157 protein-coding genes and 1 pseudogene (1 of these 158 running past the window's edge) are annotated in these 174,728 nt (G+C 69.7%); 89 read left to right on the forward strand and 69 right to left on the reverse strand.

Annotation, left to right across the window (positions count from 1 at the left end; all coding sequences use genetic code 11):
• A protein-coding gene (locus AC2D8W_RS14940; protein WP_484672173.1) for a hypothetical protein crosses the window boundary here: on the reverse strand, positions 1 to 601 show its beginning. Its footprint begins 764 nt before the window's first position; the window shows 601 of its 1,365 coding nt (coding positions 1-601); its start codon is at positions 599 to 601; its stop codon lies off the left edge, out of view.
• Between the two features lie 249 nt (positions 602 to 850).
• Between AC2D8W_RS14940 and AC2D8W_RS14945 the strand changes: the two genes are divergently transcribed.
• Positions 851 to 1,120, forward strand: a complete 270-nt coding sequence (locus AC2D8W_RS14945; RefSeq protein ID WP_484672323.1) for a DUF4236 domain-containing protein — start codon at positions 851 to 853, stop codon at positions 1,118 to 1,120.
• Positions 1,121 to 1,355: 235 nt separating this feature from the next.
• On the opposite strand, the gene AC2D8W_RS14950 is transcribed toward AC2D8W_RS14945, so the two are convergent.
• The 3 genes from AC2D8W_RS14950 to AC2D8W_RS14960 form a co-directional block, all read right to left on the reverse strand.
• The gene (locus AC2D8W_RS14950) at positions 1,356 to 2,360 is read right to left on the reverse strand and encodes a retropepsin-like aspartic protease family protein (protein WP_484672174.1); all 1,005 of its coding nucleotides are present in this window, start codon (positions 2,358 to 2,360) and stop codon (positions 1,356 to 1,358) included.
• Between the two features lie 638 nt (positions 2,361 to 2,998).
• Positions 2,999 to 3,322 (reverse strand): excalibur calcium-binding domain-containing protein, encoded by a 324-nt coding sequence (locus AC2D8W_RS14955; RefSeq protein WP_484672175.1) that lies wholly within the window; start codon positions 3,320 to 3,322, stop codon positions 2,999 to 3,001.
• Positions 3,323 to 3,326: 4 nt separating this feature from the next.
• Positions 3,327 to 4,895: a hypothetical protein gene (locus tag AC2D8W_RS14960; protein WP_484672176.1), complete on the reverse strand. Its 1,569-nt coding sequence runs from the start codon at positions 4,893 to 4,895 to the stop codon at positions 3,327 to 3,329.
• 641 nt (positions 4,896 to 5,536) lie between these two features.
• Between AC2D8W_RS14960 and AC2D8W_RS14965 the strand changes: the two genes are divergently transcribed.
• Positions 5,537 to 7,345, forward strand: a complete 1,809-nt coding sequence (locus tag AC2D8W_RS14965; RefSeq protein WP_484672177.1) for an ATP-dependent nuclease — start codon at positions 5,537 to 5,539, stop codon at positions 7,343 to 7,345.
• A 152-nt stretch (positions 7,346 to 7,497) separates the two neighbouring features.
• Here AC2D8W_RS14965 and AC2D8W_RS14970 read toward each other — a convergent pair whose 3' ends face one another.
• Positions 7,498 to 8,412, reverse strand: coding sequence for a helix-turn-helix transcriptional regulator (locus tag AC2D8W_RS14970; protein ID WP_484672178.1), 915 nt, complete (start codon positions 8,410 to 8,412; stop codon positions 7,498 to 7,500).
• Positions 8,413 to 8,576: 164 nt separating this feature from the next.
• Here AC2D8W_RS14970 and AC2D8W_RS14975 point away from each other — a divergent pair, with 164 nt between their 5' ends.
• Positions 8,577 to 8,765: a hypothetical protein gene (locus AC2D8W_RS14975; RefSeq protein WP_484672179.1), complete on the forward strand. Its 189-nt coding sequence runs from the start codon at positions 8,577 to 8,579 to the stop codon at positions 8,763 to 8,765.
• Between the two features lie 5 nt (positions 8,766 to 8,770).
• Positions 8,771 to 9,712, forward strand: coding sequence for a hypothetical protein (locus AC2D8W_RS14980; RefSeq protein WP_484672180.1), 942 nt, complete (start codon positions 8,771 to 8,773; stop codon positions 9,710 to 9,712).
• A gap of 362 nt (positions 9,713 to 10,074) precedes the next feature.
• On the opposite strand, the gene AC2D8W_RS14985 is transcribed toward AC2D8W_RS14980, so the two are convergent.
• The gene (locus AC2D8W_RS14985) at positions 10,075 to 10,527 is read right to left on the reverse strand and encodes a helix-turn-helix domain-containing protein (protein WP_484672181.1); all 453 of its coding nucleotides are present in this window, start codon (positions 10,525 to 10,527) and stop codon (positions 10,075 to 10,077) included.
• A 521-nt stretch (positions 10,528 to 11,048) separates the two neighbouring features.
• Between AC2D8W_RS14985 and AC2D8W_RS14990 the strand changes: the two genes are divergently transcribed.
• The 15 genes from AC2D8W_RS14990 to AC2D8W_RS15060 all read left to right on the forward strand — a co-directional run bounded on the left by AC2D8W_RS14990 (position 11,049) and on the right by AC2D8W_RS15060 (position 24,085).
• Positions 11,049 to 12,752, forward strand: a complete 1,704-nt coding sequence (locus AC2D8W_RS14990; RefSeq protein WP_484672182.1) for a type IV secretory system conjugative DNA transfer family protein — start codon at positions 11,049 to 11,051, stop codon at positions 12,750 to 12,752.
• On the forward strand, positions 12,739 to 13,185 hold the full coding sequence (locus AC2D8W_RS14995; RefSeq protein WP_484672183.1) for a hypothetical protein: 447 nt from the start codon (positions 12,739 to 12,741) through the stop codon (positions 13,183 to 13,185). The genes AC2D8W_RS14990 and AC2D8W_RS14995 overlap by 14 nt, the downstream gene beginning before the upstream one ends.
• Positions 13,182 to 14,129, forward strand: coding sequence for a P-type conjugative transfer ATPase TrbB (gene trbB, locus AC2D8W_RS15000; RefSeq protein ID WP_484672184.1), 948 nt, complete (start codon positions 13,182 to 13,184; stop codon positions 14,127 to 14,129). The genes AC2D8W_RS14995 and trbB overlap by 4 nt, the downstream gene beginning before the upstream one ends.
• A gap of 252 nt (positions 14,130 to 14,381) precedes the next feature.
• The gene (locus AC2D8W_RS15005) at positions 14,382 to 14,702 is read left to right on the forward strand and encodes a TrbC/VirB2 family type IV secretion system protein (protein ID WP_484672185.1); all 321 of its coding nucleotides are present in this window, start codon (positions 14,382 to 14,384) and stop codon (positions 14,700 to 14,702) included.
• Positions 14,702 to 14,971: a VirB3 family type IV secretion system protein gene (locus tag AC2D8W_RS15010; RefSeq protein ID WP_484672186.1), complete on the forward strand. Its 270-nt coding sequence runs from the start codon at positions 14,702 to 14,704 to the stop codon at positions 14,969 to 14,971. Before AC2D8W_RS15005 ends, AC2D8W_RS15010 begins: the two co-directional genes overlap by 1 nt.
• Positions 14,972 to 14,978: 7 nt before the next feature.
• Positions 14,979 to 17,405, forward strand: coding sequence for a conjugal transfer protein TrbE (gene trbE, locus AC2D8W_RS15015; RefSeq protein ID WP_484672187.1), 2,427 nt, complete (start codon positions 14,979 to 14,981; stop codon positions 17,403 to 17,405).
• Between the two features lie 25 nt (positions 17,406 to 17,430).
• Positions 17,431 to 18,126, forward strand: a complete 696-nt coding sequence (locus tag AC2D8W_RS15020) for a TrbJ/VirB5 family protein (RefSeq protein WP_484672188.1) — start codon at positions 17,431 to 17,433, stop codon at positions 18,124 to 18,126.
• Between the two features lie 24 nt (positions 18,127 to 18,150).
• Positions 18,151 to 19,476, forward strand: a complete 1,326-nt coding sequence (gene trbL / locus AC2D8W_RS15025; protein ID WP_484672324.1) for a P-type conjugative transfer protein TrbL — start codon at positions 18,151 to 18,153, stop codon at positions 19,474 to 19,476.
• 5 nt (positions 19,477 to 19,481) lie between these two features.
• On the forward strand, positions 19,482 to 20,165 hold the full coding sequence (gene trbF / locus AC2D8W_RS15030; RefSeq protein ID WP_484672189.1) for a conjugal transfer protein TrbF: 684 nt from the start codon (positions 19,482 to 19,484) through the stop codon (positions 20,163 to 20,165).
• Positions 20,144 to 21,181, forward strand: a complete 1,038-nt coding sequence (locus AC2D8W_RS15035; RefSeq protein WP_484672190.1) for a TrbG/VirB9 family P-type conjugative transfer protein — start codon at positions 20,144 to 20,146, stop codon at positions 21,179 to 21,181. The genes trbF and AC2D8W_RS15035 overlap by 22 nt, the downstream gene beginning before the upstream one ends.
• Positions 21,171 to 22,286 carry a TraB/TrbI/VirB10 family type IV secretion system protein gene (locus AC2D8W_RS15040; protein ID WP_484672191.1) on the forward strand — a complete coding sequence of 372 codons (1,116 nt, stop codon included), beginning with the start codon at positions 21,171 to 21,173 and terminating at the stop codon, positions 22,284 to 22,286. Before AC2D8W_RS15035 ends, AC2D8W_RS15040 begins: the two co-directional genes overlap by 11 nt.
• A complete protein-coding gene (locus tag AC2D8W_RS15045; protein WP_484672192.1) occupies positions 22,283 to 22,771 on the forward strand; it encodes a S26 family signal peptidase in 489 nt (162 codons plus the stop codon). Before AC2D8W_RS15040 ends, AC2D8W_RS15045 begins: the two co-directional genes overlap by 4 nt.
• On the forward strand, positions 22,765 to 23,358 hold the full coding sequence (locus tag AC2D8W_RS15050; protein ID WP_484672193.1) for a lytic transglycosylase domain-containing protein: 594 nt from the start codon (positions 22,765 to 22,767) through the stop codon (positions 23,356 to 23,358). Before AC2D8W_RS15045 ends, AC2D8W_RS15050 begins: the two co-directional genes overlap by 7 nt.
• The gene (locus AC2D8W_RS15055; protein WP_484672194.1) at positions 23,355 to 23,645 is read left to right on the forward strand and encodes a hypothetical protein; all 291 of its coding nucleotides are present in this window, start codon (positions 23,355 to 23,357) and stop codon (positions 23,643 to 23,645) included. The genes AC2D8W_RS15050 and AC2D8W_RS15055 overlap by 4 nt, the downstream gene beginning before the upstream one ends.
• A complete protein-coding gene (locus AC2D8W_RS15060; protein ID WP_484672195.1) occupies positions 23,642 to 24,085 on the forward strand; it encodes a helix-turn-helix transcriptional regulator in 444 nt (147 codons plus the stop codon). The genes AC2D8W_RS15055 and AC2D8W_RS15060 overlap by 4 nt, the downstream gene beginning before the upstream one ends.
• A 37-nt stretch (positions 24,086 to 24,122) precedes the next feature.
• On the opposite strand, the gene AC2D8W_RS15065 is transcribed toward AC2D8W_RS15060, so the two are convergent.
• From AC2D8W_RS15065 to AC2D8W_RS15080, 4 genes are all read right to left on the reverse strand, one after another.
• Positions 24,123 to 24,992, reverse strand: coding sequence for an alpha/beta fold hydrolase (locus AC2D8W_RS15065; RefSeq protein ID WP_484672196.1), 870 nt, complete (start codon positions 24,990 to 24,992; stop codon positions 24,123 to 24,125).
• A gap of 195 nt (positions 24,993 to 25,187) precedes the next feature.
• Entirely contained in the window at positions 25,188 to 25,865 is a 678-nt protein-coding gene (locus AC2D8W_RS15070; RefSeq protein WP_484672197.1) for a TetR/AcrR family transcriptional regulator, read from the reverse strand.
• A 7-nt stretch (positions 25,866 to 25,872) separates the two neighbouring features.
• Positions 25,873 to 26,361 carry a hypothetical protein gene (locus tag AC2D8W_RS15075; protein ID WP_484672198.1) on the reverse strand — a complete coding sequence of 163 codons (489 nt, stop codon included), beginning with the start codon at positions 26,359 to 26,361 and terminating at the stop codon, positions 25,873 to 25,875.
• A 174-nt stretch (positions 26,362 to 26,535) separates the two neighbouring features.
• Positions 26,536 to 27,360, reverse strand: coding sequence for a LysR family transcriptional regulator (locus AC2D8W_RS15080; protein WP_484672199.1), 825 nt, complete (start codon positions 27,358 to 27,360; stop codon positions 26,536 to 26,538).
• Between the two features lie 91 nt (positions 27,361 to 27,451).
• Between AC2D8W_RS15080 and AC2D8W_RS15085 the strand changes: the two genes are divergently transcribed.
• Positions 27,452 to 28,708: an MFS transporter gene (locus tag AC2D8W_RS15085; protein ID WP_484672200.1), complete on the forward strand. Its 1,257-nt coding sequence runs from the start codon at positions 27,452 to 27,454 to the stop codon at positions 28,706 to 28,708.
• Positions 28,708 to 29,058 (forward strand): GFA family protein, encoded by a 351-nt coding sequence (locus tag AC2D8W_RS15090; RefSeq protein ID WP_484672201.1) that lies wholly within the window; start codon positions 28,708 to 28,710, stop codon positions 29,056 to 29,058. Before AC2D8W_RS15085 ends, AC2D8W_RS15090 begins: the two co-directional genes overlap by 1 nt.
• A gap of 53 nt (positions 29,059 to 29,111) precedes the next feature.
• Here AC2D8W_RS15090 and AC2D8W_RS15095 read toward each other — a convergent pair whose 3' ends face one another.
• Positions 29,112 to 29,909, reverse strand: coding sequence for an IclR family transcriptional regulator (locus tag AC2D8W_RS15095; protein WP_484672202.1), 798 nt, complete (start codon positions 29,907 to 29,909; stop codon positions 29,112 to 29,114).
• A 174-nt stretch (positions 29,910 to 30,083) separates the two neighbouring features.
• On the opposite strand from AC2D8W_RS15095, the gene AC2D8W_RS15100 reads away from it, so the two are divergent.
• The 3 genes from AC2D8W_RS15100 to dmpG are packed head-to-tail and all read left to right on the forward strand — an operon-like array spanning position 30,084 to position 32,745.
• Positions 30,084 to 30,791 (forward strand): 2-keto-4-pentenoate hydratase, encoded by a 708-nt coding sequence (locus tag AC2D8W_RS15100; RefSeq protein WP_484672203.1) that lies wholly within the window; start codon positions 30,084 to 30,086, stop codon positions 30,789 to 30,791.
• Complete coding sequence (locus AC2D8W_RS15105) at positions 30,788 to 31,729, forward strand: acetaldehyde dehydrogenase (acetylating) (protein ID WP_484672204.1); 942 nt, start codon at positions 30,788 to 30,790, stop codon at positions 31,727 to 31,729. Before AC2D8W_RS15100 ends, AC2D8W_RS15105 begins: the two co-directional genes overlap by 4 nt.
• Complete coding sequence (dmpG, locus tag AC2D8W_RS15110; RefSeq protein WP_484672205.1) at positions 31,726 to 32,745, forward strand: 4-hydroxy-2-oxovalerate aldolase; 1,020 nt, start codon at positions 31,726 to 31,728, stop codon at positions 32,743 to 32,745. The genes AC2D8W_RS15105 and dmpG overlap by 4 nt, the downstream gene beginning before the upstream one ends.
• 27 nt (positions 32,746 to 32,772) lie before the next feature.
• Here the strand turns inward: dmpG and AC2D8W_RS15115 are convergent, their stop codons facing one another.
• Positions 32,773 to 33,528 (reverse strand): SDR family NAD(P)-dependent oxidoreductase, encoded by a 756-nt coding sequence (locus AC2D8W_RS15115; protein WP_484672206.1) that lies wholly within the window; start codon positions 33,526 to 33,528, stop codon positions 32,773 to 32,775.
• Positions 33,529 to 33,602: 74 nt separating this feature from the next.
• On the opposite strand from AC2D8W_RS15115, the gene AC2D8W_RS15120 reads away from it, so the two are divergent.
• On the forward strand, positions 33,603 to 34,316 hold the full coding sequence (locus tag AC2D8W_RS15120) for a GntR family transcriptional regulator (RefSeq protein ID WP_484672207.1): 714 nt from the start codon (positions 33,603 to 33,605) through the stop codon (positions 34,314 to 34,316).
• 56 nt (positions 34,317 to 34,372) lie between these two features.
• Here AC2D8W_RS15120 and AC2D8W_RS15125 read toward each other — a convergent pair whose 3' ends face one another.
• Both AC2D8W_RS15125 and AC2D8W_RS15130 read right to left on the reverse strand, forming a co-directional pair.
• Positions 34,373 to 36,250, reverse strand: coding sequence for an AMP-binding protein (locus AC2D8W_RS15125; RefSeq protein ID WP_484672208.1), 1,878 nt, complete (start codon positions 36,248 to 36,250; stop codon positions 34,373 to 34,375).
• A 52-nt stretch (positions 36,251 to 36,302) separates the two neighbouring features.
• The gene (locus AC2D8W_RS15130; protein WP_484672209.1) at positions 36,303 to 38,456 is read right to left on the reverse strand and encodes a TonB-dependent receptor; all 2,154 of its coding nucleotides are present in this window, start codon (positions 38,454 to 38,456) and stop codon (positions 36,303 to 36,305) included.
• Positions 38,457 to 38,572: 116 nt separating this feature from the next.
• On the opposite strand from AC2D8W_RS15130, the gene AC2D8W_RS15135 reads away from it, so the two are divergent.
• The 19 genes and pseudogenes from AC2D8W_RS15135 to AC2D8W_RS15225 all read left to right on the forward strand — a co-directional run.
• Complete coding sequence (locus AC2D8W_RS15135) at positions 38,573 to 39,394, forward strand: alpha/beta fold hydrolase (RefSeq protein WP_484672210.1); 822 nt, start codon at positions 38,573 to 38,575, stop codon at positions 39,392 to 39,394.
• A gap of 62 nt (positions 39,395 to 39,456) precedes the next feature.
• On the forward strand, positions 39,457 to 40,278 hold the full coding sequence (locus tag AC2D8W_RS15140) for an alpha/beta fold hydrolase (protein WP_484672211.1): 822 nt from the start codon (positions 39,457 to 39,459) through the stop codon (positions 40,276 to 40,278).
• Positions 40,275 to 41,630: an aromatic ring-hydroxylating oxygenase subunit alpha gene (locus tag AC2D8W_RS15145; RefSeq protein ID WP_484672212.1), complete on the forward strand. Its 1,356-nt coding sequence runs from the start codon at positions 40,275 to 40,277 to the stop codon at positions 41,628 to 41,630. The genes AC2D8W_RS15140 and AC2D8W_RS15145 overlap by 4 nt, the downstream gene beginning before the upstream one ends.
• Positions 41,627 to 42,127, forward strand: coding sequence for a 3-phenylpropionate/cinnamic acid dioxygenase subunit beta (locus AC2D8W_RS15150; RefSeq protein WP_484672213.1), 501 nt, complete (start codon positions 41,627 to 41,629; stop codon positions 42,125 to 42,127). Before AC2D8W_RS15145 ends, AC2D8W_RS15150 begins: the two co-directional genes overlap by 4 nt.
• Before the next feature lie 10 nt (positions 42,128 to 42,137).
• The gene (locus AC2D8W_RS15155; protein WP_484672214.1) at positions 42,138 to 42,410 is read left to right on the forward strand and encodes a hypothetical protein; all 273 of its coding nucleotides are present in this window, start codon (positions 42,138 to 42,140) and stop codon (positions 42,408 to 42,410) included.
• Positions 42,398 to 43,213, forward strand: coding sequence for a DODA-type extradiol aromatic ring-opening family dioxygenase (locus tag AC2D8W_RS15160; RefSeq protein WP_484672215.1), 816 nt, complete (start codon positions 42,398 to 42,400; stop codon positions 43,211 to 43,213). Before AC2D8W_RS15155 ends, AC2D8W_RS15160 begins: the two co-directional genes overlap by 13 nt.
• Positions 43,214 to 43,343: 130 nt before the next feature.
• On the forward strand, positions 43,344 to 43,958 hold the full coding sequence (locus AC2D8W_RS15165) for a DsbA family protein (protein ID WP_484672216.1): 615 nt from the start codon (positions 43,344 to 43,346) through the stop codon (positions 43,956 to 43,958).
• 133 nt (positions 43,959 to 44,091) lie between these two features.
• Positions 44,092 to 44,985: a bifunctional helix-turn-helix transcriptional regulator/GNAT family N-acetyltransferase gene (locus AC2D8W_RS15170; protein WP_484672217.1), complete on the forward strand. Its 894-nt coding sequence runs from the start codon at positions 44,092 to 44,094 to the stop codon at positions 44,983 to 44,985.
• A 489-nt stretch (positions 44,986 to 45,474) separates the two neighbouring features.
• Positions 45,475 to 47,733: a TonB-dependent receptor gene (locus tag AC2D8W_RS15175; RefSeq protein WP_484672325.1), complete on the forward strand. Its 2,259-nt coding sequence runs from the start codon at positions 45,475 to 45,477 to the stop codon at positions 47,731 to 47,733.
• A gap of 40 nt (positions 47,734 to 47,773) precedes the next feature.
• Complete coding sequence (locus AC2D8W_RS15180; RefSeq protein ID WP_484672218.1) at positions 47,774 to 48,868, forward strand: class II histone deacetylase; 1,095 nt, start codon at positions 47,774 to 47,776, stop codon at positions 48,866 to 48,868.
• 25 nt (positions 48,869 to 48,893) lie between these two features.
• The gene (locus tag AC2D8W_RS15185; protein ID WP_484672219.1) at positions 48,894 to 50,171 is read left to right on the forward strand and encodes an aspartate aminotransferase family protein; all 1,278 of its coding nucleotides are present in this window, start codon (positions 48,894 to 48,896) and stop codon (positions 50,169 to 50,171) included.
• Positions 50,168 to 51,175, forward strand: coding sequence for a phosphotransferase enzyme family protein (locus AC2D8W_RS15190; protein ID WP_484672220.1), 1,008 nt, complete (start codon positions 50,168 to 50,170; stop codon positions 51,173 to 51,175). Before AC2D8W_RS15185 ends, AC2D8W_RS15190 begins: the two co-directional genes overlap by 4 nt.
• A complete protein-coding gene (locus AC2D8W_RS15195; RefSeq protein WP_484672221.1) occupies positions 51,172 to 52,395 on the forward strand; it encodes an amine dehydrogenase large subunit in 1,224 nt (407 codons plus the stop codon). The genes AC2D8W_RS15190 and AC2D8W_RS15195 overlap by 4 nt, the downstream gene beginning before the upstream one ends.
• On the forward strand, positions 52,392 to 52,913 hold the full coding sequence (locus AC2D8W_RS15200; RefSeq protein WP_484672222.1) for a MauE/DoxX family redox-associated membrane protein: 522 nt from the start codon (positions 52,392 to 52,394) through the stop codon (positions 52,911 to 52,913). Before AC2D8W_RS15195 ends, AC2D8W_RS15200 begins: the two co-directional genes overlap by 4 nt.
• On the forward strand, positions 52,910 to 53,530 hold the full coding sequence (locus tag AC2D8W_RS15205; protein WP_484672223.1) for a thioredoxin domain-containing protein: 621 nt from the start codon (positions 52,910 to 52,912) through the stop codon (positions 53,528 to 53,530). The genes AC2D8W_RS15200 and AC2D8W_RS15205 overlap by 4 nt, the downstream gene beginning before the upstream one ends.
• Positions 53,527 to 54,060, forward strand: coding sequence for a methylamine dehydrogenase light chain (locus AC2D8W_RS15210; RefSeq protein WP_484672224.1), 534 nt, complete (start codon positions 53,527 to 53,529; stop codon positions 54,058 to 54,060). Before AC2D8W_RS15205 ends, AC2D8W_RS15210 begins: the two co-directional genes overlap by 4 nt.
• A 10-nt stretch (positions 54,061 to 54,070) precedes the next feature.
• Positions 54,071 to 54,493 (forward strand): c-type cytochrome, encoded by a 423-nt coding sequence (locus AC2D8W_RS15215; protein ID WP_484672225.1) that lies wholly within the window; start codon positions 54,071 to 54,073, stop codon positions 54,491 to 54,493.
• Entirely contained in the window at positions 54,490 to 54,888 is a 399-nt protein-coding gene (locus AC2D8W_RS15220) for a hypothetical protein (protein WP_484672226.1), read from the forward strand. Before AC2D8W_RS15215 ends, AC2D8W_RS15220 begins: the two co-directional genes overlap by 4 nt.
• A gap of 41 nt (positions 54,889 to 54,929) precedes the next feature.
• A pseudogene (locus AC2D8W_RS15225) lies at positions 54,930 to 55,300 on the forward strand (aminotransferase class III-fold pyridoxal phosphate-dependent enzyme); the annotation flags it as partial.
• On the opposite strand, the gene AC2D8W_RS15230 reads toward AC2D8W_RS15225, so the two are convergent.
• The gene (locus tag AC2D8W_RS15230) at positions 55,297 to 56,991 is read right to left on the reverse strand and encodes an AMP-binding protein (protein ID WP_484672227.1); all 1,695 of its coding nucleotides are present in this window, start codon (positions 56,989 to 56,991) and stop codon (positions 55,297 to 55,299) included. The pseudogene AC2D8W_RS15225 and the gene AC2D8W_RS15230 sit on opposite strands and share 4 nt — an antisense overlap.
• Positions 56,992 to 57,216: 225 nt before the next feature.
• On the opposite strand from AC2D8W_RS15230, the gene AC2D8W_RS15235 reads away from it, so the two are divergent.
• From AC2D8W_RS15235 to AC2D8W_RS15275, 9 genes are all read left to right on the forward strand, one after another.
• On the forward strand, positions 57,217 to 58,536 hold the full coding sequence (locus AC2D8W_RS15235) for an aromatic ring-hydroxylating dioxygenase subunit alpha (protein WP_484672228.1): 1,320 nt from the start codon (positions 57,217 to 57,219) through the stop codon (positions 58,534 to 58,536).
• A complete protein-coding gene (locus tag AC2D8W_RS15240) occupies positions 58,520 to 59,050 on the forward strand; it encodes a 3-phenylpropionate/cinnamic acid dioxygenase subunit beta (protein WP_484672229.1) in 531 nt (176 codons plus the stop codon). The genes AC2D8W_RS15235 and AC2D8W_RS15240 overlap by 17 nt, the downstream gene beginning before the upstream one ends.
• A complete protein-coding gene (locus AC2D8W_RS15245; protein WP_484672326.1) occupies positions 59,047 to 59,670 on the forward strand; it encodes a TetR/AcrR family transcriptional regulator in 624 nt (207 codons plus the stop codon). Before AC2D8W_RS15240 ends, AC2D8W_RS15245 begins: the two co-directional genes overlap by 4 nt.
• Before the next feature lie 101 nt (positions 59,671 to 59,771).
• Entirely contained in the window at positions 59,772 to 60,296 is a 525-nt protein-coding gene (locus tag AC2D8W_RS15250; RefSeq protein ID WP_484672230.1) for a flavodoxin domain-containing protein, read from the forward strand.
• The gene (locus tag AC2D8W_RS15255) at positions 60,296 to 62,107 is read left to right on the forward strand and encodes an AMP-dependent synthetase/ligase (protein WP_484672231.1); all 1,812 of its coding nucleotides are present in this window, start codon (positions 60,296 to 60,298) and stop codon (positions 62,105 to 62,107) included. Before AC2D8W_RS15250 ends, AC2D8W_RS15255 begins: the two co-directional genes overlap by 1 nt.
• Positions 62,104 to 63,156, forward strand: a complete 1,053-nt coding sequence (locus tag AC2D8W_RS15260; protein ID WP_484672232.1) for an NADP-dependent oxidoreductase — start codon at positions 62,104 to 62,106, stop codon at positions 63,154 to 63,156. Before AC2D8W_RS15255 ends, AC2D8W_RS15260 begins: the two co-directional genes overlap by 4 nt.
• Positions 63,157 to 63,163: 7 nt before the next feature.
• On the forward strand, positions 63,164 to 64,333 hold the full coding sequence (locus AC2D8W_RS15265) for an epoxide hydrolase family protein (protein ID WP_484672233.1): 1,170 nt from the start codon (positions 63,164 to 63,166) through the stop codon (positions 64,331 to 64,333).
• Complete coding sequence (locus AC2D8W_RS15270) at positions 64,330 to 65,532, forward strand: FAD-dependent oxidoreductase (protein WP_484672234.1); 1,203 nt, start codon at positions 64,330 to 64,332, stop codon at positions 65,530 to 65,532. The genes AC2D8W_RS15265 and AC2D8W_RS15270 overlap by 4 nt, the downstream gene beginning before the upstream one ends.
• Positions 65,533 to 65,577: 45 nt before the next feature.
• Complete coding sequence (locus AC2D8W_RS15275) at positions 65,578 to 66,402, forward strand: Phenylacetic acid catabolic protein (RefSeq protein ID WP_484672235.1); 825 nt, start codon at positions 65,578 to 65,580, stop codon at positions 66,400 to 66,402.
• Here the strand turns inward: AC2D8W_RS15275 and AC2D8W_RS15280 are convergent.
• Genes AC2D8W_RS15280 through AC2D8W_RS15305 form a run of 6 tightly spaced genes read right to left on the reverse strand, consistent with a single transcriptional unit; the run spans position 66,399 to position 71,270 of the window.
• Positions 66,399 to 67,343: a PaaX family transcriptional regulator gene (locus AC2D8W_RS15280; protein ID WP_484672236.1), complete on the reverse strand. Its 945-nt coding sequence runs from the start codon at positions 67,341 to 67,343 to the stop codon at positions 66,399 to 66,401. The genes AC2D8W_RS15275 and AC2D8W_RS15280 overlap by 4 nt on opposite strands.
• A gap of 28 nt (positions 67,344 to 67,371) precedes the next feature.
• Positions 67,372 to 67,764 (reverse strand): hypothetical protein, encoded by a 393-nt coding sequence (locus AC2D8W_RS15285; protein ID WP_484672237.1) that lies wholly within the window; start codon positions 67,762 to 67,764, stop codon positions 67,372 to 67,374.
• A complete protein-coding gene (locus tag AC2D8W_RS15290; RefSeq protein WP_484672238.1) occupies positions 67,761 to 68,357 on the reverse strand; it encodes a DsbA family protein in 597 nt (198 codons plus the stop codon). Before AC2D8W_RS15290 ends, AC2D8W_RS15285 begins: the two co-directional genes overlap by 4 nt.
• 3 nt (positions 68,358 to 68,360) lie before the next feature.
• Positions 68,361 to 69,137, reverse strand: coding sequence for an enoyl-CoA hydratase-related protein (locus AC2D8W_RS15295; protein ID WP_484672239.1), 777 nt, complete (start codon positions 69,135 to 69,137; stop codon positions 68,361 to 68,363).
• Entirely contained in the window at positions 69,134 to 69,928 is a 795-nt protein-coding gene (locus AC2D8W_RS15300) for an enoyl-CoA hydratase/isomerase family protein (protein ID WP_484672240.1), read from the reverse strand. The genes AC2D8W_RS15295 and AC2D8W_RS15300 overlap by 4 nt, the downstream gene beginning before the upstream one ends.
• On the reverse strand, positions 69,918 to 71,270 hold the full coding sequence (locus AC2D8W_RS15305) for a 3-hydroxyacyl-CoA dehydrogenase (RefSeq protein ID WP_484672241.1): 1,353 nt from the start codon (positions 71,268 to 71,270) through the stop codon (positions 69,918 to 69,920). The genes AC2D8W_RS15300 and AC2D8W_RS15305 overlap by 11 nt, the downstream gene beginning before the upstream one ends.
• 178 nt (positions 71,271 to 71,448) lie before the next feature.
• Here AC2D8W_RS15305 and AC2D8W_RS15310 point away from each other — a divergent pair, with 178 nt between their 5' ends.
• Positions 71,449 to 72,633 (forward strand): acetyl-CoA C-acyltransferase, encoded by a 1,185-nt coding sequence (locus AC2D8W_RS15310; RefSeq protein WP_484672242.1) that lies wholly within the window; start codon positions 71,449 to 71,451, stop codon positions 72,631 to 72,633.
• A 38-nt stretch (positions 72,634 to 72,671) separates the two neighbouring features.
• Here the strand turns inward: AC2D8W_RS15310 and AC2D8W_RS15315 are convergent, their stop codons facing one another.
• Positions 72,672 to 74,339, reverse strand: coding sequence for a class I adenylate-forming enzyme family protein (locus tag AC2D8W_RS15315; protein WP_484672243.1), 1,668 nt, complete (start codon positions 74,337 to 74,339; stop codon positions 72,672 to 72,674).
• Positions 74,340 to 74,461: 122 nt separating this feature from the next.
• Between AC2D8W_RS15315 and AC2D8W_RS15320 the strand changes: the two genes are divergently transcribed.
• Positions 74,462 to 75,250, forward strand: a complete 789-nt coding sequence (locus tag AC2D8W_RS15320; RefSeq protein ID WP_484672244.1) for an enoyl-CoA hydratase-related protein — start codon at positions 74,462 to 74,464, stop codon at positions 75,248 to 75,250.
• Here the strand turns inward: AC2D8W_RS15320 and AC2D8W_RS15325 are convergent, their stop codons facing one another.
• The 3 genes from AC2D8W_RS15325 to AC2D8W_RS15335 are packed head-to-tail and all read right to left on the reverse strand — an operon-like array spanning position 75,251 to position 79,599.
• On the reverse strand, positions 75,251 to 76,201 hold the full coding sequence (locus AC2D8W_RS15325) for an SDR family NAD(P)-dependent oxidoreductase (protein WP_484672245.1): 951 nt from the start codon (positions 76,199 to 76,201) through the stop codon (positions 75,251 to 75,253). It lies immediately after the preceding gene.
• 27 nt (positions 76,202 to 76,228) lie between these two features.
• Positions 76,229 to 77,245, reverse strand: coding sequence for a phosphotransferase family protein (locus AC2D8W_RS15330; protein WP_484672246.1), 1,017 nt, complete (start codon positions 77,243 to 77,245; stop codon positions 76,229 to 76,231).
• A gap of 59 nt (positions 77,246 to 77,304) precedes the next feature.
• On the reverse strand, positions 77,305 to 79,599 hold the full coding sequence (locus AC2D8W_RS15335) for a TonB-dependent receptor (protein ID WP_484672247.1): 2,295 nt from the start codon (positions 79,597 to 79,599) through the stop codon (positions 77,305 to 77,307).
• A 270-nt stretch (positions 79,600 to 79,869) separates the two neighbouring features.
• Between AC2D8W_RS15335 and AC2D8W_RS15340 the strand changes: the two genes are divergently transcribed.
• The 3 genes from AC2D8W_RS15340 (at position 79,870) to AC2D8W_RS15350 (ending at position 82,102) form a co-directional block, all read left to right on the forward strand.
• On the forward strand, positions 79,870 to 80,610 hold the full coding sequence (locus AC2D8W_RS15340; RefSeq protein ID WP_484672248.1) for an SDR family NAD(P)-dependent oxidoreductase: 741 nt from the start codon (positions 79,870 to 79,872) through the stop codon (positions 80,608 to 80,610).
• A gap of 59 nt (positions 80,611 to 80,669) precedes the next feature.
• On the forward strand, positions 80,670 to 81,005 hold the full coding sequence (locus AC2D8W_RS15345; RefSeq protein WP_484672249.1) for a hypothetical protein: 336 nt from the start codon (positions 80,670 to 80,672) through the stop codon (positions 81,003 to 81,005).
• 122 nt (positions 81,006 to 81,127) lie between these two features.
• Positions 81,128 to 82,102, forward strand: coding sequence for a hypothetical protein (locus AC2D8W_RS15350; RefSeq protein WP_484672250.1), 975 nt, complete (start codon positions 81,128 to 81,130; stop codon positions 82,100 to 82,102).
• A gap of 27 nt (positions 82,103 to 82,129) precedes the next feature.
• Here the strand turns inward: AC2D8W_RS15350 and AC2D8W_RS15355 are convergent, their stop codons facing one another.
• From AC2D8W_RS15355 to AC2D8W_RS15385, 7 genes are all read right to left on the reverse strand, one after another.
• Complete coding sequence (locus AC2D8W_RS15355) at positions 82,130 to 83,353, reverse strand: NAD(P)/FAD-dependent oxidoreductase (RefSeq protein ID WP_484672251.1); 1,224 nt, start codon at positions 83,351 to 83,353, stop codon at positions 82,130 to 82,132.
• A 266-nt stretch (positions 83,354 to 83,619) separates the two neighbouring features.
• Positions 83,620 to 84,255, reverse strand: coding sequence for a TetR/AcrR family transcriptional regulator (locus AC2D8W_RS15360; protein ID WP_484672252.1), 636 nt, complete (start codon positions 84,253 to 84,255; stop codon positions 83,620 to 83,622).
• Between the two features lie 182 nt (positions 84,256 to 84,437).
• Positions 84,438 to 87,965 carry an indolepyruvate ferredoxin oxidoreductase family protein gene (locus AC2D8W_RS15365; protein WP_484672253.1) on the reverse strand — a complete coding sequence of 1,176 codons (3,528 nt, stop codon included), beginning with the start codon at positions 87,963 to 87,965 and terminating at the stop codon, positions 84,438 to 84,440.
• 162 nt (positions 87,966 to 88,127) lie between these two features.
• On the reverse strand, positions 88,128 to 88,973 hold the full coding sequence (locus tag AC2D8W_RS15370) for an alpha/beta fold hydrolase (RefSeq protein WP_484672254.1): 846 nt from the start codon (positions 88,971 to 88,973) through the stop codon (positions 88,128 to 88,130).
• A gap of 12 nt (positions 88,974 to 88,985) precedes the next feature.
• Positions 88,986 to 89,816 (reverse strand): DODA-type extradiol aromatic ring-opening family dioxygenase, encoded by an 831-nt coding sequence (locus tag AC2D8W_RS15375; RefSeq protein WP_484672255.1) that lies wholly within the window; start codon positions 89,814 to 89,816, stop codon positions 88,986 to 88,988.
• Between the two features lie 10 nt (positions 89,817 to 89,826).
• The gene (locus tag AC2D8W_RS15380; protein ID WP_484672256.1) at positions 89,827 to 90,090 is read right to left on the reverse strand and encodes a hypothetical protein; all 264 of its coding nucleotides are present in this window, start codon (positions 90,088 to 90,090) and stop codon (positions 89,827 to 89,829) included.
• A 257-nt stretch (positions 90,091 to 90,347) separates the two neighbouring features.
• Entirely contained in the window at positions 90,348 to 90,956 is a 609-nt protein-coding gene (locus AC2D8W_RS15385; RefSeq protein ID WP_484672257.1) for a TetR/AcrR family transcriptional regulator, read from the reverse strand.
• A 356-nt stretch (positions 90,957 to 91,312) separates the two neighbouring features.
• Here AC2D8W_RS15385 and AC2D8W_RS15390 point away from each other — a divergent pair, with 356 nt between their 5' ends.
• The 3 genes from AC2D8W_RS15390 (at position 91,313) to AC2D8W_RS15400 (ending at position 93,947) form a co-directional block, all read left to right on the forward strand.
• Complete coding sequence (locus AC2D8W_RS15390; protein WP_484672258.1) at positions 91,313 to 92,647, forward strand: spinster family MFS transporter; 1,335 nt, start codon at positions 91,313 to 91,315, stop codon at positions 92,645 to 92,647.
• Between the two features lie 84 nt (positions 92,648 to 92,731).
• Complete coding sequence (locus tag AC2D8W_RS15395) at positions 92,732 to 93,076, forward strand: non-heme iron oxygenase ferredoxin subunit (RefSeq protein WP_484672259.1); 345 nt, start codon at positions 92,732 to 92,734, stop codon at positions 93,074 to 93,076.
• Positions 93,077 to 93,134: 58 nt separating this feature from the next.
• The gene (locus AC2D8W_RS15400) at positions 93,135 to 93,947 is read left to right on the forward strand and encodes an SDR family NAD(P)-dependent oxidoreductase (protein WP_484672260.1); all 813 of its coding nucleotides are present in this window, start codon (positions 93,135 to 93,137) and stop codon (positions 93,945 to 93,947) included.
• A gap of 84 nt (positions 93,948 to 94,031) precedes the next feature.
• Here AC2D8W_RS15400 and AC2D8W_RS15405 read toward each other — a convergent pair whose 3' ends face one another.
• Positions 94,032 to 94,400 (reverse strand): helix-turn-helix domain-containing protein, encoded by a 369-nt coding sequence (locus AC2D8W_RS15405; RefSeq protein ID WP_484672261.1) that lies wholly within the window; start codon positions 94,398 to 94,400, stop codon positions 94,032 to 94,034.
• Positions 94,401 to 94,537: 137 nt separating this feature from the next.
• Between AC2D8W_RS15405 and AC2D8W_RS15410 the strand changes: the two genes are divergently transcribed.
• Positions 94,538 to 95,965: a helix-turn-helix domain-containing protein gene (locus AC2D8W_RS15410; RefSeq protein ID WP_484672262.1), complete on the forward strand. Its 1,428-nt coding sequence runs from the start codon at positions 94,538 to 94,540 to the stop codon at positions 95,963 to 95,965.
• Positions 95,966 to 96,466: 501 nt separating this feature from the next.
• On the opposite strand, the gene AC2D8W_RS15415 is transcribed toward AC2D8W_RS15410, so the two are convergent.
• The 11 genes from AC2D8W_RS15415 to AC2D8W_RS15465 all read right to left on the reverse strand — a co-directional run bounded on the left by AC2D8W_RS15415 (position 96,467) and on the right by AC2D8W_RS15465 (position 111,223).
• A complete protein-coding gene (locus tag AC2D8W_RS15415) occupies positions 96,467 to 97,450 on the reverse strand; it encodes an NADPH:quinone oxidoreductase family protein (protein WP_484672263.1) in 984 nt (327 codons plus the stop codon).
• 1,384 nt (positions 97,451 to 98,834) lie between these two features.
• Positions 98,835 to 99,401 (reverse strand): hypothetical protein, encoded by a 567-nt coding sequence (locus AC2D8W_RS15420; protein ID WP_484672264.1) that lies wholly within the window; start codon positions 99,399 to 99,401, stop codon positions 98,835 to 98,837.
• Positions 99,402 to 100,278: 877 nt separating this feature from the next.
• Positions 100,279 to 101,079 carry an AraC family transcriptional regulator gene (locus AC2D8W_RS15425; RefSeq protein ID WP_484672265.1) on the reverse strand — a complete coding sequence of 267 codons (801 nt, stop codon included), beginning with the start codon at positions 101,077 to 101,079 and terminating at the stop codon, positions 100,279 to 100,281.
• An 8-nt stretch (positions 101,080 to 101,087) separates the two neighbouring features.
• Positions 101,088 to 101,513, reverse strand: a complete 426-nt coding sequence (locus tag AC2D8W_RS15430; RefSeq protein WP_484672266.1) for a nuclear transport factor 2 family protein — start codon at positions 101,511 to 101,513, stop codon at positions 101,088 to 101,090.
• Positions 101,514 to 101,524: 11 nt separating this feature from the next.
• Positions 101,525 to 102,037, reverse strand: coding sequence for a GNAT family N-acetyltransferase (locus AC2D8W_RS15435; RefSeq protein WP_484672267.1), 513 nt, complete (start codon positions 102,035 to 102,037; stop codon positions 101,525 to 101,527).
• Between the two features lie 185 nt (positions 102,038 to 102,222).
• Complete coding sequence (locus tag AC2D8W_RS15440) at positions 102,223 to 102,891, reverse strand: glutathione S-transferase (RefSeq protein WP_484672268.1); 669 nt, start codon at positions 102,889 to 102,891, stop codon at positions 102,223 to 102,225.
• Between the two features lie 195 nt (positions 102,892 to 103,086).
• The gene (locus tag AC2D8W_RS15445) at positions 103,087 to 103,482 is read right to left on the reverse strand and encodes a cupin domain-containing protein (protein ID WP_484672269.1); all 396 of its coding nucleotides are present in this window, start codon (positions 103,480 to 103,482) and stop codon (positions 103,087 to 103,089) included.
• A gap of 560 nt (positions 103,483 to 104,042) precedes the next feature.
• Positions 104,043 to 104,951: a LysR family transcriptional regulator gene (locus AC2D8W_RS15450; protein ID WP_484672270.1), complete on the reverse strand. Its 909-nt coding sequence runs from the start codon at positions 104,949 to 104,951 to the stop codon at positions 104,043 to 104,045.
• Entirely contained in the window at positions 104,932 to 106,845 is a 1,914-nt protein-coding gene (locus AC2D8W_RS15455) for a CocE/NonD family hydrolase (protein ID WP_484672271.1), read from the reverse strand. The genes AC2D8W_RS15450 and AC2D8W_RS15455 overlap by 20 nt, the downstream gene beginning before the upstream one ends.
• A 10-nt stretch (positions 106,846 to 106,855) precedes the next feature.
• Positions 106,856 to 108,268: a YfcC family protein gene (locus AC2D8W_RS15460; RefSeq protein WP_484672272.1), complete on the reverse strand. Its 1,413-nt coding sequence runs from the start codon at positions 108,266 to 108,268 to the stop codon at positions 106,856 to 106,858.
• Between the two features lie 69 nt (positions 108,269 to 108,337).
• Entirely contained in the window at positions 108,338 to 111,223 is a 2,886-nt protein-coding gene (locus AC2D8W_RS15465; protein ID WP_484672273.1) for a TonB-dependent receptor, read from the reverse strand.
• Positions 111,224 to 111,417: 194 nt separating this feature from the next.
• Here AC2D8W_RS15465 and AC2D8W_RS15470 point away from each other — a divergent pair, with 194 nt between their 5' ends.
• A complete protein-coding gene (locus AC2D8W_RS15470; RefSeq protein ID WP_484672274.1) occupies positions 111,418 to 112,518 on the forward strand; it encodes a CapA family protein in 1,101 nt (366 codons plus the stop codon).
• 57 nt (positions 112,519 to 112,575) lie between these two features.
• Here the strand turns inward: AC2D8W_RS15470 and AC2D8W_RS15475 are convergent, their stop codons facing one another.
• The gene (locus AC2D8W_RS15475) at positions 112,576 to 113,514 is read right to left on the reverse strand and encodes a sensor histidine kinase (protein WP_484672275.1); all 939 of its coding nucleotides are present in this window, start codon (positions 113,512 to 113,514) and stop codon (positions 112,576 to 112,578) included.
• 152 nt (positions 113,515 to 113,666) lie between these two features.
• Between AC2D8W_RS15475 and AC2D8W_RS15480 the strand changes: the two genes are divergently transcribed.
• Both AC2D8W_RS15480 and ald read left to right on the forward strand, forming a co-directional pair.
• Complete coding sequence (locus AC2D8W_RS15480) at positions 113,667 to 115,115, forward strand: M20/M25/M40 family metallo-hydrolase (protein WP_484672276.1); 1,449 nt, start codon at positions 113,667 to 113,669, stop codon at positions 115,113 to 115,115.
• Between the two features lie 16 nt (positions 115,116 to 115,131).
• Positions 115,132 to 116,220 carry an alanine dehydrogenase gene (ald, locus tag AC2D8W_RS15485; RefSeq protein ID WP_484672277.1) on the forward strand — a complete coding sequence of 363 codons (1,089 nt, stop codon included), beginning with the start codon at positions 115,132 to 115,134 and terminating at the stop codon, positions 116,218 to 116,220.
• Between the two features lie 3 nt (positions 116,221 to 116,223).
• Here ald and AC2D8W_RS15490 read toward each other — a convergent pair whose 3' ends face one another.
• The 11 genes from AC2D8W_RS15490 to AC2D8W_RS15540 all read right to left on the reverse strand — a co-directional run bounded on the left by AC2D8W_RS15490 (position 116,224) and on the right by AC2D8W_RS15540 (position 134,781).
• Entirely contained in the window at positions 116,224 to 117,564 is a 1,341-nt protein-coding gene (locus AC2D8W_RS15490) for an alginate export family protein (RefSeq protein ID WP_484672278.1), read from the reverse strand.
• Positions 117,561 to 119,252 (reverse strand): amidohydrolase, encoded by a 1,692-nt coding sequence (locus AC2D8W_RS15495; RefSeq protein WP_484672279.1) that lies wholly within the window; start codon positions 119,250 to 119,252, stop codon positions 117,561 to 117,563. Before AC2D8W_RS15495 ends, AC2D8W_RS15490 begins: the two co-directional genes overlap by 4 nt.
• A gap of 79 nt (positions 119,253 to 119,331) precedes the next feature.
• The gene (locus AC2D8W_RS15500; RefSeq protein WP_484672280.1) at positions 119,332 to 121,056 is read right to left on the reverse strand and encodes an N-acyl-D-amino-acid deacylase family protein; all 1,725 of its coding nucleotides are present in this window, start codon (positions 121,054 to 121,056) and stop codon (positions 119,332 to 119,334) included.
• A gap of 13 nt (positions 121,057 to 121,069) precedes the next feature.
• Positions 121,070 to 123,895, reverse strand: coding sequence for a TonB-dependent receptor plug domain-containing protein (locus tag AC2D8W_RS15505; protein ID WP_484672281.1), 2,826 nt, complete (start codon positions 123,893 to 123,895; stop codon positions 121,070 to 121,072).
• A 208-nt stretch (positions 123,896 to 124,103) separates the two neighbouring features.
• Entirely contained in the window at positions 124,104 to 125,852 is a 1,749-nt protein-coding gene (locus AC2D8W_RS15510; protein WP_484672282.1) for an amidohydrolase, read from the reverse strand.
• A 149-nt stretch (positions 125,853 to 126,001) separates the two neighbouring features.
• The gene (locus AC2D8W_RS15515; protein ID WP_484672283.1) at positions 126,002 to 127,387 is read right to left on the reverse strand and encodes an amino acid permease; all 1,386 of its coding nucleotides are present in this window, start codon (positions 127,385 to 127,387) and stop codon (positions 126,002 to 126,004) included.
• Positions 127,384 to 128,730 carry an omega-aminotransferase AptA gene (aptA, locus tag AC2D8W_RS15520; protein WP_484672284.1) on the reverse strand — a complete coding sequence of 449 codons (1,347 nt, stop codon included), beginning with the start codon at positions 128,728 to 128,730 and terminating at the stop codon, positions 127,384 to 127,386. Before aptA ends, AC2D8W_RS15515 begins: the two co-directional genes overlap by 4 nt.
• A gap of 95 nt (positions 128,731 to 128,825) precedes the next feature.
• Positions 128,826 to 129,851 carry a LysR family transcriptional regulator gene (locus AC2D8W_RS15525; RefSeq protein ID WP_484672285.1) on the reverse strand — a complete coding sequence of 342 codons (1,026 nt, stop codon included), beginning with the start codon at positions 129,849 to 129,851 and terminating at the stop codon, positions 128,826 to 128,828.
• Positions 129,848 to 131,503, reverse strand: a complete 1,656-nt coding sequence (locus AC2D8W_RS15530) for an amidohydrolase (RefSeq protein WP_484672286.1) — start codon at positions 131,501 to 131,503, stop codon at positions 129,848 to 129,850. Before AC2D8W_RS15530 ends, AC2D8W_RS15525 begins: the two co-directional genes overlap by 4 nt.
• Positions 131,493 to 133,136, reverse strand: coding sequence for an amidohydrolase (locus AC2D8W_RS15535; RefSeq protein ID WP_484672287.1), 1,644 nt, complete (start codon positions 133,134 to 133,136; stop codon positions 131,493 to 131,495). Before AC2D8W_RS15535 ends, AC2D8W_RS15530 begins: the two co-directional genes overlap by 11 nt.
• A gap of 166 nt (positions 133,137 to 133,302) precedes the next feature.
• Positions 133,303 to 134,781 (reverse strand): MFS transporter, encoded by a 1,479-nt coding sequence (locus tag AC2D8W_RS15540; RefSeq protein ID WP_484672288.1) that lies wholly within the window; start codon positions 134,779 to 134,781, stop codon positions 133,303 to 133,305.
• 520 nt (positions 134,782 to 135,301) lie between these two features.
• Between AC2D8W_RS15540 and AC2D8W_RS15545 the strand changes: the two genes are divergently transcribed.
• From AC2D8W_RS15545 to AC2D8W_RS15605, 13 genes are all read left to right on the forward strand, one after another.
• Positions 135,302 to 136,984, forward strand: coding sequence for a methyl-accepting chemotaxis protein (locus AC2D8W_RS15545; protein ID WP_484672289.1), 1,683 nt, complete (start codon positions 135,302 to 135,304; stop codon positions 136,982 to 136,984).
• Positions 136,984 to 137,253: an STAS domain-containing protein gene (locus AC2D8W_RS15550; RefSeq protein WP_484672290.1), complete on the forward strand. Its 270-nt coding sequence runs from the start codon at positions 136,984 to 136,986 to the stop codon at positions 137,251 to 137,253. The genes AC2D8W_RS15545 and AC2D8W_RS15550 overlap by 1 nt, the downstream gene beginning before the upstream one ends.
• Positions 137,254 to 137,616 carry a response regulator gene (locus AC2D8W_RS15555; RefSeq protein WP_484672291.1) on the forward strand — a complete coding sequence of 121 codons (363 nt, stop codon included), beginning with the start codon at positions 137,254 to 137,256 and terminating at the stop codon, positions 137,614 to 137,616.
• Positions 137,617 to 137,624: 8 nt separating this feature from the next.
• Complete coding sequence (locus AC2D8W_RS15560; protein ID WP_484672292.1) at positions 137,625 to 139,799, forward strand: chemotaxis protein CheA; 2,175 nt, start codon at positions 137,625 to 137,627, stop codon at positions 139,797 to 139,799.
• A gap of 7 nt (positions 139,800 to 139,806) precedes the next feature.
• Positions 139,807 to 140,268, forward strand: coding sequence for a chemotaxis protein CheW (locus tag AC2D8W_RS15565; RefSeq protein ID WP_293485640.1), 462 nt, complete (start codon positions 139,807 to 139,809; stop codon positions 140,266 to 140,268).
• Positions 140,268 to 141,122 (forward strand): protein-glutamate O-methyltransferase, encoded by an 855-nt coding sequence (locus tag AC2D8W_RS15570; RefSeq protein WP_484672293.1) that lies wholly within the window; start codon positions 140,268 to 140,270, stop codon positions 141,120 to 141,122. Before AC2D8W_RS15565 ends, AC2D8W_RS15570 begins: the two co-directional genes overlap by 1 nt.
• On the forward strand, positions 141,119 to 142,150 hold the full coding sequence (locus AC2D8W_RS15575) for a protein-glutamate methylesterase/protein-glutamine glutaminase (protein ID WP_293485636.1): 1,032 nt from the start codon (positions 141,119 to 141,121) through the stop codon (positions 142,148 to 142,150). Before AC2D8W_RS15570 ends, AC2D8W_RS15575 begins: the two co-directional genes overlap by 4 nt.
• Complete coding sequence (locus AC2D8W_RS15580) at positions 142,150 to 142,539, forward strand: response regulator (protein WP_293485634.1); 390 nt, start codon at positions 142,150 to 142,152, stop codon at positions 142,537 to 142,539. Before AC2D8W_RS15575 ends, AC2D8W_RS15580 begins: the two co-directional genes overlap by 1 nt.
• Positions 142,536 to 143,087: a chemotaxis protein CheD gene (locus tag AC2D8W_RS15585; RefSeq protein WP_484672294.1), complete on the forward strand. Its 552-nt coding sequence runs from the start codon at positions 142,536 to 142,538 to the stop codon at positions 143,085 to 143,087. The genes AC2D8W_RS15580 and AC2D8W_RS15585 overlap by 4 nt, the downstream gene beginning before the upstream one ends.
• The gene (locus AC2D8W_RS15590; RefSeq protein WP_484672295.1) at positions 143,087 to 143,437 is read left to right on the forward strand and encodes a hypothetical protein; all 351 of its coding nucleotides are present in this window, start codon (positions 143,087 to 143,089) and stop codon (positions 143,435 to 143,437) included. The genes AC2D8W_RS15585 and AC2D8W_RS15590 overlap by 1 nt, the downstream gene beginning before the upstream one ends.
• A complete protein-coding gene (locus AC2D8W_RS15595; RefSeq protein WP_484672296.1) occupies positions 143,431 to 144,036 on the forward strand; it encodes a response regulator in 606 nt (201 codons plus the stop codon). Before AC2D8W_RS15590 ends, AC2D8W_RS15595 begins: the two co-directional genes overlap by 7 nt.
• The gene (locus tag AC2D8W_RS15600; protein ID WP_484672297.1) at positions 144,033 to 144,518 is read left to right on the forward strand and encodes a hypothetical protein; all 486 of its coding nucleotides are present in this window, start codon (positions 144,033 to 144,035) and stop codon (positions 144,516 to 144,518) included. Before AC2D8W_RS15595 ends, AC2D8W_RS15600 begins: the two co-directional genes overlap by 4 nt.
• A gap of 94 nt (positions 144,519 to 144,612) precedes the next feature.
• On the forward strand, positions 144,613 to 146,178 hold the full coding sequence (locus AC2D8W_RS15605) for an ATP-binding protein (RefSeq protein ID WP_484672298.1): 1,566 nt from the start codon (positions 144,613 to 144,615) through the stop codon (positions 146,176 to 146,178).
• Positions 146,179 to 146,397: 219 nt separating this feature from the next.
• On the opposite strand, the gene AC2D8W_RS15610 is transcribed toward AC2D8W_RS15605, so the two are convergent.
• From AC2D8W_RS15610 to AC2D8W_RS15625, 4 genes are all read right to left on the reverse strand, one after another.
• Entirely contained in the window at positions 146,398 to 147,030 is a 633-nt protein-coding gene (locus AC2D8W_RS15610; RefSeq protein ID WP_484672327.1) for a response regulator transcription factor, read from the reverse strand.
• 127 nt (positions 147,031 to 147,157) lie between these two features.
• Positions 147,158 to 147,559 (reverse strand): MarR family winged helix-turn-helix transcriptional regulator, encoded by a 402-nt coding sequence (locus tag AC2D8W_RS15615; protein WP_484672299.1) that lies wholly within the window; start codon positions 147,557 to 147,559, stop codon positions 147,158 to 147,160.
• Positions 147,560 to 147,703: 144 nt separating this feature from the next.
• Entirely contained in the window at positions 147,704 to 148,132 is a 429-nt protein-coding gene (locus AC2D8W_RS15620) for a response regulator (RefSeq protein WP_484672300.1), read from the reverse strand.
• An 83-nt stretch (positions 148,133 to 148,215) separates the two neighbouring features.
• Positions 148,216 to 148,614 (reverse strand): response regulator, encoded by a 399-nt coding sequence (locus AC2D8W_RS15625; RefSeq protein ID WP_484672301.1) that lies wholly within the window; start codon positions 148,612 to 148,614, stop codon positions 148,216 to 148,218.
• Positions 148,615 to 148,830: 216 nt separating this feature from the next.
• Here AC2D8W_RS15625 and AC2D8W_RS15630 point away from each other — a divergent pair, with 216 nt between their 5' ends.
• Together AC2D8W_RS15630 and fixJ are read left to right on the forward strand one after the other, a co-directional pair.
• Entirely contained in the window at positions 148,831 to 150,948 is a 2,118-nt protein-coding gene (locus AC2D8W_RS15630) for a PAS domain S-box protein (protein ID WP_484672302.1), read from the forward strand.
• Positions 150,941 to 151,543, forward strand: a complete 603-nt coding sequence (gene fixJ, locus AC2D8W_RS15635; RefSeq protein ID WP_484672303.1) for a response regulator FixJ — start codon at positions 150,941 to 150,943, stop codon at positions 151,541 to 151,543. Before AC2D8W_RS15630 ends, fixJ begins: the two co-directional genes overlap by 8 nt.
• A 54-nt stretch (positions 151,544 to 151,597) precedes the next feature.
• Here fixJ and glf read toward each other — a convergent pair whose 3' ends face one another.
• On the reverse strand, positions 151,598 to 153,853 hold the full coding sequence (gene glf / locus AC2D8W_RS15640) for a UDP-galactopyranose mutase (protein WP_484672304.1): 2,256 nt from the start codon (positions 153,851 to 153,853) through the stop codon (positions 151,598 to 151,600).
• A gap of 77 nt (positions 153,854 to 153,930) precedes the next feature.
• Complete coding sequence (locus AC2D8W_RS15645; RefSeq protein WP_484672305.1) at positions 153,931 to 154,311, reverse strand: NAD-dependent epimerase/dehydratase family protein; 381 nt, start codon at positions 154,309 to 154,311, stop codon at positions 153,931 to 153,933.
• Positions 154,312 to 154,421: 110 nt separating this feature from the next.
• On the opposite strand from AC2D8W_RS15645, the gene AC2D8W_RS15650 reads away from it, so the two are divergent.
• Entirely contained in the window at positions 154,422 to 156,656 is a 2,235-nt protein-coding gene (locus AC2D8W_RS15650; protein ID WP_484672306.1) for a sugar nucleotide-binding protein, read from the forward strand.
• A 3-nt stretch (positions 156,657 to 156,659) separates the two neighbouring features.
• Here AC2D8W_RS15650 and AC2D8W_RS15655 read toward each other — a convergent pair whose 3' ends face one another.
• From AC2D8W_RS15655 to AC2D8W_RS15675, 5 genes are read right to left on the reverse strand one after another with little or no spacing between them, the layout of a single operon-like run.
• Complete coding sequence (locus AC2D8W_RS15655) at positions 156,660 to 156,872, reverse strand: hypothetical protein (protein ID WP_293485611.1); 213 nt, start codon at positions 156,870 to 156,872, stop codon at positions 156,660 to 156,662.
• A 48-nt stretch (positions 156,873 to 156,920) separates the two neighbouring features.
• Positions 156,921 to 157,544, reverse strand: coding sequence for a 2-dehydro-3-deoxy-6-phosphogalactonate aldolase (locus AC2D8W_RS15660; RefSeq protein WP_484672307.1), 624 nt, complete (start codon positions 157,542 to 157,544; stop codon positions 156,921 to 156,923).
• On the reverse strand, positions 157,541 to 158,464 hold the full coding sequence (locus tag AC2D8W_RS15665) for a 2-dehydro-3-deoxygalactonokinase (protein WP_484672308.1): 924 nt from the start codon (positions 158,462 to 158,464) through the stop codon (positions 157,541 to 157,543). Before AC2D8W_RS15665 ends, AC2D8W_RS15660 begins: the two co-directional genes overlap by 4 nt.
• Positions 158,464 to 159,204 carry an SDR family NAD(P)-dependent oxidoreductase gene (locus tag AC2D8W_RS15670; protein WP_484672309.1) on the reverse strand — a complete coding sequence of 247 codons (741 nt, stop codon included), beginning with the start codon at positions 159,202 to 159,204 and terminating at the stop codon, positions 158,464 to 158,466. Before AC2D8W_RS15670 ends, AC2D8W_RS15665 begins: the two co-directional genes overlap by 1 nt.
• Before the next feature lie 7 nt (positions 159,205 to 159,211).
• Positions 159,212 to 160,936, reverse strand: coding sequence for an IlvD/Edd family dehydratase (locus AC2D8W_RS15675; protein ID WP_484672310.1), 1,725 nt, complete (start codon positions 160,934 to 160,936; stop codon positions 159,212 to 159,214).
• Between the two features lie 456 nt (positions 160,937 to 161,392).
• Between AC2D8W_RS15675 and AC2D8W_RS15680 the strand changes: the two genes are divergently transcribed.
• The 3 genes from AC2D8W_RS15680 (at position 161,393) to AC2D8W_RS15690 (ending at position 164,063) form a co-directional block, all read left to right on the forward strand.
• Positions 161,393 to 161,629 (forward strand): hypothetical protein, encoded by a 237-nt coding sequence (locus tag AC2D8W_RS15680; RefSeq protein WP_484672311.1) that lies wholly within the window; start codon positions 161,393 to 161,395, stop codon positions 161,627 to 161,629.
• Between the two features lie 83 nt (positions 161,630 to 161,712).
• The gene (locus AC2D8W_RS15685) at positions 161,713 to 163,011 is read left to right on the forward strand and encodes a family 1 glycosylhydrolase (protein ID WP_484672312.1); all 1,299 of its coding nucleotides are present in this window, start codon (positions 161,713 to 161,715) and stop codon (positions 163,009 to 163,011) included.
• A complete protein-coding gene (locus tag AC2D8W_RS15690; RefSeq protein ID WP_484672313.1) occupies positions 163,011 to 164,063 on the forward strand; it encodes an aldose epimerase family protein in 1,053 nt (350 codons plus the stop codon). Before AC2D8W_RS15685 ends, AC2D8W_RS15690 begins: the two co-directional genes overlap by 1 nt.
• Here the strand turns inward: AC2D8W_RS15690 and AC2D8W_RS15695 are convergent.
• Positions 164,035 to 165,363: an APC family permease gene (locus tag AC2D8W_RS15695; protein ID WP_484672314.1), complete on the reverse strand. Its 1,329-nt coding sequence runs from the start codon at positions 165,361 to 165,363 to the stop codon at positions 164,035 to 164,037. The genes AC2D8W_RS15690 and AC2D8W_RS15695 overlap by 29 nt on opposite strands.
• Positions 165,364 to 165,431: 68 nt before the next feature.
• Positions 165,432 to 166,055: a TetR/AcrR family transcriptional regulator gene (locus AC2D8W_RS15700; protein ID WP_484672315.1), complete on the reverse strand. Its 624-nt coding sequence runs from the start codon at positions 166,053 to 166,055 to the stop codon at positions 165,432 to 165,434.
• A 235-nt stretch (positions 166,056 to 166,290) separates the two neighbouring features.
• On the opposite strand from AC2D8W_RS15700, the gene AC2D8W_RS15705 reads away from it, so the two are divergent.
• From AC2D8W_RS15705 to AC2D8W_RS15725, 5 genes are read left to right on the forward strand one after another with little or no spacing between them, the layout of a single operon-like run.
• Positions 166,291 to 168,618, forward strand: coding sequence for a TonB-dependent receptor (locus AC2D8W_RS15705; RefSeq protein WP_484672316.1), 2,328 nt, complete (start codon positions 166,291 to 166,293; stop codon positions 168,616 to 168,618).
• A gap of 28 nt (positions 168,619 to 168,646) precedes the next feature.
• The gene (locus AC2D8W_RS15710; protein WP_484672317.1) at positions 168,647 to 169,906 is read left to right on the forward strand and encodes a pyridoxal phosphate-dependent decarboxylase family protein; all 1,260 of its coding nucleotides are present in this window, start codon (positions 168,647 to 168,649) and stop codon (positions 169,904 to 169,906) included.
• A gap of 15 nt (positions 169,907 to 169,921) precedes the next feature.
• A complete protein-coding gene (locus AC2D8W_RS15715; protein WP_484672318.1) occupies positions 169,922 to 171,250 on the forward strand; it encodes an aspartate aminotransferase family protein in 1,329 nt (442 codons plus the stop codon).
• Between the two features lie 41 nt (positions 171,251 to 171,291).
• Positions 171,292 to 172,815 carry an arylsulfatase gene (locus AC2D8W_RS15720; RefSeq protein ID WP_484672319.1) on the forward strand — a complete coding sequence of 508 codons (1,524 nt, stop codon included), beginning with the start codon at positions 171,292 to 171,294 and terminating at the stop codon, positions 172,813 to 172,815.
• Complete coding sequence (locus tag AC2D8W_RS15725) at positions 172,812 to 174,728, forward strand: DUF3604 domain-containing protein (RefSeq protein WP_484672320.1); 1,917 nt, start codon at positions 172,812 to 172,814, stop codon at positions 174,726 to 174,728. The genes AC2D8W_RS15720 and AC2D8W_RS15725 overlap by 4 nt, the downstream gene beginning before the upstream one ends.

Here is a 174,728-nt window from a genome sequence, read left to right on the forward strand (position 1 = left end):
CCAGGAAGGGGCTCGTGATGTACGGCACCTTCAGGAAGCTTTCGAAGTTGATGAACGCTTCGAGGGTCACCAGCAGCAGCAGGGCCATCGCGTAGACCACCGGCCGGCGCGCGGCGGGCTCACGGCCATGGCGTGCCTTGAGCGTGTTAAAGTCGATGCGCGCGCGCTCGAAGCGGTGCAGCAGTGCCCCGTTGTGATCCAGGAACTGGCTGGTCTGTTCAATCCGCTCAGCCAGGCTGCGCGAGCGCACATCATCCCTCTGCACTTCTAGGAAGGTGCTCTGCGGCACGCCGGGCGGCATTTTCTCGTTCTGGAAGGCGCCCTGCAGTTCGGAGATCGCCTTGCCGCGAGGTCCCGCCACGCTGGCCGAGTACCACGCCGCCATGGCTGGCGTCAGACCGCCCGGGGTCTGGGCGTTAAACCGCAGCCGCGCCTTGGTGAGGTCAATAATGGAATTGCTGCCAGCCTCGGACGGCAGGCGGGACATCAGCTGCGCCCGGAGCTTGGACTCCGGTGACAGGTCGAGGTTGCTGTACGCTTCTACGGACGACACGCCTTTTCCCCCATGCGGGGGCGCGGCCCGCTCGGCGCCGGCCGTCAATCGTCCCCCATCCCCAAGCTGACCTTAAGGCTAGGTATGGCGGCAAGTAAAGCCAAGGTTGCGGAGGGGGGAGGCGCCACCTGCGCGATCCTGAAGCTTCACTGTGCTATGGAGTTGCAAGCAACGGCTGATGGGGCAGGCCGGCAGCAGAAGCACGGCTAGCGCGGTTCCTAGCCATTTGATCACTGATCAAGCTTCGTTGTTATCTTCGCAGAGGCTTAGGGGGAGGATGAGCGCATGGGCTTCCGAATGTCTCGACGGATCAAGATCGCGCCTGGCGTGCGCGTCAATCTCACCGCCAGCAAGCACGGGCTGACGTCAGGCCTGTCTGTGGGGCCGAAGTGCGCGAAGGTCTCGATCAACTCCCGCGGCCAGCGGACCACAACCCTCAGCGTCCCAGGCACTGGTGTGTCCCATGTCACCCGTTCAAAGAGGACGGCACGATCAGGCGGAGGCATCCTACTGATCGTGGCGGCAGGTCTAATGCTCGCAGGTTTGGCGGCGGCCGTGTTCAGCTGATCTGGAGGCACCGTGGGCCGAAGAGAACGGCCACTTCCAGCTTCCAGCCCGGCTGCTCTGGTTGAGCAGATCGCAACTGAGGTAGGGCCTCGGAAGGCGGAGGCCCCTGATCACACGGTCCAAATATTCGCTCGCGGTTACCGCGAGGCGACAGGCCGAGATGGCGGTGGGGCGTTGAATGGGCCAGATTGACGACCCATCTGCGTGGAAACCGCGAGCTAGCGAACTGATCCGATCAGTCTTGCAGAGCGACTAACGCCTTCTCCGCGCGCCGGACGTGGGAAGCAATCGCGCTTGGCTCAGGGGGGGCGTCACGCAGCGTCGTCATCGGCAGGTATCGCGCGACCCGCGCCTTCCAGGTAGCATCTTCATAGAAATCGGCTGGTGGGACCGTGGACCCGGTGCGCTCCGCCATCGCCCCTCTGAACGCTGCATCGTAGCGCAGCCCAAGAAGATCGAAAGTAATGCAATAGGCGGCGCGTCGGCGGCCGAGCTCGGTGTTTTGGGAAGGCAGCGAAGCGTAGCAGGTCTCGACCTTCTCGCTGATCCCCAGCATGCCAGACGCTTTCAGCGTCTGATCGAATTCCACAGCTATTCCCTCTACGTCTTCCTGACTGAGGAGTTCAGCGACGCCCAATGCCGCAGGCGCACTCGCCGGTGAAGCTACTGCGTCGGCGGCCTGCTCGGCTTCGGTTGACGAGGTCTTCAGCAGAAGCACCTGCCGCTCATTATCGATCGACCAGGTGGTCAATCGTGACAGGAAGCTTTGGCCAAGAAGCAAGGGCGCCTTTACGTTTGCGAGTGAGCCGCGCACGTTCCGCAACACCAGCGTGCCCACCTTCAGTTTCCGAATCCGAAATACAGCTGATGGCACCTCGGTCCCGTCAGCAAGAACGTAGGTCTGCTCGCCGATGAAGTCGTCTTTGGTGATCGTGCCGGTGCGGACCAGGGTTGAGACAACATCAGCTGGAATGCTCACATCCGCTGCGCCGCTATCGATTGTGAAATTCAGAACGATGGCGTCGTTGATCGAAACGGGAACCTCAAAGGTTCCCTGCGCGAACTGGACCGGCACTTCGGATTGGAGAGTTGTGCCGGTCGCCACGCGTACCGGCACCGGTTGCGCGGGCGCGGCGGGTTGGGTGGTGTTGGCGGCGCTTTCTGAGATGCGCGTACAGCTCGCGCCGAGGATCGCGAGGCCGCCGACTACGGCGGTGCGTATAGCCAAGAAGCGCTTCATCGATCGTCCCCTTAGATCATCGGATAGCAGCATGGCGCCGGTCGCTTTGCCAGCCCGCCACGTGCGCGAGCGAGCGTCTCTTCACCGGTAAACGGAAGAGGTTGGCTGAAGTGGGAAGGCTGATGGGGAGCGCGCGACAGCCGAGCTGGGGCAGCCTGTTGGCGAGCAACCTATCGACTTAGAAGCTCGGTGATAACTTCGCAGCATGACACCAAGCCTCATGAAACCCTTAGCTGTCGGCATGGCCGTATCTCTCATCGGAGCCGGCAACGCCGCAGCCGATCCCTGCAAGGCCATTCCTGACCGAGGTGCCCTACCGCCCTATCTTAGCCGCGGCATGGAGTTCAGTGGACGCGTCACATACATCGGTGATGGTGACAGCCTTTGCGTCGCGCGGGGACTTGCCCCGGACACATGGATCGAGGTCCGCCTGGCAGACTTCTACGCCCCTGAGCTCACCGAGCCGCTAGGTGTCGCAGCGAAGGAAGCGCTCGCTCGGCTCGCTTTGGGCCGACGAGTGACGTGCAAGGCTGAGCATCGCTCTCACGACCGCATTGTGGCGGTGTGCTACCGCGACCGCCAATCTCTTGGACGGCTAATGCGTGAATCTGGCGTGGCGGAGGGTGGGCGCCGCTAGCTCAGCGCCGCCCACGATACGGTTCGCAGCCCACCCCATCACCATCCCGATCGAGGTGGGCCCCGTAACCTGGATCCCCCCTTCTGACCGGGGCCGCGCCGGCCGCTCGCGCCGCTGTGCAATTTGGGAATGCGCCCAATGCGCGTTCAGGGGCAAGGGTCTGCCGAGACGTAGACGGAGGGGGTCCTCGGTGGCAGTGATAGCCGCCGTTCTTCCGGTCGTTGTGGCAGCCGTCCTTGTCCAGTCCGCCGCCGTGAGCCGCTGCTGACGAGGCTAACAGGGCGAAGGCGGCAACGCTGCAGCGCCACGGCCTGGCGTTACTCAATTCGTTAGCCTCCGATGATCCAGCCCGGCGGAAGGGTAGAGAGCTGCACGCCCACGAGGACCACCTGGGCGCCGCCGCTCACTGTCACGACGGTGTCGGGTCCGACTTGAGCGGAGCTGAAGGTGTAGCCGGCCTCGACCCGGACCCGGTCGCCCTCGGTGGCGTTGAAATCGACGATCCGGTCGAGGCCCGCCTCGCCGAATATGGTGAAGGTGTCCGCGCCGAGCCCGCCGGCGATGGTGTCGTTGCCGCGGTCGCCCCAGATCAGGTCTTCACCCGCCCCGCCTGAGAGATTGTCGTTCCCCTGTCCACCGCGGACCCAATCGTTACCCGCGCCGCCATCTTGAGTGTCGTCGCCCAAGTTGCCGTAGACGACATCCCCGTCGGCGTCGCCGTAAAGCATGTCATTGCCTTGGCCGCCGACGACCCAATCACCGCCGTTCTCGCCGTGGACCGTGTCATTGCCGGTATTGCCGTGGAGATCATCAAAGGCGTCGCCACCCCAGATGATATCGTCGCCAGACTCGCCTCTGAGGAAGTCTTCCGAAGCCTCACCATCGATGTAGTCGTTCCCACCGCCGCCAAGGATCGTGTTGCGGAGATTGTTGCCCCAGATGTCGTCAGCAAAGGCCGAGCCGGTGACGTTCTCGTACTCCCCAAGAAGCCAGAACAACGTGTTCGGGGAGTCCAGATCGGCTTCCGCGACCGGCACCGAATAGCCGAAGCGCGTCGGGATCAGATTGGAAAGCGTCATCCACGGTAACTCGACATGGAATCCCTTGGAGGCTGTCGAGAAATCGAGAGTGTCGTTCCCGGCCGCGTCCCACAGGGTCATGTAGGCGTCGATCGCTGTTAGCGTGTAGCGACCATCGCCCGCATTCGTCGTCGTGTTGACGCCATAGAGATACTGGAGCGCGAGGACGTCCAGCAGCATGAATGTCGCCGGCTCCCAGCCGAGCTGGTTCCAGTTGTGGTCGTCATTGTAGGACATGACCGAGAGCCAGTCCCTGTCGAGCTCGCCAAGGTTGAACTGCGCAAACGTCGGTCGACCGGTCCCACCGTCGTCGTGCGGATGCTTGAGGCCTAGCGCGTGCCCGAGCTCGTGGAGCAACAGCGCCCAGCCAGAGCTTCCGGGCTCGTACGACGGCAGCGAATTCGCCGGACTGTTGATGTTGAGATAGATGTCGCCTGACGCGCCGGCATAGGCGGTCTCGCTTGTCGCGCTGGGGAAGAAAGCGCGCGCCCACTGGTTGCTGGCAGTGAAGTAGCGGTTGGCTCCGTCCAGCGTCAGGTTGATCTCGGATCCGGCAGCTGCAGCCGCGCTCGGAGTGGTGAAGGACCCGACGTAGTTGAACGTGACATTGGCATAATACGAGACGTAGCTGAGCGCTTGGGCCATTGCTTGCCGCACAGTCTCAGTGCTGGTCCAGAACTCCGTGTTGAAGCCACCTGAGATCGACCAATCGATTGCGCGATCAGTCCCGAGCACCCACCGGTAACCCGTAGTCGCAAGATCGATGGTGAGGTCACCGGTTTGAGGCTGAGGCGTCAGCGTGATCTGAGGCAGCGCCATACGTCCCGCACCCCGAGGCAAGCCGTTCGCGGTGATCGCGCCAGTCTTGTCCCCCGGCAGAATAGTGGCGCTTAACCACAAGCTGAGCAATAAGCGCTTTCGCGAATGGGTTGAAAACCGTCAGGGCTCCACGTCGACCTCACGGATCGGACCGCAGCAGCCGCCGCCTTCGACAGAGTCATTTATTCAGGCGAAGCCGACACCCGAGAGTGGCGCAGAATGCGGAAGATCGCCGCTGACTTAGGCCGCGCTTTTGTGTCCCGAAGCAAGTTCAAGCACGAGTGCTTGCTCATGATCGGAAGCTCGTCGGCCGGGAGGGCGCTACAGATGCGTGCCGAATGTCTCCTATCGGGATCTGCTTCAATGTCTACTTTTGGCGCAGAGGCGAAGGTATCTTGCCAACCGCTACGCCTCCGATCCGCTTAGTCGCGACGGCATAGGCGCTCTCGCTGCGACCGAGTTTCGTTGGCGCTCCGGCAAACCGCAGACCTCTCTGAGGCTACCTTGGGAATGCAAGCCAATCGGCCGGCGGGGCGCTGAAGTCTTCGATCCGTGGGCAACGTGTTGTCGCCTCGAGATTGTGACGCTACCTGAGGCTGTCGCGGCCGCGTCGGCTGAGTCATGCATCGGGGGGTGCAGGCGTGGGTGCAACACTGAAGTCGGTCCATATCGAGAACTTTCGCTCGATCCGGACATTGGATGCCGACCTCTCCCAGCTGGCCATCTTCACCGGTAAGAACGACAGCGGGAAGTCGAATGTACTTCGTGCGTTGAACCTCTTCTTCAACGATCAGACGAACCCGGGTTCTGACTTTGTATTTGCCGAAGACTATAACTTCTACGCTCCGGTTCGCGCGCGGCGGGCGAGGGAAGTGCTGGTGCGCGTAGAGATCGCGCTGCCCGAGACCTATCACCACACAAATGGACAGGTGATCATCTGGACCAAGCGTTGGCGTGAGGAAGGCCTATGGAGCGAGGAGTACGACTACTACGGTGAGCGGATCAACCGGAGCCGGCGCGGAACGGAAGTCCGGCAGCGCGTCGACATTCCCGAAAAGTCGAACGTCCATTCTCTGCTCCGAAAGATCGACTTCGAGTACGTTCCCGCGATCAAGGACGCCGACTACTTCGACGATCTCCGCGGCCGCATATACGGCATCATCTCCGAAGTCGCGGCCCGGACCTTCCATGAGTCCAGCGCAGCCTTTGAGCAGTCGATCGGTGAGCATCTCGGCGACCTGACAACCAGCATCACCACCTCGCTGGGTTTCGACACACGGCTCGCGCTTCCGCGGGACCTGTCGCACATCTTCGAGCGACTGGATTTCCTCAGCGGAGAGATGGCTGTCTCACTCAATAATCGAGGCGACGGCATCAAGGCGCGCCATATCCCACTCATCTTGAAGTTCATGGCGGAGCGGAAGGCAGAACTTCAGCGTCGGGGCGGACCGCCGATCAGCAGTATCTGGGCGTATGAGGAGCCGGAGAACAATCTCGAGATCGCGAGCGCGGTGCAGCTCGCCGACGAGCTACTTGCCCTCGCCAAGGCCGGAACCGCTCAAGTACTGCTGACGACGCACTCGCCGGCCTTCTACGACCTGGGGCAGCGGCAAGCCGGAGTCGCGCTGAACTTTGTCACGCGAGCTAGCGACAGCGAGGGCACCGTCATAAAGGCCGATGTCACCGGCATCGACGAGAGCCTCGGGACGCTCGCGATGTTGGCGCCTCGGATCTCTGAGATGATCGCGGAGGTCCGACAGCAAGAAGCCGCGCGTGCGGAGGCTGCGAGGATGGCGCAGGAGAACTGCCCGAGGATCTTCGTTGAAGGGGAAAGTGATCGGCTCGTCCTGCAGCGTGCGCTCGCGCTGTTCTTCCCAGCTGCCGTTGATCGATTGCGGTTCGAAACGAAATTGGAGGGCGCGGGACACGGGTATGTCATCGACATGCTTTCGGGCTGGCGCGCGCAACACAAGCATCACCCGGAGCGGCCGAAAGCAGCTGGGATCGTCGATGGTGATGCGTCCGAGGAGCGCACTGCCTTCAACGCTCAACCGGATAACGTTCGCTCAGCGAAGTGCTTCCTCTACCCCACGCCCGCGCATCTTCAGCGCGCACGAGCCGCAGGGTTCAAGGTCCATGCAACGCTCGAGACCCTATACCCCCCGGCAGTGTGGGCCGAAGCTGAGCGGCGCGGCCACTTGGAGCGGCGCGATCCTTCTAAGATCTATCCTTCGGACCTGATCCGGCAAATCGTTCAAGGCGACGTCGAACCTCGTGCGGGGCTGGACCCCGAATGGGAAATTTTCGTAACTCACGACTTCCGCGGGGAGCGGAAGATCAGCACCGCAAGACGCCTTTCACAGGAAAGCGATGAGGCCTGTCGCGTGTCACTGGCACCGTTCGAGCCAGTGCTTCGTGATGCACTCCGCTTTGTCGGCTTGCTGGCATGAGCTGATGACCACTTGGCGCGAGCTGAAGCGCCACTAGGTCGATCCGATCATCTTGCGGCCACGAGCCCCGGGCGACACGCCGCTTTAGTCCTGCTTGAACGCTGGCCAGGAGGCAGCAGCCGGGTTGCGGAACGCGCTAGCAGCAAGGTGCTCTAGCGCAACGTATCCTGGACAGGACGGGTCGATGCGATGAGCGCCTTGGTGCGCTCGCGGGCGTCGCTTACTTGTGCGGTGACCTCATCGAGGTTTTCCAGCTCGACCTGGAGACGCTCGGGCGTCAGCTGGTCGTTGGGTATAATATCGAGGTTCATGCGCCGGATCACATAGAAGGCGAGGCTCGCCCGGACAGGGAGCCCCCGCCCGCCACCTGAAAGGCCGTAATCGAGTTCGATGGCGCGGCGCTGCTCGGCCGAAAGGCCGCTGTGGGGGCGGAGTTTCAGGGTGACGATGGTCGCCCATTCCAGGTCGTGCGCCGGCTCGTATTCCACCGCAGGTCCCGCCTCGATGTGCTCCATGCGCGACAAAAGGAAGTCCCGGAAGTCTTCCTTCTCGCAGCACCAGGCGCGGACGTGCCATCTGTACCCGTCGTACGCTAGCGCGTGAGGCGCAATGCGCCGGCGGCGCGCGCCCTTTAGAGCGTGATAGTGCGTGTCGATCGACGTGCGATCTCGAATGGCGGCGAGCAGCTCCCGTAAGCATTCGGGCGACACGCTGCGCGCGATGTCTGGCGCGATCTCGACCGGCGGAAGCTCGCGAAACCAGACTTCGGACCGCGGGAGAATGTTTGCGAGGGTCGCGCGGATCTGCAGCAGGAGCCTGTCCGCGGAAGGGACGAGGAAGCGCGGCCGGAAGTCCGGTCCCGGGCGGTAGCCGCGGGCGGTCTGCTCGAGATTGTCGCCGGCGATTTCTCTGTAATTGCGTAGATCGACCGACGCTTGAGGTGTCGAGATATCGAAGACGGTCTCCAGGTCGCTGCGGATGACGCGGCCTTCCCAATAAGCCTTCCATTCAAGGAATTCGAACCGTCGCCGCTGGGACCAGCTGCGCCGCGCATCGCCTTCCGACATCCTAACCCCTATCAAGACTTGACCCCTATCGAAATTATAGCCCTATATTTCCGATGCGGGTGCGATTCCCACCATCCGTGGTTCCGGGCCGCAGCGCAATGCTGACCCGGGTCGGACAAAGATAGGAGGGGCGGGTCGGCCCCCACAGCGAGAAGAGGTTGGCGATGGCGAAGAATACCGGACAGGGCTTCAGGCGCGGCGGAGTCACGGCGAGGACTCAGTTCCAGCGTGGCGACGGGCTCTTCCAGAAACGGAACGAGCGCACGGGCGAGTTCATGGAAGTCAAGCAGTCGGGGGGCAAGTTCAAGGGCGTCGCCCGCGAACCCGACGGCCGGGACACCAAGAACGGCTAGTGCGCATGGCGTCGGGCGACTTCCTCCCTTCCACCGACGATCTGCTTCGGCGGATAGGGGAGGCGCTCGACGCCGGAAGCCCGCTGCGCGTCCACAACCAGGGCTATGTGCGGCTTGCGCCAGACCGGCCAGCCGAAATCATCGAGAAGGAACCTAACAATGCGCGACCGCCCCAGAGAAGATCCCAGGCCCGATCACGGCAAGGGGCCCCCCGACGGCAAGGGCCGTCCCGAAGATCCGGGTCGCCCGGTGCCGCATCACGGCTCGGCGACCATCAGGTTCGCGCCGCGTTCGCAGCGCAACTGGCTGAACTAGAAGAGGCCTACCCAGGGGTCCGGCTTCTGCAGGACCCCGATGGTCTTTGGCTGCTCGCCGAGAGCGCCGTCCTGGCGGACCTTTCGCGGCGCGCCGTCTTTCTGATCGCCTTGCCCGATCGCGCCGGCCCGCGGGCCTGGGGGTTCTGGCTAGAAGACGACGAGGTCCGATGGATCGGGCCCAGGCACACCAATTTCGAAGATGGATCGATCTGCGCCTTTGCGCCTGCGGACGACGCCTGGTCTGCAGGACGGCCGCTTACGACATTGCTCGATCTCTACACGGTGTGGGCGCTGCGCCATCTACATCTCGAGCGCTTCGGTCGCTGGCCCGGCAAGCAATACGCCCTGACGGGCTCCGATCCGCGTCTGCAGGCATACTACCGGCTGGTCGAATGTCGCGATGATGAGCTGTGCGGCTGCGGCTCGGAAACGACGCGGTACGCCGACTGCTGCAAGCCAAGGGATCAGCGCCTCAACATGATCGCGCTGGCGACGTTCTTCCTGCGCAGAATGCAGGGTGGGTTCCAGGCGCGAAGGCCGCAGGCGGGCATCGTAGAATTTGCAAAGGAGCGTGAGGCGGCACCGGCTCTGAAGGACGCCCATATCGAGCTTCGCAGCTCATCGGCGTGAGACGGCGTCCAGATGTCCAGGGTCACTCGCCCAGCGCCTGCTTGCACGATCTTGAGCGCCGTAGGGGAGGCTCGCCGCTGCACCGCTCCCAAAAGCCGACCTATACTTAGGCCCTGAGGGAGAGCGGCTGAGGATCTGTAGTCGCCAGGTCGAGGAGGCCCGCAACGCCCTGTATAGCAATGGTCCGGGGCGGTGAGCTTCTAATCGATCCTACATCTATCGGCGGCTACCAAGCGTAGCGCTCCGCTATGGATGGATTGCTCAGCAACCTGCGTGGATGGGAACGCAAGGCGTCCACAAGCCAACCGACGCCTACCCGCAATTTCGTATTCCTGGGACCGAGCCAAGGTCCGCTGCTGGCGCTATTCAGTCTGCCCTGACCGCCCCTCCGCGGCTCGCAGTTGCGCCCGCCCGTGCTGGGCGAGCTGCGTGTAGAACTGTATGTGGGCGTCCAGCACGGTCAACGGGTCGACCGCTGCGATGGCGTCTTGCATCTCGTCGTCGAACTCATCGACGCTGCTCGCTTGGATGAGCATGAACTTGTTGTGCGCGAACGCGTGGGCGATGCGCGGCTTTTCGAGGAAGAAGGCGGCCAGGATCGCGAAGTGGTCGAGCTTCAGGATCTCGGCGAAGAGCCGGATGCGCGTCAGCGATAGGCTCGTGCGGCCGTTCTCGAAATCCTGATAGGCGCGGGTCGAAAGTCCCATGCGCGCCGCCATCTCGGGCGAGCGGACCCCCCGCATACGGCGAAGCGGCTTGAGTATCAGCGGCGCAAGCTCAGAGAACTCGGCCTCGGCCGGGCCCTTCGCAACCATATGAGGTCCCCTGTCACCAACGCGACTTAACGTGGAGTAAGGGGCGCGAGAGGGGCGATCAAGCGGCGGAGTCGAAGTCGCGCTTGGCCGGCAGGTGAGGCGCTCCCGAACAGCAGAAACTCTACCGATCGCCGACGGGCGAGCCGTCTTGGATGCGCGCTCTCACGCCGAGCGTGGCCGCCGCCGGCGAGCGCAAATCCGGTGCCCGGCAGGATTTCTGCCGACGCAGTGCGGAAGAGCTGCCGAGTATTCGGAAACAAAACAGTATGCAGGTCATTCTGGGAACATCTCAGTGCTTTTGGCCATTCCATTTGAGGCAAGTAAACGCAGGACTGGTCTCAGTGGGCGTGGGTCTTCGCATAGTGTCCGCCGTTGGCGGCCTGATGATCGGGCTGCAAGCAGCGACCCAGTTCGTCGGTTGGACATTCGCCTGGTCGCCGGCGCTAGGGGCAGGGCTGCAGGTGTCCTCCGAGCTCACGCTCTACCCGCCTTGGCGGGTGTTGTCCTGGAGACGGGAGTTCATGGGAGAGGCGCCGCGGGTGTTCGCGTCCGCGAGCTCACTGCTGCTGCTCGGTCTCGCGGGCGGGTTGGGTCTGGCGGTGCTCGCGGACGGGCAGGGGACGTCCACCCGCCGTATCCGCGGCTGGGGCGGCCTGACCGACGTGCGGCGCGCAGGCCTCTTCGCGAGGGCCGGCTGTGTCGTGGGGGAACTGGGCGGGCGGCTCCTCATCACCGCGGACCTGCGCCCCACGCTGGTCACCGGCGGCACGCGCAGCGGCAAGGGCCGAGGGCATGTGGTTCCCAGCCTGCTCAGCTGGTCGGAAAGCGCCATGATCCATGACCCCAAGGGCGAGCTCTGGCAGGTGAGCTCGGGCTGGCGGGCGAGGTTCTCGCACACGCTGCGCTTCAATCCACGCGACCTCGGGTCAGCGCGATGGAACCCGCTGGCGGAGATCCAGCCGGGCGCGGGCGAGCTTGCGCAGGTGCAGCGCCTCGTGTCGATCCTCTCCGATCCCGGCGGGGTGCGGGACGAGGAGGCCATCTGGGACAAATCGGCCTCTGAAATCCTGGAGGCCGTTGTCCTCCATGTCCTCTACACGGCGGACGACGCAGCGAAGACCCTGCTGAAGGTGCGTGAGCTGCTCGCCGATCTCGACGAGGCGGCCGAGGTCATGCTGCGGACACAGCACGTCCTTGGCTCTGACGGGGCGGCTCAGACGCATCCCTTCATCCGCACTGCGGTGAAGGGCTATGCCGCGATGCACGACCGGTTCCGGACTTCGGTGCAGGGGACGGCGCGCTCTTACCTGAAGTGGCTGGCCGGCGAAGACGTCGAGCGGACTTTGTCGGGTTCGGACTTCAGCGTGGGCGACCTGATGTGCGCAGAGGCGCCGGTCAGCCTCTACGTCCAGCTCGCGCCCGCCGACGCCGCAGCGCTGCGGCCGCTGGTCCGCCTGCTGTTCTATGCGGCGGCGCAGTCGCTCACCGCCCATGAGCGGACCGACGCCTCCGGCCGGGCCAAGCGCCACAAGCTGCTGATGGCCATGGACGAGTTCCCGCTGCTCGGTCGGGTCGAGTTCTTCGAGAAGAGCCTGCGCCTGATGAGCGGGTACGGGCTCAAGACGATGTTCGTCGCCCAGAGCCTCAACGACATCGTCGAGACCTACGGCTCCAACAACACCATCCTCGACAACTGCTACATCTACACCGCCTTCGCCGCCTTGGATCCCCTGACCCAGGACAAGGTCTCGCGCCTCACCGGGACCGTGGCGGAGACGAAGGTGAGCCGAAGCGGCCCGGCAGGACTGGGCGGGGGCCGCAGCTCCGTTTCGCGCTCGGAGGTGGAGCGGCCCTTGCTTGAGCCCGGCGAGGTCCGCGCCCTGCCGGACGACGAACAGCTGGTCTTCGTCGCCGGCCTCAAGCCCCTGCGGACGCGCAAGCTGAAGTACGACGCGCGCGAGCCGTTCCGCAGCCGGGCCGCTATCGCCGCGCCCGCCGGCGCCGTGGACACGCCCGGCCGCACGGAGCACCCCTGGGCGGGGCGCCGCGCGCTGGGGGAGGACGCCGCGGCGGTCCTGCCCCGGTTCAAGGAGGCCGTGGCCGCCATGGACGACCGCAAGGCGGCCGCCAAGGTGGCGGAGATCTACCAGAAGGCCGCCGAGGACCTGGCGGCGCAGGACGCGGTCCTCGACCGCTTGCAGGGAGGACAGCGTGGCCAAAGCTGAGAAGCCGACGCCCAGGGTGCAGGTCTACTTCGAGAATCCGAAGACCGAACTCGCCCTGCGGCGCGAGGCCCGGGCGAACCGCATGACGCTCAGCCGGGCCGCGGAGCAGGCGATCGCCAGGGGCCTGCTGCGCCGTCCTGCCGCCGATCCCGAGGACCGGCTGCTGTCCCTCGACCGCGCGCTGCGCGACCACATGCGCGCGACGGCGCGCGACATGACCATCGTGCAGGAACTGCTCGTGGAGTTCGCGCGCGCCTTCTTCTCGCGGCTGCCGGACACGGCGGCGGACCAGGACCCGCTGCTCCGCGCGGCGGTGGAGGCGCGGATCGAGCGGCTCCTCGATGCGGCGGCCGCCCGCATCGTCGCCGGCGGAACGCGCCGCCCCGACGAGCCGACGGAGGCCGAGCCGCGCTCCTTTTCGAGCGCAGGATGAGCCCCGAGGCGCTGGCCCGGGCCCGCAAGCGCGAGGCCCTCGATCATGCGCTCGGCGAGGCGGTGCTGGCGGCGCTCGCCGACCCTGCGGTGGTCGAGGTGCTGGCCAACCCGGACGGCCGCCTAGTGGTTGACCGCCTGGGGACGGGTCGTGAGCTGGCGAGCGCCAGTCTGTCGGCCGAAGCACGGGAACGCGTCATCCGACTGGTGGCGGAGTACGTGGGCGAGCCGGTCACACGGGAGGATCCCAGGCTGTCTGGCGTGCTCCCCTCGGGCGAACGCTTCCAGGGATTCCTGCCGCCGGTCAGCGCCCAGCCCGCCTTCTCCATCCGCAAGCGCCCGGCGATGGTCTGGACGCTGGAGGCCTATGTCGACACCGCGGTGATGAGGCCCGATCAGGCCACTGTGCTCCGCCGCGCGGTGGCCGAGCGACGCAACATCCTGATCTCGGGGGGAGCCGGCTCCGGCAAGACCACGCTGGCCAACGCCGTGCTCGCCGAACCGGAGTTCGCGCGCGACCGGGTGTTCCTGATCGAGGATACCCCCGAGCTGCAGTGCTCGGCGTGGGACCTCGTCTCAGTGCTCACGCGCCGCCATCCCCAACCGATCACGGTGGCGGATCTCGTGCGCGACGCTCTGCGCATGCGGCCAGACCGGATCGTCGTCGGCGAGGTGCGCGACGGCATGGCGGCGCTCGAGACCCTGAAGGCCTGGAATACGGGCCACCCGGGCGGTGTGTCCACCATCCACGCCAACTCCGCGCGCGAGGCGCTCAGCCGGCTGGAGGACCTGCTCCAGGAGGTGGTCCGATCGCCCTCGCCCCGCATGGTCGCCCAGGCGGTGAACGTGATCGTCCATATCGAACGGACACCCCGTGGCCGCGTCGTCAAGGCCGTGCTGGAGCTGCTCGGGGTTGACCGTGGCGGCTACGCGTTCGGACTCTGAGTTGAGCCGCGCCGGCTTCCTGCCCTCGCGGCCCCCGCTACAACTTTGCCGATAGCGAATTTCCCCTCGGCCGCGACGCGTCGTCGGTGACGTGTCCGAAACTTGGTTCCAGCGCGGCGCCGACTTGGCCGCGACGTGGACATAAGTCGTTAACAACGCTGATAAAAATCCACTGCAAGCCCTGTTGACAACTCGAATCAAGGTGCGCTTGGATTGCAACCAGAGCGCGATGACGCGCTGAGGATTGCACGAATGCGCAGGATCTTCCTCCGCGGCCTCAGGGTCGCGACGACTGCTTGCGGCCTGACGATCGCCGGCCCCGCTTTGGCCGGCGGCGCTGGCATGCCGTGGGAAGGGCCGCTGCAGCAGATCGTCGAGTCGGTCACCGGTCCCGTGGTCCAGGCCGCAGCGGTCGTGGCGGTGGTCATCTTCGGGGCTGGGATCGCGATGAGCGAGAGCGGCTCGGGCATGCGGCGGGGCCTCGGCATCCTCTTCGGGCTGTCGATCGCCTTTGCCGCCTCCACCTTCTTCCTCGACTTCTTCGGCTTCGCCGGCGGCGCGGAGGTCGGGTGATGCCGGACCATCAACACCGCGAAGGCTGGGACGTCCCGGTGGCCCAGGGGCTGGCCGAGCCCGTCCTCCTCGCCGGCATGCCGCGCGACTACGCCGTCGTCATGGGGACCGTGGCGCTCGTGCTGGGGCTGGCGCTGCGCATCTGGTGGCTCGGCCTCCTGTGGTGGGCCGCCGCGCATGCCCTCGGGCTCTATGTCGCGCGAGCCGACAAGCGATTCTTCGACGTCCTGCGCCGCCATCTCGGGCGGCCCGGCCACCTGGACGCGTGAGGCTGGCATGCGCTTCCTGGACGAAGCCCGCCGCCGCCCCGCGACCCTGGCCGACCACCTGCCCTGGGCGGCCCTGGTCGCGCCCGGCGTCGTGCTGAACAAGGACGGCTCCTTCCTCGCCGCCATGAGCTTCCGCGGCCCCGACCTGGAGTCCTCGACCGAGGACGAGCTCATGGCGGTCCGCGCCCGGCTCAACAACGCCCTGAAGCGCCTCGGCACCGGCTGGTGCCTGCACGTCGAGGCGCGGCGTCGACCGGCCGATCCCTACCCCTCGAGCGACCCGCCGCTGCCGGCGGCCTGGCTGCTGGACGCCGAGCGGCGGACCCTGTTCCAGACCGCTGAGCCCGCCTTCGAGACCGACTTCCGGCTCGGCCTGACGTGGCTGCCCCCGGCCGACGAGACCCGCCGGATCGAGCGGGTGCTGTTCGACGGCCTGGCGCGCGGCGCGCGGGACTGGCGGGCAGCCCTCGAGGCTTTCCAGCGCGAAGCCGACGCCATCCTCGACCTGGTTGCGGACAGCTTGCCGGAATCGCGGCGCCTTGCGGACGGCGATCTCCTGACCTGGCTGCACGCCTGCGTCTCGACCCGCGGCCACCGGATCGAGCCTTCCGAGGCGCCCGTCTTCCTCGATGCCGCCTTGGCGGACGATCCGCTGACCGGCGGCGTCAGCCCCCGGCTGGGCGGAAGTTGGCTGAAGGTGGTGTCGGTGCGCGCTATGCCGTCGGCGACCCGGCCCGGGCTCCTCGATGCGCTATCCTCGCTCCCGTTCGAGTACCGCTGGACGGCGCGCTGGATCGGCCTCGACAAGGCCGACGGCGAGCGGGAGATCACCAAGCTTCGTAAGCGCTGGTTCGCCAAGCGCAAGGGGGTGGGTGTCCTGCTGCGGGAGGCGATCACCAAGGAGGAGGTCCCGCTCCTCGACACCGACGCCGCCGGCAAGACCGAGGAGTGCGATGGTGCGCTCGCGGCGCTCGGGTCGGAAGCCTGCGCCTACGGCTACCTGAGCCTCACGGTCACCGTCATGGACGCCGACCCCGGGCGAGTGGCGGAGAAGGCTCGCGCCGCGGAGATGGCGCTGAACGCCCAGGGGCTGGTCGCGCGGACCGAGGATCTCAACGCCGTGGAGGCCTGGCTCGGCGCCTTGCCGGGCGAGCCCTACGCCGACGTCCGCCGCCCGCTCGTCAGCACCCTGAACCTCGCCGACCTGCTGCCGCTGTCGGCCGTCTGGGCAGGACCCAGCCGCGACGCCGGCCTGGACGGGCCGCCGCTCGCCGTCGCGCGCACGACCGGCGCCACCCCCTTCCGCCTGGTGCTGCATGTGGGTGACGTCGGCCACGCCATGGTGGTTGGCCCCACCGGCGCGGGGAAGAGCGCGCTCCTGTCCTTCCTGGCGTTGCAATGGTTCCGCTACCCCGGCGCGCGGGTGGTGTTCCTCGACAAGGGCCGCAGCGCCCGCGCCGCGACCTTGGCCTGCGGCGGCGCTTGGCGGGCGCTCGAGCCCGGCTCCGAGATCGCGCTGCAGCCGCTGGCGAGGGTGGACGAGCCCGTCGAGCGGGCCTGGGCCGCCGAGTGGATTGAGGACGCCACCGCCAAGGCGGGGGTGGCGATCACACCGCGGCTTCGTGAGGAAGTCTGGAGCGCCCTGGGCACCCTGGCCGAAGCGCCGGTGGTGCAGCGGTCGCTCACGGTGTTCTGCGCCCTGGTGCAGGACCGCGCCGTGGCGGCCGCGCTCGAGCCGCTGACGCTCAAGGGGCCGCACGGGAGCCTCTTGGACGGCGCCGGAGCGACGCTCCCCGAGAGCGCGTTCGACACCTTCGAGCTGGAGACCCTGATGGCCACCCGGACCGCCATGGCTCCGGTCCTGGGGGCTCTGTTCCACGAACTGGAGCGCGGATTCGACGGGCGGCCCACGCTGCTCGTCCTCGACGAGGCCTGGCTCTTCCTGGACGACACGGCCTTCGCCGCGAAGATCCGCGAGTGGCTGAAGACCCTGCGCAAGAAGCGCGTCGCGGTGGTGTTCGCCACCCAGTCGCTGGAGGACGTGGCCGCCTCGGCTATCGCGGCCAGCCTCATCGAATCCTGCCCGACGCAGGTGTTCCTTCCGAACCCGCGCGCGCTCGAGCCCGCTTCGGCGCCGCTCTACCAGGCGTTCGGGCTGAACCGGCGGCAGCTTGAGCTCATCGCCTTCGCGACGCCCAAGCGCGCCTACTACTGGCGCCAGCCGCAAGGCCGGCGGCTCTTCGATCTGAAGCTCTCCGGCGTCGCCCTTGCGCTCTGCGGGTCGTCCTCGCCGGAGGACCAGGCCCTCATCGACCAGGTCCTCACCCGCTCCGGACCCGACGGGTTCGCGCGCGCCTTCCTCGCAGCGAAAGGGTTTGCCCATGTGGACTCGCTCTTCGACACCCTCGTCGAACCGCAGCTCGCGGCGGAGTAGCTGGGCCGGGGCCATCGCGCCCCTCGTGCTGGCGCTTGCGGCCTGCGCGGAGCCTGAACCCGCGCGCGCCCAGCAGGTGGTGTTCGATCCCAGGAACCACCTGGAGAACGCGCTGCAGGCGGCCCGGCAGCTTGAGAGCCTGGCGAACGAGGCGCGCAGCCTGGCCAACCAGGCGCGTGAACTGGCGAAGTCGCCCTACAGCCATCTTGGCGAGACGAGCGAGACGCTGCGCGACATCGGTGAGCTTGCGCGCTCCGTGCGCGGCGTGGCGGCCGACGTCCAGGGCATCCAGCGCGACTTCGAGAGGATCTACCCGACCGCGGTGGACGGCCTCGATCCGCGCCGCGCGCTGGAGCAGGCGAGCGCGCGCAACACCCAGGCGCGGGAGACCGCCCAGGATCTCGCCCGCACGGCCGCCGAGCTGGAGCGTCTGAGTCGCGGACGTACCGGACGGCTCGAGGGCGCCCTCAACGCCAGCCAGCGCGCGGACGGTCAGACCGCGGCGATCCAGTCCTCCACCCAGGTGCTGGCCGTGCTCGCGGAGGACCTGGGATCGATGCGGACCCTGCTCATGGCGCAGTCCCGGCTGCTGGCCGCCGAAAGCGCGCGGCGCGCGGCGGACCGGGCGGCGAGCGCCGAGGCGCGGCGGCAGTTCTGGGGACGCCAGGCCGCAACGCCGGCGAACCCCGACTTCGACCCCTATTCACCAACGCGTCGGTGAGCGGGCGCTATGGCCGACGTGAGCATGCAAACCCCGAACGATCTGATGGTGGTGTTCTCCAATACCATCTCGTCGGGCTTCGCGGCGCTTCAGGGGCCGGTGAACGGCGTTTTCGGCCTGATGATCGCCCTCGTGGTGGCGCTGACCGGCATCCAATGGGCGCTGTCGTCGAACCGCGAAGTCCTCGCATCGGGGTTCGGCAAGGTCCTGCTGATCGGCGCCTTCGCCTACATGATCAATGATTGGGAGCGTCTCAGCCTGGTCGTCCAATCCGGCTTCGTGGACCTCGGCCTCACCGCCGGCGGAGGCGGCCTCTCCCGCGCCGATTTCCTGAATCCCGGGGCCATCCTCCAGCAGGGCTGGGAGATCGTGAAGACGCTGGGGGAGACGCCGGCCCCGGTCAACAACCCGATGGACGTGATGGGCAACCTCACCGACGCCCTCATCCTCGGCCTGGCCATGATCGGCATCATGCTGGCCTTCGCCGTGCTGGCGCTGCAGATCATCGTGACCCTGCTGGAGTTCAAGATCGTCACCCTGGGCGGCTTCGTGCTGCTGCCGTTCGGGATCTGGTCGAAGTCCTCGTTCCTCGCCGAACGCCCGCTCGGCTTCGTGGTCTCGTCGGGGCTGAAGGTGCTGGCGCTGGCGATCGTGGTCTCCGGCGCGCGCTCGGTGTTCGACCAGCTGCAGCCTTCGGCCAACCCAGACCTCTACGAGGCCCTCGCCATCCTCGCCGCCTCGCTGCTCCTGGCGATGCTGGCCCTGTTCATCCCGAACCTCGCCGCGGCCCTGGTCACCGGGGGCCCGGCGCTGGCCGCCGGCTCCGCCGCGGCGGGGGCGCTGGCGGTGGGCGGCGCCGCTGCGGTGGCTGTCGCAGGCGTCACCGGCCTGGGCGGGACGGCGGCGAGGGTGCTTGCGCCCACCCGCGCAGCGGCGGGCGCAGGGCAGGGACGCCCGCCGAGCGCGCCGGGCGCTGGGCCGCCCCGGCCCTCGAACGACAACCCGCCGCGAGGATCGGGCGGCGCTCCTGCGGGCAGCGGGACGCCGGCCGGGGTGAGCGAATCGCCCTCCCGTTGGACGCCCCCGCCCTCAGGACCCGCCGAGGCGACACCGCAGGCGCAGGAGGCCGCGCCGCAGGCTTCGCCCCAGATCGCGCGCGAGACCGAGGCTGCCGGGAGGGCCTTCCATCGCGCCTTGGACGCCGAGCGCCAGCCGGCGCTGGGCGCTCTGCGATCCCGCCGCACCGCCGCCGTTCAGGCGTTCTTCGCCGCCAACGCCGGCCGCGCGCTGCTGCCGGGCAACGAGTCGTCCGGCGCGCTCGCGCCGCAGCTCAAGGACGAGGAGTCGTAGTCCCCATGCATCCGTTCTTCCGCCCCAAGCGCGCGCTGTCCTCCGCGCCCGAGAGCACGCCCTACCGCCGCGCCGGCCAGGTCTGGGACGATCGCATGGGGCTCAGCCTGGCCCACGCGCGCAACTGGCGGCGCATGGCCTTCGCCAACCTGGCGATCGCCGCCTTCCTGGGCGCCGGCTGGTGGATGCAGGCGCGGCAGGCGGTGGTGAAGCCGTTTGTCGTGGAGGTGAGCCAGTGGGGGCAGACCCAGCGGATCACCGCGCTCGGCGGACGCTACGAGCCCACCGAGGCCCAGGTCGGCCACGCGCTCGCGGGCTGGATCCGCAACGTCCGCGCCAAGTCGGTGGACCCCGTGGTGATCCGCCAGAACTGGCTGGCGGCCTACGACCTGGTGACCCCGAGGGCCGCGAGCTTCCTCAACGCCTGGGCCCAGGCGCAGGACCCGTTCGCGGAGGTCGGCCGAGAGGCAGTCAATGTCGAGATCCTGAATGTCGTGCGCCGGAGCGGCCGCACCTACGACCTGCAGTGGCGCGAGACCCGGTTCGTGAACGGCCAGCAGGCGGGCCAGGACCGCTGGCGTGCGCTCATCACCATCAAGCTGCAGCCCCCGAAGACGGAGGCGGAACTGCTCAAGAACCCCATCGGCATCCGCATAGAGGACGTGTCATGGACCCCGGACGCCTCTTGATCCTGCCGGCTGCGGGCCTTGCGCTCGCCGCCTGTTCGTCCCTGCCTCGGCTGGAGCTCGCGGACGCGCTGCGGGGACGGCCGACCTCGTCGGCGCCCGACGCCGCCAAGACCGATCCCGGGCCGGATGCGCTGGCGGCGCCAGCGCCTCAGGCCGAGGCGCGCACCTTCACCGCCATGGCGCCCATTCCCAACCCTGAGGCGTCCGGCGCGCGCACGAGGCCGGCGGCCTCGCCGCCTTCGCCCAGGCGGACGGCCGACGCGGGCGGGTCCGGCCGCCCCGCCATCGCGGCGGCCAATGCTTCGGCCCGCGAGACCTCGCGGTCGCGCGCCTTCCTGGGCGGGGTCCAGGTGTTCGCCTACGATCCCGGCCGTGTGTACGAGGTCTGGACCGCGCCCCTGCGGGTCACCACGCTGACCCTCTCGCCGGGCGAGACGGTCACCTCCAAGGCCGCCGGCGACACGGTGCGCTGGCAGATCGGGGAGACCCAGTCCGGCGAGGGGCCTAGCCAGCGGGCCCACGTGATGATCAAGCCCCTCCAGCGCGGCCTCGAGACCAACCTGGTGCTCACCACCACGCGCAGGGTGTATCTGCTGCAGCTGCGCAGTGGATCGCCGGACGCCTTCAACGCCGCGGTAACCTGGGATGTCGGATCGCTGCTGGAGCCGCCCGGTCCCATCGCGGCGTCTCCGGAACCCGTCCTGGCCGGGCCCCAAGGGCCGCTGGACGCCGGCTTCCGTATCGAGGCCAAGGGCCGGCGGCCTGTCTGGACGCCGTCCGCGGTCCTGACCGACGGCGTGCGCACCTTTCTCACCTTCCGGACCGGGCTTGCGGGCGGCGAGGCCCCGGCGCTGTTCGCGCTCGACGCGCGCGGCCGGGGGCAGCTGGTGAACTACCGCCAGCAGGGCGGCCTCTGGGTCGTGGATCGGGTCCTGGATGTGGCCGAGCTGCGGGTGGGCGGCCGGCGGCCGCAGGTGGTCCGCATCGAACGCGCGGAGGCTCCTCATGACCGCTGACGCCCCGGCCGACCCGGTGGAGCCCGCCCGCAAGACGCCGATGCCGCCCCTGGAGACCCGCGCGCCCCGCCCGCCGGTCGTGCGGCTTCGCAAAGGGGTGGTCACCGGAGCGGTCATGGCCGGCGCGGGCCTGGTGGCGGGGTCCCTGGCCTGGGCCTTCGTGGTCCAGCCCGACCTGCGGGCCCGCGCCCGCGAAGCGCGCCTTGAGGCGCAGCCGAGCGAGGCGCGTGGCGCCGTCCGGCCGAGCGATCGGGTGACCGGCGCCCCCGCCACCTATGCGCAGCTCGACCGTCTTCCGGAGCCGCGCCGCATGGGCGCCGGGCCGGAGCCGCAAGCGCGCCGGCACGAGCCGCCGATCCCGCGTGCTCCGCGGGCGCGGCCCGCCGCGCCGCCGCTCTCGGACGAAGCGCGCCAGTCCAGTCTGTTCTTCAGGCAGGACGCCTCGCGCGGTGCGGCTACGGAGGTCGCCGGCGCGGGTCTACCGTCCGCCGACTACGGCGCCGTCTACAATCGCCACAGCCTGCTCGCGCCGCTCAGCCCGTACGAGGTGAAGGCCGGCGCCCTCGTGCCGGCCGTGATGCTGACCGCCGTGGACACCTCGCGCGCGGGACCGGTGACGGCGACCGTGTCGGAGAACGTGTTCGACACCGTGACCGGCCGGCACCTGCTGATCCCGCAGGGCGCCCGGCTCATCGGCCGGCACGAGGGCGAGAGCCGCCATGGCGACGGACGCGCCTTCATCCTCTGGGAGCGGCTGATTCTTCCCAACGGAAAGAGCCTGGTCCTGCCCAAGGAGCCCGGGGTGGACGCCCAGGGCGCAGTGGGCTTGAAGGGCGAGGTCGACCGCCGGCTCTTCCCGCTGGCGGTGGCGACGCTCGTCGCTGGCGCGATCACCACCCTCGGTCAGTTGGCGCGCGACGAGGACGAGGGGTCCCGCGGACTGCTGGGCGACGCAGGCGACGCCGCCTCCATCGAGGCGGCGCAGATCGGCGGCAAGCTCATCGACCGCGAGCTCGAGGTCCGGCCGAAGATCCGGCTGCGCGCCGGCTCCCGCGTGCGGGTGTTCGTCACCCGCGACCTCATCCTGGAGCCCTACCGTCCATGAGACCTACCGCTCTCTTGGCCATCGGGGCCGCGGGTGTCCTTGGCCTCGCCGCGGCGGCTGCGGGACGGCAGAGCACCGTGCTGGTGAACGAGACCCACAGCCTCCCTCCCGGCCTCTACTTGCGGATCGACGCCCCGCCGCGGCCCGGCGCCATCGTGTCGCTCCGGCCGCCGCCCGCGGCGAGGCGCTACCTGGAGGATCTCGGCGCGCCCGCCCAGGCGCGCCTCTTGAAGCGGGTCGCAGCCGGCCCGGGCGAGCTCGCTTGCCATGATGGAACGGCGCTGCGCTGGCCGCGCGGACAAGTGAGCGCCCTTAGCCGAGACCGCCGCGGGCGAACGCTGCCGGCCTGGCGAGATTGCCGCTTACTTCGATCCGACGAGCTCCTCGTGGTGGGGGCCGCCGCCACGAGTTTCGACAGCCGGTATTTCGGGCCCGTCAGCCGCGACGCCGTCGAGGGTGTCTATCGGGAGATCTGGACATGGTGAAACGGCGGATGGTGGCGGCCTTTGCTCTGCTCTTTGCGACGCCGGCTCTGGCGCAGCCGGGCTGGCGGGAAGCGGGCGGCGACATATTCGTCGGCGGCGACCGCGGGCAGGGGGCGGCGGAGGCCGCGGAGGACGGGCCCATCTCGCTCCCCGAGAGCCGGCAGCCATTCGCGTCGGCCGTTGCCGCCGCGGCGGCGCGCCACCGGATCGATCCCAAGCTCCTGCACGCGCTGGTCGCTGTGGAGAGCGCCTACCGACCAGACGCGGTTTCGCGCGCCGGAGCCGGCGGGCTCACCCAGCTCATGCCGGATACAGCCGCGGACCTCGGTGTGGCCGACCGCTTTGACCCAGACGGAAATCTGGCCGGGGGCGCCGACTACCTGGCGCGGCAGCTGGCCCGCTTCGGCGACGTGAGGCTCGCGCTCGCGGCCTACAACGCAGGTCCCGAGCGGGTGGCTCGCCTCGGCCGAGTTCCACCCATCGCGGAGACGCGCGCCTACGTGGGAGCCGTCGTGGAATGCTACCTAGCCCTCTCGGCCGGGCGGACGGTGCGGACCTCCCGTGATTGCCGAGGCCACGCGCCATGACGGACTGCGATCCTGCCTCGATCGGCGAAGCCGAGGAGCGCGACGAGGACCTGCTCACGCGCACCCAGGCGTCGGCCTATCTCCTGCGGTTTCAGATCGGCCTCAAACCCGCCAGTCTTGCCCGCATGTGGTCGGTGGGCGGCGATGGACCGCCCTGCCGGCATATCCGCAACAAGCCCTACTATCCGCGCGGCGAACTTCGCGACTGGGCGCTGCGCCAGCGCACACCTTTGCGCGTGAGGCAACCAAATAGAACGCCCATCAATCGGGAGGACGGCCAGAGATGACCCATTGGAAGGATTGCCTGGACCCGGACTCACGCGGACGCCGATACCTGCCCTGGAAGGAAGTGGCCCGAACCGCGTGCCTCAGCCGCACTACGGCTTGGCGGCTCCAGAAGCGCGGCGAATTCCCCGCTCCCTACGTAATCTCGCCGGGTCGCGTCGGCTACCGGGAGGACGAGGTAGAGGCCTGGATCGCCTCTCGCGATGTCCGAGCCCAGATAAATGGGACGCGCGGGCCTGTGAGGGACGCGGCAGCGCCAGAGGCGCCCCTGCAAGCGCGGCCCCCGGAGACCAGCGACCCAGGCTCGCCCCCGTTCACTCACGAGGAGTCTCGTCGTGCCCCGTCGGAGCCGGCGCACCGGCCTAGCCAGGCACGGCGGGAGGGGGCGCGACGCAGCGAGCATGCTCGAGCGATCGCGCAGCAGATCAGGTTCGACTTTTAGTGGCAGTATGGGAGGGCGGCTCGGAGCCTGTAAGCGCTCAGCCAGCCGACCCGGCGGGGAGCTGCCAGGTCCTGGCGGCCAAGCCGGCGATCGCCGCCGCTATCGTGGGGAACTCGGCGGGGGGTAGCTCGTGGCCGACGCCAGGCAGGACCTGGAGCTCGGCGTCAGAAATCCCCTCGGCGAGGGCTTGGCCGTTAGCTAGCGGCAGGATCGGGTCTTCGTCCCCGTGCAGCACGAGCACCGGCTGAACGATGCGGCGAAAGGCGGCTTTCCAGTCACCCCGGGTGTCGACCGCGGCATGGTTGAAGGCGCTTGCCGGGCTGGGCGTGCGCGTGAGGACGGCGGCGGCCTGGGCACGGGCGGCTGCCTCGTCGAAAGGGTAGGCTGAGCCGGCGCAAAGACGAGCCACGCCGGTGAGGAAGGCGAGAGCCGCCTCCCGGTCGGACCAGTCGAGGTGGGAGAGGGTCTCGAAGTGGTCGAGGAAGTCCGGGGCGATTTGCGGCAATTCGGGGCCGTCCCAGCCGAGCGGCTCGGCCCCGATCAGGGTAAGCGAAGTCACGCAATGAGGGGCCGAGAGCGCGGCGACTTGACCGACGTACCCCCCCAACGACATGCCGACGACGTGGGCGCGGGCGGCGCCATAAGCGGCGATGACAGCTGTCAGATCGGTAGCCAGATCCTCGACGCTGTATCTCGCGGCGCCAGGCGCAACCGTTGTGGAGAGCCCGGTGTCGCGTTGGTCATAACGGACGACACGAAAGCCGTGGGCGGCGAGCGCTTCGCAGAGCGAAGCTGGCCAACCCAGCATCGAGCAAGTCGCCCCCATCACCATAACAATCAGGGGAGCGTCGGGCGCGCCGAAGGCTTCCGCCGCGATCTCAACATCGCCGATCACCAGTCTGTCCATCGTGGTCTCTCCCTCACTCGCGGCCAGAATGAACAAAAGGCGATCGTGCTTTCGAAATAGCGCCGGAGACGTCGGTAGATCGCGCGTCGCGGTCGCAAGGATCGCAGGGCGTCCGCTCTCAAGACGGCGGTGTCGCCAAACGCCCCCCTCGGCCGCGAGGGGGGCTGTGACCAGGGGCGAGGCACGGAAGCGGCGTCACCCATCGCGGCGTCGCGCCGCGATCGCGGCTGCGCCTTCCAAGATGAGGTCGATCGCAAACTGGTGGCTGGCGGCGAAGTCCCACGTCTTCGGCGCGACTATCTGGGTGAGGTGACTGTAGCCAAGCTCCGCCATGGCCGCCTGGTCGGCCAGGGCAGGGTCGAGCCCCTCCGATCCGCCACTGACTTCATAGGCCGCTTGGCTGAGCGTGGCGGCGATCAGCAGGTAGTAGGTCCTCAGGGCGTCGAGGTCATCCAGCCCGGCTTGGTTTAGGGCTCGCAGTGTCACCTCGAGGGGGGCGAAGACGCGCTGTGAAGCGACGCCGTCTTCACGGAGCAGGAACGGAAGCCCGGGATGTCGCAGGCACAGGGCCCGCATCGCCTCGAAGCAATGGCGGATCTGCTCACGCCAATCGGGGAGCCCGCCGTCGAACTCGACCTCTCTAAGCATGTGGTCGGCGACGGCGGTGAGGAGGTCGCGCTTGTTGGCGAAGTGATTGTAGAGCGCCATCGGCGTCACGTTCATCGTGTTCGCCAGGCGCCGGAGTGATAGCTGAGCCGGACCCTGATCATCTGCGAGCCGAATCGCCGCTTCGAGCAGCTTTAGGCGCGAGAGGTCGCGTCGGCGCGCCCGACGATCCGCCGCCGCAGCCGCGGGGGTGGGGTCGCTGTCCACGCCCGATCTAGCCCAGAAGCGCGACAACGGTGAGCGATATCAAGGCGAGGCTCGCGAAGACCGCCCGCACCACGTGCGACCACTCCCAAAGGTTCCGCAGGCGACGCCAATCGCCATCCGCCTCTTTTCCGGGTCGAAAGAACAGCCGGCCTGCGGGACCGATAGGGGCGTCCTTGAGCCAAGCTTGGTTCACTTGGTGGGTGCAGGCCCAATAGGTCAGGTGTGTGGCCGCCAGAAGCAGGGTCGCGGCCAGCAGCCACGGGAAGGCGTAGGAGTCGCTGGGCGTGAGGAGGAGCAGCAGCGGCGCCGTCACGAGCGCGCCGACCTCGCCGACAAGCCCTCCAACTGTGAACCCAGGATAGTAGATGGTCTGGACCTGCCGATAGGTAGGTTCGTCGAGGCGCCGCTTGCCGGGGAACTCAAGCGCGTGAGCCAGACTTAGGCCCGTCGTGATCGCGGTGAGAAGCAACGCCACCGCCGTAAGCACAAGCGTCACCCGCCTCTCCCTCTGCATATATACACCGTATATATCACGCCTTCTGCAGCACGGAGGCCTCACTGTCAAAGCTGAAACTGGTCGGTATGCCCCCGAGCGGCGAGCGGCGAGTGGCGAGCGGCGAGCGGCGGCGTCGATGGCGGCTTTCCGGTGGGCGCAAGCTGCAGGCCGGCCTCAGGAGAGCCGGCGCCAGAGGGCTTGGCCGATCGGCGACGCAGCTTGGCGACCGTGGAGGGCCGTTCGCGGGCTTGGCGCCGGCGGCAACCCCTGTGCGACGCGCACCAGCCCCCTGAGACGCGCCCGGCGCGGTGAGACGCCGATGCCGAGGCCGGCCCGTACTCCGGCCATCAGGGCGCCGGCGTCCTCGCCCTCAAAACCGATACAGTAGGGACGCCCGGCCTCCACGAGACGACGCTCGGTTTCCATCCGCCAGGCGCAAGGCGCGCGCCAGAGCACCAGAGGCAGCGGCGTTTGGCCGGCGTCGAAGCCGGGGGCGGAAATCCAATCCAAGGCCTCGGTGCGTGTCGCCAGCGGCGCCTCAGGCAGCACGCCTTCCGGACCGATAACCACGTCGAGGGCCGTTCGGCGATGAAAGCGGTCGAGTTCCGGGGCGCTGGCGCAGACCACTTCGAGGTGTTGGCCAGGGTGCGCAGTCTGTATGTCGGCGACGAGCTTGCCGATATCGCCGGCGAACACTTCGCGAGCGACTCCCGCCACGATTGAGTTGCGGGATTTCGAGTGGCGGAGGCCGGCGAGTTCGTCGGCCGCCTCAAGCAGTCGTCCCGCAGCGGCCAGGAGCCGTTCGCCATCGGCGGTCGGCGCCACGCCCACATTGGTCCGCAGAAGCAGGCGAGCGCCTAGTTGGTCCTCCAACCTGCGGATCTGCTGACTGAGCCTGGGTTGGCTCCGCCCGAGCACATCTGCGGCGCCGCTGATCGACCGGAGCCGGACGGCGAGGACGAAGCCGCGGACGGCGGCGATATCGAGGTCTACCGCCATTGCAGATCCTTATGGCCCGACCGAAACAGTTTGGGGATATAAAGATATCCTTATGTCAAGTTACGCTGAACCTCCAGTCCGGAGGAAGCCCATGCGTCGGTCCGCGGCCCCGAATCTGCTCACAGTCATCCCGCTCTTTGCCCTCACCGGCGTCAGCCTGCTTGCCACCGACATCTATCTGCCCGCCTTGCCCTTGCTGCCGGAGGCGCTCAACGGCAGCGCGGCGCACGCGCAAGCAACGGTTGCGGCGTTCTTCGCGAGCTTTGCGGTTTTCCAGCTGATCCACGGCGCCTTGGCCGCGCAGTGGGGGACGAGGAGGGTGCTCGTCGCGGGGGGCGGCGTCTTCCTGGCCGCCACCCTGCTCGCCGGCTGCGCCCAAAACCTGGAATGGCTGATCGCCGCGCGGGCCCTGCAGGGGGCTGGGGCCGCGGCCGCGCCAGCCCTGGCGCCTGCGCTTCTACGACGAGCGGCGGACGACGCGACCAGCGTTCGTCTGCTGGCTCGCCTCGGCATGTGCGAGTCTCTGGTGCCGGCGCTCGCGCCGTTTCTCGGCTGGGCAGTGATCGCGGGTTGGGGGTGGCGCAGCGCATTCTGGCTCCTTGCCGCCGCCGTGGCCGGCTCCCTCGCGCTCCTGTGGGGCTGCCCGAACATCACGGCCGGACGTTCCGCTGCGGCAAGCCGACCGCGTCTGGCGGCGGGGTACGTCGCCGCGCTGAAAAGCCGGTCCTTCTGGAGTTTCGCCCTGGGCTATTCCACCGCCTTCGGCGCCCTCATGACCTATGTGACCGCCGCGCCGCGACTGCTCGATCAGACGTTCGGGGTCTCAGGCGCGGGCTTCGGGCTCCTGCAGGTCATGATGGTGGCGGCCTTCATCGCCGGGTCGAGCTTTGCCGGTCGCTGTTTCGATCGGCTTGGTCGGGACGGCACGATTACGCTCGGCTGGCTGGGGCTCGCCGGCTCGGCACTGGGCCTTATGGGCGTCTGGTTGTCCCCGGGGCCGCCCTCCGTGGCGGCGTTCGCACTGGCTATGCTGCCGTCTCAACTGGGCCTGGGGCTACGCTTCGGCGTCGCGATGTCCGCGGCGGTGGGAAGCGTGGAAGGGCATCAGACGAGCGCGAGCGCGTTGGCGACCTTCATGTGCTTCGCCCTCGCCGGGGCCGGCATCGGACTGAATTCCCTGCTGCTGGAGCTGGGGGTCGGAGGAACGGCCCTTGTCGTGGTCGGCTTCTCGGGACTGAGCGGAGCGGCTCTTCTGCTGCGGCCTGCCTCGGTTCTCAGCGACGCGGCGGATGGGCCTGGCGCCGTGAGCGACGCCGGCACAGGATCAAGGACTGGGTATAGCCTGTGATGATTGCCGCAAGCTGCCACTGCGGGGACGTGCGCCTCACCGTACGCGCCGCGCCCGATGAGGTGACCGACTGCAACTGTTCGATTTGTCGACGCTACGGCGCCCTTTGGGCCTACTACCCTCCGGCCGCCGTCGATGCGCCCGCCGCGGGAACGACGGAGGTGTACGAATGGGACGACCGCTCCATCGGCTTCCACCGGTGCCGCACCTGCGGCTGCGTTACCCATTGGAGGTCCAACGACGGCCGGAATCGCATGGGGATCAACGCGCGCCTGTTCGAGCCCGCGGTCCTAGCGAACGCCCGGCGGCGCCATCTCGACGGCGCTGTGACCGAGGCCTATCTGGACTGAGGCGGCGGGGCCGGCGCACTCGTACGGGCGAAGGGCTGTCGGGCCGTCGACCGTCATGTGCGCCACGCGACGCCGGCCTCCCCGACGATCAGCTGTTCTGGCCAGCGGGCCAGAAGCGCCTGGGCGCAGGCGCGTAGTCCGCTGACCGCGCTAGCGATGCGGCGTTCGCTGAAGCGAGCCACGGGGCCGGCAAGCGAAAGGGCGACGCGTCCGCCCTCCTGGGAAAGCGGAACGGCGACGCAAAAGAGGCCCTCGGCGACCTCGCCCTCATCCAGTGCGTAGCCGCGCTCCCGGACCGCCGCCAGTTCCGCCCGCAGGCCCTGCGGCTCGGTGATGGTGCGCGCCGTCAGGGGGACCAGGGGGCCCGACGCGAGATAGGCCTCCAGCCGCTCGGGAGCCATTGCGGCGAGCAGCGCCTTGCCGATCCCGGAGCAGTAGGCCTCCAGCTGTTCGCCTTCCCGGGTGAACGGCAGCGTGTGGCCCGACTCCGCCTTGACCAGATAGGTGACCATTTCGCCCTCCAGCAGGCCGAGGTGGGCGGCGACCCCGAAGCGCGTGGAGAGCGCCGATAGAAGGGGCCGGGCGAGACCTTGCAGGGCCCGGCGGGGACACGCTTCGTGTCCCAGCGCCGCAAGGGCAGGTCCGGCCATGTGCCGGCCGTGCCCGACGCGAAGCAGGAGGCCGCGGAGTTCGAGCGTGCGGATGAGCCGCCGCGCGGTGGCCGGCGGTATGCCAAGCGCCCGCGCCTGGGCCGCAGAACTCGAGGCGCCGCCCGTGCGGGCTGTTCGCGCGAGAAGGTCCAGCGCCTTGTCGAGGCTCGTGGCGCCACCGCCGCTTGCGTCGTGCGTCATCCGCTCACTATGTGAGCAGTCGCCCAGCTCGCCAAGTTCCGCCCCGGGCGCGCGACTGTACAACAGCCCCAGAGAGTGGAGCGGAGCAGCCGAGTGACCAGCAGCCATGACGCCGTCGCCGCGTCCTTGAGAAAGGCTTACCGGGACGGTCCTATCGAACCGTTGCGGCCTCACTTGGCCCCGAACGACCAGGCGGCCGCCTACCTCATCCAGCGTCACAACACGCAGATCTGGCTGGCGGAGGGTCGACGCATCGTCGGCCGGAAGGTCGGCCTGACCTCCAAGGCGGTCCAGCGTCAACTCGGCGTGGAGCAGCCGGACTACGGCGTCCTTTTCGAGGACATGCGTCTGCCCGACCTGGGGGTCCTGGACTTTGCGCGGACCCTGCAGCCCAGGGTCGAAGCGGAAGTGGCCTTCGTCCTGGCCGCCGACCTGGACGACCCCTGCGCCACCCGGGACGTCGTGGCCGCCCATGTCGACCTCGCCTTTCCGGCGCTGGAGATCGTCGACAGCCGGATCGCAGACTGGAAGATCACCTTCGCCGACACCGTGGCGGACAACGGCTCGTCTGCGTTCTTCGTGCTCGGCAAGGAGGGCCGGCCGCTGGACGGGCTGGACCTCTACAGCTGCGGGATGGTGCTGGAGGTCAATGGCGAGGTCGCGTCGGTCGGCGCCGGCGCGGCCTGCCTGTCCCACCCCCTGGAAGCCGCCGCCTGGCTGGCGCGGACCCTGGCGACAGCGGGCGAACCGCTCCGGGCCGGCGACGTAATCCTGTCGGGCGCGCTGGGTCCAATGGCGGCGCTCGCCCCCGGAGATGTCGTGCGCGCTACGATCGGCGGCCTGGGGGGCTGCGGGTTCTCGGTGTCGGAGCATCGCCCATGACGGCCAAGGTCAAGACGGCGATCCTCGGATCGGGCAACATCGGCGTGGACCTCATGATCAAGATCCTGAGGACGTCGCCTGCCGTGGAGGTCTGCGCTATGGCCGGGATCGATGCGGCGTCCGATGGCCTGTCGCGGGCGAGGCGTATGGGCGTGGCCGTGACGCACGAGGGGATCGAAGGTCTCGTGCGGCTGGCCTGCTGGGACGACATCGCCATCGTCTTCGACGCCACCTCGGCGGCGGCGCACCCCCGGCATGCCGAGGTGTGCCACGCCGCCGGCAAATCGATGATCGATCTGACGCCGGCGGCGCTCGGCCCTTACGTGGTGCCCGTCGTCAACGGCGAGGCCCACCTGCAGGCCTCCAACCTGAACATGGTGACCTGCGGCGGCCAGGCGACGATCCCCATCGTGGCGGCCGTCTCCTCGGTGGCGACGGTGCGGTACGCGGAGATCGTCGCCTCCATCGCCTCGAAGTCGGCCGGGCCCGGCACGCGGGCGAACATCGATGAGTTCACGCAGACGACCGCGCGAGCGATCGAGACCGTCGGCCGCGCAGAGCGCGGGAAGGCCATCATCATCCTGAACCCCGCGGAGCCGCCGATCATCATGCGGGACACCGTCTACACGCTCTCGGTGGGGGCGGAGCCGCATGCAATCGAAACGGCGGTGACGACGATGGTCGACGCCGTCCGGCGATATGTCCCCGGGTACCGCCTCAAGCAGCCCCTGCAGTTCGAGCGCTTCGGGTCGAACGATCCCGTTGTCATCCCCGGGTATGGCGCGTTCGAGGGCATCAAAACCAGCGTGTTCCTGGAGGTGGAGGGCGCCGCCCACTATCTTCCGTCGTACGCGGGCAACCTCGACATCATGACCTCCGCCGCCCTGGCGACCGCCGAGCGTGTGGCGGCCGCACGCTTTCCGGCGCGCGCGGCATGACGACGCCCGCCCCTCTCTATATCCAGGACGTCACCCTCCGGGATGGCATGCACGCCGTGCGCCACCGCTATGGCGTCGATCACGTCAGGAGCATCGCCCGAGCGCTGGACGAGGCCGGCGTCGACGCGATCGAGGTCGCCCACGGAGACGGGCTCAACGGCTCGTCCTTCAACTACGGCTTCGGCGCCCACACAGATACGGACTGGATCGAGGCCGTCGCCGATGTCGTCCGCACCGCGCGGCTGACCACCTTGCTTCTTCCCGGCATCGGCACCGTCGAAGACCTGCGCCGTGCGCATCGCCTGGGCGTCACCTCGGTACGCATCGCCACCCATTGCACGGAAGCCGATGTCGCCCGCCAGCATATCGGCGCCGCCCGGGACCTCGGCATGGACACCTGCGGCTTCCTGATGATGAGCCACATGGCCGCGCCCGAGGCGCTCGCCGAGCAGGCGCGGCTGATGGAAAGCTACGGCGCGGAGTGCGTATACGTCACCGACAGCGGGGGCGCGCTGGACATGGACGGCTGCCGTCTCCGGCTGGAGGCCTACGACCGCGTGCTCAGACCGGAGACGCAGCGGGGCATCCACGCCCACCACAACCTCGCCCTGGGCGTCGCCAACGCCATGGCGGCGGTCCAGGCCGGTGCGGTCCGCGTCGACGCAAGCCTCGCCGGCATGGGGGCGGGCGCCGGCAATACGCCCCTGGAAGTCTTCATCGCGGCCGCCGACCGCAAGGGATGGCGGCATGGCTGCGACCTGTTCAAGCTCATGGACGCCGCCGAGGATCTGGTGCGTCCTCTGCAAGACCGACCCGTTCGGGTCGATCGCGAGACGTTGAGCCTCGGCTACGCCGGCGTGTACTCGTCCTTCCTGCGCCACGCTGAGAAGGCGGCGGTCGAACACGGGCTGGATGCGCGGACCATCCTCATGGAGGTGGGACGTCGGCGAATGGTGGGCGGGCAGGAGGACATGATCACCGACGTGGCGCTCGACCTGGCGCGGGCCGCGCGATGATGAACGGCGCGGCGGGCGCGCCGGTTCTCACGTGAGCAGAAGTCCCCCGTCGATGACGTATTCGGCGCCGGTGATGTAGGCGGCCTCATCGCTGGCGAGGAAGGCGATCAGCTTCGCCACCTCCCCCGGCTGCCCGAAGCGCCGCAGTGGAACGCCGGGAAGCTCGAGTCCGGCCATTGACGCGGCGGGGTCGCGTCCGCGGGCCCGTCTGGACATCGGCGTGTCGATGGCCCCCGGGAGCACGGAGCAGACCCGAAGTCCCCATTCCGCCCACTCCAGAGCGGCCGTCTGGACCAATCCCCGGACAGCCCACTTGCTTGCGGCGTAAGCCCCCCGGCCGGCGTGGGCCATGGCCCCGGACACCGAGGACACGTTGATGAGGCAGCCTTGCCGATGAGGGCGCATGAGCCGCGCAGCGCCTTGCAATCCGAGGAAGGCGCCGATCACATTGACGTCCAGATGCTGACGGAGATCGCGGGCCTCAAGCTCGAGCATCGGCGCGTCCCGCAGGAAGCCTGCGCAGTTCACGAAGACATCGAGCCTGCCGTCACCGCGCGCGATAGAGGCGTACAAGGCATCCCACGCTGCTGGGTCGCAGACGTTCAGCACCTGCGCTTCGGATGACGCGCCAATCCTGGCCTGCGTCCTCGCGAGTCCGTCGCCGTCCTGGTCCACGAGAAGCACTTGGTGCCCACGGGCCGCGAACTCCACCGCCGCCTCGGCGCCGATGCCGCTTGCAGCGCCCGTCACCATGACGCGCTTGGGCTCCCGCGTGTTGTCCATTGTGGCGCCTCCCCTGGATTGTATATGGTATGCGATAATAACAGGCTGCTTCGCATGATCGAGGCGGTCGGGGGATGCGCCCGCGCATTGAACAGGCCTACGCGATGAACGCCAGCATCATGCCCCTGGGGGACAGACCGGCCCCCGTCACCGACCTGATCTACGATCGCCTCTACGCCGCCCTCATGGACGGAGCCTTGCCGTCTGGCACCATCCTCGCCGAGCAGACCCTGGCCGATCAACTTGGGGTTTCGAAGACGCCGGTCCGCGAAGCTCTGCTTCGGCTGCGGGAGAACGGCCTCATCGAGCCGGTGGGCAAGCGCGGCCTCAGGGTGACGCAGATCTCCGACGACGACTTGCGGCACATCATGGATATGCGCGAGGCGCTGGAGCGCTACTGCGCTGGTCGGGCGGCGGTGGAGGCCGATGCGGAGAGGGCGGAAATCCTGGCTGCGGCGCAGGCGTCGCTGCAGGAGGCCATGCAAAAGAACAGCCTCGGCTTTCACTACCATGACCGGCGGTTCCACGCCGCCATCACGCGGTCGATCGGCAATCCTCGGATCCAAGCCCAGATCGAGGATCTCGTCGCCCTGGTGAGGCTGCGTATCCGCAAGGACGAGGTGTTCCCGACTCCCGACACCATGGTGGACTGCGCGCGGCGCCATGTGCTCATCGCCGAAGCGATCTGCGACGGCGACGCGGCGCGCGCCGAGCGCGAGGCGGTCGAGCACATCCGACACGTGCGCGATCTGCTCCTGTCGCAGGCCGAGCTCGAAAGCGCCGCCTGACCCGCCGCACCCAGGACCGATCCCTGGTCCGGCCTTTACGACGCGCGCCGCCTCGTTCAGCTGCGGCTCAGGACCGCCCGGATGCCCGCGAGGGTGGCCGGGTCTTCGATGGTCGCCGGCGTCGGCGCGTCCTCGCCGTCGGCGATCCGGCGGATCGTCGAGCGCAGCACCTTGCCGGAGCGGGTCTTGGGCAGCGCCGAGACGAGGTGAACGGCGCGGAAGGCCGCCACGGGGCCGAGTTCATCGCGCACGCGTTGCACAATCTCGGAAACGAGCGCCGTTTCGGGCTGGTGGACACCCGCCTTGACGACGACGAAACCAATGGGGGTCTGCCCCTTGATCGGGTCCGCCGCGCCCACGACGGCGCACTCGGCGACGGCGGGATGGGCCGCGATCACCTGCTCGATCCCGCCGGTGGAAAGTCGATGGCCCGCGACGTTGATGATGTCGTCGATACGGCCCATGACGTGTACGAAGCCGTCGTCGTCGATGAAACCGGAATCGCCCGTCAGATAATACCCGGGGTGTCGGCTGAGATAGGAGGCCCGACAGGCCTCGGGATTCGCCCACAATCCCGTGAGGGCGCCGGGCGGCAGCGGCAGCTCGATCACGAGATCGCCGGTGACGTTCGCGTCCACCGGACGGCTGTCGGGACCGACAGCGTGGAGAATGTAGCCTGGGACGGGACGTCCGGCGCTTCCGGCCTTGGTCTTCGTTTCGCCGAGGCCGAGGCAGGTGGTCAGCGCCGGCCAGCCCAGTTCGGTCTGCCACCAGTTGTCGATCACGTTGACGCCGAGCGTTTCGCGCGCCCAGGCCAGAGTCGATGGGTCGGCGCGCTCGCCACCGAGGAACAACGCCCTCAGACGGCCGACGCCCTGGCGGGCGTGGACGCCCTCGGGGTCCTCGCGGCGGATCGCGCGGATCGCGGTGGGGGCGGTGAAGAGCACGTCGACGTTGTGCTCCCGGGCCACACGCCAGAAGGCGCCGGGATCGGGGGTGCCGACCGGCTTGCCTTCGTAGAGGATGCTGCAGCAGCCGAGAAGCAGGGGGGCATAGACGATGTAGCTGTGTCCGACCGCCCAGCCGATGTCCGAGGCGGCCCAGTAAACCTCGCCCGGTTGCACGCCATAGACATTTGGCAGACTCCAGGCGAGGGCCACGCAATAGCCGCCGTTGTCATGCACGACGCCTTTCGGCGTCCCCGTCGTCCCGGAAGTGTAGAGGACGTAGAGGGGATCAGTCGCCGCGACCGGCTGGCAGGGCGCGGCGGGCGCGTCCCTCAGCTCAGCCTCCCAGTCGAGATCGTCCGGCTTCAGTTCAGCTCGGTGCTGCGGTCTCTGGAGAACGACGACGGTGGGTGGCGGGGCTTGCGCCAGAGCCAGCGCCTGGTCAACCAGCGGCTTGTACTCGACGAGGCGTGCAGGCTCGAGCCCGCACGACGCCGTCAGCAGCAATCGCGGTCGGGCGTCATCGATCCGCTTGGCCAGTTCGGCCGGTGCGAAGCCGCCGAACACGACGGAATGGATCGCGCCGAGCCGGGCGCAGGCGAGCATCGCAAAGACCGCCTGCGGCACAGCCGGCATGTAGATCAGCACCCGGTCGCCCTTGGCGGCTCCCAGTCGGGCAAGCATCCCGGCGAGCCGTTCCACCTCGTCGAGCAGCTGACGGTAGCTGTAGCGGCGGACCTCGCGGGCCATCGCGCTGTCGTAGACGAGGGCCGGCTGGTCGCCGCGGCCGGCGAGCACATGGCGGTCGATGGCGTTGAAGCAAGTGTTGATCACGCCATCGGCAAACCAGTCCGCTGTTCCATCGGGGCGCAGCGTTCGGGCCACGCTAGGCGGCGTCACCCAGCTCAGCTGCTTGGCCGCCTCGAGCCAGAACCCCTCGGGATCTGTTCGAGCCCGCTGGCAGGCCCGATCATAGGTGCTGAGCATTGCGGTCTCCATGGCGGCTCCAGCCGAAGGGAGGCGCCGAGCGGGTGTCGGTTCAGTAGCGGACTTGGACGCCCACCCCGACGCGGCGTGGCTTCTCATAGCTGCCGTACGTACCCAGAGGGCCGGGCGTGAGCTGCTGGAAGACCTTGGCGTTCGTGAGATTGGTCGCCCAGACGCTCAGTCTCAGCCGCTCGTCCTCCGAAGACCAGGCGACTTCGCCGCTCACCAGGGTATGCGGCTTCTGGACCGCGACGTTGAGGAAATCGTGGTAGACCTCGTCGCTGTAGAAGACCGAACCGTTGATCGTGAGCTCGCCGCCGCGCAGCGGATGGGTCCAATCCGCGCCTACGTGCACCGTGTTCCGCGGCGCCCGGATCAGGTCGTTGCCCGATACGTCGCGCGTCGCGGTGAGGTTGCCACCCTCAGGAAGCGGTATGTAGACCTGAGCTTCCGGAAAGTTCTTGTAGGTCGGGTCGAGGTGACTGGCCGAGATGCGGAGGTTCAGCTTGGGCGTCAGGGCAGCCACGACCTCGATCTCGCCGCCTCGCACCTGAGCGGTCGCGGCGTTCTGGAGCAGATAGGTCGCGCCGTCGGGGGCCCGCGCCTGCACCTGCAGGTCCTCATAGTCGTAGTGGAAGACCGCCAGATTGGTGCGGAGCCAGGGCAGGGGATCGGCCTTGATCCCGATTTCGAAGGCCTGGATCGTCTCGGGAGCGGTCGCAAGGGTCGAGGTGCCGTAGGCATTGTAGACGCCGCTTTTGAAGCCGGTGCTGTAGCTCGCGTAGACATTGGCGTCCTCGGCGAACTGGTAACGGAGCGCGGCCCGGTAGGTCCACTTGCTGAAGGTGTCCTCCTGCTCCGGGAACAGGGGGGCGGCGCCGGCCGAGGTGACGAACTTCCGCTCCTCCCAGCTGTACCGCGCGCCGAGGGTCAGGAAGATCTGCGGCGTGAGTTCATAGGCGCCCTCGGCGAAGCCCGCGTACGAGGTGGTCTCCACGTGCGGGACGAGCGTGCGGATCGTCACCGGGGCCGCGGGGCCCGAAGCGATGAAGAAGTCCACCCGCGTGTCGACCTCCTGATAGAAGGCATAGAGGCCCGCCGTCCAATTGAGGGGGCCGCCGTGCCGGGACAGCAGCCGAACCTCCTGGCTGACGGACTCCGAGGCGAGCTCGACGGCGTTGCGCGTCAGCGGCACGGTCGAGGCGTCGGAGTCGGAACGTTGTTTGACGTCGCTGCGCTGGAAGGCGGTGATCGTCTCCAGGCCGACGGGGCCGAGCTCGAGATTGCCACGAAGCGAAGCGCTGTAGCGCTGGAAGGCGAGCAGCGGCACAAGGTTCAGCGATACTTCCCACGGTTGGTCAGGCACCACCGTGCCCGGGAAGGCGGCCCCACGGGTGTTGCCTCTGTAGGGCTGCACAGCGTTCGACTGGTTGTCACGCGAGTCGGCGTAGCCCACCGTGAGCACGAAGCGGGCGGTCGAGCTTGGCTCAAAAAGCAGCTTGCCGCGGAGGTCCAGGACTTCACCCTGGCCAACCCGTCCACCGTTCGCCAGGTCACGGATGTAACCGCCGTTGCGGCGGTAGAGGGCGGAGAAGTCGGCCGCCAGGTTTTCGGTCAGGCCGCCGGTCGCATAGGCGCGGAAATCCAGATCTCCCCGGCCCCGTATCACTCCAGCCCTCGCGGCGAGACGGCCCGCAAGCTCGTACTTGGGGTCGGGCGTGATGATGTTGATCAGCCCGCCCGTGGCGTTGCGACCGAAGATCGTGCCCTGCGGCCCGCGCAGGATCTCGACCCGCTCGACTTCGACCAGCTCAAGCAGGGTCGAGTAGGGGTTGGCTTGGTAGACCCCGTCTACGTAAACCGCGACGTTCGACTCGTCCCCGGGCGAAACGCCAGCTGAGCCGACCCCGCGGATCACCGGCTGGGTGACGCCGAAATTGCGACCGCCGTTGAAGGACGGCGCAATATTGGTGAGCTGCCGGAGGTCCGTCACTCCGGCCGCCTGCAATGCCTTAGCCGAGACCGCGGTGACAGTCACCGGGACTTCCTGCAGCCGTTCTTCGCGGCGGGTAGCGGTGACCACGACCTCTTCGAGTGCTGCCGCCGCAGGCGGGTTCGAGCCTGTGTTTTGGGCCGTCGCCGGGGCGCCGGCAGCGGTCACGAGGGCGGCGGCCGAAGCCGACGCAATGAACCTGAGCATCTCCATCCCCCATTTTTTGAATATCGTATTCCATATTCAGTGTCGGCGCTGAGTCAATCGAGCAGCGCCGGTTGACAGCATTTTCGCGTATCATATATCGAATATGAAACTGTGAGGGGCTGATGAAGATCGAACACCGGGTCGCTAAGACCGAGGGCTACGAGACGCGCTATCTGGAGCTCGGCGAGGGCGCGCCGCTGGTGCTGATCCACGGGGGTGGCGCGGGCGCTGACGCGGAAGGCAACTGGGCCCGCATCATGCCCGCCTACGCCGCGGCGGGCTTCCGTGTGATCGCCTACGACATCGTCGGCTTCGGCAACTCGCACGCACCCGATCCAGCCGGCTTCACCTATGACCAGGCCGGCCGCAACCGGCAGCTTCGCGCCCTCCTAGACGACCTCGACATCCCCTCTGCCTGCATCATCGGGAATTCGATGGGCGGCGCGACGGCCCTCGGCCTTGCCATGCTGGACCCGAGCCGCATCGACAGGATGGTGCTGATGGCGAGCGCGGGCCTGAACCATGACACCAAGTCCGGCCTCGCCCCGCTGCTCAACTACGACTTCACGATGGACGGCATGCGGCGCATCGTGGGGGCGCTCACCAATCCCGACTTCGTCATCGACGAGCGCATGGTCGAGTATCGGTATCGGCTGTCGGTGGAGCCCGGGGTGAGGCGCGCCTATTCGGCGGTGATGGGCTGGATCCGCGAGCAGGGCGGACTCCATTACGACGAAGACGACATCGCGCGGGTGGAGGTCCCCACGCTCGTGGTCAGCGGAAAGAACGACGGGGTGATCCCGCTGGCGGACTCGCTCCGGATGATGGACCTTCTGAAGCAGTCGCACGGCTACTTCATCCCGAACTGCGGCCACTGGGCCATGATGGAGTATCCGGACCTCTTCGCCGAGGTGACGATCCCGTTCCTCAAGCGGCTCGGCTGAGGGCGGGCCCGGCCGTGCCCCGATCAGCCGAGATCGTACGAACCAGAGGGCTGGCCTCGCATGTGCTCCAACAGGGCGAGGGGGCGCCGCTCCTGCTCCTCCATGGAGCTGGCCCAGGGATAGACGCGGCCATGAACTGGTCGGGGCTGATGGAACGGCTCTCGCCGATGCGGCGTTGCATCGCGCCCGATCTGACGGGCTTCGGCCGGAGCGCCCAACCGCACCCCGCGCCCTCTGGTCAGCGCGCCTGGGCCTTGGCGCGGGCCGAACAGGTGCTCGACCTTCTCGACGCCCTGGACCTGGACGCCGTCGATGCGGTGGGGAACTCCCGGGGCGGCGGGGCGGTGCTGCTCCACCTGCTGCGCATAGCGCCGCAGCGGTTCGGCCGCGCGGTGGTGATGGGGGGCGGAGGTTTCCCCGCCGGAACACCGCCGCCGCCGGACGTCAGCCGGATCGGCGATTTCTACGCCAGCCCGACACTCGAGCGCATGGCGGACATCGTCGGCCTGTTCGTGCACGACGTCGCATCCCTACCGGAGCCGCAGGACGTGATTGCGCGTCGCCGTTTCCAGCAGGCCATGGCGCCCGGGGCCGCTGCGGCCTTCCAGGCGATGGCCGGCGGCGAGCTCTTCGATCCCGATGACCTTGGCGCTCTGTCGGGCGCAATGACGCCCTTGCTCCTCGTGCACGGCGCGGAAGACCGGGTCTCCCCTCTGGCGACAAGCGAAGCTCTGCGGGCGTGCATCCCACACGCGCGCCTCGTCGTGCTGCCCGCAGCCGGACACTGGTCGCACATCGATCAGGCGGCCCTCTTCAGCGGACTGTTGATCGACTTCTTTTCCGGCGCGCCGGATGCGCCTACCTCGGGAGTTGCCGCACCATGACCCACGCTCAGGACTCCGTTCGACGGGGCGGGACGCTCGCGACGGTGGAGGACGAGATTACGAGCGGACGGTTCAGCCTGCCGCTCTCCGTCTTCGCCGACCCGGAGCTCTTCGCCCTCGAGCAGCAAACGCTCTTCCGCCGCACCTGGAACTTCCTGGCCCACGAGACGGAGATCCCTCGGCCAGGAGACTATGTGCTGCGCTATATCTGCAACGATCCGTTCCTGGTGGTTCGCGGTGCGGATGGCGTGATCCGCGTGCTCTACGCTGTGTGCCGCCACCGGGGCATGCAGATCTGCCGGGCCGAGGCCGGCAACACCAAGCGCTTCACCTGTCCCTACCACGGCTGGATCTACACCAACGACGGCTCGCTGATGGGCGTGCCGGAACTCGAGAAAACCTACGGCGCCGACTTCGCCCGTCAGGACTGGGGGCTGCTTCCGATCGCCCGGATGGAGGCCCGCAACGGCTTCATCTTCGGCAACATGGACCCCGCTGCGCCGTCGCTGGCGGAGTTCATGGGAGATTACGCCTGGTACTTCGATTTCTGGTCACGGCGGACCGAGGGCGGCCTCGAGGTGCGGAGCGCACCGCACAGGTTCGTGGCGCCGGCGAACTGGAAGCTGGGCGTGGAGAACTTCTTCGGAGACGCCTACCACACCATGACCTCGCACCGCTCGACGATCGACTCCGGGCTGCTTGCGGTCCAGGGGCGGGTGAATTGGCGGGCCGAAGGCGTGCATTACAACGCCGGCGGCGTCGGGGGCGGCGGCTTCTCAAAGTTGCCGGTGCTCGGTCACATCGACGGCGTTCCCGAGGAAGTGGAGGCGGCGATCCGCGCCTGGCTGTCGCCTGAGCACCAGGAGGTGCTCTTCGAGCGCGGCTTCCTACCGGCCTCGGGCACCATGTTCCCGAACCTTTCGTTCGTGAGCGTCGCGGTCGCGATCGACGAAAGCCACGAGCCGGTTCGCTTCACGACCTTCCGTCAGTGGCGGCCGCTCGGCCCGGACACCATGGAGATCATCTCCTGGTGCGGCGTCGATAAGGAAGCCCCGGACGCCTGGAAGACCCGCTCGGAGACGGCCTACAGCGCCTCGTTCGGTTCCTCCGGAATGCTGGAGCAGGACGACACCGAGAACTGGGGTTACATCACCGCGGCCGCGAAGGGGGCGGCGGCCCCGGGCTTCGGCATGAACTATCGCATGGGCCTGAAGGCCGACGGCAGTCCGCTGGTGGATCCCCTGACCGACTGGCCTGGCCCGGGCGCGGCCTTCCCGCTCAGCTATGCCGAGCACAATCAGCGTCAGTTCTGGCGCACGTGGTTGAACCTGGTGAAAAGGACCGCGGCATGACCGACGCGCAACTCCATTTCGAGGTCAGCCAATGGTTGTTTGCCGAGGCCGAACTCCTCGACACCCGCCGGCATCGCGAATGGCTGGGCCTGCTGACGCCGGACGTGCAGTACTCCGTCCCGGTCCGGGTCACCAAGCACGCGGCCGAGGGCGACGGGTTCCAGCCGCGGGGCCTGCATTTCGAGGACAACTTCTTTACGCTCGAAAAGCGCGTGATGCGGATGGAGACCGCCTATGCCTGGGCCGAGGATCCGCCGTCCAGGACCCGGCACTTTGTCACGAACGTCCGGGTCGTGACTGACGAGGCGGGGGATCTGCGGGTTCGTTCCTCTCTCTTCCTGCATCGGAGCCGCGGGGACACCGTCGTTTCCGAACAGCTCAGCGGCGAGCGCCACGACCTGCTGCGCCGGCGTCCCGAGGGACTGCGGCTGGCGCAGCGGATCGTCTGGCTCGATCACTCGACCCTGCCGGTCCAGAATATGGCGATCCTGCTTTGAGGAGCCGTCGGTGAGCGTGCATGCCCTCCAACGCGTGATGTTCAATGTGGTGCAGGCCTACGGCGAGAACCCGCACTTCGATGTCCGCGACTTCACCCGGGGCCTGCCGTCAGGTCTTCGTGAGGCCGTGGAGGAGGGCAGGATCGCGGAGCTGGCCCGCGCCGGGGCGCATCCCTGTCTGCTGATCGTCTTCGCCTATGCGATGAATGTGCAGCGGCCGGCCTTCATTCAGGATCTTCCGGAATTTCCGCTGGCTGAGGAGGCTCCCAGATGGCGCGCCTGATCGGCGGCTTCTGCGCGTCCCACGCCCCGGGGCAGGTCGTTCGGCGCGAGGCGGCCGGAGCGGCCGCTTCCCAGTTTTCGGAGGCCGTGGCCGGGGCGGTGGCGCGCCTGCGCCTGTTGTCGCCGGACCTGGTGATCGTCTGTTCGGGAGAGCATTTCACCAACTTCCCGCCGAACGCCATCCCGCAGGTCGCGATCGGGGTTGGGGCGGACCATGCGGCCCCGGCCGAGCCTTGGATGAAGATCGCGCGTCAACGGGTGCCGGGGGCACCGGAGGTCGCGGCCGACCTTGCGCGGCGCCTGCTCAACGCGGGGTTCGATCCTACCACCAGCGGCGAGCTGACCCTCGATCACGGCATCCTCACCGCCTACCATGCGCTCACGAGCCAGCTCGACGTGCCGCTCATCCCCATCATCCAGAACACGCTCGTCAAGCCGATGATGCCGCTGCGGCGCTGCTTTGAGTTGGGCGTGGCGATCGGCGAGGCGCTCAACCGCCACGAAAAGGATCTGAAGGTCGGGTTCATCGGCACGGGCGGGCTGTCGCACTGGATCGGCACCCGCCGCGACGGAGAGATCGACGAGTTGTTCGATCGCTGGTTCCTCGAGCGCCTGGAGGAGAACAGGATCGATGAGCTGACGGTCCTTCCGGACTCTGAGCTCGATCACGCGGGAACGGGCGCACATGAGGTTCGAAGCTGGCTCGTCGCGGCCGGCGCGTTGCGTCACCTCCGACCCGAGATCCTATTCTACAGCCCCGTGCCGGCCTGGATCACCGGCATGGCCGTCGTGCAGTACGTTTGACGGAGCTTATGGAGGCGCCTGGCTGAGCTGGGAGTCGCGCAATCCGCGGACCGCCCCTGGCGACGAACCTCTTTCGTATGCGCCCGGCGACAGCGGGGGAGCTTGGCTTAGACGCAGGATGGACTGACGCATGGCCCACCTCGAGTTCTTCTTCGACCTCTCCTCGCCTTGGACGCGGCTGGCGTTCCACAATGTGCGGCCGATCATCGTTGAGACGAGAGCTACCGTCAGGTGGCGGCCGTTCCTCGTCGGCGGCGTCTTTAACGCCGTGAACAACGGCGTCTATGCCATGCGCTCCGAGCCGGACAATCCGAAGAGCCGGCATGCCGCCAAGTGGCTGGGGGACTGGGCCAGACTGGGGGGTGTACGGATGAATTTTCCTTCGCCGTTCCACCCCCTGAAGTCGGTGCATGCGATGCGGGTCTGCTGCGCGCTCGAGGACGATCAGGACGCGCTCGTCCGCTTCGCCGAAGCCGCATTCGAAGCCTATTTCGGCGATCAACAGAACCTGGATGACCTCGACGTCCTCGTCGCTGTGGCGGACCGGGCGGGGCTGGTGGGGCGGTCGCTTGCCGCCCGCTCGACGGCAGAGGACGTGAAGCGGCGCCTCAGGGCGAACACCCAGGAGGTGATCGATCGAGGAGGCTTCGGCTCCCCGACGATATTCGTCGACAGACGCGAGATGTTCTTCGGGAACGATCAGCTTCCGCTGGTGCGCCAGGCTCTTGTCGACGCCTCGCGCTGAGCGGCTCTGACGCTTGAGCCGGCGGTCGCGACCCGCGGATTGTCGGCCCCGATTTGCCGCGGCGCGCTCCTGAGTCGACCCTCTGCCGCCTTCGACTTGATCTTCGCGAATCGTCTGACTAAGGTCAGACAAAATGTCCTCGGAAGACGCCATAGGTCGCGTTCGTCGCTTCAATCGGCTCGTCACGGCCGCCGTAGGCGCCCTCGACGACAGCTTCCTCGGGCGGGGCCGATCGCTAGGCGCGGCGCGCGTGCTGAACGCCGTCGGACGTGGGCACGATGACGTCGGAAGCCTCCGGCGGGAACTCGAGCTTGATTCGGGCTTGGCCAGTCGCCTGCTCCGCAGCTTGGAGGCCGAGGACCTGCTGCGCACGGAAGCGGACCCGACCGACGCCCGCCGTCGCCGCATTGTCCTGACGGCCACCGGCCGACGGGAATTCGCCGCCTATGAAGCCTTGTCCGATGCGCAGGCCGAAGAGCTCCTTTCCCGGTGCGGCGATCAGCAAGCGTTGCTCTCGGCGATGGACTGCATCGTCGATGCGCTTTCGGCTGATCCCGTCACGATCTCGATCGTCGATCCCGCGGGGCACGTCGCTCGGGCTTGCCTGACGGGCTACTATGATGAACTCGCCCGCCGCTTTGAGGGCGGGTTCGACGTCGCCCGTTCGCGCGATCCGGACCTCGCGGACATCTCGCCGCCGCGCGGAGCCTTCTTCGTGGCCACCTCCAGAGGCCGCCCGCGCGGCTGCGTCGCGCTGCGGCGCACGGCGCCCGATCGCGCCGAGATCAAGCGGCTCTGGGTGGCGCCCGAGGCCCGTGGCCGCGGCCTGGCTCGTCGGCTCATGGCTGCGGCGGAGCAGAGGGCCGTGGAGCTCGGTCTTCGCCTCCTGAGGCTGGACACCAATCGCGCCCTCCCCGAGGCGGCGGCGCTCTACCAAGCCGACGGTTGGATCGAGATCCCTCGGTTCAATGACGATCCCTACGCGGACCGCTTCTTCGAGAAGCCGCTGACGCCCCCGAGCCCCTAAGGCGGCGTCACTCTCCCGGGGCCGCACGCGACTGCGGTCGGCGACGCCGCGCTAGCGAGATGGCTGCCCTCACGTATGACCCTAGGCGACGCGGCGCGCTGAGCCCCGACATCGGCAGCAGGAGAGGTGGCCAGCGCCGTTCTAGAAGCGAATTCGGACAATGCGCGTCTAATACATATCGCAGTCATTGACTCCGGAAAATGTCCTATGTCACGCTTCGCTCATGCGCTGGCCAATGGCTGGACCCGCCGCTGCCCATAACGCAAGCGGGATCGGCGCAAGAGCACCGCTCATCGGAGGCCGCACGGCCTTCGTCGGGGCTGCCAGTGACTGAGAAAGAACAACGCGGAAGTACAAAGCGCCGGAAGTGTTTCAAATGCCGGGGACCGGCGAAGGACAGGGGAAGTCATGGGTGTTCGGAAGACGCGGGCGCGGGGCGCCGTAGCGGCGGGTCACGCCGCAGTGGCGCTTGGCGCGGCCTTGAGCGGTGTGCCGACGGCGACGGCGGCGGCTCAGGGGACGCCCAGCGAGGCGGTGCAGCCAGAGGCGATCGGCGAGGTTGTGGTGACGGCCCGCCGCCGCGAGGAACGGATCCAGGACGTGCCGATCGCCGCCCAGGCTGTGTCAGGCGAGGCGCTGAGGGACTATGGCATAGACTCGGCGGCGGACCTCACGCGCATCACCCCGAGCCTGCAGTTCAGCGGCTCCTTCGAGACGATCCCGAAGGTCACGATCCGCGGGGTCGGCACGAGCGAGTTCACCGCCAACGTCAACCCCGCCGTGGGGCTTTATATCGACGACGTCTACCAGGGGCTGGGCGCAGGTCAGAACTTCCAGCTCTTCGACGTGGGCCGGGTCGAGGTGCTTCGCGGCCCGCAGGGGACTTTGTTCGGGAAGAACAGCACCGGTGGGGCGCTGCAGTACTTCACCGCGGACCCGGTCGACGAGTTCACCGCCCGCCTGAAGGCCGGGGTTGGTCGGTATGACCTCGTGGAAGTCGAGGCGATGGCCAACCTGCCCCTTGGCGACCGCGCCGCTCTGCGGCTCAGCGGCGTTAGGCAGAACCGAGACGGGTACTGGCGGAACCTGACGCTCGGCAGCCGCGACGGCGCCTTCGATCGATGGGCCCTGCGCGCCAAGCTCAGGGTGGAGCCCGCCGAAGGGGTCGAAGTGCTCCTGAAAGCGGCGCATGGCGACGCCGACGACGATATGCGGCGCTCCCGGCACATCGGCCGGTTGCCGTCTGGCGTGGACCTGACGGGCTATCGCGCGAGCCCCGAGTTCTGGCAGGGCGAATCCGACCAGCCCACCTTCGACCGCGTCGTCACCACCAATCTCTCTGCGCGGGTGACCGCCGACCTGGGCGCTCTGACGCTGACCTCGGTGACGGGGTATGACCGCGCGCGGCGGGACGCTTTCGAGGACAGCGACGAGAGTCCGCTGGATCTGCTGCAGGTCTCCTATCCCAGCCGTGGGCGCACGTTCAGCCAGGAGTTCCGCGCGGCCGGCGAGGTCGGAGCGCTCACCTTCGTGGGCGGCGCCTTCTACGGGACAGAGCGACACCGGAACGGCATCGAGGTCGGCTTCTTCGACTGCTTCGTCCTACAGACCTGCAGCGTGCCGGCCGCGGCGGCCGATCTTCGCGTGATCGCCGCGGCGTTCGGCATACCGACGGACGGCTTGAGCGATGCCGACGTCGAGACGGCGTTTCCGCCGTTGCTAAATGGCGCTCTCGCCGGCGCCGCCAGCCAGTACGACCTGGAGTATCGTCTCCGCGCCAAGACGGCCGCCGCCTTCGCGGAAGGCACCTACGCGCTGACGTCAGTCCTCAACGTCAGCGCAGGGCTGCGCTACACCTACGAACGTCGGACCCTGGACGGTCGTTCTCAGGCGCTCGGAGGACAGGCCCTTGGGCCGGGCTATGGCTACGGCGGGCTCCCGGCCGCCGTGGACGGGAAGAGCTGGGACGACCTGTCGGGTCGTTTAGTGCTCGATTACCGCCCGCTGCCGGACGTGCTCCTCTATGCGTCGGCCAGCCGCGCCTTCCGCGCCGGCAACTATAATGGCGGCGCCTTCAGCCGCATCGAACTCGCGCTGCCGCCTGTGGATCCGGAGAGCGTGTGGTCCTACGAAGTGGGCGCCAAGTCTCAGCTGTTTGATCGCCGTCTGACCCTAAACCTCGCGGCGTTCCACCTCGACTTCAAGGACAAGCAGGAGTTCGTCGCCCAGAACGCGCAGATCCTCCTGAGAAACGCCGCCGGCGCCCGCTCGTGGGGCTTCGAGGCCGACATGGTCTGGCGACCGTCGCGGGCCTGGACCTTCACCGGCGGCCTCGCCCTCCTGGACGCCAAGTATCGGACGTTCCTGAACGGCGGACAGGATTTCAGCGGCAATCGGCTTCCCAACGCCCCGCGCGTCTCGGCGGTGGGCTCCGCCACCTACGCCTTCGACCTGCCGGCGGCGGCAGACGCGAGGGGCTTCGTGGCGCTGGATGTCCAGCACCGATCGAAGGTCTTCTACCAGGCGAACAACGACCCGGTGACGGCTGACGACGGCTTCACCTCGCTGGATCTTCGAGCCGGCCTCACCGGTCCCGGCGAACGCCTGGCCCTGAACCTGTTCGTGAGCAACCTGCTGAACACCAAGGCCATCGTCGACTCCAACGACATCGGCGCGCCCTTCTTCGTGACCGTGGTGACCGAGAACATGCCCCGCACCTGGGGCCTCTCCCTGACCTTCACCTACTGAGGCTCCGATGCGGACAGGTTTCGCCTGGCACGAACGCATGATGTGGCACGACGCCGGGAGCGCCGCGGCAGGCGCCCTGCCGCACGCCAGCCGCTACCAACCTGGGGAGCATTTCGAGAACCCGGAAACCAAGCGTCGGCTGAAGAACCTGCTCGACGGCTACGAGATCACCGACGAGCTGGTGAGGGTCCCAGTGGCGCCGGCGAGCGATGCGGACATCCTCCGCGTCCATACGGCGGACTATCTGGAACGGCTGAAGGCGCTGGACGGGGCCGGCGGCAACGCCGGGGTCGACGATTACGACGTAGCGATGATCGCCGCCGGAGGCCTTCACATCGCGCGCCTGTCGGCCGGCGCGGCGGTTTCGGCGATGCGAGCGGTGGCCTCCGGCGAACTGAGCGCAGCCTATGCGCTGAGCCGCCCGCCGGGCCACCACGCGGAGACCGACCGCGGCCGAGGCTTCTGTGTCCTCGCCAACATCGCGATCGCCATCCGTGCCGCGCAGGCGGAAGGGCTGGTCCGGCGCGTCGCCGTGGTCGACTGGGATGTGCACCAAGGAAACGGCACGGAGCAGATCTTCTACGAGGACCCCAGTGTGCTCACCATCTCGCTGCACCAGGACGGCCTCTATCCGCCGGACCGAGGCGCGGCGGAGGACACCGGCGGCGGCGCGGGCGCGGGCGCGAACTGCAACATCCCCTTGCCGCCGGGCAGCAACGGCGAGACCTACCGCTACGCCTTCGATCGGGTCGTGCTGCCGCTGCTCCGCCGGTTTGCGCCGGATCTCGTCGTCGTCGCCTGCGGCTACGATGCCGGCGCCATGGACCCGCTCGGGCGGATGATGCTCACCTCAGCGCATTTCGGCGAGATGACTCGGCGCCTGATGGAGGCTGCGGCCGAACTCTGCGGCGGTCGGCTGGTGATCTGCCATGAAGGTGGCTACTCCGCCGCCTATGTGCCCTTCTGCGGCGCGGCCGTGATCGAGACATTGCTCGAGCGGCCGGCGCGTGTGGAGGACCCGCTGCTGCCGCTGCTGCAGAGCTTCGGCGGGCAGGGCCTGACCCCGGCGCAGCGCGAGGCCGTCGACCAGGCGGCGGCGGCCCAGGGTCTGAGCGCCGAGGCGCGGCCGTCGTGAGCCCGTTGTCGAACTGGGCCTCACCATGAGCGAGGGCGAAGATCTCCTCGTCAGGCGTCGGCGGGTCCTGGGGGTCCATGCGCCGCTGTTCTACGATGAACCTCTAGAGCTCGTCCGTGGCGAGGGCGTCTGGGCCTACGATCAGGCCGGCCGCGCCTATCTCGACGCCTACAATAACGTCCCTCACGTGGGTCACTGCCATCCGCACGTCGTGCAGGCGATCGCCGCCCAGGCCGGCGAAATCAATCTTCATACGCGCTACCTGCACCCGCGGATCGTCGGCTACGCCGAGCGCCTGCTGCAGCGCTTCCCGTCGCCGCTGTCGAACGTCCTCTTCTGCTGCACCGGCACGGAGGCCAACGAACTGGCCCTTCGTCTCGCGCGTCGGCAGACCGGCGCCACGGGCGTCATCGTCACGAGCTTCAGCTACCACGGCAATTCCCAGGCGCTGGCCGCGCTGACCACTGCCTTTCCGACGCCGGAGGCCTTCCCGGCCGAGGCTCGGACCTTCGGTCTGCCGGATACGCTGCGGGAGGCGAGCGCGACCGCAGAAATGACCGCCCGCCTCACCCAGTCGGTGACGCACGCGGTCGAGAGCCTGCAGCGCTCGGGCGCCGGCGTCGCCGCGCTTCTGATCGACGCCTCGTTCTCCACCGAAGGCCTCCCCGAGCTCGGAGCGGGCGTGCTGCGGGAGGCGGGAGATGTGGTCCGTCGCTCTGGAGGTTTGGTGATCGCCGACGAGGTCCAGGGCGGCTTCGGCCGGCAAGGCGCGAACTTCTGGTCCTACGAGCACGTCGGCCTCGTCCCCGACCTCGTCACCTTGGGCAAGCCCATGGGGAACGGCTTCCCGGTCGCGGCGGTGATCGCTCCGGCCTTCGTAGTCGACGCCCTTGGGCCGGCCTATTTCAACACCTTCGCCGGAAATCCAGTGGCGGCGGCGGCGGCCGAGGCGGTGCTCGACGTGCTGGAGGGCGAGGGCCTGCAAGGGCAGGCCCAGGTGGTGGGCGCGCGGTTGAAGGCTGAACTCGAGGCGCTGCGGACGCGGCGGCCGAGCCTGGGCGACGTCCGCGGACGCGGTCTCTATCTCGGTGCCGAGATCGTCAGCCCCGACAACGGCATGTCGCCGGACGCCGATGGCGCCCGCCGCCTTGTCAACCGGCTTCGCGAGGAGGGCGTCCTGGTGGGCCGGATCGGACCGAGCGAAAATGTGCTGAAGATCCGGCCTCCGATGGTCTTTTCGGATGAACATGTCGACGCCTTCGTCGGCGCGTTCGATCGTGCGCTTTCGGAGCCGCGGTCGTGACGCGGGATCCCCTGAACGAGGCCGAATGGGCCCCGGCGGCACGGACCGCGCTGGCGTCCTGGGGGCTCGACGGAGCCGACGTGACCCTGCTGAAGCAGCGGGAGAACGCCGTTTTCGCCGTCTCGGCAGGCGACGGCCACCGCGGAGCCCTGCGCCTGCACCGCCCCGCCTATCATGATGCTGCCGCGCTGCGGTCGGAGCTCGCTTGGGTCGCGGCGCTGGCGGCGGCGGGGCTGCCGACGCCGGCGCCGACACCCGCCCTTACGGGGGAGCTGCTGGTGCGCGTCACGCACCCGGCCCTTGCCCAGCCACGCTACGCCGACTTGCTGGAGTGGGTGGCCGGCGCTCCGGTGGCGACCACCGGAGAGCCGCTCCCCCTCAGCCTTGATGTGGACGCCCATTTCCACGCGTTGGGCGCTCTCACGGCACGGCTGCACGCCCACGCCGACGCTTGGCGGCCCCCTGACAGTTTCGCCCGTCCAGCGTGGGACCGTGCGGGGCTCGTCGGCGACGCCCCGCTGTGGGGCCGCTTTTGGGATCATCCGCAGCTTGATCGCCACGGGCGACAATTAGTGCAGGCGGCGCGGTGGGCCGCGGCGGACGACCTGGCCGCCTACGCCGCCGACGGCGGCGACTTCGGGCTGATCCACGCCGATCTCATCCCGGAGAACGTGTTGGCCTCGCCCGAGGGCCTCCAGCTCATCGACTTCGACGACTGCGGCTACGGCTGGCGCGTCTTCGACCTCGCCACGATCCTCTTCGTGCACCTGGCCGACCCGCTCTACCTGCGGGTGGAGGCCAGCCTGTTCGAGGGCTACGTGGGCGTGCGGCCGATCTCTGCGCGCGACCGCGCGCAGTTGCCGCTGTTCCTGTTCCTCCGGGCCAGCACCTACCTCGGCTGGCTGCAGACGCGGCCGGAGAGCCAGGACGGGCTGGCCATGACCCCGATGCTGATCGACGCCGCGGCCGCCTGTGCGGCCGCCTACCTCGAGGACCGCTCATGACGCTCGATCGCTCCCGCCGCCGGTCTCTGTCCCAGGCGCCCGCCGCCGTCCTCTTCGTAGCCCTGCTGCTCGGCGGCGCCGGACCTGCGGCGGCCCAAGCCCCGCTGGAGGCGGAAACCGCGACCGTCGCCCACCTCGACTTCGCGCGGGCGCCAGACTGGGTCTGGGTCACCGACTTCGTCGGCGGCTTCGGCGCCGGTCGCAACATGCTCTACGACCTGGGGTCGGGGCAGATGCTCGGGATGCTCAACACCGGTGCGGCGCCTGGCGGCATCCAGGTTGATCCGCAGCGGCGAGACGTCATCGCGGTCGAGACCCATTTCGCGCGTGGCGCGCGAGGGGCGCGCAGCGACGTCGTCACGGCCTACGACGTTCAGACCCTGGAGGTGAAGTACGAGATCGAGCTGCCGCCCAAGACCTATGTGGGCGCGGTCCGGGCCGGCCGCGCCGCCCTGCTCGATGGCGGGCGGTGGCTCGTGTCCTACAACTTCAATGGCGGGCAGTCGGTCTCGGTGACAGACCTGAAGCACCGCCGCTTCGTCGGGGAGATCGAGACCGCCGGCTGCGCCTTCGCCTACCCCCTCGGGCCGGACCGGTTCTTCATGATCTGCGGCGACGGCGCGCTCCTCGACGTCCAGCTCGACGGCGACGGCAAGCTGGCCCGCACCGCGCGGACGGGGGTTCTGCCCGGGTTCGGACCCGATCTGGTCTTCGACCATGCCGAACGGGCGGGGACGGACTGGATCCTCCTTTCGCTACGCGGCCGCGTGCTGCGGGTGGGCGCCGATCGCCGCGGGAGGTTAGCCGTGCGCCAGGTCGCTCACCTGGGCGAGCCCCCGGATCGGGGCTCGGGTCCCCTGCATCCCCGACCCGGCGCGGGCCAAGACATCGCGCGCTGGCAGCCGACAGGCCTGCAGCCGTTCGCCGTGTCGGCCGCCGGCGAGCTGTTCGTCCTCACCGCCCATGCGCCCCGTCACGCCTACCAGGACGGCGGCGACACGGTGGAGGTGTTCGACCTGGCAAGCGGCAAACGGCTGCGGCGGCTCAAGCTTCAGGCCCCAGCCGGGGCGATCGCCATCCTCGGCGACGGCGGTTCCCGCCTGGTCACCGCCCATGGCGGCGCAATGTCCGTGGAGGTCTACGATCCCGTGACCGGCGCGCGGGTGCGCAGCATCCCGGAAGCCGCGGTGGCGCCCCTATACCTTCAGGCGGCCCGATGATTTGGATCGGCGCCGCCTTGCCGATCTCCGAGGCCGCGGCGGCGGCGGCCGCCGCGGCGCTTGCGCCGGCGGCCATCGGTCACCTGGCGGATCGCCGGGGCTATGCGGCCGCGATCGAGGCCTACGGTTTGGTCCCCGCCGGGGCGGCGCCGGGGCTGGCGGTCGGGCTGCCGGTCGCGATGCTGGCTAGTGCGGCGGCGGCCCTGGCGCCGGCCACGCGGCCGCTCGGCTTGGCAGGGGCTGCTGGGTTGTTCGGCGTCTTCGCCGCGGCGGTGACGATCAATCTGATGCGCGGCCGGGCGCTGGCCTGCGGCTGCACGCCCTGGGCCGCGGAGACGGCGATCACAGCCGGCCTGGCTGCCCGCAATTTGACGGCCGCCGCGGTGTTCGGCGCGGCCGCTTTCCTCGGGAGCGCCTGGCCGCCGCTGACCGCCGCGGCCTTCTTCGCACCGCTGCTCGCCGCCGTCGCCGGGCAGGCGGCGTTCACGGGCTTGCGGAAGACAGCGAGGCTGGCGTGACGACCCTGCTGCTTGCGCTGAACATCGTCCTCTTCGTCGCCGTCGCACTCGCCTTCGCCGCCGTCGCGGCGCTGGCGCGCCAGATCGGCGTCCTCTTCGAGCGCGTCGCGCCCGCCGGCGCGCTGACCCTGCATCCGCCAAGCGGCCTCCAGGTCGGCGACGCCCTGCCCTCCATGTCAGCGGAGACGCTCACGGGGAAACCGATCGAGGTGGGGGAGGGGCGCGGCTCGTTCCGCGCCCTGCTGCTGCTGTTCGTCAGTCCAGACTGCCCCATCTGCCGAGAGCTCGCGTCGGCGTTCCGGAGCTTCGTCAAACAGGAGTCGTCCTGGTTGGAGGTCGTCTTCGCCAGCGACGGCGGGGCGCTCGAGGATCACCGCGCCTACGCCCGGTCCGAGGGTTACAGCCCAGACGGCTATGTGCTGTCGCGGTCGCTGGGTCTGGCGCTTCAGGTGCCCAAGGTCCCCTACGGCGTCCTGCTCGACCAGGACGGGGTGATCCGGGCGCGGGGGCTCATCAACAACCGCGAACACCTGGAGAGCCTCGCGGAGGCGCTGCGCCATGGGGTCGCCTCGGTCCAGGAATTCCTCGTGCAGACCCGTTCGGAGAGAAGATCATGATCCGGCCTACGCGCACTGGTCAGCGGCCGGCCACACCAGGTGTCGAGCTCGCCGCGCGGCGCCTGGCGCGCACGACGTCGCGGCGCTCGGCGCTCGCCCGCCTTGGGGGGCTCCTGGTCGGCGCCGTGGTGGCCTATCCGCTCCTGCCGGTGGGACGGGCCTCGGCCCAGGGCGGATCCTCCTCCGACGATCCTGCGCGCTGCGACTACTGGCGGCACTGCGCCATCGACGGCTATCTCTGCGGCTGCTGCGGCGGTTCGGCGACGGCCTGTCCCCCCGGGACCTCGGTCTCGCCGATCACCTGGGTCGGCACCTGTCGCAACCCAGCCGACGGGCGGGACTACATCATCTCGTACAACGACTGTTGCGGCCGCCACGGCTGCGGGCGCTGCTACTGCCACCGCAACGAAGGCGACACGCCGGCCTACCAGCCATCGACCTCCAACGACATCCAGTGGTGCGCCGGCAGCCCGGCGGACGTGGTTTACAACTGCTCCTTGGCGGTCATCGTGGGGGTGGAGAATGCCTAGCGCACGGGTCGTGGCGGCGAGCGCCGCCGTTCTTGGCAGCATGTTCGGCGCATCGGCGCTGGCGGCCCCGGACGGACAGGCGGCGTACGGCCGGTACTGCGCCGCCTGCCACGGGCGCTCCGGACAGGGCGCGCTTGGCGTGGCTCCGCCGCTTACCGCGGCCCCTACCCTGGCGCAGAGTACGGAGGGACGCGCCTATCTGGCGGCCGTGCTCGCGTCGGGCGTCGCCGGGCCGATCAAGGTTGACGGTCGGCCGTACACCGGGGTCATGGCGCGGCCGGGCGGCAGCGCCGAGGAACGCGCCGCCATTCTGAACTATATCGCCAAGACTGAGTCTAGGCGCACACGGCCGTTTCAAGCCTCCGACCTGCAGGGTGAGGCGGCGCGCCTGGCTCCCGCCGCAGTGGCGCGGACGCGGCCGGCGGCGCGATGAGGGCGGTCCTCCTGGGTCTGGCGCTGGCGGCCTGGGCGGGCGCGGGCGAAGCGGACCCGCTCAACCAGTACCGGCTGCACTGCATGGGCTGCCACCAGCCCGATGGCGCTGAAGCTCCTGGCAAGGTGCCGGCGCTTCGCGGCTCGGTCGACGGGTTCCTTCAGCGGCCGGAAGGGCGGGCCTATCTGGCGCAGGTGCCGGGCGTGGCGCAGGCGCCGCTCTCGGACGCCGACCTCGCGACGCTCCTGAACTGGACGGTGAAGACGTTCGGTGCGACCGCACGCCCTCCCGAGCCTCCGTTCACGGCGAGGGAGGTCGCGCGATTTCGCCGTGCGCCGCTCGCCCAGCCGCAGACGCGACGCAACGCGCTGCTTGGAGGGACGTCCGCGCGCTAGGGGTCGGGCTGGATCAGGCCTGCGCGGCGCCGCGGCCTCCGGCGCTGATGCACGGACCCACCTATATGGCCAATCCGCTCGCCTGCGCCGCCGCCAACGCGTCGCTGGACCTCTTCGCCGACGGGGAATGGCGCGCCCAGGTTTGCTCGAGCGCCGCGCGGCTGGCGGAAGGCCTCGCGCCGTGTCGGGCTGCGGACGGCGTCGTGGACGTCCGGGTCCGGGGCGCCATCGGCGTGGTTGCGTTTGACGCCCTGTCAACGCGGCGGGGCTCTGCCGCCGCTTCGCCTATGAAGGGGCGTGGATCCGGCCGATCGGACGGGTCGTGTACCTCACGCCCGCCTTCAACATCACGGACGCCGAGCTGGAGGTCCTCACCGGCGCGGTGCGGCGGGTGCTGCTGGACCAGGTCTAAACCAGCTGGGAGCGGCGACGCCGATCCGGCTTCTCGGCGCCCGGCTTCAGCGCCTCGGCCGCCCGGCGGCGGAGCTCTTCGCGGGAGATCTTCATGTTGGGCGTGCGCGGAAGATCCTCGAGGACCTCAAGCGCTTTCGGCATCTCCATCGGCGACAGGTCACGCGCAAGGGCCGCCTGCAGGTCGTCCAGCGTCAGCGTCCGCCCGGGGTGCAGCCGCACATAGGCCTTCACCGTCTCGCCGCGATAGGCGTCTGGCACCCCGATGACCGCCACTTCCGCGACCGCAGGGTGTTTGAGGACGGCGTTCTCCACATAGGCGGGATATATGTTGTAGCCCCCAGCGATGATCACGTCCTTCAGGCGGTCGACCGCGTAGAACACCCCATCCTCGCTCATGTAGCCGAGGTCGCCGGTGCGCAGATGGCGACCGACGAACATCGCCTCCGTCGCCTCGGGGCGACGCCAGTAACCGGCCATCACCTGCGGACCATCGACGACGATCTCGCCCACCTCGCCGGGCGGCATGCAGATCTCCGGCGCCGCCGGGTCGCGGATCTGGACGTCGGTCATCGGCAGGGGAACCCCCAGGCAGCCTGGATGGCCCTGGATCTCCCGGCGCCCGTAGATGCTGGCCGGACCGGTCTCGGTCATGCCGTAGAGGCTGAGCACGCGGCGACCGGAAAGGCCCTCCATCGCCGCGCGAACCTCGCCCGGCAGGGGCGCGGCGCCGCAAAGCGTCACCTTCAGGCCGCCGAAGTCCACCGGCCGACCGCGCGCGGCGTCTAGCAGCGCGATGATCATCGTCGGCGTGAGCATCAGCACGCTGAGCTCGCGGCGGTGGAGGAGGTCGAGCACCTCTCCCGGATTGAAGCGCGCCTGGATATGCATTCGCGCGCCCATGAAGGTGGAGGCGTTGGTGAGCGCCGATAGCCCGGCGACGTGGGTGAAGGGCAGCGCCGCCAGGACGCTCTCCTCGCCTGGGATGAGCTCCTCGAACCAGGAGCCGGCCTGCTGCGCGTTCACCGAAAGGTTGGCGTGGGTGAGCATGACACCCTTGGGCTCACCCGTGGTCCCGCCAGTGTAGCAGAGCGCCGCGAGGTCGTCGGGCTTGACCGGGCCGGGCGCCACGGGCGCGGCGAGGAGTTCGCCGAGCAGGTCGCCTGCGCCTGCACCTGCACCGTCTTCGAGCGAGAACGGGTCCGCTCCGGCGCCGGCGGTGATCACCGCCACGTCGCCCGCCTGGCGCGCAAACTCGAACACCTTGATCCGCAGCGCGGCCTCGTGGGGCCCCACGATAAGCCGAACGCCGCTGTCTTCCGCCTGGCGCGTCAGTCGGTCGACGCCATAGAGCGGATTGAATCCCACCGGGACAGCGCCGATGCGCCACGCGGCGAACTGCAGGATCGGGAAGACCGGGCTGTTGGCCATGCAGTAGCCGATCCGGTCGCCCGCGCGGATCCCGCGGTTGGCGAGTCCGCCTGCGAGCTGGCCGACCAGCTCGTCGGCCTCGCCGTAAGTGAGGCTGAAGTCGCGGTCGATCAGATAGGGTCGGTGGGCGTAGCGACGGACCGATCCTTCGAAGATCTCGTGCAGCGGGCGAGCCGGGTAGGTGGCCGTACGGAGCGCCGGCGGATAGTGCTGAAGCCAAGGGCGGCGGTGATAGGCGGCGGCGTGGCCGTCGTCCGACATGACGTTTTCCTCCAAGGCTGCGTCCGCACAAACCTTCAAAATACGGAACCGTATAGAAATACGATGAACAACATATTTGGCCGTGATACGATACCGTATTGATGCATATCGCATGAGCTCGAGAAAGGGGAATATGATGATGAGCCGCGGACCGGCGCCTCGCGCCGTGTTGGAGGCGCCGGGACGGGTTCCGACCCGCGCTCGCGCCCGGACGGGGTGGTGAGAATGACCGCAATCGCAGATGTCGAGGATCGGCAGATCCTCGGCCGCCGCTACGGCGACCTCGTGGACGTCCAACGCGGGATCATCGATCGTGCGATCTTCTGGGATCGGGCCATCTACGACCTCGAGCTGGAACGCATCTTCGCCCGCTGCTGGCATTTCGTGGCTCACGAGAGTCAGCTCCTCAACCCGGGCGACTTCCTCACATCGGTGATCGGAGAGGACCGGGTGATCGTGACCCGCGACAGGTCAGAGGCCATCCGCGTGCTGCTGAACTCCTGCCCCCACCGAGGCAACCGCGTGTGCTTCGCCGAATACGGCAATGCGCGGCAGTTCGTGTGCAATTACCACGGTTGGTCCTTCGGTCTCGACGGCGCCTTGCTGGGCATGCCCGAGGAGGAAGCCTACGCCGCCTCGCGCGGGTTTGACCGGCAGGCGGCGGGTTTGGCGGAGGCGCGGGTGCAGTCGTACCGCGGGCTGTATTTCGCCACCTTCGACGCCGAGGCGCCGAGCCTGGACGACTATCTCGGCGATTATCGGTGGTATCTCGACGTGCTCTTCGACAACGACCCGGAGGGCGTCGAATTTCTCGATGGCAACGTGAAGAGCCGTGTGCGGTGCAACTGGAAGTTCGCCGCCGACAACTTCACGGGCGACGCCTATCACGCCGCCTGGACGCACGATTCCGGAGCCCGGGCCATCATGGGCCGGGGCGTCGGCGCGGTCGATCCCGCCGTCACCTACCACGCCAACGTCAACGGCCACGGCTGGGGCTTCGGCATGGACCTGTTCTGGAACGCCATGACGTTGGGCGAGCCCGACATCGTGGCCTATCTGAAGGATAAGAGCCGCCAGTTCGAGGAGCGGCTGGGCGAGGTACGTGGCCGCATGGTCGGCGCCCTTAGCTCGGCGACCCTCTTCCCCAACTTTTCGTTCCTACCGGGCCACAACACCTTCCGCACCTGGATGCCGCGCGGTCCGGTGGAGATGGAGATCCATTCCTGGGTCGTCGTGAACAAGGCCATCGCGGACGAGTTGAAGGCGAAGTATCGGCGCGGCGTCATGCGGACCTTCTCCCCCTCCGGGGTCCTCGAGATGGACGATGTGGAGAACTGGGAGAACTGCACCCAGTCCAACGCGGGCGTCGTCACCCGCCGGCAGAAGCTGAACTACGGTCTTGGGCTGGGGTCCGAGATCGACCATCCCGTGTTGCGCGGGAACGTGCACCAGAGCCTGCTGAACGACGCCAACCAGCGCGCCTTCTACCAGCGGTGGGCCGACCTGATGTCCTCGGAACGGTGGGCCGATGTCCCGGAACGCTGACCCCGAGGCGCTCGCCGCCCTGCTCCTGCGCGCCGAGGTCGAGGCCTTCCTTGTGCGGGAGGCGCGCCTCCTCGACGAGGAGAACTACGACGCCTGGCTGGAGATGATGCACCCCGACGTGCTCTACTGGATGCCGGCGACGCAGAGCCGATACCGCCGCGACAAGGCGCCAGCCTTCGACATGGAGCGACTCGGCTATTTCGAGGACAGCCTCGAGGACCTCCGCCGCCGTGTCGACCGTGCGCGCCAACCGACGGCGTGGGCTGAGGATCCTCCGACGCGACGTGTGCACATGGTCAGCAACGTCGAGGTCGAGGCCGACGCGGACGGCGACCTCATCGTCCGGTCGATCGTGCTGAACACCCGCAACCGCACCGAGGATCACGAAGAATGGCTGATGGTCCGCAGGACGGATCGCCTGGTGCGCCTGAACGGAGGCTTGAAGATCCGGGAGCGGACCATCACCACCCCCCAGGCTGTGCTGCTCACGCGCAATCTCAACGAGTTCTTCTGAGCGGCGGACGGCGCGGATCGGCCGCAGCGGAGCCCGCCGGCGGCGGGTTTGGCCCGCCGCGGGGCGATCGTCGTCCGAGCCGCACGGAATGGGTCGGTGCAGCGGCCCAGGCGCTGAGCCGCGGGGGCGTCGACGCGGTGCGAGTCGAGGTGCTGGCTCGGGAGCTCGCCGTCACCAAGGGCAGCTTCTACGGTCGCTTCCGCGACCGGCAGGCGCTGCTCGAGGAAGTGCTGGCGAGATGGGCGCTCACGACCACCCGCGGGGCGGAGGCACTGGTCGAGCAGAAGTCGTCCGACCCTCGCGAGCGCATCCGGTTGCTCCTGGAGCTCGCCCTGGAGCCGGAGCGGGACGACGTCCCCGGCGGCCGCTTCGAGCTCGCGGTCCGGGAGTGGGCGGTGAGCGACCGCGACGCCGCCGAGGCGCTGCGCGGCGTTGACGGGTGTCGCATGGCCACGCTTGCGGCGCTTTACCGCGCCGTCGGCATGAGCGACCGGCAAGCCGAAGCCTACGCCTATCTGCTCTATGCCTTCACCATCGGCTCTAATCGGATCGAGCCGCATCTCGGCCGGAGCGATTTCGAAGCGCTGCGAAGCACGGTCGCCGACATCCTCACGCCCTGACGGCGGTGTCGCCAAGCACGCCGGCGCGCTGATGTAAGACAATAATCGAGTGTGGACGCATCATAAATGTTTTGTAAGATGTCGCCATGTTCGGAGATCACATGATGTCACAGCCGGGCGAGGGCGGCGGCGCCCTGGCGCCCCTGCAGGATCTGCGCATTCAGCTGCTGGTCGCGACCCAGGCGGGCAACGCCCTGCTCGTGGCCGAGGCGCTCGAGCGTCGCCTTCGCGTCGCCGGTCTTCACCGGGTGGAGCTGGTGCCGGAGGGCGAAACCCCGGACCCGACCTTCGCCGGCGTCGATGTGCTCGTGGCCTGTATCGCGACCCACGGGGACGGCGGGGTCCCTGACGCCTTCGAACCGGTGTTCGAGGCGCTCAGCCAGGATGCGACGCCGCTGGCGGCGCTGCGCTATGGAGTCGTGGCGCTTGGCGACAGGACGTACAAGCAGTTCTGCGGCGGCGGCCGGTCCGTCGACGCCATGCTTGCGGCGCGCGGCGCGCGGCGGGTCGGCGAGATCTGCTGCATTGATGCATCGAGCCAGCCGTTCGCCGACGAGGTGGCGGAGGACTGGCTCAAGGCCTGGCTCGTGGAGCTTGTCGTCGCCGTCTCCCAGGGAGGAGATTGATGGACCGGACCGCCTACCCCCCATCTCGCTGGCCGACCTCGGCGGCCATGTTCCAGGCCTGGTTCGATGCGCCGTCGGAGGCCTCGCCGTTCAAGCGCCGCGGCCTTGAGGGCTGGGGCGCAGTCTCTTGGCGAGAGTTGGCCGAGATGGTCCAGGAAATTGGCGCCGGCGCCCTGGCGTGGGGGCTCGAACCCGGGGCGGCGGTGGCGATCCTCGCCTCGACGTCGCCCGAGTGGCTCGCCATTGACATGGCGCTGCAGGGCGCTGGCCTAGTCACGGCAGGGCTTTATCCCACCGATCCCCCGCCGAAGATCGCCTATGTTCTGCAGGATTGCCGCGCCCGCGTGGTCTTCGCCGACACCGACGAGCAGGTGGAGAAGCTTCGGCGGGTTCGCGAGACCCATCCGGTCGAGCTCATCGTTGTTCTGCCCGCCGCCGCCACGCCCGACGAGCCCGGCTTCATGAGCCTTGCGGCCTGGCGCGCGCTGGGGCGTGCGGCGCTCAAGGCGGAACCGGGCGCCTGGCGGGCTGCGGGAGCCGCCGTCGAGCCGGAAGCCACGGCCATCCTGATCTACACATCGGGAACCACGGGTCCGCCCAAGGGGGCGATGATCTCGCACCGCGCCCTGGCTTACCAGATCTCCCACGCCCCGCAGGTGTTCGGCATCTCCGCCGGCTGGAGCCGGCCCGCCTTCCTGCCGCTCTGCCACGTCGCTGAGCGACTGTTCTCTTACTTCAGCCTGGCGACGGGCGGGACATCCTGGTTTGTTGATGGCCCGGTCGGCCTCATCGGCGACCTGCCACATATCCGGCCGCAGCTGCTGCTCGGCGTCCCTCGGGTCTATGAGAAGATCCAGGCAGCCGGCGAAGCCTGGCTCGCCGCCCAGCCGCCGGAGCAGGCGGCCGCCGTCCGCGCCGACCTGGCGCGCAGCCTGGCTTCGATGGAGCGGGGGGAGGGGCCGCTGTCCGAGACGCCGGCGCTTCAGAGCCTGCGAGTCGCCATGGGCGCGGATCGGGCGCGAGCGTTCATCTCCGGAGGGGCCCGCTTCCCCGAAGCCCTGATGACCTGGATGCACGCCGTCGGAGCGCCGGTTCGAGAGCTCTATGGGATGACCGAGTGCGGGTGCCTCTCGACGCAGGAGGAGCGCCCGACCCGCGGCGGGATGGTCGGGCGCCCCTGCGCGTTCGGCGAGCTGGCGATCGCCGAAAACGGCGAGGTCCGGGTGCGCGGCCCGCATCTCTTCAGCGGCTACCTCAATCTTCCCGACAAGACAGGGGAGGTGCTGCGCGACGGCTGGTTCCACACCGGCGACGTAGGTGAACTCGATCCCGAGGGCCGACTGATCCTCCTGGACCGCATTAAGGACATCATCATCAGTTCCAGCGGCAAGAACATCACGCCGTCCGAGATCGAAAGCGCCCTGAAGGCCAGCCCGCTCATCTCAGATGCGGTCGCGGTGGGCGATGGCCGCCATTACGTGACCGCCCTCATCCTGATCGATCGGGCCGCGGTTGAATCCGCGCTTGCGCGGAAGGGCGAGCATTGCGCGGACTTCGCAGCCCTTGCAGCCCACCCGCTCACCGAAGCGCTGGTGGCCGAGGCCGTGGCCGAGGCGAACGGCCGGCTGTCGAGGCCGGAGAGCGTGCGGAAGTTCCGGATCCTTCCGCAGGAGTTCGGGCCGTCGGACGAGGTGATGACGCCCACGCTGAAGATCAAGCGGAGCGTGCTGATCGGCAAGTTCCAGTCCCTCGTGGACGAGATGTACGCCGCGTCGGTCGAGCCGACGCGGCCGGGAAGGGTGCAGGCATGACGACGCTTCAGAACCGCCAGTTCCGATTGGCGCGGCGACCGCAGGGGAGCCTGACCCGCGAGGATTTTCGCTGGGTGACGGAGCCGCCGCCGAAACCTGGTCCGGGCGAATTCGTCGTTCGCAACACCTGGCTCAGCCTCGATCCGGCCATGCGGGCCTGGGCGAGCGCGACGCCGTCCTACATCCCCCCGGTGCAGATCGACGCGGTGATGCGAGCCTTCGCAGCGGGGATCGTCGTGGAGTCCCAGCATCCTGACTGGCCTGTCGGGACCGGCGCGGCCGGTCTCCTCGGCATGCAGGACTACGCCTGCACGGACGGGGAGGGCGTCCGGCGGGCGCTGCCGGGCGCGCCCCTATCAGCCATGCTGAGCATCCTGGGGCTTCACGGCCTCACCGCCTATTTCGGGCTCCTTGAGGTCGGCCGGCCGCGCCCCCGGGAGACGGTGCTGGTCTCCGCCGCTGCGGGCGGCGTCGGCTCCCTGGTCATCCAGATCGCGCGGATCATGGGCTGCCGCCCGGTCGGCATCGCCGGCGGTCCGGACAAGTGCGCCCAGGTCCGCGCGCTGGGCGCGGAGGCGGTGGACTACAAGGCTCCGGACTTCCACGCCCAGCTGAAAGCGGCCTGTCCCGAAGGCGTCGACGTCTTCTTCGACAACGTCGGCGGCGAGATCCTTGAAGCGGCGCTGCGACGCCTGAACCTCCATGGCCGTGTCGTGCTCTGCGGGGCCATCTCCCAATATAACGCCGAGCGCCCCCAGGGGCCGTCGAACTACCTGGTCCTGCTTTCCAAGCGCGGCCGAATGGAAGGCTTCGTCTACTTCGACTTCCTGCACAGGTTCGACGAGGCCGAGCAGGCGCTCGCGACCTGGCTGGAGCGTGGCTGGCTGCAGTACCGGGAGGAGGTCGTTGAGGGTCTGGAGAACGCGCCGGACGCGATTGGCAAGCTCTTCGAGGGAGCCAACACCGGGAAGCTCCTCGTGCGCATCGCCGACGAAGCCGAGGCCCAGCAGCTGGCGCGCGCGGCCCCCAGCGCGCCCGAGCCCGCGTGAGGCTGACATGCGCCTGGACCGCCTAACTCCGCTGCGATTGGAGGCCCCTGCGGCCGCGCTGGTCGACCTGAAATCGCGGCTCGCCGCGCACCGCCCCCCGCGGCGATCCCGGATGACCGGCTGGCGAATGGGGATCGATCTGGCCTATCTCGACAATCTTGTCGGCTATTGGCGACAAGGCTTCGACTGGCGGGCCGCCGAGGCCGAGCTCAATCTCCAGGAGCGCTACACCGCCCCGGTCCGGGTCGACGGCGCGGAGCTGCGGCTCCATATTACCCTCGACCGTGCGGCGCGGCCCGACGCCCCCGTGGTGGTGGTCATCCCGGGCTGGCCGTCGAGCCTCCTCGAGTACCGTCGGGTTGCGGACCGCCTGGCGCGGCCGGAGGCCTATGGCGGCGCCGCCGAGCAGGGGGCGACCGTCCTCGGCGTGGAGCTGCCAGGCTTCGGTCTGTCGCAGGCGCCGGACGGGCCGATGACGCCGCGTGACATGGCCAAGCTCCTGCAAGCGTTGTTCAGCGACGTGCTGGCGCTGGAACCGGTCGTTGTCCATGGCGCCGACTGGGGCGCCGTCGCCGCCTCATGGCTGGCGGCCGATCATCCGGAGCGCGTGCGGGGGCTGCATCTCTCGATGCTGGGTCTGCGGCCCGGCGACCTCAGATCGCCCCCGCTCAACGATGAGGAGAAGGCGTGGCTCGGGGAGACCCGCGCCCGACTGGAGGCCGATCGCGGCTATTCCGAGCTCCAGGGCACGCGGCCCAACACCGCCGCCGTCGGCCTTGGCGATTCACCCGCCGCCCTGGCCGCCTGGATGATCGAGAAGTATCACGGCTGGAGCGGCGCCGGACCCGACGCGCCGCCGCCGCTGCCCAGGGACGAACTGCTGACCGCCGTGAGCCTGTACTGGCTGTTCGGCGACCTGGCCGCGGCGAACTGGGTGTACTGGGCCGATCGCAACCTTGGCGGCATCGCGCTTGCGCCGGGCCAGCGGGTCACGGCGCCGACCGGCTTTGCCTTCTTCGGCGGGGGTTTCTTTCCCGTTCCGCCGCGCAGCTGGGCCGATCGGGCCTATGACGTGCGAAGCTGGGACGTATTCCCGGACGGCGGCCACTTTGCGGCCTGGCTTCGCCCCGAGGAGCTGGCGACCAGCCTTGGCGCCTTTGCGGCGCGAAGCCGATGAGCAGCCCGCTGACCGCCGCCGTCGTCGGCGCCGGGCCCGCCGGCTTCTACGCCGCCGATGCGCTGCTGCGGCGCGCGCCGGGAGCCCGCGTGGACATCTTCGAACGCCTGCCGACCCCCTTCGGCCTGGTCCGCGCGGGGGTCGCCCCCGATCACCAGGGCACCAAGGCGGTGATCCGGCAGTTCGAGCGCACCCTCGACCGGCCCGAGGTGCGGTTCTTCGGCAACGTGGAGGTCGGCCGCGACATCGGTCTCGCCGACCTGACCCGTCGCTATGACCTGGTGCTCCTGGCCACCGGAGCGGCGGGTGATCGTCGGTTGGAGATCCCGGGCGCGGAGCTCCCGGGCGTGCTTGTCGCCGGTGACCTCGTGCGCTGGCTAAATGGTCACCCCGACCACCGCGAGCTGCAGCCCCCGATTGGCCGCACCGTCCTGGTGCTCGGCGCCGGCAACGTCGCCCTGGACATCGCGCGCTTGCTCGCCAAGACGCCCCAGGAGATGGCGGGGTCGGATCTCTGCACCCATGCCCGCCACATCTCAGGACAGGCCCGCCGCATCACCCTCGTCGCCCGCGGCGGCGTCGAGGCCTGTCGGTTCAGCGCGACGGAACTGCAGGCGTTCCTCTCACTCGCCCGGGCCGAGCTGATCCTGGCGCCGGAGGAGCGCGCGGGCCTGCAGCGGCTCGCCGAGGAGGCGCCGCTGCGCCGCGCCCTCGAGTCCCTTCCATCGGCGCCGCGAGGCGCGCCGTGCCTGATAGATCTGCGCTTCGGCTTGGTCCCGCGCGCCGTGCTGGGCGACGTCCGGGCGACGGCCGTCGGGTTCCAGCGTCCCGATGGCGGGACCCTGGTCCTGCCGGCCGACACGGTTGTCGCCGCCATCGGCGCCCTGCCGCCCGTGGCGGCCGAAGACCCGCCGAACGTCGTGCGTGTGGGATGGGCGGCCGGTGAGTTCGGCGCGATTCCAGCCAGCCGGTCACATGCCGGACGCCAGGTCGAGGCGGCCTTGGCGGGGCTGCGCTCGGCCGGATACGCCCAGCCGGTCCGAAGCGCCGAGCTGCCCTACGCGGTGGATGCTTGCGGCTGGCGGCGCATCGACGCCGCCGAGGTGGCGGCGGCCGAGGCCGGCCGGCCGCGCGAGAAGCTGGCCCGCTGGAAAGACCTCAAGGCCGCCGCCTCAGATGAGACAAACGCGGCATTGTGACTCGCAAAAAGTGTAGTATATTGGGCGCATCCACGGAGGCGACCCATGCGCTACTATGACAAAGGCGACCCAATGCCGGAGGACTACCGGCAAGCCCTGCTGCACCTGCTGACGTTCCAGGCCGACTCTGAATATGCGGGGGCCCAACGCGTCTCCGAGAACCTGCAGTTCGCGCCTCGGCCCGAAGAGGCCTACCGGCTCTCCAAGAAGGCCATGGAGGAGTACGGCCATGCCTTCTACCTGTGGACGCTTTGCGAGGACCTCGGTGTCGACGTCCGCAGCCGCCTGGCCGAGCTGCGGGACAATCCGGAAAATCCCGATCCGAAGAAGGTGAACATCATCAATGGTTTCCGGCGCGAATACTGGAAGGATCAGTTCCAGTGCTGGGAAGACGTCGCGATGATGTCGTGCGTCACCACCCCAGGCGCGGTGATCTTCCTCGGCCAGTACACCAAGTGCTCCTATCTGCCCTGGGCGAAGGTCTCGGAGCGGATCGCGCGCGAGGAAGTGGGCCATATGGGCTTCGGCGTCTGGGCCGTGAAGCGCATCATCGAATTCGGCGGTGAGCCTGCCCGCGAGCGCCTGCAGCGGCGGGTGCCGAAGTTCCTCGCCATGGGCATGGGGATGTACGGCCGCCCTTCGAACAAGGGCGACGTTCAGTCCCAGAACTTCGACCGCTATTACGAAATGGGACTGAAGATCATGCGGCCGGAGGAATGCCAGGCCGAGTACCTGGAACTCGTCCAGGAACGCCTGAAGGACGTCGGCCTGGAATATGTTCCCGGCGTCGAACCCGACTACAACCAGCGCATGGGCTACGCCATGGACGACGTGGACCTTGACCGCGCTGTCGCCGAGGCGGCCGCCTAGGCTGCGGTCCGCGGCCGGGTCAGGCCGCCGAAGCGCGCCCATAGCGCCTCCGAAGGGGCGCGGATGGGGCCTTCGGCGGTTCTGACGTTGGCTTCGAGATAGGCCTCGGAGGCCGGCAGCACCCGATCGTAGATGTTGCGGCAGAGCACGAACGCCATTTCGCCCGCCCACACGGCGGGCAGGTACTCCCGCGGAAGCCGCGGATCGCGAAGCGCGATTCGGCGATACTCGGTCATCAGCAGGGCGCGGATGACATAGCCGAGCTCCGGGTCGACCCTCGTGGTGCGCTCCAGCTGCGCCCAGATCGGCCGGAAGCGCTGCAAGAACGACTCGTAGCCCGCCTCCAACTCGGCGATGTTCCAGGCGTCGGCCACCATCGCCTTCATCACCTCGGGCTTCGCGGTGCCGGCTGCCCGCGCCTCGAATATTTGGACCTTTTCGCCCAGCCCCTGCTCGCGCAGGAAACTATCCAGCCCTTCGATCTCAGGCTCGACGCTGACGAACACGTGCGGCGAGATCTGGCCCACGCCGCGCCACAGAAGTTTCTTTCGGATCGCGGTGTAGGCGCGGACGCTGAGGCCGGCCGAACCTGTCATGATCAGCCGCCAGGTCCCGTTCCACGGCCGCTCGGGCGTGCCGTAGATCTGCGGGTAGTACTCCGCGATCGTGCGGACGTGCTCGTCCGTGAGTGCGTAGTAGCTGTGCTTGCCGACACGGGTTGGGTTGAGCCAGCGGTCCTTAGCCAGACGAAGCGCCGTGGTGCGCGCGAGGTACTCGGCAATGCCGAACGGCTCGGTCATCTGCACGAGGCTGCCGAGCCAGACCGTGCCCCCATGAGGCACGAGCATGTCCCCGTAGATGGTGGCGATCAGGTTCTTCGGGTTGATCTTGGCCGTCTCGCGCAGTTTGGCGACCGCCCGTCGCAGCGCTCCTTCGCTCATTCTGGTCCTGCCCACCCCTCGCGCCCGCCTACTGGGCGGGCGTTGTGCTCAGCGCCGTGGCGACGGCGACGCGGAGAGCGCCGAACGCCTCTACGGCATCCTCGTACGCGTCCCGCGCCTCGGCGTAAACTTCGACGAGGTCGGGGCGCGCGCCGTGCTGCAGAATCTGGGCGTGAGCCGCGTCGCAGGTCTCGAGCAGGCCGTCGATCTCGGCGCGCTGATCGGCATAGCGCTGCAGCAGCTCACGGGTCGTGGGGATGAGTTCGCCAAGCTCCGGCGGCGCGATGAAGTCGCGGCGCAGGACCGGCCAGGCGAGATCAAGGTCGACCGCCTGCGGCCCGAACCCCGGCTGCTTGTAACCGAACCTGGCGAGGTTGCGACGCCGGACGATTTCGTCCGTGGTTGTGGTGACGCGGTTCATTGGTTCTCCTCCGCCAGCTGGGCGTCCACGAGATAGAGGCGATCCTGGCCGAAATAGGCCTGGTCCCCCACGACGATCCACGGCACGCCGAAACACCGGGCCTTGGCCGCCGCCGCATTCGCTTCGGAGAGCCGGCGGGCGGCGTGGGGGGCGCTGGCGAGGGTCTCGATCTCACCGGCGGGCAGGCCGGTGGCCGCCTCGAGGTCTGCGGCCGCGCTGATCGGCTGGCCCTGCCCGAACAGTCGTCCCCAGGTGTCCTGTATGAAGCGGGTCGCCCGCTCCGGGTCCGCCTCGGCGAGTGCGTGGGCCGCCAGGCGCGCCAGCCCGGCGTCGGGCGGAGCCCTGGGATAGACGATCTCCACGCCGCGGTGAGCCGCGACGCGGGCGGCGTCGCGCACGATATAGCCGCGCCGCAATGGCCGGACGGCCTCGAAGGCCTCTAGCGACCCCTGAGCCGACCAGACGGCGGTGATGTCGATCGGGCGCCACCGCACGGCCCGGCCGCGCCGGACCGCGATCTGCGGCAGTTCAAGGCTTGCGAGGTAGCTGTAGGGCGAGCCGAACTCGAAGAAGAAGTCGATCGGATCCTTCACGGGTCACCTGTTGCGGAACTGGGGAGGGCGGCGCTCGGCGAAGGCGGCCATGGCCTCGGCCTGGTCCTCGAGCGCGAAGGTGGCGTGAAGCATCCGGCGCTCGAAGCGCAGCCCCTCGGCCAGCGAGGTCTCGAAGGCGCGGTTCACCGACTCCTTGATCATCATCACGATCGGCCGGGACGCGCCGGCGATCTGCCGCGCCAGCGCGACGGCCATCGGCACGGCCTGGCCCGCCGGGACGAGGCGGGTCACGATGCCCAGCGCCTTGGCCTCGGCGGCGTCGATGATCCGGCCGGTCAGGCAGAGCTCCATCGCCGCGCCCTTGCCGACGAGGCGAGCTAGCCGCTGGGTCCCACCGCCGCCTGGCAAGGTGCCGACCTTGACCTCCGGCTGGCCGAACTGCGCCGTCTCGTCGGCGACGATCATGTCGCAGGAAAGCGCAAACTCGCATCCGCCGCCGAGCGCGTAGCCCGCGACCGCGGCGATCACTGGCTTGCGGCACTTCGGGATCGGCTCCCAACCCTTGGTGACGAAGTCCTCGAGATAGGCCTGGGCGAAGGACTTGCTGGCCATCTCCTTGATGTCGGCGCCGGCCGAGAAGATGTTGTCCCCGCCGGTCAGCACGATGGCGCCCACGGCCTCGTCGTCCTCCAGCTGCGCCAGGGCGGCGCTGAGCGCGATCATCAGCTCGCTGCCGAGCGCGTTGCGCGCCTCCGGACGCTGCATGGTGATGACGCCGACCCCGTCGGCGATCTCGACGCGTACGGGGGAGGTCGTCATTCTGCAGGCTCCGGGGAACGGTTGAACACAGGCGGACGGCGGCTCGCGAACGCCGCCAGGCCTTCGGCGTAGTCGGCGGTCTCGGAGAGCCGTCCCTGGAGCTGCGCCTCCGCTTCCAGCACCTCGGCCAGCGAGAGGCCGCCAGCCTGGTCGAAGAGCGCCTTCTGCGCCTGGAGGGCGAGGGCCGGGCCCGCGGCGATCCGCCGGGCGAGGTCAGCGGCGCTGGCCGCCAGCACCTCGTCGGCGACGAGCCGGTCCGCCAGGCCAAGGGCGACCGCTTCGGCCCCGTTCACTACCCGGCCGGTGTAGATGAGTTCGAGCGCCGTTCCGCGCGACAGCCGCCGCTGCAGGAAGGCGTGGCCGCCGCTGTCCAGCGCCGCGCCGAGCTTGGCGAACGGCGAGCTGAAGCGGGCCGAAGCGCCCGCCAGCACCACGTCGCAGGCCAGCGCTAACCCGAGGCCGATCCCCATGGCCGCGCCATTGACCGCGGCGATCGTCGGCCGGGCGTGGTCGTGCAGCGCCTGGATGACGGGATTGATGTGGTCGCGGAGGATCTCCGCGGCGCCTTCGCCTGCGGCCGCCTGCGAAAGGTCGCGGCCCGCGCTGAACGCACGGCCGGCGCCGGTGAGCACGATGCAGCGGACCGCCGAGTCGTCGGCGGCCCGAGCCAGCGCCTCGTGCAGGGCGGCCATGTCCTGCAGGCGCAGGGCGTTCATCTTGGCGGGACGATCGAGGGTGATCGTCATCACGCCCGCGTCGGCGCGGCTGCGCACGCCCGGCTCAGCGTCCATGGTCGTCTCCATTCAGGCTGGCGAGCGGGCGGCCCTCGCGCGCGAGCCGCTCAAGGAGCGGCGAAGCGGCCCAGTAGTCGTGGGACGAGGCGGCCCGGAGCCGGGCGAGGGTGTCCACCACCTGGGGGAGGCCCAGCGCGTCGGCATAGGCCATCGGCCCGCCCCGGGAGGCGGGGAAGCCGTAGCCGTGCACATAGATGAGATCGAGGTCCGAAGGCCGGGCGGCTATGCCTTCCTCAAGGATGCGGGCCCCCTCGAGGATCAGCGGCATGGTGCAGCGGGCGACGATGTCGTCGGCCGTGAACGTCAAAGGTGCGACGCCAAGGCGCTGCGCTTCGGCCCGGGCGAGCCTGGCCACCTCCGGGTCATCGACTGGCCGCTTGGGGCCCTCAGGGTAGAGGTAGTAGCCGCGACCGGTCTTCTGCCCCAGCCGACCCAGGTCGACGAGGCGATCGGCGACCAGGTAATAGGCGTCGTCTCCCGGCGCCGCCTGCGGGGTCTCACGACGGGCGCGGTAGGGCACGTCGATGCCGACGACGTCGGCGACGGCGAATGGACCCATGGCCATGCCCCAGGCCGTCATCGCCTCGTCGACCTCGCGGACGCCGGCGCCCTCCAGCAGCATGCGGTTGGCTTCGCGGCTCAGGCCTTCGATCATGCGGTTGCCGGCGAAGCCGTAGCAGTTGCCGACCACGACCCCAACCTTGCCGAGCGCGGCCGCCATGGCACGGACCGTGGCCAGGGTGTCGGGCGACGTCTCGGCGCCGCGGACGATCTCAAGCAGTCGCATCACATGGGCGGGACTGAAGAAATGCAGGCCGACGACGTCCTGGGGGCGGCGTGTCGCCGCCGCGATCCGGTCGACGTCCAGAGTGGAGGTGTTGGTGGCCAGCACGCACCCGGCGCGGCAGATACCGTCGAGCGCCGCGAAGACCTGCCGTTTCAGGTCCAGACTCTCGAAAACCGCCTCCACGACCATATCGGCCTGCCTAAGACCCTCCAGGCTGGAGACCGCCGCCAGGCGCGCGCGGGCCGCGCCGGCCGCTTCCGCCGTCAAGCGGCCCTTGTCGGCGCGGCCCTGGATGTCCGCCTCCGCTCGAGCCAAGCCGCGAGCCAGGGCGTCGGCATCGGCGTCGTAGAGGCGCACCGGGACGCCCGCATAGGCGAAGGCGAGAGCGATGCCGACCCCCATCGTCCCGGCCCCCACGACCCCGACGATGCCTACCGTCTGCGCGCGGCCCCCCTCGTCGTCGGCCGGGAGGGCGGCCCTCCGCTCGGCGGCGGCCAAGTGGGCGCGCCAGGCTCCCGACCCGTCCCCGGCGCTTCCGATGATGTTGTTCATGTGCGTCTATCCGACCGTTGTCCGGCGCCGCCCTGGCCCTGGCCGCGCGCGTGCGCGCAGGACCCCGGCTCGCCCGGTTGCCGCCGAAATACATCAGAACGAGTGGAGACAGACAACGAAAATGTTGTACGTCGCGGTGTGATGCGCCGAGCGTGGCGCGGGTTTGCAGGAGACATCGATGCGCGAAGTGGTCGTGCTTTCCACCGCCAGGACCGGAATGGGCAAGTCGTACCGCGGCGCCCTGAACGACACCGAGACGCCGACCCTCGCGGGTTGGGCGATCGCCGAGGCCATCCGGCGCAGCGGGATCGACCCCGCGCAGGTCGAGGACGTGGTCGTTGGCGCAGCCCACCTGCAGGGCCCGCAGGCGAGCACCCTCGGGCGCTACGCGGCCCTCGCGGCCGGACTGCCCAAGGAGACCGGCGGCATGAGCGTGGATCGTGCCTGCGCCTCGGGCCTGATGGCCCTCGCGGTCGCCGCCAAGCAGGTCGCCATGGACGGGATGGACGTGGTCGTCGCAGCCGGCGCGGAGTCCATCAGCCTCGTTCAGACGCCGAGTATGAACCTCGCGCGTTTCCACGATCCGCGGGTGGAGGCCGCCTGGCCGCAGGCCTATCTGCCCATGCTGCAGACCGCCGAGGTGGTGGCCCAGAGATACGGCGTGTCCCGCGAAGCCCAGGACGCCTATGCGCTGTCGAGCCAGCGACGGACCGCAGAGGCCCAGGCCGCCGGCCGGTTCGACGCCGAGATCTTCGCCGTGCAGACCGAGCGCGTGGTCCCGGACCCGTCCGGTGAGGGTGTCCGGCGCGAAGCGGTCGAGTTGCGGCGCGATGAGTGCAATCGTCCCGACACCACAGCCGAGGGCCTCGCCCAGCTGAAGCCCGTGACCGGCCCCGACGGGACGATCACGGCCGGCAACGCGAGCCAGTTCTCGGATGGCGCCGCGGCCCTGCTTCTGGCGGATGCCGGTTGGGCGAAGCGCCACAACCTCGAGCCGCTGGGGGCCTTCCGGGGCGTGGCCGTCGCCGGCTGCGAGCCGGACGAGATGGGCGTGGGGCCGATCTACGCTGTGCCCAAGCTCTTGGCGCGCCATGGTCTGCGGATGGAAGACATCGACCTGTGGGAGCTCAACGAGGCCTTCGCCTCGCAGGTGGTCTATTGCCGGGAACAGCTGGGCATCCCCGAGGACCGCCTGAACGTCAACGGCGGGGCGATCGCCATCGGCCACCCGTATGGAATGTCCGGCGCCCGGATGGCCGGCCATGTGCTTCACGAGGGGCGCCGGCGTGGCGCCCGTTTCGGGGTGGTGACCATGTGCGTTGGCGGCGGCCAGGGCGCGGCCGGACTGCTCGAAATCTTCTAGTCGGGACGGCGGCGGCCACACGGCCGCCGCCGTGGACGTTAGGCCTCGGTGGGCGCCTCCGCGCGAGCGAACTGTTCCCGCAGCGCCCGGCGTGAGAGCTTCATGTTCTCGGTCTTGGGCAGCGTCTCGACGATCTCTATGCGGGTCGGCATCTCTATCGGCGACAGGCGGCCGGTAAGGAAGGCCCTGAGCTCCGCAGGCTGGAGCGTCTGTCCCGCCCGCAGGACGACCGCGGCGCCGACCGTTTCCCCGCGGTAGGCGTGGGGAACGCCCGCGGCGAGGACGTCGGCGACGGCTGGATGTGCGAGGATCGCGTCCTCGATCGTCCGCGGATAGACGTTGTAGCCGCTGCAAATGATCATGTCCTTGAGCCGATCGACCACCTCCACGAAGCCGTCGACGCCCATGTAGCCAATGTCGCCCGTGCGCAGCAGGCCGTCGCGGGTGAACTGGTCCGGCGCCTCGCGCCGCCAGTAGCCGCGCACGACGCTGGGCCCGCCCAGGCAGATCTCGCCAGCCTCTCCCAGCGGCGCCTCGCGGTCGGGATCGTCCAGCCTGCGGACCTGGAATATGACGCCGGGCATCGGCAGGCCGGTGGCGTCGCGGCTGGCCGAGGCGTCGTCGCCTGGCATCATCACGCCGTTGCATGCGGTTTCAGTGAGGGCGTAGCCCGGCTGGATGTTGAGTCCGGTCCGCGCCCGGAACCGCTGCTTGAGCTCCAGGGTGACGGGGGCGCCGCCGGCGATGACATGCTTCACGCCACGCCAGTCGGACGGGCTGGTGTCGGGCTGCGCCAGCGCCCCCACCAGCATGGTGGGGATCGCGATCAGCACGGAGATCTCGCCGCTGCGTGCGAGCGCCACCAGCTCGGCCGGATCAAACCGATCGATCAGCCGCACCGCCCCGCCCAGCAGAGGGGCGGTGAGCACGAAGCAGATCAGGCCGGTGATGTGGGAGAGGGGGGCGGCCGCGTACCAGCGCTCCTCCCCGGGCGCCAGGCGATCCATCCAGCTGCAGACGGAGTGGCAGCCGACCCAGAGGTTGCCGTGGGTGAGCATGGCCCCCTTCGGGGCGCCGGTGGTGCCGCCGGTGTACTGGATCATGGCCAGATCATCTGGCGAGGACGAGCCGTCCTGCGCCGCCAGCGGCGCCGCGGCCAGCAGATCTTCCAGGCCGAGATCGTCCGGCGGCCCGAGCGCACTGCCTGGCCGCCGACCCCGTCCGGTAAGATCGGCGCCGTCCCGGCGGCAGATCAGGAGGCGCCGCCCGCCGGCGGCCTCGCGCACCTTGGCGGCGACCTCGGGATCGGAGAGCGTGGCCACCAGGACGGGATCGCTGTCTTCGATCATCGTCTTCAGGGCCGGGCCGGCGTACAGCGGGTTTAGGCCGACCCCGACGGCGCCGAGCCGCCAGAGCGCGAAGCAGAGCAGTACATAGGCGGGTGTGTTGGGGAGGCAGACCGCAACCCGATCGCCGGCCTGGACGCCCGCCGCCCGCAGACCGTTCGCGAGCCGGCCGCTGAGCGCCCAGCTCTCCTCGTAGGACAGGCGGAGGTCGCCGAGCCGGAGGTGGGGGCGGTGGCCGTGGCGCTCGGCGGCCTCGCGGAGGATCTCGGCGAGGTTCCGCGGCGCCGCTGTGGGCCGATCGGCGCCTGCGGGGCATTTGCCGCGCCAGAGGGCAGGGTCGTACGCACTGGTCATGGTCATTCTTCCCGGTCTCGCGGTCTGCGCCGCGTGGCTCGTATGAAACATATTTTGCCGATGATGGCGAGAAAGTGTAGCACGCCGGACACGGCCTTCCGCAACGCTTCAGCCCAGCGAGAGAACTGTTGGACATCCTCGAAACACGAACCCCGGCCGGCGTGGCCGTCTTGACGTTCAATCGGCCCGAGCAGCGCAACCCGCTCGACCCGGAGATAGTGGACCAGCTGCTCGTGGCCCTTCGCCGCGTGGCCGACGACCCGGAGGTCGGCAGCGTGGTGCTGACGGGCGCGGGAGGCGCCTTCTCGGCGGGCGGGGACGTCGCCGGCATGGCCGCGGCGGCCGCGCGGCCCGCCGATGTCGCCGCCCTGACCGATAACCTGCGGCGATTGATGACCTGCGCGCGCCTGCTCCACGAGATGCCCAAGCCGACCATCGCGGCGGTCGCCGGGCCTGCCGCCGGCGCCGGCCTCTCCCTGGCGCTCGCCTGCGACCTGCGCGTCGCGTCGCCGGAGGCTCGGTTCATCACCGCCTTCGCGCGCCTGGGCGTCTCCGGCGACTTCGGGGGCAGCTACTTCCTCTCGCGCTTGGTCGGCGCCGGCCGCGCGCGGGAGCTCTACTTCCTGAGCGAGCCGCTACGCGCCCAGGACGCGCACGCCTGGGGGATCGTCAACCGGCTGGTGGAGCCCGGCCAGGCGCTGGACGTCGCGGTGGCCTGGGGCGAGACGCTGGCGGCCGGGCCGCGCCAGGCCCTGGCGGCGATGAAGCGCAATCTCAATCTCGCCGAGGAAGGGCGCATCGACCTGTCGTTGGACCAGGAGGCGGCCCTGCATGTGCAGACCTTGCGCTCGGCCGACCACGCCGAGGCCGCGGCGGCCTTCCTCGCCAAACGGCCTCCGCGCTTCGGCGCCGCCTGATCAGCGCAGCGCGGCAAGCGCCCGAAGGGTCCGGTTAGGCGGGCTCCGCAGCAGCACCGGCCCGCCGGGATAAAGACCGAGGACCTCTGCCTGCTCGGCGGCCTCCTTGAGACCCTCGGCCAGGGCTTCAGGGCTCCAGCCGCCGGCCCTGTGATGAGGCTGGGCCCCGTTCCAGGGGTCGTAGAGCACCACGTCCGGCCCTTCGACGGCGAAGACCCGGCCGGTGAAGCGACAGAGCGGCGAGGCCAGGTAGGCGACGAGCGGCGTGACGTGCTCGGGGGCATGGCGGTCGAAGCCCGCCTGCTGGGGCATCTGCTGGAGAACCATGGGGTCGGCCTGGGCGAGGCGGGTTCGGCCGCAGGGGGCCACGGCGTTCACCCGGACGCCGAGCGGGGCCAGCTCCTGGGCATGGGCGTCGGTCATCGCCGCCACCGCCGCCTTGGCGCCGATGTAGACGCTGTTGTCCGGGATCGGATGCAGCGCGACGGGGGAGGTGGTGTTGACGATCGCCCGGCCGGAAGCCGCACCTGCGCCCCGCCATCGCCGCGCCGCGAAATGGCTCAGCGCCGCCACCGCCTTGAAGTGGACGCCGGCCTCCAGCTCGAAGTCCTCCTCCGTCAGGTCGGCGAGCGCCGCCGGGCGGCTGATGCCGGCATTGTTGACGACAATGTCCAGCCTGCCGAAGCTGGCGTAGGCGGTCTCCACGAGCGCCTCTGCGGACGGCCAGCGCGAGACGTCGTGTTGGCTCGCCGCGGCCTGACCGCCGCGGGCGCGGATCTCTTCGACGACGGCGCGCGCCGGCGCGGCGTCTGCGCCGCCCCCGCGGGTGGTCCCCCCGACGTCATTGACCACCACGGCCGCGCCTAGGGCGCTCAGGCCCAGCGCATGGGCGCGCCCGAGCCCGCGTCCCGCGCCCGTGACGATCGCAACCCTGCCGTCGAGCAGCGCCATGTGTCTCTTCCTGACTTGATGAACGGATCAGAGGATCCCGGCTCGGCTGGCCTCGTCGAGGGCCGCCGCCCTGAGCGCGGGCGCGCGCGCCGCCACTTCCGAGGCGTCGGCGGCCGCGGCCGTCCCGTTTCGCACCCGGGCGCCGATGCCGGCGCAGATGGCCGTGGCGCGGAACAGGTTGAAGACGATGCGCCAGGCAAGTTCCGGGGGATCGCGGCGACCGGCGCCGTCGCAATAGGCGGCGATGATCGCCGCTTCGTCGGGAAGGCCGGGGAGCTGCCCCGCAAGGCCGCCGAGTTGGGTGGCCCCGTCGGCGGGCAGTCGCCAGTGCATCAGGAGATAGGCAAGGTCGGACAAGCCGTCGCCGAGGGTGGCGAGCTCCCAATCCAGGACGGCGAGCGGCGCAAGGTCGTCGCCGAACAGCACGTTGTCGATGCGGTAGTCTCCATGCACCAGGACCGGCGGGCTCTCTGGAGGGCGGGTGCGCGCCAGGGCGTCGATCAGGCGCTCCATCTCTGCGTCGCCCGAGGATTCGGCCGCCCGGTGTTGGCGCCCCCAGCGGCGGAGCTGGCGCTCGAAGTAGCCATGCCCTTCGCCGAACTCGGCCAGGCCAAGCGTCCGCACGTCTAGGGCGTGGAGGCGCCCAAGGGTGCGGGCCAGTTCGTCATAGGCCTTCGCCCGCGCCGCCGGCTCGAGCTCCGGCAGCGCGGCCTTGCGGAAACTGCGGCCCTCCACGTGCTCCATAACGTAGAAGGCGACGCCGATCACCGCCTCGTCCAGGCAAAGGCGCAGCGGGCGGGGTACGGGGAAGCCGGTGGGATGGAGGCCGCGCAGCACCGCAAACTCCCGGTGAATGGCGTGGGCGGTCGGAAGCAACGGGCCCCATGGGCGACAACGCACCACCACGCGCGTCGCGGGCCCTTCGACGAGGAAGGTCGGGTTCGACTGCCCGCCGGTGAGACGTCGAACCTCCGCCGAGGGACCCGCCGGCACGCCGGCGGCGATCAGCCAGTCCGCCAGGGCGGCGGCGCGCGTGGGGGTCATTTCCCCGTTCGGGCCGTCGCCGGCAGAGGCCGTCACCGCCGTATCCGCCTGCGCGCCGATCAGAAACTCACGCCGAGCTGCACGCCGATCTGGCGGCCGCGGCTGGTGGTGAGGTAGGTCGCCCCGCGCATGCCGGGCACGTCGCCGCCGACCTCGCCAAAGAGTTCGTCGGTCAGGTTGCGGCCGAACAGGGCGAGCCGCCAGCGCTCGTCCGGGCCGACGAGCTCCACCCGGGCGTCCAACAGGCCGAAGCCGTCCTGCTTGAGCAGGGGGTCGATGGACGGGGCCGCGTGATAGGCGCTGCGGTAGTTGTAGCTGGCGCTGTAGACCAGCTCGTAGGCCCCGAGGTCCTGCCGGTAGCTCGCGTTCAGGGCGGCCGTGATCTTCGAGACATAAGGCCCGGTCTTGCCGCTCAGGTCCTGGGAGCAGCCGACCGGACGAGCCACGTTCTGCCCCGAGGTGCAGCCGGCCCCCTGGAAGTTCAGGTACTCGAAGTCGGTGTAGCCCAGAGTGCCGTCGAGCGTGAGCGCGGGGGTGGGCCGCCAGGTGAGTTGGGCCTCGGCGCCTTGGCTGCGGGCCTTGGCGGCGTTGCCGACCACATAGTTGGTGCGGCCGTCGAAGACGCTCACCTGCAGATCGTCGATCTCGGAGTAGAAGGCGGTCAGCGCGTAGCTGACGGTGCGGTCGGCGAAATAGCCCTTGGCGCCGGCCTCGTAAGAGGTCGCCTTCTCGGATCGGAAGCTCGCGAGGTTGCGGTCGGCTCCGGCGTAGAGGGGGTCGAAGCCGCCCGACTTGGCGCCGTACACCGCACGGCCGAAGAGCATCAGGTCAGGCGTCACATTGTACCGGACGCTGACCTCGGGCATCAACTCGTCCTCGTCGAGCCGCAGGTCCTCGAACACGTGCGGAACGCCAAACAATTGTCGGAAGACCGGGCCGTCGATGGCGGGATTGGGCCGACCGGTGATGACATCGGCGGGGATGGCCGCCTGGTCCCCGCGCTTGTGCACATCGGTCCAGCGGGCCCCGGCCGAAATCTCCAGCGCCTCCACGGGCCGGACCGTCAGGTTGAAGAAGGCGGACAGGGTCCGCGAGTCCTGGTCGAGGCGGTTCAGCCGCGCGCCGGCGAAGTTCAAGGGCGCCACGACCCCTTCGAAGACCAGGGTCGTGTCGAGGGCGTCGTCCTGGTAGTAGCCACCGACCAGCAGGTCGACGCGATCGCCGAACGAGGTCGAGAGCCGGAGCTCCTGGCTGAACTGCCGATAGTCCTCGCGTTGCCAGAAGTCGATGATCGGCAGCGGCGTGATGTCGCCTTCAATCGCCTGGTTGTAGTCGTAGGCGATGTAGCCCGTCGTCGAGACGAGCTCGAACCGCCCGAGGTCGATGGCGGCGCGCAGCAGATAGGTCTGCTGCTCCATGTTCCGCTCATCTTGCTCGCGCCCTGGCACCGGGTTGGGACGGCCGACGAACCGGCGGCGATCATAGCGCGTCTCGGTGAACGCGGGATTGTTCAGCAGGTTGGTCACCGCCTGAGCCGTGAAGCCAAAGAGCTTCAGGTCGACGTGCTCGGCCTTGAACATCAGGTCCACGGCCTCGTGCGGCTGGAACTCCAGCACGCCGCGGATGGCGTTGTTGGTGTAGCGCGGCTCGGTGGTCAGCTGGCCGTTGACCACCGACTTGAGCCAGCCGCGGTCGAGGTCCTGATGTTGCCCCGAGATGCGGATGGCGGCCCGTTCGCCGAGCGGGATGTCCACGCCGCCGTTCAGCACGAGCTCTTGGTTGCGGAATTCGTAGCTGGCGTCGGCGTTGCCCGCGAAGGTGCGGCCCGGCCGCTTGGTGGTGAGCGAAATCGCCCCGCCCGTGGTGCTGTTGCCGAGGAACAGCACTTGGGGTCCGCGCAGCACCTCGATCTGCTGCATGTCGAAGAAGGGCAGGTGCGCCTGGGTGCCTCGGCCCAGGTAGAGTTCGTCGATGAATACGCCCACCGCTTGTTCGAAGCCGGTGTTTGAGCCCGATCCCACGCCACGGATATAGTTGAACGGGTTCACCGCGCCGGTGGAGGCGCGGAAGTTGGGGACGCGGACCGACAACTCTTCCAGCCGTCGGACGCCGGCTTGTTCCACGGTCTCGCCCGATAGCGCCGTGACGGACAGGGGTGTCGTCTGGGCCGTCTCCGCCCGACGTCGGGCTGTGACCACGACCTCGTTCAGATCGGTGGCCGCGCTCGTCGAGGCGGTCGCGCCTCCGTCAGGGGCGTTCAGGGATGCGGCCCCGTCCTGGGCGGCGGCGGCCGACGCTCCCAAACCCAGGATCAAAGCGGTGGTGGACAGTAGCGCCCTGCGGACCTTGCTCATGAACGTTCCCCTCCTAAGGCGGCGCGTTTCAGCGCCTTGCTCGCAACGTGACTCAAAACAGAGAGTGAAACAATAAGAAAATGTTGTACATGGGATCCCGCCTTCCGGGACGGCAAGCACGCACTTGCCTGTTTACACGTGGCGATTTACGAGACACAAAATGAACGCCTGTAGATTGCAATTTTGTATCAAACTGCGGCGCAGGGTTGCCGCGCCGCTTCCCGCACCGGGAGCGGGGGCGTGAGCGCGCTCTTCGACCTCAGAGGCCGCGTGGCGATCGTCACCGGCGCTTCGAGAGGCATAGGCGCCGCGGTCGCGCGGCGCCTCGCCGAGCACGGCGCGCGCGTTGTGGTTTCAGCCCGTAGGCTCGAGGCCTGCCGCGAGGTGACCGAAGCCATCAACGCCGCCGTCGGCGGCGAGGCGGCGATCCCGGTCGCTGCCGACATCGGCGACAAGGCTTCGCTGGAGGCGCTGGCGTCCCGCTGCACGGCCGCTTTCGGCGCCGCCGACATCCTCGTCTGCAACGCAGCCTCTAATCTGCATTTGGGCGGGCTCAGCACGATCCCGGACGACGCCTTCGCCAAGACGCTGCGCAACAATGTCATCGCCAACAATTGGCTCGTCCAGCTCACCGCTCCGGCCATGATCCGCCGCCGCCGCGGCTCCATCATCATGGTCTCCTCCATCGGAGCCTTCCGGGGCACCGCCGTCGCGGGAGCCTACGCCATCTCGAAGGCCGCGGACCTGCAGATGGTGCGCAACCTGGCCATGGAACTCGGCCCCCACAATGTGCGGGTCAACGCCATCGCGCCGGGACTCGTACGCACCCAGTTCGCTCGCCCGCTCTGGGAGGATCCCGGCACGCTCGCGCAACTGACGGAGGGAACTTGCCTGGGACGGATCGGCGAGAGCGACGAGATCGCGGGAGCGGCGGTGTTCCTGGCGTCCGACGCCGCCACCTTCGTCACCGGCCAAACCCTGGTGGTGGACGGCGGCGCGCTCGCGGTCTGACCCGAATTCTTCGCGCCGGCCACCGTCGCCGGCGCCCCGATTGAAGGGAGATGAGGCTGTTGACCCTAAGACGCATTCACTGGGCCGCAACGACCCTGTCGTTGCTGCTCGGCCTAGCTCACCTGGCCCTAACGCCGATGTTCCATCCGCAGCTCGGGGAGCCGGCCATGTGGTGGGCCGGCTCCGGCTTGGCCGTGGTGCTGGCCGGGCTCCTGAACCTGCAGCTACTGCTGCAAGGCGCCTCGCGGCCGATCGTCGTCACGGCGAACCTGGCCACGGCGATCTTCTGGGCGGGCCTCGCTCCGGTGGTTCGCGAGCCGCAAGTGCTCGTCGGCTTCGCCGCCTTCGTGGTGCTGACCCTCACCGGTTGGCGGCTCGCGGGCCAAGCGCGGTGACCGGCGATAATGCGCCTTCGATCCGATGGGCCGCCAGGGCGCGGCGCTCGGACATCGGCGGCCGGCGGCAGGCGGGGGCGGGTGCGCTCCGCGGCGGCGCAGCGCTCCTTCTGGCCGCCTTCATGATGACGCCTGGGGCGGCCGCGCAAGGCGCGGCGCCCCGCGCCGCGGATGGTCGGCCCGACCTGTCCGGCGTGTGGACCAACGCCTCGCTCACTCAGCTGACCCGTCCGCCCGGCGTCCAGGCGCTGGTGGTCGGGGCCGAAGAGGCCAGACGGATCGCGGCGGCCAATCCGGTTGCCCGGGTGGTGGCCGCCGACCAGGGGCCTTCCGACGTCAACGACGGGCTGTTGAGCGACGGCAACGCAGCGATTGGCTACAACGCCTTTTGGCTGGACCCCGGGCAGAGCCTCGGCGTGGTCGAGGGCCAGTTCAGGACTTCGTGGATCGTGGAGCCGTCCAATGGCCAGCTCCCGCTTTCGGTGGCGGGCCGCGCGCGGGTCGCTGCGACCGAGGCGCGGCTCAAGTCGGACCCAGACAGCGGTCCGGAATCGCTGACCCCCTGGGACCGCTGCCTGATCAGCTCGCGGGGGGCAGGCGGACCGGGCATGCTCAACACGATCTACAACAGCAACTACCAGATCGTGCAGACGCCGCAGGCCGTGGCGATCCTCGCCGAGCAGGTGCACGACGTCCGGGCCATCGAGATCTTCCCTGATCGCGCCGCCGCCTTGGCGGCTCCGCGACCGCCGCCGCAATGGCTCGGCCACAGCGTGGGCTGGTGGGAGGGCGATACCCTCGTGATCCACACGACGGGCGTTTTGGCCGAGCAGGGGCGCCATGGCCCCATCTACCTCACCGAAACGGGGCAGGTGACGGAACGCCTGCGACGGGTTTCGCCCCAGCAGATCCACTATAGCTTCCAGGTGGAGGATCCCGGCTATTACGATCAACCCTGGCGCGCCGAGATGAGCCTCAACGCCATCTCAGGGCCGATCTACGAATTCGCCTGCCACGAGGGAAACTACGCGCTCAGCGGGATCCTGGCTGGAGCCCGGGCCAGCGAAGCCGAGCGCGCCGATCCCGCCAGCAGATAGCCGCGGGCGAGCGATTAGCTACACGGGTCAGTCCAGCGACGATGCGACGAGCTCCCGCAAAGGTGTCGCGGCGTCGCAGAGCTGCGACACGGGGATCGACCGGCCAACCAGGCGGCGCGCGGCGGCGAAGTCCCGACCGCCGTTGAAGGCGAGGACGCCGCGGATCCGGCCCTCGGCGAAAGCGAAGCCCAGGAAGTCATCGTCCGGCCGGCCGCCGCGCAGGACCAGAGGCGCGTCGGGGGCGATCTCCCCCGCCAGCTGCACAACCCCGCCCGCCTGGTCCGACCAGACGTACGGGATTGACGCCGGCGCTGGCTCGCCTCCGAGGAGGCGTTGCGCAGTGCGGCGCCCAGCGTCTTCCGCCGCCTGCTGCTGCTCGGAACGGCGGCCGGCTAAAGGCCCCTCGACGAAGCGCGCCGCGTCTCCGGCTGCGCCGACGCGCGGGTCGATGGTCAAGCCTTCTGCGCCCACAAGCACCCCATCGCGGCAAGCCAGTCCCGCGGCCGCGGCGAGCCGATCCTCCGCTGCCGCGCCCACCGCCAGCAGGACGGCGTCGGCCCCGAGCCTGGCGCCGTCGTCGAGTTCGACCCCGTCGACCCGGAGATCACCCAGCAGGCGTACGGCCCGGCGCCGTCGGAGCACCTCCACGCCAGCGCGCTCGTGTCGGGCTCGAAGGAGGCGGCCGCCGGCGGCGCCGAAGGCGCGAACCATCAGCTCTGGGAGGGCCTCTACGATCGTCACCTCGCAGCCAAGGGCGAGGGCGCTCGACGCAACCTCGGCCCCGATCACCCCGCCGCCGATCACCACCAGGCGTCCGCCGCGACGCAGCGTTGCGGCGAGCGCCTCGGCGTCGGCCGCGGTGCGCAGGGTGTGGACCCCTTCGAGCGCCAGCCCGGGCAGCGGGGGGCGGATCGGCGTCGCGCCGGTCGCCAGCAGCAGGCGATCGCATTGCACCCGCCGGCCCCCGTCGAGGTCGAGGGTGAGTCCGGCGAGTTCGAGCTGGCGCGCCCGGGATCCCAGCCGGAGGTCGAGCTCCAGCGCCTGGAGGTCCGAAACCGAGATCAGCGGAAAGCCTGTCGCCGCCTCTCCCGCGAGCACCGCCTTGGAGAAGGGGGGGCGTTGAAGGAGCGCATCAGGATCGGCGTCGATAACGGTCACGCGGCCGTCGAACCCCTCGGACCGCAGCGCCTGGGCCGCTGCGAGCCCGGCGGCGTTCGCCCCGACGATGCCGATGGCCTCAAGCTTGCTCATCGCGTCCTCGACTCGCGGGCGGGCGTCGCAGGAGCGGCCTCGCCCAGCGTCTCCACCGGCGCATCAAGACACTTGCGTACGGCGAATGCGGGCAGGCGAGACCGCTCGCGGCCGGCTGCATCCCCGCCCGCGGCGACGGACAGCGATACTCCTGAGTAGCCGCCTTAGCCATACAAGTCCTCCCGCGCGGGCGCCGCGGCGCAGCACCTGCACCCTACGACATACAGTAGTGTATGTGGCTGTCCAGGTTTTAGCAGGCTCTGCCGTCAGCTAGCGGCGCCCGCCGCGGCGAGCGCCCCGATCAGCAGGCCGGGTCGGGCCAGCAGCGCTTCGCAGCGGGCGCGAGCCGACGCCAAGGCCCGGCCCTCCGCTGTGGCGCTCAAGATATTGACGCCGATTCTGAAGGTGTAGCTCAGCAGGGCCAGCGCCTGCGCTTCAGCCTCCGGAGCGCCGCGCCGACGATGAAGTTCGGCGAGGAACGCCATGCGCTCGGCGTCCACCTGCGCGAGGAGTTCACGCGGAGCGGGCTCTTCCCGCGCCCATGCGCGGATCGCCGCTTCCAACGCGCCCCCGGGAACATCCGGGCGGTCCTGGCTGGACAGCAGGGTGAGGCGTTCCAGCGCCTCGTCCGGATCGGTTGACGTGCGCCGCAACCAGGCTGTGACCCGGCGCGTGTTGGTCGCCCGCCATGCCTCCAGCATGGCGTCCAGCAACTCCTCCCGGTCGGCGAAGTGGCCGTAGAAACCGCCTTTCGTGACGCCCAGTCGCTTGGCGAGGACCTCGACCCGCACCTTTTCGACGCTCGACGCCGCCAGGACGCTCAGCCCCTCCTCGATCCATTGCGCACGGCTGACGCGCACCGGCGCGCCGCGCGGTCGCGGCTGCACCTTAGTCCCGCTCATGGCGCCTCTCCTCGCGTGGCCATCGGCGAGTGAGTAGCGGCGTCCGGCTGGGGCGCCAACTTGCGGGTGAGCGCCAGGTCGCGCACAGCCTGCCCTCCACCTCGCAGCGACCGGCCGCGCCGCTGTGATTCCGCATGGTTGGCGGAACGGGTCCGGCGTCGGAGGGCTGCGACCCCTGGCCTTCAGGTCAGCGCCGGTTGCCGCAGCCCGCTGTCGGAGACGTCTGCGGCGTCCTGGCCCGCTTCGAAGGCAGCCAGGGCGGCGTCGCGCTCCGCCAGCGCGCCCGCCGTCGCCGCGGCCTTCACATGCCCATAGCCGCGCATGCCCTGCGGGTAGGCTGCGACCCGCGCCGCCGCGGCCAGGCGCTCCGGGGTCAGGTCCGTGATCAGGCGCTCGACCACCGCTTCGTAGTCGACGATCGCTTGCCGCTCGTGACGGCGTTCTGCGGTGTAGCCCAGCGGGTCGAACGGCGTGCCGCGCAGTCGCCGACCCTGCGCCAGCAGGCGGAGGATCGGCGTCAACCAGGGCCCGAAGGTCATCTTCTCGGGCTTGCCGGTGGCCGGGTTGCGCTTCGCTAGGAGTGGCGGGGCGAGGTGATAGCGAACCTTAAAACCGCCCTCGAAGGTCTCCGCAAGACGGCCCTGGAACTCGGCGCTGGTGTGCAGGCGGGCGACCTCGTACTCGTCCTTATAGGCCATCAGCTTGAACAGCGAGCGGACGACGGCCCAGGTGACGGCGCGGGTCTCTCCTCCCGCGGCGGCCTCCGCCTCCTCGACCCGAAGCACAAGCCTCAGGTACCGGTCCGCCCAGGCGCGGTCCTGGTAGGCGGTCAGGAACGCCACCCGACGCGCCAGCGCCGTCTCCAGGTCCTCGGAGAGATCGCGGGAGCGGAGCGGGGCCGTCGGATCGCGCGCGCCGGCGGTCGCCTGGTCGGCGGCCGCGCGAACCGCCTCAGGGGCCAAAGCGATCCAGCGTCCGATCGAAAGGGCGCGCTTGTTGAACTCGACCTGCACCCCGTTGAGCTCGATCGCCTGTTCGACGGCGTCCAGGGAGAGCGGCAGGAGCCCCTTCTGCAGAGCGACGCCGACCATCATCATATTGGTGGCGATGCTGTCGCCGAGCAGGCGCACGGCGACGTCGGTCACGTCCACGAACAGTGACCGACGGGGCTCGGCCAGCGCTTGCAGGCGTCGGCGTATGCGTCGGCCCTGGAAGTCCATGTTCGGGTTCAGCTGGAATGCGGCCGTCGCGACCTCGTGATCGTTGACGATGGCCACCGTGTCGCCGGGCCGCAGCGTCGTGACGGCCGCCGAGCCGCCGGCCACGATGAGGTCGCAGGCGAGCAGGACGTCGGCGGCCTCCGGGGAGATGCGCGCCGCCGTCAGGTCTGCCTGGCTGCGGGCGATTTTCAGGTGGCTCAGCACCGCCCCGTTCTTCTGGGACATGCCGATCATGTCCATGATCGAGCTGGCCTTGCCCTCGATGTGGGCGGCCATGCCGAGGATGGCTCCGACGGTGACGACCCCGGTGCCCCCGATACCGGTGATGAGCACCTGACAGACGTTTTCGAGCGGCGCCGGGGTGGGGAGCGGCAGGGGCGGCGGGCGGGCCGCTTGCGACGCGGCCGGGCTACGACCTTTCAGCGCGCCTCCGGTGACCGTAACGAAGGACGGGCAGAAGCCGCGGAGGCAGGAGAAGTCCTTGTTGCAGTTGGACTGGTCGATCTCGCGCTTGCGTCCGAACTCGGTCTCAAGGGGCAGGACGCTGACGCAATTGGACTCCCGAGAGCAGTCGCCGCAGCCCTCGCAGACCAGGTCGTTGATGAACACCCGCGCCTGCGCGTCGGGCAGGCTGCCGGTCTTGCGGCGCCGGCGCTTCTCCGCCGCGCACATTTGTTCGTAAAGGATGACGGTGACGCCCGGCGTCTCCCGAAGACGCCGCTGGATCGCATCCAGTGCGCTGCGGTGATGCAGGGGCACGCCCGTGGGCAGGTCGCTCGGGGCGTAGCGGTCAGGTTCGTCGGACACGACGACCACCTCGGCGACGCCTTCCTGCATCAGTTCCGTGGCCATCTGGGCCACACTGAGCTGACCTTCGAGGGGCTGGCCGCCGGTCATCGCCACGGCGTCGTTGACGAGGATCTTGTAGGTGATGGTCACGCCGGCCGCCACGGCGGCCCGCACGGCCAGGAAGCCGGAGTGGTAGTAGGTTCCGTCGCCCAGGTTCTGGAAGATGTGCGGCGTCTCGGTGAAGGGCGCGATGCCGATCCAGTTGGCGCCTTCGCCGCCCATCTGCACCGGCCAGGTGTGGGGGCGGTCGGCCATGTTGATGGCCATGACATGGCAGCCGATCCCGGCCAGCGCCTCAGAGCCCTCCGGCACGCGGGTCGAGGTGTTGTGCGGGCAGCCGGAGCAGAAGAAGGCTGGCCGCACGATGTCGGTGAGCGGGGCCTTCGGCGTCGGATCGATCCGCGAGGCGAGCTGGGCCACCCGGTCCCGAAGAATGTCGTCCTCCAGGCCGCGGTCCCGGAGCACCCGCAGCAGGCCGCTGGCGCAGGTCTCCGCATTGAGCTCGCCGGCCTGGCTGAACAACGACCGCCCGGTGAGGTCGGTCTTGCCCAGCACGGCGGGCCTGCGGTCGGCGGGAAGGTTGAACAGCAGGTCCTTGAGTTGCGGCTCGATCAGGCCCCGCTTCTCCTCGACGACGAGCAGCTGACGATAGCCCTCGGCGAAGGCGCGCGCCTGCTCGGGCTCGAGCGGCCAGGTCATGGCGGGCTTGTAGAGCCCGATGCCCAAGGCGGCGAGGCGGGCGGCGTCCAGCCCGAGCGCCTCCAACGCCTCGACGACGTCGAGGTAGACCTTGCCGGCGGCGATGATGCCCACCTCGCGCCGGCGGTGCTTGAAAAGGACGCGGTCCAGGCCGTTGGCGCGCACGAAGGCCTGGGCCGCCGGCAGCCGGTGGTTGACGGCGAGGTCCTCGTGTTGGAGCGGGTGCAGGCCCTTCCGGATGTTCAGCCCGCCTGGGGGAGCCTCGAAATCCTGCGGCGTGCGCCACGCATGTGCGGTGCGGGCGAAGGCCGTACCGGTCGCGTCGGCGCTGTCGTTCACGCACTTGAACCCGGCCCACAGGCCGGCGTAGCGGGACAGCGCGATGCCGAGAGCGCCGTAGTCGAGATACTCCTGAACGTTGGCCGGATAGAGCACGGGGATAAGCGCCGCGATCAGCGCCTGCTCGGATTGGTGAGCGGTCGTCGACGACTTTCCGACGTGGTCGTCGCCGGCCAGGACCAGAACGCCGCCGTTCCGGTGTGCGCCGGCCAGGTTGCCGTGCTTTAGCGCATCCCCTGCGCGATCCACGCCCGGGCCCTTGCCGTACCAGATCGCGAACACCCCGTCGTGACGCGCCTTGCCAAACCAGTCGAACTGCTGGCTGCCGTAGACGGCGGTGGCGGCGAGTTCCTCGTTCACGCCGGGCTGGAAGCGCACATCGTGCTCCTGCAGCCGGCGCTTGGCGCGCATGAGGTTGAGGTCGTAGGTGCCGAGCGGCGAGCCCCTGTACCCTGAGATGAAGCCGGCGGTGTTCAGGCCGGCGAGCCGGTCGGCGCGTTTCTGCGCCAGGGGAATGCGCACCAGCGCCTGCGCGGCCGAGAGGAAGATCGGGCCTTCGTCGCGGGTGTATTTGTCGTCAAGGGTGATGTCGTGCAGGCCCATCGGGCGGAAAACCTTCGTGCGACTAGCGGCGAGTGGCGGCGGCCGGGCGGCCGCGGGTGGCCGCAGCTCGCAGGAAACGGAGAGATCGCGGCGCGGCCGTCGTCTGCGACGGGGACCGGGTTGGCCGGGACGCGCCGGCGCGCGATGCGGCCGGCTGCGGTCTCATGGGATCCGGTCGATGAACGCCAGGGTCTGTTGGAGGAACTGGTCGCGCCGCTCGATCTGCACCCAGTGCCCGCACTGCCCGAAGACGTGGAGCTCCGCGTTCGGCACATGGTGGGCGATCCGGAAGCTGCATTCCGGCGGCACCATCTGGTCCTCGCGCCCATGAAGGGCCAGGGTGGGCAGCGGAATCTCCTTCAGCTTCGCCTCCGGCATGCCACGGATCGTCTGTTCCTCCCCCTCGGGCCCAGGCGGCGGGAAGAGCTTCCTGAAGGCCTCGATGCCGCCGGCGAGCTGGGTCATCTCGTGGCGCCGCTGGACCATTTCCTCTGTGACCAGAGACTTGTCGTGCGGAAACTCCTCGAGCAGGGCCCGCATGTTCTCCGGCGAGGGCTCGTAGTACCAGGCGCTCGGCGAGCTGCGCCGCACGAAATCGCCGGCCGGTGTCCCCATGAGGACCAGCCCCGCAAGGCGCTCCGGCTCGCGCATGGCCAGCGCCAGGGCGACGCTGCCGCCGAAGGAGTTGCCGACGAGCACAGGCCGCTCGAGGCCGAGCGCGTCCATGAACCCCTTCAGGTGCTGGACCCAGAGCTTGATGCTGTATTCGCCGTCTTCCGGCCGTTCCGTCAGGCCGAAGCCGACGATGTCCGGCGCGAGCACCCGATAGCGCTCAGCGAGCTGGGGCATCACCCCGTTCCAGTTCTCCCAGCCCGACACGCCCATGCCCGATCCGTGGAGCAGCACGAGCGGGCGCCCGGCGCCCTGATCGTGGAAGTTAGTTCGGAGGCCGGCGGCGACGACGGACTTGCCGAAAGCGGGGTGCTTCGCTTGCGCGAGGTCGATCATGGCGGGTCCCTTCTAAGCGGCGTGGATTTGGGCGAAGCCGAGGCCGGCGACCCACTCGGGTCCGGTCTCGTAGGCGATGACCTCTCCTGGCCGGCCGGGCAGGGCGCCCATGGCGCACACGAGATTGCGCACCTCCAGCCCGCCGTTGCCGGCCTGCTCCAGGATGTCGGCGTCCCGCAGGCGCAGGATCGCCTCGGCGTCGCTGCGCGCGATGGCGGCCAGGATGGCCTGATCGAAGTCCGGGTTGACCCGCCCCATTTCCGGCAGGCCGACCCAATGGCTGATGCCGCCAGAGCCGATCACGACCACCCGTTCGTCGTCCGGCCAGGCCTCGACGGCGGCGGCGATGGCGCCGCCCACCTCGTAGGCGCGCCGTAGCGGGATCAAGGGCTCGACGCCGCTCGCAAGGTAGACGGGCACCACGGCTTTCACGGACGCGTTCGGCAAGGCGCAGAGCCGGGCCGGAACGCCGATCGAATGGTCGACCTTCAGCGACTTAGCGGACGCCCAGTCGAAGCCGTTCGCGCGGCCGTGCTCGAGGATGTGGCGGGCTAGTGCGCGGTTGTTGGGGATCTCGCCCTGGTCCATCCCAGGGAAGCGCTCGTACGGCCCCGAGACGTCGCCGATCCCGATGAGGAAGGCCGGCAGGCACTGGGGGCCGAAGAGCACGTAGTGGTCGGCGCCGACCACGATTACCGTGGTGGCCTCCAGGCGGCCGATACGGTCGCGGATCTCCGCGTAGGCGGCGTAGGCTCGCTCCGCACTCTCGCTGCGCTTCTCGGGCGGGGTGCCGGCGAGGCCGGGTTCATGGGGCATGACGAAAGCCCCGACGATGCGGCCCATGGCCAGGCTCCTAAGTTTGCTGGGCCCGCACGCGCTCCAGATAGGCGACGCGGGACCGTTCGGGGTGGTTGGTCATCCAGAAGCCGATCAGCAGCAGTGGGCTGGCCCCGGCGTTGAGCATCGCCCCGACATCGAAGGCGCGCAGGCGATCCGCTTCCTCCGCCGTGAGGTTGTACCGCGCCAGGAAGGCGTCGGGGTCCTGGGCAAACCCCAGGCGCGCGTCCTTGCGGACGCCGAGATCGTACAGGGCAAGCTCCACTGCTTCGCAGGACATAAGAGGCATCCGGTCGTGCACGACACCATGTCCATGCAGTACTGTACGGATACGCCTCCGTATATATGTTGTCAAACGGCGCGCGCGCAGGGGCGACGCGCGGCGGCGGGCGCTGCGCCGCGTCAGCCTGCGGAGCGGGTCTGCCGAGTCAGAAGATCATGGATGCCGGTGCGCCGCGACGCTCTGGCCGGACATCGCGGGCGGCGCTTGGCGGCCGACGGCAACCCGGAATGTGCGTTCCCTCAGGGGGTGGACGACTAAGCGTCGCCGTCTTCGCCGGGCGCGCTCAGCGCCCCCACCTGGGCGTCTCTTATCAGGTCGCGACAGCGTTCCAGCACCTGCTCGCTGGCCACGTCCCGGAGCAAGGCCTCGCCCAGACTGTAGGCGTAGCCCAGGAAGGCGAGATACTCGGCTTGCTCGGCGGTCGCGCCGCCCTCCAGCATGAGGCTGCTGCTGAAGCCGACGCGTTCACGATCGACCTCCAGCACCATGCGCCGGGCCATCTTGTCCCGTCGCGCCCAGGCCCGGATCGCCAGCTCAACGCTGGCGGCGTCCTCGGACCGGCGGGTGCGGGAGGGTAGAGTGCGGAGTCGGCCGAGCTGTTCGCGTGGGCCAAGCCTTCGATCTTCCTTAATCCGATCGACGATGCGGCGAGTCTGGGTGTCCCGCCAGCGCAGGAGGATGGCCTCGAGCAGGTCCTGGCGGCTTTTGAAGTGCCAGTAGAAGCTGCCGCGGCTGACTCCGATCGAGGCGGCCAGCGGCTCGACGCGTACGGCGTCGACGCCCATGGTGACCAGCCGTTCCATGGCGGCTTCCACCCAGTCTTCCCGGGTGAGCTGCCGCTTTCCCTCGTTCTCGCTCGCCATCCCCTCACCTCCGGCTGGTCCTAGAGGCCCCGTCTGCGCGGTCCTTCGAGCTAAACGGCTTTAGGCCGGGCCGCAAATCTGATCATTCCCGCGGCGCTTCCTGTCGCGCGTAACGTGCAGGGCTTGGCGCGCGTGTCCCGTCGGCCAGCTTTCCCCGTGGCGAGGCGCCGAAGCGCAATCGCCGTGAACGCCGCTTAAACCTCTGCACCAGTCCATACGACAGTGTATTCACAGCCCGAGATACTCTGCTGCAATCAAGAAGCCAGGCGCTCCCCTCGTTCAACGATTGACGACATACAGCACCGTATGTGAGATGCCGGCCGCGCACCAGGGCGCCGTTCGTTTGGAGGTCGCCTATGGTCCAGGTCGCAGCCGCGCCGGAGGGGGCGCCGCCGCCGGTGGCGGTCACCCCGGGCTACCGCCGCTACGTTATGGGCGTGCTGTTGCTGATCTACACCCTGAACTTCCTGGATCGGCAGGTGGTCAATATTCTGGCCGAGCCGATCAAGAAGGATCTCGGGCTCGCCGACTGGCAGCTGGGGGTCCTCACCGGCCTGTCGTTCGCGGTGCTGTACAGCACCCTGGGCGTTCCGATCGCACGCTACGCCGAGCACGGACACCGCCCGCGGATCATCGCCGCCGCCGTGCTGGTCTGGAGCGCGTTCACCGTGCTCTGCGGCTTCGCCGTCAACTTCGTCCAGCTGCTGCTGGCGCGGGTCGGCGTCGGTGTGGGGGAGGCGGGTTGCACGCCGCCGGCCCATTCGCTGATCATGGACTACACGCCGCGCGACCAGCGCGCCTCGGCGATGGCCTTCTATGCCCTCGGCACCCCTCTGGGAGGGCTGCTCGGCATGGCGCTTGGGGGCATCGTCGCAGACGCCTGGGGGTGGCGCGCCGCGTTCGTGGTCGCCGGCGCGCCGGGGATCCTCGCGGCCCTGATCGCCGCCACGACGCTCCGGGAGCCGCGCGCCCTGAGGCCCCGTCCGGCCAAGGCCTCCGGCCCCACCTTCGCCGACGCCATGCGGGAACTCGCCGGCAAGCGCACCTTCTGGCTCGTCGCCTTGGGGGGCGCCGTCCAAGGCTTCATCATCTATGGCCAGACCTCCTTCACCGCCGTCTTCTTCTTCCGCAACCACGCGGCGGCCCTCGAGGCCATGGCTGGCGCTGTCGGGCTCGGGCCGGCGGGCTTCCTCGGGTTGGCGCTCGGCCTTTCGGGCGCGCTCGCCGGGATCGCCGGTGCGATCCTCGGCGGCCGGCTGAGCGACCGGTTCGCCGCGCGCGACCTGCGGGCGTTCGCCGTGCTCCCGGCGGTCTTCGCCGGTGCGGCGGCGCCGTTCTTCATCGCCGCGATGCTCTCGCCCTCCGCGGTGGTGGCCATTCTGCTGCTCGCGGCGCCCACCGGCCTCATGTCGGCCTGGTTCGGTCCGGTCTACGCGTCCATCCAGGGACTGGTGCAGCCGCACACGCGCGCCACCGCGGCGGCCGTCTTCCTCTTCATCGTCAACCTCCTCGGCCTGGGGCTTGGGCCCATGGCCCTGGGCGCGCTGAGCGACCTGCTTGCCGGTCCGTTCGGCATGGGGACCGGCGAGGGCCTGCGCTGGGCGCAGGTCGCCGCGAGTGTCAGCACGGTGTTTTCGGTGACGCTGTTCCTCTTGGCGGCGCGCTCGATCCGCCGCGACTCCGTCAGCTGAGGGCGCGCCGATCCGCCGCCGATTGACAGGCGCGGCGCGCAATCCTAGAACATACAGAACTGTATGGTAACGGGGTATTTCGACGTGTCCGGGACGTGGGTGCGGCTGATCGGGGCGGATGAGGTGAAGGAGGGTGACGGGCGGCGTGTGCAGCCTGAAGGCCTGGAGGCCGTCGCGGTGTTCCGGGTCGGCGGCGCGGTCTATGCGATCCAGGACCGCTGCACCCACGCCAAGGCTTCGCTTTCGGAAGGCTGGCTGGAGGATCATGAGATCTCCTGCCCAGTGCACGACGGACGTTTCGACATTCGTGACGGCCGCCCGTTGTGCTTCCCGGCCGCCATCGCTTTGCGCACCTTCCCCGTGCGCGAAGAGGACGGTGCGATCCATGCAGACCTCTCGGCGGCGCAGGCGGAGGAGTCGGTCCCGTGACCCCTAAGGCCTCGAGCGCTGGACCCAACCGGACGCGATCGGTGCGAAGGTCGCCGCCGTGAGCGGCTGGCTGGACGGCGATGTGGCCCTGGTCACCGGAGCCGCCAGCGGCATCGGCCGCGCCGTGGTGTCGCGATACCTGGACGAGGGCGCGAAGGGGGTCGTGGCGGTGGACCGGGACGCCGACGCCCTGGCCGACCTCGCGTCGGCGTTCGGTGTTGCGGTGCGGATTGTCCGGGGCGACGTGACGGAGCCGGCGACCCACGCCGCAGCGGTGTCGGCGGCGGAGCAGGCGTTCGGCGGTCTGGACGTGGCGGTCGGCAATGCCGGCGTCTTCGACTTTCATCGTCCCCTGGACCGGTACGAACCCGACGAGCTGATCGCGGCGATGGACGAGATCTTCGCCGTCAACGTGCGGGGCTACCTGCTGCTCGCCCAGGCGGCCTATCCGGTGCTGCGGCGGCGTCGCGGCGGACTCATCTTCACCGCGTCGGTCGCCAGCGTGCAGGCTGGCGGCGGTGGGGTGCTCTACACAGCTTCCAAGCACGCGGTGCTCGGCGTTATCCGCCGCCTGGCCCTGGAATTCGCGCCCGAGGTGCGCGTCAACGGGGTCGGCCCCGGCGGAACCATCACCCAACTGCGCGGGGCTGCCAGCCTTGGCCATCAAGCCCGCTCCCTCGGGGCCGATCCCGACGCTTTGGCGGCACAGATCGCCCCGACGAATCCCCTGCGCCTCGCCCAGGCGCCGGAGGACCACGCCGGACTCTACGTGCTGCTCGCCAGCCGTCAGGACTCCCGCGCGATCACGGGTGAGCTGCTGATGAGCGACGGCGGCCTCGGCGTGCGGCCGATCCTGCCGATCGTAGACTGAGCGCGCCGCAGCCGCCTGGAGGGGCTGATGACGCCTTCGCTCCGCAGCGGCGAAGAGCGGCGCGCGAGACCTGATCGGATGAGCTCAGCTCCTGGCGATCTGGGAACGCGCCGAAGCGACACCTAGGCTCTCGAGCACCTCCTTCACGCCGCCAAGCTCCGCCTCGAGTTTGGAGCGACGAGCCTCGACCAAACGCGTCGCCATCTGACGTTGCGCCTCATCGGCGCAATCCAGCACGGCTCGGATATCGGGCAGGGAGAGGCCTGCCTTGCGGAGTAGGACGATCCAGTCCAGCCGGGCGCGCGCCCTGGCATCGTAGAATCGGGAGTTGAGGCGATCTCGCCCGGCCTGGATGAGGCCGCGCTCCTCGTAGAACCGCAGCGCCCGGGCCGTGAACCCATAGATCCGCATCGCGCCGGAGATGCCCAGGCGCGGCATGTGGTGGACAGTCATGGGGGGCTCCTTCGTTCTCCCGTTCGCAAATGACACAAGCGGGGATGACGCGGAGGAGAGCGGCGTTATCTTGTCGATACAAGCGAGATCATGCCAAGTCTTGGCAGGGACGGGAGCGATTTTGTGAAACTGCAAACATGAGGCGGAAGCTTTTTGTGGGTCCGAAGGTGCGCACCCTGCGGGAGCGGCAAGGCCTAAAGCTCCAGACGTGCGCTCGGCGGCTTGGGATTTCCGTGAGCTATCTTTCGCAGATCGAAGCCAACAAGCGGCCAGTCACCGACCGCGTGCTCGGCCGCCTTTTGCAGATGCTGGAGGCAAACCTCGAAGACTTCGCCTCCGACACCAGCGACCGGCTCATGTCCGATCTCCGGGAAGCGATGGCGGAGGCTGGGCCGGGAGAAGCGCCTGTCTCTCTGGCGCAAGTCCGCCAGGTCGTTCTCAGCTCGCCAGGCGTTGCCCATCGTCTCCTGGAACTGCACCGGGAGAACAACCGCTTGCGAGAGCGGTTGCTGTTGGCCGACCAGGCCGTTGCTCTCGATGAGATCGCCGCGGCGAGCTCGCTTCTGCCGTACGAAGAAGTTCGCGACTTTTTCTACTTCCGCGACAACTACATCGATCAGCTTGATCGAGCAGCAGAGGAGCTAGCCCGCCACGTAGGCGCTGGCGTGGATGATCGTTCCCATATCGGCGTCGAGATGTACGTGCGCGAAAGACTTGGTCTTAACGTGCGGCAGAAGCGGATGGGAGACCTCTTGAGGCGGTACGACTCGGCCGCAAGCGAGTTGTGGCTGAACTCCAACTTGCCGCCGGCGTCCCGGTCCTTCCAACTCGCCTATCATCTCACCTCCGTGCTGCTGGCCGACATCATCGAGCGGGAACTCGACGGTGCGCGCTTCCGGACTCCCGAAGCCGTCGATGTCTGTCGCGTCGGGCTCAGCAACTATGCGGCTGGCGCTCTGCTGATGCCCTACCGCCGTTTCCGCGAGGCTGCGCGGGAACACCGTCACGACGTGGAGCGCCTGTGCGGCCTGTTCGGGACGAGCGTGGAGCAGGTTTGCCACCGCTTGAGCACCCTTCAGCGCCCTGGCGACCGCGGTATTCCGATCTACTTCGTCCGTCTCGACTACGCGGGCAACATCACCAAGCGACATAGCGCGACACGGTTCCGCTTCGCCCGCTTCGGCGGGGCGTGCCCGCTCTGGAACGTTCATGAGGCGGTAGGCGCGCCAGACAGGTTCCTGGTTCAGCTGGCGGAAATGCCCGACGGCGTGCGCTATCTCTGCGTGGCACGGGCCATCGTAAAGAAATCAGACAGTTATTTGGCGCCTGAGCAGCGGTACGTCATCGGATTCGGGTGCGAGCGCGAGCATGCGCGAGAGTTCGTGTACTCTGCGGGCATCGATCTCGAAGGGCCTCTGGCGCGGATCGGCGTAAGCTGCCGGATCTGTGAGCGCGACGCCTGCCCTCAACGGGCGTTTCCCCCTGTGGACCAAGCCATCCGGGTGCCCACTGACGAACGAAGGGTGGTGCCGTTCGAGCTGCGCCGGCCTGAGCGGCCCGGCTGAACCTCGCCGCCCAGCTGTTGGACACGGCCGTCGTGATCGAAGCGGCGACGCGGGCCGAGGCCGCCGGCGCCCGGAGGTCGTGCATGGGCGCGGCTTGGCGGGCCTCAAGGATCGGGACCTACCGAAGGTCTGCGCGATTGTCGCCGGCGTGAATGCGCAGCGTCTGCAGACCTGCTGATGGGCGGTCAGGCCGCGGCCCTGCGGGATGTTCGGCGCGACTATTGCAACCACAACCTCGACTCGGACTGCGGCGTGTAACTCCGCGCCCTGCTCAGGACAGAGCCGCCGCTCGCGTGGGGCGAGCCAGGCCGCTGGTTCGCAACATTCCGGACGAGGGAGCGCCCCGCGCTGAGTCCAGTGCTGACCCGATCAATTTCCCATTTCGATTATTCTGGGATCTCGGTTCTGAGTCTTCAGAGCGGCCGCTGCTGAGTTGAGGAAATCTCGCGGAATTTCAGAGCCAGCTCATCCGCGCCGATCTTAACTGCACGGCGCGCGCAGTCAGTCTCTCACCTTGACCACGGTCTTGCCGGTTGTCCGCCCAGCTTCGACCGCCGCGATCGCATCCGGATACTGCTCGAAGGGTAGCTCTGCCCCGATCACCGGGCGCAAGGCGCCGGCCCTCAGCGCCTGATGGAGGTCGGCATGGATCTCCGCCAGCAGCTCCGGCTCCTTATCCTGCGACCAGTAGACCCCGACCGTCGTGATCGCCTGCACGAGGAGGCGGTTTGCGCGCAGGGTGGGGAACTCGCCCGAGGCGAACCCAACAATCGCGTGCCGGCCGCGCCATTTCAGCAGCCGCATCGCCGCCTCCGCCCGCGATCCCCCGACCGGATCGACGAGGATGTCCACCGCCGGTAAGTCGAAATGGGCGCGAATGGTGTCGGTCCAGCCGTCGCCGCCGTAGTCGACCGTCAGGTCCGCCCCGAGGCTGCGGGCCAGCTCCAGCTTGGCAGCTGAACTGGCGGCGGCGATCACCGTCGCTCCCTTCCATTTGGCGAGCTGAATAGCCGCCGTGCCCACACCGCCGCTCGCGGCGAGCACGAGGACGACGTCGCCCGCCTGTGGAGGGCGTGCGTGGAAGAGAGCGATGTGAGCGGTGGGAAACACCACCGGGATAGCCGCGGCTTCGCTGTCGCCGATGTTGTCGGGGACGCGCCGCAGGTGCTCGGATCGGACGACGGCGAACTCCGCCGCCGCGCCGTGCGGGACATTGGCCATCACGCGCTGGCCGAGCCACCCCCGGTCGTCGGAACCGGCCTCGACCACGCGGCCGGCGAGTTCGGGGCCCGGCGTCCAGGGCGGCGTCGTGCGGACTTGGTACTTCCCGCGCAGGCTGAGGCCGTCGGCGTAGTTCACCCCGATGCGGCTGACCTCCACGAGGACTTCACCAGGACCGGGCGTGGGGACGCCGATCTCCTCGAGCCGCAGCGCCGATGGCTCGCCGACCTCATTCATCCTCCAGGCCTGCATCGTTCGGCTCATGGGTGCTGCGCCCTTGGCTGGGTATTGTCCTGGGTACGTACATTGCTGTCTGTAAACCGACCTGGACATGAGCGCCAGTAGGGAGAAGATACGCAAAGACGGCGTTTAGCTTCGGCTATACATAACCATACAAAACTGTATGTTCAGGCCGCCTGTCGCCGGTTCCTTCCAGTTCTCGCGGTCAGGCCCGGACCGCGCTCGGGATTTGCAACCCGGCGCGGTTCCGTCGAAACGGCCCGCCGCAGCCTCCTCCCCATGCGGCGACCTGGAGGGCCGGGCTTCAGCCTGTCCGGCCCTCCGCATTTCAAGTGCCGTTTCCCGGCAGCGGCCACGCTTCGTACAGGGGCTGCAGCGCACGCCGGCAGCGTTCGCGGCTGATCGTTCAGCGGATCCTCGCCGGCCGCCGATCCTTGATCTCAGGAATGTTCCTCACACACAGGCGCAGGAGACGTCTCCGGTTCGGACCGGCAATGCCGATTGCCGCGGCCGCCTCGCGCGGTGCTCCGCAAACTCCGTGACCACGTTGCGGAGGTGGCGTCTAGCGCAGCGGATCACTGAGGATGGTCCTCGGCTTGGCCAATTGCATCGTGCCTGCGGCGGGGAAGGCCTTCCCCTCCGGCCGAGCCCAGTCTCGGCCGACCCCTTCGAGCCGGGGGCTCGCCCCCGCAACGCCCCGCAAAAGGAGGAAGAGGAGGAGGAGGGAGGCCGGGCCGTGCGGCTCGATCGAGCCGCCGTTATCGCCCATTGGATGAGCGAGCTCATGGATGTGCTGGATGCTTCGGGAGCTCAGGATCGGTTCCGTCGTGCGGATCCTGCGTCGTTGCCCGTGATGGCCGGCAGTATCCTCGTTGTTAAACGGCTGAAGTCAGGGCCCGAGGTAGCTGTGCGCCGCTGTGGACAGCCTTACCCTGGCGGGGCCGAGGGTGTCCGACATCCTCAAGGCGCATCGGTCTGCAGCCCTCTACGTCCGCTTTGCCGTCGCCTGTCAGCTGCGCGATGCCGAGCAAGGCGATATTCTCAGCCGCCCCGCGGGAGGCGGTCTCCGCTCAGATCGGTTGAGCGTTCCGTTGGCAGGCCGGCTCCGATCGCTCAGACCGCCTGCTCGTGAAGCGTGTGGGCCATCCGCGCGCGGAGGTGATCAACCACGCTCAGCAGCTCATTCGGCGACAACGTCCAACACGGCTCCGGAGTAGAGAGCGGATGGTCTCCCGTGTCGTCGTCGGCCAACGCCAGCCGTCGCCGATATGCGGGAGCTCGATCAGCATTCCTCGAACCCCCCTATTCGGTGACAAATGACGGAGTCGCACTACCTCGCAGGTCGATGCGCCTGGTCGGCCGAGGCTGGCGCAGAGTGGATGCCACGCCCGCGGCAGACCGCACGCGGCTATGGCGCGTGGCCGGCGCGATCGACGGAGCCCCAGAGGTAGAAGGAGGGCGCGCCCTCCGCCAACCCGGATCTGTAGAGGCCGACGCCCCGGACGTCAGGGCAGCTTGCGGACTGCAGGGCTTGAGCGGCGTCCAGCAGAGCGGCGGAGGATAAGGACCGGCCGTTAACGGTTTGGATGAAAACGGGTTTGAGCATTGCGCCCCTCGCGCCGAAGCCGATGAGGGCGATGTGAGTGGCATCGAGTTCGAAGTGCGGGAGGGCTTCAGGCCAGAGCCGCCAAGGGGTCTGCCAATCGCCCGTGCTGGAGCGGAGCATGCGGATCGGCAGGTCGGGTCGATGTTTGGCGCGCTCCGCGGCCGTTAGAGCTTCGGACCCGAGGCGTTCGGCGCGGTCCCGCAACACGGCGGTGGGCGCCCGGTAATAAATCGCCGTGCGGCTGCCGGAGAGGAGCCAATCTCCGTCGGGGCCGCGCTCGTCGAAAAGCACTTCGTGCTGATCCGCCACGAGGACCCGGATTGGCCGCGGATCCGGGCTCAGGCGAAGGAGGGTTCCAGGCTCGTGCATGAGACGGTCTTGTCCGGCTGTCGTACGCGCGCGGCGCAACGCCCCGCTCTAACGGCCGCGGCCCTGCAATGACAAGCACGCTCGGACGACAGCGCGTCTGGCGGGCAGCGGGTGGCGCCTCGCACTGGGCGTCGAGACAGGCGAGGTAGGGGTGCGTCCGATGCGTTCTCGTTGCGTCCCTTCAATCATCGCTCACGGTTAAGCCTGGATCCGCCTGCTGGTCGCGATCGCGCGATCGCCGCAGCACGGCCCGCATCGGGTCTCGCGAAGGCTGCGCGCGCTCCGCGCGTCCCTGGCGGTAGTCGGGGTGCTGCAGCACGGCTCGCATCTGGTCGATGGGCGTCGCAAGGCTCCGGGTGAAGTGGGCCTCAGGCGCTTAGCAGCGCGAAGGCGACGGCGAGCCCATACAGCACCCACCCTTTGCTACAGCCTGCGCAAACTCCTCGCCGCCCATGCATGCTCCTGTCGTCAAGGGAGCCCACGATTAGAGACGGATCCAACAACCGTTCATGGCGGCGGCGACAGTCTCGCCCAACATGCCGAAGACAATGCCTGTGCGTTGGAGCGGTCACAATCCTGAGCCCGTGAGTGCGCGGTCAGCCCTAACTTTCGAACTCCCTACGGCCTGCGAGATTGGGCACGGCGACTTCCTGGGCCAGAGCACGCCGCCAGGCGCCACGACAGGCGAGCGGGAGACACGCTCGCTGTATCCATCGTAACCGAGATCCACGGGCGTTCGCTCGACGGCCGGCTTTGTGCGGGCGCTCGCGAGCGATCGGCGCGGCGAACGAGTCCGGCCGACCAATGTCGCCCCCGGGGCATGCTGAACGCCAGAGGCGCGCAAGGGGCTCGCTCCGCGACTTACGGGTCAGGGCCGCTAGGCGACGACCGTGCGATATCGGCCGGGCGTGACGCCGACCTGCTGCAGGAACACGCGATTGAGGTGGCTCTGGTCGGAGAATCCGGCGGCGAGAGCCACGTCGGCCGGCGGTTGACCGCGCGCGAGCAGCCGGCGTGCAAGCCTCACTCGAAGCTGCGTCTGATAGGCATGCGGCGAGATGCCGAGCTCGCGGACGAAGCTTCGAAGCAGCTGGAACCGGCTAAGGCCTTCGAGTTCGGCGAGTTCTCCAAGGCTGACCTCGCTGGCGGGGTCTCCTTCGAGCCGCGCAAGCGCTCGCCCGATCCGACCGCACGTTTCTGCGGCCTCTCGGCGCCGAACGGCATAGCGGGATTGAATAAGGGCGAACATCCGCGCCAGGCTCTCCTCGAGCGCCAGAACGCTGCTGCTCTGCGTGACCTTCGCTCGGGCGATCAACGCCAAGACCGCCTCGCGCAATTGCCGATCACGGATGACGGGCTCGGAAATCTCCGGCGCGGCGCCATCGGCGAGCGCTGTCGCCGACGGACTTAGGTAGATCATCCGCCACGCTCGGCTCTGCCCGTGTTGTGGCGCGCCGTCGTGCATCTCGCCGGGATTGGTCGTGATGACGTCGCCGGCCACCGCCTCGACCGGACCCCGCCCGCTCCATGAGCGTTGCGCTCCCGCAATGAGCACCCCCACGCCGACTTGGTCATGAGCATGCCGCGGGAACGAGCGCCCTGAGACGAGGTGCGCCACTTCGAGGCCGCGGATCGAGGAGGGGTGAATGACCGCAGAATGAAGCTCTTGTTTCGGCATGTCTCCGCCTACCGTATGAGCCGCTCTACGGCGACGATGTTCACGATCTTTCCGTTTCGGACTTGATAGACGGTGATCTCATCAGCTGTGCGTCCATCGGCAAGGCCGGTGACGCGATCATAGCAGACGACCTTGTCGCCCAAGGTGATGAGGTGGACGATCTCCACCTTGAGGCCGGGGTTGGCCGCGAAGGATTTGACATAGGCCTCGCGGTAACGCTGAACGCCTTCCCCCCGTAATTCGGCAGGAAACCGGTACTTGCGGATATCCGGTGCGTAGAAAGCCAAGAACGCGTCGACGTCGTTGCGGCTGGCCGCATCGGCGTAGGCGCGGACGACCGCCTCGGGAGAGGTCTCGGCGCCCGGCTGAGCTTGGACTGGCGCCGCGGCCATGCAGACGGCGGTCGCGAGGGCTGAGGTGACGATGCGGAGCATTTCCGGGGTTCTCAAGATGGGAGCGCTGCGGCGGCTCTTCTGCCGCGGGAGAGCACGACCGACGCCTGCGCCTGACGTGCCGGGATGGACCAATAGGCGGCGAGAAGCTTGGGCGCTTCTTGGGTCTCTGACCGCTTAAAGCCGTGGCGCTCGTAGAAGCGGAGCGCCCAGTCGGCCGCGGCCCAGGTGCCGACCAGCGTGGGCTTGACCGCGCCCTTACAGGTATGCTCGAGCAGACGGCCGCCGATCCCTGCGCCCTGGACGGCGGGCACGACATAGGCGTGCCGGATGAGCACAACATCGCCGCGGTCCTGAACGCCCATGACCCCGCAAAGGCGATCGTCGGCCCAGACGCCCGAAAACGAGACGCCGGCGTCAATCTCCTGCTGGAGGTAGTCGGCGAGCATGTAGGGCCACCGCCAGCAGTCCTTGGGGATCACCCCTTCGTACCTGCGGGCCGCTTCGTTGATGACGCTGAGGATCGCTGGTCGGTCTTCTGGAAGACATGAGCGCGGGCTCTGCATAGCGGTCTCCTTTCTCAGGATCCGAGCATCGCGTGGCGTGGGCCGGCCGTATTGAACGATATTGCAGGCGCACGTCCCGCCGGAGCGACGCGCTGGCCTGAGCACCCGAGACCGCCGTCTTGCTACGCAGTACGGGCTCAGCCGCTCAGCGCGGCGCCTCGCTGCCTTGAGCTGCTACGCGCTTGTCAGACAGCATAGGCGTACGGTCCGCCGCGAGCTAGGGCACGCAGGTAGGCCGGGCGAGCGTGGATCCTGGCCAGGAAGGCGCCAAGCTGCGGCCGAGCGCGCAGCGCTTGGCCCCGGGCGGCGCCGGCTTCAACGGGGAAACTCATCATGATGTCCGCTGCCGAGAACCGCGCTCCTGCAAACCACTCCGAGCGCGTGAGCTCGGCTTCCCAGAAATCGAATAGACTGGCGAGCTGAGGATCGATGAAGCCGGCCTGCGCCCGCGCTGCGATCGCTTTCACCAGAGGACGCAGCGGGGCGGGTGATGAACTCGGCATGCGTCTCATAACCAGCTTCAGAAGCAGCGGCGGCATCGCCGACCCTTCGGCGTGGTGCAACCAGAACCGCATCCGGTTGTACTCGGCCGTAGCAGGCGGTGGACAGAGGTCGGTCGACCCATGACGCTCAAGAAGCCAGTCGAAGATGGCGCCGGTTTCGGCAATGGTCTCGCTGTCCGTGCTGATTACCGGCGATTTGCCGAGCGGGTGAACCGCCTTGAGTTCCGGCGGCGCGAGTAAGGTCTTCTTGTCGCGAGCATATCGGATGACCTCATAGGTCAGGCCAAGCTCCTCCAGCAGCCAGAGCACGCGCTGCGACCGGGAGTCCTCAAGGTGATGAACGTACAGCATCGAAGCCTCAATTCTCGTTCAAGGTCTAAGTCGCCGGGAGACGGGCTTCCGCGCCGGCGATTGTTGCGGAGGTGGGCGCTCGACAGCAGGGCGTTCCGATCGGCGCTCGGAGCGCGAGGCCAAGGTTCCGCTTCGAGACGCGCGTTGCGCCGTCGAAGCTGACGATGCACCGCGCGGCCCTGCCCATGCGGGACCCTACCTTGGTCGATGTTCGGTGCCTTGGCCCACAGTGATGAAGATGCACGTGGCTTGGGCGCCCTCTTCGACATCGAAGGTGTGCCAAACCCCTTCGGGGTTCACCGCGTAGTCTCCCTCAGCCAAAACAACCCGGCGCTCGCCGGCCTCTTCCGATGCCTGGATCAGCGTGAGCTGCCCCCTGACGCAGATCACGACCTCGGCGCCGTGCGGATGCCGCTCCCAGGCATCCCAACTCTGCGAGAAGTCGAACTGCGATACGAGGCGGCCCTCCACCCCATCCCCGCCCCTGCGATGGGCGTAGTCGTGAAACCAGTCAGGGCCAGTAAACGGCGGCTCGACGTAGGAACGCGCGCCGCGTCCGAGATGAATAGGTTGTTCGGCAAGCTTCGGCATACTGGAACCTCTGTGATCGGCGCGCTCGAGACCGATGGACCAGTCCCCACCGTAGGGGGTAGAATTTACGTTGTAAAAGGATTCTTGCGGCGGTTCTTTGCCGCCGGCTCACAGCTCCGGCGTCCGGAGGGCGTGCCTCCCTTAGGAGGCGGCAAACCGTCGCCCGGACAGCCTATCGGCGGAACGACGTTGCCCGAACCCCGTTCCGGCGCTCCCCCGATGCGGGGCGATAGCCACCGGGTCGCGGAGCATCCAGGGATGCAAATCTGAAGCTACGCTATACGGTGGCACACGATCCATTGAGAGTTGCCGGGGGGGAGGCGATGAACTCCCACGGGCGTCTCTGAAACTTCCTGCGCCCGGAGCTCAAACCACGAGCGTCATAGCCTTAATCCTCGACCACAGACCTGCTGGTACCATTGTTGGTATTCACGGGTGTGAAGCAGCCGAGCCTCCTCGGAAATGTGAGTCCTGCCGGGCCCACCAGCGCGCGTTCGGCGGGTCGTGCTTCGGGCGTTGAGCTTGGTGGGGGCCGTGCGGAACGGCCGTCGCGCCGCGCCCTAGGGGGTCGGGACCGCCTCGGAAGGTGCGAAGAACGGCCTTGCCTCGTCGAGAAGCGCCAGGGCGAGGCGGCTGGGCGGCGACAGGGCCGAGGTCATGAAGGCGTAGTCGTGCAGGATCTGCGGCCGGAACACCCGGGCCGTCAGGCCGTCCCGCGCGAAGTTGCCGGCCAGGAGGGCGTTGACCATGGCGACGCCCAGCCCGTTGGCGGCCAGGGCGCAGGCCGAGCCCACCGTGTGCGTCTCGAGCTTCACGCTCATCCGCACGCCGCGCGCGTGGAACGCGTCCTCGATCTGGCGGCGCGTGCGGGTGCCGTAGCCCAGGAGGATCAGCGGCTCGCCGCGAAGTTCGTCGGGACTGAGCGTCTCGCAGGCGGCCAGGCGATGATCGTGCGGCAGGACGCACACCGTCTCACTGGAGGACAGGAGCACGGTGGAAATGTCGGTCCGGTCCAGGGGCAGCTTCACGAACCCGCAGTCGGCCGCGCGGCTGGCCACCATGCCGCGCGCCGTCTCGGCGCTGCGCGAATCGATGGACAGGCGAACGTTCGGATGCCGTGCCATGAACTTCGTGACGATCGCCGACAGCAGGCCTTCCGAGAGGCTGGGCGGCGCCACGACCTTCAGCGTCCCCGCATTGTGCGTCGCAAGGTCATGGACCAGGCCTTCCACCCGCTCGAGACCCCCGAAGGCGAGGTCGACTTCCTGGTAGACGATGAGGCCCTCCGGCGTGGGCGTGAGCCGGCCCTTCTCGCGGTAGAAGAGATCGAAGCCCGCGTCCTGCTCGAGCTGCGCGATGAGCCGGCTGACGGCCGGCTGCGTCAGCCCCATCCGCGCGGCGGCCGCGGTGGCCGAGCCGCTCAGGATCGTTTCGCGGAACGCCTCGAGACTACGCAGGCTCAGCTTCATCGCCGTCCCCGTGACCTTCCGGGCGCCGCTCCACGACCGGGAGCAGCAGGCGCGAGGGACGCGCCGCGTCCATATAGACACGATTTCGCGCGGGCCGGGGAGAGCCGCCGCGACCCTCGGGTTCGCCCGAATTGGGGTTCACGTCGAAGTGGGGAAAGTTGCTGGAGGCGACGTCCAGCCGGATGCGGTGTCCCTTGAGGAACCGGTTCGCGGTCGGGAAGCCCTCGACGGTGATCTTGTACACCTCGCCCGGCGCCAGGCGTGTCTCGCGATCGAACCCCAGGCGGTAGCGGGCGCGCAGGATCCCGTGTGCGAGGTTCATGGCGTAGCCCTGCGGGTAGTCCGCGGAGGGCGGGTGCACGTCGATCAGCTTGATCGTGAAGTCCGTGTCGACGCAGTCCGAGGCGACATGCAGCTCCGCGCGGACGGCGCCGACCACCTCGACGTCATGCGACAGCGGCGGCGTCTGGAAGACCAGCACGTCATCGCGCTCGGCCAGGGCGCGGAACGGCGGCTCGCAGCCGAAGATCTCAGGACCTTCGCGCTGGTCGAAGGCGCCGGCGTCCATGATCGGCGCGCCGGACGCCAGCGCCCCGCCGACCGTCGGGACCGGGTGCGCAGGATCGTGCACGTACTCGCGGAAGGCGTCCGGCGCAGACGGCGGATCCAAGGATAGGGCGCCCTGCGCATCCAGGAAGTAGCTGCGGGTCGCCACGTCCGCCGGCGGCCACTGCGCCGCCTCGATCCACCGACCGCCGTGGTCGAGCCGGCCGTCGGGCAGGCGGCGTCCGGAGCCGCCCCCCATCACGAAAAGCTTCACGGGCGGCAGCGGATCCGGCGCCTGCGGGTTCTTGAGCCACGCGTCGAACCAGCTCAGGCGCAGCGCCACGTAGTCGGGGGCGAGATTGCCGTCGAGGGGAGCCTGCGGACCGAAGTCCACGTCGCCGGCGAAGGTCACCGAGCGCTGTCCATGGGTCCAGGGACCCAGGATCAGTTTCACGGCGGAGCGCTTCCGCCGGGAGAGTTCCTGGAAGTTCTCGATCGCGGTGGCCGAATAGGGGTCGAACCAGCTGCTCATGCAGACGACCGGCGCGTCGGCGAACCTGTCGTAGGCGTCTCGGGCATAGATCCCGTTCCGGCGCCAGTAGGGGCCGAACCGCCCGTTGCGCCACTGCTCAAGGAGATAGCGCTCGTATTCGGGCGCCGCGCTCAACGGCGAGCGGCCCTCGGACCACGGCATGGCCCTGAACCAGGCCTTCAGGTCCTGCGCCTGCAGCGCCGCCTTGCGCCCGGGATCCGCCGCGGTGGCGGGGCTCAGCAAGGCGTGCTTGTAGGCCCAGGTGGCCTGCTTGAGTTCGAACGCCCCGCCCTGGCGGATGCCGGAATGGTAGGCGCTGGAGAAGCCGCCGGAGTCGAGGAACATCGCCGCCAGTCCCGGGGGGGCCAGGCACGCCATGGCGCTCTGCACGTGCGCGCCGTACGAGAGGCCCAGCGTCGCGACGCGGCCGTCGCACCAGGGCTGGGCGCGCAGCCAGGCCAGGGTGTCCACGCCGTCGGGCCCCTCGTTGAGGTACTTCTCGAACTCTCCCTCCGAGCCGTGGCGGCCGCGGCAGTCCTGCAACGCCACCACGTAGCCGCCGCGCACGAAATCGACCGCGATCCGGGGCTTGGACCGCGGAACAGGATCGTCCCGCGTCCGGTCCCCGTGGTTCACCCCCCGCTTGTCGTAGGGCGTGCGCTCCAGCAGCACGGGCCAGGAGCCGGGCAGCGGCCGGCCGTTCGCGGCGGGCCGGTACACGTCGGTCGCCAGCCGCACGCCGTCTCGCATGCCGATCATCAGGTCCTGCGTGACGTGGACGTCGTCCGGCGGCGCAAAGGGCTGGGCCTCAGCCATCCTCGCCCCCTCAAAGACTGACGCTGGCGAGCACCAGGACGCCCACGCACAAGGCCACGAGGACCGCCATCAGCGGCGCGATGAACCGTATCCACTCCAGGTAGCCGACCCGCGCTGTGGCCAGATAGGCCAGCAGCATCCCGGATGTCGGGGTCACCATGTTGGTCAGGCCGCTGCCCATGAGGAACGCCATGATGAGCGTCTGGCCGTTCACGCCCGCGGCCTGCGCGATCGGCGCCAGGATCGGAATGGAAAGGGTCGCCTTGCCCGACACGCTGGGAATGGCGACGCCCAGGCCGGCCTCCACCGCCATCAGGGCGCTGGCCACCACGGCGGGCGAGTGGCCCTCGGCCAGGCTGGTGGCGGCCGCGATGATGGTGTCGAGGACCTGGCTGTCGCGCAGCATGATCTCGACGGCCGCCGCCAGGCCGATCAGGAGGCCGGCGAGGGTCATCGACTTCATGCCCTCGACGAAGAGGTCCGCCGTCTGGCCGGCGCCGAGGCCGCCCGCCGCCGCGATGGCGACGGACAGCGCGAGGTAGAAGGCGGCGAGCTGGAGGTTCCCCCAGTCCCACATCTGCGCGCCGACGATGAGGGCGACGCATCCGGCCGCGAGGGTGGTCAGCACGACGACGTGCCGGGTCGACAGGCGATGGTCGGGCAGGGCGTCGGCGGCGCCGGCCATGTCGCGCGGCGCGACCCGCCGCAGATAGAGCATCACATAGGCGACGCCGAGCGCCAGGAAGAGCGTGAAGACGGCGAGGCGCGGCAGCATTCCGCTGAACACCGGCAGGCCGGCCAGCGGCTGGGCGACGCCGAGCGCGACCGGATTGGTGACCGAACCGATATAGCCGATCTTCGCCGCCACGCCGACCACGGCCATGGCGAACATGTTGGGCAGGCCCATGCGCTGGCCGATCACGGCCACGATCGGGATGATCACCAGGTACTCGGAGATGAAGCCCAGGAAGGTGCTGCCGAGGGCCACCGCCAGCATGAGCACGAGCGTGAGGATGTAGAGGTTCCCGGAGGTGATCTGGAGCAGCCGGTCGATGCCGGCGTCGATCGCGCCCGTCGCACGCATGACCGCGAACATGCCGCCGACGAAGACGACCATCACGATCAGCGGCGCTGTCTTGATCAGGCCTGCGGGTACGACCGTCACCAGGGAGACGACGCTCGCGGCGCGCGCCGGCGTCTCGGTCATCGACGGCGGGGCGGGGGCGACGAGCGCTCGCCAGCCGTTCACCTTCTCCACCGCCTGATAGCTGCCCGGCTCCACCAGCCGGCCTTCCCGCTCGAAGCGGCCGGCGGGGACGAGGTGGGTGAGCAGGGCGGCCAGCAGCAGCACCCAGACCATCACGAGGGTGGGGTGCAGGCGCGAGCCCGGCCGGGACGCGTGGGGGTCGGTGGAGTGGCTCATGCCCTGGACAGACGCCTGATCTGGAGGTTGAGGCGCGTCCGCCGCCAGCCGGGGCGCGCCGGGGAGGGCCTAGAACCGGGCCGAGAGCCGCGCGTAAACGAACCGGCCCCGCGCATCGTAGGTGTAGATGTCGTAGTTGATCGGCGCATTGGCGTACGAGGCCGGCGGCGCCTTGTCGAAGAGGTTGCTGACGCCCACGCTGACGGCGGTCTCGTAGCGGTCGAACTGAAAGCCCGCCTCCAGGTCGTTGTAGAGGATGGCGCGGGTGCGCGCGTCCTTCACCGCGTTGGCCACGTCGGTGGTCGGGCCGATATAGCGGCCGCGCCAGAGCGCGCTCCAGGAGCCGTTGCGCCAGCTGAACGAGGCCTGGCCCTTCCAGTGCGGGTAGGTGGAGCGCGGCTGGTCGCCCTTGCCCGCCCGCTCGTCCACGATCGGCGCTCCGCCGAGCGGGTTCGGGCTCGTGGTCCTGAAGCTGTCGAGGTACGAGGCGTCCACGACCGCGGCGAAGCGGCCCAGGTCGGTCGCGAATTCGTAGCGCAGCGTGGCGTCGACGCCCGAGGTCTTGATCTCGGCCAGGTTCTGGACGCCCTGCAGCAGGTTGAGGATGGCGCCGGTGCCCGGGTCGCGGGCGACCAGGTCGCAGAAGACGCCGCCGCGCTGGGCGCAGAGGTTCAGGATCTGAGTGGCCGACTGGCTGGCGATCGCGTCGTGCACGGTGATCTCGAACCAGTCCACGGTCAGCGTCAGGCCGGGCGCCAAGCTGGGCTTGATGGCCACGCCGACGCTGTAGGTGTCGGCCGTCTCGGGCTTGAGCCGGGTGTTGCCCGAGATGGTTCCGGCGATGAGGCCGTTCAGGTTGAAGTTGGCCTGGTTGTAGCCCGCCGGGACGCCGGCGCATCCGGGCAGGTTCGCGTGGGCGGCCGCGCCGCCGTTGCAGGGGTCCGTCCCCTGGAAGCTGGTCTGCCGGGCGCCCTGGTAGAGCTCGAGGATCGACGGAGCCCGGAAGCCCTGCGCCCAGGTGGCCCGCACCAGGACGTCCTCGATCGGTCGCCATCCTGCGCCGACCTTGAAGGTGCTGTCCCCGCCCACGGTGTTGTAGTCCGAGTACCGGGCCGCCAGGCTCAGATCGAGGCTCCGGGCCAGGGGCGCGTCCTTCAGGAGAGGCAGCGCGGCCTCGGCATAGACCTCGTTGAGACTGTAGTCGCCCTTGGTGGCGCTGCGGGTCTGGGCCGTGGTGGTCGTGTTGCTGGCGAACGCCGTGCCGGCCGCCGGGGTCGGGATGGTGGTCGGCAGGGCGTTGACGAACGGGTCGGGGCTGTCGCTGGCCCTGTTCTCGCGATGCTCGAAGCCGGCGGCGATGGAGAGGGGGCCCGCGGGCAACTGCAGCACGTCGCCGGTGATGTTGAACGAGACGTCGAGGATCTCGGTCCGGTTCGACTCGTTCGTCGTGTAGCGGATGTAGTCGGCCTGCGCCGGAGTCAGGCCCGAGAACAGATTGATGGGCACGCATCCGGCGGTCGTGCCGCAGGCCGCGCCCAGGCCCAGCGCCAGCCTGTCGTAGTTGATCCCGTTGAGCGCCTTCGAGTCGATCCGGTTCTTGGAATAGAGGGCGTAGGCGTCCCACTTCCAGTCGCGGCCCAGGAACGCGATCTCGCCATCAAGGCCCGCCGCGATCCGCCAGGTCTCCACGTCCTGGATGTTGTCGCGGTTGCCGACGTCGCTCATCACCCTGCGGATCCGCCAGGCGGAGTTCGCGGCGAACGCCAGGGCGTTGGCGGCGGGGACGCCGTTGGCGGTCCCGAACGGGTTGAAGGCTTGGTTCGCCGGGATGGCGAAGCCGCGGATCGTGCCCGCCGTGCCGCCGATGTCGAGCAGCACGGGAGAGAACAGCTGGTCCGACTTGCGTTCGTTCCAGAGCGCCTCGACCTTGAAGCGGGCGCTCTCGCCCAGGTCGGCGGTCCAGCGCCCGTAGACGCCGTAGCGCTCGCTGGGGCCGGTGGAATACACGCCCTGCGCCTGGGTGTTGTAGAAGTCGCCGGGGAGCGCGGCCGTGTGGAACGCGGCGTCGGCCTGGGCGCCGGCGCCGATCGTGGCTCCGGCGTTGAAGGCGATGGGCGCGGCCGACGATGCGAAGCCCGCCGGGGTGCCGAAGAACGCGTTGTTCGCCAAGCCCGGCAGGATGTAGAGGCCGTTCGGGCTGGTCCCCGGGGTCGTCACCGGGACCAGGGTCAGGCGCGTGCGGTCGCGGTCGGCGGTGAGGATCGCCCTGTCCTTCACATAGCTGACCGACAGCAGGAGCGCGCCGCCGTCGTACCGCTTGCCGAAGTTGAAGACCCCCGAATAGGTCTCGCCGTCGCCGTGCGTGGTCTGGCCGTACTTGGCCTGGACCTTGATCCCGTCGAAGTCGGCGGCGGTCTTGATGTTCACCACGCCGGCGATCGCGTCGGCGCCGTAGATGGCCGAGGCCCCGTCCTTCAGCACCTCGATGCCCTCGATCATGCCCAGCGGCATGGTGTTCAGGTCGACGAAGTCGCGGAATCCGCGCTGCCCCACGCCGTCCACCCATCGGTGGCCGTCCACCAGCACCAGGACTCGGTTGCCGCTGCCCTCGGCGCCGCCCAGGTATCGCAGGTTGATCGAACTGGCGCCGTACGAGGTGCCCTGGGTGCCGTTGCTGTTCAGGCTGACGCCCGCGGACGGCAGCTTCTGCAGGAGTTCGCCAACCGAGCCGGCGGCCGAGTTGCGGATGTCCTCCTCGGTGAGGGTGGTGATGACCCCGACCGAGTCGGCGTCCGGACGGCGGATGCGCGAGCCGGTCACGATGACCTCCTCGACCCCCGCCGCTTCGGCCTCCGTGGCTCCGGTCTGGGCGCACGCGGCCCCGGCCGTCGCGCCGGCCATGAGGGCGGCGAGTGCGCAGCCCGACATGAGCCGCCGCAGGTTGAACACGGTCATAAGGCTGGTCCCCTCTTGTCGTCCTGTCGGCGCGCTGCCCCCTCGAACGCCGCATTGACGGCGACGCTAGGTCCGGCCTCGAAGCGCGCGCAACGGCATAGGTTGGCCGCATCCGCCCATAAGCTCAGCGCATGGCCTTGGCGTCGTCCGGGCTCGCACGCATGAATAGGGCCCGGGACTCCCGGAGGGGCCGCTTGGATCGACGCCGTCTCATCGCTGCGGGCCTCTCGGCGTGGGCCGCGCCGTCCGCGGCGCGGCCGGCGGGTCTCCGCGTCAGCCTTCTCGGCCAGGCGTTGCTCGAGCATCCGCAGGACACGCGTACCTGGCCCGGCCGCGCCGCGCTGGCCGCGCGCCTCGGCCGCGCCGACGTGGTGTTCACGAACCTCGAGACGGTGGTCCTCGGGTCCCGCGGCGGCGCGCCGACGCGCGAGGCGCTGACCCTGCACGCCGCGCCTCCTGCGGTGCTGGCGACCCTCAGGTCCGTCGGCGTGAACCTCGTCACCACCGCCAACAACCACGCCTTCGACCTCGGGGCGGGGGGCGTCCTCGACACTCTGGAGGCGGTCGCCGCGGCGGGGATCGTGTCGGCCGGCTCGGGCGTGGACCTCGCGCGGGCCGCCGCGCCGGCGGTCCTGGTCAGCCCTGCGGGCCGGGTGGCGCTGGTGGCGTTCGCGACGGGCAAGGTGCGCGAGGGCGGGGCGGCGACCGCCTCGCGGCCGGGCGTCAACGAGCTGCGCCGGGATGGGGAGGGTCGGCTCTCGCCGGAGGACCTCGCCCGGGTCCTGGCGTCCATCGCCGCCGCGCGCCGAACGGCCGACGTGGTCATCGCGTGCCAGCACAACCACGACTGGGAGCCGGACCTGGCGGACGTGCCGGATTGGCAGCGCGGGCTGGCGCGGCGCTGCGTCGACGCCGGGGCCTCCGCCTTCGTCGGCCATGGCGCTCCGCTGCTGCAGGGCCTCGACGTCTATCGCGGCGCGCCGCTCTTCCACGGACTGGGCAACTTCGTGTTCCAGACCGAGAAGCCGCCCGGCGCCTACCCGCCCGAGGCCTGGCAGGGCGTGGTCGCCGAGTGCGTGTTCCGCGCCGGCGCCGCGGTCGACGTCGCGCTGACGCCGCTGGTCCTGAACGAGGCGGGCCTCGGGGGGCCAGGCGACATGGCGACGCGCGGGCTGCCGGCGCTCGCAGGGCCGCGCGAGGGCGCCGCGATCCTCCGGCGGCTCGCCGCGCAGTCCGCCAGGTTCGGGGGGGCCGTGGAGGTCGCGGGCGGCTCGGCCCGGCTCCGCTTGCGCTAGGTCAGGGGCTCGAGGGCGTCTGGATCCGAATGCCGGTCCCACTTTCGGGAACGCGCTCTAGCCGGGCAGGAGCACCGTGACCGTGGTTCCGCGGGCGCCGGTTTCCAGGGCGATCGAGCCGTCGTGCGCCTGGACGATCTGGCGGCAGATCGCGAGGCCCAGTCCGCTCCCGTCCGGCCGGTCGCTGAAGAGGTCGCGGTCCAGCGCCGGGAGCCTGTCCTCGGGTATGCCGGGGCCGTTGTCGATGACCCGCAGGCGGACCTGCGCGGGGTGCGGGCGGTCGGCCCGCACCTGGATCACCGGCGTGCGGCGGCCGTCGAAGCTCTCGATGGCGTTGTTGAGCAGGTTGAGCAGCACCTGCTGGAGCTGCACGCCGCGCCCACGGACCGAGCCGACGCTGTCGGGCACGTCGATCCGGATGCTGACCCCGCGCAGCACGCAGTCGCGCTCGACCAGCCGGGCGACGTCGCGGACGAGCGCGTCCACGGGAACGTCCGACAGCTCCACCGCCCGGCGCCGGGTGAGGGCGCGGACGCCTTCGATGACATCCGACGCCTTCTGCGCCTGCGTCTCCACCGCGGCGATGCAGGCGAGGGCGCGATCGGGGTCGGGCGGGGAGTCCTCCAGCGCCGTCCCGGCCGCGCGTGCGCTCTCGGCGGCGGCGGCCAGCGGCGGCCGGATCTGGGCCGAGAGGGTGGTCGCCATGGCGTTCACCACGGACACCCGGTTGAGCCGCAGCAGATCGTCCCGGGCGCGGCGAAGCTCCACCTCCACGGCGTCGCGGCGGCGCCGTTCGACCTTCGACTGCCGCGTCGCCGCGCGGCGGCGCGCGTGCCGCGCGCGGATCGCGAAGGCGCACTCCTGGATCAGCAGGGGACGCCGCAGGGCGACGCCTTCATGCAGCCGCCCACGTCGCTGAGCCGCGCCGTGGCCGCCCGGCGCGACGTCCTGATCCCGCTCCAGCGTCGCCAGAGCCAGCCGAAGCCGGTGGTCCACTACCTCGTGGTCAGGCGCTAGCTCCACGGGGGCGCCCCCGAGGCCCCGAACGTGGGCGTCGACCGTCGCTGCGCATGCACCACAGGCGCGGCTTTCGCACCGCCGCCGCGGCTCCTGGCCATGAAAGTCTTGCGCCGAGCGGGGAGGGCGGCATGGGACGCTGGCTGGGACGGCTGATGGGGAGCGTGCTCGCCGCGACGGTGGCGGCGGCGCCGGCGCAGGCCCAGTTCGAGCCGGGCGAGATCGTGCTCAAGGTCCCCCAGGAGGAGGCCGTCGTCCGCAAGGTCCTGGCCGCGCCCCAGATGAAGAAGGCGCTCGACTACGTGAACGCCTCTGACGAGGAGACCATCCGCGAGTGGATGAGCCTGTGCAACGCGCACGGGCCGTCGGGCGACGAGATCTTCCGCGCGCGGCTGATCTGGAAGCTGCTGCGGATCTACGGCCTCGAGAACGTCTTCATCGACGACCAGCGCAACGTCATGGGCATCCGGCGGGGGTCGGGGGGCGGCCCGACCGTGGTGCTGAACGCCCACTTCGACGACAACGCCCAGGGCTGGCCCAAGGAGCAGCCGATCGAGGCCTTCGTGGCGGACGGCCGGATGTGGTGCCCGGCGGCGGGCGACGACCTGGCCGGCGTGACCCAGGTGCTGACGATCCTGCGGGCCATGAACGCCGGCGACATCCGCACGAAGGGCGACGTCTGGTTCGCCTTCTTCACCGGCGAGGAGCCGCTGAAGGACAACGCGAGCAACGGGGCGGGCCTGTTCGTCAGCTCCAACTACCCGCACAACTTCGACTGGAAGCGCGGCGACATCCTGATGCAGCTCCACGGCGGCGGCGGGGCGGGGGTCAGCACCGGCAGCGTGGAGGTGCGCCACCGCTCGCAGCTGCGCATCTTCGTGCCGCTGGACCGCAGCGAGTGGGGCAAGCACGCGGTCGACGCCCTGGGGCCGATCATCGCGCGCCTCAGCGCCGAGGTGCGCGATCCGCGGGCGTCCAGTTCCGAGCGCACGTCGGCCGGACGGCCCAAGGACCTCGTGATGATGAACATGGCGCAGATCGCCGCGGGCGAGACCCTCAACCAGACCGCCACCGAGGCTTCGATCCGCTTCAACCTGCATGCGCTCCGCGAGGCCGACCTTTGGCGGGTGCACGACCAGATCCAGCGGATCGCGAAGGAGGAGTGCGCCAAGGCGGGCTGCACCGTCCACTACGCCATCAACAGCAAGAACGGCCTGGAGGGCGGCCTGCCCGGCTTCGACGCGGTGAACAACGCGCCGGCCCGGATGGCAGTGGCCGCCTCGAACGTCCTCTACGGCAATGTGGGCGCCGTGAACCCCATCGGCGGCTGCGGGGACTGCGCACGCGCCTACCGAAACGGCATGCCGGCCTTTTCGCTGCGTGGGAACGTGATCGACTACGGGGACGGCCGCTTCGACATCAAGGCCGAGCGCGGCGAGCCGCTTAAGTCTGAGGTGCGGCGCAAGACCCGCAATCACGATCCGACGGCGAGCGCGCCGATCGACGGCCTGTGGGCGGCGGCCAAGCACGGACTGGTCTTCGCCGTCGCCTACGCCGGGCTCGCCGAGCCCGCCAACTGAACGGGAGAAGGCGGACATGCGCATCGGGACGCCGAAGGAGGTCAAGGTGGCCGAGGCGCGCGTGGGCCTGACGCCCGAGGTCGCGCACCTGCTCGTGTCGCGGGGCCACCAGGTCTTCGTCGAGGCCGGCGCGGGCGCCGGGATCGGCCTGAGCGACCAGGCCTACGCGGCCGCGGGCGCGGCCATCGTGCCGGACGCCGACGCCCTCTTCGAGACCGCGGACCTGATCGTGAAGGTCAAGGAGCCGCAGCCGGCGGAGATCGCCCGCCTCGCGCCGCGCCACGTGCTGTTCACCTATCTTCACCTCGCCCCCGACCCGGCGCAGGCGCGGGGACTGATGGAGTCGGGGGCCGTCTGTATCGCCTATGAGACGGTCACGGCCGCCGGCGGCGGCCTGCCGCTGCTGGCGCCGATGAGCAAGGTCGCGGGCCGGATGGCGGCCCAGGTCGGGGCGGCCTGCCTGCTCAGTCCGGCGGGCGGGCGAGGTCTGCTGCTGGGCGGCGTCCCGGGCACGCCGCCGGGCGAGGTGGTCACCCTGGGCGGCGGCGTCTCCGGGCTCCACGCGGCCGAGGTCGCGCTGGGCCTGGGCGCGCGCGTCACTGTGTTCGACATCTCGATCCCGCGCCTGGATGCGCTGCACGCCCACTTCGGCGGGCGCGTGTCGACCCGCGTGGCCACGCCGGCGGCCATCGCCGACGCCGTGGCCGGGGCCGACCTGGTGATCGGGTGCGTCCTGGCGCCCGGCGCCGCGGCGCCCCGGCTGGTGAGCCGCGCCGACGTGGGCCGGATGCGAAAGGGCTCGGTGCTCGTGGACGTGGCGATCGACCAGGGCGGCTGCTTCGAGACCTCGCGGCCGACAACGCATGTGGAGCCGACCTTCGAGGTGGACGGCGTCCTGCACTACTGCGTCGCCAACATGCCGGGCGCCGCGCCCCTGACGTCGACCCAGGCGCTCACGGCGGCCGCCGCGCCGTTCGTGGCGGCGCTCGCCGACAAGGGATGGCGGCAGGCCACCTGCGACGATCCGCATCTGGCCGCCGGGCTGAACGTGGTGAACGGCCGCATCGTCCACCCCGCCGTGCGCGAGGCGCTGGGATTCCACTGAGCCTCAGAAGTAGGCGGTGAACTGTCCGCGGGCGTAGGTGGCGTTGCGGCCGCCGGCGGCGCGCACGGTGTCGCCCACCCAGGCATGGGTGACCGAGAGATACGCCTCCAGATGCGGCGTCGGCCGGATGCGGGCGCGCAGCTGGACGAGCCGGGCGGTGGCGCGGCCGCCGCCGGACAGGCCGGCCACGGGTCGGCCCTGAGCATAGACCGCGTCGCCTGTCGAGGCGCGCGTGATCCGGAAGCCGGCCAGCCCCAGCTCGGCCGGGCCCACCTGGAAGGACCCGTCCCCGCCGAGCGCGAGATAGTTGGTCTGGAACAGGAAGGGCGCATCGGTGACGCCGTTGTTGCTGGGGTAGGTGGGATCGAAGGTCCCGAGGCGGTGGTCGCCGGGCCGGCGGTCGCCGCTGGCGTAGGCCATCACGGGCCCGACCCTCAGGTCGTGGCGCGCGTCGACCCTCCAGGCCGCGTCGGCGGTGAGGCCGAAGGCGCGGATGCTCTGCGCGCCCGCGTCCCCCCACTGGGCGGTCGCCTGGGCCTCCAGCGACCAGGTCTCGGTCTCGGCGGCGTAGCGGAGCCCGCCGCTCATGCGCCGCTCGGCCGCGTTCGACGACAGCCAGCGCGTGGCTGGACGCCGCCGTTCGAACAGGAAGAGCCCGGCCTGACCTGCGATGGGGGCGGGCCCGTCGAGGGTCACGCCCTCGAAGGTCTCGTTCCGGTCGGCGCGATCGTCGAGAACGCCCCGCCGGGGCGCGGTGGGGTGCAGGCGGAAGGCGGTGAGCGTCGCGCCGCCCACCGCCAGCGTCGCCAGCGGTCCCTCGAAGGTCCGGCGCACCGTGACGCCGTCGCGGGTGTTCACGAGGCGGTTGCGGAGGTCGACCTCCTGACGCCCATACCGCAGCCGCAGGGTGGCCGGGCCCAGCCGCGCCGGCGCCTCGACGAACAGTTGGGCGATGTCGAAGCGGTCCTCGTCCTGCGCCCTGGGGCCCGGTTTGCGTCCATCCTGACCCAGGGCCATCACCTGCCCGAAGACGCGGGGGCCGTCCGGGCTCAGGTGGTAGTCGGCGTGCAGCATGGCGCGGCGCCCCACCTGCAGGAAGCTGGGCCCGCCCGCGGCGCCCAGGTCGGCGGGGTCGATGCGCTCGATCCGCACGCGGGCCTCTCCGCCCATCGTCACCCAGCCCTCGCCCGCCGCCAGATAGCGCAGGCGGTCGACGCCGGTCAGCGGCTGGCCGGCGAGCGCGCTGCAGTCCTCTAGCCAGCGGATCTGCTGCGGCGCGCAGGGGTCGGCCCGGGCGGCCCCGGCGAAGGCCGCCAGCGCCAGGATCGCCGCCGCCGGCCTCAAGCCTGGTAGACGGTGGCGCCGCCGACCACGGTGCGCTCGATCCGGATGTCCTTGATCCTGTTCGGCTCGACCGTGTGGGGGTCGTCACCCAGCACCACGAAGTCGGCCAGCTTTCCGGGCGTGATCGACCCCTTCAGGTCTTCCTCCATCGTGTCGTAGGCCCCGTTCAGCGTGTGGACCTTCAGGGCCTCCGCCACGGTGATCCGCTGGCCCGCGCCCCAGGTCTTGCCGTCCCAGCCCGTCCGGGTCACCACGCCCTGCATGCCCATCAGCGGCGGGAAGACGCCGGCGCCGAAGTCCGAGCCGGCGCACACCGGCACGCCGGCGTCCAGGAGGGTCCGGTAGGCCATCATCCGGCCCATCAGGTCCTCGCCGTAGAAGCTGAACTTGTCGGCGTTGAAGTAGAGGTAGGTGTTGAACAGGGCCGGGGTGACCCCGGCGGCCTTGATCCGGCGGGCCAGCGCCTCGTCCACCAGGCTGCAGTGGGTGATCTTGAAACGCGGGTCCTTGCGGGGCCACAGCGACTGGGCCCGCTCGAAGGCGGTCAGCGCCTGGGCGATGGTCACGTCGCCGTTGGCGTGCACGTTCACCCGGATGCCGGCGCGGTGCATCCTCTCGACCCAGGCGTTCACGGCCTCCTGGGTTTCCTTGAGGTTGCCCTTGTAGCTGGTGCCGGGGAAGGCGACGCTCATGGCCATGGTCCGTTCCGACAGCGATCCGTCGGTGGACCGTTCCGCCGTTCCGCCCAGCCGGATCCACGCGTCGCCGAGGCCGGTCCGCATCCCGGCGGCGATCATCGGCTCCCAGACGTCGACGTAGCACTCGTAGTTCACCCGATGCTTCAGGCGACCCTCGGCGCGGATCTCCTGCAGCGCGCGCAGGCTGCCGCCCTGGTGGCAGACCCCGGTCAGCCCGAACTCGGCGAACTTCTTCGACAGGAAGGCCGCGCCCTCGCGTTCACGCTGCGCCGCCTCCTCGGGCGGCCAGGTCATGGGCTTGCCGACCTTGTCGAACACCAGCCGGGCGTTGTCGGTCACGCGCCCGTTCAGCTCGCCGTCGGGGAACCGGTCGTAGGTGCCGCCCGGCACGTCGGACGTCGCTCGGCTCAGGCCCGCCATCCGGAGGGCCACCGAGTTGTAGAACGACGTGTGGCCGCCCCTGTGCCTCACCACGACGGGATGGACCGACGAGACCTTGTCGAGGTCGCGGACGTTCAGCGGCCGGCCGTCTTTGGTCTTCACGTCGTCGTAGAAGTAGCCGGTGACCCAGACGCCCGGGGGCGTCTTGTCGGCGCGCGCCTTCAGCTTGGCCACGATGTCGTCGATGCTGGAGAAGCCGGTGCCGTACGGGTCGCCAACGACCACCTCGTAGAGCAGCGACTTGCCGTCGGCGTGGATGTGGCAGTCGATGAAGCCCGGCACGACGGTCATGCCCTTGGCGTCGAGCACCTTCGTGGAGGGGCCCGCCAGGGCGCGCACCTCGGCGTCCGAGCCGACGGCCAGGAACCGGTCGTCCTTGACGGCGAAGGCCTGGGCGCGCGGGAAGCGGTCGTCGACCGTGTAGACGCGGGCCTTGTGGACTACGAGGTCGGGCCGGGCGTCGGCCCCGAAGGCGCGGGTGGCCCAGAGGGCGGCGCCTCCGGCGGTCAGGCTCAGGAAATGGCGGCGGCTGTGCGGAGGCGCGGTCATCGAAGGGCTCCGGGAGAGCAGGACCTTCAGCTACCGCGGCCCGAGGGGACCGGCCGCGGCAGCTTCCGGTCGGCGGAGTTCAGTGCGGAGTCGCTGTTCCCCGGCCGTAGAGGGGCAGCCCCGGCTTGGCGCCGGTATGCTGGCCGTTGTCGATCACGAGCACGCCGTTCACGACCACATAGGGCACGCCGACGGCGTAGGACTTGGGCTTCTCGAAGGTCGCCGTGTCCTTCACCGTGGCGGGGTCGACCACCACGACGTCGGCCCACTGGCCCTGGCGGAGCAGCCCGCGGTCCTGCAGGCCGAGGATCTGTGCGGGCAGCCCAGACATCTTGCGGACGGCGTCTTCCAGCGTGAGCACGTTGGTGTCGCGCACATAGTAGCCCAGGACCTTCACGTTGGTGCCGAAGGCCCGCGGATGCGGGAAGCCCGACTCCTCGGTGTTGATCGCGCCGGCGTCGCTCGAGATCGCGACCCAGGGCTGCTTCATCACCAGGCGGACGTTGTCCTCTGACATGGTGTGGAAGATGCCGCCGATGCGTCCTTCGGCCTCGGCCATCAGCTTGAGGCAGGTGTCGGCCGGATCGGCGTCGCCCTCGAGCTTGGCGATCTCGGCCAGACGCATGCCTTCGTACTTCTTCTGCCGCTCCACGGTGGTGCGCGCGAGCACGATGCCCTGCCAGCCGCCGTGCTCGATCACCCAGTCGCGGAAATCGGGATCCGCCTTGATCTTCTTCACGGTCTTCGGGTCCTTCAGCATCTTGGCGAAGGCCTCGGGGCCCTTCTCGCGCGCCCAGACGGGAAAGAAGACGTTCCAGCCGTGGTTCATGGCCGTGTAGGGGTACTGGTTGACGGTGACGTCGATCCCCTCGGCGCGAGCCGCGTTGATCCGGTCGATGTAGTGCTGCTGCTTCGGCCAGTTCACCTCGCCGCGGATCTTGTAGTGGAAGATGTGGATCGGGACCTTGGTCTCCCGGGCCATGCGGAACATGAAGTCCAGTTCCTGGTCCTGCTCGAATCCCTCGCTGCCGATGTGCGCGGTGACGTTGCCGCCGTACTGATGGACGATCTTCGCGAGCTCGATCACCTCCTCCGGATAGCGCGGACCGCCGCTCTCGAAGCGGAGCACCATCCCCCAGGCGCCTTCCTCCATGGATCGCGCCATCAGCATCTTCATCCGTTCGAGCTGGGCCGGCGTGGTGGCGCCCGCGCCGTAGCCGGTGGCGGCCAGGCGGATCTGCTCGAAGGCGGCGTGCGAGATGATGTTCATCGACGCGCCCTGGCGCTTCAGCCGGTCGAAGTAGCCGGTGAAGGTGGTCCAGTCGGGCTGGGGGCCGCTCTCCCGCGTCTGAGGCAGGCCGTCGCGCGGGGCGACCGACTGGCTCTCGCCGATCACGTCCAGGGTGACGCCCTGCCGCACTTTGCTCTGCGCCAGCGGGTCGGCGAGGATCGACATGTCGGTGTGGGTGTGCAGGTCGATGTAGCCCGGGGTCACCACCTTGCCCGTGGCGTCGATCACGCGCTTGGCGGTCGCGCCGGGAAGCTCGCCCAGGCCGGCGATGCGGCCGTCGCGGATGCCCACGTCGCCCGCGTACCAGGGGTTGCCGGTGCCATCGATGATGTGGCCGCCCTTGATCAGGATGTCGAAGCTCTGCGGCGCCGGCGGCGCCGACCACGCGGCCCGCGGCGCGGCGAGGCACGCCGCCGCCAAGGCCAGCGCCGTCCCCATCACCAGCGCCCGCCGGGCGAAGCCGTCGGCCGAAGCCGCTGCCGCCGGGCCGCGGCCCATCGTCTGCCGTGTCATGTCCGTTTCCCCCTTAGAACTGCACTTCGAGGCTGGCCTTGATGATCCGCCCGAGCTGGTCGTAGATCCGCACGGTCTGCGGGAAGGCCGCCGTGCTGTTGCTCGACGTCAGGTTCGCCACCAGGGGCGGGTCCTTGTCGAAGACGTTGCGGATCGACAGCTGCAGGTCGCCCTTCTTGCCCCCGACCTCGAACTCCCAGCCCACCGTGAAGTCGAAGAAGACCGCGGCGGGGATGCTGTTGTCGTTGATGGTCGGGTGCTGGACGGTGGTCGCGGGGCAGTTGGTCTGGCACTCGATGTAGGAGTTATCGAGCTTGCCCGAGCTGACCCCGCGCGCGACGAGGTTGTAGGTCCAGGGCTTGTTCGAATAGGTCGCGCTGAGCCGGTAGATCCAGCTGGGCTGGACGGTGGCGCCGGCGGCGTCGGTCGGGAAGCCGATCCCGCGGTCGGTCACGTTCTCGATGTAGTGGGTGATCATGCCACGGAACGTCAGGTCGCCCGGCAGGTCCGCCATCACGTCGTCCAGCCGCAGGCGGTAGGCGCCTTCGATGTCGAAGCCGCGTTCCTTCTGCTTGGCGAAGTTGAAGGGCTGCAGCTTGATCGTGCTGATCGACTGCAGGACCCCGTTCACATAGGTCCCGATGATGTTGGCGCACTGGGCCTGGACGTTCTGCAGGAAGCAGAGGTCGGCCACGTCCTGCGGCTGCAGCTGGCCGATCGCGTCCTTGATCTTGATCTCGTAGTAGTCGAACGCGACCGTGAAGCCGGGGATCACGCGCGGCGAGGCCACGAAGCCCACGGTGAAGCTGTCGGCCACTTCCGGATCGAGGTTCGGGTTGCCCGTGGCGTTCTGCACGTAGGCGAACGAGCGGTTGTTGATCAGCACGCTGTTGCTGCGCGCCGTGCCCGCCGCGAACAGCTCGTCCAGGTTGGGCGCTCGGATGTCGCGCGAGATGTTGCCGCGGAACTTGATGTCCTCGATCGGCGCCCAGGTGCCCCCGATCTTCCAGGTCTGGACGTCGCCCGAGGTGCTGTAGTGGGTGTAGCGACCGGCGGCGTTGAGGTTCAGGCCCTCGATCACCGGGACGTCCAGTTCGACGAAGCCTTCCTCCACCTCGTAGTTGCCGAAGTTGGGCAGGTAGTTGCCGTACAGCCAGCCGCTGTTGAACCGCGGCTCCACGAAGCCCGACACCTGCTCGCGGCGCCATTCGCCGCCGAACGCGGCCTGCACGGAGCCGGCCGGCAGGTCGAAGACGGGACCCGAGAACGTCAGCGCCGCCACCGTCTGCGTCAGCTTCTGTTTGCGGTAGGGGTCCGCCGGAATGATGTAGTTCAGGGCCGCCTGGGTGACGCCGCCGATGCCCAGGCGGTTGATGGGCACGCAGCCGTTGGTCGGGGCCGTCAGGGTCGAGCGGCAGACGATGGTCCCCGCCGGGATGCCCGCGGCGTTGCCAGCCGGCGCGAACACGGCGTCCTGCGCCAGCGCCAGGTTGGCGTTGTTCCAGCTCCCGAACAGCTGCTCGCGGGTGCGGGCCTGGCCGCGCTGCACGTAGAAGTCCCAGTTCCAGGGCTTCTCCATCAGCTCGAACTTCCCCTTGGCCCCGGCCACGTAGCGGTAGACCTCGCGGCGGTTGCGCGCGCCGCCCACCGGGATGCCGAAGTTGGTGGTGCCGATCTGCAGCGTCGTGAGGCCCAGGGCCGTCATCTGGTTGCGCACCGAGGTCGGCAGGTAGGCGTTGTCCGACCGGATCGTGACGTTCGCGATGTTGGTGGGCTGGATGTAGTGGTTCGAGCCCGAGTAGCGGTTCCAGGACGCCTCGGCGAACAGCTCGATGCTGTCCGAGACCTCGTACGACGTGCGGCCGAACAGGCCGGTGCGGATTTCGCCGGGGAGGAGGGACTCGCTCCCGAAATAGTTGCTGCCGGTGTACTGCCAGTCGCCGCCGATCATCCATTGGCCCAGCGCCAGGCCGTAAGCGAGCTGGCCCACCGTCGCCCGGCCCGTCGCCGGATCGATGCGCCCGAAGTAGGTGCCGCGAAGGGGGCCCGAGGTGACGAGGCCGCCGGGGGTGACCTGCGCGGGCCCGATGCCGTAGCCCACGAACTTCTCGGGCTGGCCGTTGCCCGGCGCGTACAGCGGGTTCTGAATGTTGAAGTAGCCCTTCATGTTCCAGTCGCGCGGAACGTCGGGGATTTCCTCGGTGCGGGCGTACTCGGCGTTGGCGAGGATGCGCAGCTTCCCGCCCATGAACGCGTCGCCGAAAGTGACCGTGGCCTTGTAGTTGGCGCCGTCGCCGTAGGTGGTCTCGCCGTACTCGATCTTCGCCTTCAGGCCCTCGTACTTCTTGTTGAGGATGAAGTTCACCACGCCGCCGACCGCGTCCGAGCCGTAGGCGGCCGAGGCGCCTCCCGTCACGACCTCCACCCGCTCCACCAGGCCCTGCGGGATGGTGTTGATGTCGACGGCGCCCGTGGTGGTCGAGGCGACCGACCGCTGGCCGTCGATCAGCACCAGGGTGCGGGTGATGCCCAGCGCGCGGAGGTTCAGGGCGTTGATGCCCGCCGAGCCCGCGCTCAGCGACGGCGAGCTGCTGGCCGGCGTGGTGCTCCCGACGATCGCCGGGATGGTGTTGACGAAGTCCGCGAGGTTCGCGGGCGCCTGCGCCTTGATCTCGGCGGTGCCGACGACGCTGACCGGCGTGGGCGCATTGTAGCCGTCGCGGACGATCCGCGAGCCGGTGACCGTGATCTCCTCGACCTCGGACTCGGCGGTGGCCACGGCGTCCTCGGCCGCGTCCGCGGCCTGCGCCGCCTGGGCGCCGATGAGCAGCGCGGCCACGCTCGCCGTCGCGAGCCTGTAGACGCGCGCGCTTCGGCCAGCCCTGGGTTGAGCCGCGCGTTGCTGATGAAGATCCATGACTGCCCCCTCAATTCGTGACGACGCAGTCGAGCCGGCGTCATCAGTCCTGCATTCGTTCCATTCGATACTCCCTACTCGGACGTTCTCTTCTTGAGCCACTCTGCCGGCGGCCTTGTTGTTTATGGTTCTAGTTCTTCTGACCTCTCACGAAGACGTCTCGGCCACCGATGACCGTCCTCTCGATCTTGATGTCCTGGAGCCGCTCGGGCGGGATGGTCAGGGGGTCGTCGCTCAGCACCACGAGATCGGCGACCTTGCCGGGCTCGATGGAGCCCTTGGTCTTCTCGTCGAAGGTGAACCAGGCGGGCTCCAGGGTGTGCATGGTGATGGCCTCCTTGACCGTCACCGCCTCCTCGGGCCCGTGGACCTTGCCGTTCCACCCGACCCGGGTGACCGCCGCATAGAGCGCGGCGACCGGGCCGTAGGGGCCCGCGTCCGAGCCGTAGGAGACGCGGATGCCGCGATCGAGCAGGCTGCGGGACGGATCCTGCCGCGCCGCCGCCTCGGGCTCGAGCGCCTCATCCGCGTAGGATCCCAGCGAAAGCAGGAAGCCCGGCTGGCTCGCTACATTCAGCTTCAGCCGGGCCATCTTCTGCATGGTCTCTTCCGGCAGCGGCGCGGCCACGTGGTGCACGTAGTCGCGGGGGTCCGACTTGGGCGGCACGGCGGCCCGGACCTTCTCCATCTCGTTGGCGACCATCTGCACGGCCGCGTCGCCCATGGTGTGGATGCCCACCTGCCAGTTCAGCTCGGCCGCGCGCTTGGCGACGGCGTAGAAGGCGGTGTCCGGAATGCGCTGCTCGCCGTGGAAGCCCGGCCGGCCGCGATAGGGCTTGATCGACCAGAAGATCGGCGCCGAAAGGCCCCCGTCGATGCTCATCTTCACGGCGCCGAGCTTGAGCTTGGGGTGCTTGAAGACCTTGCTGCGGTCCTTGCCCAGCGCGTCCAGCTCGGCGATCGAGACCCTCACGCCCTCGGCGACGTCGTCATGCTGGTCGTAGCCGGGAGACACCCGCAGCTGCACCACCATCCGCGGCAGCTCGTCGCCCCAGCGGGCGTAGAGCGTGTCCACCAGCTTGAGCTCGTTGGGCCGGACGCCGGCCACATTGACGCTGGTGATGCCGAGGCTCTCGAGCTGGTGCAGCAGCTCTCGCCAGTCGGCCAGGCGCTTCTCGGGATCGCCCGCGCCTTCGCGCGCACCCGGCGGCATGGCGTTCCAGATGACGCGGCGAGCCGACTCCAGGACGATGCCGGTGGGCTCGCCCTTGCCGTCCCGGACGATCTCGCCCCCCTCGGGCTTCGTCTCGGGCGTCACCTTGGCGGCTTCGAGCGCCTTCGAGTTGACGATCAGGGTGTGGGGGCCGCGCGCGATGGCGACCGGATGGTCCGGCGCCGCCCCGTCGAACGCCCAGCGGTTCGGCAGCGTGCCGTTGGGCCACTCCTCGCGCGGGATCTCCCCGATGATCCAGGTTCCCTTCGGCAGGGTCGCGGCCTGGCCCTTGATGGCGGCCAGCAGCTCGGGGATCGTGTCGACGCCCTGGAGCCAGGGCTCCACGCGCCCGATCATGCTGCTGTACTTCCAGGGCTGCAGCGGCTCGCCCAGGTGGATGTGGTTGTCGTTGAAGCCGGGCAGCATGGTCTTGCCGCCGAGGTCGATGACCGTCGTGGAGCCCTTGGCCATGGCGCGGATCTGGGCGGTCGTCCCGACGGCCAGGATCTTCCCATCCGAGACGGCGACCGCCTCGCGGATGTCGAAGGCCGGATTGACCGTCACGACCTTGCCGTTGACGTAGATCGTGTCGGGGACCGAGCCCTTGCCCCACGCGGCCGAGGCGACGGCGAGGACGCTCAGGCAGGCGGCGGCGAATTTCGACATCGATCGGACCCCTCGGGGAATGCCGGCCGCCTGTCCCCTGCAGGGTCTTCGGCCGGGCTTTCCTGTGAAAAATCCTGTCGGTGCGGCGGGTGGTGCGAAAGGTGCGAAACTCCCGCCCCTGGTGCGCGGGGCGCACCGCCCCGGAGCCCTCAGGGCCCCGCGCGGCGCCGCCGGGCGGCGACGAAGCAGGCCACGCCGGCGATGGCGACGATCAGGAGGCTGGCCCAGACCTGCGAGGCGAGCTCGGGCGTCAGCGCCATCGCCAGCAGCACGCCCGCCATGGCCGCGAGCGTCGCCAGCGCGCCCCAGGGATGCAGCCACATGCGCAGCACCAGCCGGTCCGGTTCGCTGCGTTCGAGGCGGTTGCGGATACGGATCTGCGCGACGGCGATCATCCCATAGATGACGATCATCAGCGCGCCGGACGCGTTGACCAGGAAGGCGAAGACGCGCTCGGGCGAGATCACGGACGCCCCAAGCGCCGCATAGGCGAAGACGCTGCCGATGAGGATCGCGCGCGCCGGCACGCGGCGGCGGTCCACGGCCACCAGCCAGGGCGGGGCGTCGCCCTGGGCCGCGAGTCCGAACAGGACCCGGGACGTCACATAGAGGCCGGAGTTCAGGCAGGACAGCACCGCCACCAGCACGATGGCGTTCATGACGAGTTCGCCGCCGGGCACGCCCATGACGCCCAGGGCCGTCGCGAACGGCGACACGCCCGGCGTGATCTGCGTCCAGGGAATGGCCGCCACGATCAGGCCGATGGACAGCACGTAGAAGATCAGGATGCGCAGCGCGACGGTGTAGGTCATCCGGGCGACGGTGCGCGCGCCGCCCGCGGACTCGGCGGCGGCCACCGTCGCGATCTCGGCCCCCGTGAGGGCGAAGATGACGCTGGTGACGCCGCCGATCACCGCCGTCGCGCCGTTCGGCATGAAGCCGCCGTGCGCCGTCAGGTTGGCGAGAGTCGGTCCGTTGGGGGCGGTGAGGCCCGCCACGAACGCCCCGGCCACCAGGATGAACACCAGGATCGCGGCGACCTTGATCGAGGACAGCCAGAACTCGAACTCGCCGTAGCTGCGCGTGGACAGGAGGTTCACGCCGGTCAGCACGGCCATCAGGCCGACGCCGATGACGCCCACCGGAAGGGCGGGCAGCCATTCGTGGATGATCCTGGCCCCGGCGATCGCCTCGATCGCGACGACGACGACCCAGAAGTACCAGTAGAGCCACCCGCTCACGAAACCGGCCCAGTGCCCCAGGCCCAGCCGGGCGAAATCGGCGAACGACTGCACGCCGGGCAGGGCGACCGCCATCTCGCTCAGCATGCGCATGACCATCAGCACGATCGCGCCGGCCAGGCCGTAGCTGACCATCACGGCGGGTCCGACCGCGGCGATGGAGGCGCTGCTGCCGACGAACAGCCCGGCGCCGATGATCCCGCCGATCGCGATCATCTCGACGTGCCGGTCTTCCAGCGCCTTGCCCAGCGGCGCGGCCGCCGGAGCCACGGCGTCGTCGGGGACTGCGCTCATTCGACGTCCTTCAGGATCTGGCCGAGACGGCCGAACATCTCGTGGATCTGCGCCTCCTCGACGATCAGCGGCGGCGACAGCGCGATGATGTCGCCGGTCACGCGGATGAGCAGCCCGTCGTCGAAGCAGCGCCGGAACGCGTCCATCGCACGTGCGCCCGGGGCGCCCGGGCGGGGCTCGAGCTCGATGCCGGCCACGAGGCCGAGGTTGCGGACATCGATCACGTGGCGCGCGTCGGCGAGGCTGTGGGCGGCCGTCTCCCAGAGCGGCGCCAGGGCGGCCGCGCGGCCGAAGAGGCCCTCGTCCGCGTACAGCTGCAGGCAGGCGAGACCCGCCGCGGACGAAAGCGGGTGCCCTGAGTAGGTGTAGCCGTGGAAGAACTCGATGCCCGGCGGCGCGCCCTCGACGATGGCGTCGTGCACCGCCCGGCTCGCCGCCACCGCGCCCATGGGCGCCGCGCCGTTGGTCAGACCCTTGGCCAGGGTGAGGATGTCGGGCGTGACGCCGAAGAACTCCGCGCCCGTGGCCGCGCCCAGACGCCCGAAGCCGGTGATGACCTCGTCGAAGATCAGCAGGATGCCGTGCCTTCGGGTGATCTCCCGCAGGCGTTGCAGGTACCCGGCCGGCGGCACGAGCACGCCCGTCGAGCCGGCGACCGGCTCGACCATCACCGCGGCGATCGTCTCGGGACCGTGCAGGGCGACCAGCTCCTCCAGCTCGCCCGCGAGGTCGGTGTTCACGGCGGTCACCCCGCGGCTGAAGGCGGGCGCCGCGCCGTGCGTGTGGCCGAGGTGGTCGACCCCCCACACCTGGGCGGCGAAGCCCCGGCGGTTCCCGCCGATGCCGCCGACCGAGGTGCCCCCGAAGTTGGTCCCGTGATAGCCGCGCTGCCGGCCGATCAGGCGCAGGCGGCCGGGCTCGCCCCGTGCGCGGTGGTAGGCCAGCGCCATCTTCAGCGCGGTGTCCGCCGACTCCGACCCCGAGTTCGTGAAGAAGATCCGGTCCATGCCCGCCGGCAGCAGCCGGCTCAGCCGCTCGGCCAGCTCGAAGGGCAGGGGATGTCCCAGCTGGAAGGTGGGCGCGAAGTCCATCACCGCCGCCTGACGCTGGATGGCCTCGACGATAGGCCGCCGGTTGTGGCCGGCGTTCACGCACCAGAGGCCCGACGTGGCGTCCAGCACGGCCCGTCCCTCGGGCGTGCGGTAGTACATGCCGTCCGCGGACGCGAGCAGACGCGGGTTGGCCTTGAAGTAGCGGTTGTCCGTGAACGGCATCCAGAACGCGGAGAGGTCCCGGGCGGGCGCGGACTGGGGTGCGGCGGCGGCTGTGATGGTCGCGTTCATCGCTCCGGACAGTCCGCCCCCGCCGAGCCCGCGGGCAAGTGCGATCAGCGCCCAGGTGGTGCGCCGCGCGCACCGCTCCGGACAGGCAGGGACGGTCAGCCGCGCGCGGTCACGGCCGCAAACCGCGCCACCTCGCCCTGGAGGAAGCGGCGGAACTGGAGGATGCCGTCCATCGACCAGCGGTCCTCGCGCGTGACGAAGGCGTAGGCGCCGATCACCACCGGACGGGTGCCGGGCGGGCTCACCTCGACGAGGCTGCCGTTGGCGAGGTCCTGGCCCACCAGGAAGGTGCTGGCGAGCGCCAGGCCGCGGCTGTTGCGGGCGGCGGCGATGGCGAGGTGCGCATGCCACAGGAGCGGGCCGGGAAGCACATCGGGCAGGCTGCTGACGTTGTTGAGGGCCAGCCAGGCCCGCCACTGCTGGTCGTGCTCCTCGTGGAGCAGCGGCGCCTGGCGCAGCTCGTCGACGGTCGCGCCCTTCCACTGCTCGGCCACCGAGGGACTGGCCACGATCATGATCTGGGGCCGTGCCAGCTCGACGTACTGCAGGCCGCGACCGCCTGGGTCCGGCGGCCAGTCGTCGAGGTAGAAGCGGATGTCCACGTCCGCCTCGTGGGTCAGCAGGTTGGCCTTCACGTCGGTCGGGCGCAGTTCGATGCTGAACTCGGGCTTCAGCTTCTCGAAGATCGCCAGGCGGTCCGACACCCACTGGGCGGCGAATCCCGGAACGCACCACACCAGGACCTTGCGCTCCTCGCCGCCGCCGCTGATCTCGGCGGTCGCCAGCGCCAGCTCGGCCAGGGCCGCGGAGATGCGGCCGTGGTAGCGGGCCCCGGCCTCGGTCAGGTTCACCTGGCCGCCCGTCCGCTGGAACAGCGCCACGCCGACCCAGTCCTCGAGCTGGCGCAGGTGCCGGCTCACGACCGAGTGATCCAGCGTCAGGCTGGTCGCCGCCTTGCGGATGCCGCCCAGGCGGCCTACCGCCTCGAACGCGCGGATCGCCGCCAGCGGGGGGATGCCGCGCGCGCTGGTGGGCTCCCGGACCCGCTCGCCGCCCGCGGCCGGATCGGCGAGCTGAACGCCCTCGGCGTGCTCGGAGAGCTTGCCGAGGTGCAGGGTCATTTGCGCCAGTCCCAGTCGATGGACGACTTCTCGAAGGTGGTCTTCGGCGCGTTCGAGGCGCGGCCGACGGCGCTCTGCGGCATGGCCGGCGGGTAGGCGACCTTGAGGAACTGCAGGTAGGTCGCCTTGCCGTCCGGATCGTACTCATAGGGCGCGAGCGCGGCGCGGTATCGCGCCATCTCCTCGACGTTGAGGTAGGTCGGCGGCTTCGCCTCGGCGGGGATGAAGGACTTCCACGTCGGGTAGGCGGCCAGCTGGCGCGCGAAGTCGCTGCGGATGCCCTCCAGCAGCGCCGGGTCGGTCATCAGGTCGAGCGCGGTGGCCGCCACCGCCTTCGCGCCCGCGGCGATCCCCTTGTGGGCGATGGGCGTCGCCGGACCGAGCGCCGCCGACCAGTGGTGGCCCGCGAGCGCGCCGGGCGTCGTGGTCGGGATGTAGAGGCGCGCCAGCGGCATCTGCCACGACACGTCGCCGGCGTCCGATGTGGACGAGCCCTGGCCGTCCGACCGCAGCGGGGTCGGCGCCGTCGCAAGGCCCGTCACCGGCTGGCCCATGGAGGTCTGCACCGCCCGTGCGAAGGCCACGTCGTCAGCGGACCACTTCGGCATGCCGACGAGCTGGATGTTGCGGTCGACGACCTCGGCCAGGGCCTTGTTGCCGTTGTAGGGCCACGACCCGGAGAGGATCCGCTCGGTCACCTCGGTGCGGGTGGACAGCGCCGCGCCTTTGCCGATGTCGCGCATCCACGCCAGGATCGACTGGACCAGCTCGGGCGACTTGGCGCGGATGTAGTACCAGTTGGTGGCCTCGCCCGGGACGACGTTGGGCTGCCGGCCGCCGTCGGGTATGACGTTCTGGATCCGCGCGTCGGCCGGGTCGTAGCCGTGTTCGCGCATGAAGTTGATCCCGGCGTCCATCAGCTCCACGGCGTCCAGGGCCGAACGGCCCTGCCACGGCCGCGCACCGTGCGCCTGGCGGCCCTTGAAGCTCCACTGGACCGAGACGTTGCCGAAGTTGTTGAGGCCGTAGCTTACGCCGAACTGGCTGCCGACGTGCACGTCCATCAGCGCGTCCACGCCCTTGAACAGGCCGGCGTTCACCATGTAGCCGCGGCTCGCGAGGAGCTCCTCGGCCGGCCCGCCGTAGACGACGATCGTCCCCGGCAGCTTGTGGCGGTCCTTGACCGCCTTGATGGCGAGCGCGGCGCCGATCAGCGCCGGCTGGTGGGTATTGTGGCCTTCGCCGTGGCCGGGCGCGCCCTCGACGATCGGATCGTGGACCAGCGCCGTCGGCTTCTGCGAGGCGCCCGGCACCCCGTCGAAGTCGGACATCAGGCCGATCACCGGCGAGCCCGAGCCGTACCGGGCGACATAGGCGGTGGGCATGCCGGCCACGCCCGTTTCCACGGCGAATCCGGCCGCCTTCAGCTCCCGGGTGACCAGGGCGATGGTCTTGGTCTCCTGGAAGCCGATCTCGGAGTACGAGAAGATCGCGTCGCTGAGCCGGCCGAGCCGGTCGGCCTTGCCGTCCACCACGGCGAAGGCTTCGGACTTCAGTTGCGCGATGTCGGCGCGCGGTTCGGCCGACGCCGCGCCGGCGACGGCCAGGCCGGCGAGCGCGGCCACCAGGCGAAGGGTGATCCTATTCGCCATCGCGGCCTCCCACGGCGTTCGAGGCCTTGCCCACGGCGCCGTCCGGCATGGGCGGCGGGTACTTGATCTTCAGGAACTCCAGGTAGCTCGGCTTGCCGTTCGGGTCGTACTCGAAGGGCTTCAGCGCCGCGCGATGGCGCGCCATCTCCTGCACGTTGAGGAAGGTGGCCGGTTCGGCGTCGGGCGGGATCAGGCTCTTCCAGGCGGGGTAGCGCGCGAGCTGCGCGGCGAAGTCGGCCTTGATGCCGGCGAGCTTGGCCGGATCGGTCATCAGGTCGACCGCGCTCGCCACCAGCACCTTGGAGGCGGCGGCCATGCCCTTGTGCGCCAGCGGGGTGGCCGGCGCGATGGCCGCCGACCAGTGGTGCGCCGCCAGCTCGCCCTCGGGCTTGGCCGGGATGGTGAGCCGGATGTACGGCGCCTGCCAGGTCACGTCGCCGGCGTCGGAGGAGCTCGAGATCTGGCGCGTCTCGCGCAGCGCCCGGACCTTGTCGGGCAGGCCGGTGACCTTCGCGCCCATGGAGACCTGGTAGGCCCGGGCGAACGCCTGGTCGTCCGCCGACCAGGCCGGCATGCCCACCGCCTCGATGTTGCCCTGCACCAGTTCGGCGAGCGCCTTGTTGCCGTTGAAGGGCCACGAGGCCGACAGGATGCGCTCGGACACGGTGGTCCCGGTGGCCAGCGCCGCGCCCTTGGCCGCCGCGCGGGCGCGCTCGAACAGGCCCCACACATTGTCGGCCGTCGTGTGCCGGAAGTAGTACCAGACCGCCGCCTCAGCAGGGACCACATTGGGCTGCTTGCCGCCCTCCGGAATGACGTAGTGGATGCGGGCGGGCGGATCGATGTGCTCGCGCATGTAGTTGGTGGCGGCGTTCATCACCTCGACGGAGTCGAGCGCGCTGCGGCCCTCCCAGGCCCGCGCGGCGTGGGCCTGCCGGCCATGGAAGGTCCACTGGGCCGAGATGATCGCGAGGTTGCCCAGGCCATAGCTGGTCGAGAGCTCGGAGCCGATGTGGACGTCCATGATCGCGTCCACGCCCTTGAAGAGCCCCGCGTTGACCATGTAGCCGCGGCTGCCCAGCAGCTCCTCGGCCGGACCGCCGTAGACCACGATCGTGCCCGGCAGGCCGTGGCGGTCCTTCAGCGTCTTGATGGCGATCGCGGCGGCGATGAGGGTCGGCTGGTGGGTGCTGTGCCCCTCGCCGTGACCGGGCGCGCCGGGCGCGATGGGATCGTGCACCAGGGCGGCGGGCTTCTGCGAGGCGCCGGGGATGCCGTCGAAGTCCGACATCAGGCCGATCACGGGCGAGCCCGAGCCGTAGCGGGCCACATAGGCGGTCGGCATGCCCGCGACGCCGGTCTGCACGTCGAACCCGGCGGCCTTCAGCTCGCGGGTGACGAGGGCGATCGTCTTCGTCTCCTGGAAGCCGATCTCGGCGTACGAGAAGATCGCGTCGCCCAGCCGCCCGATCCGCTCGGCCGAGCGGTCGATGAGCCTGTAGCCCTCCTGCTTGAGCTGCGCCGCAGGCGGCGCGGCGTGGGCGGCGCCCGTCATCAGGAGGACGGCCGCCAGCGCCAGCGCGACCCTCTCGCCCAGCGCGGCCCGATCCGCGCGTCGCTTCGCTTCACTCACGCCAGCCCCCCGTTGGCCCGTGACCCGGCGCGAGGAGGGCGAGCCGGATCTGCCGTTGGCAAGACGGCGCGGCGACGGCCGCTCATCCTTTCGCCCCGGGCGCGCCTTATGCCGCGAAGTTGGGCGCCCGGCGCCGAACTCCAGCGCGGTCTGCGCTCCGCAGCCTTTAGTCGGCGGCCGCGGCGGCCAGCCGTCCGCCGCGTGCGTCCCGGGCCTCGAGCAGCCGGGCGCGCGTCGCCTCGTAGCTGGCGCGCGTGATCCTGTAGCGGGCATAGAACACGAGGGCGATCAGCCCGGGAACCGCGGCGAGCGGGCCGTCGACGATGGCGAGGCTGCGAAGCGTCTCCTCGGGCACCTGGCCGGGGGTGGCCTTTTCCGGGAACGCGACGAGGTCCAGCGCGATGCCCGCGAAGAGGTGCCCGATCGCGGTGTCCAGCTTCGCGAAGAAGGACCGCGTCGAGTAGAGGACGCCCTCCTGGCGGTAGCCGTAGCGCAGCTCGTTCTCGTCGGCGATGTCGGCCAGCTGCGACATCACCGAGATGTTCATGACGCTCCCCGCCGCGGCCGAGACGCCCGCGAAGGCGATGACGAGCGGCAGGAGGCGCGGGTCGTCGGGCGCGGGCATCAGGCCGGCGAGCTGCAGCACCAGCGGGACGGCCGGCGTGACGGCCAGGAAGGCGCCGGCCACCAGCACCGCGATCTTCTTGTCGAACCGCGCGTGCACGCGAGCGGTCAGGAAGAAGCCCACGAAGAACCCGCTGAGCGTGCCGATCACGAACCAGCGGATCTGCTCCGAGGTGAAGCCCCAGAAGAAGGTGTTGATGTAGAGGTTCAGCCCCTCGCGCATGCCGAGCATCAGCGACAGGAAGAAGAACCCGACCAGCAGCCACACGTAGTTGATGTTGGAGAAGGCCCCCTTCATGTCCCGGAAGAACTCGAAGGGGCTGAACGGCGGCAGGTCCTGCGGCGGCTTGGGCAGGTAGGGGATGCGGTCGCGGGTGAACCAGGCCGAGATCATCAGGATGAGCAGGCCGGCCGCCGCCACGGCCAGGGCGAAGGGCGTGTAGGCGTGGGGGTTCAGGAGTCCGCGCGGATATTCCTCGGTGGCGTGGAAGAACAGGCTGAGCGCGATGAAGGACGTCGAGGCGCGGCCGATCATGCCGAGCAGGTTGTTCCAGGCCATGACCTGGCTGCGCTCGGTGTAGCCGTGCGCCAGCTCGCCCCCCAGCGCCATGTGCGGCACGTGGCAAACCGCCATGAAGATGCGCAGGGTGACGACGAAGCTCGCGAACCAGAAGAACAGCCACAGGTGCGGCAGGTCCTTGGGCGGGTTGAAGATGGCGATGACGCAGATCGCCACCGGGATCACGCCCACGAACATGAAGGGGTGGCGGCGGCCCCAGCGGCTGCGCGTCCGGTCCGACAGCGAGCCCACGATCGGTTCGGCCATGCCGTCCAGCACCAGGCTGACCGTGATCGCAAGGCCGGCCAAGGTGGCGGGCAGCCCCACGACCTGATTGTAGAAGAACATGGCGTAGCCGCCGATGGCGGCAAGGGTGACCATCTCCGAGGCTGAGCCCAGCCCGTAGACGAACTTGGTCCAGACCGAGAGCTTCGGCGGCTCCGCCTGCCCCGCCTGCGTCATGCGTCCTCCGTGTAGGGTTCTGGTTGGGGTGGGTCGACCGCGTCAGCTCCGCCGTGGGCGCGCCGCCAGGCCGCGCGCCGATTTTCGCGGGCCGCGCGCAGAGCTCGGCCGGACCACGTGCATGGATCGGGCGAATGTCGGACGTCCCACCCCGAGGCTCCTCGCGATCGGCGCCGCGTCCGCGCCAGCCCGCCGGAGGCGGGCCGTGAGGAAAGTCCGACATCGCGCGCGCCGCCACGCACGCCAGAGGGGCCCGGACCTGACTTCGAAGGACTAGATGGGCGCCGGGGCCGAGGGGTCAAGGCCAAGGCGAAGCTCGGCCCGCTCGCCGAGGATGCAGCCGTTCCGCGGCCGCCGCACCTGCGGCGCGCGGCGGCGAAGATCAAGGCGAACGCAGTATTGCTTTCGGCCTGAAAACATCTCGATCCGAGACGTTATCCGGCCCGGAATATTGCAAAGCACGAGTAAATCCAGACGTGGAACAACGGTCCCGACGAACAGGAAAGTCAGGGGCCGATACATGTCCGACGACAACAGCTTGAACGAACGACTGTCGTTCATCCAACTGGACGCCGAGGCGCGGGAGTCGCTCGTCGCGTCCCGCCCCGTCATCGAGAAGGCGATCGACGAGAGCCTTGAACGGTTCTACGCGCAGATCCGGCGCTTCCCCGCGACGGCGCGCTTCTTCTCGACGCCCCAGCAGATCTCCGGCGCCAAGAGCGCCCAGGCCGAGCACTGGCGTCGCATGGCGTCGGGCCAGTTCGACGGCCAGTACGTCGCCAACGTCCGCCGCATCGGCCTCACCCACGCCCGCATCGGGCTCGAGCCCCGCTGGTACATCGGCGGCTACGCGATGGTGCTGGACGGCCTGATCGACGGGATCATCCAGAGCCACTTCGCCAACGCCGGCGGCGCCCAGGACGGCAAGTCGTGGTGGGGCCGCGGCCGGTCGGCCGGGCCGGACGCGCAGGCGCTCAGCCGCTCGCTCAGCGCCATCATGAAGGCGGCCATGCTCGACATGGACCTGTCCATCTCGATCTACCTGGACACCCTGGAGGAGGCCCGAGCGGACGCCGACCGGAAGCGCCTCGAGGCGGAAGCCGAGCAGAAGCGCGTCGTCGAATGCACGGCCGCGGCGCTGGCCGACCTGGCGTCGGGCGACCTGACGAAGCGGATCTCGGCCGACTTCCAGGGCGACTACCTGAAGCTGAAGGAAGACTTCAACCAGGCCCTCGACAGCCTGGAGTCCGTCCTCTCGGAGATCGCCGCCAACGCGGCCGCCATGCGCTCGGGAACGGGCGAGATCAGCCAGGCCGCCGACGACCTCTCCCGCCGGACCGAGCAGCAGGCCGCGACCCTCGAGGAGACGGCGGCCGCCCTCGACCAGATCACCGCGACGGTCCGCAAGACCGCAGAGGGGTCCTCCCGCGCCGGCGCCGTCGTGCTTTCGGCGAAGGAGGACGCCGAGCGCAGCGGCGAGGTCGTGGGCCGGGCCGTGGCGGCGATGGACGCCATCGAGGAGTCCGCAGGCCAGATCGGCCAGATCATCGGCGTGATCGACGAGATCGCCTTCCAGACCAACCTGCTGGCCCTGAACGCGGGCGTCGAGGCGGCGCGCGCCGGCGACGCCGGGCGCGGCTTCGCCGTGGTCGCGTCCGAGGTGCGGGCGCTGGCCCAGCGCTCGGCCGAGGCGGCCAAGGAGATCAAGTCGCTGATCTCGGCCTCCACCTCGCAGGTGAAGACGGGCGTCATGCTGGTGGGCCAGACCGGCGAGGCGCTCACCGCGATCGTGGAGCGCGTGGCCGAGATCAACGGCCTGATGGGCGAGATCAGCGCCTCGGCCCAGGAACAGGCCACGGCGCTCTCGCAGGTGAACACGGCCGTCAACGAGATGGACCAGACCACCCAGCAGAACGCCGCGATGGTCGAGCAGTCCACGGCCGCCAGCCACAGCCTGACGCAGGAAGCCCTCCAGCTGAACCAGCTCGTCGGCCGCTTCAGGGTTCGCGCGGCTTCCGGGGCCGAGGCCGCTGAGGCGCCTGCGCGGCGCCGGCCGCGGGCCGTCGCCGGGAATCCCCGGATCGAGGAGGCCCGCGCCCGGGCCGCCGCCTTCGCCAAGACGCTCCCGCCCAGGGCTCGGCACGCCACGGTCGGCGCGGCCGCGGTCGAAGCCTCGTTCGACGCGGACTGGGAGGAATTCTGATGAGCGAGGCGCAGCTTGAGCTGCCCGCGCGCCTGGAAGGCGCGGCCCTGGCGCCGCTCCGCCTCCAGCTCCTGGAGGCCGGCGGGTCCGACCTGACGCTGCAAGGCGCCGGTGTGGAGCGGATCAACGGGCTCGGGCTGCAGCTGCTGGCCGCCGCGGCCCTCACGCGACGCGCCGCGGGCCAACGCCTCGTCATTGCGGACCCCTCCACGACCCTCGCCGCCGCGCTCGCCCGCATCCCCGAGGCCTTCGAGACAACGGAAGAATAGATGAGCAAGACTATTCTGACTGTCGACGACTCCCGCACCATGCGGAACATGCTGCGCCTCGCGCTGGCCCCCTCGTTCGAGGTGGTCCAGGCGGTGGACGGCGAGCACGGGCTCGAGGTGCTGGAAGACTGCGCCCCCGACGCCATCATCACCGACATCAACATGCCCAGGCTCGACGGGTTCGGCTTCATCGAAGCGGTCCGGCGGGATGAGGCGCGGCGCACCATCCCGATCCTCGTCCTCACCACCGAGAGCGACGCGGAGAAGAAGCAGCGCGCCCGGGCCGCCGGCGCGACCGGCTGGATCGTCAAGCCCTTCGACTCGGTGAAGCTCGTCGAAGCCGTTCGGCGCGTCACGGACTGAGGCGCGCCATGGACGAAATGGAAGCCATCCGCGCAACGTTCTTCGCCGAGTGCGAGGACCTTCTCGGCGACCTGGAGGCGGGCCTTCTGGCGCTGAAGGCCGGCGCCGTCGACGAGGACACCGTCAACGCCGTGTTCCGCGCCGTGCACTCCGTGAAGGGCGGTGCGGGCGCCTTCAGCCTCGAGGCGCTGGTCGGCTTCTCGCACGCCTTCGAGACGTCGCTGGACGAGCTGCGAAAGGGCAGGCTCAGCCCCGGCGCCGAGGTCGTCGCGGTGCTGCTGCGCGCATCCGACGTGCTGGCCGACCTGGTCTCGGCGGCGCGGGACGATCGCGCGCTCCCGCAGGAGTTCGGCGCCGAGGTCGTCCATGAACTGGAGGGCCTTCTCACCGTCCAGGATCCCGTCGCGCCGTCGCCGACGTTCACGGCGCTTCCGGTCGAGCCGCCCGCGCCGGGGGCTCCGTCATTCGCCTTCACGCCGGTCAACATCGCGCTCGAAGCGGAAGCTCCGCCCTGCGCCTGGATCGTGTGCTTCCGCCCGCTGGACGGGATGTACGCCGCCGCCAACGACGAGCTGCTCCTGCTGCGAGAGCTGGAGCGCCTGGGCGCGGCCGAGGTCACGGCCGATGTTTCGGGCCTGCCCGACCTGAGTGAGCTCGAGCCCGAGCGTCCGCGCCTGGCGTGGCGCGTGCGGCTGACGGGCGACGACCTGTGCGAGGCGCGCATTCGCGAGGTGTTCGAGTTCGTCGGCGACGACTGCGACGTCACCGTGACCCAGGAGGCCGCCCCCGAAACCGTCCCCGAGCCGCTTGCCGACGCGGGGCCGGACGACGCCGTGGCCGAGGTGCTCGCGCGCATCGCCGCAGAGACCGCGCCGTCCGAGCAGGCCGTGCCTCCCGCAGCGCCGGAAGAGCCGGCGGCCACAGCCCCCGCGCCCGCGGCCGCGCCGGCCGCCCAGGGCGGCGAGCGGCGCGACGTCCAGGCCACGATCCGCGTGGATCTCGACCGTGTGGACCGCCTCATCAACCTGGTCGGCGAACTGGTGATCAACCAGGCCATGCTCGGGCAGCGCGTGGTGGAAGCGGGCCTTGCGAAATCGAGCACCGTGGCCGTGGGCCTGGACGACCTGGAGCAGCTGACGCGCGAGATCCAGGACAGCGTCATGGCGATCCGCGCCCAGCCGGTGAAGTCGGTCTTCCAGCGGATGCCGCGCCTGGTCCGTGAGGTCGCCGCGGCCACCCGCAAGCAGGTGCGCCTCGTGACGGAAGGCGAGGGCACCGAGGTCGACAAGACGGTCATCGAGCGGTTGAGCGATCCGATCACCCACATGATCCGCAACGCCATCGACCACGGCCTCGAGTCGCCGGCGGATCGCGTGGCGGCGGGCAAGCCGGCCGAGGGGGTGGTGCGCCTCAGCGCCATGCATCGTTCCGGACGGATCGTCATCGAGGTGGCCGACGACGGGCGCGGCATCAACCGCGACCGCGTCCGCGACATCGCTGTCGAGCGCGGTATCGTGGACCGCGACGCGACCCTCACCGACGAGGAGGTCGACAACCTCATCTTCGCGCCCGGCTTCTCCACGGCGCCGGCGGTGTCCGACATCTCGGGCCGGGGCGTCGGCATGGACGTGGTCAAGCGCTCGATCCAGGCGCTCGGCGGCCGCATCTCGATCAGCTCGCGCCCGGGGGAGGGCTCGACGTTCACCCTCAGCCTGCCGCTCACGCTGGCGGTGCTGGATGGGATGGTGGTCACGATCGGCGACCACACCCTGGTGATCCCGATCAGCGTGATCGTGGAGACGCTCCAGCCCCGCGCGGCCGATGTCAGGCCGTTCGGCAGCTCCCGGGTCCTGACGGTCCGCGGCGCCGCCATCCCCTTCGTCGACGTCGCGACGGCCTTCAACTGGCGGCGGGCGTCCACCGAGGCGGCGGCCGGCGTCACCCTCCTGGTGGAGAGCGAGGTCGGCGGTCTCATCGCCCTCGGCGTCGATGCCATCCAGGGCCAGCGCCAGGTCGTCATCAAGAGCCTGGAGCAGAACTTCCGGCAGGTCGACGGCATCGCGGCGGCCACCATCCTGGGCGACGGCCGCGTGGCTCTGATCCTGGACGTCGACGGCATCGTCGCGGCCCGGCGGCGGGGGCAGCCCGCCGTCGCCCCTGAACCCTTCCTGCAAGCGAGCTGAGGTCCACATGAGCAGCCCGAACGTCGCCGACCGGCGCGAACTGATCTCGTTCTGCATCGGCGAGCAGGAATTCTGCGTCGACATCCGCGCCGTGCGCGAGATCCGCGGCTGGACGCCTGCGACTCCCTTGCCCAACACCCTCGGCTACATCCGCGGGGTCATCAACCTGCGCGGCGCGGTGCTGCCCGTCGTCGACCTGGGGAGCCGCCTCGAGATCGAGACGTCGGCCCCGACCGAACGGCACGTCATCATCGTCGTGCAGATCGGGCAGCGGACCATCGGGCTGCTGGTGGACGCGGTCTCGGACATCCTGACGGTCGACGAGGACACGATCCAGCCCGCGCCGGACGTGGGCTGCGACGCCAACCGCGCCTTCGTTCGGGGACTGATCCCCTCCGAGGGGCGCCTGATCAGCGTGATCAGCCTGGACGGCGTGCTGCCTGACGTTCCTGTCGAGGAGGCGGCCTGATGGGCGCTCAGGCCGCACACGCGGCGAGTTCCGCGGCCGGGGCGGCCTTCGTCCTCGAGCCGAAGGACTTCCGGTTCATCGCGGACATCCTGCATCGCGACTCCGGCATCCGTCTGGGCGAGGGCAAGAGCTCGCTGGTCTACTCGCGGCTGAGCAAGCGCCTGCGCGCCCTGGGACTGACCCGCTTCCGCGATTACTGCGAGCTGATCGAGAGCCCGGAAGGCCGCGAGGAGCGCGCGGCGCTGCTGAGCGCGCTGACGACCAACGTCACCCGCTTCTACCGGGAACCCCACCACTTCGAGGCCCTGCGCGAGCAAGTGGTCACGACCCTCGCGCCCGCGGCGCGGGCGGGCGCCCGGGTGCGCCTGTGGTCCGCCGGCTGTTCGAACGGCCACGAGCCCTATTCGATGGCGATGACGCTTCTCGACGCGCTGCCCGAAGCCCGCCGGCTGGATGTCCGCATCCTCGCCACGGACATCGACCCCGTCGTCGTGCAGCGGGCCCGCCTCGGCCAGTACGACCCGGCCGAGCTTCAGCCCGTCCCGTCCGCGCTTCGGCAGCGCTACAGCCAGGACGTGGACGGCCAGGCGGTGATGGCCGACGAGGTCCGCGCGCTGATCAGCTTCGGCACGCTGAACCTCCACGGCGCGTGGCCCATGAAGGGCGACTTCGACGCCATCTTCTGCCGCAACGTGGCGATCTACTTCGACGAGGCGGCGCAGGCGCAGCTCTGGCGCCGGTTCGCCGAGCGCCTGAGCCCGAAGGGGCGCCTCTACATCGGCCACTCCGAGCGCGCGGACGTCCCCGGCCTCACCAGCGCGGGCCTCACGATCTACCGGCGAGCGGCGTCATGAGCGGCCCCGCGAAGGTCCTGATCGTGGACGACTCGGCGACGATGCGGGCGCTGCTGCGCTCGCGGATCGCGGCGGACCCCCGGCTGCTGGTCGTCGGCGAGGCGGCGGACGCCGACGCCGCGCGCGCCGCCATCAAGGCGCTGAATCCCGACGTGATCACCCTCGACATCGAGATGCCGCGGATGAACGGGCTCGACTTCCTCGAGCGGCTCATGCGGCTGAGGCCGATGCCGGTGGTGATGGTCTCGAGCCTCACCAGCCGCGGCGCCGAGCTGACGCTGGCGGCCCTGGAGCTCGGCGCCATCGATTGCGTGGCGAAGGGCGGCCCGGCCGGCGCCGACGCGTTCGACGACCTGGCCGACATCCTGGTGGTGGCGGCCGGGGCGCACCCGCGCATGCGCGAGGCTCCCGCCGCCGTGGCGTCCGACTACGTGGCCGGCGACCGCGTCGTGGCGATCGGGTCGTCGACAGGCGGCGTCGAGGCGCTGCTGCACGTCCTGGCCTGCTTCCCGGCCAACTGTCCGCCCACCCTCGTCACCCAGCACATGCCGGCGAGTTTCACCGCCAGCTTCGCGGCGAGGCTCGACCGCGTCTGCGCGCCGGAGGTCTCGGAGGCGCAGGACGGAGCCGACGTGGTTCCAGGGCGGATCTACCTGGCGCCCGGCGGCGCGACCCACCTGACCCTGCAGTCCGGGTCGGGCGGGCGCCTCGCCTGCCGCCTCACCGCCGAAGGCCCCGTCAGCGGCCATCGGCCCTCTGTGGACGTCCTGTTCCGGTCGGTCGCGGCCGTGGGCGCGCGCGGCGTGGGGGTGATCCTGACCGGCATGGGCCGGGACGGAGCCGAAGGCCTCCTGGCGATGCGCCGCCGCGGCGCGACGACCATCGCCCAGGATGAGGCCACGTCGATCGTCTACGGCATGCCGCGGGCGGCGGAGGAGCTGGGCGCCGTCGAGCGCGTGCTTCCGCTGCACCGCATCGGACCTGCCGTCCTGCGCGCCGCCGCACAACCCCTTCAAGGAGCCGCCTGATGCCCGCCGCCGCCGCCCTCAAGGTGATGATCGTCGACGACCAGCTGACGATGCGCACGCTGGTGCGCAACGGGCTCAAGTCCATCGGAGTCGAGGAGATCGACGAGGCCGTGGACGGCGAGGACGGCCTGCGCCAGCTGCTGAACAAGTCCGTGAACCTGGTGATCTCGGACTACAACATGCCGAAGCTGGACGGCCTGAGCCTCCTGCGGGCGGTCCGCGCGGCGCCGCAGCTCGGCAAGGTGGGCTTCATCATGCTCACCGGCCGCGCCGACACCGACCTCGTCCAGCGCGCCGCGCAGTTCGGGGTCAACAACTACCTGGTGAAGCCGTTCACGGTCGCCAGCCTTCGGCAGAAGATCGAGGAAGTCTACGGGGCGCTCACGTGAGCGGGGCCACGGCCGTCCTCGACGCCGGTCGCAGGCTGCATGTCGTCCAGGGCGGCCATGCGATCTGCAGCGACGCCGACGTCTGCCTGACGACCATCCTGGGAAGCTGCGTGGCCGCCTGCCTGTGGGATCCCGTGGCCGGCGTCGGCGGCATGAACCACTTCCTGCTGCCCGAGCGGCCGGACGGGGCCGTGGGCGACCGGCGCTACGGCGTGCAGGCCATGGAGGTGCTGATCAACGGCCTCCTGCAACGCGGCGCGCGCCGCGACCGGCTGCGCGCCAAGGCCTTCGGGGGCGCCCGCATGGCGGCCCGGATGGTCGACATCGGCGCCCGCAACGCGGAGTTCATCCGGACCTTCCTCGGAGACGAGGCCATTCCGCTGGTGGCCGAGAGCCTCGGCGGCGCCGCCGCCCGCCGGATCCAGTTCTGGCCGGCCAGCGGGCGCGCACGCCAGCACAAGGTCGAGGATCGCACGGTCGCCGAGCGCGAGCACGTGCTGCTGCGGCCGGCGCCGGCGGCGCACGCGGGCGAGCTGGAGCTCTTCTGATGACGGCCGCCGACACCGCCGACCTGCCGCAGCTCCTGCAGTCCGTCGGCGAGGAACTCGTCCGCTGGGCCCGGTTCGGCGAGGCCTTCGAGCTGGTGCTGGCCCCGGTCATCGAGCGCCACGTGCTCTCGCGGGAGGAGGTCGAGGCGCTGCAGGGCCTCGACAGCCTCATCCAGCACCTGCACGAGCTGGGCGCGCTCTGCGCCGGACTGGGCGCCAGCGACCTGCCGGGCCTGGCCGACGGCGCGCACGCCGAGGCGCTGGACCGGATCCGTCTCTGCGACCTTCGCCGGCGGCTCGGCGGCGAGCAGACCGCCGGCCCGTCCACGGGGGAGTGCGAGCTGTGGTAGCGCCCGCGGACAAGCCGGAACTGCGGCTGGACCTGCGTTCGGCGCACGTCCTGTGCGCCGACTCCACCTCGATCGGGCTCGATATCATCGCCCAGATCCTCCACGGCTTCGGGGTCGCCCAGGTCGTCCGCGCCTGCGGCCCGCAGGAGTTCCGCGACTGGATCAAGAAGAAGACCTTCGACCTGATCATCGTCGACGCCGAGATCGGCGACCACGAGGGCTTCGAACTCATCCGCGCCCTCCGCACGAGCGCGCCTGAGGCGAACCGGGTCGTCCCGGTGGTCTGCGTGAGCGGCTATCTCCCGAAGTCGCGGGTCGTCGCGGCCCGGGACTGCGGCGCCAACTTCGTCGTGGCCAAGCCGCTGAGCGCGGGCGTCCTCCTGGACCGCATCGTCTGGCTCGGGCGCCACGACCGGCTTTTCGTGGAAAGCCCCAACTACGTCGGCCCGGACCGGCGGTTCAAGAACTCGGGCATCCCGTCCGACACGGGCGGACGCCGCGCAGGCGACCTGTCCGTCACCGTCGGCCACCCCATCGGAGCGAACATGTCCCAGGACGAGATCGACGGCATGCTGAAGCCTCAGAGGCTGGGCCTGTGAGCAAGGTCAAGTTGCGGCCCGTGCGCTACCGCCTGCGCGACATGGTCGGCGGGACGCGGGGGGTCAGGGTGAGCGAAGCCCTGGCCCGGGCGGAAGCCAACCTGGAGCGGACGGCCGGCGTGCGGTGGGCGGCGCTGGACGAAGGCCTGCAGGAGCTGGTCCGGGTGATAGGGCACGGCCGCGCAGAGCGTCCCGGCGACGACGAGCTCAAGCATGTCCGCCGGACCGCCAGCTCCATCATCGCCTGCTGCATGGAACAGCCGCTGCCGAGCGTGGCGCGGGTGCTGGCCAAGCTCTGCGAGATGACGGACAGCCTGCTGGCCTCGCGCTACTGGGTCGCCGGGGCGCTCGACCCGGCGATCGAGCTCGCGCTGCTCTGCCGGCGCGGCGAGGTTCCCGAGGCGCACGTCGGCCCGCTGCTCGACGCGCTGGACGCCTGCATCGCGCGCTACCGGGCGGAGGAGGAGGGCGTCACCGCCTGAACCGCATTCGTTGCAGCCGGAAAAGGTTCTACCGCGGCGGTTAGGGCCGCTAGCCCTAGCCTTCTCGCAGGCTCTCGACAGGTCGAGGTAGAGAATGAAACTCGCCAACGCGCCGAATGGACGCTCGCTGATCGCCGCTCTCGATCAGTCGGCCATCGTGGCCGCCACCGACGGCGCCGGCCGCATCATCTACTGCAACGCCCGCTTCATCGAGGTCAGCGGCTACGCCGAGGCCGAGCTGCTGGGCCGCAACCACAACATCCTCAACAGCGGGACGCACCCCAAGTCGTTCTTCCAGGAGATGTACCGGACGATCACCTCGGGCGAGACCTGGCGCGGCACCGTCTGCAACCGGCGCAAGGACGGGGAGCTCTACTGGGTCGACACCACCATCGTGCCCGAGCGCGAGGGCGACGGTCCGATCACGGGCTACATCGCCATCCGCTCCGAGGTCACCGGCCACGTGGCCGCCCTCCAGGCCCTGAAGCGGGCGAAGGAGGCGGCGCTGCGGGCGGGCTCGGCGAAGGACCAGTTCCTCGCCAACATGAGCCACGAAGTGCGGACTCCCCTCAGCGGCATCGTCGGCCTGGCCGAGGTGCTCGCGCGCACGCCGCTCACCGCAGAGCAGCGCGGCATGGTCGACCTGATCATGGACTCCAGCCACTCGCTGCGCCGGATCGTCGACGACGTGCTGGACCTCGCCAAGGCCGAGGCGGGGGAGCTCTCCATCGAGTTTCAGCCGTTCGACCTGCGCGAGGAGGTCGTCTCGGCCGCCGAGCTTCACCGCGTCCGTGCGGTGGAAAAGGGGCTCGCGTTCGACATCGCCTTCTCGGACGAGGCCTCGGGCTGGATATCGGCGGACCCGCTGCGCATGCGGCAGGTCCTCGCGAACCTGATCTCGAACGCGATCAAGTTCACCCAGGTCGGCTCGGTGCAGGTTCGCGTCACCCTCGACGAGACAGACGGAGGACTCGTCCTGGCGATCGAGGTGGAGGACACCGGCATCGGCTTCGACGAGGACACCGCGGCGCGGCTGTTCGACCGGTTCGCCCAGGCGGACGAGTCCACCGCGCGCAAGTTCGGCGGCACGGGGCTGGGCCTTCCGATCGCCCGCAACCTCGCCCAGCTCATGGGCGGCGACGTGACCACGCGCAGCCGTCCGGGCGAGGGCAGCTGCTTCCAGCTGACGATCCCCGTGACGAGGGCGGCGCCGCCCGGCGCCCTGACGCGGCCCGTCCCCGGGTCGGACGACGTGGCGGCCGCCGGCGTGCGCGTGCTGGTGGCCGAGGACCACCCCGTGAACCAGCTGGTGGTGAAGGGCCTTCTGGAACCGCTGGGCGTGGAGCTCACGATCGTGCCGGACGGCGCCGAAGCCGTCCGCGAGGCCGCCATCGGCGCCTACGACGCCATCCTCATGGATCTGCAGATGCCCGTGATGGACGGCATCGAGGCCATCCGACGGATCCGCATGCGCGAACGGGCCGACCGGCGCGCGCGCACCCCGATCGCGGTCATGACCGCCAACACCTCGGATGCGCACCACCGCGCCGCCCACGAGGCCGGGGCGGACGGCTTCATCCCCAAGCCGCTGTCCCTGGACACATTGCTGGGCGGCCTCGAGGATCTGTTGGCGGGCCTGAGCCGCGCGGCGGCGGCCTAGGTTTCAGGGGTCATTTCGAGATCGGCGATCTCGACAGCTTCCGACCGTCCCGGCGAATGCCGGGACCCAGATCCACGTGCGAGATCTTGGTTGGAGGGGCTCCAAGCCTAGGAACCCGCATTTCAGCCATTCCATCTGGATCCCGGCCTTCGCCGGGATGACCGGGTATCGGTTGTCGGAACAGCCGATCTCGCAGGGCCTGAACCTGGAGCCGTCCCCTCAGGGCGCAGCGTCGGGGCGCCAATCCGCCGCGATCGCCAGGCGGAGCAGTTCCGGCAGCGAGCGCGTCTGGGTCTTCACGTGCAGCAGGCGGCGGTATTCTTCCACGGTGCGCGCGCTGATACCGAGCTGCGCGGCGATCGTGCGTGAGTTGCCGCCCGCCATCAGGGCCGACAAGACCTCGCCTTCGCGCGGCGAGAGGCTGGCGAGGCGGTGCGTTGCGCTGATCCGCGCCGCGGTGCGCTGCCGGGCGTCGCGGCGGGCGCGCACCCGCGTCAAGGCCGCGAGCAGATCGTCCTGTTCGAAGGGCTTCTCGATGAAGTCGTCGGCGCCCTCCTTCATGGCGCGGACGGCCATCGCGACCTCGCCATAGGCCGACATCACGATCACCGGATTGGTCCGGCCGCGGGCCCGCAGATCGGACAGCAGGCTGAAGCCGTCGCGCCCCGGCATCCGGAGATCCGTGAGCACGCAGACGTCCTCGTCGTCGGCGACCTTCTGGAGGGCGGCGTCGACGGATTCGGCGGTCTCGGTCGGGATGCCCAGGACGGCGTCCAGCAAGGTCCGGAGGGACGACCTCATCCCGTCATCGTCATCGACGACCAGGATCCGGAGATCCGCTGGTGCATCCATCCTTCCGCGCCCCGCAAGCACACCGGAGACCCGGCCAAGGTTTACCCGCTACGGGTAATTGCCGATCTGATTCCCCTAGTTGGCGACCAAGTCAACGGCAGGTTGCTGTAGTGCCGGGCGCGACCTTTCAGCGCGCGCCACCGATGCCGTCGAGGGCCTCGACCAATTGCTGCAGGGACATGTGTCCGCGGGTGGCGGCGAAGTCGGTTTCCAGCCGCGCCAGGCGCTGCTGGGCCTGGCCGAGCACATCGCGGCCCCGGTCGGTGATCGCGACCATCTTCGTGCGCCGGTCGTGGACATGCTGCCGGCGCTCGACGAGGCGGTGCATCGAGAGCTCGTCGACCAGCCGGGTGACCGAGGCCGGCGAGACGCGCAGGCGCGCCGCGAGGGCGCCCTGCGAAAGCCCGCGCGGCCCCTCGTGAGCCACGCCCTGGAGCGCCCGCATCGCCGCGAAGGAGAGGCCTTGCGGCGCCAGGTCGCGACTGAAGGACTCGGTGATCCGGCGCGCCGCCTGGAACAGGGCGTCCATCAGGGCGCCATCGCCGGAACCTGCCTCAGGGGCCGCTGCCCGTAACCCACTCATGACAAACCTTCGTGAAACTGGCCGGCGAACGCGGCGGCCGGCGATGGAGGATCCCGCGGCGCCAACTGGCCGACCGCGATGCTCGGGCCGTCAGGCGGCGCGGATGGACGTCGGCGCCCAGCGCCAGGCGTCGGCGCGTTCCCGGGCCTGCTGTTCCAGCAGCGTCCGGGCCACGTCCAGCAACCTGTCGGGGTTGATGGGCTTGGAGAGGGCGACGTCGGCGCCGAGGAGCTTGGCCAGCCTCAGGACATCCATGCCGCACTGCGTACCGCCGCCCGAGATTGCGATCATCTTCGGCGGGAACATCTCCTGGCGCAGTGCGATGATCGTTTCGATCCCGTCCTGCTCGGGCATGAAGATGTCGGTGACCACCAGATCCGCGGGTTCCACCTTGAACAGGTCCATGGCCGCGCGGCCGTCGTCGGCCTGCTGAACCTGATATCCGGCGTCGCGGAAGATCTCGGCGATCAGGGTCTGGCAGACGATGTCATCGTCGATGATCAGGATGCTCTGCGTCACGTCTGGTTCCCCCCGCCGCCTTCCTGCGGCCGTCCAGACAAGAAAGTCATAGCGGGTGGAAAACTTCACCCTGGGACAATTACTTACGGCAATTCCGACCCTTGGTTGCGCGCCAGCAGATCCGAGACGGCCTGGGCCAGACGGTCGCCCAGCACGGGCTTCTCCAGGAGCAGGGCGGCCGCGCGGTTCGCCCGCCGCCTGAGCTGTCGCGGCGGCAGCGTCGCCATCAGGATGATGGGCAGCGGGTCACCCTGTCGCCGCAGCGCCTCCACCACGTCGATGGTCGACGCCCCCCTCATGTTGGCGTCCACGATGAGGACCGCGGGCGCACGCGCCGCGACGTGTGCGAGGAGGTCGTCCGTGCTGCTCGCCAGCTCGACTTCACAGCCGCGCACGCGCAGGCCGAAGCGCAGGGCTTCGCGCACGGCGATGTCGTCTTCCACGAGGAGGACGAGCGGACGGGCGGCAGCGAGGCGAGGCATCGACCGTTCCGGTGGACATGGAGTACTGGGCCAGAAGGAGGCCGCAGCACCGCTAACACCGCGCGCTCCGGGCGCACAGTTGAGGCGGTTGCGTACGTAGAAACCCGTAGATCGCGACGGCGGCTTCCCAACGCCGCAACAGGTCGGCTAGGCTTTCATGCCCCCTGTCGTGTCGCCTCATGTACCCCAAGCGTGAGTCGTCCTGAGCGTCACACCATGACCCGCGCAGCAATTCGACGTTTCGTGCCGGGCGTCCTCATCACAGCGTCGCTGGGATTGGTGGCGGCTGCGGGGCTTGGGGTGTTTCAGGCCGCGCACACGGATCAAGTCATCGCCCGCGAGATCGCAGGCTCGTTCGAGCGGATCGGCCTGTCCGACGAGCTGGCTCTGTCGCTGGCCGCCCTTCACGCGGAGAGCGGCCGGGTCGAGGAAGGCGCAGCGTCGACCGAAGCGTACGCGCGCGCGCGTCAGACCGCTGCGGCGCGATTGTCGACGCTGGAGCGAGTGGTGGGGGGCGATCCGCAACAGAGGTCCCGGCTTGCGCGCGTGCGGACCGTCCTGGCCATCGAGGGCTTCCTGGCGTCCCAGGCCGCGATCGCCGCGGCCGAAGCGACGGTGGTCCAGTTCCGGCGTGAAGAGCGGCGGCGCATCATGGCCGCACGGGCCGGCTCGGAGGCGCGGCGGGAGTGGGCCCTCTACAGCGCCATTGCCGCCATGGGGGCGGGCTTCGTGGCGGGCGGCATGGCCACGACGGCCCTCATATGGCGCCGCCGGGCGGTCGAAGCCGAACTGGCGGCCGCGGCGCGCGACGCGCGCAACAACGCGGAACTCCTGGCCGGGATCGGCGCGGCGACGCCGGACCTCATCTACGCCAAGGACCGCGATCGCCGCGTGATCTACGCGAACGCGGCGGCGCTGCAGGTCCTGGGGAAGAGCTGGGAGGAGACGGTCGGCCGGACCAGTGAGGAGATCACCAACGACTTCAACCCCCAGGAGATCGAAGCGGACCTGCGGGTGCTCGCGACCGGGGAGGAGCATCGGTCGGAGCTCGAATGGACCACGCCCGACGGGATCGACCGCTTCTACCGGGTCACTAAGTTCCCGCTGCGCAACGCCGAGGGCGAGGTGGTGGGCGTCGGCGGCGTCAGCACCGAGATCACCGACACCTTCGCCACGCGCGCGGAGCTCGCCAACACCATCGCGCACCTGGAGATGCGCGAGGCGCACCTGAGCTCGATCCTGGCCTCCATCCCCGACGCCATGATCGTCATCGACGAGCGCGGCGCCATTCAGTCCTTCAGCGCCGCCGCCGAGCGGCTGTTCGGCTGGACCGCCGCCGAAATGGACGGGGTCAACGTCAACCGCCTGATGCCGGAGCCCTACCGCGGCGGGCACGACGGCTACCTCAGCCGCTACCTGGCCACGGGCGAGCGGCGCATCATCGGGGTGGGGCGCGTGGTGGTCGGCGAGCGCAAGGACGGATCCACGTTCCCGATGGAGCTCGCCGTCGGCGAGATGCGCACCGGTCGCGTCCGGTTCTTCACGGGCTTCGTCCGGGACCTCACCGAGCGCCAGGCCGCCGAGCGCCGCTTCCAGGACGTGCAGGCGGAGCTGGCCCACGTCAGCCGGCTGTCGGCCATGGGCGAGATGGCCTCGGCCCTCGCGCACGAGCTCAACCAGCCGCTCGCCGCCACGACCAACTACATCCAGGGCGCCATGCTTCTCCTGGACCAGCCCGAGTTCGACCGGGACCTTGCGCACGAGGCCCTGAGCGACGCGCGCGAGCAGATGCTGCGGGCAGGCTCGATCATCCGCCGGCTGCGGGAATTCGTGGCCAAGGGCGAGACCGAGCATTCCATCGAGAACCTGTCGCAGCTGCTTGAGGAAGCCGGCGCCCTGGCGATGGTGGGCGCCAAGGATCGCGGCGTCCGCCTCCGCTACGACGTCGCTGCCGCGGCGAAGTTCGTGCTGGTGGACCGGGTGCAGATCCAGCAGGTGCTGCTCAATCTGATCCGCAACGCCGTGGAAGCGATGGCGGAGGCCGAGCGCCGCGAACTGACCGTGGGCGCCAGGGACGCGCCGGACGAGATGGTGCAGATCATCGTCAAGGACACCGGGCCCGGCATCAGCCCGGAGATCGCCGAGCACCTCTTCCAGCCATTCATGACCACCAAGCGCGACGGTATGGGCGTGGGGCTTTCCATCTCGCGCACGATCGTGGAAGCCCACGGCGGCCGGATCTGGGTCGAGTCCAATCCGGCGGGCGGCACGATCTTCAACTTCACGCTCCGCGCGATGCCGACGCGCGACATCGAGGAGGCCAGTCTTGCCTGACCGGCTCGAGATCTACGTCGTCGACGACGACGAAGCCGTCCGGAAGTCGCTGAACTTCATGCTGCGGGCCGCGGGCTTCCTGGTGCGGACCTATGACAGCGCCGCAGACTTCCTGGCGGACGCGAAGGACCTTGGGCGAGGATGCCTGCTGACCGACGTCCGGATGCCGGACATGGACGGCCTTGAGCTTCTGCGCCGGATGAGGGCCCAGGGCGTTACGTTCCCGGTGGTGGTGATGACCGGCCACGGCGACGTGCCCCTCGCGGTCGAGGCGATGAAGCTGGGCGCGGCCGACTTCATCGAGAAGCCGTTCAGCAACGAGGTCCTGCTGGCGGCCCTGGGCGCGGCGCGGCGCGGCGTGAGCCTGAACGGGGAGGCGGATGCGCAGCCCTACAAGGACCTGGTGGCGAAGCTCACCCCCCGCGAGGTGGAGGTGCTGAAGAGCGTGGTCGCCGGGCACACGAACAAGGTGATCGGCCGCCAGTTCGGGATCAGCCCCCGGACCGTGGAGGTGCACCGGGCGAACCTGATGCTCAAGCTGAACGTGACCACGCTCTCCGAACTGGTCCGCACGGCCCTCCTCGCAGGGCTCTGAACGCCGGTGCTGGAAGAGCCGGCGCGCCTGCGGAGGCAGGCGGCCGGGTCGCTTCTAGGCCGTGCGCGTGAGCGTGGGGGCTTCGGTGGCGACGGTGGGCTCCACCGTGCGGCCGGCCGCCTGGGCGATGCGGCGGAAGGTGGCCAGCGCCTGGCCGGTCACCTGGTCCATGTTGTAGTAGCGGTAGGTGGCCAGGCGACCCACGAACAGGACCTCGGGGGTCCGCTGGGCGAGCGCCTCGTACTTCTTGAAGAGCGCCTGGTTCTCGGGCCGCGGGACCGGATAGTAGGGGTCGCCGTCGGCGCGCGGGTACTCGTAGGTGATCGTGGTGCGCGGCGAGACCTGCCCCGTCATGTGCTTGTATTCGCTGATCCGCGTGTAGGGCGTCGACTCGTCGGGATGGTTCACCGTGCCGACCGCCTGGAACTGCTCCTGCTCGAGCGTTTCGTGCCGGAAGGCGAGGCTGCGGTAGGGCAGCTTCCCGTAGCGGTGGTCGAAGTACTCGTCGATCGGACCGGTGAAGATCAGCCGGTCGAACACGGCCTCGTCGCGCACGTCCTCGAACTCCACGCCGGTCTGGATCGTGACGCCGGGCCGGTCCAGCATGTTCTCGAACATGCGCGTGTAGCCCTCGGCCGGCATGGCCTGGAACCTGTCGGTGAAGTAGCGGTCGTCGGTGTTGACGCGTGTCGGCACCCGGGCGGTGACCGACTTGTCGAGCTCGGACGGGTCCATGCCCCACTGCTTGCGGGTGTAGCCGCGGAAGAAGGTCTCGTAGAGCTCGCGCCCGACCTGACTGATCACCACGTCCTCGGAGGTGCGGATCCGCTCCACCGGCTCGGCGCGGCTCTTGAGGTAGGCCTCGGCCTCGGCGTCGGTGGCGAGCTGCAGGCCATAGAGGGCGTTCAGCGTCGTCCGGTTGATGGGGATGGGCACCTGCTGGTCCCCAACCTGGGCCAGGACGCGGTGCTCGTACGGGCGCCAGCCGGTGAACTGGGACAGGTAGCCGAACACTTCCTCGGAGTTGGTGTGGAAGATGTGCGGGCCGTAGCGGTGCATGAGCACGCCCGCGGCGTCCTTCTCGTCGTAGGCGTTGCCGCCGATGTGCGGGCGCCGGTCCACCAGCAGCACCCGCTTGCCGAGCTGGGAACTGAGGCGCTCGGCCAGCACGGATCCCGCGTAACCCGCGCCGACGATCAGGTAGTCGAAGGGGCGCCTGCGGTCGGACGGGCGCGCGACCGGCGCGCCGAGCATGACCCGGGCGGCGGCGGCGTGCGCCGAGAGCACCTTGGCGATCTCGGCGGACATGGCCTCGAAGGTGTGCTCCCAGGACATGGCGGCGAGGGCCGTGTCCGCGGCGTCCAGCCAGGGGCCGGGCTGGCGGGCCAGCCGCAGCGCGACCTCGCAGGCCTCCACGAACGCCGGCGCCGTGTCGGCGATCCTCACGGCCTCCAGCTCTCCGTAGTGCCGGATCACGTCCGTGATGGGGGTCGAGACCACCGGGCGGCCGCCGGAAAGGTACTCGGGCGTCTTGGTGGGGCTGATGAAGCGCGTGGCCTCGTTCACGGCGAAGGGCATCAGCGCCACGTCCCAGCCCGACAGGTAGGCCGGCAGCTCGGCGTAGGTCTTGCCGCCCAGGAAGTGGAGGTTGGGACGGCGCGGCAGGGTGTCGGGGTCGATCTTCACGACCGGTCCCACCATCACCAGCTGCCAGTCGGGCCGCGCGTCGGCGACGGCGGCCAGGAGGTCGAGGTCCATCCGCTCGTCGACGACCCCGTAGAAGCCCAGGCGCGGCCCCGGAATGGCGGCCTGGTCCTCGGGCGAGTGGTCGCCCTTGCGGGCCTGCGCGAAGTGCTGGCGGTCGACGCTCGAGGGGAAGGGATGGATGTTCGGATGTCGGTCGCGCTTGGCTTCCCACAGGCTGTAGCCACCGGTGAACACCACGTCGGCCAGCGACAGCAGTTCCTGCTCCAGGGTCACGAGCTCGGGCGGGGCGAACTTGAAGTTCGCGAGCTCGTCCATGCAGTCGTAGACGGTGCAGGCGGACGACAGGTGCCGCGAGAACGGCAGCATCATGGGCGTGTAGTACCAGCGGACCAGCTGGTGCTCGGCGGGCAGGGCCTGGTCCAGCAGGGCCTTGAGGGCGGCTTCCCGGGCAGGGCCCTGCAGGTCGTCCGGCAGGCGCGGGGTGGCGACCGTGACGCCGCTCTGGGCGCAGACCCGGGCGTCGAGCGATGGCGGTGAACCGGGGGCCGAGGGCAGCGGCTCTTCCCAGAAGATGACCTGCCGATCGCGCGCGAAGCGCGTCATCAGGTGCTGCGGGCGCTGGAAAACAAAATCCCACCGAAGATGAGAGAAGCAGACCAGGAGGTTTCGGCGGGACGCGATCACGAGGTTTTCCTGAGTTTGGGACGCGGAAACGAGCAACGCCCGCCGGAGGCGGGCGTGAAGCGAATGGGGAGCCGGCTCACTCTGCCGCGTCCGCGACGAGTGGAGCCCGGAGGTCCGGCCGCGCGACCGAGCGCCCGAGCTGCGAAGTGGACGACGGCAGTGACGCCATGGACGTCGATGGCGGCGGTCAGCCGCGCACGGTCGCGGGTGTCGCCATGGACGAAGGGGCCCCAGCGAACCGCGTCCCGGAAACCCGAGCTCAGGTTGTCGTAGACGACAGGCTGATGGCCCCGCTCGTACAACGGTCTCGCCGTTTGCACGTCGATGTAAGCCGCGCCCCCGGCGCCAAGGACGACATGCCGCGATCCCCGATCCATGGATTGGTAAATGGCCGGGGAGGGCGTCTCGTTCCCGTGACCCCGAACGCGGACCCCCGGAACAAAATCGCTGGTGCGGCATTGGCTTAGATCGCCAGGGATGCCGCGTGATGCTGGAGCTGTGGGGCGGGCACGAGTGCACCGTCAATCGCGTGGGCGAGGTCTATTTCGACCAGACGCTCCGCTCCGGGCATGAGACCCGCCTCGGAGACCTCGACCGATTCGCGGACCTCGGGGTGAAGGCGCTCCGGTACCCGGTCCTGTGGGAACGCGCGTGCGCGAACGTCGATGCGGCGGCCGACTGGAGCTGGTCCGACGCGCGGCTCGACCGCATCCGCGCCCTGGGCCTGCGCCCCATCGTGGGCCTGCTCCACCACGGCAGCGGACCGCCGGGGACAAGCCTGCTCGACCCCGACTTTCCGGCCCGCTTCGCCCGCTACGCCCGGGCCGCCGCGGAGCGGTACCCCTGGGTCGACGACTGGACGCCGATCAACGAGCCTTTGACCACCGCGCGCTTCGCGGCCCTGTATGGGCTCTGGTATCCGCACGTGCGCGACGAGACGGCGTTCTGGACGGCGCTGCTGAACCAGATCGAGGCGACCTGCCTCGCCATGGGCGAAATCCGGGCGGTCAATCCTGCGGCGCGGCTGATCCAGACCGAAGACCTCGGTCGCACCTACGGCACCCGGCCGGTGGGCCACCAGGTGGCCTACGACAACGCCCGCCGCTGGATGACCTGGGACCTGCTCTGCGGGCGGGTCACGCCCGGCCACTTCCTGCACGGGCGGCTGGCGGCGTTCGGGTTGGGCGACCGGCTCGCGGACCTCGCGGAGCGCCCGTGCGCGCCGGACGTCGTCGGGGTGAACCACTACCTCACGAGCGACCGGTTCCTGGATCACCGCGTCCAGGACTATCCGCCGGCTGTCCGGGGCGGAAACGAGTGGATGGCCTTCGCCGACGTGGAAGCGATCCGTGTCGCGAGTCCCGCGCCTGGCGGTCTGGAGGGCGCGCTGGAGGAAGCCTTCGCGCGCTACGGCCTGCCGCTCGCGGTGACCGAGAGCCACAACGGCTGCACGCGCGAGGAACAGGTTCGCTGGGTGCGCGAGGCCTGGGACATCGCCGAACGGCTGAGAGCCCGCGGCGTGGACGTGCGCGCCGTGACGGCCTGGGCCCTTCTGGGCTCGCACGACTGGCAGAGCCTGCTGACCCGCGCCGACGGGGCCTATGAGGTCGGCGCCTTCGACGTGCGTGGCGGCGTGCCGAGGCCCACCGCCGTCGCCCAGGAACTGAAGCGCCTCGCAAGACAGGGCGGGGCGCCGCATCCGGCCACCACCGGCCCCGGCTGGTGGCGGCGTGACGTCCGGCTGGAGTACAGGCCCGTGATCCGCACCCCCGACGGCGCCGAGCCCCGGCGCGAATGGCGCTCCGGTCCCGGCGACGGGCGGCCTCTCCTGATCGCCGGCGCCACAGGCACCCTGGGACAGGCTCTGGCGCACGCCTGCGAACTGCGCGGCATCACCTATCACCTCACCAACCGGCGCGAACTCGACCTGGAGAACCCGGACGCCATCGCCCGCCGGCTCGACGACACGGGCGCCTGGGGCGTGATCAACGCCGCCGGCTGGGTCCGCGTGGACGAGGCCGAGACGATGCGGGACGCGTGCTTCGCCGCCAACGCGAGGGGCGCGATCGACCTGGCGCGCGCCTGCGCCCGGCGCGGTCTCCGCTACGTGACCTACTCCAGCGACCTCGTCTTCGACGGCCGGAAGGGCGAGGCGTACGTGGAAGCCGACGCGCCGTCGCCGCTCAACGTCTACGGCGCCAGCAAGGCCGAGGCCGAGCGGGGCGTCATGGAGGCCTGCGATACGGCCCTCGTGCTGCGGACGTCGGCGTTCTTCTCGCCGCACGACGCCTACAACTTCGCCCACCACGTGCGGCTGACGCTGATGAACGGCGAGCGCTTCCAGGCGGCGGACGACCTCGTGGTCTCGCCGACCTATGTGCCGCACCTCGTGGAGGCCAGCCTGAACCTGCTGATCGACGGGGACACGGGGATCCGGCACCTCGCCAACGGCGGCGCGGTCACCTGGGCGGAGTTCGCCGGCCGGCTGGCGCGCGCGCTCGACCTCGACGAGCGGCTCGTGGTCGGCGTCCCGCATGCGACGTTCGGCTGGGCCGCCGCCCGGCCGCCGGCCGTGGCGCTGGCGACGGAGCGCGGCGAGGTGCTGCCTTCGCTCGACGACGCCATCCGCCGCTACGCCCAGCGGGTCGGCGAGTGCGGACTGATCCATGCGGAGGAAGCGCTCGAGCGTCGCGGCGGCGCGCCCGCCGCGCGCCTGCGCTGAGCCTCAGTTTCTCGCGCCGGGGACCCCGGAGTCGTCGTCCTCGTCCGCCTCGAACGCGGTGTCGTCCTCGTCGAGCAGCTCGTCGGCCGCATCGATCAGGGCATCGAGCTGCTCGGCGGTCAGCGTCAGCGAGACCGCGCCGCCCTCGTCGTCCTCGAACCGCAGCAGGAAGTCGCCGTCTCGGGGCGTGATCTCGAACTTGGCCAGGCTGTTCATGCGCGGTCCTCCGTGGGGGCAGGGAGAACACGTGAACCGCGCGATCGTTCAGCCGAGGGCGCGGGCGGCCTCGACGACGCGCTGGGCCTTCTCTCTCGTCTGCGCCGCGTCCTGGCCCGGGCGGTAGAGCTCCCCGCCCAGGCCGAAGCCCCGGGCGCCGGCCTCCCACCACGCCGCCATGGCGTCGGGCCCCACGCCGCCCACCGCCCAGACGTCGGCGTCCGCGGGCAGCACGGCGCGCAACTGGCGAAGGTGCGTGGTCCCGTAAGTCGCGGCCGGGAACAGCTTCAACCGGCGCGCGCCGGCCTCGTAGGCGTCGAAGGCCTCGGTGGCGGTGGCGAAACCGGGCACGGGTTCGAGGCCCAGATCCAGTGTCCGGCGGATCACGTCGGGCCGTGTGTTCGGCGAGACGACGATGCGGCCGCCGGCCGCGGCGACCTCGTCCACCTGCGCGGGCGACAGCACGGTCCCGGCGCCGACCGCCATCCGGCCCGCGAACGCCTCGGCGATGCGCCGGACGCTCTCCAGGGGCTGCGGGGAGTTCAGGGGGACCTCGACGGCCCGGACGCCGGCCTGGAAGAGGGCCTCGGCGTGCGCCGAGGCCTCGTCGGGCGTCACGCCGCGAAGGATCGCCACGACCGGGCAGGCTGCCAGCGCGTCCTCGAGCCTCAAGGCGATCTCCCTGCCAGATGAAGCGCCCTGAGCCCGGCCACCGCGGCGGCCTCGCCGTCGAAGGCGCGGGTCGCGACGCCGCGCGCCTGCAGGGCGCGGGCGTAGAGGGCGCAAAGCCGGGCGTCGCCCAGCAGGACGACCTCGTCCGCGAGTCCGCCGGCGCCCGCGCCCAGGAGCTGCGGCGTGGCCGCCACGTCGGCGCCGATCAGCAGACCGGACAGGTAGCTGGACGAGGTCTCGGGCGCCGCGCGGCCCCCCACGACCCGGGCGCGCACGGTGAAGAGCCGGGCGGCCAGCGCGTCGCCGTCGCCGGCGGCCGCGAGGCCGGCGTCGAACGCCCCGCTGTCGTCCGGCGGCGCGTCGCTCTTGAGCACGCTGTGCTTCGACAGCACCGCGAACAGCTCGCCCGTCATGGCGGTGACGAAGTCGGACAGGCGCCCCTCCTCCACGACCATCCACTTGGTATGCGTGCCCGGATGGCAGACCAGGCGGCGGCCGCGCGCGTGGTCCGGGTGCTGCGCGAGCCAGCCGAACAGCTGGGTTTCCTCGCCCCGCATCACGTCGCCCTGGCCGTCGAACCCGCGCGATCGCACCCCGGGCACGATCCGCACGTCGGGCGAGCCGGGGGCTTCCGTCATGGCCGAAGCGAGGTCGGCGAGGGTGGCCGGACAGTCGCGATAGGGCACGGTCGTCCAGCCCAGATTTGACCCGACCATCCCGCAAAGGACCGCCGGAAGGCCCTCGGCGCCGAGGGCGGGGCGAACCTGTTCGGCAAACACCCGCGGCGCCTCGCCGGCCGCGAGCCGCGAGACTCCAAGCGGGAGGTCCCGGTCGACGAGGACGCCGCCCGACGCATCCAGCGTCCAGGCCCGCAGATTGGTGGTCCCCCAGTCGCAGGCGAGGAGTGCGGGTTCCGCCATCAGACCCGGCCCGCGTCGACGACCAGGTTCTGGCCGGTCATCATGCGGCTCTCGTCCGAGGCCAGGAACAGGGCGGCGCGGGCGATGTCCTGCGGCAGGATCCGGTCCTTCAGCGCCACCTGGTCGGCCCAGGCGGCCTCGGCCTGCGGGGTCAGCCACAGCTCGAGCTGGCGCTCGGTGACCACCCAGCCGGGCGACAGCGCGTTGACGCGGATCCGGTCCGGCCCCCACTCGCGGGCGAGGCCCTTGCTGAGGCTGTTGATCGCGCCCTTCGCGGCCACGTAAGCCGACATGCCCGCCGGGCCCCAGAGGGCGTTGATCGAGCTGACGTTGACGATCGCGCCGCCGCCCGCCGCCTTCATCATCGGATAGACCGCCACCGAGGCGATCAGGGCGGGGTCCAGGTTGACCGCCAGCGCCTTGCGCCACGCGTCGGGTGTCAGGTCGGCGGCCGCGTGGCGGGTGTCGTTCGCCACGTTGTTGATCAGCACCGTCACCGGACCCAGCGCCGCGGCGGCGTCGCCGATCGCCGCCTGCAGCGCCGCGGCGTCGGTGACGTCGCAGCGGCGGAACCAGCCGCCGACCTGCGCGGCCAGCGCGTCGCCGGCCTCCTGCTGCAGGTCGACGAACGCCACCCGGCAGCCCTGGGCGGCGAAATGCTCTACGAAGCTCGCGCCGATGCCCGAGGCGCCGCCGGTCACGAAGACGACGCGGTCCTTCAGGCTGGGGTAGGCGGCCACGTCCATCTCAATGGGACTCGCGCGTCACGTCGGCGCTCGACTTGCCGACCAGGAAGTCGAGGTCGGCGCCCTGGTCCGCCTGCAGGACGGTGTCGATGTAGAGCTTGTACCAGCCGCGGGTGAAGTCCGAGGGCCGGCGCTGGGCCTCCCAGGCCTCCCGCCGGCGGGCGAGTTCGGCGTCATCGACGAGAAGGTCCAGTGTCCGGCCGGGCCCGTCGAAGGCGATCTCGTCGCCGGTGCGGACGAGCGCCAGGGGCCCCCCGGCCTCGGCCTCCGGCGAGACGTGCAGGATCACCGTGCCGTACGCGGTGCCGCTCATGCGCGCGTCCGAGATGCGCACCATGTCGCGCACGCCCTGCTGCAGCAGCTTCGGAGGGAGCGCCATGTTCCCGACCTCGGGCATGCCCGGGTAGCCCTTCGGCCCGCAGCCCTTGAGCACCAGGATCGACGTCGCGTCGACCTTGAGATCGGGATCGTCGATGCGGGCCTTGTAGTCCTCGATGTCCTCGAACACGACCGCGCGCCCGCGGTGGGTGAGCAGCTCGGGCGAAGCGGCGCTGGGCTTCAGGATCGCGCCGTCCGGGCAGAGATTGCCGCGCAGCACCCAGACCCCCGACGAGGGCCCCACGGGTTCGGCCATCGAGCCGATGACCTCGCGGTTCCAGACCTCGGCGGCGTCGGCGATCTCGCCCTGGGTGTGCCCGGACACCGTCATCGCGTCGCGGCGGAAGGCGCCGGCCATCTCGCGCATCACCGCCGGACAGCCGCCGGCGTAGCAGAAGTCCTCCATCAGGAACCGGCCGGACGGCATCAGGTCGACCAGCAGGGGGACCTCGCGGCCCAGCCGGTCGAAATCCTCGAGGCTGAGCTCCACGCCGACGCGTCCGGCGAGCGCCAGCAGGTGAACCACCGCGTTGGTCGAGCCGCCGATGGCCGCGTGCATCAGGATCGCGTTCTCGAACGCCTCGCGGGTCAGGATCTGCGACAGGCGGACGTCGTCCTTCACGAGCTGGACGATGCGGTTGCCGGTGAGGTGCGCCAGCGTCTTGCGGCGGGCGTCGACGCCCGGCAGCGCCGCGTTGTTCGGCAGGCAGACGCCCAGCGCCTCCATCAGGCTCGCCATGGTCGAGGCCGTGCCCATGGTGTTGCAGACGCCGTGGCTGCGGCTCATCGAGCTCTCGGCCGAGAGGAAGTCCTTCAGCGTCATCTCGCCGGCCCGCACGGCCTCGGAGAACCGCCAGACGTCGGTGCCGGAGCCGATGTCGCGTCCCTGCCACTTGCCGTTCAGCATCGGGCCGGACGAGACGACCATGGTGGGCAGGTCCACGCTGGCGGCGCCCATGAGCTGGCCCGGCGTGGTCTTGTCGCAGCCGCCCAGCAGTACGACGCCGTCGATCGGATTGGCGCGGATCGACTCCTCGACCTCCATGGCCAGCAGATTGCGGAACAGCATCGCCGTGGGCCGCATCTGGGTCTCGGGCAGGCTCATGGCCGGGAACTCGATCGGCACGCCGCCGGCCTCCCAGACGCCGCGTTTCACGTATTCGGCGAGGTCGCGCAGGTGGAACTGGCAGGTGACCAGCTCGGACCAGGTGTTGCAGATCCCGATGATGGGCCGGCCGTCGAAGACGTGGTCGGGAAGCCCCGTGCCCTTGATCCAGCTGCGGTGGATGAAGCCGTCCCGGTCCAGCTTGCCGTAGCTTCTCTGGCTGCGCAGCTTCCTGTCCGCCACCTGGCGTCCCCTTCTCGATCCCTGGGGCTAAACCCCCAAGCGGGCATGCAGGTTCTGTCCATACCCGGCGAAGACCGCGAGGGGCAGTCCGGGAATGCCGGCCGGCGGCCGGGGGCGGTCAGCCCGGCGCCGGCCGGTCGACTGCGACGCTTGCGCGCAGCCCCGGGCCTGGCGGCCCTCGGCTGCGGCCACGCGCCGCGCCAAACGAGGGCCCGTGGGTCCGGCGCGCCGCGACCGAGCGGCTCGTCCGGGCTCGCACGGCGCCGTACATTATCCAGAAATTTCAGCAACTTGTGGGGGTGGCGACCCGGCTCGGGCCGGGCCGTTCGTCGCCAGGGCGCGCGCATCCCGACCGGCGGTCGTCTGCGACAACCTGACGGCCGCGTTTTGGTTCCGTTCAACCTTTCGAGTCGACTATCTTCCCCACAAGCAACCCGGGCGGGGGCCCGCAGAGTCATGACGTTGTCCAGCTATTCCGACGTGTTCTCGATCTCCCACGACAGGGAGCATCACGAGGAGATCCACCCGGGAGATCTCGTCCGGACGGGCGAGAACTACCACCCGCACTACGAGGTCGTCGCGGTGAACGGGGACAAGGCCTGGGTCCGGAACGTGCAGAACGGGGCCGACAGCCTGGCCCTCCTGGCCCGCTGCCGGAAGATCGCCCCGTCCCTGATGATGGCCGCCGAGTAGGCTCCGACTGAACCGCGCATCGCCGCCGGAGTTGTATCCGGGGGAACCGCCGGGCAGCGGGAGGATGCGTCATTTCGGCTTTCATGTTTGCGACCGGGATCGAGAACTCGATTCCGCGGATCCAGAACGGTCGGCTTCGGATCGACCAGATGGAGGCGTGCGGCCACTACGCGCGCTGGCGCGAGGACTTCGACCTCGTCGAGGAGTTGGGCCTCGCCTACCTGCGCTACGGCCCGCCTCTGCATACGACCCTTCTCGGGCCCGACCGTCACGACTGGGAGTTCGCCGACGTCACCTTCGCCGACCTGCGGCGGCGCGACATCAGCCCGATCGTCGATCTCTGCCACTTCGGCGTCCCCGACTGGATCGGTGACTTCCAGAACCCGGATTTCTCGGAGCAGTTCGCCCGCTACGCCGGCGCCTTCGCGCGGCGTTTCCCGTGGGTCCAGCTCTACACGCCGGTCAACGAGATGTTCATCTGCGCCCAGTTCTCGGCCAAGTACGGCTGGTGGAACGAGCAGGGGACCACGGACCGGACCTTCGTCACGGCGCTGAAGCACATCGTGAAGGCCAACGTGCTGGCCATGCACGAGATCCTGAAGGTCCGGCCGGACGCGATCTTCATCCAGAGCGAGTCGTCGGAGTACTTCCACGCCGAGAACCCGGCCGCGATCAAGCCGGCCGAGATCGAGAACTCCAAGCGGTTCCTGTCCCTCGACCTGAACTACGGACATCGCGTGGACTCCGAGATGTACGAGTACCTTTTCGACAACGGCATGACGAAGGCGGAGTACCACTTCTTCCTCGGCCACTCGCTCCGTCACCACTGCATCCTCGGCAACGACTACTACTGGACCAACGAGCACCGTGTCGCCGCCAACGGGATGACCCGCGCCTCGGGCGAGATCTTCGGCTACTCCGAGATCACGCGGCAGTACTACGCGCGCTACCGGCTGCCGGTGATGCACACCGAGACCAACATCGCCGAGGGCCCGAACGGCGACGAGGCCGTGAACTGGCTGTGGAAGGAGTGGGCCAACGTCCTGCGGGTCCGCAACGACGGCGTCCCGACGGTGGGCTTCACCTGGTACTCGCTGACCGACCAGATCGACTGGGACGTGGGCCTTCGCGAGCAGAACAACCGTGTGCATCCCGTGGGTCTCTACGACCTGAACCGCAACATCCGGCCGGTAGGGCGCTCGTACAAGCAGCTCATCCATGACTGGGGAACCGTGCTGCCCACCCAGAGCGTCTGCCTGACCGTGCCGGTGGTCCCGCCCTCGGAGTACGGGCACGAGACGGCCGCGCGCCATGCGGACGAGGCCCGCGAGCTGCGCGCCACCGAACTGGCCACCGGGAGCGCCGGCAGCGCGCCGGGCTGATGGATCCGTCGCCGCTCATCGGCGGGGCGCCGATGGTGACCCTCGTGGCCGAGCGGCCGCCGGACGGCCCTGGGATCGTCGAGGCGACGGTGCTTCCCGGCCGCGGCTTCATGCTCCTCCAGGCCCGCGCGCGACGGCCGGGCGGCGAGGTCATCGACCTGCTGCATGCGCCCGAGCCCGCCGCCGCGGCGGCCGAGCTGGACGGCGGCCCGGACGACTTCGCCGGCAACCGCGCGTTCGCCTTCGGCGGCGCGATCCTCGCGCCCTTCGCCAACCGGATCCGCGGCCGCGCCCTGGCGGAAACCCGCGAGATCGAGACGACGATCGGCGGCCGGCCGGTCCGGCTTCCGCGCAACTGGGGCGGCAAGCGTCCGGGCGCGGAAGCCTACGCCATGCACGGGCTCATCCTGGCCCGCCCGATCGCGTTCGAACGCGACGGCCCGGGTGCGGTGAACGGACGGCTGGACGCGCTCGCCGGCTGGCCCGGGCCGCTCGAGCTCTCGTTCCGCTGGTCGCTGGCCGACGGCGAGCTCGCGCTGCGGCTCGAGGCGCGGAACACGGGAACCGGGCCCACGCCCTTCGGAGCGGGCTGGCATCCGTACTTCCGGCTCCCCGGTGGCGACCGTCGCCGTGTCCGCCTGCGCCTTCCCGCGAACCTCCGCGCCGAGGTGAACAACTACGACGAGGTGCTCCCGACGGGGCGGCTGCTGTCCGTGGCCGGGACCCCGTACGACTTCCGCGCCGGCCGGGCGCTCGGGGATCTCTACCTCGACGACGGCTTCACCGGCCTGGAGCCTGGCCCCCTGAGCATCGAGGTGGCCGACCCCGCGGCCGGGCTGGCGCTGCGCATCGCCTCCACCTCGTCCCGGGTGCGCGCTGTGCAGGTCTATGCGCCGCCGGATCAGGCCTTCGTCGTGATCGAGCCGCAGTTCAACCTCGCCGACCCGTTCGGCGCGGTCTGGCCGCGGGACGTCGACACCGGCATGGCCTGGCTCGCGCCGGGCGAGACGGCGACGTACGACGTCAGCCTTCGGGTGCTGGCCTGTCCGTGACCGGCGCCTGAGCGGGGCGGCCGCGGGCCAGGAAGAGCACCAGCCCCACCGCCAGGCCGGACACGATCGCCACCGCCTGGACCGCGGTCATCTGCACCAGGATGCCGGCGCAGCCCAGGACGACCACCGCCAGCACCAGCGGCGCCGCCGGCATCCGGTAGGCGGCGGGCGGAGCCGCGCCGGCGCGCTCGGCCCGCCGCAGCCGCATCGCGGCCAGGGCGACGCTGAGGTAGACCACCAGCCGCGTGCCCACGGCCAGGGCGACCAGCGACTGGAACGTGCCGGTCAGGGCCAGGGCGACGACCAGGACCGAGCTGATCACCACCGCCACCACGGGCGTGCCGAACCGCGCCGACCGCGTCCCGAACCAGGCCCAGGTGTCGCCCTGGTCGGCCAGACCCTGCAGCAGCCGCGAATTCGCCAGCACCGCACCGGCGTTGCTGCCTGCGACCGCCAGGATCGCGGTGGCGGCGATGGCCCACCAGCCGGCGGGCCCGAGCACGACGCCCGCGGCGTCGCCCAGCGCGAGGCGGCTGTCGGCGAGGTTCGGGACCAGTCCGATGGCCACGGCGTTGGCGCCCACCAGCAGGACGACGCCGGCCGCCAGGGAGGCGAAGAGGGCGCGCGGGACGTCCCGCTGCGGGTCGCGCGCCTCTCCGGCCGGGATCGCGAGGTTCTCGAAGCCCGCATACGAGAACATCGCCATGGTGGCCGCGGCGACCGCGGCCGACAGGCCCAGCGGCTGCGTCGGGGCGAGGGTCGAGACGTCCAGGCGGTGGACGGCGAGGACGATGAGCAGGACGACGGGCGTGACCTTGATGATCGCCAGAGCCGTCAGGAGGCCTGCGTTGACCTTGCCGCCGATGATCGAGAACGCGGCGATGACCGTGGCCAGCGGGACGACCATGGCGGCCGTGGCGCCGAGGCCCAGGGTGCGCCCCGTGGTGACCTCCACGAGCATCACCAGGGCGGCGAACATCGACGCGGTGGAGATCACCCGCGAGACGTAGAGGATCCAGCCGATCTCGAAGCCGGCGAGGGGCCCGAAGGCGCTGCGCACATAGAGGTAGGCGCCGCCGTTCTCCCGGAAGCGGCTCCCGACCTCGGCGAAGCAGAGCGCGATGGCGAACATCAGCACGCCCACCACCAGCAGCACGACGGGCGCCCAGGCGCCGGCGGTGGCGAAGTACTGCGCCGGCAGCAGATAGAAGCCGGCGCCGATGATGCTGTTCACACCGACCGCGGCGAGGGTCGGCAGGCCCATGGCCCGCGGAGACGAACTGAGGCGGGGCTGCGACATGGGGGGCCTGTGCGGCCGGCGCGGACTGCGTCGGGTCAGCCGAGCCTAGAATATGTTACCAGGTCGGATCAACCGCCGTCCGCTTCGCCCGGCAGGTGGTACTTCATCGGCACCGTGCCGAGCTGGAAGGCGGCGCGGGTCGCCAGATGGAACTCGCGCTGGATGCGGGCGCACCAGAGGTAGCGGGCCTCGTCGTCGAGGCCGTCCGCGCCTTCGATCCAGCGGATCATCATGTCGATGAACTGGCCGACGTTCAGCCGTGAGGCGTACTCGGCGCGCGCCTCCGCGCCCGGCGGGGCGTCGGGCCCGACCTGGAACCAGCGCTCCCGCGTATAGGCCGACATGGCGTCCTCGAGCGCCTTGCGCCAGTCGAGCCCTTCGACGCCGCCCTGGCTGTAGCGGAACACGAGCAGGAAGGGCTCGGGCTGCTCGCGGGCGGCCATGGCCATGCCGCGCAGGCGGGCGCCGTACTCGTGGCCCGGCACGGCCCAGACCTCGTGGATCTTGGCGACCACCCTGTCGCGGATTGCGTCCAGCAGCGCCTGCTTGGAGCGGAAGATCCGATAGATCAGGATCTTCGGGACGCCGGCCGCGTCGGCCACATCCTGCATGGTGGCGGTGCCGACGCCCCGCTCCAGGAAGACGCGGCAGGCCGCCAGCAGGAACGCCTCGCGTCGTTCCGGGACGTTCACCCGCGGCTTGGAACCCCTCCCGCTGCGGGGCCGTGCGCCATCTGCGGCGCTCGCCTTTGCCAACTCGATCTCCGTCTCCGATGCAGGGATCTGGTCTAGCCGCCCGCGCCCGACGCACAAAGGGCGATGCGATATGAAACCAAGTCGTAGCATAAATTGACAGCCGGGCAACGTGAGCGCACTGTTACCGGGTCGGAACAAGTGCGGATTCACCGCCGGCTCAGGGGGAAACGACATGGCTCGTGGCAAGCTGTTTCTTGGCGTGGCGCTCGTGGCGATCTGTGGGCCGCTGGCCGCACAGGCGCAGGACGAAGGCGTGGGCGTCGAAGAGGTGGTCGTGACCGCGCAGAAGCGCGCCGAGAACCTCCAGGACGTGCCGATCTCGGTGACGGCGTTCAGCGGCGAGACGCTGGAAGCGGCGGGCGTGCAGGACATCCGCGACCTTCGCCGCATCACGCCCAGCCTCTACCTCGCCACCTCGTCCAACACGAGCAACACCCGCATCATGATGCGCGGCATCGGCACCAGCGGAAACACCGCGGTCGAGCCCAGCGTCGCCACCTTCGTAGACGGAGTCTATGTGCCGCGCATCGGCTCGATGCTGGCCGGTCTCAACGACATCGGATCGGTGGAGGTCCTGCGCGGGCCGCAGGGCACGCTCTTCGGGCGCAACGCCTCCATGGGCGCCGTGCTGATCCGCACCACGCCCCCGGGCGACACCATGGGTGCAGAGGTCGCGGCGACCTACGGCACCTACGGCGTCCGCCGCGTCTCGGCCATGGCCGACCTGCCCATCAGCGAGACCGTCAAGACCCGCGTGTCGGTGCTCGGCTATGAGGCGGACGGGTATGGCCGCAACGACCTCAACGGCAAGCGCATGGGCCGCAACGACGGGTTCAGCATCCGCGGCGCCGTGCAGTGGGACATCACCCCGGACCTGACCTTCACCCTGCGCGGCGACCACCAGAACCTGAGCGGCGACGGCTACAACACCATCACCGTCGTCACCCGCACGGTGACGCCTCAGACCCTGGCCAACTGGCAGACGCGGCTGGATCCCGACGGGGCGGGGCCGCAGACGGGTCTGCTTCCCTATGTGGCCGACACCTATTCCCGGCGGGTGCGCCAGTCGACCGAGGGCGACGTGACCGACTACCAGACCGGTCTCGCCAGCGAGCTGACGTGGGACATGGCCAGCGGCTACCAGCTCAAGCTGATCAGCGGCTACCGCGACTGGAAGAACATCCAGTACCAGGCTTCGAACGGGAACATCCCGCTTGAACTGCAGCGCCGCACGACGTTCGCCGATAGCCAGAACCACTCGCAGGAACTGCAGCTGCTGTCGCCCGACACCCTGCTGGACGGACGCCTGAACTTCGTCACCGGCCTCTACTACTACGAGGAGGCCTACGACATCGGTCAGAACATCGACCTGACCAACGAGTACTGCGAGGTGTTCATCCGCAACACCTCCACCGCCGCGCGCCTGGCCCAGTGCCGGGCCAACACCAAGACCGGCGCCTCGTACTACGTCTTCACCCAGGACACCGAGTCGGTGGCCGCCTACGCCCAGGCCAGCTTCAAGCTCACCGAGCAGTTCGAGGTGACCGGCGGCATCCGCTACTCCGAGGACGACAAGACCGCGAAGTACCGGGGCATCACGCGGAACCCGGCCGCCGCCCAGGCCGCCGAGGTCACCGACATGGCGCTGAAGGAGGACAAGGTCACCTACCGCCTGAACGGGACCTTCCGGCCGAACAGCGACATCATGGTGTTCGGCAGCTTCTCCACCGGCTTCAAGTCGGGCGGCTTCGACTCCGCCCCGGGCACCACGGCCGCGGTCGGCGCCGCCGCGCGGAGCTTCCTGGCCGAGACGGTCGAGAACTGGGAACTGGGCGTGAAGTCCGAGCTCTTCGAGCGCCGGGTGGTGGCCAACGTCACGCTCTTCCGGTCGGACATCAGCGACCTGCAGTTCCGCAGCTTCGACGGGCTCCAGTTCCGGACCCGCAACAACGGCAAGGCGCGCCAGCAAGGCGTCGAGTTCGAGACCACGGCCCGGCCCATCCCGCCGCTCACGCTGAGCCTGGCCGGGACCTACCTCGACTCCGAGTACCTGGACTTCCGGGGCGCGCCCGGGCTGCCGGGCTTCGGCGGGTCGCAGGACCTCACCGGCCAGCGGCTGCCGTACTCGCCGAAGTGGCAGGGGACGCTGTCGGGCCAGTATGTGGGCGACCTGGCCAACGGCTGGAGCTGGTTTGCCCGGGCGGACCTCTCCTTCTCGAGCAAGATCAACCTGGCCTCGTCGGGCGACAACAATCCCGACGCCGACCAGAAGGGCTACCAGCAGCTCAGCGCGCGTTTCGCGATCCGCGGACCGGAGCAGAAGTGGGAAGCGGCCGTGTTCGGCCAGAACCTGACCAACGAGACCTTCTGCACCGGCATCTTCAACCAGCCCAACAACGCCGCCTTCGGGCTGAACAATGCGACGACGGGGGCGACGGCGCTGCGCTGCACGCTCAACGATCCGCGCCAGGTGGGCGTCGAGCTCAAGGCCCGCTTCTGACGCCGGCGACAGGGAAGGGACCCACGACATGACCCAGCATTCCCGCGCCGCCTTCCCTCCCGGCGGGCGGTCCTGGCTGGACCTCCAGGCCGAGATGGCCGCCCGCACCGCGGGCGACGCCGACTGGCGCGGCGGGCGGACGGCCATCTTCTTCTTCCTGGCGGACGACGAGGCGTACCAGGTCGGCAAGCGCGCCTACATGGAGCACTTCTCGGAGAACGCGCTCGGGGCGGGCCGCGCCTACCCCGGCATCGGGGCCATGGAGCGCGATGTCGTCGACTACGGCCTCGACCTGCTGCACGCGCCCGACGGGGCGCGCGGCGTCTTCACCACCGGCGGGACCGAGAGCATCCTCCTGGGGGTCAAGGCCGCGCGGGAGCGCCACCGCGCCCTGGGCCGGGGCAAGGCCGGCCAGCCGCTGAACATCGTGATGCCGGTCACCGGCCATCCGGCCTTCGACAAGGCGGCGATCCTGATGGATGTCGAGGTCCGGCGAGCGCCCCTGCGCGACGACCGCCGCTGCGACGTGCAGGCGATGCGCGGGCTGATCGACGAGAACACCTTCATGGTGATGGGCTCGGCGCCCTGCTTCCCGCACGGGGTGATCGACCCCATCGCCGAGATCAGCGCGCTGGCCCTCGAGCGCGACGTCTGGATGCACGTGGACGCCTGCGTCGGCGGCTGGGTCGCGCCGTTCTTCGAGCGCATCGGCCGAGGGACGCCGGCGTTCGACTTCCGGAACGGGGGCGTGCGGTCCATCTCGGCCGACCTGCACAAGTTCGGCTTCGCGCCGAAGCCGTCGTCGACCGTCTTCTTCCGCGACGGCGAGGACCTGGACCGCTCGACCTTCCGCCTCGGCTACTGGCCCAGCGGGCTCTACACGACCGCCACCCTCTCGGGCTCGCGCCCCGCCGGCGCGGTCGCGGGCGCCTGGGCGGTCCTGAACCACCTCGGAACCTCGGGCTACGAGCGAGCCGCCCGGGATCTCGCCGCGATGACCGACGCCTACGTGGCCGGGATCCGGGCGATCCCCGAACTCGAGCTCTGGGCGCAGCCCGACGTCACCATCCTCAACTTCGGGTCCAGGGTCGTCGACATCTACGCCGTGGCCGAGCGGATGAAGACCCGCGGCTGGATCCCGGGGCTCACCAGCGAGCCGCGCGGCATGCACACCATGCTGGCCATGCAGCACGCGCCGGCCCGCGAGGCCTGGCTGGCCGACATGGCCGCCAGCATTGCCGAGGTCCGCGCGACCCAAGCCAAGAGCGACCTCGCCGCCACCTACTAGCAAGGAGACGATCCCGTGGACTCCGGCCCAGCTCTCGCCCCGCTGCCCACGGACTGGTCTACGGAGGGCATAGTCGCCCGGCGCGACCGCTACTATGCGGCCTCGCAGCGGCGGTTCGTGCCCTACAAGACGCCGCTGATCTTCCGCCGCGGCCAGATGCAGTACCTCTGGGACGAGAACGACCGGAAGTACGTCGATCTCCTGGGCATGAACCTCTGCATCTCGGTGGGTCACGCCCATCCGGCGGTGGTGGCCGCGGTGCAGAACCAGGCGGCCATGCTCACCCACTGCACCACCATGTTCTACCACCCCACGCCGGCGCACCTGGCGGAGGAGCTGACCCAGACCATGCCGGCGGGCCACGAGTGGGTGGTCCACTTCACCAACAGCGGCGCCGAGGCCATCGACCTCGCCCTGCTGATGGCGCGGGCCCACACCGGCGCGATCGACATGCTGTCGCTCCGGACCAGCTACCATGGCGCCACGTTCGGCGCGCAGGCGCTCACCGGCATCGCAGGCTTCCGCCACAACGTGCCGCAGCTGGGCGGCGTCGCCTTCCTGCCCGAGCCGAACGCCTATCGCGGCCTGTTCGGCCAGGAGCTGCAGCCCTATCTCGACGAGGTCGAACGCGCGATCGAGAGCTCCACGTCGGGGCGGCTCGCCGGGATGATCCTGGAAAGCGTCCAGGGCTACGGCGGCATCGTGGAGATCCCGCCGGCCTACATCGCCGGCGCCGCCGAGCGGGTGCGCGCCGCGGGCGGCCTGATGATCATCGACGAGGTCCAGTCGGGCTTCGCGCGGACCGGGGACAACTATTGGGCCTTCGAGGCCAGCGGCATCGTCCCTGACATCGTGGTGATGGCCAAGGGCATCGGAAACGGCATCCCGCTGGGCGCCGTGGTGACCCACCGCCACATCGCCGAGTGCATGGCCGACAAGTTCCTGTTCCACACCTACGGCGCCAACCCGGTCGCCTGCGCCGCCGGACGCGCCGTGCTGCAGATCATCCGGGAGGAGGGCCTGCAGGCGAACGCCAAGGCCGTGGGCGCGGCGCTGAAGTCGGGCCTGGTCGCCCTGCAGGCGCGTCACCCGATCATCGGCGACGTCCGCGGGCTGGGCCTGATGATGGCCGTCGAGCTGGTGAAGGACCGCAAGACCAAGGCGCCCGCCACCGAGGAGACCGCCGCGGTCTTCGAGGAGACGCGAAGGCAGGGCCTCGTGGTGTCCAAATCCGGCCCGCATCGCAGCGTCCTTCGGATGGTGCCGCCGCTGTGCCTGTCGATGGACGACGTCCCCGGCGTGCTGGAGGCGTTCGACCGCAGCTTCACCGTGGCGCTGGCCTGAGCCCCCCGCCGCCCGTCAGTCCCGTCGTTCCGGAGTCGTCCATGCCGTCACGCCCGTCGTCCCCCGCGCCGACCACCCGCCGGGCGCTGCTGGCCGGGACCGCAGGCCTCGCGGCCGCCGCCGGCGCCGCGGCCGCTCAGCCGGCGCGGCGCGGCGCGGCCCGGGCGCCGAACATCGTGCTCATGATGGTCGACAACTTCGGCTACGGGGACCTGGGGTGCTACGGCGGCGGCGAACTGCGCGGCGCCCCCACGCCCCGCATCGATGCGCTGGCCGCCGAGGGCCTGCGGCTCACCAACTTCAACGTCGAGCCCGAGTGCACGCCCAGCCGCTCGGCCCTGCTGACCGGCCGCATGCCCATCCGCACCGGCACCTCGATCGTGGAGTCCCGCGGGCTGAAGGACGGGATCGCGCCCTGGGAGTACACCCTGGCCGAGCTGCTGTCGGACGCCGGCTACGCCACAGCCTGCTACGGCAAGTGGCACCTGGGCTCCAGCGACGAGCGCGCGCCCACCCGGCAGGGCTTCGACGAGTGGTTCGGCATTCCGCGCAGCAGCGGCGAGGTCAACTGGCCGCTGCAGCCCGGCTTCGATCCCCGCGAGTACACGCTGCAGTCGATCATGGAAGGCCGCCGCGGCGAGCCGAGCCGCCCCTTGCGCACTTACGACCGCGCAGCCCGGCCGCTGATCGACCGCGAGATCACCGAGCGGGCCGAGGCCTACATCCGCCGCCAGTCCAAGGCCGACCGGCCCTTCTTCCTCTACCTGCCCTTCACCCTGCCGCACGAGCCGCCGCTGGCCCACCCGGACTTCGTGAAGCCGGGCCGCTCGAACCACCAGAACGCCCTGGTCGAGATCGACCACAACGCCGGCCGCGTGATCGACGCCGTCGACAAGGCCGGCCTCAAGGACGACACCATCGTCATCTTCTGCAGCGAGAACGGGCCGCAGAGCTTCCAGGGCGTCGGCGTGGACTTCGGCGGGCGATCGGACACCGGTCCGTTTCGCGGCGAGTTCCCCAGCGGCTGGGAGGGCGCGATCCGCACGCCCTGCGTCATCCGCTGGCCGGGCCGCGCCCAAGCGGGCCGGGTCAGCAACCAGATGGTGTCGATCCAGGACTTCTACCGCACCTTCGCCAACCTCGCCGGCGCGAGCGGACGGGTCCCCACCGACCGCGCGGTGGATTCGATCGACCAGACCGACTTCCTGTTCGGCGGCAAGGCCGCGTCCAACCGCGAGCACCTGATGATCTTCCACAACAACCGCCTGCTGGCCGTGAAGTGGAAGAACTTCAAGATGCACTTCGCCGTGCGCGAGCCGCCGCGCGGCGCGGTCGTCGCCTCGGGCCAGGCCGTCACCACGTCCTATCTGGAGGAACTGCCGAGCCCCTGGGTCTTCGATCTCGAGAACGACCCCAAGGAGCTCTGGAACATCTACACCACCAACATCTGGGTGCGCCGTCCCATCGCGCGGATCCAGCGGGAGTACGAGGAAAGCGTGGCCAGATTCCCCAACGTCCCCACCGGCGGCGAAGGCCCGGTGCGCCCCGCCGGAGCCTCGGCGTGAGGGTCCGCATCGGACCGGTCGCCGCGGTGGCGGCCGTTGGCGTGCTCGTCGCCTCGGGCGTCGCCGTGAGCCAGGCGCCGCCGAAGGCCGCCGCGAAGCCGGCGGCGGCTGCGACCGCGCGTCCTGCCGCCAAGGCCGCCGCCCCCGCGCGGCTGCCCGGCTACAACGCCGACCGCAACGCCTACTTCGGCGACCTGCACGTCCACACCTACCTGTCCAACGACGCCTACATCTCGAACGTCCGCCGCACCCCGGACGACGCCTACCGCTTCGCGCGCGGCGAGCCGATCGGCCATCCGTCGGGCTACACCGTGCGCCTGGCGGGCGCCCCGCTGGACTTCACCGCCGTCACCGACCACGCGGAGTACTTGGCGGTGGTCAGCGCCGCGGCGCGGCCGGGCCATCCGCTGGGCAAGCTGCCGTTCAGCCAGAACCTCATCGCCACGGATCCGGCCCAGGCGCAGAAGGGCTTCGAAGCCTTCACCAGCGCCAAACGCGACGGCACGATGCCCAAGGAGTACGACGACCCCGCGATCGTCACCGAGGGCTGGCGCGAGGTCCGCGACGCCGCCCAGCGCCACAACCAGCCCGGTCGGTTCACGACCTTCGTGGGCTACGAGTTCACCGCCTCGCTGGACGGGCGCAACCTGCACCGCAACGTCATCTTCAAGGGCGCCCGAGTCCCCGCCGCGCCGTTCTCGGCCACCAGCGTCTACGATCCCGAGCTTCTGTGGCAGGCCATGGACGCCTGGCGCGCGAAGGGCATGGAGGCCCTGGCGATCCCGCACAATTCGAACGGCTCGGACGGGATCATGTTCGACAGCGTCCGGCTGAACGGCAAGCCCGTCGACCGCGCCTATGCGGAACTGCGCGCACGGAACGAGCCCCTGGTCGAGATCACCCAGACGAAGGGCACGTCCGAGACCCACCCCACGCTGTCGCCCAACGACGAGTGGGCGAACTTCGAGATCTGGGAGCGCTACATCGCCGTCAACAAGATGGTGACGCGGTTCCCGGGCAGCTACGTCCGCCGGGCGCTCCAGGACGGCATCCTGCAGCGGGAAAAGCTGGGCGTGAACCCGTTCAAGCTGGGGTTCATCGGCTCGACCGACAATCACAATGCGACGCCCGGCTTCACGGACGAGGCGACCTACGCCGGCGCTTCCGGCCTGCGCGACGGCGCGCCCGAACAGCGCGGCTCGGTGCGTCCGAAGAGCGCCTCGGACTGGCCAAGCCCGGGTCCGATCCAGTACTCGGCGCGCGGCGGCTCGGGCCTGGCGGGCGTCTGGGCCGAAGAGAACAGCCGCGATGCGATCTATGCGGCGCTGCGGCGCAAGGAGACGTTCGCCACCTCGGGTCCGCGGATCAAGGTGCGGTTCTTCGCCAGCTACGACTTCCCGGCCGATCTCCTGAGCCGCACCGACACCGTGCGCCAGGCCTACGCCCGCGGCGTGCCCATGGGTGGCGATCTGCTGGAGGCCAAGGGCAAGGCTCCGCAGTTCCTGGTGTGGGCGGTGCGCGACCCCCGGGCCGGCTACCTGCAGCGGGCCCAGGTGGTGAAGGGCTGGATCGAGAACGGCCAGGCGAAGGAGAAGGTCTTCGACGTGGCCTGCTCCGACGGCCTGAAGGTGGGCGCCAACGGCCGCTGCCCCGACAACGGGGCGAGCGTCGACCTCAAGACCTGCCAGCCCGACCGCTTCAAGGGCGACGTCGAGCTGCGCACCGTCTGGAAGGATCCGGAGTTCAACCCGAGGCAGCGGGCCTTCTACTACGTCCGCGTGCTCGAGAACCCCTCCTGCCGCTGGTCCACCTGGGACGCCCTGCGCAACGGCACGCCCCCCAACCCCAAGCTCGCACCCACCATCATGGAACGCGCCTGGTCCTCGCCCATCTGGTACGAGCCGGCCGCGTGA

The organism is Phenylobacterium sp. T106 (assembly GCF_057219735.1).

What these genes read in the sequence shown, in the direction of transcription:
- AC2D8W_RS15350 (WP_484672250.1), top strand. Translation starts at nt 81,128, where the DNA reads ATGATGACGCCTGGGGCGGCCGCGCAAGGCGCGGCGCCCCGCGCCGCG.
- AC2D8W_RS15410 (WP_484672262.1), top strand. Translation starts at nt 94,538, where the DNA reads ATGAGGCGGAAGCTTTTTGTGGGTCCGAAGGTGCGCACCCTGCGGGAG.
- AC2D8W_RS15480 (WP_484672276.1), top strand. Translation starts at nt 113,667, where the DNA reads ATGGGACGCTGGCTGGGACGGCTGATGGGGAGCGTGCTCGCCGCGACG.
- AC2D8W_RS15420 (WP_484672264.1), bottom strand. Translation starts at nt 99,401, where the DNA reads ATGCACGAGCCTGGAACCCTCCTTCGCCTGAGCCCGGATCCGCGGCCA.
- AC2D8W_RS15330 (WP_484672246.1), bottom strand. Translation starts at nt 77,245, where the DNA reads ATGACCCCCACGCGCGCCGCCGCCCTGGCGGACTGGCTGATCGCCGCC.
- AC2D8W_RS15390 (WP_484672258.1), top strand. Translation starts at nt 91,313, where the DNA reads ATGGTCCAGGTCGCAGCCGCGCCGGAGGGGGCGCCGCCGCCGGTGGCG.
- AC2D8W_RS15310 (WP_484672242.1), top strand. Translation starts at nt 71,449, where the DNA reads ATGCGCGAAGTGGTCGTGCTTTCCACCGCCAGGACCGGAATGGGCAAG.
- AC2D8W_RS15530 (WP_484672286.1), bottom strand. Translation starts at nt 131,503, where the DNA reads ATGGCGAATAGGATCACCCTTCGCCTGGTGGCCGCGCTCGCCGGCCTG.
- AC2D8W_RS15710 (WP_484672317.1), top strand. Translation starts at nt 168,647, where the DNA reads ATGACCCAGCATTCCCGCGCCGCCTTCCCTCCCGGCGGGCGGTCCTGG.
- AC2D8W_RS15065 (WP_484672196.1), bottom strand. Translation starts at nt 24,992, where the DNA reads ATGGACAGACTGGTGATCGGCGATGTTGAGATCGCGGCGGAAGCCTTC.
- AC2D8W_RS15615 (WP_484672299.1), bottom strand. Translation starts at nt 147,559, where the DNA reads ATGGACGCCCTGTTCCAGGCGGCGCGCCGGATCACCGAGTCCTTCAGT.
- AC2D8W_RS15045 (WP_484672192.1), top strand. Translation starts at nt 22,283, where the DNA reads ATGAGACCTACCGCTCTCTTGGCCATCGGGGCCGCGGGTGTCCTTGGC.
- AC2D8W_RS15095 (WP_484672202.1), bottom strand. Translation starts at nt 29,909, where the DNA reads ATGACGCACGACGCAAGCGGCGGTGGCGCCACGAGCCTCGACAAGGCG.
- AC2D8W_RS14990 (WP_484672182.1), top strand. Translation starts at nt 11,049, where the DNA reads ATGGGAGAGGCGCCGCGGGTGTTCGCGTCCGCGAGCTCACTGCTGCTG.
- AC2D8W_RS15560 (WP_484672292.1), top strand. Translation starts at nt 137,625, where the DNA reads ATGGACGAAATGGAAGCCATCCGCGCAACGTTCTTCGCCGAGTGCGAG.
- AC2D8W_RS15545 (WP_484672289.1), top strand. Translation starts at nt 135,302, where the DNA reads ATGTCCGACGACAACAGCTTGAACGAACGACTGTCGTTCATCCAACTG.
- AC2D8W_RS15500 (WP_484672280.1), bottom strand. Translation starts at nt 121,056, where the DNA reads ATGACACGGCAGACGATGGGCCGCGGCCCGGCGGCAGCGGCTTCGGCC.
- AC2D8W_RS15305 (WP_484672241.1), bottom strand. Translation starts at nt 71,270, where the DNA reads ATGAACAACATCATCGGAAGCGCCGGGGACGGGTCGGGAGCCTGGCGC.
- AC2D8W_RS15695 (WP_484672314.1), bottom strand. Translation starts at nt 165,363, where the DNA reads ATGTCGCAGCCCCGCCTCAGTTCGTCTCCGCGGGCCATGGGCCTGCCG.
- AC2D8W_RS15355 (WP_484672251.1), bottom strand. Translation starts at nt 83,353, where the DNA reads ATGAGCAAGCTTGAGGCCATCGGCATCGTCGGGGCGAACGCCGCCGGG.
- AC2D8W_RS15450 (WP_484672270.1), bottom strand. Translation starts at nt 104,951, where the DNA reads ATGAAGCTGAGCCTGCGTAGTCTCGAGGCGTTCCGCGAAACGATCCTG.
- AC2D8W_RS14980 (WP_484672180.1), top strand. Translation starts at nt 8,771, where the DNA reads ATGGCGTCGGGCGACTTCCTCCCTTCCACCGACGATCTGCTTCGGCGG.
- AC2D8W_RS15515 (WP_484672283.1), bottom strand. Translation starts at nt 127,387, where the DNA reads ATGAGCGCAGTCCCCGACGACGCCGTGGCTCCGGCGGCCGCGCCGCTG.
- AC2D8W_RS15365 (WP_484672253.1), bottom strand. Translation starts at nt 87,965, where the DNA reads ATGGGCCTGCACGACATCACCCTTGACGACAAATACACCCGCGACGAA.
- AC2D8W_RS15465 (WP_484672273.1), bottom strand. Translation starts at nt 111,223, where the DNA reads ATGACCGTGTTCAACCTGCGGCGGCTCATGTCGGGCTGCGCACTCGCC.
- AC2D8W_RS15010 (WP_484672186.1), top strand. Translation starts at nt 14,702, where the DNA reads ATGCCGGACCATCAACACCGCGAAGGCTGGGACGTCCCGGTGGCCCAG.
- AC2D8W_RS15280 (WP_484672236.1), bottom strand. Translation starts at nt 67,343, where the DNA reads ATGAGCGAAGGAGCGCTGCGACGGGCGGTCGCCAAACTGCGCGAGACG.
- AC2D8W_RS15285 (WP_484672237.1), bottom strand. Translation starts at nt 67,764, where the DNA reads ATGAACCGCGTCACCACAACCACGGACGAAATCGTCCGGCGTCGCAAC.
- AC2D8W_RS15370 (WP_484672254.1), bottom strand. Translation starts at nt 88,973, where the DNA reads ATGATCGACCTCGCGCAAGCGAAGCACCCCGCTTTCGGCAAGTCCGTC.
- AC2D8W_RS15055 (WP_484672194.1), top strand. Translation starts at nt 23,355, where the DNA reads ATGACGGACTGCGATCCTGCCTCGATCGGCGAAGCCGAGGAGCGCGAC.
- AC2D8W_RS15655 (WP_293485611.1), bottom strand. Translation starts at nt 156,872, where the DNA reads ATGAACAGCCTGGCCAAGTTCGAGATCACGCCCCGAGACGGCGACTTC.
- AC2D8W_RS14985 (WP_484672181.1), bottom strand. Translation starts at nt 10,527, where the DNA reads ATGGTTGCGAAGGGCCCGGCCGAGGCCGAGTTCTCTGAGCTTGCGCCG.
- AC2D8W_RS15220 (WP_484672226.1), top strand. Translation starts at nt 54,490, where the DNA reads ATGAGGGCGGTCCTCCTGGGTCTGGCGCTGGCGGCCTGGGCGGGCGCG.
- AC2D8W_RS15160 (WP_484672215.1), top strand. Translation starts at nt 42,398, where the DNA reads ATGGCGCGCCTGATCGGCGGCTTCTGCGCGTCCCACGCCCCGGGGCAG.
- trbB (WP_484672184.1), top strand. Translation starts at nt 13,182, where the DNA reads ATGAGCCCCGAGGCGCTGGCCCGGGCCCGCAAGCGCGAGGCCCTCGAT.
- AC2D8W_RS15685 (WP_484672312.1), top strand. Translation starts at nt 161,713, where the DNA reads ATGTTTGCGACCGGGATCGAGAACTCGATTCCGCGGATCCAGAACGGT.
- AC2D8W_RS15260 (WP_484672232.1), top strand. Translation starts at nt 62,104, where the DNA reads ATGACGACGCTTCAGAACCGCCAGTTCCGATTGGCGCGGCGACCGCAG.
- AC2D8W_RS15165 (WP_484672216.1), top strand. Translation starts at nt 43,344, where the DNA reads ATGGCCCACCTCGAGTTCTTCTTCGACCTCTCCTCGCCTTGGACGCGG.
- AC2D8W_RS15610 (WP_484672327.1), bottom strand. Translation starts at nt 147,030, where the DNA reads ATGGATGCACCAGCGGATCTCCGGATCCTGGTCGTCGATGACGATGAC.
- AC2D8W_RS15460 (WP_484672272.1), bottom strand. Translation starts at nt 108,268, where the DNA reads ATGAGCCACTCCACCGACCCCCACGCGTCCCGGCCGGGCTCGCGCCTG.
- AC2D8W_RS15690 (WP_484672313.1), top strand. Translation starts at nt 163,011, where the DNA reads ATGGATCCGTCGCCGCTCATCGGCGGGGCGCCGATGGTGACCCTCGTG.
- AC2D8W_RS15605 (WP_484672298.1), top strand. Translation starts at nt 144,613, where the DNA reads ATGAAACTCGCCAACGCGCCGAATGGACGCTCGCTGATCGCCGCTCTC.
- AC2D8W_RS15575 (WP_293485636.1), top strand. Translation starts at nt 141,119, where the DNA reads ATGAGCGGCCCCGCGAAGGTCCTGATCGTGGACGACTCGGCGACGATG.
- AC2D8W_RS15170 (WP_484672217.1), top strand. Translation starts at nt 44,092, where the DNA reads ATGTCCTCGGAAGACGCCATAGGTCGCGTTCGTCGCTTCAATCGGCTC.
- AC2D8W_RS15035 (WP_484672190.1), top strand. Translation starts at nt 20,144, where the DNA reads ATGGACCCCGGACGCCTCTTGATCCTGCCGGCTGCGGGCCTTGCGCTC.
- AC2D8W_RS15060 (WP_484672195.1), top strand. Translation starts at nt 23,642, where the DNA reads ATGACCCATTGGAAGGATTGCCTGGACCCGGACTCACGCGGACGCCGA.
- AC2D8W_RS14975 (WP_484672179.1), top strand. Translation starts at nt 8,577, where the DNA reads ATGGCGAAGAATACCGGACAGGGCTTCAGGCGCGGCGGAGTCACGGCG.
- AC2D8W_RS15315 (WP_484672243.1), bottom strand. Translation starts at nt 74,339, where the DNA reads ATGACCATGACCAGTGCGTACGACCCTGCCCTCTGGCGCGGCAAATGC.
- AC2D8W_RS15050 (WP_484672193.1), top strand. Translation starts at nt 22,765, where the DNA reads ATGGTGAAACGGCGGATGGTGGCGGCCTTTGCTCTGCTCTTTGCGACG.
- AC2D8W_RS15375 (WP_484672255.1), bottom strand. Translation starts at nt 89,816, where the DNA reads ATGGGCCGCATCGTCGGGGCTTTCGTCATGCCCCATGAACCCGGCCTC.
- AC2D8W_RS15335 (WP_484672247.1), bottom strand. Translation starts at nt 79,599, where the DNA reads ATGAGCAAGGTCCGCAGGGCGCTACTGTCCACCACCGCTTTGATCCTG.
- trbE (WP_484672187.1), top strand. Translation starts at nt 14,979, where the DNA reads ATGCGCTTCCTGGACGAAGCCCGCCGCCGCCCCGCGACCCTGGCCGAC.
- AC2D8W_RS15040 (WP_484672191.1), top strand. Translation starts at nt 21,171, where the DNA reads ATGACCGCTGACGCCCCGGCCGACCCGGTGGAGCCCGCCCGCAAGACG.
- AC2D8W_RS15295 (WP_484672239.1), bottom strand. Translation starts at nt 69,137, where the DNA reads ATGACGACCTCCCCCGTACGCGTCGAGATCGCCGACGGGGTCGGCGTC.
- AC2D8W_RS15580 (WP_293485634.1), top strand. Translation starts at nt 142,150, where the DNA reads ATGCCCGCCGCCGCCGCCCTCAAGGTGATGATCGTCGACGACCAGCTG.
- AC2D8W_RS15230 (WP_484672227.1), bottom strand. Translation starts at nt 56,991, where the DNA reads ATGTCGGACGACGGCCACGCCGCCGCCTATCACCGCCGCCCTTGGCTT.
- AC2D8W_RS15085 (WP_484672200.1), top strand. Translation starts at nt 27,452, where the DNA reads ATGCGTCGGTCCGCGGCCCCGAATCTGCTCACAGTCATCCCGCTCTTT.
- AC2D8W_RS15005 (WP_484672185.1), top strand. Translation starts at nt 14,382, where the DNA reads ATGCGCAGGATCTTCCTCCGCGGCCTCAGGGTCGCGACGACTGCTTGC.
- AC2D8W_RS15415 (WP_484672263.1), bottom strand. Translation starts at nt 97,450, where the DNA reads ATGAGCCGAACGATGCAGGCCTGGAGGATGAATGAGGTCGGCGAGCCA.
- AC2D8W_RS15680 (WP_484672311.1), top strand. Translation starts at nt 161,393, where the DNA reads ATGACGTTGTCCAGCTATTCCGACGTGTTCTCGATCTCCCACGACAGG.
- AC2D8W_RS15385 (WP_484672257.1), bottom strand. Translation starts at nt 90,956, where the DNA reads ATGGCGAGCGAGAACGAGGGAAAGCGGCAGCTCACCCGGGAAGACTGG.
- AC2D8W_RS15275 (WP_484672235.1), top strand. Translation starts at nt 65,578, where the DNA reads ATGCGCTACTATGACAAAGGCGACCCAATGCCGGAGGACTACCGGCAA.
- AC2D8W_RS15430 (WP_484672266.1), bottom strand. Translation starts at nt 101,513, where the DNA reads ATGCTCCGCATCGTCACCTCAGCCCTCGCGACCGCCGTCTGCATGGCC.
- AC2D8W_RS15590 (WP_484672295.1), top strand. Translation starts at nt 143,087, where the DNA reads ATGACGGCCGCCGACACCGCCGACCTGCCGCAGCTCCTGCAGTCCGTC.
- AC2D8W_RS15195 (WP_484672221.1), top strand. Translation starts at nt 51,172, where the DNA reads ATGACGCTCGATCGCTCCCGCCGCCGGTCTCTGTCCCAGGCGCCCGCC.
- AC2D8W_RS15185 (WP_484672219.1), top strand. Translation starts at nt 48,894, where the DNA reads ATGAGCGAGGGCGAAGATCTCCTCGTCAGGCGTCGGCGGGTCCTGGGG.
- AC2D8W_RS15525 (WP_484672285.1), bottom strand. Translation starts at nt 129,851, where the DNA reads ATGACCCTGCACCTCGGCAAGCTCTCCGAGCACGCCGAGGGCGTTCAG.
- AC2D8W_RS15445 (WP_484672269.1), bottom strand. Translation starts at nt 103,482, where the DNA reads ATGCCGAAGCTTGCCGAACAACCTATTCATCTCGGACGCGGCGCGCGT.
- AC2D8W_RS15270 (WP_484672234.1), top strand. Translation starts at nt 64,330, where the DNA reads ATGAGCAGCCCGCTGACCGCCGCCGTCGTCGGCGCCGGGCCCGCCGGC.
- AC2D8W_RS15240 (WP_484672229.1), top strand. Translation starts at nt 58,520, where the DNA reads ATGTCCCGGAACGCTGACCCCGAGGCGCTCGCCGCCCTGCTCCTGCGC.
- ald (WP_484672277.1), top strand. Translation starts at nt 115,132, where the DNA reads ATGCGCATCGGGACGCCGAAGGAGGTCAAGGTGGCCGAGGCGCGCGTG.
- AC2D8W_RS15625 (WP_484672301.1), bottom strand. Translation starts at nt 148,614, where the DNA reads ATGCCTCGCCTCGCTGCCGCCCGTCCGCTCGTCCTCCTCGTGGAAGAC.
- AC2D8W_RS15150 (WP_484672213.1), top strand. Translation starts at nt 41,627, where the DNA reads ATGACCGACGCGCAACTCCATTTCGAGGTCAGCCAATGGTTGTTTGCC.
- AC2D8W_RS15510 (WP_484672282.1), bottom strand. Translation starts at nt 125,852, where the DNA reads ATGTCGAAATTCGCCGCCGCCTGCCTGAGCGTCCTCGCCGTCGCCTCG.
- AC2D8W_RS15570 (WP_484672293.1), top strand. Translation starts at nt 140,268, where the DNA reads ATGGGCGCTCAGGCCGCACACGCGGCGAGTTCCGCGGCCGGGGCGGCC.
- AC2D8W_RS15250 (WP_484672230.1), top strand. Translation starts at nt 59,772, where the DNA reads ATGATGTCACAGCCGGGCGAGGGCGGCGGCGCCCTGGCGCCCCTGCAG.
- AC2D8W_RS15565 (WP_293485640.1), top strand. Translation starts at nt 139,807, where the DNA reads ATGAGCAGCCCGAACGTCGCCGACCGGCGCGAACTGATCTCGTTCTGC.
- AC2D8W_RS15115 (WP_484672206.1), bottom strand. Translation starts at nt 33,528, where the DNA reads ATGGACAACACGCGGGAGCCCAAGCGCGTCATGGTGACGGGCGCTGCA.
- AC2D8W_RS15325 (WP_484672245.1), bottom strand. Translation starts at nt 76,201, where the DNA reads ATGGCGCTGCTCGACGGCAGGGTTGCGATCGTCACGGGCGCGGGACGC.
- AC2D8W_RS15720 (WP_484672319.1), top strand. Translation starts at nt 171,292, where the DNA reads ATGCCGTCACGCCCGTCGTCCCCCGCGCCGACCACCCGCCGGGCGCTG.
- AC2D8W_RS15265 (WP_484672233.1), top strand. Translation starts at nt 63,164, where the DNA reads ATGCGCCTGGACCGCCTAACTCCGCTGCGATTGGAGGCCCCTGCGGCC.
- AC2D8W_RS15200 (WP_484672222.1), top strand. Translation starts at nt 52,392, where the DNA reads ATGATTTGGATCGGCGCCGCCTTGCCGATCTCCGAGGCCGCGGCGGCG.
- dmpG (WP_484672205.1), top strand. Translation starts at nt 31,726, where the DNA reads ATGACGACGCCCGCCCCTCTCTATATCCAGGACGTCACCCTCCGGGAT.
- AC2D8W_RS15300 (WP_484672240.1), bottom strand. Translation starts at nt 69,928, where the DNA reads ATGGACGCTGAGCCGGGCGTGCGCAGCCGCGCCGACGCGGGCGTGATG.
- AC2D8W_RS15125 (WP_484672208.1), bottom strand. Translation starts at nt 36,250, where the DNA reads ATGCTCAGCACCTATGATCGGGCCTGCCAGCGGGCTCGAACAGATCCC.
- AC2D8W_RS15435 (WP_484672267.1), bottom strand. Translation starts at nt 102,037, where the DNA reads ATGCAGAGCCCGCGCTCATGTCTTCCAGAAGACCGACCAGCGATCCTC.
- AC2D8W_RS15255 (WP_484672231.1), top strand. Translation starts at nt 60,296, where the DNA reads ATGGACCGGACCGCCTACCCCCCATCTCGCTGGCCGACCTCGGCGGCC.
- AC2D8W_RS15080 (WP_484672199.1), bottom strand. Translation starts at nt 27,360, where the DNA reads ATGGCGGTAGACCTCGATATCGCCGCCGTCCGCGGCTTCGTCCTCGCC.
- AC2D8W_RS15135 (WP_484672210.1), top strand. Translation starts at nt 38,573, where the DNA reads ATGAAGATCGAACACCGGGTCGCTAAGACCGAGGGCTACGAGACGCGC.
- AC2D8W_RS15105 (WP_484672204.1), top strand. Translation starts at nt 30,788, where the DNA reads ATGACGGCCAAGGTCAAGACGGCGATCCTCGGATCGGGCAACATCGGC.
- AC2D8W_RS15650 (WP_484672306.1), top strand. Translation starts at nt 154,422, where the DNA reads ATGCTGGAGCTGTGGGGCGGGCACGAGTGCACCGTCAATCGCGTGGGC.
- AC2D8W_RS15120 (WP_484672207.1), top strand. Translation starts at nt 33,603, where the DNA reads ATGCGCCCGCGCATTGAACAGGCCTACGCGATGAACGCCAGCATCATG.
- AC2D8W_RS15630 (WP_484672302.1), top strand. Translation starts at nt 148,831, where the DNA reads ATGACCCGCGCAGCAATTCGACGTTTCGTGCCGGGCGTCCTCATCACA.
- AC2D8W_RS15425 (WP_484672265.1), bottom strand. Translation starts at nt 101,079, where the DNA reads ATGCCGAAACAAGAGCTTCATTCTGCGGTCATTCACCCCTCCTCGATC.
- AC2D8W_RS15540 (WP_484672288.1), bottom strand. Translation starts at nt 134,781, where the DNA reads ATGACGCAGGCGGGGCAGGCGGAGCCGCCGAAGCTCTCGGTCTGGACC.
- AC2D8W_RS15180 (WP_484672218.1), top strand. Translation starts at nt 47,774, where the DNA reads ATGTGGCACGACGCCGGGAGCGCCGCGGCAGGCGCCCTGCCGCACGCC.
- aptA (WP_484672284.1), bottom strand. Translation starts at nt 128,730, where the DNA reads ATGAACGCGACCATCACAGCCGCCGCCGCACCCCAGTCCGCGCCCGCC.
- AC2D8W_RS15645 (WP_484672305.1), bottom strand. Translation starts at nt 154,311, where the DNA reads ATGGATCGGGGATCGCGGCATGTCGTCCTTGGCGCCGGGGGCGCGGCT.
- trbF (WP_484672189.1), top strand. Translation starts at nt 19,482, where the DNA reads ATGCATCCGTTCTTCCGCCCCAAGCGCGCGCTGTCCTCCGCGCCCGAG.
- AC2D8W_RS15550 (WP_484672290.1), top strand. Translation starts at nt 136,984, where the DNA reads ATGAGCGAGGCGCAGCTTGAGCTGCCCGCGCGCCTGGAAGGCGCGGCC.
- AC2D8W_RS14970 (WP_484672178.1), bottom strand. Translation starts at nt 8,412, where the DNA reads ATGTCGGAAGGCGATGCGCGGCGCAGCTGGTCCCAGCGGCGACGGTTC.
- AC2D8W_RS14960 (WP_484672176.1), bottom strand. Translation starts at nt 4,895, where the DNA reads ATGGCGCTGCCTCAGATCACGCTGACGCCTCAGCCTCAAACCGGTGAC.
- AC2D8W_RS15090 (WP_484672201.1), top strand. Translation starts at nt 28,708, where the DNA reads ATGATTGCCGCAAGCTGCCACTGCGGGGACGTGCGCCTCACCGTACGC.
- AC2D8W_RS14945 (WP_484672323.1), top strand. Translation starts at nt 851, where the DNA reads ATGTCTCGACGGATCAAGATCGCGCCTGGCGTGCGCGTCAATCTCACC.
- AC2D8W_RS15455 (WP_484672271.1), bottom strand. Translation starts at nt 106,845, where the DNA reads ATGGCTGAGGCCCAGCCCTTTGCGCCGCCGGACGACGTCCACGTCACG.
- AC2D8W_RS15555 (WP_484672291.1), top strand. Translation starts at nt 137,254, where the DNA reads ATGAGCAAGACTATTCTGACTGTCGACGACTCCCGCACCATGCGGAAC.
- AC2D8W_RS15705 (WP_484672316.1), top strand. Translation starts at nt 166,291, where the DNA reads ATGGCTCGTGGCAAGCTGTTTCTTGGCGTGGCGCTCGTGGCGATCTGT.
- AC2D8W_RS15360 (WP_484672252.1), bottom strand. Translation starts at nt 84,255, where the DNA reads ATGAGCGGGACTAAGGTGCAGCCGCGACCGCGCGGCGCGCCGGTGCGC.
- AC2D8W_RS15235 (WP_484672228.1), top strand. Translation starts at nt 57,217, where the DNA reads ATGACCGCAATCGCAGATGTCGAGGATCGGCAGATCCTCGGCCGCCGC.
- AC2D8W_RS15665 (WP_484672308.1), bottom strand. Translation starts at nt 158,464, where the DNA reads ATGGCGGAACCCGCACTCCTCGCCTGCGACTGGGGGACCACCAATCTG.
- glf (WP_484672304.1), bottom strand. Translation starts at nt 153,853, where the DNA reads ATGACGCGCTTCGCGCGCGATCGGCAGGTCATCTTCTGGGAAGAGCCG.
- AC2D8W_RS15380 (WP_484672256.1), bottom strand. Translation starts at nt 90,090, where the DNA reads ATGTCCTGCGAAGCAGTGGAGCTTGCCCTGTACGATCTCGGCGTCCGC.
- AC2D8W_RS15440 (WP_484672268.1), bottom strand. Translation starts at nt 102,891, where the DNA reads ATGCTGTACGTTCATCACCTTGAGGACTCCCGGTCGCAGCGCGTGCTC.
- AC2D8W_RS15405 (WP_484672261.1), bottom strand. Translation starts at nt 94,400, where the DNA reads ATGACTGTCCACCACATGCCGCGCCTGGGCATCTCCGGCGCGATGCGG.
- AC2D8W_RS15145 (WP_484672212.1), top strand. Translation starts at nt 40,275, where the DNA reads ATGACCCACGCTCAGGACTCCGTTCGACGGGGCGGGACGCTCGCGACG.
- AC2D8W_RS15130 (WP_484672209.1), bottom strand. Translation starts at nt 38,456, where the DNA reads ATGGAGATGCTCAGGTTCATTGCGTCGGCTTCGGCCGCCGCCCTCGTG.
- AC2D8W_RS14950 (WP_484672174.1), bottom strand. Translation starts at nt 2,360, where the DNA reads ATGAAGCGCTTCTTGGCTATACGCACCGCCGTAGTCGGCGGCCTCGCG.
- AC2D8W_RS15210 (WP_484672224.1), top strand. Translation starts at nt 53,527, where the DNA reads ATGATCCGGCCTACGCGCACTGGTCAGCGGCCGGCCACACCAGGTGTC.
- trbL (WP_484672324.1), top strand. Translation starts at nt 18,151, where the DNA reads ATGCAAACCCCGAACGATCTGATGGTGGTGTTCTCCAATACCATCTCG.
- AC2D8W_RS15495 (WP_484672279.1), bottom strand. Translation starts at nt 119,252, where the DNA reads ATGACCGCGCCTCCGCACAGCCGCCGCCATTTCCTGAGCCTGACCGCC.